Annotated in this window: 211 protein-coding genes, 2 tRNA genes and 15 pseudogenes (2 of these 228 running past the window's edge); 112 read left to right on the top strand and 116 right to left on the bottom strand. The window is 64.1% G+C overall.

The genetic code is table 11. The annotated features are described in order from the left end of the window. The 10 genes from FOM02_RS12650 to FOM02_RS12605 form a co-directional block, all read left to right on the top strand. Positions 1–271, top strand: the 3' portion of a protein-coding gene (locus FOM02_RS12650; protein ID WP_027558425.1) for a (2Fe-2S)-binding protein. The gene continues 179 nt to the left of window position 1, outside the view; only the last 271 of its 450 coding nucleotides appear in the window; the start codon falls outside the window, past its left edge; it ends in the stop codon at positions 269–271. A gap of 12 nt (positions 272–283) precedes the next feature. Further along, on the top strand, positions 284–2,470 hold the full coding sequence (locus FOM02_RS12645) for a xanthine dehydrogenase family protein molybdopterin-binding subunit (protein ID WP_027558424.1): 2,187 nt from the start codon (positions 284–286) through the stop codon (positions 2,468–2,470). Between the two features lie 48 nt (positions 2,471–2,518). Then, entirely contained in the window at positions 2,519–3,802 is a 1,284-nt protein-coding gene (locus FOM02_RS12640) for an NAD(P)/FAD-dependent oxidoreductase (protein WP_027558423.1), read from the top strand. A 204-nt stretch (positions 3,803–4,006) separates the two neighbouring features. Then, positions 4,007–4,432: a sulfur oxidation c-type cytochrome SoxX gene (gene soxX / locus FOM02_RS12635; protein ID WP_084334292.1), complete on the top strand. Its 426-nt coding sequence runs from the start codon at positions 4,007–4,009 to the stop codon at positions 4,430–4,432. Between the two features lie 4 nt (positions 4,433–4,436). Next, positions 4,437–4,904, top strand: coding sequence for a SoxY-related AACIE arm protein (locus FOM02_RS12630; protein ID WP_027558421.1), 468 nt, complete (start codon positions 4,437–4,439; stop codon positions 4,902–4,904). Then, the gene (gene soxZ / locus FOM02_RS12625; RefSeq protein ID WP_027558420.1) at positions 4,904–5,221 is read left to right on the top strand and encodes a thiosulfate oxidation carrier complex protein SoxZ; all 318 of its coding nucleotides are present in this window, start codon (positions 4,904–4,906) and stop codon (positions 5,219–5,221) included. Before FOM02_RS12630 ends, soxZ begins: the two co-directional genes overlap by 1 nt. Next, complete coding sequence (soxA, locus tag FOM02_RS12620; protein ID WP_027558419.1) at positions 5,218–5,997, top strand: sulfur oxidation c-type cytochrome SoxA; 780 nt, start codon at positions 5,218–5,220, stop codon at positions 5,995–5,997. The genes soxZ and soxA overlap by 4 nt, the downstream gene beginning before the upstream one ends. Before the next feature lie 81 nt (positions 5,998–6,078). After that, the gene (locus FOM02_RS12615; protein WP_027558418.1) at positions 6,079–7,404 is read left to right on the top strand and encodes an ABC transporter substrate-binding protein; all 1,326 of its coding nucleotides are present in this window, start codon (positions 6,079–6,081) and stop codon (positions 7,402–7,404) included. Next, on the top strand, positions 7,401–8,339 hold the full coding sequence (locus tag FOM02_RS12610) for a carbohydrate ABC transporter permease (protein WP_027558417.1): 939 nt from the start codon (positions 7,401–7,403) through the stop codon (positions 8,337–8,339). The genes FOM02_RS12615 and FOM02_RS12610 overlap by 4 nt, the downstream gene beginning before the upstream one ends. Further along, on the top strand, positions 8,336–9,160 hold the full coding sequence (locus FOM02_RS12605; RefSeq protein ID WP_027558416.1) for a carbohydrate ABC transporter permease: 825 nt from the start codon (positions 8,336–8,338) through the stop codon (positions 9,158–9,160). Before FOM02_RS12610 ends, FOM02_RS12605 begins: the two co-directional genes overlap by 4 nt. On the opposite strand, the gene FOM02_RS12600 is transcribed toward FOM02_RS12605, so the two are convergent. The 3 genes from FOM02_RS12600 to FOM02_RS12590 all read right to left on the bottom strand — a co-directional run bounded on the left by FOM02_RS12600 (position 9,161) and on the right by FOM02_RS12590 (position 12,809). Beyond that, positions 9,161–10,813 (bottom strand): hypothetical protein, encoded by a 1,653-nt coding sequence (locus FOM02_RS12600; protein ID WP_027558415.1) that lies wholly within the window; start codon positions 10,811–10,813, stop codon positions 9,161–9,163. A gap of 10 nt (positions 10,814–10,823) precedes the next feature. Next, the gene (locus FOM02_RS12595) at positions 10,824–11,522 is read right to left on the bottom strand and encodes a cysteine hydrolase family protein (protein ID WP_027558414.1); all 699 of its coding nucleotides are present in this window, start codon (positions 11,520–11,522) and stop codon (positions 10,824–10,826) included. A 330-nt stretch (positions 11,523–11,852) separates the two neighbouring features. Then, positions 11,853–12,809, bottom strand: a complete 957-nt coding sequence (locus tag FOM02_RS12590) for a hypothetical protein (RefSeq protein ID WP_231164304.1) — start codon at positions 12,807–12,809, stop codon at positions 11,853–11,855. A gap of 162 nt (positions 12,810–12,971) precedes the next feature. Here FOM02_RS12590 and FOM02_RS12585 point away from each other — a divergent pair, with 162 nt between their 5' ends. Beyond that, positions 12,972–16,448 (top strand): indolepyruvate ferredoxin oxidoreductase family protein, encoded by a 3,477-nt coding sequence (locus FOM02_RS12585; RefSeq protein WP_027558412.1) that lies wholly within the window; start codon positions 12,972–12,974, stop codon positions 16,446–16,448. A gap of 131 nt (positions 16,449–16,579) precedes the next feature. Here FOM02_RS12585 and FOM02_RS12580 read toward each other — a convergent pair whose 3' ends face one another. The 4 genes from FOM02_RS12580 to FOM02_RS12565 form a co-directional block, all read right to left on the bottom strand. Next, positions 16,580–18,307 carry an FAD-dependent oxidoreductase gene (locus tag FOM02_RS12580; protein WP_027558411.1) on the bottom strand — a complete coding sequence of 576 codons (1,728 nt, stop codon included), beginning with the start codon at positions 18,305–18,307 and terminating at the stop codon, positions 16,580–16,582. 58 nt (positions 18,308–18,365) lie between these two features. Beyond that, the gene (locus tag FOM02_RS12575) at positions 18,366–19,385 is read right to left on the bottom strand and encodes a S1C family serine protease (protein WP_027558410.1); all 1,020 of its coding nucleotides are present in this window, start codon (positions 19,383–19,385) and stop codon (positions 18,366–18,368) included. Positions 19,386–19,476: 91 nt separating this feature from the next. Then, positions 19,477–19,926, bottom strand: a complete 450-nt coding sequence (locus FOM02_RS12570) for a hypothetical protein (protein WP_027558409.1) — start codon at positions 19,924–19,926, stop codon at positions 19,477–19,479. Positions 19,927–19,935: 9 nt separating this feature from the next. Then, the gene (locus FOM02_RS12565) at positions 19,936–21,534 is read right to left on the bottom strand and encodes a GMC family oxidoreductase (RefSeq protein ID WP_027558408.1); all 1,599 of its coding nucleotides are present in this window, start codon (positions 21,532–21,534) and stop codon (positions 19,936–19,938) included. A 201-nt stretch (positions 21,535–21,735) separates the two neighbouring features. Here FOM02_RS12565 and FOM02_RS12560 point away from each other — a divergent pair, with 201 nt between their 5' ends. After that, entirely contained in the window at positions 21,736–22,524 is a 789-nt protein-coding gene (locus FOM02_RS12560) for a thermonuclease family protein (protein WP_027558407.1), read from the top strand. A 364-nt stretch (positions 22,525–22,888) separates the two neighbouring features. Here FOM02_RS12560 and cyoD read toward each other — a convergent pair whose 3' ends face one another. The 4 genes from cyoD to FOM02_RS12540 are packed head-to-tail and all read right to left on the bottom strand — an operon-like array spanning position 22,889 to position 26,685. Continuing rightward, positions 22,889–23,275, bottom strand: coding sequence for a cytochrome o ubiquinol oxidase subunit IV (gene cyoD, locus FOM02_RS12555; RefSeq protein WP_027558406.1), 387 nt, complete (start codon positions 23,273–23,275; stop codon positions 22,889–22,891). Then, complete coding sequence (locus FOM02_RS12550) at positions 23,272–23,913, bottom strand: cytochrome (ubi)quinol oxidase subunit III (RefSeq protein WP_027558405.1); 642 nt, start codon at positions 23,911–23,913, stop codon at positions 23,272–23,274. Before FOM02_RS12550 ends, cyoD begins: the two co-directional genes overlap by 4 nt. Continuing rightward, positions 23,913–25,913, bottom strand: coding sequence for a cytochrome o ubiquinol oxidase subunit I (gene cyoB / locus FOM02_RS12545; RefSeq protein WP_265441818.1), 2,001 nt, complete (start codon positions 25,911–25,913; stop codon positions 23,913–23,915). Before cyoB ends, FOM02_RS12550 begins: the two co-directional genes overlap by 1 nt. Next, a complete protein-coding gene (locus FOM02_RS12540; RefSeq protein ID WP_231164303.1) occupies positions 25,903–26,685 on the bottom strand; it encodes a cytochrome ubiquinol oxidase subunit II in 783 nt (260 codons plus the stop codon). Before FOM02_RS12540 ends, cyoB begins: the two co-directional genes overlap by 11 nt. Positions 26,686–27,139: 454 nt before the next feature. On the opposite strand from FOM02_RS12540, the gene FOM02_RS12535 reads away from it, so the two are divergent. Both FOM02_RS12535 and FOM02_RS12530 read left to right on the top strand, forming a co-directional pair. Then, positions 27,140–27,694 (top strand): carboxymuconolactone decarboxylase family protein, encoded by a 555-nt coding sequence (locus tag FOM02_RS12535; RefSeq protein ID WP_027558402.1) that lies wholly within the window; start codon positions 27,140–27,142, stop codon positions 27,692–27,694. A 1-nt stretch (position 27,695) separates the two neighbouring features. After that, entirely contained in the window at positions 27,696–28,496 is an 801-nt protein-coding gene (locus FOM02_RS12530) for an SDR family NAD(P)-dependent oxidoreductase (protein WP_027558401.1), read from the top strand. Between the two features lie 48 nt (positions 28,497–28,544). Here FOM02_RS12530 and FOM02_RS12525 read toward each other — a convergent pair whose 3' ends face one another. Beyond that, a complete protein-coding gene (locus FOM02_RS12525; RefSeq protein WP_027558400.1) occupies positions 28,545–29,870 on the bottom strand; it encodes a PQQ-dependent sugar dehydrogenase in 1,326 nt (441 codons plus the stop codon). Between the two features lie 236 nt (positions 29,871–30,106). Here FOM02_RS12525 and FOM02_RS12520 point away from each other — a divergent pair. From FOM02_RS12520 to FOM02_RS12500, 5 genes and pseudogenes are all read left to right on the top strand, one after another. Next, positions 30,107–31,296 (top strand): annotated as a pseudogene (locus FOM02_RS12520) (urate hydroxylase PuuD). 135 nt (positions 31,297–31,431) lie between these two features. Continuing rightward, on the top strand, positions 31,432–32,289 hold the full coding sequence (locus tag FOM02_RS12515; RefSeq protein WP_027558398.1) for a VOC family protein: 858 nt from the start codon (positions 31,432–31,434) through the stop codon (positions 32,287–32,289). 80 nt (positions 32,290–32,369) lie between these two features. Continuing rightward, on the top strand, positions 32,370–32,645 hold the full coding sequence (locus tag FOM02_RS12510; RefSeq protein ID WP_027558397.1) for a hypothetical protein: 276 nt from the start codon (positions 32,370–32,372) through the stop codon (positions 32,643–32,645). A gap of 179 nt (positions 32,646–32,824) precedes the next feature. After that, a complete protein-coding gene (locus tag FOM02_RS12505; protein WP_027558396.1) occupies positions 32,825–33,775 on the top strand; it encodes a lytic transglycosylase domain-containing protein in 951 nt (316 codons plus the stop codon). Positions 33,776–33,870: 95 nt separating this feature from the next. After that, a complete protein-coding gene (locus tag FOM02_RS12500; protein ID WP_265441817.1) occupies positions 33,871–34,335 on the top strand; it encodes an NUDIX domain-containing protein in 465 nt (154 codons plus the stop codon). A gap of 30 nt (positions 34,336–34,365) precedes the next feature. Here FOM02_RS12500 and FOM02_RS12495 read toward each other — a convergent pair whose 3' ends face one another. After that, positions 34,366–35,346 (bottom strand): Bug family tripartite tricarboxylate transporter substrate binding protein, encoded by a 981-nt coding sequence (locus tag FOM02_RS12495; RefSeq protein WP_027558394.1) that lies wholly within the window; start codon positions 35,344–35,346, stop codon positions 34,366–34,368. Between the two features lie 435 nt (positions 35,347–35,781). Between FOM02_RS12495 and FOM02_RS12490 the strand changes: the two genes are divergently transcribed. Both FOM02_RS12490 and FOM02_RS12485 read left to right on the top strand, forming a co-directional pair. Continuing rightward, the gene (locus FOM02_RS12490) at positions 35,782–36,384 is read left to right on the top strand and encodes a hypothetical protein (RefSeq protein ID WP_027558393.1); all 603 of its coding nucleotides are present in this window, start codon (positions 35,782–35,784) and stop codon (positions 36,382–36,384) included. Between the two features lie 327 nt (positions 36,385–36,711). Beyond that, positions 36,712–37,071, top strand: a complete 360-nt coding sequence (locus FOM02_RS12485; protein ID WP_027558392.1) for a response regulator — start codon at positions 36,712–36,714, stop codon at positions 37,069–37,071. Positions 37,072–37,252: 181 nt separating this feature from the next. Here the strand turns inward: FOM02_RS12485 and FOM02_RS12480 are convergent, their stop codons facing one another. Continuing rightward, the gene (locus tag FOM02_RS12480) at positions 37,253–37,390 is read right to left on the bottom strand and encodes a hypothetical protein (RefSeq protein WP_156950874.1); all 138 of its coding nucleotides are present in this window, start codon (positions 37,388–37,390) and stop codon (positions 37,253–37,255) included. Positions 37,391–37,585: 195 nt separating this feature from the next. Here FOM02_RS12480 and FOM02_RS12475 point away from each other — a divergent pair, with 195 nt between their 5' ends. Together FOM02_RS12475 and FOM02_RS12470 are read left to right on the top strand one after the other, a co-directional pair. Next, complete coding sequence (locus FOM02_RS12475) at positions 37,586–39,100, top strand: CYTH and CHAD domain-containing protein (protein WP_027558391.1); 1,515 nt, start codon at positions 37,586–37,588, stop codon at positions 39,098–39,100. A gap of 16 nt (positions 39,101–39,116) precedes the next feature. Beyond that, the gene (locus FOM02_RS12470; RefSeq protein WP_027558390.1) at positions 39,117–39,485 is read left to right on the top strand and encodes an avidin/streptavidin family protein; all 369 of its coding nucleotides are present in this window, start codon (positions 39,117–39,119) and stop codon (positions 39,483–39,485) included. A 43-nt stretch (positions 39,486–39,528) separates the two neighbouring features. Here FOM02_RS12470 and FOM02_RS12465 read toward each other — a convergent pair whose 3' ends face one another. Together FOM02_RS12465 and FOM02_RS12460 are read right to left on the bottom strand one after the other, a co-directional pair. Continuing rightward, on the bottom strand, positions 39,529–42,711 hold the full coding sequence (locus FOM02_RS12465) for an efflux RND transporter permease subunit (RefSeq protein ID WP_027558389.1): 3,183 nt from the start codon (positions 42,709–42,711) through the stop codon (positions 39,529–39,531). A gap of 1 nt (position 42,712) precedes the next feature. Further along, positions 42,713–43,930: an efflux RND transporter periplasmic adaptor subunit gene (locus FOM02_RS12460; protein WP_028146357.1), complete on the bottom strand. Its 1,218-nt coding sequence runs from the start codon at positions 43,928–43,930 to the stop codon at positions 42,713–42,715. A 129-nt stretch (positions 43,931–44,059) separates the two neighbouring features. Between FOM02_RS12460 and FOM02_RS12455 the strand changes: the two genes are divergently transcribed. The 11 genes and pseudogenes from FOM02_RS12455 (at position 44,060) to FOM02_RS12405 (ending at position 54,765) form a co-directional block, all read left to right on the top strand. Continuing rightward, on the top strand, positions 44,060–44,269 hold the full coding sequence (locus tag FOM02_RS12455; protein ID WP_141262963.1) for a hypothetical protein: 210 nt from the start codon (positions 44,060–44,062) through the stop codon (positions 44,267–44,269). A gap of 107 nt (positions 44,270–44,376) precedes the next feature. Beyond that, positions 44,377–44,553, top strand: coding sequence for a hypothetical protein (locus tag FOM02_RS12450; RefSeq protein WP_156950875.1), 177 nt, complete (start codon positions 44,377–44,379; stop codon positions 44,551–44,553). A 112-nt stretch (positions 44,554–44,665) separates the two neighbouring features. Further along, positions 44,666–45,913, top strand: coding sequence for an MFS transporter (locus tag FOM02_RS12445; protein WP_027558386.1), 1,248 nt, complete (start codon positions 44,666–44,668; stop codon positions 45,911–45,913). A 33-nt stretch (positions 45,914–45,946) separates the two neighbouring features. After that, positions 45,947–47,140, top strand: coding sequence for a M20/M25/M40 family metallo-hydrolase (locus FOM02_RS12440; protein ID WP_027558385.1), 1,194 nt, complete (start codon positions 45,947–45,949; stop codon positions 47,138–47,140). 5 nt (positions 47,141–47,145) lie between these two features. Continuing rightward, positions 47,146–47,682, top strand: a complete 537-nt coding sequence (locus FOM02_RS12435; protein ID WP_141262961.1) for a hypothetical protein — start codon at positions 47,146–47,148, stop codon at positions 47,680–47,682. 143 nt (positions 47,683–47,825) lie between these two features. Next, the gene (locus FOM02_RS12430; RefSeq protein WP_027558383.1) at positions 47,826–48,914 is read left to right on the top strand and encodes a mandelate racemase/muconate lactonizing enzyme family protein; all 1,089 of its coding nucleotides are present in this window, start codon (positions 47,826–47,828) and stop codon (positions 48,912–48,914) included. Between the two features lie 202 nt (positions 48,915–49,116). Then, on the top strand, positions 49,117–50,265 hold the full coding sequence (locus FOM02_RS12425; RefSeq protein ID WP_027558382.1) for an amidohydrolase: 1,149 nt from the start codon (positions 49,117–49,119) through the stop codon (positions 50,263–50,265). Between the two features lie 314 nt (positions 50,266–50,579). Next, positions 50,580–50,784, top strand: a pseudogene (locus FOM02_RS12420) (DUF72 domain-containing protein); the annotation flags it as partial. 126 nt (positions 50,785–50,910) lie between these two features. After that, positions 50,911–52,005 (top strand): caspase family protein, encoded by a 1,095-nt coding sequence (locus FOM02_RS12415; protein WP_159073920.1) that lies wholly within the window; start codon positions 50,911–50,913, stop codon positions 52,003–52,005. Between the two features lie 226 nt (positions 52,006–52,231). Next, the gene (locus FOM02_RS12410; RefSeq protein ID WP_027558379.1) at positions 52,232–53,668 is read left to right on the top strand and encodes a sodium:solute symporter family protein; all 1,437 of its coding nucleotides are present in this window, start codon (positions 52,232–52,234) and stop codon (positions 53,666–53,668) included. Beyond that, positions 53,665–54,765 (top strand): sialidase family protein, encoded by a 1,101-nt coding sequence (locus tag FOM02_RS12405; RefSeq protein WP_322596962.1) that lies wholly within the window; start codon positions 53,665–53,667, stop codon positions 54,763–54,765. The genes FOM02_RS12410 and FOM02_RS12405 overlap by 4 nt, the downstream gene beginning before the upstream one ends. A gap of 615 nt (positions 54,766–55,380) precedes the next feature. On the opposite strand, the gene FOM02_RS12395 is transcribed toward FOM02_RS12405, so the two are convergent. Beyond that, positions 55,381–55,878: a septal ring lytic transglycosylase RlpA family protein gene (locus tag FOM02_RS12395; RefSeq protein WP_265441816.1), complete on the bottom strand. Its 498-nt coding sequence runs from the start codon at positions 55,876–55,878 to the stop codon at positions 55,381–55,383. Between the two features lie 406 nt (positions 55,879–56,284). Here FOM02_RS12395 and FOM02_RS12390 point away from each other — a divergent pair, with 406 nt between their 5' ends. After that, positions 56,285–56,593, top strand: a complete 309-nt coding sequence (locus FOM02_RS12390) for a DUF1330 domain-containing protein (RefSeq protein ID WP_265441815.1) — start codon at positions 56,285–56,287, stop codon at positions 56,591–56,593. 207 nt (positions 56,594–56,800) lie between these two features. Here the strand turns inward: FOM02_RS12390 and FOM02_RS12385 are convergent, their stop codons facing one another. The 6 genes from FOM02_RS12385 to FOM02_RS12360 form a co-directional block, all read right to left on the bottom strand. Beyond that, entirely contained in the window at positions 56,801–58,114 is a 1,314-nt protein-coding gene (locus FOM02_RS12385; protein ID WP_265441814.1) for an adenylate/guanylate cyclase domain-containing protein, read from the bottom strand. 204 nt (positions 58,115–58,318) lie between these two features. Beyond that, on the bottom strand, positions 58,319–59,548 hold the full coding sequence (locus FOM02_RS12380) for a tyrosine-type recombinase/integrase (RefSeq protein WP_265441813.1): 1,230 nt from the start codon (positions 59,546–59,548) through the stop codon (positions 58,319–58,321). Positions 59,549–59,709: 161 nt separating this feature from the next. Further along, positions 59,710–59,799 (bottom strand) — tRNA-Ser (locus FOM02_RS12375). 317 nt (positions 59,800–60,116) lie between these two features. Beyond that, a complete protein-coding gene (locus FOM02_RS12370) occupies positions 60,117–60,440 on the bottom strand; it encodes a hypothetical protein (RefSeq protein WP_027559170.1) in 324 nt (107 codons plus the stop codon). Positions 60,441–60,662: 222 nt separating this feature from the next. Then, on the bottom strand, positions 60,663–62,513 hold the full coding sequence (gene ilvD, locus FOM02_RS12365; RefSeq protein ID WP_265441812.1) for a dihydroxy-acid dehydratase: 1,851 nt from the start codon (positions 62,511–62,513) through the stop codon (positions 60,663–60,665). A 199-nt stretch (positions 62,514–62,712) separates the two neighbouring features. Further along, positions 62,713–63,582, bottom strand: coding sequence for a VOC family protein (locus tag FOM02_RS12360; RefSeq protein ID WP_231164030.1), 870 nt, complete (start codon positions 63,580–63,582; stop codon positions 62,713–62,715). 239 nt (positions 63,583–63,821) lie between these two features. On the opposite strand from FOM02_RS12360, the gene FOM02_RS12355 reads away from it, so the two are divergent. From FOM02_RS12355 to FOM02_RS12345, 3 genes are all read left to right on the top strand, one after another. Next, positions 63,822–64,295: a hypothetical protein gene (locus FOM02_RS12355; RefSeq protein ID WP_265441811.1), complete on the top strand. Its 474-nt coding sequence runs from the start codon at positions 63,822–63,824 to the stop codon at positions 64,293–64,295. Positions 64,296–64,485: 190 nt separating this feature from the next. Further along, entirely contained in the window at positions 64,486–66,732 is a 2,247-nt protein-coding gene (locus tag FOM02_RS12350) for a TOMM precursor leader peptide-binding protein (RefSeq protein WP_027559173.1), read from the top strand. Between the two features lie 94 nt (positions 66,733–66,826). After that, positions 66,827–68,203 carry a SagB family peptide dehydrogenase gene (locus FOM02_RS12345; RefSeq protein ID WP_265442179.1) on the top strand — a complete coding sequence of 459 codons (1,377 nt, stop codon included), beginning with the start codon at positions 66,827–66,829 and terminating at the stop codon, positions 68,201–68,203. Positions 68,204–68,234: 31 nt separating this feature from the next. On the opposite strand, the pseudogene FOM02_RS12340 reads toward FOM02_RS12345, so the two are convergent. The 9 genes and pseudogenes from FOM02_RS12340 to pncA all read right to left on the bottom strand — a co-directional run bounded on the left by FOM02_RS12340 (position 68,235) and on the right by pncA (position 78,921). Further along, positions 68,235–69,094, bottom strand: a pseudogene (locus FOM02_RS12340) (ABC transporter permease). Continuing rightward, positions 69,091–70,020 (bottom strand): ABC transporter permease, encoded by a 930-nt coding sequence (locus FOM02_RS12335; RefSeq protein ID WP_167380714.1) that lies wholly within the window; start codon positions 70,018–70,020, stop codon positions 69,091–69,093. Before FOM02_RS12335 ends, FOM02_RS12340 begins: the two are co-directional and overlap by 4 nt. Next, positions 70,020–71,026: pseudogene (locus FOM02_RS46800) on the bottom strand (ABC transporter ATP-binding protein). Before FOM02_RS46800 ends, FOM02_RS12335 begins: the two are co-directional and overlap by 1 nt. Continuing rightward, the gene (locus FOM02_RS12315) at positions 71,023–72,006 is read right to left on the bottom strand and encodes an ABC transporter ATP-binding protein (RefSeq protein WP_027559178.1); all 984 of its coding nucleotides are present in this window, start codon (positions 72,004–72,006) and stop codon (positions 71,023–71,025) included. The pseudogene FOM02_RS46800 and the gene FOM02_RS12315 overlap by 4 nt, the downstream one beginning before the upstream one ends. A 3-nt stretch (positions 72,007–72,009) precedes the next feature. After that, positions 72,010–73,647, bottom strand: coding sequence for an ABC transporter substrate-binding protein (locus FOM02_RS12310; RefSeq protein WP_027559179.1), 1,638 nt, complete (start codon positions 73,645–73,647; stop codon positions 72,010–72,012). A gap of 30 nt (positions 73,648–73,677) precedes the next feature. Continuing rightward, a complete protein-coding gene (locus tag FOM02_RS12305; protein WP_027559180.1) occupies positions 73,678–74,493 on the bottom strand; it encodes a sugar phosphate isomerase/epimerase family protein in 816 nt (271 codons plus the stop codon). 478 nt (positions 74,494–74,971) lie between these two features. Continuing rightward, a complete protein-coding gene (locus tag FOM02_RS12300) occupies positions 74,972–77,005 on the bottom strand; it encodes an NAD(+) synthase (protein WP_027559181.1) in 2,034 nt (677 codons plus the stop codon). Positions 77,006–77,144: 139 nt separating this feature from the next. After that, on the bottom strand, positions 77,145–78,260 hold the full coding sequence (locus FOM02_RS12295) for an alpha/beta fold hydrolase (RefSeq protein WP_027559182.1): 1,116 nt from the start codon (positions 78,258–78,260) through the stop codon (positions 77,145–77,147). 16 nt (positions 78,261–78,276) lie between these two features. Further along, on the bottom strand, positions 78,277–78,921 hold the full coding sequence (pncA, locus tag FOM02_RS12290; RefSeq protein WP_027559183.1) for a bifunctional nicotinamidase/pyrazinamidase: 645 nt from the start codon (positions 78,919–78,921) through the stop codon (positions 78,277–78,279). 254 nt (positions 78,922–79,175) lie between these two features. On the opposite strand from pncA, the gene glk reads away from it, so the two are divergent. The 3 genes from glk to FOM02_RS12275 all read left to right on the top strand — a co-directional run bounded on the left by glk (position 79,176) and on the right by FOM02_RS12275 (position 80,795). Next, a complete protein-coding gene (gene glk, locus FOM02_RS12285; RefSeq protein WP_092214373.1) occupies positions 79,176–80,156 on the top strand; it encodes a glucokinase in 981 nt (326 codons plus the stop codon). A gap of 134 nt (positions 80,157–80,290) precedes the next feature. Further along, positions 80,291–80,494, top strand: a complete 204-nt coding sequence (locus FOM02_RS12280; RefSeq protein WP_027559185.1) for a hypothetical protein — start codon at positions 80,291–80,293, stop codon at positions 80,492–80,494. 145 nt (positions 80,495–80,639) lie between these two features. Continuing rightward, entirely contained in the window at positions 80,640–80,795 is a 156-nt protein-coding gene (locus tag FOM02_RS12275) for a hypothetical protein (protein WP_167336502.1), read from the top strand. Between the two features lie 120 nt (positions 80,796–80,915). On the opposite strand, the gene FOM02_RS12270 is transcribed toward FOM02_RS12275, so the two are convergent. Together FOM02_RS12270 and FOM02_RS12265 are read right to left on the bottom strand one after the other, a co-directional pair. Further along, entirely contained in the window at positions 80,916–81,293 is a 378-nt protein-coding gene (locus FOM02_RS12270; RefSeq protein WP_027559186.1) for a response regulator, read from the bottom strand. A 110-nt stretch (positions 81,294–81,403) separates the two neighbouring features. Continuing rightward, a complete protein-coding gene (locus FOM02_RS12265) occupies positions 81,404–82,189 on the bottom strand; it encodes a Spy/CpxP family protein refolding chaperone (RefSeq protein ID WP_027559187.1) in 786 nt (261 codons plus the stop codon). Between the two features lie 505 nt (positions 82,190–82,694). Here FOM02_RS12265 and FOM02_RS12260 point away from each other — a divergent pair. From FOM02_RS12260 to FOM02_RS12235, 6 genes are all read left to right on the top strand, one after another. Beyond that, positions 82,695–84,035, top strand: coding sequence for an ABC transporter substrate-binding protein (locus FOM02_RS12260; protein WP_027559188.1), 1,341 nt, complete (start codon positions 82,695–82,697; stop codon positions 84,033–84,035). A 137-nt stretch (positions 84,036–84,172) separates the two neighbouring features. Next, a complete protein-coding gene (locus tag FOM02_RS12255) occupies positions 84,173–85,111 on the top strand; it encodes a carbohydrate ABC transporter permease (RefSeq protein ID WP_027559189.1) in 939 nt (312 codons plus the stop codon). Beyond that, positions 85,111–86,022: a carbohydrate ABC transporter permease gene (locus FOM02_RS12250; RefSeq protein ID WP_027559190.1), complete on the top strand. Its 912-nt coding sequence runs from the start codon at positions 85,111–85,113 to the stop codon at positions 86,020–86,022. Before FOM02_RS12255 ends, FOM02_RS12250 begins: the two co-directional genes overlap by 1 nt. A 6-nt stretch (positions 86,023–86,028) precedes the next feature. Further along, on the top strand, positions 86,029–87,129 hold the full coding sequence (locus FOM02_RS12245; protein ID WP_027559191.1) for an ABC transporter ATP-binding protein: 1,101 nt from the start codon (positions 86,029–86,031) through the stop codon (positions 87,127–87,129). A gap of 34 nt (positions 87,130–87,163) precedes the next feature. Beyond that, a complete protein-coding gene (locus FOM02_RS12240; RefSeq protein ID WP_027559192.1) occupies positions 87,164–88,153 on the top strand; it encodes a hydroxyacid dehydrogenase in 990 nt (329 codons plus the stop codon). 258 nt (positions 88,154–88,411) lie between these two features. Then, positions 88,412–88,909 carry a hypothetical protein gene (locus tag FOM02_RS12235; RefSeq protein WP_027559193.1) on the top strand — a complete coding sequence of 166 codons (498 nt, stop codon included), beginning with the start codon at positions 88,412–88,414 and terminating at the stop codon, positions 88,907–88,909. Between the two features lie 69 nt (positions 88,910–88,978). Here FOM02_RS12235 and FOM02_RS12230 read toward each other — a convergent pair whose 3' ends face one another. Beyond that, on the bottom strand, positions 88,979–89,476 hold the full coding sequence (locus tag FOM02_RS12230) for a DUF1993 domain-containing protein (protein WP_027559194.1): 498 nt from the start codon (positions 89,474–89,476) through the stop codon (positions 88,979–88,981). Positions 89,477–89,590: 114 nt separating this feature from the next. Between FOM02_RS12230 and FOM02_RS12225 the strand changes: the two genes are divergently transcribed. The 3 genes and pseudogenes from FOM02_RS12225 to FOM02_RS12215 all read left to right on the top strand — a co-directional run bounded on the left by FOM02_RS12225 (position 89,591) and on the right by FOM02_RS12215 (position 91,708). Further along, positions 89,591–90,373: a transporter substrate-binding domain-containing protein gene (locus FOM02_RS12225; protein ID WP_027559195.1), complete on the top strand. Its 783-nt coding sequence runs from the start codon at positions 89,591–89,593 to the stop codon at positions 90,371–90,373. Between the two features lie 218 nt (positions 90,374–90,591). Next, positions 90,592–91,175: pseudogene (locus FOM02_RS12220) on the top strand (DUF2147 domain-containing protein). 176 nt (positions 91,176–91,351) lie between these two features. Beyond that, positions 91,352–91,708 (top strand): hypothetical protein, encoded by a 357-nt coding sequence (locus tag FOM02_RS12215; protein ID WP_027559197.1) that lies wholly within the window; start codon positions 91,352–91,354, stop codon positions 91,706–91,708. Between the two features lie 79 nt (positions 91,709–91,787). Here FOM02_RS12215 and FOM02_RS12210 read toward each other — a convergent pair whose 3' ends face one another. Further along, on the bottom strand, positions 91,788–92,192 hold the full coding sequence (locus FOM02_RS12210) for a cupin domain-containing protein (RefSeq protein ID WP_027559198.1): 405 nt from the start codon (positions 92,190–92,192) through the stop codon (positions 91,788–91,790). 25 nt (positions 92,193–92,217) lie between these two features. After that, positions 92,218–92,916: a ribonuclease activity regulator RraA gene (locus tag FOM02_RS12205; RefSeq protein WP_027536148.1), complete on the bottom strand. Its 699-nt coding sequence runs from the start codon at positions 92,914–92,916 to the stop codon at positions 92,218–92,220. A gap of 257 nt (positions 92,917–93,173) precedes the next feature. Between FOM02_RS12205 and pxpB the strand changes: the two genes are divergently transcribed. Genes pxpB through FOM02_RS12190 form a run of 3 tightly spaced genes read left to right on the top strand, consistent with a single transcriptional unit; the run spans position 93,174 to position 95,737 of the window. Next, complete coding sequence (gene pxpB / locus FOM02_RS12200) at positions 93,174–93,905, top strand: 5-oxoprolinase subunit PxpB (protein ID WP_027559199.1); 732 nt, start codon at positions 93,174–93,176, stop codon at positions 93,903–93,905. Next, positions 93,902–94,939: a biotin-dependent carboxyltransferase family protein gene (locus tag FOM02_RS12195; RefSeq protein WP_027559200.1), complete on the top strand. Its 1,038-nt coding sequence runs from the start codon at positions 93,902–93,904 to the stop codon at positions 94,937–94,939. Before pxpB ends, FOM02_RS12195 begins: the two co-directional genes overlap by 4 nt. 27 nt (positions 94,940–94,966) lie before the next feature. After that, positions 94,967–95,737, top strand: coding sequence for a LamB/YcsF family protein (locus FOM02_RS12190; RefSeq protein WP_027559201.1), 771 nt, complete (start codon positions 94,967–94,969; stop codon positions 95,735–95,737). Between the two features lie 108 nt (positions 95,738–95,845). Here the strand turns inward: FOM02_RS12190 and FOM02_RS12185 are convergent, their stop codons facing one another. The 7 genes from FOM02_RS12185 to FOM02_RS12155 form a co-directional block, all read right to left on the bottom strand. After that, positions 95,846–95,998 carry a hypothetical protein gene (locus FOM02_RS12185; protein ID WP_035729731.1) on the bottom strand — a complete coding sequence of 51 codons (153 nt, stop codon included), beginning with the start codon at positions 95,996–95,998 and terminating at the stop codon, positions 95,846–95,848. Positions 95,999–96,334: 336 nt separating this feature from the next. Continuing rightward, positions 96,335–97,942, bottom strand: coding sequence for a sulfite reductase subunit alpha (locus FOM02_RS12180; RefSeq protein ID WP_027559202.1), 1,608 nt, complete (start codon positions 97,940–97,942; stop codon positions 96,335–96,337). Next, positions 97,939–99,723, bottom strand: coding sequence for a NirA family protein (locus tag FOM02_RS12175; protein WP_027559203.1), 1,785 nt, complete (start codon positions 99,721–99,723; stop codon positions 97,939–97,941). The genes FOM02_RS12180 and FOM02_RS12175 overlap by 4 nt, the downstream gene beginning before the upstream one ends. A gap of 336 nt (positions 99,724–100,059) precedes the next feature. Further along, positions 100,060–101,223 carry a CmpA/NrtA family ABC transporter substrate-binding protein gene (locus FOM02_RS12170; RefSeq protein ID WP_027559204.1) on the bottom strand — a complete coding sequence of 388 codons (1,164 nt, stop codon included), beginning with the start codon at positions 101,221–101,223 and terminating at the stop codon, positions 100,060–100,062. Beyond that, entirely contained in the window at positions 101,220–101,810 is a 591-nt protein-coding gene (locus FOM02_RS12165; protein ID WP_027559205.1) for an ANTAR domain-containing response regulator, read from the bottom strand. The genes FOM02_RS12170 and FOM02_RS12165 overlap by 4 nt, the downstream gene beginning before the upstream one ends. A 378-nt stretch (positions 101,811–102,188) precedes the next feature. Continuing rightward, complete coding sequence (locus FOM02_RS12160) at positions 102,189–102,446, bottom strand: hypothetical protein (protein WP_028146280.1); 258 nt, start codon at positions 102,444–102,446, stop codon at positions 102,189–102,191. Positions 102,447–102,775: 329 nt separating this feature from the next. After that, entirely contained in the window at positions 102,776–103,339 is a 564-nt protein-coding gene (locus FOM02_RS12155) for a hypothetical protein (protein WP_027559206.1), read from the bottom strand. A 209-nt stretch (positions 103,340–103,548) separates the two neighbouring features. Here FOM02_RS12155 and rimO point away from each other — a divergent pair, with 209 nt between their 5' ends. Then, entirely contained in the window at positions 103,549–104,868 is a 1,320-nt protein-coding gene (gene rimO, locus FOM02_RS12150) for a 30S ribosomal protein S12 methylthiotransferase RimO (protein WP_027559207.1), read from the top strand. Between the two features lie 121 nt (positions 104,869–104,989). Here the strand turns inward: rimO and FOM02_RS12145 are convergent, their stop codons facing one another. The 3 genes from FOM02_RS12145 to FOM02_RS12135 form a co-directional block, all read right to left on the bottom strand. Beyond that, positions 104,990–105,409, bottom strand: a complete 420-nt coding sequence (locus FOM02_RS12145) for a carboxymuconolactone decarboxylase family protein (protein WP_027559208.1) — start codon at positions 105,407–105,409, stop codon at positions 104,990–104,992. Continuing rightward, positions 105,342–105,773: a MerR family transcriptional regulator gene (locus tag FOM02_RS12140; protein ID WP_027559209.1), complete on the bottom strand. Its 432-nt coding sequence runs from the start codon at positions 105,771–105,773 to the stop codon at positions 105,342–105,344. Before FOM02_RS12140 ends, FOM02_RS12145 begins: the two co-directional genes overlap by 68 nt. Before the next feature lie 157 nt (positions 105,774–105,930). Further along, positions 105,931–106,878: a hypothetical protein gene (locus FOM02_RS12135; protein WP_027559210.1), complete on the bottom strand. Its 948-nt coding sequence runs from the start codon at positions 106,876–106,878 to the stop codon at positions 105,931–105,933. Between the two features lie 125 nt (positions 106,879–107,003). Here FOM02_RS12135 and FOM02_RS12130 point away from each other — a divergent pair, with 125 nt between their 5' ends. From FOM02_RS12130 to FOM02_RS12120, 3 genes are all read left to right on the top strand, one after another. Continuing rightward, the gene (locus FOM02_RS12130) at positions 107,004–108,152 is read left to right on the top strand and encodes a tetratricopeptide repeat protein (RefSeq protein ID WP_035731220.1); all 1,149 of its coding nucleotides are present in this window, start codon (positions 107,004–107,006) and stop codon (positions 108,150–108,152) included. A gap of 110 nt (positions 108,153–108,262) precedes the next feature. Next, positions 108,263–108,904, top strand: a complete 642-nt coding sequence (locus tag FOM02_RS12125; RefSeq protein WP_027559212.1) for a hypothetical protein — start codon at positions 108,263–108,265, stop codon at positions 108,902–108,904. A gap of 268 nt (positions 108,905–109,172) precedes the next feature. Then, on the top strand, positions 109,173–110,363 hold the full coding sequence (locus FOM02_RS12120) for an acetylornithine transaminase (protein ID WP_027559213.1): 1,191 nt from the start codon (positions 109,173–109,175) through the stop codon (positions 110,361–110,363). A gap of 48 nt (positions 110,364–110,411) precedes the next feature. Here FOM02_RS12120 and metG read toward each other — a convergent pair whose 3' ends face one another. From metG to pcsA, 4 genes are all read right to left on the bottom strand, one after another. Next, the gene (metG, locus tag FOM02_RS12115) at positions 110,412–112,094 is read right to left on the bottom strand and encodes a methionine--tRNA ligase (RefSeq protein WP_027559214.1); all 1,683 of its coding nucleotides are present in this window, start codon (positions 112,092–112,094) and stop codon (positions 110,412–110,414) included. A 257-nt stretch (positions 112,095–112,351) separates the two neighbouring features. Continuing rightward, positions 112,352–113,326 (bottom strand): quinone oxidoreductase family protein, encoded by a 975-nt coding sequence (locus FOM02_RS12110; protein WP_027559215.1) that lies wholly within the window; start codon positions 113,324–113,326, stop codon positions 112,352–112,354. 75 nt (positions 113,327–113,401) lie between these two features. Further along, positions 113,402–114,136, bottom strand: a complete 735-nt coding sequence (locus tag FOM02_RS12105) for a TerC family protein (protein ID WP_027559216.1) — start codon at positions 114,134–114,136, stop codon at positions 113,402–113,404. Next, a complete protein-coding gene (pcsA, locus tag FOM02_RS12100) occupies positions 114,133–114,900 on the bottom strand; it encodes a phosphatidylcholine synthase (protein ID WP_027559217.1) in 768 nt (255 codons plus the stop codon). Before pcsA ends, FOM02_RS12105 begins: the two co-directional genes overlap by 4 nt. 87 nt (positions 114,901–114,987) lie before the next feature. Here pcsA and FOM02_RS12095 point away from each other — a divergent pair, with 87 nt between their 5' ends. Further along, complete coding sequence (locus tag FOM02_RS12095; RefSeq protein WP_027559218.1) at positions 114,988–116,172, top strand: UbiH/UbiF family hydroxylase; 1,185 nt, start codon at positions 114,988–114,990, stop codon at positions 116,170–116,172. Positions 116,173–116,193: 21 nt separating this feature from the next. Here the strand turns inward: FOM02_RS12095 and FOM02_RS12090 are convergent, their stop codons facing one another. Continuing rightward, positions 116,194–117,147: an AEC family transporter gene (locus FOM02_RS12090; RefSeq protein ID WP_027559219.1), complete on the bottom strand. Its 954-nt coding sequence runs from the start codon at positions 117,145–117,147 to the stop codon at positions 116,194–116,196. A 106-nt stretch (positions 117,148–117,253) separates the two neighbouring features. Here FOM02_RS12090 and hspQ point away from each other — a divergent pair, with 106 nt between their 5' ends. Beyond that, entirely contained in the window at positions 117,254–117,586 is a 333-nt protein-coding gene (gene hspQ, locus FOM02_RS12085; protein ID WP_027559220.1) for a heat shock protein HspQ, read from the top strand. 76 nt (positions 117,587–117,662) lie between these two features. Here the strand turns inward: hspQ and FOM02_RS12080 are convergent, their stop codons facing one another. Then, positions 117,663–118,367, bottom strand: a complete 705-nt coding sequence (locus FOM02_RS12080) for an invasion associated locus B family protein (protein ID WP_265441810.1) — start codon at positions 118,365–118,367, stop codon at positions 117,663–117,665. A gap of 295 nt (positions 118,368–118,662) precedes the next feature. On the opposite strand from FOM02_RS12080, the gene FOM02_RS12075 reads away from it, so the two are divergent. The 3 genes and pseudogenes from FOM02_RS12075 (at position 118,663) to FOM02_RS12065 (ending at position 123,208) form a co-directional block, all read left to right on the top strand. Further along, positions 118,663–120,489, top strand: coding sequence for an extracellular solute-binding protein (locus tag FOM02_RS12075; RefSeq protein WP_027559222.1), 1,827 nt, complete (start codon positions 118,663–118,665; stop codon positions 120,487–120,489). A 23-nt stretch (positions 120,490–120,512) separates the two neighbouring features. Beyond that, a pseudogene (locus FOM02_RS12070) lies at positions 120,513–121,899 on the top strand (AMP-binding protein). 85 nt (positions 121,900–121,984) lie between these two features. Further along, positions 121,985–123,208 (top strand): hypothetical protein, encoded by a 1,224-nt coding sequence (locus FOM02_RS12065; protein WP_027559224.1) that lies wholly within the window; start codon positions 121,985–121,987, stop codon positions 123,206–123,208. 116 nt (positions 123,209–123,324) lie between these two features. Here the strand turns inward: FOM02_RS12065 and FOM02_RS12060 are convergent, their stop codons facing one another. From FOM02_RS12060 to FOM02_RS12050, 3 genes are all read right to left on the bottom strand, one after another. Further along, positions 123,325–124,461, bottom strand: coding sequence for an acyl-CoA desaturase (locus FOM02_RS12060; protein WP_051377875.1), 1,137 nt, complete (start codon positions 124,459–124,461; stop codon positions 123,325–123,327). A 315-nt stretch (positions 124,462–124,776) separates the two neighbouring features. Next, positions 124,777–128,295, bottom strand: coding sequence for a transcription-repair coupling factor (gene mfd / locus FOM02_RS12055; protein ID WP_265441809.1), 3,519 nt, complete (start codon positions 128,293–128,295; stop codon positions 124,777–124,779). Continuing rightward, entirely contained in the window at positions 128,292–128,582 is a 291-nt protein-coding gene (locus FOM02_RS12050; protein WP_027559227.1) for a succinate dehydrogenase assembly factor 2, read from the bottom strand. Before FOM02_RS12050 ends, mfd begins: the two co-directional genes overlap by 4 nt. Positions 128,583–128,775: 193 nt before the next feature. On the opposite strand from FOM02_RS12050, the gene recG reads away from it, so the two are divergent. Then, positions 128,776–130,884, top strand: coding sequence for an ATP-dependent DNA helicase RecG (gene recG, locus FOM02_RS12045; RefSeq protein WP_027559228.1), 2,109 nt, complete (start codon positions 128,776–128,778; stop codon positions 130,882–130,884). A gap of 323 nt (positions 130,885–131,207) precedes the next feature. After that, positions 131,208–132,716 (top strand): sensor histidine kinase, encoded by a 1,509-nt coding sequence (locus FOM02_RS12040; protein WP_265441808.1) that lies wholly within the window; start codon positions 131,208–131,210, stop codon positions 132,714–132,716. A 45-nt stretch (positions 132,717–132,761) separates the two neighbouring features. Here the strand turns inward: FOM02_RS12040 and panE are convergent, their stop codons facing one another. The 3 genes from panE to FOM02_RS12025 all read right to left on the bottom strand — a co-directional run bounded on the left by panE (position 132,762) and on the right by FOM02_RS12025 (position 135,100). Then, positions 132,762–133,691 (bottom strand): 2-dehydropantoate 2-reductase, encoded by a 930-nt coding sequence (gene panE / locus FOM02_RS12035; RefSeq protein WP_027559229.1) that lies wholly within the window; start codon positions 133,689–133,691, stop codon positions 132,762–132,764. An 88-nt stretch (positions 133,692–133,779) separates the two neighbouring features. Further along, complete coding sequence (locus FOM02_RS12030) at positions 133,780–134,610, bottom strand: helix-turn-helix domain-containing protein (RefSeq protein ID WP_027559230.1); 831 nt, start codon at positions 134,608–134,610, stop codon at positions 133,780–133,782. 100 nt (positions 134,611–134,710) lie between these two features. Continuing rightward, the gene (locus tag FOM02_RS12025; protein ID WP_027559231.1) at positions 134,711–135,100 is read right to left on the bottom strand and encodes a hypothetical protein; all 390 of its coding nucleotides are present in this window, start codon (positions 135,098–135,100) and stop codon (positions 134,711–134,713) included. 220 nt (positions 135,101–135,320) lie between these two features. Between FOM02_RS12025 and FOM02_RS12020 the strand changes: the two genes are divergently transcribed. Next, a complete protein-coding gene (locus FOM02_RS12020) occupies positions 135,321–135,758 on the top strand; it encodes an AAA family ATPase (RefSeq protein WP_231164032.1) in 438 nt (145 codons plus the stop codon). 10 nt (positions 135,759–135,768) lie between these two features. Here FOM02_RS12020 and FOM02_RS12015 read toward each other — a convergent pair whose 3' ends face one another. The 3 genes from FOM02_RS12015 to FOM02_RS12000 all read right to left on the bottom strand — a co-directional run bounded on the left by FOM02_RS12015 (position 135,769) and on the right by FOM02_RS12000 (position 138,642). After that, positions 135,769–136,626, bottom strand: a complete 858-nt coding sequence (locus FOM02_RS12015; RefSeq protein ID WP_027559233.1) for an NAD(P)-dependent oxidoreductase — start codon at positions 136,624–136,626, stop codon at positions 135,769–135,771. 104 nt (positions 136,627–136,730) lie between these two features. Further along, a complete protein-coding gene (locus FOM02_RS12010; protein WP_027559234.1) occupies positions 136,731–137,498 on the bottom strand; it encodes a DUF502 domain-containing protein in 768 nt (255 codons plus the stop codon). A 460-nt stretch (positions 137,499–137,958) separates the two neighbouring features. Then, the gene (locus FOM02_RS12000) at positions 137,959–138,642 is read right to left on the bottom strand and encodes a hypothetical protein (RefSeq protein WP_265441807.1); all 684 of its coding nucleotides are present in this window, start codon (positions 138,640–138,642) and stop codon (positions 137,959–137,961) included. Positions 138,643–139,094: 452 nt separating this feature from the next. Here FOM02_RS12000 and ant(9) point away from each other — a divergent pair, with 452 nt between their 5' ends. Then, positions 139,095–139,847, top strand: a complete 753-nt coding sequence (ant(9), locus tag FOM02_RS11995) for an aminoglycoside nucleotidyltransferase ANT(9) (protein ID WP_063246869.1) — start codon at positions 139,095–139,097, stop codon at positions 139,845–139,847. Positions 139,848–140,554: 707 nt separating this feature from the next. Here ant(9) and glmS read toward each other — a convergent pair. Further along, positions 140,555–142,380 (bottom strand): annotated as a pseudogene (gene glmS, locus FOM02_RS11985) (glutamine--fructose-6-phosphate transaminase (isomerizing)). A gap of 221 nt (positions 142,381–142,601) precedes the next feature. Between glmS and FOM02_RS11980 the strand changes: the two are divergent. Beyond that, positions 142,602–142,820: a hypothetical protein gene (locus FOM02_RS11980; protein WP_027559236.1), complete on the top strand. Its 219-nt coding sequence runs from the start codon at positions 142,602–142,604 to the stop codon at positions 142,818–142,820. Positions 142,821–142,829: 9 nt separating this feature from the next. Here FOM02_RS11980 and FOM02_RS11975 read toward each other — a convergent pair whose 3' ends face one another. Further along, entirely contained in the window at positions 142,830–143,012 is a 183-nt protein-coding gene (locus tag FOM02_RS11975; RefSeq protein ID WP_027559237.1) for a hypothetical protein, read from the bottom strand. 47 nt (positions 143,013–143,059) lie between these two features. Beyond that, positions 143,060–144,415: a bifunctional UDP-N-acetylglucosamine diphosphorylase/glucosamine-1-phosphate N-acetyltransferase GlmU gene (gene glmU / locus FOM02_RS11970; protein WP_027559238.1), complete on the bottom strand. Its 1,356-nt coding sequence runs from the start codon at positions 144,413–144,415 to the stop codon at positions 143,060–143,062. A gap of 168 nt (positions 144,416–144,583) precedes the next feature. Here glmU and FOM02_RS47105 point away from each other — a divergent pair. After that, positions 144,584–145,923 (top strand): annotated as a pseudogene (locus tag FOM02_RS47105) (hypothetical protein). 102 nt (positions 145,924–146,025) lie between these two features. Beyond that, positions 146,026–146,406 carry a hypothetical protein gene (locus tag FOM02_RS11955; RefSeq protein WP_027559240.1) on the top strand — a complete coding sequence of 127 codons (381 nt, stop codon included), beginning with the start codon at positions 146,026–146,028 and terminating at the stop codon, positions 146,404–146,406. Here the strand turns inward: FOM02_RS11955 and FOM02_RS11950 are convergent. After that, positions 146,366–148,021, bottom strand: coding sequence for a beta-(1-6) glucans synthase (locus FOM02_RS11950; RefSeq protein ID WP_092214223.1), 1,656 nt, complete (start codon positions 148,019–148,021; stop codon positions 146,366–146,368). The genes FOM02_RS11955 and FOM02_RS11950 overlap by 41 nt on opposite strands. A 231-nt stretch (positions 148,022–148,252) precedes the next feature. Here FOM02_RS11950 and FOM02_RS11945 point away from each other — a divergent pair. The 4 genes and pseudogenes from FOM02_RS11945 to FOM02_RS11930 all read left to right on the top strand — a co-directional run bounded on the left by FOM02_RS11945 (position 148,253) and on the right by FOM02_RS11930 (position 152,736). Further along, positions 148,253–148,860 (top strand): annotated as a pseudogene (locus FOM02_RS11945) (beta-1-3, beta-1-6-glucan biosynthesis protein). A 217-nt stretch (positions 148,861–149,077) separates the two neighbouring features. Next, positions 149,078–151,741, top strand: a complete 2,664-nt coding sequence (locus FOM02_RS11940) for a glycosyltransferase (RefSeq protein WP_027559243.1) — start codon at positions 149,078–149,080, stop codon at positions 151,739–151,741. A gap of 325 nt (positions 151,742–152,066) precedes the next feature. Further along, a tRNA-Lys gene (locus tag FOM02_RS11935) sits at positions 152,067–152,142 on the top strand. 306 nt (positions 152,143–152,448) lie between these two features. Further along, positions 152,449–152,736 carry a hypothetical protein gene (locus FOM02_RS11930; protein ID WP_265441803.1) on the top strand — a complete coding sequence of 96 codons (288 nt, stop codon included), beginning with the start codon at positions 152,449–152,451 and terminating at the stop codon, positions 152,734–152,736. Between the two features lie 294 nt (positions 152,737–153,030). Here FOM02_RS11930 and FOM02_RS11925 read toward each other — a convergent pair whose 3' ends face one another. From FOM02_RS11925 to FOM02_RS11915, 3 genes are all read right to left on the bottom strand, one after another. Further along, positions 153,031–153,273: a DUF6894 family protein gene (locus FOM02_RS11925; RefSeq protein ID WP_265441802.1), complete on the bottom strand. Its 243-nt coding sequence runs from the start codon at positions 153,271–153,273 to the stop codon at positions 153,031–153,033. 71 nt (positions 153,274–153,344) lie between these two features. Beyond that, on the bottom strand, positions 153,345–153,527 hold the full coding sequence (locus tag FOM02_RS11920) for a hypothetical protein (protein WP_265441801.1): 183 nt from the start codon (positions 153,525–153,527) through the stop codon (positions 153,345–153,347). A gap of 269 nt (positions 153,528–153,796) precedes the next feature. After that, complete coding sequence (locus FOM02_RS11915; protein WP_265441800.1) at positions 153,797–154,138, bottom strand: hypothetical protein; 342 nt, start codon at positions 154,136–154,138, stop codon at positions 153,797–153,799. Positions 154,139–154,652: 514 nt separating this feature from the next. Here FOM02_RS11915 and FOM02_RS11910 point away from each other — a divergent pair. Together FOM02_RS11910 and FOM02_RS11905 are read left to right on the top strand one after the other, a co-directional pair. Then, complete coding sequence (locus FOM02_RS11910) at positions 154,653–155,147, top strand: hypothetical protein (protein WP_265441799.1); 495 nt, start codon at positions 154,653–154,655, stop codon at positions 155,145–155,147. Beyond that, positions 155,144–155,389 carry a winged helix-turn-helix domain-containing protein gene (locus FOM02_RS11905; RefSeq protein WP_265441798.1) on the top strand — a complete coding sequence of 82 codons (246 nt, stop codon included), beginning with the start codon at positions 155,144–155,146 and terminating at the stop codon, positions 155,387–155,389. The genes FOM02_RS11910 and FOM02_RS11905 overlap by 4 nt, the downstream gene beginning before the upstream one ends. A gap of 360 nt (positions 155,390–155,749) precedes the next feature. Here the strand turns inward: FOM02_RS11905 and FOM02_RS11900 are convergent, their stop codons facing one another. The 11 genes from FOM02_RS11900 to FOM02_RS11850 all read right to left on the bottom strand — a co-directional run bounded on the left by FOM02_RS11900 (position 155,750) and on the right by FOM02_RS11850 (position 163,081). Next, a complete protein-coding gene (locus tag FOM02_RS11900) occupies positions 155,750–156,637 on the bottom strand; it encodes a hypothetical protein (protein ID WP_265441797.1) in 888 nt (295 codons plus the stop codon). Positions 156,638–156,801: 164 nt separating this feature from the next. Continuing rightward, on the bottom strand, positions 156,802–158,370 hold the full coding sequence (locus FOM02_RS11895; protein WP_265441796.1) for a hypothetical protein: 1,569 nt from the start codon (positions 158,368–158,370) through the stop codon (positions 156,802–156,804). Beyond that, positions 158,370–158,546 carry a hypothetical protein gene (locus FOM02_RS11890; protein ID WP_265441795.1) on the bottom strand — a complete coding sequence of 59 codons (177 nt, stop codon included), beginning with the start codon at positions 158,544–158,546 and terminating at the stop codon, positions 158,370–158,372. Before FOM02_RS11890 ends, FOM02_RS11895 begins: the two co-directional genes overlap by 1 nt. Continuing rightward, complete coding sequence (locus FOM02_RS11885; RefSeq protein WP_265441794.1) at positions 158,539–158,754, bottom strand: hypothetical protein; 216 nt, start codon at positions 158,752–158,754, stop codon at positions 158,539–158,541. Before FOM02_RS11885 ends, FOM02_RS11890 begins: the two co-directional genes overlap by 8 nt. After that, positions 158,726–159,271, bottom strand: a complete 546-nt coding sequence (locus tag FOM02_RS11880) for a hypothetical protein (RefSeq protein WP_265441793.1) — start codon at positions 159,269–159,271, stop codon at positions 158,726–158,728. The genes FOM02_RS11885 and FOM02_RS11880 overlap by 29 nt, the downstream gene beginning before the upstream one ends. Continuing rightward, on the bottom strand, positions 159,268–159,531 hold the full coding sequence (locus FOM02_RS11875) for a hypothetical protein (RefSeq protein ID WP_265441792.1): 264 nt from the start codon (positions 159,529–159,531) through the stop codon (positions 159,268–159,270). Before FOM02_RS11875 ends, FOM02_RS11880 begins: the two co-directional genes overlap by 4 nt. Before the next feature lie 4 nt (positions 159,532–159,535). Next, a complete protein-coding gene (locus FOM02_RS11870; RefSeq protein WP_265441791.1) occupies positions 159,536–160,798 on the bottom strand; it encodes a hypothetical protein in 1,263 nt (420 codons plus the stop codon). Further along, entirely contained in the window at positions 160,798–161,823 is a 1,026-nt protein-coding gene (locus tag FOM02_RS11865) for a phage tail protein (protein ID WP_265441790.1), read from the bottom strand. Before FOM02_RS11865 ends, FOM02_RS11870 begins: the two co-directional genes overlap by 1 nt. Further along, positions 161,823–162,173, bottom strand: coding sequence for a hypothetical protein (locus FOM02_RS11860; RefSeq protein WP_265441789.1), 351 nt, complete (start codon positions 162,171–162,173; stop codon positions 161,823–161,825). Before FOM02_RS11860 ends, FOM02_RS11865 begins: the two co-directional genes overlap by 1 nt. Continuing rightward, the gene (locus FOM02_RS11855) at positions 162,173–162,454 is read right to left on the bottom strand and encodes a hypothetical protein (protein ID WP_265441788.1); all 282 of its coding nucleotides are present in this window, start codon (positions 162,452–162,454) and stop codon (positions 162,173–162,175) included. The genes FOM02_RS11860 and FOM02_RS11855 overlap by 1 nt, the downstream gene beginning before the upstream one ends. Positions 162,455–162,631: 177 nt before the next feature. Continuing rightward, positions 162,632–163,081, bottom strand: a complete 450-nt coding sequence (locus FOM02_RS11850; protein ID WP_265441787.1) for a hypothetical protein — start codon at positions 163,079–163,081, stop codon at positions 162,632–162,634. 304 nt (positions 163,082–163,385) lie between these two features. Between FOM02_RS11850 and FOM02_RS11845 the strand changes: the two genes are divergently transcribed. Further along, a complete protein-coding gene (locus tag FOM02_RS11845; RefSeq protein WP_265441786.1) occupies positions 163,386–163,571 on the top strand; it encodes a hypothetical protein in 186 nt (61 codons plus the stop codon). 58 nt (positions 163,572–163,629) lie between these two features. On the opposite strand, the gene FOM02_RS11840 is transcribed toward FOM02_RS11845, so the two are convergent. The 7 genes from FOM02_RS11840 to FOM02_RS11810 form a co-directional block, all read right to left on the bottom strand. After that, a complete protein-coding gene (locus FOM02_RS11840) occupies positions 163,630–164,853 on the bottom strand; it encodes an AAA family ATPase (RefSeq protein ID WP_265441785.1) in 1,224 nt (407 codons plus the stop codon). Continuing rightward, the gene (locus FOM02_RS11835; RefSeq protein WP_265441784.1) at positions 164,850–165,116 is read right to left on the bottom strand and encodes a hypothetical protein; all 267 of its coding nucleotides are present in this window, start codon (positions 165,114–165,116) and stop codon (positions 164,850–164,852) included. The genes FOM02_RS11840 and FOM02_RS11835 overlap by 4 nt, the downstream gene beginning before the upstream one ends. A gap of 232 nt (positions 165,117–165,348) precedes the next feature. Beyond that, the gene (locus FOM02_RS11830; protein ID WP_265441783.1) at positions 165,349–165,573 is read right to left on the bottom strand and encodes a helix-turn-helix transcriptional regulator; all 225 of its coding nucleotides are present in this window, start codon (positions 165,571–165,573) and stop codon (positions 165,349–165,351) included. Positions 165,574–165,702: 129 nt separating this feature from the next. Further along, complete coding sequence (locus FOM02_RS11825; protein ID WP_265441782.1) at positions 165,703–166,296, bottom strand: hypothetical protein; 594 nt, start codon at positions 166,294–166,296, stop codon at positions 165,703–165,705. Next, positions 166,296–167,567 (bottom strand): tyrosine-type recombinase/integrase, encoded by a 1,272-nt coding sequence (locus FOM02_RS11820; protein WP_265441781.1) that lies wholly within the window; start codon positions 167,565–167,567, stop codon positions 166,296–166,298. The genes FOM02_RS11825 and FOM02_RS11820 overlap by 1 nt, the downstream gene beginning before the upstream one ends. A gap of 533 nt (positions 167,568–168,100) precedes the next feature. Next, a complete protein-coding gene (locus tag FOM02_RS11815; protein WP_035729724.1) occupies positions 168,101–168,298 on the bottom strand; it encodes a hypothetical protein in 198 nt (65 codons plus the stop codon). A 344-nt stretch (positions 168,299–168,642) separates the two neighbouring features. Further along, the gene (locus FOM02_RS11810; protein WP_141263048.1) at positions 168,643–168,846 is read right to left on the bottom strand and encodes a hypothetical protein; all 204 of its coding nucleotides are present in this window, start codon (positions 168,844–168,846) and stop codon (positions 168,643–168,645) included. 60 nt (positions 168,847–168,906) lie between these two features. Here FOM02_RS11810 and FOM02_RS11805 point away from each other — a divergent pair, with 60 nt between their 5' ends. After that, positions 168,907–169,077 (top strand): hypothetical protein, encoded by a 171-nt coding sequence (locus tag FOM02_RS11805; protein ID WP_167336501.1) that lies wholly within the window; start codon positions 168,907–168,909, stop codon positions 169,075–169,077. A 187-nt stretch (positions 169,078–169,264) separates the two neighbouring features. Here the strand turns inward: FOM02_RS11805 and FOM02_RS11800 are convergent, their stop codons facing one another. Further along, entirely contained in the window at positions 169,265–169,498 is a 234-nt protein-coding gene (locus FOM02_RS11800) for a hypothetical protein (protein WP_027559245.1), read from the bottom strand. 235 nt (positions 169,499–169,733) lie between these two features. Here FOM02_RS11800 and FOM02_RS11795 point away from each other — a divergent pair, with 235 nt between their 5' ends. Both FOM02_RS11795 and FOM02_RS11790 read left to right on the top strand, forming a co-directional pair. Beyond that, complete coding sequence (locus FOM02_RS11795) at positions 169,734–169,892, top strand: hypothetical protein (protein ID WP_167336500.1); 159 nt, start codon at positions 169,734–169,736, stop codon at positions 169,890–169,892. A 98-nt stretch (positions 169,893–169,990) separates the two neighbouring features. Then, on the top strand, positions 169,991–170,149 hold the full coding sequence (locus FOM02_RS11790) for a hypothetical protein (RefSeq protein ID WP_156950857.1): 159 nt from the start codon (positions 169,991–169,993) through the stop codon (positions 170,147–170,149). Positions 170,150–170,211: 62 nt separating this feature from the next. Here the strand turns inward: FOM02_RS11790 and FOM02_RS11785 are convergent, their stop codons facing one another. From FOM02_RS11785 to FOM02_RS11775, 3 genes and pseudogenes are all read right to left on the bottom strand, one after another. Beyond that, the gene (locus FOM02_RS11785; protein WP_027559246.1) at positions 170,212–170,397 is read right to left on the bottom strand and encodes a hypothetical protein; all 186 of its coding nucleotides are present in this window, start codon (positions 170,395–170,397) and stop codon (positions 170,212–170,214) included. Between the two features lie 660 nt (positions 170,398–171,057). After that, on the bottom strand, positions 171,058–171,768 hold the full coding sequence (locus FOM02_RS11780) for a hypothetical protein (protein WP_027559247.1): 711 nt from the start codon (positions 171,766–171,768) through the stop codon (positions 171,058–171,060). Between the two features lie 366 nt (positions 171,769–172,134). After that, positions 172,135–175,243: pseudogene (locus tag FOM02_RS11775) on the bottom strand (DEAD/DEAH box helicase). 693 nt (positions 175,244–175,936) lie between these two features. On the opposite strand from FOM02_RS11775, the gene FOM02_RS11770 reads away from it, so the two are divergent. Further along, positions 175,937–176,176 (top strand): hypothetical protein, encoded by a 240-nt coding sequence (locus FOM02_RS11770; RefSeq protein WP_027559249.1) that lies wholly within the window; start codon positions 175,937–175,939, stop codon positions 176,174–176,176. Between the two features lie 166 nt (positions 176,177–176,342). Beyond that, positions 176,343–176,627 carry a hypothetical protein gene (locus tag FOM02_RS11765; RefSeq protein ID WP_027559250.1) on the top strand — a complete coding sequence of 95 codons (285 nt, stop codon included), beginning with the start codon at positions 176,343–176,345 and terminating at the stop codon, positions 176,625–176,627. A 52-nt stretch (positions 176,628–176,679) separates the two neighbouring features. Here FOM02_RS11765 and FOM02_RS11760 read toward each other — a convergent pair whose 3' ends face one another. Beyond that, positions 176,680–177,072 (bottom strand): NUDIX hydrolase, encoded by a 393-nt coding sequence (locus FOM02_RS11760; protein ID WP_027559251.1) that lies wholly within the window; start codon positions 177,070–177,072, stop codon positions 176,680–176,682. 109 nt (positions 177,073–177,181) lie between these two features. Beyond that, entirely contained in the window at positions 177,182–178,267 is a 1,086-nt protein-coding gene (locus tag FOM02_RS11755; protein ID WP_027559252.1) for an AI-2E family transporter, read from the bottom strand. Between the two features lie 145 nt (positions 178,268–178,412). On the opposite strand from FOM02_RS11755, the gene FOM02_RS11750 reads away from it, so the two are divergent. The 3 genes from FOM02_RS11750 to FOM02_RS11740 all read left to right on the top strand — a co-directional run bounded on the left by FOM02_RS11750 (position 178,413) and on the right by FOM02_RS11740 (position 181,176). Next, positions 178,413–178,634, top strand: coding sequence for a hypothetical protein (locus tag FOM02_RS11750; protein WP_027559253.1), 222 nt, complete (start codon positions 178,413–178,415; stop codon positions 178,632–178,634). A gap of 129 nt (positions 178,635–178,763) precedes the next feature. Then, a complete protein-coding gene (locus FOM02_RS11745) occupies positions 178,764–178,988 on the top strand; it encodes a hypothetical protein (RefSeq protein WP_027559254.1) in 225 nt (74 codons plus the stop codon). 142 nt (positions 178,989–179,130) lie between these two features. After that, entirely contained in the window at positions 179,131–181,176 is a 2,046-nt protein-coding gene (locus FOM02_RS11740) for an acetoacetate--CoA ligase (RefSeq protein ID WP_027559255.1), read from the top strand. 105 nt (positions 181,177–181,281) lie between these two features. On the opposite strand, the gene FOM02_RS11735 is transcribed toward FOM02_RS11740, so the two are convergent. Continuing rightward, positions 181,282–181,494, bottom strand: coding sequence for a hypothetical protein (locus tag FOM02_RS11735; protein ID WP_027559256.1), 213 nt, complete (start codon positions 181,492–181,494; stop codon positions 181,282–181,284). Positions 181,495–181,700: 206 nt separating this feature from the next. Here FOM02_RS11735 and FOM02_RS11730 point away from each other — a divergent pair, with 206 nt between their 5' ends. After that, positions 181,701–182,003 (top strand): hypothetical protein, encoded by a 303-nt coding sequence (locus tag FOM02_RS11730; protein ID WP_011087444.1) that lies wholly within the window; start codon positions 181,701–181,703, stop codon positions 182,001–182,003. A 4-nt stretch (positions 182,004–182,007) separates the two neighbouring features. Here the strand turns inward: FOM02_RS11730 and FOM02_RS11725 are convergent, their stop codons facing one another. Together FOM02_RS11725 and FOM02_RS11720 are read right to left on the bottom strand one after the other, a co-directional pair. Next, on the bottom strand, positions 182,008–182,244 hold the full coding sequence (locus FOM02_RS11725) for a hypothetical protein (RefSeq protein WP_027559257.1): 237 nt from the start codon (positions 182,242–182,244) through the stop codon (positions 182,008–182,010). Between the two features lie 337 nt (positions 182,245–182,581). Next, the gene (locus FOM02_RS11720) at positions 182,582–182,866 is read right to left on the bottom strand and encodes a hypothetical protein (protein WP_027559258.1); all 285 of its coding nucleotides are present in this window, start codon (positions 182,864–182,866) and stop codon (positions 182,582–182,584) included. Positions 182,867–183,070: 204 nt separating this feature from the next. On the opposite strand from FOM02_RS11720, the gene FOM02_RS11715 reads away from it, so the two are divergent. The 3 genes from FOM02_RS11715 to FOM02_RS11705 all read left to right on the top strand — a co-directional run bounded on the left by FOM02_RS11715 (position 183,071) and on the right by FOM02_RS11705 (position 184,698). Continuing rightward, positions 183,071–183,658 carry a formyltransferase family protein gene (locus FOM02_RS11715; protein ID WP_027559259.1) on the top strand — a complete coding sequence of 196 codons (588 nt, stop codon included), beginning with the start codon at positions 183,071–183,073 and terminating at the stop codon, positions 183,656–183,658. 199 nt (positions 183,659–183,857) lie between these two features. Then, positions 183,858–184,208 carry a hypothetical protein gene (locus tag FOM02_RS11710; protein WP_084334320.1) on the top strand — a complete coding sequence of 117 codons (351 nt, stop codon included), beginning with the start codon at positions 183,858–183,860 and terminating at the stop codon, positions 184,206–184,208. Further along, positions 184,153–184,698 (top strand): hypothetical protein, encoded by a 546-nt coding sequence (locus FOM02_RS11705; RefSeq protein ID WP_027559260.1) that lies wholly within the window; start codon positions 184,153–184,155, stop codon positions 184,696–184,698. Before FOM02_RS11710 ends, FOM02_RS11705 begins: the two co-directional genes overlap by 56 nt. Before the next feature lie 51 nt (positions 184,699–184,749). On the opposite strand, the gene FOM02_RS11700 is transcribed toward FOM02_RS11705, so the two are convergent. After that, on the bottom strand, positions 184,750–185,148 hold the full coding sequence (locus FOM02_RS11700; RefSeq protein ID WP_027559261.1) for a RidA family protein: 399 nt from the start codon (positions 185,146–185,148) through the stop codon (positions 184,750–184,752). Between the two features lie 147 nt (positions 185,149–185,295). Between FOM02_RS11700 and FOM02_RS11695 the strand changes: the two genes are divergently transcribed. Further along, positions 185,296–186,171, top strand: a complete 876-nt coding sequence (locus FOM02_RS11695) for a DMT family transporter (RefSeq protein ID WP_027559262.1) — start codon at positions 185,296–185,298, stop codon at positions 186,169–186,171. A 202-nt stretch (positions 186,172–186,373) separates the two neighbouring features. Then, complete coding sequence (locus FOM02_RS11690) at positions 186,374–187,735, top strand: caspase family protein (protein WP_265441779.1); 1,362 nt, start codon at positions 186,374–186,376, stop codon at positions 187,733–187,735. A gap of 255 nt (positions 187,736–187,990) precedes the next feature. Here the strand turns inward: FOM02_RS11690 and FOM02_RS11685 are convergent, their stop codons facing one another. Both FOM02_RS11685 and cysK read right to left on the bottom strand, forming a co-directional pair. Continuing rightward, positions 187,991–188,233: a BrnA antitoxin family protein gene (locus tag FOM02_RS11685; protein WP_027559264.1), complete on the bottom strand. Its 243-nt coding sequence runs from the start codon at positions 188,231–188,233 to the stop codon at positions 187,991–187,993. A gap of 3 nt (positions 188,234–188,236) precedes the next feature. After that, a complete protein-coding gene (cysK, locus tag FOM02_RS11680; protein WP_027559265.1) occupies positions 188,237–189,226 on the bottom strand; it encodes a cysteine synthase A in 990 nt (329 codons plus the stop codon). A gap of 229 nt (positions 189,227–189,455) precedes the next feature. Between cysK and FOM02_RS11675 the strand changes: the two genes are divergently transcribed. Beyond that, positions 189,456–189,674, top strand: a complete 219-nt coding sequence (locus FOM02_RS11675; protein WP_027559266.1) for a hypothetical protein — start codon at positions 189,456–189,458, stop codon at positions 189,672–189,674. A gap of 14 nt (positions 189,675–189,688) precedes the next feature. Here the strand turns inward: FOM02_RS11675 and tgt are convergent, their stop codons facing one another. Next, a complete protein-coding gene (gene tgt, locus FOM02_RS11670; protein WP_035729719.1) occupies positions 189,689–190,822 on the bottom strand; it encodes a tRNA guanosine(34) transglycosylase Tgt in 1,134 nt (377 codons plus the stop codon). Positions 190,823–191,053: 231 nt separating this feature from the next. On the opposite strand from tgt, the gene FOM02_RS11665 reads away from it, so the two are divergent. The 5 genes and pseudogenes from FOM02_RS11665 to FOM02_RS11645 all read left to right on the top strand — a co-directional run bounded on the left by FOM02_RS11665 (position 191,054) and on the right by FOM02_RS11645 (position 195,197). Next, positions 191,054–192,211: a patatin-like phospholipase family protein gene (locus tag FOM02_RS11665; protein WP_035729716.1), complete on the top strand. Its 1,158-nt coding sequence runs from the start codon at positions 191,054–191,056 to the stop codon at positions 192,209–192,211. A gap of 130 nt (positions 192,212–192,341) precedes the next feature. Beyond that, positions 192,342–193,087: pseudogene (locus FOM02_RS11660) on the top strand (TetR/AcrR family transcriptional regulator). Between the two features lie 251 nt (positions 193,088–193,338). Then, positions 193,339–193,638 (top strand): annotated as a pseudogene (locus FOM02_RS46795) (PepSY domain-containing protein); the annotation flags it as partial. Between the two features lie 79 nt (positions 193,639–193,717). After that, positions 193,718–193,942, top strand: a complete 225-nt coding sequence (locus tag FOM02_RS11650; protein ID WP_265442303.1) for a hypothetical protein — start codon at positions 193,718–193,720, stop codon at positions 193,940–193,942. Positions 193,943–194,159: 217 nt separating this feature from the next. Further along, entirely contained in the window at positions 194,160–195,197 is a 1,038-nt protein-coding gene (locus tag FOM02_RS11645) for an aspartate-semialdehyde dehydrogenase (protein ID WP_027559271.1), read from the top strand. Between the two features lie 128 nt (positions 195,198–195,325). Here FOM02_RS11645 and queA read toward each other — a convergent pair whose 3' ends face one another. From queA to coaD, 5 genes are all read right to left on the bottom strand, one after another. Then, on the bottom strand, positions 195,326–196,399 hold the full coding sequence (gene queA / locus FOM02_RS11640; RefSeq protein WP_027559272.1) for a tRNA preQ1(34) S-adenosylmethionine ribosyltransferase-isomerase QueA: 1,074 nt from the start codon (positions 196,397–196,399) through the stop codon (positions 195,326–195,328). A gap of 115 nt (positions 196,400–196,514) precedes the next feature. Next, positions 196,515–196,979 carry a peptidylprolyl isomerase gene (locus FOM02_RS11635; RefSeq protein ID WP_027559273.1) on the bottom strand — a complete coding sequence of 155 codons (465 nt, stop codon included), beginning with the start codon at positions 196,977–196,979 and terminating at the stop codon, positions 196,515–196,517. Further along, positions 196,976–197,386, bottom strand: coding sequence for a hypothetical protein (locus FOM02_RS11630; RefSeq protein WP_027559274.1), 411 nt, complete (start codon positions 197,384–197,386; stop codon positions 196,976–196,978). The genes FOM02_RS11635 and FOM02_RS11630 overlap by 4 nt, the downstream gene beginning before the upstream one ends. Positions 197,387–197,400: 14 nt before the next feature. Then, positions 197,401–197,988: a peptidylprolyl isomerase gene (locus FOM02_RS11625; RefSeq protein WP_027559275.1), complete on the bottom strand. Its 588-nt coding sequence runs from the start codon at positions 197,986–197,988 to the stop codon at positions 197,401–197,403. Positions 197,989–198,025: 37 nt separating this feature from the next. After that, the gene (gene coaD, locus FOM02_RS11620) at positions 198,026–198,523 is read right to left on the bottom strand and encodes a pantetheine-phosphate adenylyltransferase (protein WP_027559276.1); all 498 of its coding nucleotides are present in this window, start codon (positions 198,521–198,523) and stop codon (positions 198,026–198,028) included. Between the two features lie 258 nt (positions 198,524–198,781). Between coaD and FOM02_RS11615 the strand changes: the two genes are divergently transcribed. Both FOM02_RS11615 and FOM02_RS11610 read left to right on the top strand, forming a co-directional pair. After that, the gene (locus FOM02_RS11615) at positions 198,782–199,039 is read left to right on the top strand and encodes a hypothetical protein (RefSeq protein WP_027559277.1); all 258 of its coding nucleotides are present in this window, start codon (positions 198,782–198,784) and stop codon (positions 199,037–199,039) included. Positions 199,040–199,236: 197 nt separating this feature from the next. Beyond that, the gene (locus FOM02_RS11610) at positions 199,237–201,090 is read left to right on the top strand and encodes a potassium transporter Kup (protein WP_027559278.1); all 1,854 of its coding nucleotides are present in this window, start codon (positions 199,237–199,239) and stop codon (positions 201,088–201,090) included. 218 nt (positions 201,091–201,308) lie between these two features. Here the strand turns inward: FOM02_RS11610 and gyrA are convergent. The 3 genes and pseudogenes from gyrA to FOM02_RS11595 all read right to left on the bottom strand — a co-directional run bounded on the left by gyrA (position 201,309) and on the right by FOM02_RS11595 (position 205,309). After that, a pseudogene (gene gyrA, locus FOM02_RS11605) lies at positions 201,309–204,046 on the bottom strand (DNA gyrase subunit A). A gap of 168 nt (positions 204,047–204,214) precedes the next feature. Continuing rightward, a complete protein-coding gene (locus FOM02_RS11600) occupies positions 204,215–204,613 on the bottom strand; it encodes a DUF2306 domain-containing protein (RefSeq protein ID WP_027559280.1) in 399 nt (132 codons plus the stop codon). Positions 204,614–204,811: 198 nt separating this feature from the next. Then, complete coding sequence (locus FOM02_RS11595) at positions 204,812–205,309, bottom strand: single-stranded DNA-binding protein (protein ID WP_027559281.1); 498 nt, start codon at positions 205,307–205,309, stop codon at positions 204,812–204,814. 422 nt (positions 205,310–205,731) lie between these two features. On the opposite strand from FOM02_RS11595, the gene FOM02_RS11590 reads away from it, so the two are divergent. The 7 genes from FOM02_RS11590 (at position 205,732) to FOM02_RS11560 (ending at position 213,898) form a co-directional block, all read left to right on the top strand. Next, positions 205,732–206,493 carry an outer membrane protein gene (locus FOM02_RS11590; RefSeq protein ID WP_027559282.1) on the top strand — a complete coding sequence of 254 codons (762 nt, stop codon included), beginning with the start codon at positions 205,732–205,734 and terminating at the stop codon, positions 206,491–206,493. Positions 206,494–206,728: 235 nt separating this feature from the next. Then, complete coding sequence (locus FOM02_RS11585) at positions 206,729–207,418, top strand: outer membrane protein (protein WP_027559283.1); 690 nt, start codon at positions 206,729–206,731, stop codon at positions 207,416–207,418. Positions 207,419–207,586: 168 nt separating this feature from the next. Then, positions 207,587–208,339 (top strand): outer membrane protein, encoded by a 753-nt coding sequence (locus FOM02_RS11580; protein WP_027559284.1) that lies wholly within the window; start codon positions 207,587–207,589, stop codon positions 208,337–208,339. 311 nt (positions 208,340–208,650) lie between these two features. Next, entirely contained in the window at positions 208,651–211,626 is a 2,976-nt protein-coding gene (gene uvrA, locus FOM02_RS11575) for an excinuclease ABC subunit UvrA (RefSeq protein WP_027559285.1), read from the top strand. A 47-nt stretch (positions 211,627–211,673) separates the two neighbouring features. Next, on the top strand, positions 211,674–212,237 hold the full coding sequence (locus FOM02_RS11570) for a DinB family protein (protein ID WP_027559286.1): 564 nt from the start codon (positions 211,674–211,676) through the stop codon (positions 212,235–212,237). A 53-nt stretch (positions 212,238–212,290) separates the two neighbouring features. Further along, positions 212,291–212,935 carry an HAD-IA family hydrolase gene (locus FOM02_RS11565; protein WP_027559287.1) on the top strand — a complete coding sequence of 215 codons (645 nt, stop codon included), beginning with the start codon at positions 212,291–212,293 and terminating at the stop codon, positions 212,933–212,935. 36 nt (positions 212,936–212,971) lie between these two features. Then, positions 212,972–213,898, top strand: a complete 927-nt coding sequence (locus FOM02_RS11560) for a nucleoside hydrolase (protein WP_027559288.1) — start codon at positions 212,972–212,974, stop codon at positions 213,896–213,898. A gap of 67 nt (positions 213,899–213,965) precedes the next feature. Here the strand turns inward: FOM02_RS11560 and FOM02_RS11555 are convergent. Together FOM02_RS11555 and FOM02_RS11550 are read right to left on the bottom strand one after the other, a co-directional pair. Next, positions 213,966–214,874 (bottom strand): annotated as a pseudogene (locus tag FOM02_RS11555) (YncE family protein). A 2-nt stretch (positions 214,875–214,876) separates the two neighbouring features. Continuing rightward, positions 214,877–215,443, bottom strand: coding sequence for an SRPBCC family protein (locus tag FOM02_RS11550; RefSeq protein ID WP_027559290.1), 567 nt, complete (start codon positions 215,441–215,443; stop codon positions 214,877–214,879). 1,009 nt (positions 215,444–216,452) lie between these two features. Here FOM02_RS11550 and FOM02_RS11545 point away from each other — a divergent pair. Further along, the gene (locus FOM02_RS11545) at positions 216,453–218,516 is read left to right on the top strand and encodes a DUF1217 domain-containing protein (RefSeq protein ID WP_265441778.1); all 2,064 of its coding nucleotides are present in this window, start codon (positions 216,453–216,455) and stop codon (positions 218,514–218,516) included. A 117-nt stretch (positions 218,517–218,633) separates the two neighbouring features. Here FOM02_RS11545 and FOM02_RS11540 read toward each other — a convergent pair whose 3' ends face one another. From FOM02_RS11540 to FOM02_RS11530, 3 genes are all read right to left on the bottom strand, one after another. Beyond that, on the bottom strand, positions 218,634–219,494 hold the full coding sequence (locus FOM02_RS11540) for a PCC domain-containing protein (protein ID WP_027559292.1): 861 nt from the start codon (positions 219,492–219,494) through the stop codon (positions 218,634–218,636). 9 nt (positions 219,495–219,503) lie between these two features. Further along, complete coding sequence (locus FOM02_RS11535) at positions 219,504–221,111, bottom strand: acyl-CoA synthetase (protein ID WP_027559293.1); 1,608 nt, start codon at positions 221,109–221,111, stop codon at positions 219,504–219,506. Positions 221,112–221,216: 105 nt separating this feature from the next. Further along, positions 221,217–221,714, bottom strand: coding sequence for a hypothetical protein (locus tag FOM02_RS11530; RefSeq protein WP_027559294.1), 498 nt, complete (start codon positions 221,712–221,714; stop codon positions 221,217–221,219). Between the two features lie 95 nt (positions 221,715–221,809). Here FOM02_RS11530 and FOM02_RS11525 point away from each other — a divergent pair, with 95 nt between their 5' ends. The 3 genes from FOM02_RS11525 to FOM02_RS11515 all read left to right on the top strand — a co-directional run bounded on the left by FOM02_RS11525 (position 221,810) and on the right by FOM02_RS11515 (position 223,060). Then, positions 221,810–222,172 carry a hypothetical protein gene (locus FOM02_RS11525; RefSeq protein ID WP_027559295.1) on the top strand — a complete coding sequence of 121 codons (363 nt, stop codon included), beginning with the start codon at positions 221,810–221,812 and terminating at the stop codon, positions 222,170–222,172. 85 nt (positions 222,173–222,257) lie between these two features. After that, positions 222,258–222,773 carry a DUF3828 domain-containing protein gene (locus FOM02_RS11520; RefSeq protein WP_027559296.1) on the top strand — a complete coding sequence of 172 codons (516 nt, stop codon included), beginning with the start codon at positions 222,258–222,260 and terminating at the stop codon, positions 222,771–222,773. A gap of 11 nt (positions 222,774–222,784) precedes the next feature. Next, positions 222,785–223,060, top strand: coding sequence for a GNAT family N-acetyltransferase (locus FOM02_RS11515; RefSeq protein WP_027559297.1), 276 nt, complete (start codon positions 222,785–222,787; stop codon positions 223,058–223,060). A 47-nt stretch (positions 223,061–223,107) separates the two neighbouring features. On the opposite strand, the gene FOM02_RS11510 is transcribed toward FOM02_RS11515, so the two are convergent. Both FOM02_RS11510 and FOM02_RS11505 read right to left on the bottom strand, forming a co-directional pair. Next, positions 223,108–223,506, bottom strand: coding sequence for an SPW repeat protein (locus FOM02_RS11510; RefSeq protein ID WP_027559298.1), 399 nt, complete (start codon positions 223,504–223,506; stop codon positions 223,108–223,110). Positions 223,507–223,705: 199 nt separating this feature from the next. Then, positions 223,706–224,641, bottom strand: a complete 936-nt coding sequence (locus tag FOM02_RS11505; RefSeq protein WP_027559299.1) for a tetratricopeptide repeat protein — start codon at positions 224,639–224,641, stop codon at positions 223,706–223,708. A gap of 104 nt (positions 224,642–224,745) precedes the next feature. On the opposite strand from FOM02_RS11505, the gene FOM02_RS11500 reads away from it, so the two are divergent. Further along, positions 224,746–225,021, top strand: a complete 276-nt coding sequence (locus FOM02_RS11500) for a GNAT family N-acetyltransferase (protein ID WP_027559300.1) — start codon at positions 224,746–224,748, stop codon at positions 225,019–225,021. Positions 225,022–225,097: 76 nt separating this feature from the next. Here the strand turns inward: FOM02_RS11500 and FOM02_RS11495 are convergent. Next, positions 225,098–225,461, bottom strand: a pseudogene (locus tag FOM02_RS11495) (DUF3597 domain-containing protein). Positions 225,462–225,794: 333 nt separating this feature from the next. Here FOM02_RS11495 and FOM02_RS11490 point away from each other — a divergent pair. Both FOM02_RS11490 and FOM02_RS11485 read left to right on the top strand, forming a co-directional pair. Next, positions 225,795–226,703, top strand: coding sequence for a DUF2189 domain-containing protein (locus tag FOM02_RS11490; RefSeq protein WP_027559302.1), 909 nt, complete (start codon positions 225,795–225,797; stop codon positions 226,701–226,703). Positions 226,704–226,838: 135 nt separating this feature from the next. Continuing rightward, positions 226,839–226,983, top strand: partial view of a lytic murein transglycosylase gene (locus tag FOM02_RS11485; protein ID WP_027559303.1) — the 5' end (the start) only. 680 nt of this gene lie beyond the right edge of the window; the window shows 145 of its 825 coding nt (coding positions 1–145); the start codon lies at positions 226,839–226,841; its stop codon lies off the right edge, out of view.

Raw genomic sequence — 226,983 nt, 5'->3', positions numbered from 1 at the left:
TTCGGTCGCCGAGGCCGAGGGCAAGAAGATCACCACGATCGAGGGGCTCGCCTCCGGCGCCACGCTGCACAAGGTGCAGGAGGCCTGGATCGCCCAGGACGTGCCGCAGTGCGGCTATTGCCAGAGCGGCATGATCATGGCCGTGGCGGCGCTGCTGAACGAGAAGCCGAAGCCGACCGACGCAGACATCGACGAGGCCATCACCAATATCTGCCGCTGCGGCACCTTCCAGCAGGTGCGCGAGGCGATCCACACGATCGCAAGCGCGTAAGGGAGCCGCCCCATGAACAAGCACGTCTCTCCCAAGATGAACCGCCGTGCCTTCGTCATCGGCACCGCCGCTGTCGGCGCCGGCCTCGCAATCGGCCTCGATCTCCCGTTCGGCGGCCCCACTGTGGTCCGCGCGGCCGATGGCTCGCCGGAGGTCAACGCCTGGGTCGTGGTCCGGCCCGACGACACCGTCGTGATCCGCATCGCCCGCTCCGAGATGGGCCAGGGCTCGCTGACCGGCCTTGCCCAGCTCGTCGCCGAGGAGCTCGAATGCGACTGGACCAAGGTCACCACCGAATATCCGACGCCCGGCCAGAGCGTCGCCCGCAAGCGCGTCTGGGGCGATTTCTCGACCGGCGGCAGCCGGGGCATCCGCTCCTCGCAGGACTATGTCCGCAAGGGCGGCGCCACCGCGCGCGTAATGCTGATCGAGGCCGCCGCCAATGAGTGGAAAGTGCCGGCCTCCGAATGCACGGTCGCCAACGGCGTCATCACCCATACGCCATCAGGCAAAACCACGACCTACGGCAAGGTCGCCGAAGCCGCCGCGAAGCTGACGCCGCCCGCCGACGTCAAGCTGAAGGATCCGAAGGACTGGAGGCTGGTCGGCAAGGGCGTGAAGCGGCTCGACACCGCCGACAAGACCAATGGCACCATGATCTACGGCATCGACGTCAAGCTACCGGGCATGCTGAACGCCGCGATCAAGGACTGTCCGGTGTTCGGCGGCAAGCTGAAGAGCTACGACGAGGCCAAGGTCGCCGGCATGAAAGGCGTCAAGAAGGTCGTCAGGGTCGGCGATACCGCAGTGGCGATCGTGGCCGACACCTGGTGGCACGCCAAGACTGCGCTGGAAGCGCTGCCGATCGTCTGGGACGAAGGCGACAATGCAAAAGTCTCCAGCGAGTCCATCGCAAAGTGGCTGGCCGAAGGCCTGAACAACGATCAGCCAGCCTATGTCGGCAACAAGAACGGCGACGCGAAAGCCGCGATCGCCGGCGCGGCCAAGAAGGTCGAGGCCGTCTACTCCTATCCCTACCAGAACCACGCCACCATGGAGCCGATGAACGCCACCGCGCTCTACACGGCGGACAAGTGCGAGGTCTGGTGCGGCACCCAGAACGGCGAAGCCGCCTTTGCGGCCGTGCTGGAGGCCTCCGGCCTGCCGGCGGAGAAGTGCGACGTGCACAAGGTGATGCCGGGCGGCGGCTTCGGCCGGCGCGGCCAGACCGACTATGTCCGCCAGGCGGTCATGGTCGCCAAGCAGATGCCGGGCACGCCGATCAAGCTTTTGTGGTCGCGCGAAGAGGACATGGCGCACGGCCGGTATCACCCGATCACCCAGTGCAAGATGACCGGCGCGTTCGATGCCAACAACAATCTGGTCGCGCTGCACTACCGCCTGTCCGGCCAGTCGATCCTGTTCTCGCTGCGCCCTGAAGCGCTGCAGAACGGCATGGACCCGGCCGCATTCCAGGGCGTCGCCCAGTCCGGCGAGGCCGCGTTCGGCTATTCGGTGCCGAACCTCTTGATCGAGCATGCGATGCGCAACCCGCACGTTCCGCCCGGCTTCTGGCGCGGCGTCAACGTCAATCACAATGCGATCTACATGGAATGCTTCATGGACGAGCTGGCCCAGGCCGCAGGCCAGGACCCGCTCGAATTCCGCCGCAAGCTGATGGGCAATCATCCCAAGCATCTGGCGGTGCTCAATGCCGTCGCCGAGAAGATCGGCTGGACCACGCCGGCGCCGCAAGGCGTCTATCGCGGCATCGCGCAGGTGATGGGCTATGGCAGCTATGTCGCCGGCGCCGCCGAGATCTCGGTGACCGACGGCAGCAAGATCAAGGTGCATCGCATCGTCGCCTCCACCGATCCCGGCTACGTCGTCAATCCGGCGCAGGTGGAGCGGCAGATCGCGGGCTCCTTCGTCTATGGCCTCTCCGCGCTGTTCTACGGCGGCTGCACCGTCAAGGACGGCAAGATCGAGCAAACCAACTTCGACACCTACAATTCGATGCGCATCAACGAGATGCCGAAGGTGGAATCGGTGATGGTGCCGAGCGGCGGGTTCTGGGGTGGCGTCGGCGAGCCGACCATCGGCGTTGCGGCACCCGCAGTGCTCAACGCCTATTTCGCCGCGACGGGCAAGCGGGTCCGCTCGTTCCCGCTGCGCGACCAGAACATCACCTTCGCTTAAAGCAACATGCTGCGGCGGCAAGAGATGGCCGCCGCAGCCCTTTTTCAGATGCCCCTGATGACCACGCGCCCGGTGACACGGCGCAATGCCGTGTTCGGCATCACCATGGCGGCCGCGACGCTGGCGCGGCCATCGATCTTGCGCGCGCAATCCACGGCACGCGTCGTCGTGGTCGGCGGCGGCTTCGGCGGCGCCGCTTGCGCCCGCGCGCTGAAGCGTGCGCAGGACAATTTGCAGATCATCCTGATCGAGCCGAACGCGGTCTTCACCTCCTGTCCCTTCAGCAACGAAGTGATCGCCGGCCTGCGCGAGATCGAGGCGCAGCAGTTCGGCTACGACAAGCTGGCCGCCGAGGGCGTCACCGTGATCGGCCAGGCCGTGACCGCGATCGACCCGGCGCGGCGCAGCGTCATGACGAGCGATGGTGTGGCGCTGCCGTATGATCGTCTCGTGCTCTCACCTGGCATCGACTTCCATTTCGAAGCCCTGCCCGGCTACGACGACGCCGCATCGGAAAAGATGCCACACGCCTGGAAGGCCGGCGCACAGACGCTGCTGCTGCGCAGGCAATTGGAAGCGATGGAGGACGGCGGCACGGTTGCCATCGCGGTCCCCGCCAATCCCTCGCGCTGTCCGCCGGCGCCCTACGAGCGCGCCAGCCTGATCGCGCACTATTTGAAGACGAAGAAGCCACGCTCGAAAGTGCTGGTCCTCGACGCCAAGGACAGTTTCTCCCAGCAGCGGCTGTTCGAGAAGGCGTGGAAGGAGCTCTACGGCGACATGATCGAGCGCATCGCGCTGTCGCAAGGCGGCCGCGTCACCTCGGTCGATGCCGCGACCAAAACCATCGTCACCGAATTCGGCAATTACACGCCCGATGTCGCCAACGTCATCCCGCCGCAGCGCGCCAGCCGTATTGCCGAGATCGCGGGCGTTACAGATGCCACCGGCTGGTGCCCGATCGATCCTGTCACCTTCGAGTCAAAACTCGTCAAGAACATGCACGTCATCGGCGACGCCTGCCTTGGCGGCGGCATCCCCAAATCGGCATCGGCCGCGAGCGCGCAGGGCAAGGCCTGCGCCGCGGCGATTGTCGCTTTGCTTGCAGGTCGCGCACCGGAGGCGCCACGGCTGACTGGCGTCTGCTACAACACCGTCGCGCCCGGTTACGGTTTTTCGCTCGCGGGCAACTACCAGCCGAGAGGCGAGATCTTTGCCGAAGTCGAAGGCGGCGCGACGAGCCCGGTCGATGCACCGCGCGAGCTTCGCGCTCGCGAGGCCGCGGACGCGGAGCGCTGGTTTCAAACCATCACGGCGGACACCTTTGGCTAGGGCATGATGAGACCAAGCCGACGCCACGACCACAATGCGCCCCCTCCCCCGCCTGCAGGGGAGGGTTGGGGAGAGGGTGTCTCCACCCGCGAGGACCCCCAAGAGGAGAAAGCCCTCACCCGCGCCTTCGGCGCGACCTCTCCCGCAAGCGGGAGAGGTAAGAGGAGCGCGCGGCGATCTTGGCCGCACCATCGAGCACTTGCGATTGCAGCGTTGATCCTGGCGGGCTTCACCTCGCCCTGCCGAGCGGACGAGCTTGCGCCCTACAAAATCACCGGCGACGGCATCGCGGAATCCCTCACCGGCACTCCCGGCGATGCCGCACGCGGTCGCGCGCTGGTGCTGGCGCGCACGACGACCTGCATCCTCTGCCATTCCGGTCCCTTCCCCGAAACCCGCTTCCAAGGCGACCTCGCGCCTGATCTCTCCGGCGCCGGGAACCGCTGGACGGCGAGCCAGTTGCGGCTTCGTCTGGTCGATGCGGCGCGCTTCAACCCGGAGACCATCATGCCGTCCTATTACCGCAACGATGGCCTCATCCGCGTCGGGCGCAATTTCGCCGGCAAGCCGATCTTGTCGGCTGCGGAGTTCGAGGACATCGTGGCCTTTCTTGCAACGCTACGGGACTAGCTTCATGGCGACCACGCGACGACAATTTTTGAATCTTGCCGGAGGCCTGACAGTCGCCGGGACGATCCCGATCGTCACGCTGCGGCCGCTCGAGGCAACGCCAGCGATGCTCAGCGCCGCGATCCGCAACGTCGTCGGCGAGGCATCAATTCGCACTGGCAAGGTCAAGCTCGACATTCCCCCGCTGGTCGAGAACGGCAACACGGTGCCGATGACGGTGAGTGTCGCAAGCCCGATGACGGCGACCGACTACGTCAAGAGCATCCACGTCTTCAACGAGAAGAACCCGCAGCCGAACATCGGCAATTTCTATCTCAACCCCTCCTCCGGCCGCGCCCAGGTCTCGACCCGCATCCGCCTCGCCGACACCCAGAAGGTGGTCGCGATCGCGCGCCTGTCCGACGACACCTTCTGGCAGGTCGCGGCGGACGTCGTCGTGACGCTGGCCGCCTGCACCGAGGAGCTGAACTGATGGCCGCGCTCATCAACGTTCCCGCGAAGGCCAAACGCGGCGACATCATCGAGATCCGCACTCTGACCTCGCACATCATGGAAACCGGCTTCCGCCACACCGCCGACGGCGCGCTGGTACCGCGCGACATCATCACCAGCTTCACCTGCCGCTACAACGGCACCGAGGTCTTTCGCGCCGACCTGTTTCCGGCGATCGCCGCCAATCCGTATCTGTCCTTCTTCACCGTCGTGAAGGAGAGCGGCAAGTTCGAGTTCGAATGGATCGGCGACAACGGCTATTCGTCCACAGCATCGGCATCGATCACCGTCGAATGAGATTTTGGCGCGCGATAGCGGCGGCGATATTGCTCGCCGCGGCCCCTGCCCTGCTCGCCGGTGAAATCCCGCCCGATGCGCGCCGGTCCGGCTATGCGTTCATGGGGCCCGACACGCGCGCCATGCAGGATGACGACACGTCCAATCCCGGCATGCTGTTCGTGCTCGACGGTGAGGCGCTGTGGGGCAAGAAGACCGGCAGCGCCGACAAGTCCTGTGCCGATTGCCACGGCGATGCGCGAAACAGCATGAAAGGCGTCGCGGCGCGCTATCCCGCGCTCGATCAAACGCTCGGCCGTCCCGTTACGCTGGACCAGCGCATCAATCTCTGCCGCGCCAATCATCAGCAGGCGACGGCGCTCCCTTACGAGAGTCGCGACCTGCTGGCACTATCCGCCTTCGTCGCCCACCAGTCGCGCGGCGTCGCGATCACCGCCGGTGACGATCCGCAACTCAAGCCGTTCGTCGCACAGGGCCGCGATCTCTTCATGCAGCGCGAGGGCCAGCTCAACCTCGCCTGCACCAATTGCCACGATGACAATTTCGACAAGCGCCTCGCTGGATCACCGATCACGCAGGGACAGCCGACCGGCTATCCGCTCTACCGTCTGGAATGGCAGACGCTGGGATCTCTGGAGCGTCGCTTGCGCAGCTGCATGACCGGCGTCCGCGCCCAGGCCTATGATTACGGCGCACCGGAACTGGTCGCGCTCGAGCTTTACCTGATGTCGCGGGCGCGCGGCCTGCCGATGGAGACGCCCGCCGTGCGCCCCTGAGGCGCCAGATTAGGACTAGGCAGGCGTGGCACGGCCGCTAGTATCGCTCCCAAAGAAAATGACAGAGAGGGAGGGACTAAATTGGCCAACCACAATATCTCGCGCCGCACGCTGTTGAAGGGCACCGCCGCGGCCGGCGCGCTCAGCCTGACCGGGCTGCCCGCCCGCGCCGAGGTCAACTGGAAGAAATATGCCGGGACCAAGCTGGAGGTGATCCTCGCCAAGGGTCCGCGCGGCGACAACCTGCAAAAGAACATCAAGGAGTTCACCGAACTCACCGGCATCCAGGTGGAATCCGAGCAGATCCCCGAGCAGCAGCAGCGGCAGAAGGTCGTGATCGAGCTCACCTCGGGCCGGCCGAGCTTCGACGTGGTGCATCTTAGCTATCACGTCCAGAAGCGTCAGTTCGAGAAAGCCGGCTGGCTCGCCGACATGACGCCGTTCATGAAGGATCCGACGCTGACCGCGCCCGATCTTGTCGAGAGCGATTTCTCGGCCGCCGGCCTGCAATACGCCAAGAACGACAAGGGCCAGATGCTGTCGCTGCCCTGGTCGGTCGATTACTTCATCCTCTACTACAACAAGGAGCTGTTCCAGAAGAAGGGCGTCGCCGTCCCCAAAACCCTCGACGAGATGGTCGCGGCGGCCGAAAAACTGACCGATACCAAGGAAGGCACCTACGGCTTCGTCGGTCGCGGCCTGCGCAACGCCAACATGACGTTGTGGACCAATTTCTTCCTCAACTTTGGCGGCGAATTCCTCGATGCCAAGGGTAACATCCTGACCGACGGCCCCGAGGCGGTCGCCGCGACAAAGCTCTATCAGACGCTGCTGACCAAGGTCGCGCCGCCCGGCGTCGCCGGCTTCAACTGGATGGAGTCGATGGCCTCGTTCACGCAAGGACGATCTGCGATGTGGATAGACGGCGTCGGCTGGGCGCCGCCGCTGGAGGATCCCGCCGCCTCGCGCGTCGTCGGCAAGGTCGGCTACACCGTCGTGCCCGCCGGACCGAAGGGGCAGTATTCGGCCACTTACGGCGACGGCATCGGCATCGCCGCTGCGAGCAAGAACAAGGAAGCTGCCTATCTGCTCTGCCAGTGGGTGGTCTCGAAGCAGCAGGGCGCGCGGCTGCTGCAGGCCGGCGGCGGCGTGCCGTTCCGCAACTCGATCCTGAACGATCCCGAGATCCAGCAGGGCGTGAAGATGCCCAAGGAGTGGCTGCAATCGGTGATCGATTCCGCCAAGATCAGCAAACTCGGCCTGCCCGTCGTCATCCCCGTTGCGGAATTCCGCGACATCGTCGGCGCAGCGCTCACGGCGACGCTGTCCGGGGCCGATCCCGCGACTGAACTGAAGAAAGCCAACGATCAGTACCGGCCGATCCTGGAGCGCAGCGAAAAAGCGTGAGTGCGTTGACACAATCGACTCCGGCCGCGGCTTCGACCGAGGCCGCGCCGGAGAAGGGGTTGCGGCCGCCGTCCTACTGGCCGTTCGTGGTGCCGGCGCTTGTCGTCGTGCTGGCCATCATCATCTTCCCGTGGGTCTTCACCATCTGGATGAGCCTGAACGAATGGAAGGTCGGCTCGCCGACCACCTTCGTCGGGCTGTCGAACTATCTGCGGCTGACCAGCGATCCCCGCTTCATCGAGGCGATCGGACACACCATGGTCTACACCGCGCTGTCGGTCCTGCTACCGCTGGTGCTGGGGACGTTTGCAGCCGTGGTGTTTCACCAGAGGTTCGCCGGCCGCGGATTCCTGCGTGGCGTGTTCATCATGCCGATGATGGCGACACCCGTCGCGATCGCGCTGGTCTGGACCATGATGTTCCACCCGCAGCTCGGCGTGCTGAACTACCTGCTGTCGCTGGTTGGAATTCCGGCGCAACTCTGGGTCTTTCACCCCGCGACCGTCATTCCCTCGCTGGTGCTGGTCGAGACCTGGCAATGGACGCCGCTGGTGATGCTGATCGTGCTCGGCGGCCTGGCCGCAATCCCGACCGAGCCCTATGAGAGCGCGCAGATCGACGGCGCCAACTTCTGGCAGGTGTTCCGCTTCATCACGCTGCCGCTGATCATGCCGTTTCTGTTCATTGCTGGCATGATCCGCATGATCGACGCGGTCAAGAGCTTCGACATCATCTTCGCGATCACGCAAGGCGGACCCGGCTCGGCATCGGAGACGATCAACATCTATCTCTATAGCGTCGCCTTCACCTATTACGACCTCGGCTACGGATCTGCGATCGCGGTCGTGTTCTTCCTGCTGATCGTCCTGCTTGCGGCGGTGATGCTCTACGCCCGCCAGCGCATGCTGTGGACCGAAATCGCGAGCGGCGCATGAACTTTCGTCAGCTCATCGGCAGGATCGGCTTGTGGCTTTCGGTGTTCGTCATCGTATCGCCGGCTATCCTGTTCTTCCTCTGGATGCTCTCGTTGTCACTCAAATTCGAGGTCGATAACGCCGCCTATCCGCCGGTGTTCTTTCCTGATCGCATCGCCTGGAAGAACTACGCCGACGTGCTCGCCTCCAACCGCTTCCTGACCTATTTCATCAACAGCCTGATCGTGACGGGCAGCGCGACGTTGCTGGCGCTGATCGTCGGCGTGCCCGCCGGCTACGGCATCGCACGCATGGCCGCGCATAAATCCGCGATCGTGATCCTGATCGCCCGCATCACGCCGGGACTGTCCTACCTGATCCCGCTGTTCCTGCTGTTCCAGTGGCTCGGCCTGCTCGGCACGCTGGTGCCGCAAATCATCATCCATCTTGTCGTCACGGTGCCGATCGTGATCTGGATCATGATCGGCTATTTCGAGACCACACCGATGGAGCTGGAGGAAGCCGCCCTGATCGACGGTGCCGGCCGCTGGCAGGTGTTTCGGCACGTGGCGCTGCCGATTGCGAGGCCCGGCATCGCTGTGGCCTTCATCCTCGCAGTGATCTTCTCCTGGAACAATTTCGTGTTCGGCATCGTGCTGGCGGGGCGTGAGACGCGCACCCTGCCCGTCGCGGTCTACAACATGATCTCGTTCGATCAACTGAGCTGGGGCCCGCTGGCCGCGGCCGCCCTGATCGTGACGTTTCCAGTGCTGCTGCTGACGGTGATGGCCCAGCGACAGATCGTCGCCGGGCTCACCGCGGGTGCCGTCAAGGGCGGGTAGCTACTCCGCCGGCGCGGCGTGCATCTCCGGATGCGCGGCGTAGCGCTCGCTGGTGCCGAGCTTGCTGGCCGCGAACAGGCCGGCCGACATCACGGCATAGGCGAGTGCGACCGCCGGCGTCACGCCAAAGCCGCCACCGATGCCGACGGCTTCGCCATGCATGAAGCCGAAGTAGGTCAGGATCGCACCGACCAGCGCGAAGGCGGAGGCCCTCTCGAAATCGCGCTCGATGATGAAGACACCGATCGCACCCAGGATGAGACCGCCGAGGATGGAGCCGCCGCCCATCACCTCCAGGCCGTGATAGAATACGCCCTGCTGCGGCAGCGCGGCGATCGCGGCAGCCTTGACCGCGTCGGCCTTGTCGGCGGCCATTCCGCCGACCGTCGCCGCAGCCGTCATGGTCGAGCCAAGCATGGTGTCAATCTGGAGCTTGGCCCAGGCGGCGAGATGCGGGGTCAACGCCAGCACGATCGCGGGCGCGTGCTTGACCGGTGTGGTCTGGAACGCCTGCGCGCCGATGAGCATGCCGATATAGAGCAGGATCGGCGAGATCGCGACGACCGGCACCAGCGCCAGCAGCACCGAGATGATGCCGAACCAGGCCAGCACCACGACCATGATACCGGTCGCAGCGGAATAGCCGATGCGGCCACCCATCGCCTTCCAGCCGGGATGGCCGATATAGACCGCGTTGATGAAGGGATTGCCCATCAGGCAGCCGATCAGGCTGACGATGCCGTCGGCAGTCAGCACGCGCGTGGTCGGATATTCGTCGCCGGCCGCTTCCGCGCTTTCGACATTGTCCATGGCCTCGACGAGGTCGTAGATGCCAAACGGAATGGCGGTGACCAGGATGATGCCGAGGAATTCGAAGCCGGAGAAGACGTAGCCCACGGCCGGGATCGGCACCGAGAAGCCGAAGTTCGCGAAAGCGGCTCCAACACCCGCGATGCTCAATCCGCCGAGGCCGAGCCCGAACAGGTTGGAGCCCCAGGCGATGATCATGCCGGCCGCGATGGCGACGAGGCCCGCGGGAATGCCGCGCCAGTATTTCACGCCGCCGAACCAGCTCACCAGGATGATGGCGAAGCAGACCAGACCGATCTGCGGCGTCATGTACATCTCCAGCGCAGGCCGCATCGAGATGAAGGTGACGGAGACTCCGGCAAGCGTGCCGAGCAGCGCCGCACGCGGCGTGATTTTTCGAATGAATGGGGCAACGAAGCCACCGATCATAAGAATAAAACTCTGGAAGAACACCCAGACGAGGCCGGCCGACCAGCCCTTGAGCGGATCGCCCGTCTTCAGCGTGATCGGCAGCATGATCACGAAGGTGACGATGAACATGTGCGGCACGCTGACGCCCGAGGGCAGCGCGCAAACGTCGCTGCGGCCGGTCTTCTGTGCCAGGCGATAGGCGAGGAATGCGTAGTAGAAGGTGGAGAGGCACATCATCAGCCCGAGCGCAGGCAGGATGCGGCCGAACACGAGGCTGTCAGGCATCTTCAAGACGAAGCGCAGCAGGCCCGTGAGCACCAGCATGTTGACGAGGATGTTGGTGCCGAAGCCGAAAAATGCGTTCCAGTCGCCCGATGTCCATAGTGCCGGTTTGAAGCTGGACTTGCCGGCCGTCCCCGTCAATGTGCTCATGAAAATACCCCTATGTGCTCGAAGTCTTCATTGCCTCCAGAACTGCGGCCGAGTCCGTGACCCAGCCGAAGATGCCGCCCTGGGCCTTGATCATCTTCAGGCCCATCTCGTGAAACTCGGGGAAGTAGGACGCGCAGCCGTCGGCGATGACGACGCAGCGATAGCCGCGGTCATTGGCCTCGCGCACGGTGGTATTGACGCACACCTCAGTCGTGACACCGCACACGAGCAAATTCTCGATGCCGTATTTCTCCAGCACGTCGGTGAGCTCGGTGGCGTAGAACGCGCCCTTGCCGGGCTTGTCGATCACGACCTCGCTGTCGAGCGGATAGAGCTCGGGGATGATGTCGTGGCCGACCTCGCCGCGAATGAGAATGCGCCCCATCGGGCCGGGATCGCCGATGCGCAAGGACGGGGCGCCGCGCTCGACCTTCGCCGGCGGCGCATCGGAAAGGTCAGGCAGATGGCCCTCGCGGGTGTGGATCACCAGCATGCCGCTCTCGCGCGCAGCCTTCAGCACCGCGCCGATCGGCTTTACCGCGCGCGCAAGCTGGCTGACGTCATTGCCGAGCGTCTCACCGAAGCCGCCGGGCTCCATGAAGTCGCGCTGCATGTCGATGATAAGGAGCGCGGTGGCGGCCCAGTCGAGCTTGATCGGCTCGGGCTCGGCCCTGATGACGCCCAGTGTCGATTTGCTTGAGTTCAACATGACGCCCCCGCGAGAACTCTCTTTACGGAGAGTTCTGCAAGCGCCGTGCCATTGTGTACAATTGCGATGGGGCGTGGGACGTGAGGGAATTCGTTGTGCGGTCAGAAGGTTACGGCGGCGATCGACGGCTGCTTATTCCCTGTGCGACGGCTTTGCGACGTGCATTTGCTTAAAGGATGAGCGGCGCACGACGCACTCTCCGCCGTCATTCCGGGGCGACGCGCCAGCGTCGAGCCCGGAATCCATCGGGCCGCAGTACGCGAGGTGAAATGGATTCCGGGTTCGCGCTACGCGCGCCCCGGAATGACGGCGGAGAGTGTGTGACGACGCCTAGCGCCTACCGCCCACCCCATACAGCTGCCGATACTCATTCTCATACGGCGCATACGAATCCTTCAGCGTTGCCATGTTGAGCAACATCGTGGCGACCATCGTGCCCGCTCTGTCGAACACGCGCGTCTTCGCCCAGGCGCTCTCGGTGCGGCGGCTGCCGGAGAGCGCGACCACCTCGCGCTCGACCTCATACTCTTCGTCGACGAAGAGCGGGCCTTTCACCAGGCGGATCTCCTGATCGGCGAACAGGCCGACCGCCGGGCCCTTGGCCGGCAGCGGATCCTCTTTGGAGCGGTACTGGAACAGCACACTCAGCATCTCCATCGGAATGATGGGCCTCCGCCACGGATTATCGGCGGTCGCGTAGTAAGGCGAGTTCTCGGTGATGACGGCGAGCTTCTGCCGCAGCGAAAACGGATAGAGGTCGCCCATGTTCTGGTCGAACGCCATCCGCACAGTCTGCCGCTTGCTGGTCTGCGCCACCTTCACATCGCGCAGGATCACGGGATCGGTCAGCGGCTTGAGCTCGCCAAGGCGCGTCTCCAGCGCAGTCTGGGCGTGCGGCTCACCTAGCGAGGCCGTGCCGCGCAGCACCTCGGCGCCGTCGCGCTTCACCATCTGGATCTCGCATTGGCGCGTTCCCGGCAGCGGCTTCGACAGGATCGCCTGCACCTCCTCACCCTCGTAGCAGACGCTGCGGTAATGCGCTGAGATGCAGCCGGTCTCGAACCAGGCGCGTCCCCACAGCCGCGCACCGAGCGGAGCGAACTGGCTGAAATGGGTCGGGCCCTCGATGGTGCCGCCCTTGAAGCCGAGCTTCTGCGCGGTGGCGTCGTCGTGGATCGAGGCATGCGCGTCGTAGGTCTGCGCCTGCAGCATCTGGCGCGGCTGGCGCCACGGGCCGGTCAGGGCCTCGGCCGTCTCGGTGATCTCGGTGTCGAATGCGTCAGCCATAGTGCTCTCCATTGGCAGCCATGACTAGCAGGAGCGCCACGGATGCGGCCAGCGATATTGACTTCGCGGCCCCATGCTTTTGACTGTCACAATTCGCGTCGCGCAGCCGCAACTCTCCCGCAGCGCAAACCCCACGCCGAACGAGACACGAGGACTCCTGAAATGACGCTGATGCAGGTCGAGCTGGACGACAAATACCGGCTCGAATCGAAGCGGATATTCCTGTCCGGCACACAGGCCCTGGTCCGCCTGCCCATGTTGCAGCGCGAACGCGACCGGCTTCAGGGGCTCAACACCGGCGGCTTCATCTCCGGCTATCGCGGTTCCCCGCTCGGCATGTACGACCACGCGCTGTGGCGCGCGAAGTCATTTCTCCAGCAGCAGGACATCGCCTTCGTCCCCGGCCTGAACGAGGATCTGGCGGCGACCGCCGTCTGGGGCAGCCAGCAGGTCGGCCTGTTCCCCGGCGCCAAGGTCGATGGCGTGTTCGGCATCTGGTACGGCAAGGGGCCCGGCGTCGACCGTTCGGTCGACGCGCTCAAGCATGCGAACGCGGCCGGCACCGCGCTCAATGGAGGCGTGCTCGCACTTGCCGGCGACGACCATGGCTGCCAGTCCTCGACGCTCGCGCATCAGAGCGAGCAGGTGTTCGCGGCGGCGCTGATCCCCGTGATCAATCCGGCGACACTGCAGGACTATCTCGATCTCGGCCTCTACGGCTTTGCGCTGTCGCGCTTCTCGGGCTGCTGGGTCGGCTTCAAGGCAATCAGCGAGACGGTCGAGAGCTCGGCCTCGATCTATAGCGACCCCGAGCGCATCAAGATCGTGCTGCCCGACGATTTCGAGATGCCGCCGGGCGGCCTCAACATCCGCTGGCCCGATCCGCCGCTGGAGGCTGAGCGGCGCCTGTTCGGCCCGAAGATGGCCGCAGTGCAGGCCTTCGCCCGCGCCAACCAGCTCGACCGCATCGTGCTCGATTCCAAGCCCGCCCGGCTCGGCATCGTCGCGACCGGCAAGGCCTATCTCGATCTGCGCCAGGCGCTCGCCGATTTGGGCATCACCGACAAGGACGCGCAGGATCTCGGCCTTCGCATCTACAAGGTCGCGCTGACCTGGCCGCTGGAGGAAAGCGGCGCGAAGCGCTTTGCCGAAGGTCTGCAGGACGTGCTCGTGGTCGAAGAGAAGCGCGGCTTCATCGAAGACCAGCTCATGCGCATCCTCTACAACGTGGATGCGTCCCGGCGCCCGACAGTGACGGGCAAGCGCGACGAGAACGGCGCGCCGCTGCTGCCGAGCGAGGGCGAGCTGACGCCGACCATCGTTGCGGGCGCGCTGGTAAACCGCTTGCGCAAGCTCGGCCATCACAGCCCGGTGCTGGAGCAGCGCCTCGCCCGGCTCGAGGCGTTCGACAATCCCGTCACGACAAGCACGCAGATCAAGCTCGCGCGCACGCCGTTCTTCTGCTCGGGCTGCCCACACAATTCCTCGACGCGCGTGCCGGAAGGCAGCCGCGCCATGGCCGGCATCGGCTGCCACGGCATGGCCTTGAGCATGCCGACGCGCCGCACCGACCTGATCTCGCATATGGGCGCCGAGGGCGTGAACTGGATCGGCCAGTCGCCCTTCACCACCGAGAAGCATATTTTCCAGAATCTCGGCGACGGCACCTACACGCATTCCGGGCTCCTTGCCCTTCGCGCCGCGTCGGCGGCCGGCATCAACATCACCTACAAGATCCTCTACAACGACGCCGTCGCGATGACCGGCGGCCAGCCGGCCGAAGGCGCCTTCAACGTCGCGCAGATCGCGCACCAGGTCTGGGCCGAGGGCGTCAAGCGGCTTGCGATCGTCTCGGACGATCCCAGCAAATATCCGGAAGGAAACTACTTCCCGCAAGGCGCGACGATCCATCACCGCCGCGAGCTCGACGCCGTGCAGCGCGAGCTGCGCGACATCAAGGGTCTCACGGTCGTGATCTACGACCAGACCTGCGCCGCCGAAAAGCGCCGCCGCCGCAAGCGCGGGCTCTATCCCGATCCCGCCAAGCGCGCCTTCATCAACGAGCTCGTCTGCGAGGGCTGCGGCGATTGCTCGCAGGCCTCCAACTGCGTCTCGGTGCAGCCGCTGGAGACCGAGTTCGGGCGCAAGCGCCAGATCGACCAGTCGAACTGCAACAAGGATTTTTCCTGCGTCGAGGGCTTTTGCCCAAGCTTCGTCACCGTGCATGGCGGTTCGCTCAAGCGCATGAAGACTTCGGCGGTGGATTCAGGCCAGCTGTTCGCCGATTTGCCGCTGCCGCCGGCGCGTGAGCTTGACGGCCCCTACAACATCCTCGTCACCGGCATCGGCGGCACCGGCGTCATCACCATCGGCGCCCTGCTCGGCATGGCCGCCCATGTCGACGGCCGCGGCTGCTCGGCGCTCGATTTCACCGGCCTGTCGCAGAAGAACGGCGCGGTGATGAGCCATGTCCGCATCGCGCCGAAGCCTGAAGACATTTCCGCGGTCCGCATCACCAGCGGCGGCGCGGACGTCATCCTCGGCTGCGACATGATCGTGTCGGCCGGCCCGACCGCGCTGAGCCGCGCCGAGCGCGGCGTGACCAAGGCCTATGTCAACGCCGACCTGCAGCCGACCGCGAGCTTCGTGCAGAACCCCGATCTCGATTTCGAGATGGGCACGATGCAGACCGTGCTGCGCGACGCTGTCGGCGACAAGAACCTCGACATCGTCGACGCCACGGGCATTGCCGCGGCGCTGATGGGCGACAGCATCGCGACCAATCCCTTCATGCTCGGCTTCGCTTTCCAGAAGGGTGCGATCCCGCTGTCGCTGGAGGCCCTGCTCCGCGCCATCGAGATCAACGGCGCCGCAATCGAGATGAACAAGCTCGCCTTCACCTGGGGCCGTCTCGCCGCCCACGACATGTCGCGGGTGCGCAGCGTGCTGCAGTTCAAGGCCCGGGCGTCCGCGCCGACCAAATCGCTCGACGACATCATCGCGACCCGAGCGGAGTTTCTGACCAATTATCAGGACAAGGCCTACGCCGACCGCTATGTCGCGGCGGTTGCCAAGGTGCGCAAGGCGGAAGCCGCCGCCTCGCCCGCATCCACGGAGCTGACCGAGGCCGTCGCCAAGAACCTGTTCAAGCTGATGTCCTATAAGGACGAGTACGAGGTCGCCCGCCTCTATACCGACGGCAGCTTTGCGAAGAAGGTGTCGGAAAAATTCGACGGCCACTTCACGCTGAAGTACCATTTGGCACCGCCGATCTTCGCCAAGCGCGACAAGACGACGGGACGGCTTCAGAAGCAGGAGTTCGGCGGCTGGATGATCCACGCCTTCCGCATTCTTGCAAAACTGAAATTCCTGCGCGGCGGCGCCCTCGATCCGTTCGGCCGCACCGAGGAGCGCCGGACCGAGCGGAAGCTGGTCGAGGATTATTTTGCGATGATCGACCAGCGGATGGCCGGACTGACGGCGGAGCAGATCCCGCTGCTGGCGCGGCTCGCGAGGGTGCCGGAGACGATCCGCGGCTTCGGGCATGTCAAGGAAGCCAATATCAAACTGGCCGCCGCCGAAACGGCGCGGCTGGACGCGGAGCTGGAGAACAGCCGCTTTGCGGCGGCGGCGGAGTAGCGACTAGCCTACTCCCTCTCCACTCGTCATTGCGAGGAGCGAAGCGACGATGCAATCCAGACTGCCTCCGCGGAGAAATTTCTGGATTGCTTCGCTACGCTCGCGATGACGTGGAAATAGCGCGGGCACAATCAGACAGCCGCATTCGCAGCGTTCGTCGTGCTTGCCCCAGCCCCCTCCGCCAGATGCCTCCCCGCGATATACCCGAACGTCAGCGCCGGGCCGAGCGTGATCCCGGGCCCCGGGTAATTCCCATTCATGATCGAGCCCATGTCGTTGCCGCAAGCATAGAGCCCCGCAATCGGCGTGCCGTCCTCGCGCAGCACGCGCGCCTGCGCATCCACCCTCATCCCGATCGCCGTGCCGAGATCGGCCGGATGGATGCGCATCGCGAAGAACGGCGCGCGAACTATCGGCGCGACGCAGGGATTCGGCTTGTGAGCGGCATCACCAAGATGCCGCTGATAGATGGTGCTGCCGCGGCCGAATTCGGGATCGCGGCCTTCCCTGGCATCCGCGTTGTAATTCTCAATCGTCGCCGTGAGGGTGGTTGGCTTGATGCCGATCTTCGCTGCCAGTTGTGCGATATCGGGAGCCTCGACCAATTCGCCGCTGGCTACATAGCGCCGCACATTGCGCGTGAACGGCTTGATGCGGCCGAGACCGTAAGCCCGCAGGAAGTGGCGGTCGCAGATCAGATAGAACGGCCGGTCCGGCTCGCCATTGCCGTCGCGCAGCATCGCGAGCACGAACTCATGATACGACAGCGCCTCGTTGACGAAGCGGCGGCCGGCGGCATTGACAGCGATCACGCCGGGCTTGGCGCGGTCGGTCACCGTATGAGGGAAGACACCACGGCTGCCGTCGGCGCGACGGAACAGCGAGGCCGGCACCCAATAGGCCGGGCTGGTGGCATCCGTGTTGAGGGCAGCGCCCGTCGCGGTCGCGAGTCGGAGGCCGTCCCCGGTGCCTGATGTGTTCGTCGCTGAGACAAATCCGGCCGCCGCAGGGAAGAAGCGCTTGCGCAAAGCAGCATCATGCGAGAAGCCGCCGGTCGCCAGCACCACGCCGCAGCGCGCCGCGATCGGGCGATCACGGGCGCCATGGCGGATCACCACGCCCGCGACGCGATCGCCCTGCATCGATAGATCCTCGACATCGGCGCTGAAGAGGATCTCGACCTCCCGCGCCAGCAGCGAGGCGTAAAGCCGCGCGGCCAGAGCATTACCGAGATGCAGCGTCGTGCCGCGCGGGCTGCGCAACCGCTGCAATGCGTATGCGGACACCAGTTGCGCCGCACGCAATGTCGAGCGCAGCGATTTGCCGATCCGGCGCAGATGCGGGATGTCGAGCCGGTTGACCATCATCCCGCCGAACAGCGTGAACTCCGGCAGCGGCGGCCGCAGCCGCGCGAAAGCCCGGCCAAGCCGTGTGCCGTCGAACGCCACCGGCTCCAGCACGCGCCCGCCCGGCGTCGCGCCGAGCCGCTCCGGATAATAATCGGGATAGGCTTTCACCGGCTGAAGGCGGACCTCCGTGTTGGCTTCGAGATATGCGACCGCCTCCGGCCCACGCGCGAGGAACGCAGCACGCAAGCTGGCATTGGCAGGCTCGGGGACCATGCTCGACAGATACTGGACCGCATCCGTGATGCTGTCGGAGAGCCCCGCTTCCTTCATCTTGGCATTGGCGGGAATCCAAACCATGCCGCCGGACCAGGCCGTGGTGCCGCCGACAAAGGCGGTCTTCTCGATCACCAGCACGCGCAAGCCTTCAGCGGCGGCCACTGCCGCAGCCGTCATGCCGCCGGCACCGGCGCCGATGACAATGACGTCGTAGGTCTCATGCGCCGGCATCATGCGGCGGGGGTCCGGAGGCGAGGCATGCGATCGTCATACCCCGCCCGCGGGCTCGCAGCTAGCGCTGTGGCTTGCGCTCGATCGGGTCGATGTCGATCGCCCGCAGGCGGCCGAGCCGCAGCACGTCCATGGCGAGCCGCCGGCCGATCCGGTCGCGGTCGAGCACGCGGATCAGATCGTCGACGCCGTTGATGTCGACGCCGTCGAGCCTGATCACGACGTCGCCGGGCAGCAGGCCCGCCTTGGCCGCCGGCCCGTCCGGCTCGATCTGCATCAACAGCGCGCCCATCTTGTTCTCGACGCCGGCCAGCACCGCATGCCGTCGCGGGACCGGCGCGGTCTGTCCAGCCACGCCGATATAAGCGCGGCGGACATAGCCGTGGCGGATGATCTCCGAGAGCACGAATTGCGCGGTGTTGCTGGCGACCGCAAAGCAGATGCCTTGCGCGCCGTTGATGATGGCGGTGTTGATGCCGATCACCTCGGCATTCGACGACACCAGCGGGCCGCCGGAATTGCCGGGATTGAGCGCGGCATCGGTCTGGATCACGTCCTCGATGGTGCGCCCGCTCACCGAGCGGATCGAGCGGCCGAGCGCCGAGACCACGCCGGCGGTCACGGTCGATTCGAAGCCGAGCGGATTGCCGATCGCGATCACGAGCTGGCCGCGCTTGAGGCTCTTGGAATTGCCGAGCGCAGCATAGGGCAGATCGCGCACGCCGTTGGCGCGGAGCAGCGCAAGATCGGTGTCGGGATCGACGCCCAGCACCCGCGCATCGCCGACATGGCCCTCGACGTCGCGCAGGCGGATCTCCCTGGAGGAGCCGACCACGTGGCTATTGGTGAGCACGAGTCCGTCCGGCGAGATCACAATGCCCGAGCCAAGCCCGCCGCGCTCGCGGCCGTTCGGCACCTTTGGCCCGGTCTCGACCCGCACGACGGCGGGGCCGACGCGGTCGGTGACGTCGATCACGGCGTTGGAATAGGCGTCCAGCAGCGCCCGGTCATCGGCCGGCGCAGCCGCCGCCGTTCGCGATGACGGGGCGTCATCGGCGATATCTGAGGTAAAATCCAGCATGGTAGGCGTCCTTGAGGCTCACACAGATGGTGGCCTGTTCCCTCCGGCGCAAGTAGCCCACCGGGCGCGCAAGGCTGGACTGCCCAGGTGGCTAGGGCGCCCGCCGCAGCGTGCCCGCCCTCGCCTTGACCGGATCGAGCAGCGACCAGTCGCCGTCCGGGAGCACATGGCCCTTGGGGAACGGCGCACGCAGCTCCAGCCCGAGCGAGCGCAACACGCGGTCGTCGCGGTAGTAGCATTGCAGCACGACGCGAACGAGCGTTGCGGCAGGCGCGCCGCCGGAGTTGCGAAACTCCTGCGCCACCGCGTCGCGCGCGGCAGGTTCGAGATCAGCGAGCGGCATGCCCGCAAGCCGCGCCACATGATCCAGCGCTGCCGCGACAGGTCTGGTGTCGCGGCCGAGCGTTGCAAGGATGTCGGCCTGGATGATGTCGTCATCAGCGCCGGGCACACGGTATTCCTCGCTCGGTGGAATGATCATCGCGGCGATGGTGCGCAAGTCCTGGCGCTGCCGCGGCGAGAGGGTAATCTGCTCGGACATGTCGGTCCTCTAATCGAACAAATTTGCCAGCCGCTGCTTCATCTGGTCGGCGATGTAGAGCGCGAGGGCCTGGATGGTGGAGGTCGGGTTCACCCCGCCCGAGGTGACGAAGATGCTGCCGTCGACGATGAAGAGATTCTTCACGTCATGCGTGCGGCCCCATTCGTTGACGACGGAGCGTTCGGGCTCGGTGCCCATCCGCGCGGTGCCGAGCAAATGCCAGCCACCCCAGGGGATCGGCGAGTTGACGCAGATGTCGGTTGCCCCCGCCGTCTCGAGAAACTCCCGGCCGCGGGCGAGCGCATGCTCCATCATCTTCCGGCTGTTTTCGCTGATGGTGTAGTCGATCTTTGGGGCTGGAATGCCGTGACTGTCCTTCAGCACCGGATCGAGCGTGACCTGGTTGTGCTCCTCCGGCAGGTCCTCGCAGATCGCGGAGAAGCCCAGCCGATGACCGTTGAGCTTGCGGAAGACGCGGTGATGATCTTCGCCCCAGGGCAGAATTCCCTTCTGCTCGCTGACCACCGCCTCGAACACCGGCCCTGCGCCGCGCACGAACTGGACGCCATAGCCGCGCACGAAGCCGCGCGACAGGTCCGTGTCATACCACTCCTTGCTCCACAGGCAGGTCGGCGGCGCGCGGTTGCTGTCGGTCGGCTCCTTCACGTAGCCGTAGATCTGCGCATAGGGGTGGAACATCAAATTCTTGCCGACGAGGCCGGATGAATTGGCAAGACCGTTCGGGAAACGGTTCGATTTCGAATTGAGCAGCAGCCGCGGCGTACCGACGCCGTTGCAGGCGATAATGACGACATGCGCCGGCTGGAACTGCTCGACGCCGTCCTTGTCGTAATAGACCACGCCCGAGGCCATGCCGTTCTCGTCGGTGGTGATCTCGCGCACCCGGCAATGGGTGCGCAGCTCGACGCCGGCGCGGATGGCGTGCGGCCAATAGGTGATGTCGGTCGAGGACTTTGCGCCCTGCGCGCAAGCCGGCGTGCAATGGCCGAGATTGATGCAGCGCGCGCGGCCCTCATAATCCATGGTCGCGACCGTGGTGTCCGACGGCCACCAGTGCCAGTCGAGCTTGTTCATGGCCTTGCCGATGATCACGCCGGACAATCCCATCGGCTGTTGCGGCATCGGCGGATGCGTCAGCGGCGACAGCGGATCGCCCGATAGGCCCGACGTGCCCATCATGCGGTCGTTCTCTTCGAAGAACGAGGTCAGCGCGTCGTAATCGATCGGCCAGTCATCGGCGACGCCATCGAGCGTCTTCACCTTGAAGTCGGAAGGATGCAGCCGTGGCCAGTGCGCGGTGTACATCACGGTCGAGCCGCCGACCGCGTTGTAGTTGACGACCTTGATCGGCGAATTGTCGTCATTGATCGGGTAATCCTCGGGCCGGCCGCGCACGTTCGGGCTCGACGACCACTCGCCGTAGAACTTGGCCTCCCAGTCCCGGCCCGTGCTCGGATATTCCGCCGGGTTCATCCAGCCGCCTTGCTCCAGGCAGAGGATGTGCATCTTGGTCTCGGCCAGCGACCACGCCACCGCCGCGCCTGACGCGCCGGCACCGATGATCAGGACGTCCACGGGATCTTTCATTGCAACCTTGTCCTCCACCCTCGCCGCTTTCCGGGCGATTCGGCCTCCGCAGTCCGGAAGGCTGTGCAAACGATAGGGGCAGAGCGACGGCTGAGTAAAGCCGCGAGGCCGGAATGTCGCACTTCGCAGGGCGCAGACCATTGGTAACGCCTCGCCCGGATGCTAGGAACAAGGCGCCAGAGCAATCGATAGCGAGACCGTATGTCCTTCCGAAGTTTCTTTGCCGCCGCCCGCGCTTTTGCGCTCGTTTCGTTTTTCGCTCTGCCCGGATTACTGGTCCCGTCCGAACCGGCCGCCGCGCTGACCGCTGCCGCGACGGTCCGGGACGGCAACTCCATCCAGCTCGGCGATGTGACCTATCGGCTCGACGGCGTCGATGCGCCCGAGCTGGACCAGGTCTGCATCGACGACCACGCCGATCCCTGGACCTGCGGCATCGAGGCCCGCGAGCAGCTGAGCAAGCTGATCAACAAGCGCTCGGTGCGCTGCGACGACGTCGGGCCGGAAAAGAGCTTTGGCAAGCGGCACCGCGCGATCTGCACCGCCGAGGGCGACAAGGCGAGCTTGAACGAGCAGCTGGTCAAGCTCGGCTACGCCATCGCGCGCGAGCCGATCAAGGCCAACGTCAAGCCAGCGGCGGCCGACGCCAAAACTGCATCAACCGGGATCTGGAAGGGCTGCTTTGTTGCACCGCAAGATTTCCGCACCGGCAAGAAGGACGGCGCGCTGCTGGGCGCCGCCTGCCGCGCCGACCGCGACAAGGAAATCCGCGCCGTGCTCTTTCCGGAGGATCTGACCATGCCGCCGAGCTGCAGCATCAAGGGCAAGCTTGCGGTGCGCGCACGCGTCACCGGCAATATCGGCATCTACCATTTGCGGGGTTGCCCGAGCTACCCGGCGACCACCAAGCCGGACCGCTGGTTCTGCTCCGAGGACGACGCCCAGGCCGCGGGGTTCCGCAAGGCCTACAACTGCCGCCGGCCAAAGTGAACAAGGGGTTTCACGCAGCCGTGAGTGGTACTCCGAGACAGTATTGATCCGGAATTGAACTTCAGCGGGAGTTGCTGCACCTATATGTGTACGCAAGCGCTTTGCGCGAGCGTTTCCTTGGCAGCAATCCGGCTTCGGCCGATTGTCTTTGCTCGGGCGTTTCCTCCCTAGACTTGGGCCGCTTGTCACAAACAAGCGGCTCTTCTTTTTTGCGGAGCTGTGGGTGCCAACTCCGGCCGTCATGCCCGGGCATCCACGTTCTTCATGCCGAGAAGCAAGACGCCGATAGCCGGGTCAAGCCAGGCCATGACGACGCGGTGAGATCAACGCATCAAGCTCAAGACTTCCTCAGCTGCCATGCGAGCTACTGGCGCATCATGATCTGATCCATCGGCGGCATGTTCTGGTTGAGATGCGACATGATCCAGACGGTGCCGCCAACCACCAGGAAGACGACCAGCAGCCCGAACGCCAGCGCCAGCACGTTGTTGGTGTTGTCCGGGCCCGTGGTGATGTGCAGGAAGAACACGAGATGCACGCCCATCTGCGCGATCGCGAGCACGATCAGCGCGACGGGGATCGAAGGCTGCCAGACAAGGTCGGTCCCCGCGATGAAGAACGACGTCGCCGTGAGCAGCAGCGCCAGGACGAGGCCGACGACATAGCCGAGGATCCGTTCGCCGACACTGTGTTGCTCTTCCTCGCCTGGTGCGAGGTCATGTTCGGCATGCATGTGCGTCTGATCGCTCATACGGCACTCCCGAGCAGGTAGACGACGGAGAAGACCCCAACCCAGATGATGTCGAGCGCATGCCAGAACAGCGCAAAGCACATCATCCGCCGCAGGACGTCGGCGCGAAAGCCCTTGGCGAAGACCTGGGCCATCATGGTGAGCAGCCACAGGACACCGGCAGAGACATGCAGGCCGTGGCAACCGACCAGCGAGAAGAACGACGACAGGAAGGCGCTCCGTGACGGGCCGTAGCCGCGCGCAACGAGATCGGCGAATTCGCGGAATTCGATGACGAGGAAGATCAGGCCGAGCACACAGGTCACGGTCATGCCGAGGTAGAACCAGAACCGGTTGCGCACGTCGGCTGCAATGCTGGCCATGCCGCAGGTGAAGCTCGACAGCAGTAGGCAGACCGTCTCGATCGCGACATTCCGCTGTTCGAAGATCTCCGAGCCCTTCGGTCCGTCTGCGGTCTGATGGACAAGCACCGCATAGGCAGCGAAGAAGCAGGAGAACATCACGATATCGGAGAGCAGGAAGACCCAGAAGCCGTATGCGGTCACGATCCGCTTCGACGCGGGCCCGGGATGCTCGATGACAAGGCCGATGTGATGGGGATCGGCATGGGCGTGGCCGGCGGTCGCGGTCATCGACATCAGACTGCTCCCGCCATGCTGACGAGGCTGCGCCGCTCTTCGAGATTGACGCGGTCGATGCGGGCGACCTCGGCGGCCGGAATGACGTATTCATCATGGTCGCGCCAGGCGAACACGACGAAGGTCGCGAACGCACCGACGCCACCCACAATCACCATCCACCAGATGTGCCAGATCAGCGCAAAGCCCATGATGGTGGCGAAGAAGGCGCTGACGAAACCGGTCGGCGAGTTCCGGGGCATCTCGATGTCCTGATACTCGGGCTCGTCGTGCTCGAGCGATTGCTGCTGGGCTTTGGCCTTCATGTCCCAATAGGCGTCCTCGCCGCGCACGTCCGGATTGAAAGCGAAATTGAACACGGGCGGCGGCGACGAGGTCGCCCATTCCAGCGAGCGCCCGTCCCAGGGATCGCCGGTGCGGTCACGCAGCGCCTCGCGGTTGCGGATGCTGACGACGAGCTGCATGATCTGGCAGATCACTCCGACGCTCAGCACGGCCATGCCGAACGCTGCCACGAACATCCATGGCCGCCACGCAGCGACATCGTAGTGCTGCAGCCGCCGCGTCATGCCCAGCATACCGGCGATGTAGAGCGGCATGAAGGTGACGTAGAATCCGACGAAGGTGAACCAGAACGCGGCCTTGCCCCAGCGCTCGTCGAGGCGGAAGCCGAACGCCTTCGGAAACCAGTATTCGAAGCCGGCGAAGGCGCCGAACAGCACGCCGCCGATGATGACGTTGTGGAAATGCGCCACCAGAAACATGCTGTTGTGGAGCATGAAGTCGGCCGGCGGCACCGCGACCAGCACGCCCGTGAGGCCACCGATGATGAAGGTGACCATGAAGCCGACCGCCCACAGCATCGGCGTCGCAAAGCGGATGCGGCCGCCATACATCGTGAACAGCCAGTTGTAGATCTTCACCCCCGTCGGCACCGCGATGATCATGCTGGCGATGCCGAAGATGGCGTTGACGTCGGGGCCCGCGCCCATCGTGAAGAAATGGTGCAGCCAGACCATGAAGGAGATGACGCAGATCGCCATGGTCGCGAGCACCATGGAGCGGTAGCCGAACAATGCCTTGCCGGAGAAGGTTGACACCACCTCGGAGAAGATGCCGAAGGCGGGGAGCACCAGGATGTAGACCTCCGGATGTCCCCAGGCCCAGATCAAATTCATGAACATCATGACGTTGCCACCGGCTTCATTGGTGAAGAAATGGAAGCCGAGGTAACGGTCGAGCAGCAGCATCGCGAGCGTGGCGGTGAGGATCGGGAACGCGGCGACGATCAGGAGGTTGGAGGCGAGCGTGGTCCAGCAGAACATCGGCATGCGCAGATAGTTCATGCCCTTCGTGCGCAGCTTCAGAACCGTCGTGACCAGATTGATGCCGGCCACCAGCGTGCCGACGCCCGAGATCTGGAGCGACCAGGCGTAATAATCGACGCCGACGCCCGGCGAATAGGACAGTCCCGACAGCGGAGGAAAGGCGAGCCAGCCGGTGCGCGCGAACTCGCCGATCACCAGCGAGAGATTGACCAGCAGCGCGCCGGTCGCCGTCAGCCAGAAGCCGACCGAATTGAGCGTCGGGAAGGCAACGTCGCGTACGCCGAGCTGGAGCGGCACGACGAGGTTCATCAGCCCGATCACGAACGGCATCGCGACGAAGAAGATCATGATGGTGCCGTGAGCCGAAAAAATCTGGTTGTAGTGCTCGGGCGGCAGATAGCCCTGCGACTGGTAGGCGACTGCCTGCTGGATCCGCATCATGATGGCGTCGCTGCCGCCGCGTAGCAGCATCACGGACGCGAGCAGGATGTACATCACGCCGATGCGCTTGTGGTCGACGCTGGTGATCCATTCGTGCCAGAGATAGGGCAGATGTCCCCTCACCACGACCCAGGCCAGCACGCCCAGGATCGCCACCAGCACGACCCCGCCTGCGACGAGCGGAATGGGCTGATCGAACGGGATCGCCGACCAATCGAGCTTACCGAGCATCAAGGCCTCCACTGTGCGGCCGGCCGGCCCCGGACGCGAGCTCCGGTCCAGGCCCCGGCGGGATGTGCTGGGTCGAGATCAGGTCGAACAGGCGGGGATCATCGAGGCGATAAACCGGCCGACCCCGCTCGATGCCCTGCTGCATCAGCTTCTTGTAGCTGTCCTCGTTCAGCACGGCGTCGGTCTTCGCGGTGTTCGCCACCCAATCAGGGAAAGCGAGCGGCGAGACCACGTTGACGTCGAACAGCATGTCGGGAAAGCCGTCACCGGAGAAATGCGCCGACAGGCCCTGGAGCTTGCCCTCATTGTCGGCGCGCAGGTTCAGCCGCGTCACCATGCCGTTCATGGTGTAGATCATGCTGCCGAGCTGCGGGATGAAGAACACGTTCATCACGCTCGACGAGGTCAGCTGGAAATTCAGCTCCGCACCGGCCGGCACCGTCAGCGTGTTGACGGTGGCGATGCGCTGGTCGGGATAGATGAACAGCCATTTCCAGTCGAGCGAGACGGCCTGGATCCGCAGCGGGCTGCCGGTGCCCGGCACGGGGGCGGCAGGATCGAGCTGATGCGAGCCGATCCAGGCGACGCCGCCGAGCAGGATGACGGTGAGCGCGGGGATCGCCCACACCACCATTTCGACGCGGCCGGAATAGACGAAGCCCGGCTGGAAGCGCGCTTTGGTATTGGAGGCGCGAAACCAGAACGCGAACGCCAGGATCGCGAAAATGGTTGGCACCACGATCACGAGCATGATGAAGACAGAATCGACCAAAATGGTGCTGTTGGCCGCAGCTACGGGCCCTTGTGGATCAAGCAGATTCATCGGCAAGCCACTGGCGGTTGGGAAGCCCCGAAGGAGAGCGTAACGCGAAAAGCTCCGTTGCAGCAAACGAAGTTGCATCGGGACAGTTCCACGACACACCGGTCGGCCGTACCGTGCGGCGGCATGCAATTCCATGCGATGTCAATGACATCGGAGCAGGACAGTCGGTCTTCTCACCTCCGCGCCGCATTGCTAACTTGCACGAAAAATATCGGGATGGAACGACATGCAGAGCCCTGAGGACGAAGCCGGCGCCGCCGGCAGGACGGCATTGATCAGCGGCGGCGGCGGCCGCGTTGCAGCAATTTGCTGGCCCGCGCCGGCGCAAAGGCGTCGTTCGCGGGTCGCGAGGTGACACTGTCCCCCGAACGCTAGTCACAAGAACATCAGAGGAAACACCGCAATGGCCCGCCTGCCCTATCTCGAGGCCGACCAGGTCGCGCCCGAATATCGCGACATGCTCAAGCGCAACACCAATCTGCACAAGCTGCTGGTCAACTCGCCAGAGATGGCGCGCGCATTCAACGGCATCGGCGGCTATATCCGCTTCACGAGCAAGCTCGATCCGCGCCTGCGCGAGCTTGCGATCCTCCAGGTCGGCTGGATGGAGAAGTCGGAATATGAATTCACCCACCACGTGAAGATCGGCAAGGAATTCGGCGTCACCGACGAGGACATTGCCGGCCTGATGGCCGAGACCGAAGGCAAGCCGTCGAAGCTGGAGCCGCTGGCGAAGGCGATCCTGAAGGGCGCACGCGAGATGGTGCGCGAGCTCGCGATGTCGGATGCGACCTTCGCCGCGATCAAGCAGCACCTGTCCGACGAGCACATGGTCGACCTCGTGCTGACCATCGCCTTCTATTGCGGCGTGGTGCGCGTGCTCGCCACCATGAAGATCGACAACGAGCCCTATTACAAAGAGGTACTCCAGCAGTACCCGATTCCGGGAGTGAATTGAGATGCGCTTGAAGGACAAGGTTGCGATCGTCGTCGGCGCCGGCCAGAGCCCCGGCGAAGGCATGGGCAATGGCCGCGCCACCGCGCTGACCTTCGCGCGCGAAGGTGCGAAGGTCTTGTGCGTCGATCACCATCTGGACTCAGCGCAGGAAACCGTGGACCTGATCGCAGCGACTCACGGCACCGCCGCAGCCTGCAAGGCCGACGTGACCAAAGCTGCCGACATCAAGGCGATGGTGGCGGACGCGCAATCGCGCTGGGGCCGCATCGACGTGCTGCACAACAATGTCGGCGTCAGCCTCTCCGGCGGCGATGCCGAGCTGCTTCAAATCACCGAAGAGGCGTTCGACCGCGTCGTCGCCATCAATCTGAAGAGCTGCATTCTCGCCGCGAAGGAAGTGATCCCGATCATGCGCGCGCAGCAAAGCGGCGCCATCATCAACATCTCCTCCATGGCGGCGATCACGACCTATCCCTACGTCGCCTACAAGGCGACGAAGTCGGCGATGATCGCCTTCACCGAGCAGCTCGCCTACCAGAACGCCGAATACGGCATCCGCGCCAACGTCATCCTTCCCGGCCTGATGAACACGCCGATGGCGGTCGACACCCGCGCCCGCGAATGGCACAAGACCCGCGCCGAAGTCGAAGCCGAACGCGACAGCAAGGTGCCGCTGCGCAGGAAGATGGGCACGGGCTGGGACGTCGCGAACGCCGCGCTGTTCCTGGCGTCGGACGAAGCGAATTTCATCACGGGGGTGACGCTGCCGGTGGACGGCGGGGCGAGTGTGAGACGGGGGTAGGTCTCCTCCCCCTCTCCCCGCTTGCGGGGAGAGGCGAAGCGCGCGCGCTCAGCGCGAGTGCGTCACCCGCCAGATCGTGCCGTTGCCGTCCTCCGACACCAGCAGCGATCCATCCTTCGCGACCGCAACGCCGACCGGCCTGCCCCACACCTCCGTGTCGCTGACCACGAACCCCGTGACGAAATCCTCGTACTCGCCAGTCGGCTTGCCGTCCTTCATCCGGATGCGGATCACCTTGTAGCCGGTGCGCTTCGATCTGTTCCACGAGCCGTGCTCGGCGGCGAAGGCATCGCCCTGGTACTCGGACGGAAACTGCGTGCCCTGATAGAAGGTCATGCCGAGCGAGGCCGAGTGCGGCTGGATCAGCACATCAGGCACCGTCACCTTGTCCTTGAGGTCCGGCCGCGCGCCGACGTGGCGCGGGTCTTCGTTGCCGCCGATATAGAACCACGGCCAGCCGTAGAACGCGCCCTCCTTCACGCTGGTCACGTAATCAGGCACGAGATCGTCGCCGAGACCGTCGCGCTCGTTGGTCGAGCACCAGGGCAAGCTGGTCTCCGGTTGGACCGCAAGGCCGACGCAATTGCGGATGCCGGTGGCATAGATCTTCCGATCCTTGCCATCAGGCGTGAAGGCCAGCACCGCGGCGCGCTCGAGCTCGCTCGCCCAGGCTGCGCCAAGCGGCCGCGCTTTCGCCCACGCCTGCATCCCGCCCGGCGGCGTGCCCATGCCCTCGGCGACGTTGCTGAGCGAGCCGACCGACACGAGCATGCGCTTGTTGTCGGGCGTGAAGACGACATCACGCGTGGAATGGCCGCCGTCATGCGGCAGGCTCGCCACGATCGTCTCCGCCTTGCCGCGCGCCTTGAGATCGCCGGCCTGATAGGGGAAGCGGATGACACTATCGGTGTTGGCGACGTAGACCCATTGCGGATTGTCGCCGTTCGGAAAGAAGGCGATGCCGAACGGCTGCCTCAGGCCGCTGACGAACACCTCGTTGGTCGCGAGCTTGCCGCCGTCGCCGCTACGCAGCACGCGAACGGCGCCGGCCCGCGTCTCCGCGACGAAGACGTCGCCATTCGGTGCGACCCTGATGATGCGTGGCGCACGCAAACCGTCCGCGAGTAACTCGATCTTGAAACCGGCCGGCACCTGGGGCGCGGCTTCCGACGGGCGCGACGCCACACGAGCCGAACTCGCAAACGAGCGCGTGGCACCGGGCCGCACCAGATCCTCCGGCCGGACCAACCGGACTGTACCGGGCTTGTCGGCCCGCCAATCGCCGTAGGCATCCTTGCCTTGCAGCACCGGCTCGGCCTGCGCAGCGGTCGCAACCACGACCGCAGCCATCGCGATGGAAATCCTGTTTCTCACCTCGGTCTTCCTCCCGGCCTGCACGTCTCGGCATCAACGCCGTTCAACTCGCAAACGTTCTGCGGCAGATCCAACGCCTGCCGAATCCCACGTCACGTCCTGCCCGCACGATGTGCATCAGCTATGACCTAGCATACTGGAAAATAGCACGGATCGGTGCGACACATTGTAGGGGTTGAGCCGCCGGTTGCGGTCATCAAAGCTGCGGCATCGGCGCCGCAATTGACGGGACGATCATGTGGGGATCCATCATATCGGAATGGGCGAGCCTGCTGCTTCGCTGGCTGCACGTGGTCGCCGCGATCGCCTGGATCGGCAGCTCATTCTATTTCATCGCGCTCGATCTCAGCCTCAGGCCGAAGGGCGATCTGCCCGGCGGCGTGCAGGGCGAGGCCTGGCAGGTCCATGGCGGCGGCTTCTACCGGATCATGAAATATCTGGTGGCGCCGAGCCAGATGCCGGACGAGCTGACCTGGTTCAAATGGGAGGCCTACACCACCTGGCTGTCCGGCTTCGCGCTGATGGTGGTGGTGTATTATCTCGATGCCGATCTGTTCCTGGTCGACAAGTCGATCCTCGATCTCTCGCCATTCCAGGCCGGCCTGTTCAGCCTCGGCAGTCTTACTCTCGCATGGCTGCTTTACGAGACCGCGTGTCGCACCGGGCTGGCACAGCGCGAGCTGCCCTTCGCCATCGGCGGCTATCTGTTCCTGGTCGCGCTGACCTACGCTTTCACCCATGTCTTGAGCGGCCGTGGCGCCTTCAACCAGATCGGCGCGATCATCGGCACCATCATGGTTGCCAACGTCTTCGCCCTGATCATCCCGAACCAGAAGAAGATCGTAGCGGCGCTCATCGCCGGACAGGCGCCCGACCCGAAGCTCGGCAAGGCCAGCAAGGAGCGCTCGGTCCACAATAACTATCTGACGCTCCCCGTGGTCGTGCTGATGATCAGCAACCACTATCCCCTGCTCTACGCCACGCGCTTCAACTGGATCATCGTCGCGATCGTGCTGGCGCTCGGCCCCGTGATCCGCCACTTCTTCAACGAGCGCCATGCCGGGCGAAAATCGCCGTGGTGGGTGTGGGGCGTTGCGGCAGCCGGCGCGATCGCGATTTGCCTCCTTTCTGCGGCCGGCCGCGCGAGGTGAAGACGAGCGCGCTACAGGCGCAGCCCACGTTCGCCAATGTCGAGGAGATCGTGATGTCCCGTTGCAGCATGTGCCATGCGGCCGAACCGGTCTGGGCCGGCATCGTGACCGCGCCGAAGGGCATTCTGCTCGATGCGCCCGAGCACATCCATCGCAACATCCGCCTGATCGGTCGTGTCGCGGCCTGGTCCAACGCGATGCCGCCGGGCAACATCACCGAGATGACCGGCGAGGAGCGCGCCATCCTCGCCGCCTATCTCGAGCAGGCGCGCTGACGTCGGGCCCGCCTTTGGCGGAATGAAATTCCGCATCTGCCGCCGATTTGAAAATGACTTGACCGCCCATCCGGCGTAGACATGACTCGTGGCCGCTGCAGCGGCCGAAATCAGCTTGCATGCGGGGAAAGAACAGTGGCCCTCAAGAACGTCACCGGTATCGACCACGCCGTGGTCATGGTGAAAGACCTCGACAAGGCCGCCGAGAACTACCGGCAGCTCGGCTTCACCGTATCGCCGCGCGGCACCCACAGCGCGCATATGGGCACCGGCAACTACACCATCATGTTCGACCCCGATTACATGGAGCTGCTCGGCGTCCTCGTGGCAACCGAGCACAATGCGCCGGCGCGCGCCTTTGTCGACAAGCACGGCGAAGGCATCGAGCGCATCGCCTTCACCGCGGTCGATTCCGCCGCCGGCGCCGAGGAGATCCGCGCGCGCGGCTTAGAGCCGATCGGCCCGACCGATTTCGAACGGCCGGTGACGCTACCCGATGGCACGGTCTCGGCGGCGAAATTCCGGACCTTCATGTGGCCGACCGCGGAGGCGCCGGGCGGCGTGCGCATCTTCGCCTGCCAGCACAAGACCCGCGAGACGGTGTGGATCCCTGAATTGATGAAGCACGCCAATGCGGCCAGGCGGATCAAGCAGACATTGATCGCAACGGCGGAGCCGGCAAAGGAGGCCGCGCATCTCGCGCGTCTGATCGACCGCGAGCCGAAGGCGGAAGCCGATGGTGCTGTGAAGGTGCCCTCCGGCGGCGATCGTGCCGACTTCGTCTATCTGACCTTGGAGCAGCTCGGCCAACGCTATCCGGGCGTGCCGCTCGCGGGCCTCTCCGAGCGCGGCGGTGCGGCGCTCGTTCTCGTCAGCGGCGATCTCGCGGCGACGGAAAAGGCGCTGGGCTCGGCGTCAGTGCGCAGCGGGGCCGCGATCTGCGTGCCCCCGGCCAAGGCCAACGGCACCCTGCTCGCCTTCGTTGCCGGCTGATTTGAACTAATTCTTTAACAAGCGTTTACCGGGCAGGCCTTAGGATTTCCGGGCCTTTCACGCCGCCCCGGGTCAAGCGCATGTTCAAAGAGGAATCGCCGATCGCCTATGACGCGCCGGCCGAACTGAAGAAGTGGCCGTCGCTGAAGGGCGAGCGGCAGAAGGACAGAGGGCCGCCCTATCTCGTCTACAACGGCACGCTCGCCGAATGCGTCCGCGAGCTGATGGGCAAACCCATCAAGGGCATCTCGCTCTACGACATCATGACGAGACCGCAAGCGGCGTTCGACCAGACCGTGCTGTCGCCCGGCGATGCCGCCGAGATCGCGATGCGCAAGGACTTTCCCAAGACGTAGCCGCGAGCTACCGCTTGCACATCGCATTTGCTCTTGGTTCCCGGTTCTGCGGCGGGAACACCCGTACTAACACCGAGCCTCCAGCGGAATCGCAGCTTCGCCGCAATTGCGGTTAATGAAGTCCTCGTTGCCGGCGCACATGCCGGTCGTTCCCCCACAGTTCGAGGACTCTTACCGAGATGCGATTTCTCGTCGCGGCTTGCGCTGCGTTCCTGATCGTGATGTGCGACGTCGGCTCGACGACGTCCCGGCAAGCGGACAACACCGACAACGCCCTTCTCAAATCCGATCGCGGGCCCTCTCTGGCTCCCCTCGTCGAGCTCTTCCTTTCCAGCGTGCAGGCCATTGAGCTCGCGAATGCGCGCGCCGCCTATGAGGAGACGATCGAGCCGGCGCGCACGGTCGAAACCGTCGCTCCCGCCCCGCTTTCGCCGACTGAAAAATTCTGCCACGCGCTGCGCGAGGCCGCGGAGGCCAGCGGAATTCCGGTGCCCTTCTTCGCGCGCCTGATCTGGCAGGAGAGCCGCTTCAAATCCAACGAGGTCAGCCAGGCCGGCGCGCAAGGCGTTGCGCAATTCATGCCGGACACGGCCGCCGAGGTCGGGCTCGACGATCCCTTCGATCCGATGAAGGCGCTGCCCGCATCGGCGAAATTCCTGGGCAAGCTGCGCGACGATTTCGGCAATCTCGGTCTTGCCGCAGCCGCCTATAACGCCGGACCCGGCCGCATCCAGAAATGGCTCGCGAAGGAAAGCGAGTTGCCGCGCGAGACGCGCGACTACGTTCGCATCATCACCGGCACCAGGGCCGAAGACTGGACCGCGCGCGCCGAAGCGCTTGCGATCCGGATCGACCTGCCGCGTGAAGCACCTTGCGAAGGCATCGGCAGTCTCTCCAAGACCAGGGATGTCGCCTGGGTTCCCGTGAACCTCACGCCCTCCGTCGCCACCATCATGCGCAAGGCCGAGCAACTGGCAGCGCGTTTGACCGCCAACCGCGCGCGCAAGCGGCTCGCCTTGGTGATCCGGAAGACCACCAAGGCGCGCAGCATGATCGCGGCGCGCGCCGCCGGCAGGAGCGCCAAGGCCCGCGCCATCCGCCTTGCCGCACGCGAAAGGTCTTCAGGCTGATGCGCGGACTGGAAACCGTTCGCCGGAGCGGCGTTGAACGACGTTGAGAGGCCTGTTCAGATTTCTCCGGGCCGTGACGCGATGAGGAACCAGCGATGCCAACGAGAAGCGCCGGGATCGTCGCCTATCGCATGCGATCGGAGCTCGAGGTTCTGCTGGTCCATCCCGGCGGCCCGTTCTGGCGCAACAAGGACCTCGGCGCCTGGTCGATCCCGAAGGGTGAATATGAAGACGGGCAAGATGCCGAGGAAGCTGCCCGGCGCGAATTCGCCGAGGAGCTTGGCGTGGAGGTGGCCGAGCCCCTCACTGCGCTGGGCGAGGTGAAGCAGCGCGGCGGCAAGATCGTCACCGCCTTCGCCATCGAGCTCGATCTCGATACGCACAATGTCCGCAGCAACACGTTCGAGATCGAATGGCCGCCGCGCAGCGGCAAGCGGCAGACGTTTCCCGAGGTCGATCGCGCCGCGTTCTTCACGCTCGACGAAGCGGCCAAGAAGATCAACGATGGCCAGCGTCCGCCGCTCGAGCGGCTGGCGCGATTGGTCGGCGGCGCGAGCTAGCTCGCCGCGGTGCGCTCCTCGCCCTGTGCCCTACTCCGCCTTGATGTTCGCGGCCGCGACGACCTCGGCGAGCTCCTTGGTCTCCTTCGCGATCTTGGCGGCATAGTCGGCCGGGCTCAGCACGCTGACGACGCCCTGCGTCTCCAGCCGCTCCTGCAACACCGGATCCTTGGCGGCGGCGACGATCTCACGGTGCAGCGTCTCGAGGATCGGCGCGGGCGTCGCCTTCGGCATGAAGAAGCCGACCCAGAACGAGATGTCGAAGCCGGGATAGCCGGCTTCCGCGACGGTCGGCACGTCAGGCAGCGACGGCAGCCGCTCGGCGGAGGACACCGCAAGCGCGCGCAGCTTGCCGGCCTTCACCAGCGGCACCGCGGAGAGCGGATCGAACACGGCGAGCACCTCCTGCGCGAGGATGCCGACCTCGGACGCCGCCCCACCGCGATAGGGCACGTGGATCAGCTTGATGCCGGCTTTCTGACTCAGCAGCTCCATGGCGAGATGGGCGAGATTGCCGTTGCCGCCCGAGCCGTAAGCGAGGGCGCCGGGCGCAGCCTTCGCGGCCGCGACGAGATCGGCGACGGTGTTGATGTTCGCCGTCTTGGGATTCTCCGGATTGACCACCAGCACCAGCGGCGCCGAGACGACGGTGGTGAGCGGCGCGAAATCGCCTATCGGATCGTAGCGGGCCTCCTTGAACAGCGTCTTGTTGAGGGTGATGGTGGACGAGTTGCAGGCAAGGATCGTGTAGCCGTCCGCATCCGCGCGCGCCACGCCCTCGGCTGCGATCATGCCGTTGGCGCCGGCGCGGTTCTCGACCACGAAGGGCTGTCCGAGCTTGTTGCCGAGGCGGTCGGCGACGATGCGCGCGACGACATCGACCGGGCCGCCGGCGCTGAAGCCGACCATGATCTTGGCCGGATGCGTCGGATATTTTTGCGCGAACGCCTGTGAAGACAGCGAGGCGCAGAGCGCGGCGATGAGCGCCAGCAGGCGAAGCGTTCGTTGCATTGGTTCTCTCCCCGACCTCGGCGCCTCTGATTGTTGTTGATGCGGCGCGTTGCCAACCATGAATAGCGGTCGCGCCGATTTCCGCAATCGCGTTTCCACGCCGGCATTCCGCCGCGCGGCAGGCGAGAGCCTGCAATCCAGACAAAACCGCGAAAACAACCCCATGCACAGTAGGCGGCGCCCGTCAGAACCGGGACCCGCGCAAGACGATTTCGCGTATCCCGAAAATGCGTTTGACACGTCGGGCAAAACAGGTGCAGAATGGCATCATCGCGACAATCGCCGGAGCCGGCACCACGCCCGATCATGGGCGGCTCGACCTGGCGCGCGTAAACCCCTGAGCGACATCTCAAATCTCAACCGCCGCGCAACAGGCGCGCGATCGGCCTCGCGCTCCGCGAGCTCTCGCGCCTGTGCGGGCAAAGGACACCTTGCATGACGACATCCCCGACGAGCACCCAGACGATGCCCATCGCCGCGGACGACCGCGCCGCGACCATCGCAAGCCCGAAAGTCAAACTCCGCCGCAGGCGCATCGTGATCGACCATCCCGATCCGAGCGCCGGCGAAAAGCTGCTGGCGGATGCGCTCGGCGCCGTCGACCGCGACGCGCTGCATGGTCTCTTGAGCCAGTTGGCGAAAGCCAGCGTGGTTGCACGCAAACCGGACCAGGGCAATCTTGCCTTCATGGTCTCGATGCTGAAGAGCATCGCGGCAAAGGACTCGTTCGAAGCCATGCTGGCGGCGCAGATGGTGAGCGTCCACGTCGCGTCGATGCGCAGCGCCTGCCGTCTCGCCTGCACCGACGACGTGTCGCAGCAGGAGAGCCTCACGCGCGCACTGACCCGGCTGGCGCGCACCTTCGCAGCCCAGGTGGAGGCCTTGAACCGTCACCGCAGCAGCGGCGCGTGTGCGATCACGGTGCAGAATTTGTCGGTGCAGGATGGCGGCAGGGCCGTCGTCGGCAATCTCACACAACATGCGAACTTGATCGCTGCGCAGCCGGGCCTGGTGGACGCGGCGGCCGTCGGCGCATGAGTCATGCGCGCAACACAGCCCCGATGCGAACGAGCCCGCGTTGCGGGGCGCAAACGCGCGACGGCGGCCGCATGCACGGCGGCGCGGCGGGATCCGGAGCGCCCTTTGGAAACAGCAATGCCGTCAAGCACGGCTTTTTCACCAGCGAAGCCATTGAGGAGCGAGAGCTTGTTCGCACCGTGCTGAGGGAAGCAGAGAGACTGCTCCGCCAACTGCCCTCGGGATTCAAAGCCATCCGCAATTTTGGCGACACGGAACCCGAACACCTAATCGGGAACGGATCCGCCGCTGCGCACTTAACATATGATAAGTCAGTGAGGTGCAACCATGGGCCAATCAAAGCCGATCCGCCCGACCGCGATCGTCGTCGAGGACGATGACATTCAGCGCGAAATGCTCGCGCTGCTGCTCGAGGAAAGCAATTTCGACGTCTTGCAATGCGAGGACGCCGAAACCGCTGCGCTGGCACTGAAAGCGAAGCACCCTGCCCTGATCGTCACCGACATCAACCTGGTCGGAAAGATGGATGGCGTCGATCTTGCGCACTACGCACAGCAGCAACACGCCAATGTGCGGATCATCGTGATCTCGGGCCGTCCGCTACCGCGGCCCCTGCCCGACGGCGCGAAATTCTTCACCAAGCCCATCTACCCGACGGCGCTGCTCGCGGAGGCGGCACGCCGATAGCTGCGCTTTGTTGCAGTCAGAGGAAGGCGCTATCTCCGGCCCCCGCCGGCCGCAAGCAATCGCATGTGAAGACGAACGTGGCGAGAAGCTTACCCGCGGCGCATCCTTCGAGACGCCCGCCTTCGGCGGGCCCTCAGGATGAGGCCGGAGTGCGTAGCAGCGTTTCGACGGGCAAAGCTCGTCAGTCCGACGCCGTCTTGGCCGAGACATCGTGGCTGGTGCGGTGGCCCTCGCCATTGTCCAAATGATAGAGCGCGGTCGCACCGCCCGCCAGGACAAGCACGATGACAAGGATGGCAATGACGTTCTTTATGCTCACGGACGCCTCCTCCAGGTGACGAGATCAAGTGACGCGATGATGCCAGTCAATCGAGCGTTCTCAGGCGGAGTTCCGTGAATTTTCGATGACGCCGGCGGCGCGATCAGTCGCGAGATCATCGCGATTCGAAATGTCCGTTGCAGGCCGGAACTTCTCGCGGTGGCGCCACTTTGAATGGGCAACGGACACACGCCGATGAACGCCGAAACGGAACTCAAATTCCGCCTTGCGCCGCGAAAGCTGTCATCCGTCTTGCGCGCCGCTAATTCGAACGGACGGCGTGGCGACCGGTCGGAGCAGGCGCTGTTGTCGACCTATTACGACACGGGCAAGCAGAAGCTCAGGCGACATGGTCTCACGCTCCGCGTCCGCAAGGTTGGCGATCGCTACGTGCAGACCGTGAAGGCGGGCGGCTCCGGAACCGTGACCCGCGGCGAATGGGAACATGAGGTCGCAGGCGCAAAGCCCGACTTCAAGAAGATCAAGAACACGCCTCTCGACGACCTCGCGTCCAAGAAGCTTCCGCGCAAGCTGCGGCCGGTGTTTCAGACCGAGGTTCATCGTACGACCGAGGCAAGGCGGGTGCGAAAGAGCCAGATCGAGCTCGCCGTCGACCGCGGCCACGTCGCTGCCGGGCGGCACTCGCGGCCGGTTGCCGAGCTCGAGCTGGAATTGAAGTCCGGACAGGTCGCCGATCTGTTCCGACTGGCGCGCAATCTCGAACGCAAGACGGGCGCCGAGCTCGATCTGCGATCGAAAGCCGAGCGAGGCTTTCAACTCGTCACGGGACACCGCGCAGGCGCACGGCGTGCCGAGCCGATCGCGCTGAAAGGCGAGCTCTCGCCGCGCAATGCCTTCGGCGTGATCGCGCATTCGACGCTGCGCCAGATCACGGCGAATGCCGATCCGGTGCGGGACATGGATTCGGAAGGCGTCCACCAGATGCGCGTCGGCCTGCGGCGCTTGCGGGCCGCGATCTCGCTGTTCTCCGACATCCTGCCGCGCGCCGGCACTGAGCGGATCAAGGCCGAGCTCAAATGGCTCACGGGCGAGCTGGCGCCGGCGCGCGAGATCGACGTATTCCTCAAGGAAAGCATTCAGCCGATCGCCGATCAGGGTGTGCCGAAGCGCGGCGCTCGCGCGATCGCCAAGAAGTTTTCCGCGGAACGAAGCGAAGCCTTCGCACGCGCCCGCGAGGCGGTCGGGTCGGCCCGCTACCGCCGCCTGCTGATCGACGTGATCGAGTGGATCGAGACCGGGCAGTCCCGCGCCGGCGACGACCGGTCGATTGCCACCTATGCGGCGGCATTGCTCGACCGGCGGATCAAGAAGGTACGCAAGCAAGGCAAGCATCTGGACGATCTCGACCCGACGCAGCGCCACAAGCTGCGGATCAAGGTCAAGAAGATCCGCTACGCCGTCGACTTCCTTGGGAGTCTCTACAGCGATCGCGACCGCAAGCAGCTCACCAGCCTCTCCGGCAGTCTGAAGCAGATTCAATCCGCGCTGGGATCGCTCAACGACTTCATGGCGCATCGCGAGCTGGCGACGGAGGCCGCTCTCGCGGCGCCGCCGGCGAACCGGCGCGCCCAGGCGTTCGCATCGGGATTCATCGTCGGCCGCGAGCGCGAGGCGGCGAACGGCCTGATGAAGGACGCCGCAAAAGAACTGCATCGACTGCACCGGCTGCGCGTCGCGCCGGGCAAGTGAACGGGGGAGAACCGGCATGTCATGGGTCGGCAGTTGGCGAAACCAGTTCGGCTCCATCCTGCGCATCATCAGTGATGCGGAGGGACGCATCGAGGGCACGTTCGAGACCGCGCTCGAAGACAGCGGGTTCTATGGGCAGACGGTGCAGGTCACCGGATTTCATCGCGGCAATTGCATCGGCTTTGCCGCCGTCGGCTCGTCGGCGGCAGGCGACCGCGTCGTGACCTACGCGGGCTTGTTGCGTCGCGGGAAGATGGAGACCGCCTGGTTCGTGGTCGCCGACCAGGCGCTGGGCGCCGCCAGCGAAGGCGAGCCCGCAAAACTCAAGCCGCTGAACTGGTGGCGCGCCGTGACAACCAATGTCGACACGTTCGAGCGGACCTAGCGTAAGGCGTGCGCCCGTCAACGCCGCCGTAGCTACCGAACCATCACTGCGCCGCCAAGACCCTGGATTTCTTCCGGTCGATCGTCTCGACGACGTCGAGATCGTCGTCGTCCGCAATGCCGTCGTCCTGGCGATCGCCGTCTGCGTGACGCGTCGGGCTCAGCCACTGCGAGACACGGTCGAGATAGAGATAAACGACCGGAGTGGTGAACAGCGTCAGGACCTGGCTGACCAGGAGGCCGCCGACCATGGCGTAGCCGAGCGGCTGACGGAGCTCCGAGCCGGTGCCGTGGCCCAGCATCAGCGGCACGCCGCCGAGCACGGCCGCCATCGTGGTCATCAGGATGGGTCGGAAGCGCAAGAGGCAGGCCCGGCGAATGGCTTCGACCGGCGACAGGCCCTGATCCCGCTCCGCCACGATCGCAAAGTCGACCAGCATGATGCCGTTCTTCTTGACGATGCCGATCAGCAGGACGAGGCCGATGAGACCGATCAGGCTGAAGTCGAAGTGGAAGATGAGGAGCGTCGCCAGCGCGCCGACGCCGGCGGACGGCAGGGTCGACAGGATCGTCAGCGGGTGGATGTAGCTTTCGTAGAGCACGCCGAGGATGAGGTAGACCACGATCAGCGCCGCCACGATCAGCAGCGGCACCGAGGACAGCGACTGCTGGAACGCCTGCGCCGTTCCGGCAAATGTGGAGGTGATGGCGGCGGGCAGGTTCATCTGCCGCTCGATCGCGTCGATCGCCTGCGTCGCCTGGCCGAGCGCGACGTTGGGCGCGAGGTTGAAGGAGATCGTCACCGCCGGGAATTGGCCCTGGTGGTTGATGGCGAGCGGGCGCACCGGCGCCGTGGTCCATTTGGTGAAGGCCGACAGCGGCACCTCGCCGCCCGTCGTCGGGGAATGCAGATAGATTTGCTCCAGCGTGGACGGGTTCTTCTGCAGCGAGGGCAGCACTTCGAGGACGACGTAATAGGTGGACAATTGGGTGAAATAGGTCGCGATCTCCCGCTGACCGAAGGCATCATACAGGGTCGCGTCGATCACGTCGGGCGTGACTCCGAAACGCGCGGCCTGATTGCGGTCGATCGACAGTGTCAGCGTCGTGCCGGACGTCTGCTGGTCGGACGCGACGTCGCGCAGCTCGGGCATCTCCTTCATCTTCGCGAGCAGCTTCGGGGCCCATGCGTTGAGCTGGTCGATGTCGGTCGACTGAAGTGTGAACTGGAACTGCGTTCGCGACGCGCGGCCCCCGACTCGCACGTCCTGCGCCGATTGAAGATAGAGCCGCGCGCCCTGAACCTTCGCGGTCTTGCCCTGCAGGCGCCGGATGACCTGGTCGGCCGAGGCGGTGCGTTCATCGCGCGGCTTCAACGTGATGTACATGGTGCCGTCATTGAGCGTATTGCCGCTGCCGCCCATCCGCATCGCCATGTGGTCGATCGCGGGGTCCTTCAGCACGATCGCGCCGATCTCCTGCATGTGCCTCGACATGTCGGCGATCGACACGTCCTGCGACGTCTCGACGATGCCGGTGATCAGCCCGGTATCCTGCTGCGGGAAGAACCCCTTGGGAATGATAACGAACAGATAGACCGTCAGCGCGATGGTCGCGAAGAACACCATCAGGGTGGCGAAGCGGAAGCGCAGCACGAGGTCGAGGCCGCGCTCGTAGCCGTCCACGAGGCCCTGGAACATGCGCTCACTGAGCATGTAGAGCCTGCCGTGATGCTCCTCGTCGTGCGATTTCAGGAAGCGCGAGGCCATCATCGGCGTCAAGGTCAGCGACACCAGGGCCGAAACGGCGATCGTCATCGCCAGCGTCACCGAGAACTCGCGGAACAGGCGGCCGATGATGCCGCTCATCAGCAACAGCGGAATCAGGACCGCGATCAGCGAAACCGAGATCGAGATGATCGTGAAGCCGATCTCGCCGGCGCCCTTGAACGCGGCGGCCATCGGACTCTCGCCCTCCTCGATGTAGCGGGTGATGTTCTCCAGCATCACGATGGCGTCGTCGACCACGAAGCCGACCGCGATGGTGAGCGCCATCAGGGAGAGATTGTCCAGGCTATAGCCGGCCATCCACATCAGCGCGCAGGCGCCGAGCAGCGCGAGCGGCACCGTGATCGATGGAATGATGGTGGCCCAGACGCTGCGCAGGAAGACGAAGATCACCATCACGACGAGGCCGATCGTCAGCGCCAACGTGAACTGCACGTCCTTCACCGCGGCGCGGATCGTCTGGGTGCGGTCCGACAGCACCGAGACCTTGATCGCCGGCGAGATGCCCGCCTGCAGATGCGGCAGCTGCTTCATGACGCTGTCGACGGTGTCGATGACGTTGGCGCCGGGCTGCTTGAAGATCACCAGGAAGACGCCGGGCTTGCCGTCAACCCAGCCGTACTGGGTGTTGTCCAGCGGCGCGCTGACGGCATGGCCGATATCGCCGACACGGACGGGACTGCCGTTGCGGTAGGCGATGACGATGTCGTTCCAGGCGTCGGCCTTGGTGAACTGGTCGTTGGCATAGACGGTGTAGGTGCGGGTGTCGCCGTTGAGGGTGCCCTTGGGATTGTTGACCGTGATCACCGACAGCGGGGCGCGCACGTCCTCCAGCGACAGGCCCTTGGCGACCAGCTTGGCGGGATCGATCTGGACGCGGATCGACGGGGCCTGCTGTCCACCGACACTGACCTGGCCGACGCCGCTTATGTGGCTGATGGCCTGCGCGAGCTTGGTGTAGGTCTCGTCGGACACCTGCGTCATCGGCAGCGTCGACGACGTGGCGCCGAGCGTGAGAATGGGCGAGTCGGCCGGGTTGACCTTCCGGTAGGTCGGCGGAGTCGGCATGTTCTTGGGCAATTGCCCGCTCGCCGCATTGATGGCGGCGAGCACGTCGGAGCCGGCACCGTCAATATTGCGAGAGAGGTCGAACTGCAGAACGATCTGGGTCGAGCTGGTCTGGCTCTGCGACGTCATCTCCGAGACGCCGGGAATGAGGGCGAATTGCGATTCGAGCGGCTGCGCCACCGAGGATGCCATCGTCTCGGGGTCGGCGCCGGGAAGATTGGCGGAGACCTGGATGGTGGGAAAGTCCACCTCCGGCAGCGGCGCCACCGGCAATCGCGGATAGGCGATGATGCCGACGAAGACGATGCCGACCATCAGCAGCGACGTCGCGATGGGGAGGCGAATGAAGGGAGCCGAGATGCCGCCAGCCATGTCAGTCAGCCGATCCGGTCTTGGTTCCACTGTTGGCCTGCGCGGCGGCGGCGCTGGCGACCTGCGGCTTCTCGTCAACCAGCGCGCCGTCGAACAGGCGCGACTGCCCGGCGACCACGATCCTGTCTCCGACCTTCAGGCCCTCGGAGACCACCGCGTTTGCATCGCCGCTCTGGCTGACCTTGATCGGCCGCGCGCTGACCTTGCCATTGTCGCCGATGACGTAGGCGAACAGGCCTGACGGCCCGTGCTGCACGCCGTCCTGCGGCACGACGATGACGTCTTTGCGCGTGTCGATCAGCATCCGCGTGGTGACTGACAGACCCGGCCACAGCGCATTGTCCTTGTTGTCGAAGCGCGCCTTCAGGCTGATGGTCCCGGTGGCCTGGTTCACGGAATTGTCCATGATCACCAGCTTGCCTTGCGACAGCGTCCTGGTTCCGTCCGAGCTCCGCGCTTCCACCGGCACCTCGCCGGAATCATAGGCCTTGTCGATCGCCTGCAATTGCTCCTCGGGCTCGGTGAACTGCACCGCAATCGGCTGCAGCTGGGCGATGGTGACGATCCCCGTGGTATCGGCGGCATGCACGATGTTGCCGGGATCGACCAGACGGAAGCCGGTTCGTCCGCTGATCGGCGCCTTGATCGAGGTGTAGCCGAGATTGGTCTGCGCGTTGTCGATGGCGGCCTGGTCGCCCTTGATCTGCGCGACCATCTGATCGACCAGCGCCTGCTGGGCATCGAGATTCTGCTGGGTCTCGAACTGCTGCTTCGCGAGCTTCTGGAAGCGCTCCAGGTTCAACTGGTCGTTCTTCAGATTGGCCTCGTCCTGGGCCTTCTTCGCGACCGCCTGCTCGAGCGCCGCGATGAAGGGGCGCTGGTCGATCTCCAGCAGCGGGTCGCCCTCCTTCACCATCTGGCCCTGCCTGAAGAACACCTTGGTGATCTGACCGTCGACGCGGCTCTTCACCGTCACCGTCTTGAACGGCGAGACGACTCCGAGACCATAGGTGTACACGGGAAAGTCGGCCGTCTTCACTGCGAATGAGGTGACGGGGACCTTCGCCGCTGCTTGACTGGAAGCGCTCTGCGCGGCCGCCTCGACGGGCTTGACGCTGCCGATGAGTTCATACCAGGCACCACAGGCAATCGCGCCTGCCGCGGCGACTCCAAATATCGTGAGGCCGAGTTTCGGTCGCCTGATCATGTCAATGGCCATCCAGTTGCCTGCGGCTGCCTTCCGGTGAATTTGCCGCGTGGACGTGAACACACTGTTGGAAGCGAAGTATCGCGGACAGGTTCGCGGCGTCAAAATAACGATCGCGTGCGGCAATCTGTACAATTCGTCATGTTCACGCGTCTGCAAACGCAATTGCTCGAAGCGGCGGATCGATCGGCAGAGAAGCAACAAACAGAAACGAGATGGACGAATGTTAAGGATCGCCGCGACATCACGCTGAATTGCAACGGCGCACAGGAATTTAACGAACGCTCGCTGCAAGCGGGCCTTATCGTCGGCGTGTTGATGGCAACACCAACTGTCAGTCGAGGCGCATGATGAGGGCCAATCAGCACAACCTCGGGGGAAAGATCATACCGTTTCGAAAGCCATCGTCAGACCGGAGAGCTCTGCCTGACGATGGACGGTCCGAGACGATCCTGCGCATGCTCGACCTCTCGAAGTTCGAGCAGGACCGTCACGCTGCCGGACGCGGCCCAGGGATGCGCTCGAACATCGCGGCCATGATTCTGCTCGGGCTCCTCGTCCTCGTTGCGACAGAAGACTTCTCCAGGCTCGAGCAATCGAACCTGTGCCTGCAGAGCTCAGAGTGCAGGAATTGAACAGGGAAGCTCCGGAAGGCACTAACATCGCGTGCCGGACCTGCTTTCCCACCATTGGCATCCTCTCCGCGATCGTGTAACCCGGCCAAAACCCTTGCCGGGACGGGACGCTATGAGTGCGGTTACGACGGATGAAGCGGGACATGGCACCCGCGCGCTGATCTTTGCGCTGCTTGCGCTCGCCTGCGGGCACATGCTCTCGACCTTGCTGCGCACCATCCCGGCGGTCAGCCTCGATCTGATGGCGGCCGATTTTCATATCGAGCCGCAGGCGCTGGCGAGCCTCACCTCGGTCTATCCCTTCGCCTTCGCTGCCGCGCAGATTCCGGTCGGCGCGGCGATGGACCGGTTCGGCGTGCGGCCGGTGTCGCTGAGCCTGCTCGCGGGAACCGTGGTCGGCGCCATCGCGTCGGGCTTTGCGACGGGACCTGCGAGCTTTGCCTTCGGGCAGGTGCTGCTCGGCGTCGCGACCTCGGGCATGCTGATGTGCCCGATGACGCTCGCCGCGAAGCAATTGTCGGCGGCGCGGTTCGGGCTGTGGTCGGGCGCGATCCTCTCGATCGGCAATATCGGCATGCTGCTGTCGTCGAGCCCGCTCGCCTTCGTGGTCGACAATTACGGCTGGCGCGCCGGGTTCTGGATCTCCGCGCTCGATGGTATCGCGGTCGCGCTCGCGGTGTTCCTGCTGGTGCCGAGCCAGCCGGCCGAGCACAAGGACGATTCCTCGCCGCTGTCGCAGATGATCGAGGTGCTCAGGCTCGGCTTCTCGCGGCCCCTCCGCGGCCTGATCGCGCTGGCGCTGGTGTCGCTGGCGACCTCGCTGGTGCTGCGCGGGCTGTGGGGCGGGCCGTGGCTGATGGACGTCAAGGGGCTGACGCGGGTCGAGGCGGGCAACCAGCTCGGCGCGTTCACGCTGGCGATGATCGCGGGGCCGCTGTGCATCGGCATGATCGACCGCAGGCTCGGCCGCCGCCGCGCGCTGGTGGCCGGCTCGCATATGGCCGGGGCGGTGCTGCTGACGCTGTTGGCGCTCGGGGCACCGCATTATCCGGTCTCCGCGCTGCTGGGCCTGCCGGTGATGCCGCCGCAATACGATCTCGTGCTGTTCGTGCTCATCGGGCTTGCGACCTCGGCGCAGCCGCTGCTGTTCGGCATGTCCAGGCAGCTGGTCGATGCGCAAACCGCAGGCAAGGCGCTCGCGGCCGTGAACCTCGCCTTCTTCCTCGGCGCGGCGCTGATGCAGTCGGTCACCGGCGCGGTCGCGGCGCTGGCCGGGCTGCCGGCGGTGCTGCTGTTCATGGCTGCAATGCTGGCATTCGGCGTGCTGATCTTCTTGGCTTACACCTCGCCCAGCCCATAGGATGGCCGGCACCGTTCGCCAAAGGAATCAAACATGCCCGTCGACCACCAAGCCGCCACCGATCGCCTCATGCGCTTCCTCGCCGTCGAGGGCGTCACCGGACAGGAGGCGGCGATCGGGCGTGAGCTCACCGCCGCGCTGAAGGAGGCCGGCGTGCCCGCGAAGGCGATCCGGCTCGACGATGCCAACACCCGCATTCCCGTGCCGACCGAGACCGGCAACCTCATCGTCGACCTGCCCGGCCGTGGCACGCTGCACAACCAGCCGCGCATCATGTTCATGACCCATATGGACACCGTGCCGCTCTGCGCCGGCGCCAAGCCCAAGAAATCCGGCCGCAAGATCGTCAACGAGGCCAAGACCGCGCTCGGCGGCGACAACCGCTGCGGCTGCGGCGTGCTGGTGACGCTGGCGGCCGAGCTTGCCAAGCAGAAGCTCGACCATCCGCCGATCACGCTGCTGTTCTGTGTGCGCGAGGAGAGCGGGCTCTATGGCGCGCGCCACGTCAAGCTGGAGGAGCTCGGCAAGCCCACGATGGCGTTCAACTATGACGGCGGCGCCGCCTCCAATGTCGTGATCGGCGCGGTCGGCGCCGATCGCTGGACCGTCGAGATCATGGGCCGCGCCTCGCATGCCGGCGTTGCGCCCGAGCGCGGCATCTCCTCGACCATGATCATGGCGCTGGCGCTTGCCGAGGTGAAGGCCGGCGGCTGGTTCGGCAAGGTGGTGAAGGGCAAGCGTCAAGGCACCAGCAATGTCGGCCCCGTCACCGGCGGCGAGGGCCGCCCCGCGGGCGATGCCACCAACGTCGTCACCGACTACGTCCATGTGCGCGGCGAAAGCCGCAGCCATGACGGAAAGTTCTTCAAGGAGATCACGAAAGCCTACAAGGCCGCGTTCGAGAAGGCGGCCAAGAAGGTGACGAATGCACAAGGCAAGTCCGGCAAGGTCAAGTTCAAGGCCGAGACCGATTATTATCCGTTCCGCATGAAGGAGAACCTCCCCGTGGTGAAACGCGCGATCGAGGCGGTGTCCGCGGTCGGCGGCACGCCGAACGTCCGCGCCGCCAATGGCGGCCTGGACGCCAACTGGATGGTCCGCCACGGCGTTCCGACCGTGACGTTTGGCGCAGGCCAGAACGAGGCGCACACCATCGACGAGTGGATCAATCTCGACGAATACGACCGCGCATGTGCGCTTGCCGTGCAGCTCGCGACGATGCGGTGATTGGCGTGGTTCGGGTCGCGCTCGCGGGATTTGCGCTGCTGGCGCTCGTGGGCGCGGCTCGCGCGGAAGAGGACAACAGCGCCTTGCTGGTCGATCTCTTCGCAAAGATCTGCGCGCCCAAGCCATCTCGGCCAAGCCAGGTCGAGCGCATCGCAACGGGTCTGGGCTTTGCCAGTGACGGCGGCCCGATCACGGCCGAGATGGAGCGTGGGGCAAAAATCGACCTTCTCTACTCGGCGAAGCTGCTCAGGCGGGACGAGAGGCTCGGCAGCATGACGGCCTATTTCGCAGGACCTGACGATGGTCCGAGCGTGACCTGCACGGTGTCGGCCGTCGGCGTCTCGGCCGATGCGCTGCCCGGGCTGATCGAGACATCATTGAAGGCCCGTGAGCGGACCGACAAGCCGTCCAACGACGACAATCATCGTCTGGCGAGCTGGCGTGTCGGCGCCGGCAGCGGCGACGCGCTCGATATGTCGGTGTGGCGAACCTCGCCGCACCGCGCCTCGATCAGCATCAATTATTACGCCACCAAGCGGTAAGCGGGATCGCCTGCGCCTTTTACGCGTTGCAGTGCGTAGGATGGGTAGAGCGTAGCGAAACCCATCGCTACTTGCGAAGATGAGGTTGATGGGTTTCGCTTCGCTCTACCCATCCTACGAAGAAGAAAAAACAGGGAGGCTACATGCCACGTATCGCAAATCTCGAATCCGCCCTCTACCGGATCCCCCTGCCCGTCACGCTGTCCGACTCCACGCATGGCGAGATCGCGGCGTTCGAGCTGATCACCTGCCGAGTGCGCGATGCCGATGGCGCCGAGGGCGTCGGCTACACCTACACCGTGGGCCGCAATGGCGGGGCTGTCGCCGACATCCTCAAGCGGGAGATTCCGCCGCTGGTCGAGGGGCATGAGGCCGACGACACCGAGGCGATCTGGCACCACGTCTGGTGGGGCCTGCATTATGGCGGCCGCGGCGGACCGGCGGTGCTGGCGCTGTCCGCGCTCGACATCGCGCTGTGGGACCTGAAGGCGCGGCGCGCGAAGCTGCCGCTGTACCAGTTGCTCGGCGGCTTCGATGCGCACGTGCCCTGCTATGCCGGCGGCATCGATCTCGATCTCTCCGTCGAGGCGCTGCTCAAGCAGACCGACGGCAATCTCGCAAAAGGTTTTCGCGCCATCAAGATGAAGGTCGGCCGGCCCGATCTCAAATCCGACGTCGCGCGCGTCTCCGCGATGCGCAAGCATCTCGGCGACGGCTTTCCGCTGATGGCGGACGCCAACATGAAGTGGACGGTCGAGGAAGCCATCCGCGCCGCCTGCGCTTTCGTTCCCTATGATCTTACCTGGCTCGAGGAGCCGATCATTCCCGACGACGTCGCGGGCCATGCCCGCATCCTGCAGGCCGGCGGCGTGCCGATCGCGGCGGGCGAAAATCTGCGCTCGCTGTGGGAGTTCAAGAACTACATCGTCGCGGGCGCGGTGTCCTATCCCGAGCCCGACGTCACCAATTGCGGCGGCGTCAGCGCGTTCATGAAGATCGCGCGGCTGGCGGAAGCCTTCAACCTGCCCGTGACCAGCCACGGTGCGCATGACATCACCGTGCATTTGCTCGCGGCCTGCCCGAACCGGTCGTATCTGGAGGCGCATGGCTTCGGGCTGGACAAGTATATCGAGCACCCGCTGGTGCTTCAGGACGGCAAGGCGCTGGCGCCGGACCGTCCGGGCCACGGCATCCGTTTTGACTGGACAGGGCTGGCGAAGCTGGCGGCGTAGGGCGTGAGGTCGTCATGGCCGGGCTTGTCCCGGGCATCCACGTTCTTTGGCTCTGCAAAGCAAGACGTGGATGGCCGGGTCAAGCCCGGCCATGACGATAGAGCGAGCTGCTTTGCACGCGAGGCATTCCAAGGGGCTTGATGCGGGACGCAGATAATCGGCTATGGTGGCAACAGCCGACACCATCCGAAAGTCCCCCGCCTTGACCCCCGACCTGCACAAGAAACTGACCGAATGGCGCCGGCATCTGCATGCGCATCCCGAGCTGTCGCTCCAGGAGAAGGCAACTGCCGCCTTCGTGCAGGAGAAGCTGACCGAGCTCGGCATTCCCTTCAAGGCCGGCATCGGCGGCCACGGCGTGGTCGCGACCTTGAGGCGCGGGTCTGCGGAGGGCCGCGTCGGCCTGCGCGCCGACATGGATGCGCTGCCGATCACCGAGGATACCGGCCTTGCCTACGCCTCGACGACGCCGGGCGTGATGCATGCCTGCGGCCATGACGGGCACACCGCCTCGCTGCTCGGCGCTGCCGCGCTGCTCGCGGCCGACACCAATTGGAGCGGCACGGTCGACTTCATCTTCCAGCCGGCGGAAGAGGGCTTTGGCGGCTCGCGTGCGATGGTCGCGGCCGGGCTGTTCGAGCGCTTTCCGATGGACCGCGTGTTCGGCTTCCACAACTGGCCGGGTCTGGAGGCCGGCACCGTCGCGGTGCATGACGGCGTCGTCATGGCCTCCGGCGGGCGCATCACCATCACCATCGAGGGCCATGCTGGCCACGCCGGCATGCCGCATCTGACCCGCGATCCGGTGATGGCGGCGGGGCATCTCATCGTAGCGCTGCAGACAATCGTGTCGCGCAGCGTCGATCCGCTCGACACCGCCGTGCTCTCGCTCTGCACCATCGACGGCGGCACCGCGCCGAACCAGATCGCAGGCCGCGTCACCATCCGCGGCACGCTGCGCTACCACCGCGACGGCGTGAAGGACACCATCCTCGACGGCATCGAGCGCACCTGCGCCGGGATTGCGACGAGCTTCGGCGTCAAGGTGACGCCCGAGATCGTCATGGGCGTCGGCGTCGTGATCAACACGCCGGCGGAAGCGGACCTCGCCCGCATCGCCGCCGACAAGGCGCAGGCGCCCGTGCGCCGCGATCTTGCGCCCAGCATGGCCGGCGAGGATTTCGCCTTCTATCTGCAGAAGCGGCCGGGCGCGTTCGTCTGGATCGGCAACGGGCCGTTGCGCGACGGCGCCGAGCTGCACGGCCCGCGCTACGATTTCAACGACGCGATCCTCCCCGTCGCATCGACCTGGATGGCCGAGGTCGCCAAGACCGCGCTGGCGTCGAACTAGCTGATCTCGCGCGGCAGCTTCCACTCCGGCCGTGGCTCGCAGACCTCGCTCTCCTCCACCCGCGCGACGTGATATCCCTCGGGCAGAAGCCGGCCGCCTTCCTCGTCCGCGACCGGCACGTCGGTCACCAATCCCTCGATCAGGGCGGCTTCCCACACTTCCTTCTCGGAAGGAAAGGGATCGCCGATCTGCTTGTTGCCTTCGAACAGCGCGTACATCGGTTCCGGCCTCCCGTTGACCAAGCTCACGAGAAACGTATCGACAGCACGGACGTTCCTTTCGGCAGGCGAGGCTTCCGCCATCGCGCGAGCCGCCGCATCTCGCAGCTCGGCGGCAAGGTCGGACCGATCCTGTTCCAGCTGCCGCCGCAAATTCAAGGCGAACGCCGACAGGCTGGCGTCCTTCTTCAAGCTGCTGTCATGGAAGCGGCAGGGCTGCGACGTCTACGTCTATTTCGACAACGACCAGAAGAGCACGGCGCCCGCCGATGCCAAGGCGTTGAAACAATTGCTAGGGTAAGCCCGTGGCTCCCCCGGCTCCGTTGCGCTAGGATCAAAGCTGGTTCGAGCCAGCGAGATCCGGATGAACCGGCGCGAATTCGTCTCAAGGTTGACAGCCGCAACCGCATTAGCGGGAATGGCGCCTTTGGCTGAAGCCGCGGACGGCCGCCGGGTCGCGCTCGTCATCGGCAACGGTGCCTACAGGAACGTGCCCGCGCTGCTCAATCCGCCGAACGATGCGAGCGACGTCGCCGCGGCGCTGAAGCGACTTGGCTTCGCTGTCTCCCTCGCCACCAACGCCAGTTTCGATGCCATGCGCCGCGGCCTGATCGCGTTGGGGCGCGAGGCCGTCGGCGCCGAGATGGCGGCGGTTTATTTCGCCGGCCATGGCATGGAGATCAATGGCGAGAACTGGCTGATCCCTGTTGACGCAGAGCTGAAGCGGGATACGGACGCGGCGAATGAAGCCATCAACCTGCAAAGCGTGATGTTGCAGGTGTCGAGCACCACGAGCCTTGGTCTCGTCATCCTCGACGCCTGTCGCAACAATCCGTTTGCCGCCAAGATGAGTAGGTCGATCGCCACGCGTGCGGCCTCCACGAGCGGGCTCGGCCGCATCGAGCCGGTCGGCAACGTTCTCGTCGCCTATGCCGCGCGCGACGGCACCACAGCGCTCGACGGCGACGCGCGCAACAGCCCGTTTGCCGCGGCACTCCTGCGCAACATCGAGGTGCCCGGCGTCGAGGTGACGTTCATGTTCCGCAACGTCCGCGACGACGTGATGGAGGCGACGCGCAACGAGCAGCAGCCGTTCGTCTATGGCTCGCTGTCGCGCAAGGCGATCTACCTCGCCGGCCCGCCACCCGCCGGCGCCGAAGGCGCAGCGTCGCCGAGCCCACTTCCGGCCGCCGTCTCCCCTGCTCCACCGCCCACGCCGGCGGCGCCAGGGATCGACCCCGCGCTGGTCGGCACCTGGGAGATCATGGTGCCGAGCGGCCGCGGGCAATCGCGCTGGATCTGGCAGATCATGGGCGACGGCACCTACCGATTCCACGCCGAGCCGCAGCGCTCGGCGCGTCCGCACGAAGGCACGATCACGGCCGCGAACGGCCGCTGGACCCTGCACGCAATCAGGGGCCTGTCGGGCTACAGCGACGGCGGCGCCTACGAGATCCGCGATGCGCTGGCTGTCATCACGGGCAAGCTGGGCACCGGCGCCTGGAAGCGTAGCGCCGACTAGCACGCCCGCGCGCGACGACGCCGCCGCGCTGAGGCCCGCGATCGCGGCCGCGCCATAGCGCCCATCCTGCTCTCTGGAACACGGGTTTCGCCGAGGCGTGCGCTTGACGCACGGCGCCCGGACAGGTTTAATGATCTTTAACAACAATTGTTCGCATTCCGAACACCGCAATCGGACAGAGCGGGCTGACAACACCGCGTCCGCGTCACCAGAGGAAACGTCACCGATGCAAGCCATCCTCAATGGCGAGAGCACGCTCATCGTCACGATGATCGTCGCCTACATCGCCTTCACCTCCTGGCTCACGCTCAAGCTGCGCAGCCGGACCAGCGACCAGTTCATGACCGCCGCGCGCGCCATGCCGGCCGTCGTCGTCGGCGTGCTGATGATGTCCGAGTTCGTCGGCGCCAAGTCGACCGTCGGCACTGCGCAGGAGGCGTTCCAATCAGGCATGGCCGCGGGATGGGCCGTACTCGGCGCCTCGATCGGCTTTCTGCTGTTCGGGCTGTTGATGGTGAAGAAGCTCTACAATTCCGGCGAATACACCATCTCGGCCGCGATCGCGCAGAAATACGGCAAGTCGACCATGCTCACGGTGTCCGTGATCATGATCTACGCGCTGCTGCTGGTGAATGTCGGAAATTACGTCAGCGGCGCCGCTGCGATCGCGACCGCACTGCATGTCAGCCTGCCGGTCGCGATGTGCATCATCGCGGTGGTCTCGACCTTCTACTACGTGTTCGGAGGGTTGAAGGGCGTCGCCTGGGTGACGATCCTGCACAGCGCCTTCAAGGTCGTCGGCATCGTCATCATCTTCGCGGTCGCGATGTCGCTGACCGGCGGCATCGCGCCGATCCAGGCCAAGCTGCCGGCCTATTACTTCACCTGGGACGGCAAGATCGGCTTTGCGACCATCTTCGCCTGGACCTTCGGCACGGTCGGCGCGATCTTCTCGACCCAGTTCATCGTGCAGGCGATCTCGTCGACGCCGAGCGCCGACGACGCCCGCAAGGCCACCTTCTATGCCGCCGCGTTCTGCCTGCCGCTCGGCTTCCTGCTCGCGCTGATCGGCGTTGCCGCGAAATACCTCTACCCCGACATGAACAGCCTCTACGCGCTGCCGGTGTTCCTGGAGAAGATGCCGCCGCTGGCCGCCGCCTTCGTCACGACGTCGCTGGTCGCCTCGATCTTCGTCAGCGTCTGCACCGTCGCGCTCGCCATCGCTTCGCTCGTGGTGCGCGACTTCTACGTGCCGTACTGGAAGCCGACGCCGGAACGGGAATTGAAGATGACGCGGGTGTTCTCGGTGGTGATCGGCATCGTGCCGCTGGTGTTCGTCTTCTTCATTCCGGAGATCCTCAAGTTGTCGTTCTTCACCCGCGCGCTGCGGCTGTCGATCACGATCGTCGCGATGATGGGCTTCTATCTGCCGCTGTTCGCGAGCAACCGCGGCGCCACCGCCGGCCTGATCGGCGCCGCGCTCTCGACCACGGTCTGGTACATGCTCGGCAACCCCTTCGGCATCGACAACATGTATGTCGCGGCCGCAACCCCGCTGGTCGTGATGGCGATCGAGCGCCTCGTGCTCGGCCGCGCTCCGACCGCGGCGGCGGCGCCGCAGGCAGCACAGTCCAATGCATTCGTGGAAAGGACCTCGACATGATCATCGATACCGAGATCGTGACCACCGACATCGAGATCGCCGCCGACGGCGTCGTTCGCCCGGCCGCCGGCGATCCCGACCGGTTCGATGCCTTCATCCCCTCGCCTTGTGTGCAGAACCACGCCGCCAATCTGATGCCGCTCGCGGGGGGCGATCTCGCCTGCGTCTGGTTCGGCGGCACGCAGGAGGGTATGTCGGACATCTCGGTCTATTTCTCGCGCCTCGCCCGCGGCGCGACGCAATGGTCGCCGGCTGAAAAGCTATCCGACGATGCGGGGCGCTCCGAGCAGAACCCGGTGCTGTTCCCCGTCCCCGACGGCACGCTGTGGCTGATGTGGACGGCGCAGCTGGCGGGCAACCAGGACACCGCCCTGATCCGCCGCCGCATATCCCGTGACAATGGCAAGAGCTGGGGTCCGATCGAGACGATGTTTGCCGAAGAGCGCGGCCGCGGCACCTTCATCCGGCAGCCGATCGTCGTGCTCGACAACGGCGACTGGCTGCTGCCGGTGTTCTATTGTCACAGCACGCCGGGCCGGAAATGGAACGGCGACGAGGACACCAGCGCGGTGAAGATCTCGTCCGATGCCGGCAAGACCTGGCGCGACGTCGACGTTCCCGGCAGCCGCGGCTGCGTGCATATGAGCATCGCGCGGCTCGACGACGGCTCGCTGCTGGCGCTGTTCCGCAGCCGCTGGGCCGACAACATCTACCAGAGCCGGTCCAGCGATCACGGCCGCACCTGGCCGGCGCCATCGCCGACCGTGCTTCCCAACAACAATTCGTCGATCCAGCTCGCGCGGCTCGGCAACGGTCATCTCGCGCTGGTCTTCAATGACAGCAGCGCCAGCGACGCGACCGGGCGCCGCCTCTCGCTTTATGACGAGATCGAGGACGACCTGCCGCCGGTGCTCGCCGGCGACGGCAGCAAGGCCTGTACGATACCGACGCCAAACAGTCGGCGAAGAGCCGGGTGCGTGTGCTCAACATGCTGGCGGAGGGCAGGACGCGCCTGCTCGCCTATCATTTTGCTTGGCCGGGGATCGGCCACGTGGCGAAGCAGGGCGATGGCTTCCGCTATTATCCGGAGGAAATGACGCTGATCCCCTTGAGCCCAACCTGATCTGTCGGGATTTTGCCAGCCAGCGAGGGGTCCCGCGCAGCCGGGGCCCTGGCGTTGCAGGCAAAATGGCCGCGGTTTATCGATTGCGCTCCGTGGCTCTCCCGCAAGCCATCTACCCGCGTCTTGCTTCCTCTGAATACGTTATCCGGAACGCCACCCGGCGGCATATTTTTGGGGACCTTGTCCGTGGGCGCATCGACGTCTGTTGTTTGCTGCGCTGCATGAGTCCGGTCTTGGCCAGTTGCAGACCAAGCTGCCGGGCTCTCCGATGGTCAGCTTTTGACCCGAGCGGACCTGCACCTACAGGATTTCTATGAGAACGTGCTGCAGGGATGTTCAAGCAGCAGTTTGCGCTGCCAATAAGCAGTCAAAACGATATCGAAAACCGCTTTGCAGGTAACCCAAGATTGGCTCGCACTTGAGCTCGTGTCGGTGCAGATGTCGAAAAACAGGGTGCCGCAGAACGAAGGTACCCGCGGCAGGGCGATGGTCTAGGGCCTAGATCGCGCTGGAGGGGTTTACAGCGGCTTCGGTGCTTGGCCGGTTTAAGCTGGCGCGGCAAGGGCACGCCTTCTATCAGCATCGTTCTCTACAACACCTCAGCACGAATATGGGCGACGCCAAGCTCCGTAATTCCTAAGCTTTGCGCCGCGGCGCGCGATAGGTCTAGGACGCGGCCACGAACGAACGGGCCTCGGTCATTGATGGTGACGATGACGCTGCTTCCGCCATGGGTTACGCGGACCTTGGTGCCGAACGGTAGGTTGCGATGGGCGGCCGTCAGTAGATTCCGATTGAATAACGAGCCGCTCGCTGTCTTGCTCTTGGAATACGCATAGAAGGAAGCCTTTCCGGAAAAAACTCGATTGGAAGTTCGAGCGTCCTTCAATGTATCTTGTCCAGTCGGAGGTTGCGCTTGCGGCTCGTCCTTCTTCACCTGTTCGAGTCCCTCAGGGGCCGGGTCTGCGTGGGCCTTTGGAATGATGGACCATCGATCATTGAAATCCTGTGCTGCGGCGGACTCCGGGGTCACTCCGATCCAAACAGGGACTGTCGCAATCGCGACCATTCTGACGACAGGATGCATTGTCGGCCTCATCTAAAATTGAAGATCACACCGACAATGCAAGCTCGTGAGGCCGCGTTCCTCAACACGCGTTCGCTTCAGGCAAAATGGTGATAGCATACCGATCTTGCGGAGCGGAAGCGTAGAGGCACCGCAGCAAGACACCATTTCACTGCGACGCATCAAACTAGGGCGTTTACCCATAAAGGCGAGGTCAGCTGTTGACGTAGAAGCGGAAAGCATCTGCTCGAGTTGAACTTTACTGCTTTTGACCTGAACGGACCTCGACGCTCGATTAGCCTGGCTCCGTGGCGCCACTAACCTCGAGGCCAACGGTGTCGTCAACCCGACGGAACCATGCTCCGCAGAGCAATTTAACCCCCAGCGGCCCCTCTTGATTTGAGAATGCAAAGATGAGGAGGACAGCATGCCGAACGGTTATTGGATCGGGCGCATTGATGTGATCAAACCCGAATACACCAAAGCCTACGGCCCCGCCTTCGCGGCGGTGCTCCGCAAATACGACGCGAAATTCCTGGTGCGCGGCGGCACCTTCGAGGCGGTGGAGGGCAAGGCGCGCGACCGCAACATCGTGATCGAGTTCAAGGACTACGAAACCGCGCTCGCCTGCTACCGCTCACCTGAATACACTAAGGCGAGGGCACTGCGCGCGGACGCCGTGGACATCGATATCATCGTGATCGAAGGCTACGACGGCCCGCAGCCCACGGATTGAGCCCCGCTTTGGCGGCGCGCACCACGCGCCTGAGTTTTGCCTCGTAGGTCGTTCGCACCGCCGAATGTCTCCTTCTGGCCCGATGCAGACCTTCTTCCCCTTGAGGCAACCAGGACCTACCTGCAGGCCCCATTCACAGTGTGACTTGCGGGCATCCTCGAAGACCATGCATCCCGTTTGCGAATGCATTGCGGAATTGTTGGACAGTTATCGCCCGACTGCAAATATGCGCCATTCGCCAGGAATGCCCTTAAGCGACTGGATACCACGATCGTCAAAGCGTAACGCCGAACCTGCCACTAGTTCTTTTACCGTGCTGGATACTAGAACCTCGCTCGCACCTGCGAGCGCTGCCACGCGCGCGCCGATGTGCACGGCGATTCCGCCAACGTCGGCGTCACTCATTTCGCACTCGCCGGTGTGCAGCCCCGCACGAATCTCGATGCCGAGGGACCGAACTTCATCGGCAATTGCACACGCGCAGCGTACCCCGCGTGCCGGTCCATCGAAGGCGGCCAAGATACCATCGCCCGTTGTCTTGACTTCACGTCCGCGAAAGTGATCAAGGTTGCGTCGGATCATGGCGTGATGAGCATCAAGCAGGTCGCGCCAACGGCGGTCGCCAAGTGTAGCCGCTTTCTCGGTTGATCCAACAATGTCAGTAAAGAGAACGGTGGCGAGCACCCGGTCAACCATGATCGGTGCCCGCGTGCCGGTCAAAAATTCCTCTATCGCATCCGCGATCAGGTCGGCATTGTCGCCGAAAAAGGGAGGGTGATCGATTCCAGGAAGCTCGATATAACGAGCGCCGGGGATGTGCTCCGCGAGATAACGTCCCCCCTCCACATTGATTGCTTTGTCCCCGGTCCGGTGCATGACGAGCGTGGGCACCCGGATCGTTGGCAGGATGTTGCTAATATCGATTTGACTATTCATGTGCATGAGCGCGGTCGCCGCGGCCGGGCTCGCCCCGAGGCGCTCGAACCTGCCCATCCATTGTTGGCCAGCTGGATCATTGGCAAGTGATGGAAAAAAGACAGCGCTGCTGGCACCAGACCCCCAGAATTGATCAATATAGGCAAGGAAGTCTGCAAACGCCTGCTCTGTCGGTAGCCAGGACGAAAATTGCGCAAAGCCGCCGTAGAGTATCAGCCCACGGGACCTTGCCGGGTATGTCGCAGCAAACAGCGCGGCCAAGGATGCGCCTTCCGATGCTCCAAGAAGTGCCGCCTCTTGCATCTTTGCGGCGTCCATAACTGCCCGCAAATCGTCCATACGTTGGTCGAGCCCCGGAAGCTCGGAGGCACGGTCGGACATGCCGGTACCGCGCTTGTCAAACACTGCAACCCGGGCAAAGGATGCCAACCGCAACAGCCATCGCGCGACTGCGGGGTGCTCCCAGTACACCTCAATGTTCGATACAAAATATGGGGCAAGAATCAAATTGATCGGCCCATCGCCGAATACCTGGTAGGCGATGTGAACGTCGCCGCTTTTCGCGTAGCGAGTGACCGGCTGCATGGAAGCCTCCCCGGTTTCGTTCGTCGCAATTCAGAGCGTAGCAGCAAGACGGTTAGAGGCAAAGATCGAATGTCCGCCTCTGGCCCTTAGCGGCCCTTATCTAATGTCCCACTATTCCGTCGCTGTATGAAGACTAGCGGACATTGGATCGTTTCATCGAATCATCTTGTAATACCTTCGCCTATGGTTGGCTCAGCTCGAAGGCTATCCTACCCTCCGATCGTCCAACGAGACCACCTTGGCATCAGTCAAGAATGCGGCCCAATCTTTCATCAGCGCTCGTCGCTTTTCCAGCTTCTGGCCACGTTGATAGGCCGCAGTGGTCTCGCTCTTGTATTTATGGGCAAGCGCAGCCTCGCGGACTCCATCAGGATAGTCGGTGCATTCCTCGGCCCAGGTGGCAAAGGTAGACCGGAAGCCATGCACCGTGACGTGTCCGTAGCCGAGACGATCAAGTACCGCGAGCATCGCATTTTCGGAGAATGCTCCGCCATCGGGATTATTAAAGATCAGTTCACCTTGACTGCCATCGCGCATCTCGTCGAGCACCGCCAGCGCGGGATCTGTCAAGGGAACGTGGTGGTCTTGGTCCATCTTCATCCGCTCGCCGGGGATTTTCCAGGTGGCGGCCGGACGATCGATTTCACACCACTGCCCGTCGACGGCCTCGTTCGTGCGGCAAGCTGTGAAGATCAGAAAACGCAGCATGGCGGCAGCCGTCCCGGGCGCACCGGCAAGGAGCTTCATGAAGGCCGGCGCCTCGCTGTAAGGCAAGGCAGGATGATGGCGGACCACCCGTTTGGGACGCTTTGGCAACTTTTCACGCAGCTGCCTCGTCAATTCAGCCGGATTGCGGAAGTCCGGATCGTCGATATCGACGTTCTTCGCGATGATCGTTTCGATCCGGCCGCGGACACGGTTCGCGGTCTCCCGCTTTTCCACCCAGATTGGCTTCAGCAGATCGTGGATGTGGCTTGGCTTGATCTCCGGAATCGTCAGCTTGCCGATGGTGGAATAGGCGTAGCGCTTGAGGGAGGATGGCCACTGATCGCGATGCTTCTCGCTCCAGGTCGACCAGTTCGCCCGGATGTAAGCTTCCGCGCACTCCTCGAACGTTGGCATGACGACCTTGGCTTGGACGGCTTTCGCCTCTTCGCGCGCCTTTCGCCGCTCCTGCACGATGTCCACGCCGGCGGTGCTGCGATCGCCCTTCACGCGCAGCCGCGCAGCATCGCGTGCCAGTCGCGCGTCCTTTAGCGACACATCCTTCAAGGAGCCGAGGCCGTGCCAACGCTCCTTGCCGTCCTTCCAGAATCGGTAGGACCAGCTTTTCGAAGTTGGTCCTGTGACGATCAAATAAAGCCCACCGCCGTCGGCGTATTTGCCGGGCTTGGTTTGGCGATCGACGTCGAGTGGTTTGAGCCTTCCAGCCATTGTTCCTCCAGGAAAACCGTCCTCCGAACCCACGGTCTAAAGCTACGGCCAGCGTCCCGATTAGGGAGAACACCGGAGAACTGCGAAGTACAGTTTTTCGGCGCAAGCCACTGATTTTGCTGTGGAGTTCGAACGACTGCGAACAGTGGAGAACAATGTATTGGCGGAAGGGGTGGGATTCGAACCCACGGTACCCTTGCGGGCACGCCGGTTTTCAAGACCGGTGCCTTAAACCACTCGGCCACCCTTCCAAGCCCGGAATGGCTGTCGCTTAACGCAGTCGGTGCCGCAAGGCAACGCGAAGTTCGCGCCCTGCCTCCTGCCTTTCCACGGCGCCCGGTCTGTCAGGCGAGCGTCAGGCTGTTCCTCTAGCTTCACGCAACGCGTCGGCCACCGACACAGGTCGGCCGCTCAGCAATCCCGGACACTGGCGACATCTCCCAGGGCGTCGCTGGTTGCGAGGCCCGGTTTGGATTCGCCTCCGTTTCCGGGCCTCGTTTGCTGCCCCCAAAAGCAATGCGGCGCCCCCGAGGGAGCGCCGCTTGGAATTCCTCGTTGCTGCCTCGGCTCAGTAGCCGCAGGACGCGCAGCCCATCTGCACCGGGGCGTAATAGGAATAGCCGGGCGAGACCATCTCGACGCGCTGGCGCGTCGCATATTGCGGCGGGATGCGCTCGTACTGCACGCCAGGCGGCGCGACCATCACGGTCTGCGGCACCATCACGGTGCGGTACTGCGCCGGCGTGCGGTGCGCGACCACGGAGCCCGGCGACACCATCACGGTCTCGTCGACGGTGCGGTATTGCGGGGCGACGTATTGCTGCTGGTAGCAGGTCTGGCACGGCGGCGGCGTGTAGCAATTGTAGCAGCCGGCGGAGGCTGCGCCCGTCATCGAAATCGCGGCGACGGCCGTAGAGAAAACAACAGCGAGAGTACGAGACATTGCGGTGGTGCCCCAGTTGCCCGAATTGGATTTGCGAAGGTCGCGCGCAATATACGCCGCAAACTCCTGGGCTGCCGAAGTTCGTTGGAGCATCCTTAACGCGAACGGCCGGCTCTCGCCGGCCGTTCAGGACTTGTTGACTATGCGCACGCCGTGCGAACGGCGCGATGCTCACTTCGAGCGACGCTTCACCTCGCGCACCGCGCCGCGCGCGGCGCTGGTGGTGAGCGCAGCGTAAGCCTGGAGCGCGGTGGAGACGTTGCGCTTGCGGCCCGTCGCCTGCCAGGCGGCATCGCCCTTCGCCTCTTCCGCTGCGCGGCGGCTGGCGAGCTCCTCGTCGGAGACCTCAAGCGTGATGCTGCGGTTCGGAATGTCGATGGCGATGACGTCACCGGTGCGCACCAGACCGATGTTGCCGCCTTCCGCCGCCTCCGGCGACAGATGGCCGATCGACAGGCCGGACGAGCCGCCGGAGAAGCGGCCGTCGGTGACGAGCGCACAAGCCTTTCCGAGGCCCATCGATTTCAAATAGCTGGTCGGATACAGCATCTCCTGCATGCCGGGGCCGCCGCGCGGGCCTTCGTAGATGATGACCACGACCTCGCCGGCGACGACCTTGCCGCCAAGGATGCCTTCGACGGCCGCGTCCTGGCTTTCGAACACGCGCGCGGGGCCAGAGAACTTCAGGATCGAGGCATCGACGCCGGCGGTCTTCACGATGCAGCCGTCCTGCGCGAGATTGCCGTAGAGCACGGCGAGACCACCGTCCTTGCTGAAGGCATGCTCGAGATCGCGCACCACGCCCTTCTCGCGGTCGGCATCGAGCTCGTCGTAGCGGCGCTCCTGGCTGAAGGCGACTTGGGTCGGGATGCCGCCGGGCGAGGCACGATAGAAAGTGCGCACCGCCTCGCTCTTGGAGCGCTTGATGTCCCAGCGCTCCAGCGCATCGTTCATGGTCGGCGCGTGCACGGTCGAGACCGAGGTGTCGATCAGGCCGGCACGGTCGAGTTCGCCGAGAATGCCCATGATGCCGCCGGCGCGATGCACGTCCTCGACATGCACGTCGGCGACCGACGGCGCGACCTTGCACAGCACGGGCACGCGGCGCGACAGCCGGTCGATGTCCTGCATCGTGAAGGCCACCTGCCCTTCATGAGCGGCGGCGAGCAGATGCAGCACGGTGTTGGTCGAGCCGCCCATCGCGATGTCGAGCGTCATCGCGTTCTCGAACGCCTTGAAGTTCGCGATGTTGCGGGGCAGCACGGAGGCGTCGTCCTGCTCGTAATAGCGGCGGACGAGGTCGACGATGGTGTGGCCGGCCTCGACGAACAGGCGCTTGCGGTCGGCGTGGGTTGCGACCATCGAGCCGTTGCCGGGGAGCGCCAGGCCCAACGCCTCGGTCAGGCAGTTCATGGAGTTGGCGGTGAACATGCCCGAGCAGGAGCCGCAGGTCGGGCACGCCGAGCGCTCGATCACCTTGACGTCCTCGTCGCTGACCTTGGAGTCGGCCGCGGCGACCATGGCGTCGATGAGGTCGACCGCCTTGGTCTTGCCCTGCAGCTTGACCTTGCCGGCCTCCATCGGGCCGCCCGAGACGAACACGGCGGGGATGTTGAGCCGCAGCGCGGCCATCAGCATGCCGGGCGTGATCTTGTCGCAGTTGGAGATGCAGACGAGGCCGTCGGCGCAGTGCGCGTTGGCCATGTACTCGACGCTGTCGGCGATCAGCTCGCGCGACGGCAGGCTGTAGAGCATGCCGTCATGGCCCATGGCGATGCCGTCGTCGACGGCGATGGTGTTGAACTCCTTGGCGACGCCGCCGGCCTGCTCGATCTCGCGGGCGACCAGCTGGCCGAGGTCCTTGAGGTGGACATGGCCGGGCACGAACTGGGTGAAAGAGTTGACGACCGCGATGATCGGCTTGCCGAAATCTGCGTCCTTCATGCCCGTCGCGCGCCAGAGGCCGCGGGCGCCCGCCATGTTGCGGCCGTGGGTGGTGGTGCGGGAGCGATAGGCTGGCATGGCGGTTTCCGTCCTCGGGTTTGGGTGCCTGAGCGGAAAATATGGAGCCGCCTCAGGCCTTTCCGGCCGGATAGCGCACGGGGTGATCAGGTGCAACGGGAACTTGGGCCGGACAGGGCCGGATCGGCCTTTCGCAGGCCTCCCCTGCTCCCGGCGCGGGCTATTGCAAGCTCGGGTCAGCGCCGGAGAGACGCTGTGGCTAGCGCTCCGGCTTGGGCAGCACAATTCTCCCCTGGGAGGCAATGCCACCCCACTTGGCGGACCAGCCGATTTCCGAAGCCGAGGATGGCTCAATGCTTGTCTGACCTCGGGCGCCCTGCAATGCAAACAGGGCACCCTGGGGATCGACACATCGTGCGATCCAGCAGCCATCGGGCAACTCGATCGGACCCTGGAGGATCCGGCCTCCGCCAGCATTCACATGTTTCGTGGCAGCACCGATGTCGTCGACGTTGAAGTAATGCAACCAGCTCGGCTGCGTCACGCTCGGAAGTTTCGTGAGCATGCCGCCGACCGTCTGCCCACCCGCCGAAAACAATTGATACCAGGCCGCTGGTTCGCCTTGAGCGTCCGCTTTCTGCCAACCGAATAGTTCTCTGTAGAAATCGAAGATCACGGTCCGGTCGGCGGCCAGCAACTCATGCCAGCCTACGCGCCCCTGCTCGTCCAGCCGGCCCGGTTTCCGTCGGCCATAGGTTGGTTCTTTGATCAGCCCGAACGTCGCCTCCTGCGGATCGGCAACGACTGCTATGCGGCCAATATTGGTGTCGGTCGGCGGCACAAGGATCCTGCCTCCGAGGCGCCTGATCTGCACGGCGGTTGCGTCCAGGTCGTCGACGGCGACGTATCCCATCCATCTCGGCGTCGCCCCCAATCTCCGCCCCTCTTCCGGGATATCCATAAGTCCGCCCAGCGGAGCGCCGCCGCTACGAAACACCATGTAGGGCAGTTCGGGGGTCGATTCATCCCTCACGCCCCAGCCGACGGCCTTGCGATAAAATGCGCCGGCCGCCGCGACATCCGTGGTCAGGAGTTCATACCAAGCGAAACGCCCTGATTGATCTGCCACGCGGACCTCTCCGTTCAAGATTCGATGCGCTTGCGGCACTGCACCAAGCTGCACGCGCACCAACAGCGCCGATCGTTGATGCCCTGCGTCAACTGCCCGTGCCGATGCCGTTCATGAAGATGAATACATTCTGAACGCGCAGCGCCGCGCTTTTGTGCGCGTAATTCTTGCTCGTGTTATTTCCTGAGCGTAGACTTACCGCGGCTCGGATGCTTCTAGCAATGCTCGGAGGTTGGACCATGCGGCAGGCGAAGCAGACTTCTAAACGGAAGAAGCGGGTAACCAAAGTCGCCGTGCCGGCGTTCGGAGCCGCAGGGTTGACGTTCTCGCTGGCGGGAGGCGCATCGGCGTCCGCCGTGCCGACACCCGACGTGCAGCAATTGCCGCACCTTGGAACGGGTCAGGCAATCACGCTCGATGACGAGGAAATGGCTGACGTCAGCCTCGCCACCTTCCATCTCTTCGACAAGGAAAACGCCGGCAGCCGCGTGCAGCTGGCGTGGCGTGGATGCGGCGGTTGCGCGGCTGCGGAGGCTGTCGGGGTTGCCGTGGTTGCCGATGTGGCGTCGGTTGCCGATGTGCAGGTTGCGCAGTTGGCTGTGCTGTCGGTGTGGTGGGATGCGCCGTATCATGCGCGGGTTGCTGCGCATCGTGGGGCCGCTGCCGCTGGTGCTAGGCCTCGGCGCGCTCCGAATGTCAAATTCACGGGTTGATAGGTCATTGGCCGGCCTCAAGAAAGGGGCCGGCCAATTGCTTGATTTCGCTCCGATGCTTGCATCGGCAGCTTGCGGGTGGCAGCTGAATTCGTTTCAATTCTCCGGGAAAATGCCGGCGCGCGGTCGCGACGATCCGTCTTGCGCCGGGGATCCAGCGTGACGGCAACAGGATCAGCGTGCTGACTCAATGACTGCAACTCGCAAGACCCGCGTTGCGCGGCAGACCCGCAAAGACGTTCTCCGATTTGCACCGAACTTCACCGCTTACGTACTGCCTCCCGATGCGGTTTGCCTCTATTCCGAGGATCGCAAGTTCTTCCTGCATGGCGAGCTCTACTGTGCCTTGGCCACCGCGATCGGAAAACATGGCAAGGCTTGGTCGGAGATCATTCGCCAGCTTTCGAAGCACTTTCCGGCCGACAAGATCGAGGAAGCGATCAAGCGGCTCCTCGATCGCCGATATGTCGTTGCAGCGACCTCGAAAGCGTTTGACGGTGCCGTCGCTGGTTTCCTGGCAAGCCTAGGCATGCCCCTGGAGATCGCGGAGCAGAATCTTCGCAATTGCCCGGTACAGGTCGAGTCGATTGACGTCAAAGGCGCCAAGGAGCTGACCGCGGCGTTGAGCAAGCTCGGGGTTCAAATCGCCAAGCGAGCGCCGAAGTTCACGATCACGCTGGCGAACGACTATCTCGACCGGCGACTTGCTGAACTGAACCAAGAACGAGTGGCCGCCAAGACGCCCTGGTTGCTGGTCCAGCCATCCGGTCCGTTTCCGCTGGTCGGGCCCGTGTTCAAACCGGGCGAGAGCGCCTGCTGGACCTGCCTGTTCGATCGCATGATCCGCAATCGGGAGATCAAGGGATTTCTCGACCGGGGACCGGCGCATGCGGTTGCCACATCGCCGCTCGTCAGGGAAAGCGTCGGCCAAGCGGGAATCCATTTTGCGGCCGTCGAGATCGCCAAGGCGATTGCCTCGGGCTTTCGCACCGATTTGCGCGATCACATCGCAAGCTTCGACCTGACCGGCGCCGCCATCGCCAAGCACTACGTGACGCGACGCCCGCAATGTCCGACCTGCGGCAGCAGGAAGCTGAACAACCCGCGCCGATCTCCGGCCCTGGTCGAGATTGCCGAGGGCAAGAGGCTCGTCATGACCAGCGGTGGATACCGCACCGTGACATCGCGCTCGACGGTGTCGCGCTTCCGCAAGCATGTGAGCCCACTGACAGGCGTGGTGTCCAGGCTCGAGCGGATCGACGTCGATCTGCCGATGAACACCAACTATTTCGCCCAGCATAATTTCTCCGCGCCGGCCCACAGCATCGACCAGCTCAGGTCCGGATTGAGCGGCGGCAGCTTTGGCAAGGGCTCGACCGCCGAGCAGGGCGAAGCCAGCGCGCTGATGGAATCGATCGAACGCTATTCGGGCATTTTCCAGGGCGATGAGATCAGGACGACGCGTCGATTTGACGATTTCGCTCCTGGCGACGCGCTTCTTCCCAACGATGTCCAGCTCTTCAGCGAAACGCAGTTCAAGAACAGGTTTCTCCAGCGACCGGACGATCCCCATCCGGTGCCCGAGCCGTTCGATCCCGCGACGAGGACCGAGTGGTCGCCGGTCTCATCGCTGCGCGACAAACGCTTCAGATATCTGCCGACGGGTCTCCTGTATTTCTTTTATGGCGGCTTTCACACGGATTCCAACGGCTGCGCGGCCGGCAACACCCGCGACGAAGCGATTGTCCAGGGCTTCCTCGAGCTGATAGAGCGCGATGCCTACGCGATCTGGTGGTACAACCGGGTGCAGCGCGCCGAAGTCGACCTCGAGCAGTTCGACGACTTCTACGTCCGGGATCTCCAAACTCAATTTGCGGAAGCCGGGCGCAAGCTGTGGGTGCTCGACATCACCACCGATCTCGGCATTCCGACTTACGTGGCGATCATGCACTGGATGCAGAATGGACACGAGAATATCGAGTTCGGCTCCGGCGCGCATTTCGACCGCCGCATAGCCCTGCTGCGCTCCCTCACCGAGCTGACCCAATTCATGTCGGTCGGCATGATGGGCGGCGCGAGCGGCGAGAAGCCGACCCTCGACGGTGTCACACCGCTGCGTCTGGAAGACTACCCGTTCCTGACACCGAGAGATCGCCCTATCATCCCCCCGGCGCCGAGCCTCAAGCTTCACGACAATACGCGAGACCAGGTCATTGCCTGCGTCGAGATCGCCGCCCGTGCAGGCTACGATTTCCTCGTCCTCGACCAGACACGTCCCGACGTCGAGGTTCCCGTCGTCAGAGTGCTCGTTCCCGGCCTGCGTCATTTCTATCGCCGCTTCGCACCGGGCCGCCTTTACGATGTGCCGGTGAAGCTCGGATTGTTGGACCGGCCGCGACCGGAAAGCGATCTGACTTCATTCCTGCCACATACCTGAAGGCTGCTCTTTCGTGCGCGCTCCCGGGAAAAAGCCGACCAGGAAGATCGCGCCAGACATTGCTGCCCGATTGAGCCATCGCTTCTCCCTCCAGATGCAGCCGGACGGAAACATCGCCGCCTTTCTGGGCGACTATTCCGTCAACCTCGGACAATTCAGCGCGGCCGCGATGGACCGCGCCCGACATCTAAGTACCGGTCTTCCGCTCGCTTCGTTTGCAGGCAAGAGTGTCGTCGCCAGGGAAATCGACGCCCTGGTGCATCGCCTGGCGCGGCAGGGGCTTCTGGAATACCGCCTCTCCTCTTCGCATAACACGCAGGACTTCGTGGTCATCGAGCCTCAAGTCCCCGACTACTGGCCGCGGCGCGCGAAGCTGGGCAGCCGTGATACCGTTGTGTTGTCGCGCTTTGCCTATCTGCGCCGGCGCGGCAATGAGATGGTGCTGGAATCGCCACGCGCCGGCGCGCTGTTCCGGATTGGCGATCCCGCCATCGCCGCGACCCTCGCTGCGCTGTCGCAGCCTCGGAAGATCGGCGAGCTCAACCAGAAGATTGCCTCCTCCACCGTCCCCCTGCTCGAACTGTTGCTCGACAGCGAGATCCTGCTCAAGCTCGGTGCGAAAGACGGAGAAGGCCTGCGCGTGAACGAAGGCGACGGCAACCTCGTACTCTGGGATTTCCACGATCTGGTGTTTCACACGCGGAGCACGGAGGGTCGGCAAGCCAATCCGGTCGGCGCCGCCTTCACCTATGCGAACGTCGTTCCGCCGTCGCCGGCGGTGCGGCCACCCTGGGCCGGCAGCAAGATTGACCTGCGCAAATTCTCCTGGCCGGAGCCGAACTCCCGCTTCCCGAAGCTGTTGCGCGAACGCCATTCAACGCGGGATTTCGACGACAAGAATCCGGTCACGCTCGGCGAACTCGCGCAGTTTCTCGACACCACCGCGCGCGTCGTGTCCGAATGGAAGAGCGGGCCGTATTTCGAGGGCGGTCCCGAGGTCCCTTACAGCACGAGGCCTTATCCGTCGGCGGGGAGCGCGTACGAGCTGGAATTGTACCTTACCGTCGCGAACTGCGACGGGCTTGCGCCCGGACTCTACCACTACGATGCAGGGAGCCACGCGCTGGTCGCGATCAGCGCTTCCCCCCAACAACTCCAGGCGCAACTGGCGGCTGCCCAGTTCGCCATGGACGCGCCCGCTCAGCCGCAAATCCTCATCACGATCGCGGCGCGTTTTGGGCGGGTCTCCTGGAAATACAGCTCAATCGCATATTCGTTGATCCTGAAGGATGTCGGCAGCCTGATTCAGACGCTTTACCTGGCGGCGACCGATATGGGCCTCGGCGGTTGCGCCATCGGCAGCACCAACATCGATCTGTTCGCGAAAATGACGGAGTTGGAATTGCATATCGAGGGCCCGGTCGGTCAATTCGCGCTCGGCCGCGGCAGGACGCCGGAAGTCCAAGGCTAGGCAAATCGGCACACGCCGCAGGCCGGTCGCCCTATTGCAGGGTCGGATCGAGCCGGTCGCGCAGCCAGTCGCCGATCACGGAGACGGCCAGCGTCGTGACCACGATGGTGGTCGCCGGCGCCAGCATGATCCAGGGCGCCCGGGTGAGGTACTCGCGGCCATAGCCGACCATGTTGCCGAGGCTGGTCATCGGCGGCTGCACGCCGAGGCCGAGGAAGGACAGGCCCGACTCCATCAGGATCACCTCGGGGAAGACCAGCGTGGTCGAGACGATCAGGGTGGAGGCGATGTTCGGCAGGATGTGCCGGAGGTAAATCCGCGACGGCGTGGCCCCGAGCTGGCGGATCGCGGCCGCGTAGCCCTGCGCATTGGCCGAGATGGCAAGGCGCGGGCGATGCGGGCGTAGCGCTCCCAGCCGAACAGGCCCATCAGGCCGATCAGCAGCGGCAGCGAATTGCCGAAGAAGGCGAGTACGGCGAGCGCCATGATCAGGAACGGCATGCTGGCCTGGAAGTCTGTCAGCATCAGCACGAGCTGCTCGACGGCCCCCCGGAAATGCGCGGCGAGGAAACCGAGCGTGGTCCCGACGATCGCCGAGATCGCGGTCGCGCCGAACGCGATCAGCAGCGAGATGCGGATCGAGACCAGAAGACGCGACAGCACGTCGCGGCCGAGCTCGTCGGTGCCGAGCCAATGCGCGATATTGCCGGGGGCCGAGAGCCGGTTGCGGAGGTCGAGCTGGGTGTAGCCATAGGGCGCGATCTTCTCGGCGAAGGCCGCGATCACCAGCATGGCGACGATCCAGGTGATCGCGAGCGCGACCGAGACCGGGATCGCCGGCAGGCTGATGCGGCGGCGGACGGCCGTGTCCTTCAGCGTGGCGTCGGTCATGCGTGCGCCCCTTTGGCGCGCAGCCGCGGATCGAGGAAACCGTAGAGGAAGTCGACGATCAGGTTGGACGTCACCATGGTCATCGCGACCAGCAGCAGGATGCATTGCACGACGGCGAGGTCGCGGTTGGCGACGGCAACCACGAGCAGGCGCCCTACTCCCGGCCAGGCAAACACGCTCTCGACCACGACCGCGCCCGCGATCAGCGTGCCCACCATGAAGCCCAGAATGGTCACGGTCGGGATCGCTGCGTTCGGCAGCGCGTGCGAGGTCACCACCTTGCGCCACGGCACGCCCTTGGCCGAGGCGGTGCGGATATAGGGCTGGCCAAGCACCTCCAGCATGGCGCTGCGGGTGAAGCGCGCCAGCACCGCGGCGCCGCCGAGGCTGAGTGTCGTGATCGGCAAGATGGCGTGCCGCCAGCTGTCCTGTCCGCCCGAGGGTAGCCAGCCGAGCTGCACGGCGAAGACGAGAACGAGCAGCAGCGCCAGCACGAAGCTCGGCACGGTGAAACCCGCCACCGCCGTGATCATCACGGTGCGATCGATCGCCGAGCCGCGATGCAAAGCGGCGTAGATGCCGGCGGGAATGCCGAGCGCGACCTTGAACACGAAGGCTGGCAACGTCAGCGCCAGCGTGGCCGGGATGCGCTCCAGCACGAGCTCGATTGCGGGCCGTCCGTCGCGCATGGAGCGGCCGAGTTCGCCCTTGGCGATGGCGCCGAAGTAATCGAGATACTGGAACCAGATGGGATCATCGAGGCCCCAGGCCTTGCGGAAGGCGGCAAGGACTTCCGGCGGCGCCTCCGGTCCCAAGATCATCAGCGCGGGATCGCCTGACAGCCGCAGCACGACGAAGGCGAAGGTGACGACGAGCACGATCGTGAGCGCGGCGCGTCCAATGCGAATGGCGAAATAGCGTCCCATCACGCTGCGTCCCGGGTTTCGGCCTGCGGCCCTGTGACGAGATGGCAGGCGACCTGCCGGTCACCGCCAACAGCCGACAGCGCCGGCACCTCGCCCGCGCAGCGCGCAATGGCGCGCGGGCAGCGCGGATGAAAGGCGCAGCCTTGAGGCCGCGCAGCGGGGTTCGGTGGGTCGCCCGACAGCACGATCCGGCCGGCGCTGCGGCGGCCCGGTGCGGGCGACGCCGAAACCAGTGCCTGTGTGTAGGGGTGTGCGGGGCGCGCAAAGAGATCGTCGGCGCTGCCGATCTCGACAATGCGGCCGAGATACATCACGGCCACGACATTGCTGATCTGCCTGACGACGCGCAGATCGTGGCTGATGAACAGCAGCGTGAGCCCAAGCTGCGCCTGGAGATCGCACAGCAGATTGACCACCTGCGCCTGGATCGAGACGTCGAGCGCGCTGACGGGCTCATCGCAGACAAGGAAATCCGGCTTCGTCGCCAGCGCCCGCGCCAGCACGATGCGCTGGCGCTGCCCGCCGGAGAGCGCGCCCGGATAGCGCGCGCCGGATAGCGCGCGCCGTGCGCGGGTGTCAGCTCGACGGCGCGCAGCAATTCGCGCACGCGCTCCTCGCGCTCGGCCGGCGTGCCGAGGCTGTGGATGTCCAGGGGTTCGCGGATTTGCGTGGCGACGGCCAGGCGCCGGTCCAGCGCGCCCAGCGGATCCTGGAAGATCATCTGCATACGCGCCCGCTGCGCGCGCCACGCAGTCGTACCGGGCGCTGCCATCGGCTTGCCGCCGAACCGCACCTCGCCGCGATCAGGCGGCTCGAGGCCGAGCACGATGCGGCCGGTGGTCGATTTGCCCGAGCCGGACTCGCCGACGAGGCCGAGCGTCTCGCCCTTGGGGATCGTCAGCGACACGCCGTCGACGGCATGCACGGCGGTCGCTCGGCCGAACATGCCGGAGCGCATCGAATAGCTGCGCGAGATCGAGGATACCTCGACGAGCGGCGCGCTCATTCGGCGGCGATCCCGAGCAGCGCGCGGCGAGAGGCTTCGGCGCGGATGCAGGCAACCGCGCGATCCTCTGCGATTGGCGCGAGGGTCGGCGCCGCAAGACCACACGCCTCGGCTGCCAGCGCACAGCGCGGCGCGAAGGCACAGCCGTCAGGCATATGCGCGGGATCGGGCACGGTGCCGGGAATGGCGGTGAGACGGCGGCGCGGCCCGTCGAGCGGCGGCAGCGCGCCGATCAAGCCCTGCGCATAGGGGTGCACGGGATCGGCAAAGAGCTGGTTGCTCGGTGCGTGCTCGACGATACGGCCGGCATACATCACCGCGACGCGGTCGCAGTTTTCCGCGACGACGCCGAGGTCGTGGCTGATCAGCACCATCGCCATGCCCATCTCGCGACGGATGGTGGAGAGCAGTTCCAGAATCTGCGCCTGGATGGTGGCATCCAGCGCCGTGGTCGGTTCGTCCGCAATCAAGAGGTCGGGATTTCCGGCGAGCGCCATCGCGATCATGATACGCTGGACCTGGCCGCCGGAGAATTCGTGCGGATAGGCGGACAGACGCCGCGCCGCATCGGGGATGCCGACCAGATTAAGCAGCCGCAGCGCTTCCGCTCTTACGGCATCACCCGAGAGATCGCGATGCAGCGCCAGCGCCTCGCAGAGCTGCTTGCGGATGGTCAGCACCGGATTGAGCGCGCTTGCCGGATCCTGGAAGATCATGGCAACCCGCCCGCCCCTGACCTGATCGAGCTCGGAGGCCGGCGCGCCGAGGATCTCGCGCCCGTCGAGCCGCACCGAGCCCGAGACCTTCGCGTGCCGCGGCAACAGGCCGAGCGCGGCAAGCCATGTCACCGACTTGCCCGAACCGGACTCGCCGACGAGACCGAGGGCCTCGCCCTTCTGCAGGGTGAGATCGACGCCGCGCAACACCGCGACACCGTTGAAGGCGACGCCGAGGTCGCGGATGCTGACCAGCGGCGACACCGCTTACGCCTCGAAATTGCCGGCGCGGAAATCCATCGCGAATGCCGGCGCCGCCTTCCACTTGATCGACTTCGGCTTGGCCGTGAAGGTCGCGTTCTGGTGCAGCACCGTGTAGGCGGGATCCTCGCGCTCGGCCATCTCCAGCATGCGGCGGAACGCCTTCTTGCGCGCCTCACGATCGGTCGAGGTCTCCAGGAACTCCGAGAGCTTGTTCAGCTCGACATTGGTCCATTCGCCGATCTGCTGCTGCTGGCCGTTCGGTCCGTGCTGGGCGACCAGCGAGGAGACCGGATCGTTGAAGGCGGCCGAGTTCGACCAGTCGCGCACGGCGCGGGTCGGCGCGCGCTCCATGATCTGCGACCAGTTCTCCTTGGTCTCGATCTGGACGTTGAGGCCGACCGACTTCCACATCTCGACCAGGATCTGCGCGGTCGCGACCTGGTTGGTGTAGTAATTGTTGAGCAGGCGATACGGGATTGGGTCGCCCTTGTAATTGGCCTGCTTGAGCAGATCCTGCGCGAGCTTGGGATCGTAGGCTGGCACGCTCCAGTCGGCGTTGAACATGTCGCCGTAGAATTCCCACTGCAAACCTTTCGGCACGCGCGTGCGGCCGGCCCACAGGCTGTCGACGATCGCCTGGCGGTCGATCGCGTGGGTGAAGGCGCGGCGCACGAGCGGGTTGGCGAGCACGGCGTGGTTCTTGTCGAACACAGTCAGGCGGTGATTGAGAATGGTGCCGCCCTGCACTTCGAACGCAGCATTCTTCTCGATGCCGGCGATCTGGTCCGGCGGGATGTCGCAGGCGAACTGGTATTCGCCCGAGAGCAGGCCGTTGATGCGGCTCGCGACCTCAGGCACTTCGAGGAAGCGAATGCGCTTGAGCGGCGGCCGGCCGCCCCAATATTCGTCGTGGGCTTCCAGCGTCAGCGAGACGTCGGGCCTGAGCTCGACCACCTTGTACGGACCAGTCGTGATCGGCTTGCGCGCCCAGTCGAGATAGCTTGCGGATTCCTCCCAGGCGCGGCGGTTCATGATGTCTGAGCCGTAGCGCTGCAGCCGGCCCTCGATCGTGACGTCGGGCGTCGCGTTGTAGAAGCGCACGGTGTACTTATCGACGGCATCGACGCGCACGAGGTCCGGCCAGATGCGGCGGGCGACGGCTGGCACGTCCGGCGGCAATTCCTTGCCCGGGCGCGGCGTCGGGATCTTCTCGAAGGCCTGGATGGTGGTGCGGCTCTTGGCCTCGGTCTCGCCGAACATGCGTTCGCGGCTGAAGGTGAAGACGACGTCTTCGGCGGTCAGCTCGTCGCCGTTATGGAACTTGACGCCCTGGCGCAGCTTCAGCTCGACGGTCTGATCGTCGATGCGGCGCCATTCGGTGGCGAGGCCCGGCACGGCCTCGAGGTTGCCGCGCCAGTTCTTCGAGATCAGGCCTTCCCAGATCGAGGAGAAGAACACGCGCTCGCCGACATTGGACTGCTCGCGCAGCACGTCGAGCACGTTGGCGTTCGTCACCTTCTGCACGGCGATCGTGACCGAGGGACGGTTGTCGCCCTGCGCGATCGCAAAGCGCGGCAGCAGCAGCGTGCCGGCGGCCGCGCCGCCGGATTTCAGGATGGTGCGACGGGAAAACTTTGTCATGACGATAACCCCTGCCCTTCGTTGGATCGGCTATTCCGCGAGACCGAGCGCGGCGAGATGCGCGGCGCCGGCGCGAACGTGGTCGTGGTTGCGCAGCTCGAGGATCAGCCGCGGATTGGACGTCAGCCGGCCAAGCGCGCGGAACACGGCGACCCAGGGGATGTTGCCCTCGCCCGGCGCCCAGTGCCGGTCGGCAAAGCCGTCGGTGTCCTGGAGATGGACGTGCGTCAACATGTCACCGGCGGTCTCGACGTAATAGTCGACCGGCGGCGCGCCGGTGGAGATGTGGGCATAATTGGCGTGGCCGGTGTCGAGCGAGACGCGGATCTTGCTGCTTTCGAGCGCCTTGGCGAGGCGCACGCGGTCGCGCGGATCCTTGTCCTCGATGTTCTCGATCACGATCTCGCAGCCGGTCGTCTCGGCGCGCGCGATCACCTCGGCGAGCGTCGCCTTGACGCGTTCGACGAGGTTGCTGCGGCTGTCGGGATAGAGATCGAGATTGTTGTGATCCCAGGTCGTGAACGGCGAATGGATCACCATCTGCGTCGCGCCGAGGAACTCGGCGGCGTCGAGGCCCTGAAGCAGGCGCTTGGTGACGGCCTGGCGGATCATCGGATCGTGGCTGTCGATCTTGAAACCCCAGAACGGCCCATGAATGCCGAGCCGGCCGGTATGGCCCGACAGCATCTGCTTGATCTCGGCCGCGGTGCTGCGCCAATCGCTGTCGAGCAGGTCGGCGCGGAAGAAATCCTGGATTTCGAGATCGCGCTGACGTTCCAGGAGCCAGTCGCGATGGGCGGGGATCGATTTGATGGACAGCGCGGCGCCCAGCACTGGCTTCGACATGGGTTGCTCCCTTGACCGTCAGCGACGACGGGAGCAGCGCTAGACCAGTTCAATGACAGCCCCGTGAAACCGAGATTCCGCAGCGTCGAGCAGATGTGGACATCCCGCGCATCGCCAGCCTCGATGTTGTGCAGCGGCGCTGGCGTCGATGCAGGCCCGTGCAACTTGCCGCAGAAGCAAGTTGAATCGTGTCCGTAGTGATCCGGAATGGAATCCTATTTCGATGTCGCGTACATCGCGGGACATCGATCGGCGGCCAGTTCCAAGGGCATCACCCTCTGATCGCGCTACATGGGGTTGGGGGACCACATGGGGCGGGGGATTGAAGGCTGGGGCAAGGTGAACGAGGTCCGGACTCCTAGGCACTCCGGACCTCGGCACTTTCAGCATCGAATGCAATTTCGCGCCGCCGGCTTGATCAGCCGCACGGCGCGAAATCGTTTTGGGCATCCTTCCCGATCAGTTTTGCCCGATCAGATCATTTCGGCACGTTCCGCTCGAGATCCTCGAGCCATGCCGTCGCACTCGAATCCGACGGCGCGCGCCAGTCGCCGCGCGGCGACAGTGAGCCGCCGGCCGAGACCTTCGGTCCATTCGGCATCGCCGAGCGCTTGAACTGGCTGAAGGCGAAGAAGCGGCGCAGAAACACCTCCAGCCAGCGCCGGATCTCGGCAAGATCGTAGGCCCTGCGCTTGTCGGTCGGGAAAGCTGGCGGCCATTCGCCCTTGGCGACATCCTTCCAGGCGTGCTGCGCCATGAAGGCGATCTTGGACGGCCGCATGCCGAACCGCAGCGTGTAGAACAGGTTGAAGTCCTGCAGCTCGTAGGGGCCGACGGACGCTTCCGTGCTCTGCGGCGTCTCGCCCGGCTTGACCGGAACCAGCTCCGGCGAGATCTCCGCCGACAGGATCGAGGCCAGCGTCTTGTTGACGTCGCCGGAGAACTGCTTGGAGGCGATCACCCAGCGGATCAGATGCTGGATCAGCGTCTTCGGCACCCCGGCGTTGACATTATAATGCGCCATCTGGTCGCCGACGCCATAGGTGCACCAGCCGAGCGCGAGCTCGGAGAGATCGCCGGTTCCGATGACGATGCCGCCGTGATGATTGGCAAGCCGGAACAGATAGTCGGTGCGCAGGCCCGCCTGCACGTTCTCGAAGGTGATGTCGTAGACCTTCTCGCCCTTGCCGAAGGGATGGCCGATGTCCTTCAGCATCTGCGTCGCCGTGGTGCGGATGTCGAGCTCCTGCCAGCTCGTCTGCAACGCCTTCATCAGCGCCAGCGCATTGGTCTTGCTCTCGCTGCCGGTGGCAAAGCCCGGCATGGTGTAGGCGAGGATGTTCTCACGCGGCAGGCCGAGCAGATCGACGGCCTTGGCGGCGACGATCAGGGCATGGGTGGAATCGAGGCCGCCAGACACGCCGATCACGACGCGCTTGGTGCCGGTCGCGCGCATGCGCTGCACGAGGCCGGCGACCTGGATGTTGTAGGCCTCGTAGCAATCCTGCTCGAGCAGGCTCTCATCGCTCGGCACGAACGGAAAGCGCTCGATGCTGCGCCGGAAGCCGATGTCGGCCGCCGGCGGCTTCAGGGCGAAGGTGATCCTGCGATAAAAACCTTCGCGCTGGCGGCGGTTGTCGTCGAACGTGCCCATCAGCGCGCGTTCCTGCCTGAGCAGGTCGAGATCGACGTCCGCCGTGGTGATCTGCCCGCCCTGGCGGAACCGCTCCCCCTCGGCCAGCAGCACGCCGTTCTCGTAGATCGAGGTCTGGCCGTCCCAGGCCAGATCCGTGGTGGATTCCCCTGCTCCGGCCGCCGCATAGACGTAGGCCGCGAGGCAGCGCGCCGAGGTCGACTGGCACAGCAGCGCGCGCGAGCGCGCCCGGCCGATCGTGATCGGGCTGCCCGACAGATTGATCAGCACGCTTGCGCCGGCGAGCGCGAGCTCCGAGGCCGGCGTCACCGGGATCCACATATCCTCGCAGATCTCGACGCCAATGGTCAGGCCCGGCACGTCCTCGGCCGCAAACAACAGGTCGGTACCGAACGGGGCATGCAGCCCGCCGAAGGCGATCGTCTCGCCGGCGATGCCGGTACCGGAGGCGAAATGCCGTCCCTCGTAGAATTCGCGATAGGTCGGCAAATAGCTCTTCGGCACGACGCCAAGGACGTTGCCGCGGTGAATGACCACGGCGCAATTGTAGATGCGATTGCCGAACCGCAGCGGTGCGCCGACGATCAGGACAGTCATCAGCGCCGAGGAGGCCTCGACGATCGCGGCGAGCCCGTGCTCGACCGCATCGAGCAGCGGATCCTGCTTGACCAAATCCTCGATCGCGTAGCCGGACAGGCACAGCTCGGGAAACACGGCGACGGCCACCGACTGCTCGTGGCAGGCATTTGCCGCCTCCAGCACGGCCTTCGCGTTGGCCGAGGGATCGGCGACATGGGACGTGGTGACGCAGGCCGCCACGCGCGCAAATCCGTGGGCGTAGATCGAATGGAAAGTCATCGCGTACCCTTAAATCTCATCGCGGCCGGTGCCGACGGCTCCTTAATCTCTATGTAACCCATCGACCCCGCCCCGTGCAGGCCATCCGCCATCATGCATAACGGATTTGCGAGGGCGGCCTGCCCGGCACCTGCCGCGGTCAGGCGCTGCGGGCCAGCACGCCCGAGAGGTCGTCAAGCAGCCACTCGGCGATCCGCGGCCAGGCATGGGCGTGGGTCCGCTCACCCATGAACAGGCCCAGATGAGTGCTGGGCTCGGAGGCCGCCGCGATGAAGGCTGGCGGCGTGCCGACGAGGTTGGCGGTGGCGAGCGCCTGTGATGCCGGCACCACATCGTCGTCGAGCCCGGCCAGCAGGAAGAGCGGCGCCCTGACATTTTTCAGATCGACCGCACGGCCGAGAGCGGTGAAACTGCCTGCGGCAATCCGGTTTTCGCGGAATATCCAGTTGACGACCTCGAGATAATACCCGCCGGGCAGGTTGAGCGTCTCGCTATTCCAGTGGTCGAAGCGCGCGAGCAGCGCGGCGCCCTCCTCGTCGGTGAGGTCCCTCTGCAACGCGGCCGCGATATCCTCGCGGGTCGGCGCCTTGGACCAGAAACGCAGCATCTCTTCACCGCTGACATTGCCGCCGCCGCGCGCGACGAGTTGATCGTAGACCGCCACAGGCGTGCTGCGAACGAGCTGGGAGAGCTCGGACTCGATCGCAAGATCGACCGGCGCGCCTGCCAGCACCAGCCGCCGCACCTTGGCCGGAAAGCGCGCCGCATACAGCAGCGACAGCCAGCCGCCCTGGCACAGGCCGATCAGATCGACCGGCACGCCGATCTCGTCGATGGCGACGTTGAGATCGGACAGATAGCTGTCGATCGAGAGATAGCGCATCTCGGGCGAGGCCGAGCGCCAGTCGGTGAGATAGACGCGGTCGATGCCGCCGCTTTGCAGGGACTGCGCCACGCTATGGCCGGCCGCGAAGTCGGCGATCAGGGCGCGATGCAGCGCGTATGGCGCGCAGACCAGAGCCGGCTGGCCGGAGCGCGTTCGCGAGCAATCGCGCAGGCGCATGGTCGTAAGCTCCAGCGCGACGGAGTTGGGTGTCGTCCACGGCAGGCTGCTGTCGTTCTGCTCCGGCGAAGGCCGCTCCACCCACCAGAAGCAGGCGTCCATCGCGAGCCGTGCCGCCGCGAGCGGCCACAGCAGCGCCTCGTCCGGGACCGGTCGCGGCCCGCCCTTCTGTTTGCCTGTCGTCTCCACCATGGCTATCTCACGATCCTCACAGGAACGCCTCGAGGTTGACGACCGAAATGCCGAGGTCGCGAAAACTCTGATGCGTTGCGGCCACCGAGCCGCCGAGATCGATGCCGCGGCAGGCGTCCTCGACCACGGCGACCTCGAAGCCGGCCTTGCGGGCGTCCTCCGCTGAGAAGCGTACACAGAAGTCGAGCGCGAGACCTGCGACGAACACGGTCTTCAGTTCGCGTTCGCGCAAATAGCCGAGCAGGCCGGTCGGCGTGCGATGGTCGTTCTCGAACAGTGCCGAATAGGAATCGATGCCGCGGCGAAAGCCCTTGCGCACGACGAGGCTCGCGCAGGTGACCTCGAGGTCGCGATGAAATGCGGCGCCGGCCGTGCCCTGCACGCAATGCGTCGGCCAGAGCACCTGCGTCCCGTAGTCGAGCTCGACGGTCTGGAACGGCTGCTTGCCCGCATGGTTCGGCGCGAAGGAGACATGGTCGGCCGGATGCCAGTCCTGGGTCAGCACCACATTGGCGAACTTTTGGGCAATCCGGTTGACGGCCGGGACAACCTTCTCGCCGCCGGGAACGGCGAGCGCCCCGCCGGTGCAGAAATCGTTCTGCACGTCGATCACCAGCAGCACGTCGCGGTCTGAAATCTTCATCGCAGGGTCCCGTTCCATCCGCCCGGCGCGACGGGCGCCGAACGCTCTTTGCCAATGTCGATCTTCCCGCACGGCTTCGCAACCAACGAAGCGTTGCGCGATCTGTTCAAATTGGTCGCGGATCGTGCCCGAAATGAAACGGTTTGCCCGCGTCCGTGTTGACTAGCCGCACCCAAGGGCGGATTCTCTGATATCCGCAGCAGGCGGATTTGCGTCGATAGAGCGGAGGAAAAGGTTTCCCGCAGCCACCAAGCTGCGGAAGCCATATGGTCATGACGATCGGCAGGACAGGACAGATTCTTCTCGCCGATATCGGCGGTACCAATGCGCGCTTCGCGCTGAGCCAGGATGGCGGAAGCCAGGAGGCCGGACCGATCGACTATGTGAAGGTCGCCGATTTCCCGACCGTCCGGGAAGCCATTGTCGATGTTCTCGCGCGCAGGACCGGCGGCGCACCGCCCCAGCGCGCCGTGCTGGCCGTGGCGGGTCCCGTCACCAACAATCGCTGCGTCATGACCAACAGCCCCTGGGTCATCGACGGCAACGAGCTCCAGCCCGCCCTCGGCTTTGACACTGTGCACGTGCTCAATGATTTCGAGGTGGTGGCCTGGTCCCTGCCCGCCCTGGAGCCGGCCGACCTGATCCCGCTCGGCGGACAGGACGGCCTGCCCGGAGAGCCGTTGCTGGTGGTCGGGCCTGGAACCGGCTTCGGCGTATCCTGCCTGGTCGAGCGCCATGGCGCACGGCTGGCCGTCGTGACCGAGGCCGGACACGCCACCCTGCCGGCTGAGAACGAGCGCGAGGAGCGCGTGATCGCGTGCCTGCGCCGACGCCTCGGCCACGTCTCCATCGAGCGCGGCGCGCTGTCCGGCTCCGGCCTGCAAAGCCTCTACCAGGCGCTGGCCGAGGTCGACGGCGCCCAGGTGCCGCATCGCGATGCCGCAGCCATCACCAAGGCGGCGCTCGAGGGCAGCTGTCCCGTCAGCCGCGCGACCTTGGAAATGTTCTGCGCCATTCTCGGCTCGGTCGCGGGCAATCTCGCGGTGACCTTCGGCGCCCGCGGCGGCGTCTATATCGCCGGCGGAATCGCACCGCGCTTTCCGGAGTTCCTCGCAGCCTCCGCCTTCCGGGCGCGCTTCGAGGCCAAGGGCCGCTTCCAGGATTACTTGCGCAACATCCCGACGCGGCTGGTCACCAAGCCCGATGCAAGCTTCCTGGGCCTCAAGATGTTCGCCGATCACAATCCGGATTGAGATACGCGCGTTCGGCTCCGGTAATTCACAGCTGATTGCAGTCCACACACGGTTCCACGCAGGATCGTGCTTGCCCCTTCGTTTCCGATGAGAAACAATTCGCGCAGTGTGTAGCGTAGTTGCGGGGGCGTGACATGCGCAAGCAGGACCTAGGCTTCGACTATCACCGCTATCACCGCCTGCTGACCGAGGCGGACGACGAGGACAAGCGGCTCGCCCTGATCGAGCTCCTGATCGAGGAAAAGGCCCGCGACCGGCTGGCGGCGCAGCGTGCCTCGGACCGGGCCGCCATGACGGCTCACACCATTGCCACCGTGCTGAAGAACGGCCGCGGCTGAGAATCGGCGGTCCCGTGGCGGCGCGCGAATCCGCGATCAGATTGCGATTCCGTTAACGATCCCTCGAAAGCTCGCGTCAAACTTTTTGCTCTAAGAGTTCCCTCACCTGATGCAATTCAGGGTCAACACAAAGGGGGGAATGAACATGAGCATGATTTCGCTCGCCGCGATGCCGGCTGCTGTCGAAACGCGTATTGCCGATTCTGCCTTCAAGACCGTCGTGCTGTTCTGCTGCATGGGCCTCGTGGCCTCGTTCGGCCTGATGGCGCGCGGCATCGACCTCAGCGCCGGCCTGATGTGACATTGAATTAGACTGTTGGAATTAGATTATTGCGCCGGGAATGGCCGCCCCTAACGGGCGGCCATTTTCGTTGACACTCTCGGCGCGGCGTCTTCGCCGTCGCCAACGCGGCGTCTTCGCTCAGTGCGGCGCCTTCGCCGTTGCTTCCGGAAACATCGAATCGATCATCGCCTTGAGCTGATCGATCGAAATCGGCTTGCGCAGGATCGGCCTGCGCCGGAGCAAGGACGGCAGCAACTCCGGCCCGTAACCGGTGGCGAACAGGAACGGCTTTCCGCGGCGCTCGATCAGATCGGCGACGGGATCGACGTAGACGCCCATGAGGTTGATGTCGAGGATGGCCAGATCGTACTGCGCGGTCATGGCAAAGGCGCTGGCGTCGCGGACATTGTCCGCTTCCGCGACGACGTGGTGGCCGAGCTCCTCCACCATGTCGGCGATCATCATCCGGATCAACGCCTCGTCTTCGACCAGGAAAACGGAGAGTCCGTCCGCCATATCAACCCCGCAGTCAGCTTGCGAAGCTAATCATAACCGAATTGCGGAGAGGATTCACGAATTCGTGGCGGTGCCGTTAATTCAGGCGCGCCCGATCCGATTCAACTTGATCAATCCAGTCCGCGCTCGTGGCTGAGGCGCACCATCTCCTGGATGAAGACCTGCTTCTGCTTGTCGTCGAGGCTCGAATAGAGCGGCTCGGCGGCGTCGGCGACATTGCGCTGGTCGGCGGCGCGGTCGATCAGGAATTGGGCCTCGTTGCGCATCTGCTCGATGATGTCGTCAGGCGGATCCCGCTTGGCCCGCGCAACCCGCAGGTTGAGCCGCTCCGCACCATTATGCCCGAGGTAGTGCATGGCGCTGGAGAAGCCGTACCAGTGCTTCTCCTGGTCGGGCGTGAGGTTCAGCTCGGTCTTGATCCGCTCGATATAGGAATCGCTGTTGGCGACGATCTGATCGGCGGTCAGCTGCGGCGCCCCGGTCTGCGTGAGAACCGTGACATCCTTGTTGTCCTTGCCGTCCTGCGGCGCATTCCTGGCTTCCTTGGTCGCCTTGGCGCCCTTGCCCGCCTTGGCGTTCTTGGCATCCTTGTCCTTGCCCGCGCCCTGCTGCTTGGCGTCCTTGCTGGCATCCTTATTGGCGGCCGGCGCCTGATTGCCGTTGTTGCCGACGCCGAGCACGCCGGTGAAGACGCCGACCACGCCGCCGATCGCGCCGCCGAGCACGCCACCGACGGGACCCGCTGCCTTGTTCCCGGCCGCCGCGCCGTCCTGAACACCCTTGACCAAGCCTTGAGCATTCGCCACCGCGGCGGCGCCGAGCAGCAGCGCGAGCACGGACCCCAGCGCGAACCATCGCCGCAAGTGAAGCCGCGCGGGCGGCGCCGGGTTGATCATTCTCGTCTCCATCGTCGATCTGATTGGCCTGTCGGGGTGGGAGCCACCCGCCGGTTGCAACTCTATCGTTTTCACCGCTTCGAGGTCCAGACGCAGCCGATCGCTGTCCACGCCCGAAAAGTCTTTCGCGCGAAGCGGTTATGCAGGCTTATTCGAAACTGCGGCGTAATTGCGCACGGCGTGTTCCGGGCGGGCTTGTGCGAAGTGTGCGTCGCAAAAGGAGCGCGCACGGTTGACGTTGGCCGCGCGATACCGTCGCGGCTTCAGGCACAACGTTAGTTCTAGACGGTCGCCATTCGGTTTTCTCGACAGACGCGATCAATCATGATCTGATCGCGCTACCAATTTGCCGCCTCCCGCCTGATTTGCCATCGACGCTGGCGGCAGCAACAAGAAACGGTCAACGAGAATTCCAAGAAGAAACGCCAAGAAGAAAATCAAAAACAAAACTCGGGAATGCCAGAGGAAACACCAGAACAATAAAACACCCAAGCGAGGAAACGAGATGTCACGCAAGAAACTGACGCGACGTCAATTTGTGGCTGCCACTGCAATGTCCTCCGCGGCGCTGATCACCGCGCCCTATGTCCGGGGCGCCTACGCCGCCGGCAAACTCTCGATCGGCTTCTGGGACCATTGGGTGCCGGGCGCCAACAAGGCCTCGACCGATCTCGTCAATGAATGGGCCGCGAAGGAGAAGGTCGAAGTCTCCATCGACTACATCACCAGCAACAACAAGAAGATCGAGCTGACCGCCGCCGCCGAGGCACAAGCCAAGTCCGGCCACGACATCCTTCAGATGCCGAGCTGGTGGCCGCAGGCCTATGCCGAGAATCTCGAGCCGCTCAACGACATCATGGAGCCGCTCATCAAGCAGAACGGCGAGGTGAACGGCACCGTCAAATATCTCGGACAGTCGGGCGGCAAGTGGCTCGCGACACCCGCGACACCCGGCAGCCAGATCAAGGGCCCCTGCTCCCGTATCGATCTGATGAAAAAGCATGCCGGCATCGACGTGCAGGAGATGTATCCGGCCGGCGGCCCGCCCAAGGTCGAGAACTGGACTATGGAGACCTTCCTGAAGGCGGCCGAGGCTTGCCACAAGGCAGGCTTTGCATTCGGCATCGGTCTTGGCGAGACCACCGACAGCGTGGACACCGCCGGCGCGATCTTCCAGTCCTTCGGTGCCGAGCTCGTCAATGCCAAGGGCGACATCACGGTGAAGACCGATCAGGTTCGCCAGGCGATGGAGTTCTACAAGAAGCTCATCGCGTTCCTGCCGCCCGACGCGCCGTCCTGGGACGACGCCTCGAACAACAAATGGCTGATTTCCGGCCGCGGCGCGATGATCCTCAATCCGCCGAGCGCCTGGGCCGTCGCCAAGCGCGACGCGCCGCAGGTCGCCGAACAGTGCTGGACGCACGGCTTCCCGTCCGGTCCGAAGGGACGGTTTGCGCCGTACCTGCCCTATTTCTGGGGCGTCTGGAGCTTCGGCAAAAACAAGGAGGCGGCCAAGAGCCTGCTCGTTCACCTGTCCTCACCGACGTCGATCGAGAAGTTCGTCGCGGTGAGCGGCGGCTATGACCTGCCGGCCTACGCCAACATGACCAAGTTCAAGACGTGGGAGGAGGAAGGGCCGCCGAAGGGAACGCTCTTCCACTATCCGGACCCCTACAAGCATCAGACGCTGTCGATCGCAGCGTCGCCCGCGCCGCCCAAGATCGCGCAGCAGATCTACTTCCAGGCGACGCTGACCAAGATGGCGCTGCGATATGCGCGGGGCGAAACGCTGGATCAGGCGCTCGCCTGGGCCGAAGGCGAGTGCGAAGGCTTCATGCGGAGCTAGGCCGGGACTCCGCCGAGGCGATTGACGCCGCGCGCGTGTATCGCCTCGGCATCCTCATCCGCATGACCGTGGAGCCGACCGGTATGGCCGGCCTCGTGGCTCGACAGTTTACGAAAAGCTGACCCAAGGACTCTGCCATGGCCGATGTCGTCGTTGAGCAAGGTCGCCTCGCCCGTGCGGCGGGCGCGCGCAAGGGATCGGGCCTGCGCAACGCGCTGGGCCGAAAATCCACGGTCGCGTTCTTCCTGACGCTGCCGCTGATCCTCCTGATCGCGCTGCTCGTGCTCTATCCCGCCTTCTATTCGCTCTATCTGGCGACGCTGAACAAGGCGATGACGAAATTCGTCGGCCTTAGCAACTTCACCTTCCTGTTCAAGCGCGAGACGTTCTGGATGGTGGTGAAGCAGTCCTGCATCTTTGCGATCACCGCCGTGATCTTCAAGGCGCTGATCGGCTTCATCGTCGCGCATTTCGTCCATAACATTCCCGGCAAGAAGCAGCGCAAATGGCGCGGCATGTTGCTGGTGCCCTGGGTGATCCCGCCGGCGATGAGCACGCTCGCCTGGCTGTGGCTGTTCGACCCCTCCTACAGCGCCTTCAACTACACGCTCTCATTCTTCGGTGTCGGGCCGATTCCATGGCTCGGCGACACTTTCTGGGCGCGCTTCTCGGTCATCCTTGTCAACGTCTGGTACGGCGCGCCGTTCTTCCTGATCATGTATCTGGCGGCGCTGAAATCCGTGCCCGACCAGCTCTACGAAGCGGCGGCGATCGACGGCGCCAATTGGTGGCAGCGGATCTGGTACGTCACGCTGCCGATGATGCGCAACATCATCGCCATCACCACCCTGTTCTCGCTGATCGTCACCTTCGCCAATTTCGACATCGTGCGCATCCTGACCTCCGGCGGCCCGCTCGATACGACGCATCTGTTCGCCACCTGGGCGTTCCAGGTCGGCATCCAGAGCAGCGACATTCCGCTCGGCGCCTGCGTGTCGTTGTTCATGGTGCCGATCCTCGCCGTCGCAGCGGTCTTCATCCTGCGTGATGTCACCAAGCGGGGGAACGAAGCCTGATGAGCACGCTCACAATCGACAAGGCCGGGCCTTCCCGAAAGGTCAAGTATGGCAGCATGAGCCGCGACCGCGCCTGGGCGCTGCGCTGGTCCTATTTCTTCCTGGTGCTGTTCGCGATCTTCTTCCTGACGCCGCCGATCTACATGCTGATCACTTCGCTCAAGAGCAGCGCGGAAATATCGGCGGCAACCAACCCGTGGTGGGTGTTCCACCCGACGCTGTCGAACTATGTCGAGCTCCTGACCTCGAACCAGTTTTTGCGGTTCTTCTGGAACTCGTCGATCATCTCGATCACGGTCGTGATCATCACGATGCTGATCAGCATCCCCGCGGCCTTCGCGTTGGCGCGGATGAAGTTCTGGGGCTCGGCGACTCTGGCCACCGGCGTCTTCCTCACCTACCTGATCCCGGACAGCCTTCTGTTCATTCCGCTGTTCAAGATGCTCGGGGTGATCCAGGACCTGACCGGCATCACGCTGCTCAACCGATGGTACGTGCTGCTGTTCATCTATCCGACCCTGACGGTGCCGTTCTGCACCTGGATCATGATCGGCTATTTCGCCTCGATCCCGAAGGAGCTCGATGAGGCCGCCCTCATCGACGGCGCCTCCTGGCTTCAGACCCTGACGCGGATCTTCATCCCGGTCGCGCTGCCCGGGCTGATCGCGGCGACCATCTTCGCCTTCACGGTGTCCTGGGCGCAGTTCCTCTATCCGCTGGTGTTCACGACCTCAGTGGATCAGCTCGTGCTGCCGGTCGGCATCACCACGACGCTGATCAAGGGCGACGTGTTCAACTGGGGACAGATCATGACCGGTGCGCTGCTGGGCGCCGCGCCGCCGCTGATCATCTACGCCTTCCTGATGGACTACTACATTGCCGGCCTGACCGCCGGTGCGACAAAGGGTTGATGACTCATGGCTGACGTTGCTCTGCGGAAAGTAGTTAAGCGTTACGACGACGTCGAAGCCGTGCGCGGCATCGACCTTGATATCGCCGACCACGAGTTCATCGTGCTGGTCGGCCCCTCCGGCTGCGGCAAGTCGACCACGCTGCGCATGATCGCAGGGCTCGAGGACATCAGCGACGGCGACATCATGATCGGCGGCGACGTCGTCAACGACGTGCCGCCCAAGGACCGCGACATCGCGATGGTGTTCCAGAACTACGCGCTCTACCCGCACATGACGGTCGCGGAAAACATGTCGTTCGGACTGCGCCTGAAGCACTATCCCAAGGCCGAAATCAAGGCTCGGGTGACGGAGGCCGCCCGCCTGCTCGACATCACCGATCTGATCGACCGCAAGCCGAAGCAGCTCTCCGGCGGCCAGCGCCAGCGCGTCGCAATGGGCCGCGCCATCGTGCGCAATCCGAAGGTGTTCCTGTTCGACGAGCCGCTGTCCAATCTCGATGCGAAGCTGCGCGTGCAGATGCGGATCGAGATCAAGAAGGTGCACCAGAAGGTGCGCACGACGACGGTCTACGTCACCCACGACCAGGTCGAGGCGATGACCTTGGCCGACCGCGTCGTGGTCATGAACAAGGGCCGCATCGAGCAGATCGGAACGCCGAACGAGCTCTACCACAAGCCGGCAACGCGCTTCGTCGCCGGCTTCATCGGCTCGCCCGCGATGAACTTCATCCCGTGCCGGCTCGAGGATTCCGGCGGCACGCTCCAGCTCCGCCTCACAGACCGCATTGCCTTCGCGCTGCCGCCGGCCCGAGCCGCGCGCTACAACGCGCTGCCGCGCACCGACAAGCTGCTGCTCGGCATTCGGCCCGAGCATCTCACCGAGTCGCATGCGCATCTCGGGCCGGGCGTCGAGACCTTCGACACCGTGCTCGACGTCACCGAGCCGATGGGCATGGAGACCCTGGTCTATTTCGGGCTCGACGGCACGCCCGTGTGCGGCCGCGTCGATCCCAATGCCGGCGCTACGGACGGGGCTCCCATGCGTTTGGCGATGGACCTCAACAATATGCACCTGCTAAACGAGGAGACCGGCGTCGTGTTGTGAGGCCGGCTCAAGAAACGCGAGCAGGCGGGGAGCAATGGCGACCAACAAGAAGAAGATTTTCGTTACACAAACTTTGTCGCAAGGGGCACGTGCCCTTCTCACCCAGCGGGACGATATCGAGCTCGTCGAGTTTTCGAACCTGATCTCGGCCAAGGATTTCGAGGCCCTGCTGAAGAGCCATGCGCCGGTCCATGGCGTGGCGCTCGGCGCCACCGCCTTCGGCCAGACCGAGCTCGAGGCGTCCAGGGACATGAAGGTGGTGACCCGCATCGGCGTCGGCTACGACGCCGTCGACGTGCCCGCCCTCTCCCGCCGCAAGGTGCCGTTGATGGTCGCGGGCAGCGCGAACTCGCCCTCGGTCGCCGAACAGGCGCTGTTCATGATGCTGACGCTGGCCAAGCGCGCCAATGAGATGCACGCCTGCGTCAAGGACGGCAAATGGGCCGACCGGCTCGGCATGCTGCCGTTCGACCTCTACGGCAAGACCGTGCTGATCATCGGCTTCGGCCGCATCGGCAGCCGCACCGCCAAGCGCTGCCTGGCGATGGAAATGAAGGTTCAGGTCTACGATCCCTACAAGCCTGCAGCCGACATCAAGGCCGCCGGCTGCGAGCCGGTCACCGACCTCGACGCCGCGCTGCCGAGCGCCGATTTCGTCAGCATCCATTGCCCGAAGACGCCCGAGACCGTCGGCCTGTTCGATGCGGCGCGGATCGGCCGGATGAAGCCGAAATCCTACCTCATCAACACCGCGCGCGGCGGCATCGTGAAGGAGGCGGCGCTGTATGATGCGCTCGTCTCGGGCAAGATCGCCGGTGCCGGCATCGACGTGTTCGAGGTGGAGCCGCCGCCGGTCAGCAATGCGCTGTTCGCGCTGCCCAACGTCATCATGGCCCCGCATGTCGCCGGCGTCACGGTCGAGGCGGTCCAGCGCATGAGCGAGCAGACCGCGCGCAACATCCTGAGCGTACTGGACGGCGACCCCATCAGGCAGAACGTCATCAATCAGGACGTGCTGAGCTGAGCCAAATCCGAAGGCGGGCAGCTAAAGCGTAATAAATCATCATCGCGCTTCAGCTCATTGTTTGAGCATGATCTTTTCGGAAACCGCTGCACACTTTTCCGGATCATGCATGGTCCGCCCGCCTTCGGAAGGCCAGAATGCGTCCCATTTTGGTGCAGATCGGGCCCCAACTCAGCCTTAATCGAACCCGCGTAATATATCCGGCCGCGGCGGCAGTGGGACAGACTTGCCAGCCGCGTCGAGCTGGAGGATGGACCCTTGTCAGAGATCGACCCGACCGACCACGCGCTGGCGACCATCGCGAGCATCTTGGAGGACCCCGAACCGGGCGTCATCGTCCGCGAAATCGAGATCATCCGCGAGACCGAGGTCGTCGTCGGTGAGCAGCCGGCCGCCGAAGAACATGAAGAACATGCTGACGAACATCATGCGGTCGACGAGCATCCGGTGGTCGACGAGCAGCCCTTGGTGCCTGATCACACCGATGCCGACGGCTACAGCAAGGTCGGTCCCGGACCGATGGTGGCGATCCGCCTGAAATGGACGGTCCATCGCGGCGACGACGGCCAGTACTATGTCCACGAGACCATCGGCGAACAGTCCGCGCCCGTGGTCAGCGGCCCGATGACCAGCGAGGCCGCCGTGCGCTTCGTCGACGAGCACGAGGACGAGGCGCACCGTCGCTTCGAGCTGCTGCGCAGCGAGATCGCCGGCCGCAGCTCGCTCGCCGAGCTCGAGCGCAAGGGCGACGCCTAAGGCCCATCTCTGGCCGCACGCCTCCGCACACCTCTCCCGACCGGGGAGAGGTGTACATCGAGCCTGGCGCTACTTCCTTCCCAAAAAATCCTTCTTCACGAGTTCGACGCCGGCGTGCCGCAGCAGGTCGTAGGCCGTCGTGACGTGAAAGAAGAATTGCGGGACGCTGTTGGTGAGCAGCAGCGTCCGCCCCGTGAAGGGCAGCTCGGTCCCGTTCTTCAGCCGGAAGAAGACCTTCAGCTCCGCCGCCGCGTCGATCTCGGCGCGCGACAGGCTTTCAATGAATTCGATTGAGGTGGCGATGCGGGCCTGAAGGCCGGCCATGTCGTGCTCGAGCGGCGGCAGCGCCACCGGCTCGCACTGTGCCAGCAGCGCTGGCGCAACCACCGCGTGGCGGCAGGCCTCGCCGACCTGCTGGGCCAGGTCGTACATGTTCGGCGCCATGCGCATGCCGAGCAGCACCGCCGGATTGAACTTGCGCGCCTCGGCATAGGCAACGCCCTTGTCGAGCAGGACCGACAGGTTGCGCAAATACGGCACGAAGAGGCCGACCGAGGCCTCGTACATCGAGATCGTCACGACAAGATTCCCTTCAATTCCGTCTCGCCAGCAACTGGCATCTGGTCTAAATCCACACGTCGAGGGCTGCACAATGACAGCTCGGGCATGGGTGGAAAAGAGATGATCGTTCGTATAGTGACGGCTCTGGCCGTGGTCCTGCTGGCAAGTCTTTCGGCGCACGCACAGCAGGCGGCCCCCTCGCGCCTCGACGAGATCGTCAAGCGCGGCACGTTGCGCGTCGGCATGACCGGCGACTACAAGCCGTTCACCTACCTCGACAAGGCTACGCAGCAGTTCTCCGGCTTCGACGTCGACATGGCGGAGGCGCTCGGCAAGGCGCTCGGCGTCAAGGTCGAGTTCGTGCCGACCGCCTGGCCGAAGCTGATGAAGGATTTCGAGGCCGACCAGTTCGACATCGCCATGGGCGGCGTGTCGGTGACGCTCGACCGGCAGAGGAAGGGCTTCTTCTCGACGCCGATCATGCGCGAGGGCAAGACGCCGATCACCCGCTGCGCCGACGTCGGCAAGTACCAGACGCTTGCCGACATCGACAAGAAGGGCACCCGCGTCATCGTCAATCCCGGCGGCACCAATGAGCGTTTCGCGCGTGCCAACGTTCGGGATGCCGAGATCACGGTCTTCCCCGACAACACCGTGATCTTCGACGAGATCGCCAAGGGCAATGCCGACCTGATGATGACGGACGCATCCGAGACGCGCTACCAGCAGAAGCAGCATTCGGGCGTGCTTTGCGCGGTGCATCCGGACAAGCCGTTCGACTTCTCCGAGAAGGCCTACTGGCTCCAGCGCGACATGGCGCTGAAGGCGTTCGTCGACCAGTGGCTGCACATTTCCATGGAAGACGGCAGCTACAAGAAGATCTACGCCGCCTGGTTCGACTAGAGCGTTTCGATCTCGAGTCCCGTTCCGATTCCAGCGGGACGGCGCTCCAGGCCGCGTCCTCCTGTCGCCTGCCTCTGCCAAACTTTGGACCGGCCCCAGGCCTATTGAACCCGGAACAGCGGGACGACGACTCATACCGAGACAGTGATCTAGATCACGTTTTGGAATGAAGCCGGCGCGTAAGCGTTGGTGCGGGACCACCTGTTCGGGAGATGGAAATGAGGAAGCTGTTGGCCACGGCCGCATTCCTTTTGGCGAGCACCACTGCGCAAGCGCAGTACACCTTCGAATATGGCGGGCGCACCATCCGCATCGATCCGGACCGCGGCACGGTGCAGATCCCCGGCGTGTACGACAATACCGGCCAGGGCAAGGCCAAGAAGGCCAAGAAGAACGAGACGCCCGCAGACAAGCAGCCGCCGCAGCAGGCCAAGGTCGATCCGCAACCGCCAGCCGCGCCGTCGCCCCGCCGGCTCCCGCAGCAGCGCCCGCGCGCGATCTCAATTCGCCGCTCGGCGTCTGGCTCACCGAGGAGAAGGAAGGTAAGGTCCGCATCGAGCAATGCGGCAACAATCTCTGCGGCTACTCGGTCGATTCAAAATCGAACCAGAACGGCGAGCAGGTCCTGATCAACATGAAGCCCGGCAAGGACCAGAAATGGTCCGGGCGAATCCTCGATCCCAACTCCGGCTCGACCTACGATTCAACGATCGCAATGAAGGGCACCGACCGCCTGCGCGTGCAGGGCTGCGCCTTCGGCGGCATGTTCTGCGGCGGCCAGACCTGGACGCGGGTGAACTGAATTCGAGCCAGACGTTCTGACGGAGACAAAGGGCCCGCAAGGGCCCTTTGCTTTTTCCGCCGCATCACCGCGAAGTGCGGCAGCTCACACAGCATCTCGCACACGTGACAGCCCTCACATCGCCGGTTCCGCCGCCATGCGACGGTCGGCGCATGGTCAACCCCAAAGGGCGTGTCATGAACGGATTTCGCAGAGGTCTCTTCGTCAGCATTGTCGCCATCGCGTTCCCGCTCGCGCAGGCCAATGCGGCCGGCTCCACCTTCGACGGCACGTGGAATGTCCGTATCTCGTCCTCGAGCGAGACCTGCGGGAACGGCGCGACGGTCGCGATCGGCATCAGCAACGGCCAGATCGCCTCGAGCAGCGCGGCGGTGACGGCCTCGGGCCGCGTGGCGGAAGCCGGCAGCATCAATGTCACCTTGAGCACCGGCATCAAGCGCGCGGTCGGCTTCGGCCGCCTCAACGGCACGTCCGGCTCCGGCACCTGGCGCGGCGCCATGTGCACCGGAACGTGGACTGCCGAGCGGATGTAGGTCGTGTGTCCCGGACGCGATGCGGCATGGAACGCTGCACCGCTGATCCGGGACACAGAATTTTGCAGAAAGCGGAGAGCTAGCCGAGCGGCGCGCCGTATTCCTCGTCCGTCACCGGATGAAGCCAGGTCGAGAACTTGCCGTCGAGCGCTTCCTGCATGGCGATGTGGCACATCCCGTTGGTCGGCGATGCGCCGTGCCAGTGCAGCTCACCGGGCGGGATCCAGATGGTGTCACCAGGGCGAATCTCGCGGATCGGGCCGCCCTTGGCCTGGATGCGGCCAACGCCGGAGATCACGTAGAGCGTCTGCCCGAGCGGATGGTGATGCCAGTTGGTGCGCGCGCCGGGCTCGAACGAGACGCGCGAGCAGTTCAGGTGCGCCGGCTCCGGCGTCATGATCACAGGATCCTGCCACACGGTGCCGGTGAAGTTTTCCTTGGGCGCGCGGCGGGTTGGCCGCGTGCCTGCGACGTGAATCTCCATGGGGTACCTCGCTTCTAAAGTGTTGTTACTTCTTGCTGGCGGCGTAACGCGCCTTGGTCTCGGCGTTCATGGGGTAGAGGCCTGGCAGCACGGCGCCGTTGTTCACCTCGTTGACGATCCAGGCTTCCATCCGTTCCTGCTCGACGCCCTCGTTGAGCACATGCTCGAGCATCGCCTGCGGGATCAGCACGCAGCCGTCCTGGTCGGCGACCACGATGTCGTTCGGGAACACGGCGACGCCGCCGCAGCCGATCGGCTCGCCCCAGCCGACGAAGGTCAGGCCCGCAACCGACGGCGGCGCGGCATAGCCGTCGCACCACACCGGCAAATTGGTGCCGAGCACGCCCTCGACGTCACGTACGACGCCGTCGGTGACCAGCGCGGTGACGCCGCGCTTCATCATGCGGGCGCAGAGGATGTCGCCGAAGATGCCGGCATCGGTGATGCCCATGGCGTCGACCACGGCGATGCAGCCCTCGGGCATCGCCTCGATCGCGGTGCGGGTCGAGATCGGCGAGGACCAGGATTCCGGCGTCGCCAGATCCTCGCGCGCCGGCACGAAGCGCAGCGTGAAGGCCGGTCCGACCAGGCGCGGCAGGCCCGGACGCAGCGGACGCGCGCCGCGCATCCACACATTGCGCAGGCCCTTCTTCAGCAGGACCGTGGTGATGGTGGCAGTGGTGATGCCGGCGAGGGTCTTGCGGGCTTCGGGGGACAGCGACATGGACGAGAACGAGCTCCGAGGTGCGGGAAAGAACGCGCGCATCTTGCGAGGTGCGCGGTTTCCGTCAAGGGCCAAAAGACCCACAAGAATGCAGGGCGGCAGGGCCGTTATGCGATGCGATAACAAGGCTTTATCGCCTCCCCTTGCATTAATTTATTGGACTTGCGGGCGCATTTACGCGAAGCAGGGAGACGCGGAACTCAAGGGCGAGCCCGCGTTCTCTCAGAAGCCCGATTTCGACAGCTCTTCGACAGCTCATGGCCGCGACGCTTCCCCCGCCCCGCCTTCTGCCCAGTGGCGACAGCGCCGTCACGGTCGAGTTCAGCCGCACCATCGACGACGACGCCAACCAGCGCGTGCTGGCGCTCGACAAGGCGCTCGCAGCAAGCCCCATCGACGGCATCACCGAGACCGTGCCGACCTATCGCTCGCTGCTGGTGCATTACGATCCCGGCAAGATCGGCTTCGACGCACTCGGCGAAAAGATCCTGCCGATCGCCACCCAGCCGCTGCCGCCCGCCACCAAGGCGCGGCGCTGGCGCATTCCGGTCGCCTATGGCGGCGAGCATGGCATCGACCTCGAGGATGTCGCGAAAGCGCTGAACACCACGCCCGACGACATCGTCGCCCGGCACGCCGGCGGCGACTACAAGGTTGCGATGATCGGCTTCACGCCAGGCTGGTCCTATCTCAGCGGCCTCGACAAATCCCTGCACATGTCGCGACGGCAGTCGCCGCGGGTGCTGACGCCGGCCGGCACGATCTCGATCGGCGGCATCCAGGCCGGCATCCAGTGCCTAGCCGCGCCCAGCGGCTGGCACCTGCTCGGCCGCACGCCTGTGCGAACCTATCAGCTCCACCGGAATCCGACCTTCCTGACCGAACCCGGTGATCGCGTGACGTTTTTCGCCATCGACCACAAGACGTTCGAGGAGCTGGACCGCGCCGCCGAGGCCGGCGAGATCATCGCCGAGCGGGTGGACGCATGAGCCGGCTCGTCGTCGCCAGTATCGGTCCCGCAAGCTCCGTCCAGGACGGCGGCCGCCACGGCGCGCAGCGCTATGGCCTGACGGTCAGCGGCGCCATGGACCGTCTGTCGCTGGCAGCGGCGAACACCCTGGTCGGCAATGATCCGTTTGCAGCCGCCGTCGAGATCGGCCCGTTCGGCGCCACGTTCACCGCCAAGGACGGCGCCGTGCGCGTCGCCATATCAGGCGCGCCGCGCAATGCCGACATCGGCGGGAAGCCGGTCGCGATGGATACGTCGGTGACGCTGAAGGACGGCGAGACGCTGACGCTCGGCTTTGCCCGCGGCGGCGCGTTCACCTACCTCGCGATCGAAGGCGCGATCAAAGGCGAGCAGGTGTTCGGCAGCCTTGCGGTGAATGCCCGCGCCGGGCTCGGCAGCCCCTACCCGCGCCCGCTCCAGGCCGGCGACGAGTTCACGGTCGATGCCGCGAGTGGCGCGCCCGAATTGCGCATCGAGTTGCCGAAGCCTGCGAGAGGTCCGATCCGCGTCCTGCTGGGCCCGCAGGACGACGAGTTCGACGACGTCAACAAGGCGTTGTTTCTGGATAGCGAGTGGAAGATCTCGGCGACCTCGGACCGCATGGGCTACCGGCTCGAAGGTCCCGCCATCAAACATCTGCACGGTCACAACATCGTCTCCGACGGCACCGTCAACGGCAGCATCCAGGTGCCCGGCAACGGCGCGCCGATCGCGCTGATGATGGATCGGGGCACGTCGGGCGGCTATCCGAAGATCGCAACCGTGATCACGGCCGATGTCGGCCGCCTCGCGCAGACCTCGGCTGGAACCGCGTTCCGCTTCCTTGAGGTTACCATGGCCGAGGCGCAGGACGAGGCCCGCAAGTTTGCGCAGCTGATCAAGAATCTTCCGGATCGGCTGCGCTCCTCCGACACCATCGCGCTCAACATCGAGGCGCTCAGCGATGCTAATGTCGCGGGCTACGCGGTAAGCGCCGTGGATGCCGGGACTTGGCAGGTCACGGCCGAGCCGTAAACGACAAGAAGACCAGAGGAGCACCCCATGAAGACGATCGATCTCAATTGCGACCTCGGCGAAGGTTTTGGCGCGTGGGAGATGGGCAACGACGCCGCCATGATCGACCTCGCGAGCTCGGTCAACGTCGCCTGCGGTTTCCATGCCGGCGACCCCGACATCATGCGGCGAACGGTTGAGCTGGCGAAGGCGCGCGGTGTTTCGGTCGGTGCCCATCCCGGCTACCGCGATCTTCACGGCTTCGGCCGCCATCCGATCGCGGGCCTGAAGGCCTCCGAGATCGAGAACCTCGTCGCCTATCAGATCGGTGCGCTGCAGGCGATCGCGACCGCGGCCGGCCACAAGGTCACGCATGTGAAGGCGCACGGCGCGCTCTCCAACGTCGCCTGCGAGGACGACATGACAGCCAAGGCGATTGCCGCCGGCATCAGGGCGGTCGACCCCAGTCTGATCTTCGTCGTGCTCGCCAATTCGAAACTGGTGAAGGCCGGCGAGGACGCCAATTTGCCGCTGGTGCACGAGGTGTTCGCCGACCGCGCCTATGAGGACGACGGCAACCTCGTCTCGCGCAAGAAGCCCGGCGCCGTGCTGCACGATGCGAAACTGATCGCCGACCGCGTGGTGCGCATGGTGCAGGACGGCGCGGTGGTGTCGGTGACGGGCAAGGTCATCAAGATGCGGACGGACACGGTCTGCATCCACGGCGATACGCATGGCGCCGTCGACATCGCGCGCGGGCTTCGTCAGGCGTTGAAGGAAGCGGGGATCGAGGTCGCGCCGTTCAAACGCGGGGCGTGAGGGTCGTCGTCATTCCGGGATGATGCGAAGCATCAGACGACGGTGCGCAATTGCGCACCCGAGAATCTCGAGATTCCGGGTTCGGCTTCGCCGCCCCGGAATGACAATCTAGAACGGATGCACCGACAGCGTGCCGAACACGATCGCGGCGATGACGGCAAACGCGCTGTAGAGCGCAACATGATGCATGCTCGCACCGCTCCGACGCGAGAGCGAGCGCGCGTAGAAGTGCAGCCTGGCTTCCGCCGATAGTTCGCGCATGGTCGATCTCCAACGCCCCATTTGTGAGAGTATGAAGGATCAACCCTGGCGGGAGGCAAGACGGCGGCGGAAATAGCGATGCGCCTTCTCTGAAAGCGCCCTATCGCAGGCGCAAATTCTTTTGAGCTGCGGGTTCCGAGAATCTTATTCGTTAAGATCCAAGCCAGTTGGAACCCGCTGGATGACGCTGGGATGACAGCTCTCGTAGGGTGGGCAAAGCGAAGCGTGCCCACCACTTAGGGATGGTGGGCACGACGCGCGAAGGGCGCGCCTTTGCCCACCCCTACAGCACCGAGCAAAATCGAAACGAGTTTCCTCGTCTTGACCGAGCTGTATCTAGTACACGTCAGCCTGGAAGCGGCCGGTCTTCTTGAGCTCGGCGACGAAACTGACGGCCTCATCGGTCGAACGTGCGCCGAACTGGGCGACGATATCGACCAGCGCGCGCTCGACGTCCTTGGCCATGCGCTTGGCATCGCCGCAGATGTAGAGGTGCGCGCCTTCGGCAAGCCAGGTCCACAGCTCGCGGCCGACCTCGCGCATGCGATCCTGCACGTAGAACTTCTTCTCGCCGTCGCGCGACCAGGCCAGCGACATGCGCGTCAGCAGCCCCGAGGTCTTCATCGCGTTGAGCTCTTCCTGGTAGAAGAAATCGCAATCGCTGCGCTGATGGCCGAAGAACAACCAGTTCTTGCCGGGAGCGCCGGTCGCCTTGCGATCGAGCAGGAAGGCGCGGAACGGCGCGATGCCGGTACCCGGGCCGATCATGATCACGGGTGTCTTCGGATCCTGCGGCAGGCCGAAGGCATGCGCCTTCTGCACATAGACCTTGAGCTTCTCGCCGTCGGTGATGCGCTCGCCGAGGAAGGTCGAGGCCACGCCGACGCGCTTGCGCTTGCCGATGACGTAGCGCACGGAATCGACCGTTAGCGACAGTTTTCCCGGCGTCGCATTGTGCGAGGACGAGATCGAATAGAGCCGCGGCTGGAGCGGCTCCAGCGCCTCGATGAAGGCCTCCGGATGCGGCCTCGTGCCGGAGAATTTTTGCAGCGCCGCCATCACGTCGAGCGTCGCGGCATCGCCATCGGGATCCTCGCCCTGCGCCAGCGCCCGCGCCTTCTCGCGCTGCGCGCCGCCGGTGATGAAGGAGATCAGCTCGAACAGCGAGTCCGGCGCCGGCGACAGCGAGACGTCATCGATCAAGACCTCGCGCAGCGTCTTGCCGTTGACCTTGGTGGTGTGGGAGGCGCCGAGCAGCGCGATGATCTGGTCGACGAGGCCGACGTCGTTGCGCGCGAACACGCCAAAACTGTCACCGACCACGTAGTCGAGCTTGCTCGCGGAGAGATCGAACTCGACGTGATAGGTCTCCTTCTCCGACTTGCCCTTGTTGAGGAGGCGGCGCGACAGGAAGGTCGCTTCCGTCGGATTGTCGCGCGAGCGGCCCGGCTCGGCGATGGTCACTGTGACGGCGGGCGCCGCCACCGTGTCCGCCTTCTCGGGCGCTTTCGCCGCGGGGGCCTTGTCCAGCTCCTCGTACAGCGACTTCAGCATCCGTGCGGTTTCCTTGCCGCCGGGGACGCAGAGATTGAGCCGCGCTTCGCTGCGGCTCGCGATCGCTTCCGAATAGTCGTGGCAATTGTAGCCGCACTGGCCGCAATCCTGCTGCGCCATCGCCGCCATCATCTTGCGACGCACGGGACGGCCCTCGGCGAGCTTCATGCGATCGCCGATCGGCATGGTCTGGTCATGCCATGGCGCTTCGCCGTCGTCGCCGTCACCGCTTTGCATGACGGCTGCGCCCTGCTCCGCCGACAGCGGGGTTGCGACGTCAGGCGACAGCAGCCCGGCAAAGAAGCCGTTCAGCCAGGAGCGCTGCGCGTCGGAGAACGGCGCGCTGGCCGGGATGATGTCGAGTTTCGGCGGAGGCGTGATCTGGTTCATGCGGACACCTGTGCATCGGCAAGCTTGCGCAGCGTCTCGCCGTCATGGCGGCGCGCGAAGGAGAGGAAGGTTTCATCAGGGGAAGAGCGATGGGCGAGATAGGCCTTGAGTAGCCCCTCGACCGTCTTCGGCGCGTCCTCGGCCTTGAGGTCGTGGTAGACCTCCTGCCCGACATCAGCGTCGGGACCGAACCCGCCGCCGGTGAAGAGGTGATACCCCTCAACCGTGTCCTCCTCGTTCACAGGCACGCGCGCCCCGATCAGGCCGATGTCGCTGATATAATGCTGCGCGCAGGAATGGTGGCAGCCGGTGACATGGATGTTGACCGGCTTGTCCATGGCAACGCGCGGCTCGCACCAGTCGCCGATCTCGGCGGCATTGCGCTTGGTGTTGGACGCCGCGAAGCGGCAGCCGGCATTGCCGGTGCAGGCAATCAGGCCGGCCTTGATGTGCGAGGCCTCGACCGCGAGCCCGATCTGCTTGATCGCGGCGATGGCGAGATCGACATTCTCGTCGCGCACGCCCGAGATCAAGAGGTTCTGCCAGACGGTCAGGCGGATCTCGCCGTCGCCGAGATCCCGCGAAACTTTTGCGAGACCCCGCATCTGGTCGCAGCTGAGCTTGCCCAGCGTCAACGACACGCCGATCCAGTTGAGGCCGTCCTGCTTCTGCTTGTGCGCGCCGATATGGGCCATGCGGTCCGCGGCAGGTCGCGGCGCGAATGCCTCCTCCGGCACCCGCGCGAAAGGCGTCTTCAGCCGCTCCTCGACCAGCTTGAGAAAGCCGTCATGGCCCATGGTGTCGAGCACGTATTTCAGCCGCGCCTTGTTGCGGTTGGTGCGGTCGCCGTGGTCGATGAAGACGCGCACGATGGCATCCGCGACCGCGGTCGCCTGCTCCGGCTTGACGATGATGCCTGAGTACTTCGCGAAATCCTTGTGGCCGGTGATGCCGCCGAGGCCCAGACGAAACCAGACGCCGGGCTCGACGCCAAAACCGTCCTTCACCTCATAGGCGGTGAAGGCGATGTCGTTGGTCTCTTCCAGCACCGCGATCCTGCCGGCGCCGTCGAAGGCGACGTTGAACTTGCGCGGCAGGCCATAGAGCGAGCGATCGTTCAGGATGTGATAGTGCCACTCGCGCGCATAGGGCCGCGTGTCGATGATTTCATGCGGATCGATGCCGGCGGTCGGCGTTCCCGTCACGTTGCGGATGTTGTCGGCGCCGGAGCCGCGCGAGCACAGGCCGAGGTCCTGGACGCCCTCGATCAGCTTGATCGCGTGCTTCGGCGGAATCTCGCGAAGCTGGAGATTGGCGCGCGTCGTGACGTGGCTGTAGGGCCCGCAGAGCTCATCGGCGAGATCGGCAAGGCCTGACAGCTGCCAATGCTTCATGATGCCGTTCGGGATGCGCAGGCGGCTCATGTAGGAGTCCTGCGTCGGCGCGACATAGAAGATGCCGTAATAGCGCCAGCGGAAATTATCCGCCGGGCTCGGCGGGGTATTGTCGAGCGCCTGTTGGCGCAGCCGCGGATAGGCATCGAAGGGATGCTCGTCGCGCTTGAACTTCTCCTGATCGGCGAGCTTCTTGCCCGACGCGATCACCTTGTCCTGCGCCTTGATGTGCACGGCATCGGGGCCGACAGGCTCGGCGTTCGCCTTGCCGGCGCCGCCACCACCTAGACCGCGACCGACGCGGCTGATCTGGAGGCCGGTCGTAAAACCTTCGAGATAGCGCTTCTGCTCGTCGGTGAAGTCGACTGAGACGGTATCGAGTTTCATGATCGGGTACGAAGCTCCTGCGGCCACCTCGGTGGCATCGACGGACATTGGCGCGACCCGCGAGGCACGCGGCGGGCCCTGGAGCCGGCTTTGCTGCCCAACGGTCCGATCAGCTTCGTTGCTGCGGGACTCGGCTCAGCAGGCACCTGTGACAAGCTGGCCGCACTGCAACATACAAGTTGCGTGCCAGCTTCAATGAATTGGAAACTCGCGCGATTTCAAAGAATTGCGGAAGCGTCCGCAAAGGTACCGGCCTCGAACCTCTCACGAAATTCGAGCAGTCGGCCTAAAATTTGGTCGATGAGAACAATTGCCCAAAAGATAGGCAGCGTCGAATCAGGCCTTCCAACGACCCACGTCGAAGGCCTTCAGGTGCCCCAGAATGTTGCCGGGATCGAACACCGGGCCGGCGAAGGCACCGAGCCCTGCGGGGGCTTCATCGGGCGGCCGGCGCCCGACGGCGGCATCGTACAGGTCGGGCCTGAACACCGCCATCGCCGTCTTGACGCCATCCGGCGTCAGCGCCGTCTGCCCCCAGCGCACCATCTGCGCATAGAGCCAGGCGGCCTGGACCGGATCCGGGCGCCCTGCCCCTTCACGTCCGACCAGCAGGTAGCGGCCGCTCTCGCGGAAGGTGCCGTCGGGTGAAATCTTCAGGCGTCCCACCAGGGTTCGCCGGATCACCTCGACATCGACGCCGATCCGTTCGGGCTGTGCCAGGATCTGCGCCGCCTCAGTCAGGTTCGCCGGCTCCTCGATGAACGCGGCCGCCTTCACCGCCGCGCGGACAAGTGCTGCCACCACGTCCGGATGCTTGTCGGCCCAGACCTGCCGAAGCGCCAGCACCTTCTCCGCAGCGCGCGCGAGGATGTCGGAGGAGAAATGCAGGATGTGGCCGATGCCGAGATCGACCGCGATCGAATTCCAGGGCGCGCCGACGCAGAACGCATCGACATGGCCATTCCTGAGGCTGTCGACCATGAAGGGCGGCGGCAGCACGACGAGGCGCACGTCCTCATCGGGATCGATGCCGGCCGCGGCCATCCAGAACCGCAGCTGGTAATTGTGGGTCGAGAACGGGAAGGTCATGCCGAAGGTCAGCGGATCGGCGCCGTTCTTGCGCCTGATGGCGACGACCTTCGCCAGCGCCTTGGCGGTTGCGAGCGGATCGAAGCGGTCGCCGTCGATCTCCGCCATCAGCGCGGCGTGGAGCGTCGGCGAGACCGTGATCGCATTGCCGTTGACGCCGAGATTGAAGGGCGCGGCGATCGGCACCTTGACGTGGCCGAGCCCGAGCGAGGATGCGATCGCCACCGGTGCGAGCAGATGCGCGGCATCGAACAGGCCGATATTGAGCTTGTCGCGGACGTTGGACCAGGACACCTCGCGCACCAGCTCGACCTCGAGACCCTCGGCGGCAGCAAAGCCCTTGTCGACGGCGACGATCAGGGCTGCGGCATCGACGAGCGGGATGAACCCGATGCGGAGGGGAGCGGTCATTTCAGCATCTCCGACGCGGTGATGATCGACTGGGCGATCTCGCCGATTTTCTTCTTCTCGCGCATCGCGGTGGAGCGCAGCAGCACATAGGCCTCGTCCTCGGTGAGGCCCTTCACCTTCATCAGGATGCCCTTGGCCTTCTCGATGATCTTGCGGTCCTCGAGCTGCGACTTGGTGCGCTCCAGCTCCTCCTGGAGTTTTGCGAAGGCGTTGAAGCGGGACACGCAGAGGTCGAGGATCGGCTTGATGCGCTCCTTCTTGAGCCCGTCGACGATGTAGGCGGAAACCCCCGCCTCGACCGAGGCCTGGATCGAGGCTGAATCGCTCTGGTCCACGAACATCGCGATCGGCCGCTTCACGGCGCGGCTGACCTGGAACATCGCCTCCAGCACGTCGCGGCTGGGGTTTTCCAGATCGATCAGGATGATGTCGGGGTCCACCGCATAAATACGGGCCAGCAGGCTCTGCATCTCGCGGATATGGACCACTTGCGTGAATCCGGCCTCCCGCAACCCTTCCTCGAGGATCGCAGCCCGGATCGGGCTTTCGTCGACAATCACGATTTTAGGCGACTGTTCGGCGCTCATGGCTCACTCACGGCAGGCGATTCATCCATAGCATGCCGGACGCCCATGCAAAGGGTTGTAATTATGGGCAATTGGGACTAGCCGAGACCTGTCAATCAGGCAGATCAGATATGGATTAGACGGCTGCGCCCAAGGCCAGCTTCGTGTCGCTCTGGTGCCCCTGAGACAACAAATGTAAGCTTTTCGACCGGCTCGCCACGAAAAGAAAAATGCCGCGCGAAGACGGCTGTCGACGTCTCTCGGTCCTGGCGATCAATCCCAGTCAAAGTCTCTACGCAGTCGATCGCTCGTATTCGTCGGAGATCACGACGAGGCATCGGCCGATGCACGTCGTGCCTTGGCCCTCAACCAGGAAGGCTGGCGATTCGACGTCGGTGTTCAGTAGCGCCTGACGCGGGCCGTGTGATTTCGGGGATGCGGCCGTACCAACCTATGCAGTCCCGTCGCATCGCCGAGCGGCGCCGGCGAGACCATCCCGTACGCAGAATATCCGCGGTTATCGTTCGAATAGATGGAGAAGGTCGGGTCCGCGGCTGCGGCCGCGGCGGGCTCCGAGGCCGACTGCCATGCCGAGGCGGGCGTCGCAAGGAGCGCGGAAAGAACGAGCGTCGCGCCTAAAACTTTGAAGCTGGTCATGCTTTCCTCTTGTTGTTGGTGGTGCGCAACCCATGCGCGCGCTGTCCATTGACATGACCGACAGCTAAGCGTTGGCATTCCCCTCGCGCAGGGGTGGCGCAATCACGCTTCGGCGATTGGGCGCGCCAACGAAGTGATCGAAGCTTCTCCCAATCGGGAACCTTCAGTCCATCCACTGATTGCCGCATTTCTCTATGCGCGAGCATGACTTGAGTATCGCAATGCGCGCGTTAGTCATTGAATTTCGGCATCGGAGCAATTAGTTAGTTCGCATATCCGAACAATTCAGATGCAGGCTCCGGGCGACCACATGGACGGAGCGCCGCGTATCACGGAATCTTGGCGCCAACGATCATCTTGTCGAGAAGTGGCACGGCGGCCATCACCGCCGTCTCGTTGAGGCCGGAGACCGCTAGCCGCACGATGTAGGAATTGCCGTCCTTGTCGAGATCTGCGTAATGCGCGATCACTTCGATCGGCTGGTCCTTCAGGGACGGATTGTCATAGCGGTTGATAACGATCTTGGGGCTCACCGAGGGAAGCGTGGTGATCTTGGCATTCTCGCCGGATGTCGTCGCCCAATCCCTGTCGCTTGTTGCGACCCATTGAACCAATTCGGTCCGATCCTTGTTGTAGCGGCCTTCGGCATAGATGATCACTTCGGCTTTGCCGAACGTCTTCCCGTTGGGCACGAACATCGAGGCGCCGTACTTGAGACTCGCGGCCTCGTCCCTCGTCCACCCATCGGGTGCCTTCACGCGTGGCCTGAATTCCGGACACACTCGTTCTTGCCGATCGCAGACATGGATGATCTTGTCGACTTCAGCCCGTACCGGAAACATCGCGCCGCAGGCAGCGGTAACGAAAGCCATGCCGAAGATGAAACGGCGCATCGCAGTTTAGCTCCGTGGAATCAAGCAAGAAAGAAAATAACAACTAAAACGTGCACGTTGGAGCAATTCATCTCGGCTCCTCCACTCACGCGATCGGAACCGGCTGCTTTAGCATCGCGCCGCATAGGTTAGTTATTGAATTTCGCCATCGGTTCAATTAGTTGGATCGCTAAATCCGGACAATTCAGATCTAGGCTCCAGGCGATACCATGGACAGAGCGCCCCGCATTTCATTCACGTCACTCGGGTGTCCCAAGGCACTGGTGGATTCCGAGCGCATCATCACGCGTCTGCGCGCGGAGGGATACGAGCTCGCCCGCAAGCATGACGGGGCCGACATCGTCATCGTCAACACTTGTGGCTTCCTCGATAGCGCCAAGCAGGAATCGCTCTCGGCGATCGGCGAGGCCATGGCCGAGAACGGCAAAGTGATCGTAACAGGTTGCATGGGCGCCGAGCCGGAAGCGATCGAGCAGGCCTATCCCGGCGTGCTCTCCATCACCGGCCCGCAGCAATATGAGAGCGTGCTCGATGCCGTGCACCGCGCGCTGCCGCCCGCCCATAATCCGCATCTCGACCTGGTGCCGCCGCAGGGCATCAAGCTGACACCGCGGCACTACGCGTACCTGAAGATCTCCGAGGGCTGCAACAACCGCTGCACCTTCTGCATCATCCCGAAGCTGCGCGGCGACCTCGTCTCGCGCCCGGCCAATGACGTGCTGCGCGAGGCCGAGCGCCTGGTCGGCGCCGGCGTCAAGGAGCTCCTGGTGATCTCGCAGGACACCTCGGCCTATGGTGTCGATCTCAAATATGCCGAGAGCCCGTGGAAGGATCGCCAGGTCCGCGCCAAATTCCTCGACCTCGCGCGCGAGCTCGGCGAGCTCGGCGCCTGGGTCCGGCTGCAATATGTCTACCCCTACCCGCATGTCGACGAGGTCATCGCGCTGATGAACGAGGGCAAGGTGCTGCCCTATCTCGACATCCCGTTCCAGCATGCGAGCCCCGAGGTGCTGAAGGCGATGAAGCGCCCGGCGGCGCAGGACAAGACGCTGGCGCGCATCAAGCGCTGGCGCGAGGAATGCCCCGATCTCGCGTTGCGTTCGACCTTCATCGTCGGCTTCCCCGGCGAGACCGATGCCGACTTCGCCTACCTGCTCGACTGGCTCGATGAAGCCGAGATCGACCGCGTCGGCTGCTTCAAATACGAGCCGGTCGCGGGCGCGACGTCGAACGCGATCGAAAACCCGGTGCCGGAAGAGGTCAAGCAGGAGCGCTACAACGCGCTGATGGCCCGCCAGCAGAAGATCTCGGCGCGCAGGCTCAAGCGCAAGGTCGGCACGCGCCAGCAGATCATCATCGACGAGGTCGGCCCGACGGTTGCGAAGGGCCGCTCGAAAGCCGATGCGCCGGAGATCGACGGCGCGGTGTACCTGTCGAGCCGCCGCCCGTTGCGCGTCGGCGAGATCGTCACGGCGAAGATCGAGCGCGCCGACCAATACGATCTGCACGGCAGCGTCGCGGGGTTCTGACGGCGCACTGACGCTCCCACAGCGTCATGGCCGGGCTTGTCCCGGCCATCCACGCCTTGACGCACGGTAAGGAGAACGTGGATGCCCGGGACAAGCCCGGGCATGACGACCTGGAATCGGGTCATGTCGCTTCTCCCGACACCTGCCGTCCGTCGTGAGCCGAAAACGCCTCCTTCGCTGCGAACAGCCCGTTCACCGCCGCCGGGAAGCCCGCATAGACGGCCATCTGCATGATGATCTCCACGATCTCGTCGCGAGAGAGCCCGACGTTCAGACCCGCCTCGATATGCACTTTGAGCTGAGGCGCGGCATTTCCGAGCGTCGTCAGCGCGGCGATCGTCGCGATCTCCCGATCGCGCAGGCCGAGGTCCGGGCGGCTGTAAATGTCGCCGAAGGGAAACTCGATCACGTATCGTGCAAAATCCGGAGCGATGTCGGCGAGTGAGGCGACGACTTTTTCGCCGGCTCTGCCGTCAATGCGTGACAGGGCCCGCTGGCCGCGATCGAAGCGGCTTTCGGCTGGTGATTGGGCGTGCGTCATTTTCCTTCGTCCTCTGTTCGTCGCCGGCATAGCCGGCGATCTTGGTATCAAGGACGAGCAGGCATTCCTGGAGTTCGGCAATCTGCGTGCGAACCTGTTCCCGGTGGATTTCCAGCATCTGCCGCCGGGCTTGCCCGGTAGCTTCGCCTTCATCACGAAGCGCCGCATAACGCAACATGTCCCGGATCGGCATTCCCGTGGTCTTGAGCCGACCGATGAATGTGATCCATGTCAGGATCGATGCGTCAAAGTCACGCTGGCCGGAACGATCTCGGTCTGCGTATGGCAGCAGCCCGATGCGCTCATAATAACGCAGCGTGTGGGTCGACAAGCCGGTTCGTTTTGCGAGGTCGCCGATCTTCATGTGTGCCCGTTCTCGTACTGACGCACGTACAGATACCCCTTCGAGCGCGCTCTAAGTCAAGGGGGATCGAAGGTGCCGTTCCCGCGAGGTCAAGATGGCACGACAGCAGAAGATTTCGGCGGGCTGGCCGAGCGGCAGCATCGCGGGATTCCGAGCTTCAGGATGCCGCCAGCCATTTCGGCACCCAGCGCTCCGGGCGCGGTGCGCGGACGAGATCGGCCTGGGCTTCGGACAGCTTCGCGGGCTCGCCGTCTATTGTCGGCCGCACGTCGTATTCGAAATTCGGCATGACACGGCCGTCGGCATAGAGGCCGAATTTCATCGCGTACCACAGCCCGAGCTCGGGCTGGGCGCGACGCATCTCTTCGCGCAGATCCCGCAGCAGGGATTCGATCGAGGCGGCCTCCTCGAACGGCTGCGGCCCGCGCGACAAGACGCGCGCCTCGTATTGCTTGCCGACGATCGCGACCTCGAAATGGGTCTTGTCCCAGGGGTTCTTGCCCTTGGGCAGATGCGCGGCGAGCCGCCAGCCGAGCTCGGCCATCAGGCGGTGATTGGCCCAATAGTCCTCGCGGTCGCGGCTCCATTTTTCGACAAAGCCGCGGAAATCAGGCAATTCGGAAGGCCCATCATCAGCCGCTACTGGCTCGCCAGCCGGCCGCTCGGCGAGCCAGCGCGCAAGCTCGACCGTCTGGGGCTCGACCTCGTTGCGCGGCAACAGGTCGCTCCAGGCCTTGTCGAACTGCTGCGACGTCAGCTTTGCCAGCAGCGCGTCGAGGCTCGGCGCCAGCAGCTCGTAATCGCCCTCCGATCCCAGCCCCACGATCGGCGGGTTGTCGCGGTCGAGGCCCGCGCCATACCAGCCGCCGACGGCCGAGCCGTCCGGCAGCCGCATGAACAGCGAGAACCTGTCGCGCAAGGGACTGCCGTCGATGATCGGCGCATGATCGGAGAACTGGCCTTGCAGGGAGAAGCAGCCGACGCTGCCCCAGGGACGCCCCTGCAGCCAGCCGGCGAATTCGACCAGCAGCGGCAACGCGTCGATGCCCGGCGGGAACGCGCCGCGAATGCTGTCGAGGTCGATCGGGTAAGGCGTGTCGGACAAGGCTGAAAACTGTCTGGTTGGTCCCGCCCCTCTTGGTCGGTTCCGTCGCACGTCCGGTTCGAACCAATTCGCGTCCCTCGATCACAAACGCGCTAGAGGCCCGTTTGTTTCTGCTCGGCAATCAAATGACATGCAATCGCAAGACCGCTACCCTGACCGCGCTGTGGACGATCGGCACCGCATTGATCCTGCTTGCGCTTCCGGCCGCCGCACAATCCCCATCGCCGGCGCAGGCCCGGCAATGGTGCTTCGGCACCGACGAGGTCAGCGACGACCAGCGCCTCGCCGGCTGCTCGGCCGTGCTCAAGACCAACCCTTCCCATGCACGGGCGCTGGCCAACCGCGGCGAGACGTTCCGCCGCAAGGGCGAGGCCGAGCGGGCATTGGCCGACCTCAATCGCGCCATCGATCTCGATCCGAAGGACGCCATCGCCTGGTACAATCGCGGCATCGCCTATGACGATCTCGGCGATCGCGACCATGCCATCGCCGACTATACCAGCGCGATCCGGCTCGATCCCAGTGACGCCCTCTATTACAACAACCGCGGCAATTCCTACAGCGGCAAGGACGACTACGAGCATGCACTCGCCGACTACAATCAGGCGATCAAGCTCGATCCGAAATTCGCCCTCGCCTATTTCAACCGCGGTACCGCTCTGCGTGACCACGGCGAGGCCGATCGTGCCCTCGCCGATTTCGACAGGTCGATCAAGCTCGATCCGACTTATGGCCCGGCCTATGGCAACCGTGCGCGCGTCTTCCGCGACAAGGGCGACCGCGCCCGCGCGCTGGCCGATTTCGACAGGTCGCTGCGGCTCTCTCCGAACAACGACCTCGACTACTATGCGCGCGCGAGCATGTATTTCGATACGCATGATTACGCGCTGGCGCTGGAGGACTACGACCGCGCGATCAAGGCCAATCCGAGCTATTCCGGCGTGTTCAATTCGCGCTGCATGACGCGCGCGATCGTCGGACGTTTGCAGGAGGCGCTTGCCGATTGCGAGCAGTCGCTGCGGATGGAGCCCAACGACCCTGACACGCTCGACAGCCGCGCCCTCACCCATCTCAAGCTCGGCAATCTCGACGCGGCGATTGCCGACTATGACGCAGCGCTGAACGCAAAGCCGCAGTTCGACAGTTCACTCTATGGCCGCGGGCTTGCGAAGCGTAAGAAGGGCGACAACGAAGGCGGCGAGCGCGACATCGCGGCAGCGAAAGCGATCAATGCCGGCATCGCCGATGCGTTCGCGCATTACGGTGTCGAGTAATTCTCTCGTGTCGTACGCGCGGGAGCAATGTGATACTATAATGCATTCACGCAGGGGTCACGGACTCGTCCTAACTCTGCCCGCGCCTTCAACGCGAGCGAGGATCTTTGATGAGCCGTCTCTCACACATGCTGCGCACGCAGCGCTTCGACGATTATCGCTTCTACCACCAGAGCACCGTCAACCAGACGCTGCATCTCGTCAGTGCAATCATCTTTCTCGGCTGCTATGCGCTGCTGTTCAGGGATCCCGCGCTCGCAGGACTGGTCGGCTGGCTCGCGATGCTGACGCGGCAGACCGGGCATTTCTTCTTCGAGCCGAACGGCTATGACGCCGTCAACGACGTCAGCAACGAATACAAGGAAGCGGTCAAGGTCGGCTACAACCAGACCCGCAAGATCATCTTGCTCCTCGTCTGGGGCAGCGCGCCGGTTGTGCTGCATTTCTATCCGACGCTGTTCGGGCTGTTCGATCTTCCCGCCGGCCGGCTCGACTTCATCCGCCATGTCGGCGCGCTCTGGCTTGCGATCGGCATCAGTGGCGGACTTGCCCGCATGCTCCAGCTGTTCGCGACGCGCAACGTCGCGACCGGGCTGGTCTGGGTGTTCAAGGTGCTGACCGATCCCTTCCACAACATCGCGCTGTACTGGTCATCGCCGCTCAAGCTGATGCGCGGCGAGCTGATCGACACCTCGATTGCGGATGCGGACTGGGACGACGAGGACACCGAGGAAGCTGCGCATTCGGCCTGATCGATGCACGCTCGGTGAGCATCGCGCAAACGAGCCGCTTGACAAGCCCTGCCATTCGGCTGTACGGACGCGCCCCATGATCAACGCTCGGACCCATCAGCGCACCGAAATGCTCCGTCGTCGCTTCCGCGACGATGAGAGGGTGCGCCTTGTCCGACGACGCCGCTGAACCACTAAAATTCAGCCGAGTTTTCGAAGGCCGCACCCGCAAGGTGCGGCCTTTCTGCTTTTTGCGCCCTTTTTTCACCCGCCTCCAGAGGAGTTCGACATGACGACGCATCCCTACGACGCGCTGATGGACATCACCGCACGGCCGAAGGCCGTGTTCGTCCGGGGCGCGGGCTCCTACCTCTGGGACGACAGCCGCAAGCGCTATCTCGATTTCGTGCAGGGCTGGGCCGTGAACTGCCTCGGCCACTCCCCGCCTGGGATCGCCGACGCGCTCGCGTCGCAGGCGAAACGGCTGCTCACGCCGAGCCCGGCTTTCTACAACGAGCCGAGCCTGAAGCTCGCCGCCGCGCTGGTCGAAAACAGCGCGTTCGACCAGGTGTTCTTTGCCAATTCGGGGGCGGAGGCCAATGAGGGCGCGATCAAGCTCGCGCGCAAATATGGCAGCCTGCACAGAGGCGGCGCGTTCGAGATCATCAGCTTCGAGGGCGGCTTCCACGGCCGCACGCTGGCGACGATGTCGGCCTCGGGCAAAAAGGCGTTCGAGCCGCTGTTCGAGCCGAAAGTTGCCGGCTTCAAGAAGGCGAAGCCGAACGACATCGCCTCGGTCGAGAAGCTGATCTGCGCCAACACTGTCGCGGTCATGCTCGAGCCGATCCAGGGTGAATCCGGTGTGTGGCCGGCGAGCGATCAGTTCCTGCAGGAGCTGCGCGCGCTGACCGAGGCGCATGGGCTGCTGCTCATTTTCGACGAGATCCAGACCGGCATGGGCCGGACCGGAAAGCTCTTCCACTATGAGCACACCGGCATTGCGCCCGACATCATGACGCTCGGCAAGGGCATCGGCGGCGGCGTGCCGCTCGCAGCGCTGCTGGCGACCGAACGCGCCTCCTGCTTCGAGCACGGCGATCAGGGCGGCACGTTCAACGGCAACCCGATCATGTGCGCGGCCGGGCTCGCCGTGCTCGAGGAGGTCTCCAAGCCGGACTTCCTCAAGACGGTCACCGAGACCGGCCTGCTGCTCGAAAGCGAGTTGCAAAAGATCTCCGCCCGGCATGGCCTCGGCGGCGTGCGGGGACGCGGGCTGCTGCTCGCGCTCGACCTCAAGCTACCGATCGCGCCCGGGATCGTCGCGCAGGCGTTCGAACAAGGCGTGCTCCTGAACGCGCCGCAGGTCGACAGCTTGCGCTTCATGCCGGCGCTGAACGTCACGCGAGGTGAGATCGCCGAGATGATCGATTGTCTCGACGGGATTTTGACCAAGGCCGGCGCGGCACGGCGCGTGGCGTAGGCTTCGCGATCGGCATGGCGGAACTTCCCTCCGCCATGCCGCCACGGTTCACGCGGTGCCAAAACGCTTCACGAGATGCGCGGCCTTGTCGGGGTCAATCTTTGCGACGATCGGGGCAAGCTTCTTGACCGGACTGCCGGCATCACGATCGAACAACTCACGGCACGGCTGTAGCGGCCAATCCGGGACGACGTCATCGCCGCCGAAGGCGCTCAGGACCCGCTCCGACAGCTCTGGAATAATGCTCCATGCAAGCACCGCCGACAGACGCACGAGGTTCAGGCCGGTGCGTGTTGCAACCGCGGCCCTGACACGGTCGGACTTGATTGCAGTCCACGGCGCTGCCTGCTGGAGATAGGCATTTGCCGCGCTCCATATTGCGCGCGTTTCTGCAGCGGCAGCACGAAATTCCAGGTCTTCGTGATGGCGACGCAGCGAGACGATGCGCTTGTCGAGCTCGGCCGCCAGCTCAAGCTCCACATCCGAGGGCTCGCCGCCCTCGGGAATACGGCCCTCGAAGGCCGCATGCGCAAAGCTGATGATCCGGTTGGCGAGATTGCCGAAGACGTCGGCGAGGTCCTTATTGACGTCGGCAACGAAGCGCCGCACGGAAAAATCGGTGTCTGCGCTCTCCGGCGCGTTGGCGATCAGCCACCATCTCCAGAGGTCGGCCGGCAGCTCCTCCAAGGCTGCGTCGGTGAAAACGCCACGCTGTGCGCTGGTCGAGAATTTCCCGCCTTCGTAGGTGAGCCAGTGAAAGCCCTTGATGACATCGACGGTCTTCCAGGGCTCGCCTGAACCGAGCAGCGTCGCGGGAAAGCTGACGGCATGGAATGGCACGTTGTCCTTGCCGAGAAACTGGATGTATCGGACATCATCGGCCTGCCACCACCAACGCTGCCAATCGCGGCCGGGCGCGGCCGCCGCCCATTCCTGCGCGGCGGCGATGTAGCCGATCGGCGCATCGAACCAGACGTAAAACACTTTGGTCTCGAAGCCCGCGCGCGGAACCGGAATGCCCCAGGTCAGATCGCGGGTGATGCAGCGGTCCCTGAGCTCCGCCGTCAGCCAGCTCCTCGCCGTCGATACCACGAAGGGCGGCCAGCCGGAGCGTTGGTCGATCCAGGTCCGCAGCGTTTCGACCAGACGAGACTGACGCAGGAACAGATGTCGCGTCGGACGGATCTCGAGCGCCGTATCGCCAGACAGCGCCGAGCGCGGCGCGACCAATTCGTCGGGATCGAGCAGCGCGCCGCAGCCGTCGCACTGGTCGCCCCTCGCCTCGCGGTACGCGCAATGCGGACAGGTCCCCACCACATAGCGGTCGGCAAGAAATCGCTGATCGACCGGCGACCAGACCTGGCGCAATTCGCGTTCGTCGATCAGCCCGGCCGCGTCGAGCCGGCGATAGAAGTGCTGGGTCAGCGCCGCATTTTCTGGCGATGAGGTCCGACCGAAATGATCGAACGACAGGCCGAAGCGGCGATAGATATCGGCCTGAATGGCGTGATGCCGGGCGCAGAATTCGCCGACCTCCTCACCTGCTTTGAGCGCGGCCAGCTCGGCCGGCGTCCCGTGCTCGTCGGTCGCACAGATGAAGAGAACCTCGTCGCCGATTTGCCGTCTGAACCGCGCATGCACGTCGGCAGGAAGCAGTGAGCCGATGAGATTACCGAGATGTTTGACGCCGTTAACGTAAGGCAACGCACTGGTGATGAGAATCTTCGTCATGGGAAGCGCTCTTTCGCGTTGAGGTGGCGCTGAATCCGATGAAACGAAAAAGCCCTCCCGCATGGACCGGAAGGGCTGGATTCAGCTCACATTCGACGCGCCAAGCGCGCGCTATCCCCTCCGGCAAACCTCCTTGCGGTCGGGCCGGGGCATTCGATTCAAAACCTGTGCGTTGGCAGACTTCACTGCGGATACCTCTGCCGCTGAAAGTAGCATCGTTTCAGCGCGACAATCAAGCGGCGCCCGGAGGTAGCTTGCTACGGCTTCAAGATCGACGCGCCGGTGGTCTTGCGGCTTTCGAGATCGATATGCGCCTTCGCGGCGTCCTTGAGTGCGTAGGCGTGGTTGATCGGCACGTGCAGCTTGCCGTTGATAACGGCAGCAAACAGCGTGTCGGCGCCCTCCAGCAACTCCTTGCGCGTGCCGATGTAGTCGTTGAGCTTCGGCCGGGTCGCAAACAGCGAGCCGTGATTGTTGAGCTCGGCGATCGAGAACGGCGGCACCGGACCCGAGGCATTGCCGAACGAAACAAACATGCCGCGCGGTTTCAGGCAGGACAGCGAGCCGGGGAAGGTCGCCTTGCCGACGCCGTCATAGACGACGTCGCAGCCCTCGTTGCGGCTGATCTGCTTCACGCGCGCGACGAAATCTTCCTCGTTGTAGAGGATGACGTGATCGCAGCCATTGGCCTCCGCAAGCTCAGCCTTCTCGCGCGAGCCGACGGTGCCGATGACATGGGCGCCGAGCGCCCTCGCCCATTGGCACGCGAGCAGGCCGATGCCGCCTGCGGCGGCGTGGATCAGCACGCGATGATGCGGCTCGACCCGAAAAGTCTTGTGCAGCAGGTACCAGACCGTCAGCCCCTTCAGCATCAGCACGGCGCCCTGCTCGTGGGTGATGTGATCGGGCAGCTTGACCAGCTTCTCCCAGGGGATGTTGCGCTCGCCGGTATAGGCACCGAGATTGTGGTAATAGGCGACGCGGTCGCCGGGATGGAAATGCGTCACGCCTGGCCCGACCGCGACGACCTCGCCCGAGGCCTCGTTGCCGGCGATGAAGGGCAGTCCCGGCGCCTTGTAGAGGCCGGTGCGGTAATAGACGTCGATGAAGTTGAGGCCGACCGCGTGCTGGCGGATGCGCACCTCGCCGGGTCCGGGCGCCGGCACGTCGATGCTCTCATAGACCAGGGCTTCGGGGCCTCCGACCTTGTGCACACGGACGGCTTTGGTCATCACCTGACCTCCTCTACTTTCGGCTCAGCGAAAGACATCGCGCCCGCGTTGTCAACTCGACGCTCGCCCAGCCGGCTAGGCGGATGGCTTGCCGAATTTCCTGCGATTGCGCTTCGCCAGCACGTTGAAGAATTCCACCGCCGCCGAGAACGCAATTGCGAAATAGATGTAGCCGCGCGGAATGTGGAAATGGAATCCATCCGCGACCAGCGCGACGCCGATCAGCACCAGGAACGCCAGCGCCAGCATCTTGGTGGTCGGATGCTCCGCGACGAATCGCGACACCGGCCCCGACGAAATGTACATGATCAGGCAGGCGATCACGACGGCCGCGATCATGATCTCGATGTCCTGCGCCATGCCGATCGCGGTGATGATCGAGTCCAGCGAGAACACGATGTCGATGACGATGATCTGGACGATCACCCAGAAGAAAGCGCTGCGAGCGGACTTCTGATCGCCCTCGCCGTCATCGACTTCGACCTCGGCGTGGATCTCGTGCGTCGCCTTGGCGATCAGGAACAGGCCACCGCCGATCAGGATGAGGTCGCGCCAGGAGAAGTCGTAACCTGCAGCCGAGAACACTGGTGCAGTCAGGCCGATCAGCCAGACCAGCACGCTGAGCAGGATGATGCGGAAGATCAGCGCCAGCGCGAGGCCGATCTGGCGGGCGCGGAGCGCCTGCGGCTCGGGAATGCGCGAGACGATCACCGACAGGAAGATGACGTTGTCGATGCCGAGCACGATCTCGAGCGCGGTCAGGGTCAGCAGCGCGGCCCAGGCTTCGGGGCTGGTGATGAGGTGCATCATGCGAAGGATCTGACCAGGCGGATCATGGCGTCGCTGAAGCTGATCCAGAGCGCGATCGCGCACATCGCGACCGTCACGCCGGTGCCGACGCGAAAGTCCATCTCCAGCACGTAGAGGCCGAGCACGGCCCAGATCGCGATCAGCGACATCGTCAGCCAGCGCAGCCGCACGACGCGGACCGGATGCAGCACGTGGAACGGCACGAAGGTCAGTACCACCAGGGCCGCGACCAGCAGCGTCGACCACAGCGGCGACCAGTGCAGCAGGAACAGGTAGAACGCCGCGGCATTCCACAGCGCCGGAAAGCCGCGGAAATGATTGTCATCGGCCTTCATGCGCAGATCGGCGAAATATAAGGCGCTGGTGACGATGATGGCGACGCCGAGCAAGGGCGCCGCGACCGGCAGCAGCAGCCCGCTGGCGACGATCGCATAGGCCGGCACGAAGACATAGGTGACGAAGTCGACCACGAGATCGAGCACGTCGCCCGACCAGTTCGGCTGCACGTTCTTGACGTCGAGCCGGCGCGCGATCGGACCGTCGATCGCGTCGATGACGAGGGCGACGCCCAGCCATTGAAACATCGCCGCCCAGTGCTCGCGCACGGCCTCGAGCATCGCCAGCAGCGCGATCGCCGCGCCGAAGGCGGTGAAGATGTGCACCGAGAAGGCCGCGGCGCGCATCGCCGGTCTCGGCTTCAGGGAATCCTGCTGGGTATCCATGGCTTCTGCTATCAGAATGGGACCGATTTGCACATAAGCCATTGCGGCGTTCGGCCGCGCAATTCGCCATAAAATGAGGGAAAAATAGGTGGGCTTGAATTTGCCGCCGGGCGTGTCAATTGTCAGTCCATGACAGACGCATCGACACTGTTTGACGCAGCCGTGATCGGCGGCGGACCGGCCGGGCTCGCGGCGGCAATTGCGTTGGCGCAGGCGGGCGCGCGGACCGCGCTGGTGGCGCGGCGCGTGCCCTATGCCGACAACCGCACCACGGCGCTGCTGGGCGCCTCCATCGAGCTTCTGGAGACGCTCGAGGTCTGGCCGCGCTGCAAGGACAAGGCGGCTGGCCTCGAAGTGATGCGTCTCGTCGACGACACCGGCCGGCTGTTCCGCGCGCCGGAGGTGCGTTTCTCCTGTCATGAGATCGGACTGGATGCCTTCGGCTACAACATCGACAACCGCTCGCTGATGCTGGCGCTGGAAGCGCGTGCGGCCGAATTGCCCAATCTCGTCCGGTTCGACGACGAGGCCGAGAGCGTCGTCATCGAAGCCGATGACGTCGCAATCCGCACCGCCTCGGCACAATTCCTCTCCACCCGGCTCGTGGTCGGCGCGGATGGCCGGCATTCGCTGTGCCGCGAAGCCGCCGGCATCGAGGTGACAAGGCGCGAGCTGAACCAGACCGCGCTGACCTTCAACGTCGGCCATGCCCGCCCTCACCACAACGTCTCGACCGAGTTCCACACGCCGCACGGGCCCTGCGTGTTCGTGCCCCTGCCCGGCAACCGCTCCAGCATCGTCTGGGTCTCGGCACCTGCGGACGCCGAGCGGCTGCGCGGCCTCAGCGATGACGAGCTGTCCGCCGCGATCGAGAAGCAGTCGCATTCCATTCTGGGGCGCATGACGGTGGAGCCCGGCCGCAACGTATTCCCGCTGGCGATCGAGCGTCCTAAATCGTTCGGGCGCGACCGCATCGCGCTGGTCGGCGAAGCCGCCCATGTGGTTCCACCGATCGGCGCCCAGGGTCTCAACCTTGGCCTGCGCGATGCCGCCGACATTGCGCGGCTCGCGGGTGAAGCCATCGCGTCGGGCGAGGATCCCGGCGCGGACGAGGTGCTCAAGCGCTACGACCGGGCCCGGCGCCCGGACATTTTGAGCCGGACGTTCGCGATCGACATCGCCAACCGGTCTTTGCTCAACGACTTCCTGCCGCTCCAGCCGGTCCGCGCCGTCGGCATGCACCTGTTAGGTGCCATCGGCCCGCTCCGGCGCTTTGCGATGCGCGAGGGGCTGACGCCGACGTGGCGCAGGTAGATTGGCGGCGGTAGCTGCGGCTTAAGGAAACGCCAGCCGTCCCGTCTGGAGCAACCACATCACGCTGGTCAGCGTGACCACCGACGCAAACGTCCCGAGCAGCACCGCGACGGATGCGGATTCGATCCAGGCATCGTTCTGGCGGGCGATCACGAACACGTTCAGCGCCGGCGGGAGCGAGGCCATCAGCACGGCGGTCGCGGCCCAGGGCTGCGCGAACGGGCCGAACGCGAGCATCAGCCCGAACGCTGCGAGCGGATGGATCAGGAGTTTGACCGCGATCACGCCGGGCACCTCCCACGGGACCCGGTCGAACGGGCGCAGCGCCACCGTCACGCCGAGCACGAACAGCGCGGTCGGCGCGGCTGCGTTCTGGAGGAAGGTGATGGTGCGGTCGAGCGCGACCGGCAGCTCGATATGCAGCGCCGCCACCGCCGCGCCGAAGCAGGCCGACATGATCAGCGGGTTGAGCACGATCTGCTTCAGCACGACGCCGAAGGCATGCACGATCGAGGGATGGTCACGATCGGAGAGCTCGATCAACAGCGGCACGATCGTGAACAGGAAGATGCTGTCGCAGCAGAAGATCAGCGCAGTCGGCGCCGCCGCCTTGGTCCCGAGCACCGCGAGCGCGAGTCCCGGTCCCATGTAACCGATATTGCCGTAGCCGCCCGAGAGCCCTGCGAGCGTCGCCTCGCGCAGCGTCAGGCGACCCAAGACCTTGCCGACGATGAGCGCCAGCGTGAAGGCCACCACTGTCGACAGCGTCGTCGCCACCAGGAACGGCGGGTTGTTCAGCTCCGCGAATGGCGTCTTCGACATGATCGCGAACAGCAGCGCCGGCAGCGACACGTAGAGCAGGAAGAAGTTCATCCAGGCGAGGCCTGATTCCGGCAGGGATTTGACCTTGCCGCAGGCAAATCCAACGAAGATCAAGCCGAAATAAGGAAGTGCCAGATTGAGGATATCGACCATTGATGAAGTGTTTTCTGAAGACCTGGGGGCTATCCGCCCAGCAAGCGGAGGTTAATTCCGGATCAGGGCACTAGCATCGGCCACAATCCTGGTCTATCGACGGGGGATGATTAAAGCGAGGACCGCCAAATTCCAGATCGGACAGGTCGTGCGCCACCGGATCTTCTCGTTCCGGGGCGTGATCTTCGACATCGATCCGGAATTCAACAACACCGAGGAATGGTGGCTGTCGATCCCCGAGGAGGTGCGGCCCCACAAGGACCAGCCGTTCTATCACCTGCTCGCGGAGAACGCGGAGTCCGAGTACGTCGCCTATGTCTCCGAGCAGAACCTGTTGCCGGACGATTCCGGCGAGCCGATCCGGCATTCCCAGGTCGCCGAGATCTTCATCAAGAGCAAGGACGGCGGCTATCGCCCGCGCAACCCGTCCCTGAACTGAGTTTCGCCGCCCGCAACCGGCCAACAAAAAAGGCGCTCGATTGAGCGCCTTTTTCGTATCCGGGATTTGCTCCCGATTACTTCTGAGCGTTCGGCGCGGCGCCGGGGACACCACCGTTCTGCTCGAGCTTCTTGCGCTGCTCGTCAGCCTTCTTCTGAAGCTCTTCCTGGAGCTTCTTCTGGTTTTCCTCGAACACCTTCGGATCGGTCGGCGGACCGTCATAGGCCTTCTGGAATTCGCCGGCGAGCGGCAGCGGCAGGGTCAGCGGCGCGCCGTTGGCATTGATCGCCTGGACAACGAGATTCTGGCCCTTCTTCATGCTGTTGATGAGCTCGGGCGTGGCCTCGTAGTTCGGACATGCAGCCGTTCTGGAAGCAGATTCACATACGGCTGGCTGCAACGGCGCGTTGCTGTCGACGATGATGCGGGTGCCGTGGACGAGCTGCATGCCGAGCGGCAGCGTCACGCGCAGGATCTTCTTGGGCTCGCCTTCCGGCTCGATGATCACGGCCGCGATCACCGGCTGGCCCGATTCGATGCGGCCGTCCTTGCCGGTGAAGCAGACCTGCTTGGCGTTGGCGTCCTGGCCCTTGAGGCAGAACTTGGTCCAGGGGGCGTAGATCAGCTGGATCTGCTGGTCCGCTTGGGGGCAGCTTTCGGAGCGGCTTTCGGCGCCGCCTTGGGCGCAGGCGCGCCCGGGGCCTGGGCCTCGGCGGCAAACGGAACGACCAATGCCGTCGCCGTCAACAGGGCGAGGAGCCGCCCGCGCGGCCGGATGCACGCGGCCAAGTAACGGAAATTCATTGCGGAAAACCCTTTCTGAACGGGAAGTGCCCGAACCGCTCCGAAGCGCCGAACCTAGCCGCCTTGGGCGCGGCTCTCTCCCCGTCAATTGAGGCGGATAAGTGACGGGCTCGACGCTCTTGCGCGATTGCGTGCCTTCTTAACGTGGCCGACGAAAAGATCAATGCCGACAAGCGTCTTTGACCGCATTGAGAACCCCGCCTTGGCCTGCGCCGGGGGAAAATCCCTGTGATAGGATTCGAGGCTACCGGTCCTCGAATCAACGTGTCCGAATGTTCATGTTCCAGCGCCTGCTCGAGGGCCCCGGTGTCCGCCTTTGCAGCCTCGCCTTCGCGCTCATCGTCAGCCTGTCGGCAAGCGGCGGGCGCGCCGAGGAAGCCCATGCCATCGCCATGCACGGCAAGCCGGCGATGGCGGCTGATTTCACCCACATGCCCTACGTCAACCCGGATGCCCCCAAAGGCGGCCGTCTGACCTGGGGCATTCTCGGCACCTTCGACAGCCTCAATCCGTTCATCGTGAAGGGATTGGCCGTGCAGCCGATCCGCGCCTACGTGGTCGAGAGCCTGCTGGCGCGCGGCCAAAACGAGCCGTTCACGCTGTACGGCCTGCTCGCCAAAACGGTCGAGACCGACGACGAGCGCAGCTACGTCACGTTCCGTCTCGATCCCCGCGCCCGCTTCTCCGACGGCAAGCCGGTGCAGGCCGAGGACGTGCTGTTCTCCTGGCAGCTGCTGCGCGACCATGGCCGTCCGAACCTCCGGCAGTATTACGCCAAGGTCGCCAGGGCCGAGGCATCCGATCCCCTCACCGTCCGCTTCGACCTCACAGGGGCCAATGACCGCGAGCTGCCGCTGATCCTCGGCCTGATGCCGATCCTGCCGAAGCATGCAGTGGACGTCGCGACCTTCGAGGAGACGACACTATCGGGGCCGATCGCCTCGGGCCCATACCGCGTCACGGCGGTGAAGCCCGGCGCCAGCGTCACGCTGACGCGCAATCCCGACTATTGGGGCCGCGATCTCCCCATCAATCGCGGGCTCTACAATTTCGACGAGATCAGGCTCGACTATTTTCGCGAGGCCAACGGCCAGTTCGAAGCCTTCAAGCGCGGCCTCTACGATTTCCGCATCGAGCACGAGCCTCTGCGCTGGCATGACGGCTACGACTTTCCGGCCGCCAGAAGCGGCGAGGTGATCCGCGACACCATCAAGCCGGGCGTGCCGCAGCCGTCCGAGTTCCTGGTGTTCAACACCAGGCGGCCGATCTTCGCTGACATCCGCGTGCGTCAGGCGCTGACGCTTTTGTTCGATTTCGAGCTGGTCAACCGCAACTATTTCTTCAACCTCTATTCGCGCGTCGCCGGCTATTTCGCCGGCTCGGACCTGTCGGCCTATGGCCGGCCTGCGGATGCGCGCGAGCGCGAGCTGCTCAAACCGTTTATCGCGCAGATCCCGCCCGACATCATGGACGGCAGCTACCGCCTGCCTGTCACCGACGGTTCGGGCCGCGACCGGAACACGCTGCGCGCCGCGCTAAAGCTGTTGTCCGAGGCCGGCTGGGATCTCGACGGCACCATGCTGCGCAACCGCGCGACAAAGGCGCCCTTCACCTTCGAGATGCTGGTGACGACCCGCGACCAGGAGCGCATTGCGCTCGCGTTCCAGCGCGACCTCAAGCGCGCCGGCATCGCGGCAAGCGTGCGCACGGTCGATCCGGTGCAGTTCGACCAGCGCCGGCTCGCTTTCGAGTTCGACATGATCCAGAACCGCTGGGACCAGTCGCTCTCGCCCGGCAACGAGCAGTATTTCTATTGGGGCAGCACTGCAGCCGACAATCCGGGGACCCGCAACTACATGGGCGCCAGGGATCCCGCCATCGACGCCATGATCGCCGCGCTGCTGGAGGCCCGCGATCATACGGAATTCGTCGCGGCGGTGCGGGCACTCGACCGCGCCCTGATCGCGGGCTTCTACACAATCCCCCTGTTTAACGTATCCGAGCAATGGATCGCGCGTTGGAATCGGATAGAACGGCCTAAGGCCACCGCGCTGTCCGGCTATCTGCCGGAGACCTGGTGGTCGAAGGGGCCGCCTTAGAGCCAGTCAAGCAAAGTGACGCCGTGAACCAGCCAGCCGTATCGCCGACGCTCGACACGCTGTTTCAGCGCACGCTGATGCGGCAGCCGCACACGCTCGCTCTGCTCGACCCCCTCAACAAGGCCCGCGTCACCGGCCACCAGCCGCGGCGGATGACCTATGCCGAGGCCGATACCGCGATCGAGGCGCTGTCGGCGCATTTCGTCGAATCGGGCCTGCCCGCCAATTCCGTGATCGCGATACAGCTGCCCAACACGGTCGAGTTCGTGCTCACCGTGCTCGCGGCCCATCGCGCGGGGCTGGTCGTCGCCGTGCTGCCGCTGCTGTGGCGCCATGCGGAACTGACCGCCGCGCTGAACCGCACCGCGGCGCGCGCCATCGTCACCATGAGCAAGGTCGACGGCGTCAGCTACGCCGACTTCGCGATGCATGCCGCGGCTGAGGCGTTCTCGATCCGTCACGTCTGCGGCTTCGGTACCGACCTGCCCGAAGGCATGGCCTCGCTCGACGATGTGCTGGCCCGCCCGCCCGGCATGACGCGCGCCGTGATCCAGGACGGCCGCAAGGCGGCGATGATCTCCTTCGATGTCACCGCGGAAGGTTTCCGCCCGGTGCCGCGGCCGCATTTCAGCCTGATCGCCGGCGGCCTTGCGATGTCGCTGGAGGCGGACGTCAAGCAGGGCGCGACCGTGATGGCGGCGTTTGCGCCGATGTCGTTCGCGGGCCTCGCCTCCTCGCTCGCGATGTGGCTGCTCTCGGGCGGCACGCTGGCGCTGCATCATCCGTTCGAGAACGACGTGCTGGAGCAGCAGATCAACGAGCATAAATGCGAGGTGCTGATCGCGCCGGCGCAGCTCGCGCTGCGGTTAGGGGATTCCGACCTCGCAGCGCGGATGCCCACTTTACGCAACGTGATCGGCCTCTGGCGCGCGCCCGAGCAGGTGGCGGCGAGCGACGCCTGGATCGCGCCGCATGCGCCGCTGACGGACGTGTATCTCTTCGGCGAGGCCGGGCTTGTTCGGCGCCGCCGCGGCGAGGACGGCATGCCGGTGTCTGTGATGCCGGGGCCGCACGGCGCCCCGCGCGAGCAGTCCGGCTCCTCCATCGCCGGCGAGATCCTGCTGACGCCGAAAGGCACGCTCGGCCTGCGCGGGCCGATGGTGCCGATCGCGGCCTATGCCCCGCCGCAGCCGGTCGGCGAGACGCTGACGGCGCAGCCGCCGCGCGACTATGTCGATACCGGCTATCGGCGGCGCGGGCTCGACCCTCACCGCGCTGCCCGACCGGCTCTCCGGCCACCGACTGGCGGGACGGGCCCAGGACAATGCGCGGGCCCGCGAGGCGCTCAGCCAGCTCGGGCTTAACCCACTGATGGTCGAGGCTTTTCGCGACCGCTCCGGGCCGGCCTAGGCACAGTTTCGACTGAACCATTGACGCTGCATTAAGGCGCTCGGACTAGATTGCGCAGCATCTGTTGCGTGATCAGAGTTTCCGAATGTCCCAGGCGGGCCCGATCCTGTTTGTGTCCAATGCCGAGCGGCCGCCCTTCATTGCGGCCCTGGACGAAGCCCGGCTGTTTCCCGTGGTCGATACCGACTGGGCCGGCGCGGCCCGCGCGGTCGAGCAGGTGCAGCCGGCCGCGGTCCTCGCGACAATGCATGCCGGACACGAGCCGCATCTGGCGCCGCTCGCCAGGAAGATCGCGGACCAATTGCCTTACCTGCCCTTCGTGGCGCTCGATGCGGCGGGCACATTGCCGCACAATGCGCTGCCCTTCTCCTCGCGCGGCGGAAATTCCGATCGCCTGATCGCGCGGCTGCGCGCTGCGCTGCGCGTACGCACCCTTCATGCCACCGTGCTGCGCCGGCTGCCGGAAGCCAAGGTGGCGCTGCCGGAGGGCGATCCCGCACGCGATGCCACGGTGCTGCTGATCGGCCGCGGCGCGGCTTACCCGGCGCTCTCCGTCGCGCTCGGCGAACGCGTCGGCGTCGTCGGCGCGCTCTCGATCGAGGCGGCGGCGAAGCATCTCAACACCCGCGACCTCGACGGCGTCGTGCTGGCGGAAGGCTTTACGGCGCGCGTGACCGATGCCTTCCTCACGGTGCTCGCCGAGGACACCCGCTTCCGCAGCCTGCCCGTCGTCGTCACCGCGCACCAGCTGATGCAGAGCTACGACCTGCCCAATCTCGAATTGATCCCGGGCGAGCCGGCCAGGATCGCCGCCAACGCGTTGCCGCTGATCCGCCAGCACGCGATGGAAGCGCAGCTGAGCCGCACGCTGCGCTCGATCGATGCCGGCGGCTGGCTCGATCCGCGCAGCGGCCTGCTCACGGTGGAAGCCTTTGCCCGCGATTTTGCCAAGGCGGTCGAGCAGACGCTCGCCCGCGGCGGCGGCCTGTCGGTGGCACGCTTCGCCTTCGACCCCGGCAATTCCCGCGCGCAGCTCGACGCCGCGCGCATCCTCAGCCGTCTGATGCGGCAGATGGATTTTGGCACGGCACAGAAGGATGGCTCGGTGATCGTGGTGTTTGCGGAGACCGACTTCCGCACCGCGCACATGATCGCCCGCCGGCTGTCCGCGGTGATGCGGCATACGTCGAACGGCAAGCACGAGATGCGCAGCGATCCCGTGGTGAGCGTGGACTCGCTGTCGCCGTCGGATACGGCAAGGTCGCTGCTGGCCCGGCTGTCGGCCGACGCGTCAAGGGCGGCGTCGTAACCACGATCTCACTGCCGTCGGGTGGGCAAAGGCGCTCTTGCGCCGTGCCCACCATTTTTCAACAACGACGAAACGCGTGGGCACGCTTCGCTTTGCCCACCCTACGGCAGCGCGTGCTAGCCGCTGCCATTCGCTCCCGATTTCGGGTTAGTCGCGAGAGCGGGAGCAGGCGCGGCCAGGAGAAAGCCAACGGCCTCATTCAGGAGTTCGTGGGCACGGTCGACGATGTCGTCGAGGGATATCGTCTTCGCGAACATCCGCTGCGCTTCAGCGAGCAACTGCTCTCGCGTCGGCATGCTGGACAGGCGTAAATCGGCGCGGTGCTGCAAGTGACTGATCGTGTCTCGCATCGTCAATTCGGTTTCATGGATCGACGCCCTGATCGCAAGCGCGATGTGCTCGGGATTAAAGCGGGCGGCCAGCTGCTCAGCCGCTTGCTTGACCACGCGCGATCCCAGCCGATGCTCATTGCGTAGAACCTGCTTGGGCGGCATCTTCAGATCCCGGACAATGCCGAACCATGACAAGGCCACCAGGGCATAGTAGCTCAAATCGATCTCGTACCAGCGGAAGCCCTGCCGCGCGCTGGCCTGGTAGGCATGATGGTTGTTGTGCCACCCCTCGCCCATAGTCAGCAAAGCAAGCAGCCAGTTGTTGCGGGAGTCATCACCGGTCACGTACCGCTTGCGTCCGTGAACATGTGCGAGAGAGTTGATGCAGAACGTCGCGTGATAGAGGAGCACGGTGCTCCAGAGGAATCCGACCACGAGGCCTGACCACCCGGCAAGAACGAAGCACAGGCCCGCGAGCACGACCGCCGGCAAAAGCTCCAGCCTGTGGAGCCACATCAGCTCGGGATACGCGGCCAGATCTGATACTTTCACCAGGTCAGTCGCATCATGCTGGCGATAGAATATCCAGCCGACATGGCTGTAGACGAACCCCTTGTGCCGCGGTGAGTGCACGTCGTGCACGGTATCCGAGTGAAGGTGATGATGGCGGTGTTTGGCCGCCCACCAAAGCACGCTTTTCTGCGCACTGCTCTGGGCAAGGAAAGCCAGGACGAATTGAAACACCCGGCTTGTCGCGTAAGACCGATGCGAGAAGTAGCGATGATATCCGGCAGTGATCCCGAACATGCGCAGCCAATAGAGAGCGACGCAAATTGTAACGGCCTGCCACGAGACGCCGGACCAGATCGCCGCGAAGCATCCGGCGTGGATCAATACGAACGGCAGGACCTGCGGATACATGACATCGTCGTGATCCGGCTCGGAGTCCGGGCCTGAATCGGTATTGAAAGACACGCGTGCGACCTCAGCTGTTCGATATAAAAAACCGCGGCCGGCAAACCGGTCGCGGGGCGTGGATACTGCACTCAGGGGATCAATCAGCGCCTTCGGTATGTGGAACGAGGGTCCGTCAGGCGCCACTTTAGCGGCGAGGCCGTTCAGCCGAAACTCGACGCATCGTACATGGCCGTTGTTCCGTCGTTCCGCAAGTGTCCAGATGTCGCTGTTTTCGGACCAGGCGCGCCGCACTGTGTCACCCCCGGAATACTACGGCCCTTACGCCGCCTTCTTAGCCTCCGCGAGCTGCGCCAGCTGCCGCATGATCTCCGTCGTGCCGGCGAGGCGCTCTTCCGGCGTCTCCCAGTCCTGCAGGAACACCACCTTCATGTCGGGCCGCACCTTGGCGGCCTGGCCGTAGCTGCGGATGAAGGTCACGAGGCGATCGGGATGGGCGAAGGAATTGTCGCGGAAGACGATGACGGCGCCCTTGGGACCTGCGTCGATCTTCTCGACATTGGCCCTGCGGCAGAACGCCTTGATCGCGGCGACCTTGAACAGGTAGCGCACCTCGTCCGGCAGCACGCCGAAGCGGTCGCGCATCTCGGCGCCAAAATTCTCGATCTCCTCCTCGGTGTCGAGATCGGCAAGCCGACGATACAGTGACAGCCGCACCGAGAGATCGCCGACGTAATCCTCCGGGATGAGCACGGGCATGCCGATCGTGATCTGCGGCGACCAGCGGTCGGCCGCGGGCTCGGCAACGCCGGCCTTGAGGTTGACGATCGCCTCCTCCAGCATCGACTGATAGAGCTCGAAGCCGACTTCCTTGATGTGGCCGGACTGCTCCTCGCCGAGCAGATTGCCGGCGCCGCGGATGTCGAGGTCGTGCGAGGCGAGCTGGAAGCCTGCGCCCAGCGTCTCCAGCGATTGCAGCACGGTGAGCCGGCGCTCGGCCTGCGCGGTGATCTTCTGCTGCGCCGGCAGCGTGAACAGCGCATAGGCCCGCAGCTTGGAGCGGCCGACGCGGCCGCGGAGCTGGTAGAGCTGGGCGAGGCCGAACATGTCGGCGCGGTGCACGATCAGCGTATTGGCGTTGGGGATGTCGAGGCCGGACTCCACGATCGTGGTCGACAGCAGGATATCGAACTTGCCGTCGTAGAACGCGGTCATGATGTCCTCGATCACGGCGGGCGGCATCTGGCCGTGCGCGACCGCGACCTTCATCTCAGGCACGTTCTTGTCGAGGAAGTCCTTGACCTCGGCGAGATCGTCGATGCGCGGCACGACGTAGAACGCCTGGCCGCCGCGATAGCGCTCGCGCAGCAGCGCCTCGCGGATCATCAGCGGATCGTGCGGGGCCACGAAGGTGCGGACCGCGAGGCGGTCGACCGGGGGCGAGGCAATGATCGAGAGCTCGCGGACGCCGGTCAGCGCCAATTGCAGCGTGCGCGGGATCGGCGTTGCCGACAGCGTCAGCACGTGCACCTCGGCGCGCAGCGCCTTCAGCCGCTCCTTGTGGCTGACGCCAAAATGCTGCTCCTCGTCGACGATGAGCAGGCCGAGATCGCGGAACTTGATGGCCTTGCCGAGCAGCGCGTGGGTGCCGACCACGATGTCGACCGAGCCGTCGGTCAGCCCCTTCTTGACCTCGTTGAGCTGCTTGGTCGGGATCAGGCGCGAGGCCTGCGCAACATTGACCGGGAAGCCCTTGAAGCGCTCGGCGAACGTCCGGTAGTGCTGGCGCGCCAGCAGCGTGGTCGGCACCACGACCGCGACCTGCTTGCCGTCGAGCGCGACCGCAAAGGCGGCGCGCAGCGCCACCTCGGTCTTGCCGAAGCCGACGTCGCCGCAGATCAGCCGGTCCATTGGCCGGCCCTTTTCGAGGTCCTTCAGCGTGGACTCGATCGCCCCTAACTGGTCCTCGGTCTCGTCATAGGGGAAGCGCGCGCAGAACTCGTCATAGACGCCTTGCTGCACCGGCAGTTTCGGCGCCTCGTGCAGCATGCGCTCGGCCGCGATCTTGATCAGCTCGCCCGCGATCTCGCGGATGCGGTTCTTCAGCTTCGCCTTGCGGGTTTGCCAGCCGGAGCCGCCGAGACGGTCGAGCTCGACCGTGGTCTGGTCGGAGCCGTAGCGCGACAGCAGCTCGATGTTCTCGACCGGCAGGAATAGCTTGGTCTCGGCGGCATAATGCAGCTCGAGGCAGTCATGCGGCGCGCCGGCGACGTCGAGGGTCTGCAGGCCGATGAAGCGGCCGATGCCGTGATCGACATGGACGACGATGTCGCCCGCGGTGAGGCTCGTCACCTCCGAGATGAAATTGTCGAGCTTGCGGCTCGCCTTGCGCGGCCGGACGAGACGGTCACCAAGGATGTCCTGCTCGCTGATGACAGCGATCTCGTCGGTCTCGAAACCGCTCTCCAGGCCAAGCACGGCCAGCATGGTCTCGTTGCGCGGGGTCGCCTGTACCGTGCGCCAGGAATTGACGCTGGTGGTGTGGGCGAGCTTGTGGTCGCGCAGCATCGACGTCATGCGGTCGCGCGAGCCTTCGGTCCACAGCGCGATCACGACCTTCTTGCGTTGCGCCTGCAGCGCCATGACGTGACTGACGACGGACTCGAACACGTTGACCGTGGTGTCGTTGCGCTCCGGCGCAAAGTCGCGGCCCTTGCGCGCGCCGGCGTCGACGACCGAAGTACCGTCGGTCGGCACGGAAAACGGCGTCAGCCGCGCCAGCGGGATGTCGCCGAGGCGTTTGCCCCACTCCTCCTCGGTCAGATAGAGCCGGTCGGGCGGCAGCGGCTTGTAGATGGCGCCGCCGCCGGGATGCTCCATCGCCTCGCGGCGGGCCTCGTAATAGTCGAGGATCTGCTTGAAGCGCTCGCGCACCGCGTCCTCGGCCTGCGGCTCGATCGCAACGGCTGCCCCTTGCAGATAGTCGAACAGCGTGTCCATCCGGTCCTGGAACAGCGGCAGCCAGTGCTCCATGCCGGGATGACGGCGGCCTTCGCTGACCGCCTCGTAGAGCGCATCGTCGCGCTCGGGCGCGCCGAATTCGGCGACATAGCCCATCCGGAAACGCCGGATGGTGTCGGTGACGAGCTGGAATTCCGAGACCGGCACGAGGTCGAGCGAACGCATGTCGAGCAGCGTGCGCTGGGTCTCGGCATCGAAGCTGCGGATCGATTCCAGGCTGTCGCCGAAGAAGTCGAACCGCACCGGCTGTTCGAGGCCGGCCGGAAACAGATCGAGGATGCCGCCGCGCACGGCATATTCGCCGGGCTCGCGCACGGTCGAGGAGCGGTTGTAGCCATTGTGCTCGAGCCAGGCGACGATGGTGTCCATCGGCACGACATTGCCGGGCGCAACCGACAGCGCCTGCGCCGCGACCAGCTCGCGCGCGGGCACGCGCTGCACCACGGCGTTCACGGTGGTCAGCACGATCAGCGGCTTGTCGCTGCCGGTGAGCGAGGCGAGCCGCGCCAGTGTGGTCAGGCGTTGCGCCAGGATGCCGCCATGCGGCGAGACGCGGTCATAGGGCTGGCAGTCCCACGCCGGGAAGGTCAACACCGGCAGATCCGGCGCGAAGAATCTCAGCGCGCGCTCGAGCTGCTGCATGCGTCCGCCATCGCGGCAGACCACGGCAAGGCTGACGGCCGGCTTCTTCGGCCGCGCAGCGATGGCCCGCGCCAGATCGGAGACGATCAGGCCTTCGGCGCCCTCGGCGACATTGGCAAGCGTCACCGCGCGGCCGGGCGTGAGCAGCTCGGCCGGAGATTTCATGCCCGTTTTCATAGATCGCCGTCCGTAATCGGAAATGCCTTGATGCGGGCAAACAGCGTGCCGGTGACATCAGGTGGCAGCACCTTGTCACCGGTGATGGCGGCATAGAGATCGGGATCGTTGACCTCGAGCAGGGTCTCGAGCTCGGTCAGCTCGGCGTCGGACAGGTTGCCGATCTCGGCGTCCGCGAAGCGGCCGAGGATCAGGTCCATCTCGCGCGTGCCGCGGTGCCAGCAGCGGAACAGAAGCCGCTTGCGGCGGTCATCCAGCCCGTTGCTCGATCGTGTCGTTCCCGTCATGTCTCAAATCCAGTCAAACGCAGAAAGCCCGGACGTGCCGGGCGGGGGTGATATAGCCACTCGGGGTGCCCATGTCAGCCCTTTGTTATTGCAATTGTTTGGGGACCGTCATTGCCGGGCTTGACCCGGCAATCCATCGTCCTTGAAAAGATGGATGCGCGGGTCAGGCCCGCGCATGACGAATGTTGCGAGAATGCGCCCCAGCCTGCTCAATCCGCTGTTTGCTCCCGTGACCAGCCTGCCCGGCGTCGGTCCGAAGCAGGACAAGCTGCTGCAATATCTGCTCAGCCGGAGCGAGACGCCGCGGCTGGTCGATCTGCTGCTGCATCTGCCGAGCCAGGTGATCGACCGCCGGGCCCGGCCGAAGATCCGCGACGCTGTCCAGGGAACCATGGTGACGCTGGAGGTCACCGTCGAGCGCCACCGCCCGCCCCCGCCGCGCAATTCGCGCGCGCCTTACCTCGTTTATGCCAGCGACGACACCGGCGACGTCGTGCTGACCTTCTTCCGTGCCAAGCCCGGCTATGTCGAGAAGCTGCTGCCGGTCGGCGAGAAGCGTTACGTCTCCGGCACGCTGCAGATGTATGACGGCATCCCGCAGATCGTGCATCCCGACCGCGTGCTCGACGAGGAGGCGATCTCGAAGCTCTCAGGGATCGATCCGGTCTATCCGCTGACGGAGGGTCTAGCGCTCGGCTCGCTGCGCCGGGCGATCGCACAGGCCCTGCAGAAGCTGCCGGCGCTGCCGGAATGGATCAGCCCGGAGGTGATGCGCCGCTGCAATTTTCCGCCTGTGACGGAGGCGCTCAATCGCGTGCACCAGCCGGTCGAGCTGACGGACATCTTGCCGGATCAGCGCTTCTGGTCCCGCCTCGCCTTCGACGAGCTGCTCGCCGGCCAGCTCGCGCTTGCGCTGATCCGCGCGCAACTGCGACGGCCCGCCGGCGTGCGCAACGCCGGCGACGGCCATCTGCGCAACAAGATCATCGACGCCCTGCCCTATGCCCTCACGCCGTCCCAGCGCAGCGCCGCGGCGGCGATTGCCGAGGACTTGAAGCAGCCGGTGCGCATGCTGCGCCTACTCCAGGGCGATGTCGGCTCCGGCAAGACCGTGGTGGCGCTGCTGGCGGCCGCGGCCGTCGCCGAGGTCGGCAAGCAAGCCGCCTTGATGGCCCCGACCGAAATCCTGGCGCGCCAGCACATCAAGACCATCGCGCCGCTCGCCGAGCGCGCCGGCATGCGGGTCGCGATCCTCACCGGCCGGGAAAAGGGCAAGGAGCGGCGTGAGATCATCGCCCAGCTTGCCGCAGGCGAGATCGACCTGCTCGTCGGTACCCATGCTTTGATCCAGGACGACGTGATCTTCCGCGATCTCGCCCTCGCCATCGTCGACGAGCAGCACCGCTTCGGCGTGCGCGAGCGGCTTGCGCTGACATCCAAGGGCGAAGCCGTCGACGTTCTGGTGCTGAGCGCCACGCCTATCCCGCGCACGCTGGTGCTCACCTATTTCGGCGACATGGACATTTCCGAGCTGCGCGAGAAGCCCGCCGGCCGCCAGCCGATCGACACCCGCGCGGTGCCGATGAGCCGGATCAGCGAGGTCATGGAGGGTGTCGGCCGCGCGCTCGAATCCGGCAAGCTGGTCTACTGGATCTGCCCCCTGGTCGAGGAATCCGAGGCCGAAGGCACCGAGCACCTGACGAATGCGACCAAACGTTTCGAGAGTTTACAAAAGCGCTTCGGCGACCGTGTCGGTCTCGTCCACGGCCAAATGAAAGGCACCGAGAAGGACCGCGTCATGGGCCAGTTCGCCGCCCACGAGATCGGCCTTCTGGTCGCGACCACCGTCGTCGAGGTCGGCGTCGACGTCCCCGCCGCAACCATCATGGTGATCGAGAATGCTGAGCGCTTTGGTCTTGCCCAGCTGCACCAGCTGCGCGGCCGCATCGGCCGCGGCTCGGAGGCCTCGACCTGCATCCTGCTCTATGGCGAGCCGCTCGGCGAGATGTCGAAGGCACGGCTCAAGGTGATCCGCGAGACCACGGACGGCTTTCGGATCGCCGAGGAGGATCTGAAGCTGCGCGGCGAAGGCGACGTGCTGGGCGTGCGCCAGAGCGGCCTGCCCGGCTATCGCATTGCGCGCTCGGAGGTGCACGGCCAGCTCATCACTCAGGCGAGAGACGAGGCGCTGCGCATCCTCAAGGACGATCCCAAGCTGAAGGGCGAGCGCGGCGAAGCGCTACGCTGCCTGCTGTATCTCTACGAGCGCGACGAGGCGATCCCGCTCATTGGAGCTGGTTGAGAGGGCGCGGCCGGAACAAAAGTTCCGCCGGTTGGTTCCAACACATCGCATGTTGCTCACCGGAGCCAAGCCGGTACCTTGAGAGGAATCAGCTTGCGAGAATAAGCCTCGCCGAGGGGTGGGTGACAGGTGCGTGCTTTGGGGCGTCGATGGGGAGTCTGGTTCAGGCGGTCGCTTCAGACCTGGCCTGTTTCCGCGTATCTGCTGCTGCTGGCCCTCACCACCGCCGTTCCGGTCACGGCGTGTGCGGCCTTCATCGCCTACCATTCGTCGCCGAATCCTCCCAGCTCACCCGGGCGGAGTACGAGGACAGGCTGCGCCTCATGCGCAACGCGGCCGATCTGCGGATCGCCAACATCATCGACGATCTGCAAGTCCTCGCGCTCTCGCCCTCGCTGTCGCAGGAGCGGTTTGCGGAGTTCAGGGAGCATGCCGTCCAGGCGGTCAAGCTGATCGGCGGCGTGGCGATCGTGCTTTATGCTCCCGACGGCCAGCAGATCGCGAATACGCGCCTCCCGCTCGACGCCCCCTTGCCCAAGCGCACCGAATTCGACGTCGAGCGCCGGGCGATTGAGACCGGCCGGCCTCAGGTCTCCGGGCTGCAGCGCGCCGTGGTCGACGGGCAGACGATCGTCACGATCGCCGTGCCGGTCCGCATCCGCGGCGAGATCCGCTACGCGCTCAATATCGGACTGTCGACAAAGTATCTTGCATCGATGATGGACGAATACGTCTCCGCCGGAATGGTCGGCAGCATCGTCGATGCGAAGGGACTGCTGCTGGCAAGGCGGCCATTGCTCGATGGCGACGATCTGGTGGGACAGACGACCATCCCCGCGGTCATGGCCCATCTCGGTCAGCCATCGGCCTGGTGGATCGAGGCCGTCTCGCGGACAGGCGTTCCCACCTACACGTCGCTGCTGCGATCCAATCAGAGCAGCTGGTCGATCAACCTTGCCGTTTCGCGCGACGTCATCGACGGTCCGCTGCACCGGACGGCTGAATCGATCGCCGCGCTGACGGTTTTCACGCTCCTGCTGGGATTGGGCCTCGCGCGAATGCTGTCCCGCCGCTTCCTGGCGGAATTCGCCGACCTCGAGCGATACGTCGCGGGTTTGCGGTCGGGCGCAACGGCGCCAAAGCTCGGCACGATCAGCGAAGTCAACCGGATGAAGAAGGTGCTGCATCAGGTCGGAAGCGAGCTCGCCGGCGCACTGAAGCAGCAGAAAGCGCTTCTGGACGAGATCAATCACCGGGTGAAGAACACGCTCGGCACGGTCCAGTCGATCGCGCGCCTGTCGCGCGCGAGTTCAAGGGACCTCAACGAATACGCCGCCGCCTTCGAAGGCCGGCTGCTGGCGCTGTCGCAGGCCTACAATCTCCTCACCGAGAACAACTGGGTCGGCGTCAGCCTGGTATCCATCGTCAAGCAGACGCTGGCCCCCTACGCGGGGGCTGCACGTCTCGAAATTGACGGCCCCGATATCCTGCTGCCGCCCAAGCTCACCCTGGCGATTTCGGCCGCACTCCAGGAACTCAGCACGAACGCGGCCAAATATGGCGCGTTCTCGGTCGCATCGGGCAAGCTGCAGATATCCTGGACGGTGGACGAGACCGGCCTCGTTCGCTTGTCCTGGACCGAACGAGAAGGCCCGCTGGTTCACAAGCCCACGCGCCGCGGTTTCGGGACAAAGATGATCACCGGCATGTTCACGGGCGAGGCGGGCTGGTCCGTGAACCTGGACTTCAATCCAGCAGGGCTTCGCTGCGTGATGCAGTTCGCGTCCCGCGACAGGACTGAGGACGATGTCACGCTGATGGAAGCGAGCTAGGCCTCGCTTTGCCAGGCATCGGCTTGTCCCGCTGATCGGGCGCGCTCAACCCCCTGCCCGCCGTCGACCGACCTCGTAGGCCGCCACATGCGCTCTCGCCAGATCGAGCAGCGGGGTGTCGATGCCGAGCGCACCGGCGCGATTGGCCATATCGCCGAGGATGTGCTCCGCCTCGGTGATCGAGCCGCGCTCGATGTCGCGCAGCATCGAGGCCTTCAGCGGCGAATCCAGCGTCGTGAACAGCTTTCGGTCAAACTCGATGAACGGCGCGCGCGGCTCGAAACCCGAAGCCGTCGCAACAGCGCAGCATTCCGCGAACAGGCGGAAGATCGATTGCTCACCGTTCGGCACGGCCAGGATGTCTCCGATGCTCGCGCGCATCAGGCAGGTGATGCCGGCGAGCGTGCTCAGCTGGACGAATTTCTCCCACATGTCCTGCATGATCGCTTCGCTGGCGCGCACGTCGATACCGGGGACCTGAAGCAGTGTCTCCAGCGCGGACACACGCTCACTGAGCGCGCCCTCGATCTCACCGAAAACAATCGTCTGATTGGCCATGAACTGGACGACGCGACCATCCGCATCGAGTCCGGCACTGACGTTCGCGAGCCCGCCGAGAATGCGCGCGGCGCCGAACCTGGCGCTGAGGGCATCGATATGTTTCAACCCGTTGAGGATCGGCAAGATCATCGTGTTGGGGCCGACGGCGGGCGCAAACTGGCTCATCGCATCATCGAGCGAGTAGGCTTTCACGCCGACGAGCACGACGTCGAACGGGTGCTTGAGATCGCTGGCCGCAAGAAGCTTCGGCTGCACGGCGAAGTCGCCGTGTGGGCTCACGACCTGCAATCCATTCCGTCGTAATTGCTCGGCCCGCTTCTCGCGCACCAGAAAGGTCACGTCGCCGCCCGCTCGGACCAGGCAAGCTCCGTAATAGCCGCCAAGCGCGCCCGCGCCGATCACCAGCACTCTCATTCGAACTCCCGCATGCATCTGCTTCAGCAAGAGAGTAGCAGATGGAGCTTGCGACGTCTCCTCATCGTCATTGCGAGGGCAGTGCCCCTCACCCGGCATATGCGCGCAAGAACCTGCCGTGCTCGGCTTCGGTCGCATCATTGGCGGGGAACATGCATTCGAGCCGCAGCTCTTCGGCCGTCACGGTCTGCGGCGTTCCGACGGTCGTGATCAGGGAGAAATAGTCGAGCCTCACGCCGTCCTTGACGAAGCTGAGCGGTATCATCGGCATCGCATCGGAGGCCGAGGGCGCGCGCCATTCCGGCTTCACGCCCGGATAGCGCGACAGCTCCTCCAGCAGCGCCCTGGTCCTGACGTCGACGACATGCCCGACCGCCTCGCGATGGACGCGGGCCAGCAGGCCGCTGGCGGTCTGCGGCCAGTTCGCGATGAAGGGGCGCATGCCGTCGGGATCGAACATCAGATGCAGCAGGTTCCTTGGGACGGGGCGTGCCGACAGGTCAATGAAGCAGTTGAACAGACGCGGCGCAGCCTCGTTGGTCATCAGCACGTTCCAATACCGGTCCATGACCATGGCCGGAAACGGCTCGTGCTGACGCAGCATGCGGCCAAGCGCGCGGTTGATGCTGGTCATGGCGGGCGCCTCGAGCGCGGGATCGGAATAGGACGGCGCGTAGCCTGCGGCCAGCAGCAGCTCGTTTCTCTCGCGCAAGGGCACGTCGAGGGCCTGGGCGAGATCGAGCAGCATCTGCCGGCTCGGGACGCTGCGACCGCTCTCGACGAAGCTGATATGCTTCTGCGAGACACCGGCATCGAAGGACAGGTCGAGCTGCGTCTTGCCGCGAATGTCCCGCCATTGGCGCAGCAGCGCGCCTGCGGATGTCGCGCGGGCCCTGAGGGCGGCGGCAGTCGCTTTCATTGTCGAACGATCCTCCTGTCGATGATGCCGAGCCGCCAACGCGCGAACCATGGCGCCCCGGATCACCCGAGGCACCATGTGGGTCGCCGATGGCGGACAATCAACCGAACGCGACGGGCCCCACGGCACCCACCCAGTGCCGAACCTTGGTATCGTCCCGCTCGTCCATGTAGAAGAAGTGCGTCATCGTCGGATGCACCGACTTCATCGAGCGGTCGTCAGGGGTCATGTCCACGACACCGCGAAACACCTTCAACGAGCCGGCGTCCCAATATTCGGTGACGTGATGCAGCGCCGTGAAGCCGGTGTCGATGAAGGCCTTCAAATTGGCGCGGATCGCTTCCCGACCCTTCCAGTCGGCGACGCCGAGATTGCAGACGGCATCCTCGGCGAAGCAGTCGAAACCTCGTCCAAACGTCTTGTCATCGATCTCCTTCCACATGTCGAGCAGCCATTGCGGCGGCTCCTTCTTCGTGAACACGACTTGCATGTCTCTCTCCTCTCGCGGTGACGATGGCCGAAAGACTAGTCGGGGCACGAATTGGCTCAATTACATCCGAGGTAATAAAGCGGTCCTTGGACCGCGTGGTCTTTCCCCGAAGCCGATTTCGTGAAACCTTCGCTTCATGCGCCGGATCATCGTGGTTGGCTCCCAGGGAAGTGGAAAGACGCGCCTCGCCGTGAAGCTCGGGCGAAAGCTTGAGCTGCCGGTGGTGCATCTCGACGTGCTCTACTGGCGGCCGGGCTGGAAGCCATCAGACAAAACCAGCTTTCGCACGCGCGTCGCGGATGCGATCGCGGGCGAGGCATGGGTGATTGACGGAAGCTTCTCGGGGCTGGCGTTCGATCTCACGATCGCTCGCGCGGACGTTCTCGTCGTCATCGACCGCCCGCGCTTGGTCTGCCAGTGGCGCATTCTCTGGCGCTCCGCTTTCCATCGCGACACGACGCGCCCCGACTTGCCGGAAGGGTGCCCGGAGCAGTTCGACTGGAAGCTGATGAAGGAAGCGTGGCGGTACGACGTCGAGCGCGTGCCGGTCATCGAGGCCGAGCGCATGCAATATGGCCCTGATGTCCCGGTCGTGCGCCTGAGGCGCGACCGGGACATCCAGGGCTTTCTGGAGTCCGTCTCAGTGCACGGCGAGTGAAGCCGGCCGATCAGGGTTTCTTCTGCGTGACCCGCGCGGCAAACGCCTTCAGCAGCTCCGCATCCACCGCCTCGCCATTCGCGTCTGCGGCAAGATGCTCGAACCAGCGCGCAAAGCCCTCGTAGATCTGGCTCGCCGGATGATCGGCTCCGAGGAAGCCGGAAATTTCCCGCATCTCCGCGACCCAGCGATAGGCCTTCGGGATCATGTCCGGCAATGCGACTTCGAGCCGGGCCAGGACCGCGGGCTGGCTCAGCGCAAGCTCGTCGCGCAGCGCATCCGCCGCGCCCGCTTTCGTCGCCGCAACCACCATGGCCGAGCCGATGCCGGCAAGGCCCTTGACGATGCCGGCATAGGACATCTTCAGCGCCGAGGCCGCGCCGACCGGGCCTTCGACGATCCGCACATCGAGACCGAGATCCTTCAGCACAGCCAATTCGCCGGCGTACTCGCCGGACATGTAGAAGGCCGGGCTCTTGCCGCCGGGCTGCGGCGGGAAGCCGATGATGCCGCCGTCCACGAACGGCGCCTGCGCCGAGCCGATGATCTCCTCGATCCGTTGCACGGTATCGACGTTGACCGCGTTGCAGTCGACCACAACCGGCTTCTTCTCACGCCGCACGATCAGCGCGGCCAGTCGTTCTGCCAGCGCCACCGCTTCGCCCGGCGGCACGATCGAGAGGATGATGTCGGCGTCCGCGATCGCATCGTCCTCCGCGCCGATCATGCCGGCGTCCGCCGCGCGCTTCAGCGTCGCATCGCTGCGCCCCTTCAGCGACGTCAGCACACGCGCGCCGTTCTCGCTGAGGCGGCGGGCCACGGCGCTGCCCATGGCACCGGGCGCGAGGATCGCAATGGTTTTGGACATCGTGCACTCCAAATCGAATCCCGAGCGAGGCGCTCAGTTCGATTGAAGCATAACAGAGGATGCGAATGCCTGCGTGAAGGCGGCCATCCCGCGCGGGAATGGCCCTACTCCGCCTTCGCAGGCTCCGGCTGGAGCGAGGCGTTGGCAATGCGCGCCGCATTCGCCATGCCCGCGAGCGCGGCGGCCTTCTTCGGGTCGGGCGCCGAGCCCGGCTGCACCACGCCGGCCGACATGATCAGCGTCGCGGCGTCTTCGGCGGTGAGATCGACCTCGATGATCTTGCTCTTGGGCACATAGAAGAAGAACCCGGTGGTCGGGTTCGGCGAGCACGGCAGAAACACCGAGACATGCTCCTCCTGTCCCGGCAGGCTGCGCGAAATGTCCTCGTTCGGCGATTGCGAGATCAGCACGATCGACCACATGCCCGGCGAGGGAAACTCGACCAGGCCCACTTTCCGGAAGCTCGACCCCTTGCCCGAGAACAGCGTCTCGAACACCTGCTTCAGGCCACGATAGATGGCGCGCACCGCCGGGATCCGGCCGAGGAAGGTCTCGCCGACATCGACCAGCGTCCGGCCGATCAGGTTGGCCGCGAGGAAGCCGACCAGCGTCAGCGTGAAGAATGCGACAATCAGTCCCCAGCCGGGCACACCGTAGGGCAGATAGGTTTCAGGGCGATAGGCCAGCGGGACGAACGGCCGCACCACGCCGTCAACCCAGGTGACGAACCACCAGACCAGGTAGAGCGTGATCGCGATCGGCCCCGTCACCACGAGGCCGGTCAGGAAATAGTTGCGGAAGCGGCCCATCAGGCCGGTATGCGGTTCCGGCAGGGGATCAAGTGGCGCAGGCGCGTCGTCGCGGGTGGTCATTCGGGTTCCAGGTCGGTCGCAGCACACAAGCTAGGGGCTTCTAGCAGGTTTTGGAAGAGTGTGGGCGGACAAAATAGTTGGGAACTGGGAGGGGTGGAAATGGAGTTTTTAAGGATTATTTAGGGAAGAGTGACAAAATAGATGGGAACTGGGTGTAGCGTCGTAAGCTAATACGAAAATTAAAAATGACAAAATAGTTTGGAACTAGATTTCACTTATCTGGTTGGCCTGCAAGGCCTTCGCGAGGTACCGGGCCCAAGCTTCTCGAGGAATTCCTGCAGCTGGATTCTCACCAATAAAAAACGCCCGGCGGCAACCGAGCGTTCTGAACAAATCCAGATGGAGTTCTGAGGTCATTACTGGATCTATCAACAGGAGTCCAAGAGCGCCAAGGAGGACCAAAACGAAAAAAGGCCCCCCTTTCGGGAGGCCTCTTTTCTGGAATTTGGTACCGAGAAGCTTACTTGTACAGCTCGTCCATGCCGCCGTTGGAGTGGCGGCCCTCGGCGCGTTCGTACTGTTCCACGATGGTGTAGTCCTCGTTGTGGGAGGTGATGTCCAACTTGATGTTGACGTTGTAGGCGCCGGGCAGCTGCACGGGCTTCTTGGCCTTGTAGGTGGTCTTGACCTCAGCGTCGTAGTGGCCGCCGTCCTTCAGCTTCAGCCTCTGCTTGATCTCGCCCTTCAGGGCGCCGTCCTCGGGGTACATCCGCTCGGAGGAGGCCTCCCAGCCCATGGTTTTCTTCTGCATTACGGGGCCGTCGGAGGGGAAGTTGGTGCCGCGCAGCTTCACCTTGTAGATGAACTCGCCGTCCTGCAGGGAGGAGTCCTGGGTCACGGTCACCACGCCGCCGTCCTCGAAGTTCATCACGCGCTCCCACTTGAAGCCCTCGGGGAAGGACAGCTTCAAGTAGTCGGGGATGTCGGCGGGGTGCTTCACGTAGGCCTTGGAGCCGTACATGAACTGAGGGGACAGGATGTCCCAGGCGAAGGGCAGGGGGCCACCCTTGGTCACCTTCAGCTTGGCGGTCTGGGTGCCCTCGTAGGGGCGGCCCTCGCCCTCGCCCTCGATCTCGAACTCGTGGCCGTTCACGGAGCCCTCCATGTGCACCTTGAAGCGCATGAACTCCTTGATGATGGCCATGTTATCCTCCTCGCCCTTGCTCACCATTGGTTAATTTCTCCTCTTTAATTCTAGAGTAGCTAGCACAATACCTAGGACTGAGCTAGCTGTCAACTCCGGATCCGAATTCGGCAGGCATCAAATAAAACGAAAGGCTCAGTCGAAAGACTGGGCCTTTCGTTTTATCTGTTGTTTGTCGGTGAACGCTCTCCTGAGTAGGACAAATCCGCCGCCCTAGAGCACTAGTGAGCTCATGCATGATGGGTACCCGCGTCTACTTCGTATAGCATACATTATACGAAGTTATACTAAAACAATTCATCCAGTAAAATATAATATTTTATTTTCTCCCAATCAGGCTTGATCCCGAATTCATGAGACGTTGATCGGCACGTAAGAGGTTCCAACTTTCACCATAATGAAATAAGATCACTACCGGGCGTATTTTTTGAGTTATCCTGAGGAGGATTTATATGAATACCTATGAACAGATTAATAAAGTGAAAAAAATTCTGCGCAAACATCTGAAAAATAATCTGATTGGCACCTATATGTTTGGCAGCGGCGTGGAAAGCGGCCTGAAACCGAATAGCGATCTGGATTTTCTGGTGGTGGTGAGCGAACCGCTGACCGATCAGAGCAAAGAAATTCTGATTCAGAAAATTCGCCCGATTAGCAAAAAAATTGGCGATAAAAGCAATCTGCGCTATATTGAACTGACCATTATTATTCAGCAGGAAATGGTGCCGTGGAATCATCCGCCGAAACAGGAATTTATTTATGGCGAATGGCTGCAAGAACTGTATGAACAGGGCTATATTCCGCAGAAAGAACTGAATAGCGATCTGACCATTATGCTGTATCAGGCCAAACGCAAAAATAAACGCATTTATGGCAATTATGATCTGGAAGAACTGCTGCCGGATATTCCGTTTAGCGATGTGCGCCGCGCCATTATGGATAGCAGCGAAGAACTGATTGATAATTATCAGGATGATGAAACCAATAGCATTCTGACCCTGTGCCGCATGATTCTGACCATGGATACCGGCAAAATTATTCCGAAAGATATTGCCGGCAATGCCGTGGCCGAAAGCAGCCCGCTGGAACACCGCGAACGCATTCTGCTGGCCGTGCGCAGCTATCTGGGCGAAAATATTGAATGGACCAATGAAAATGTGAATCTGACCATTAATTATCTGAATAATCGCCTGAAAAAACTGTAAAAAAATTGAAAAATGGTGGAAACACTTTTTTCAATTTTTTTGTTTTATTATGAATTCCGACGGAGCCGATTTTGAAATAACTTCGTATAGCATACATTATACGAAGTTATACGCGGTACCCATCGTCCGGGCCGCAAGCTCCTAGCGGCGGATTTGTCCTACTCAGGAGAGCGTTCACCGACAAACAACAGATAAAACGAAAGGCCCAGTCTTTCGACTGAGCCTTTCGTTTTATTTGATGCCTCAAGCTAGAGAGTCATTACCCCAGGCGTTTAAGGGCACCAATAACTGCCTTAAAAAAATTACGCCCCGCCCTGCCACTCATCGCAGTCTAGCTTGGATTCTCACCAATAAAAAACGCCCGGCGGCAACCGAGCGTTCTGAACAAATCCAGATGGAGTTCTGAGGTCATTACTGGATCTATCAACAGGAGTCCAAGCTCAGCTAATTAAGCTAGCTTATCGATACCGTCGACCTCGAACCCCACGCCCCTCTTTAATACGACGGGCAATTTGCACTTCAGAAAATGAAGAGTTTGCTTTAGCCATAACAAAAGTCCAGTATGCTTTTTCACAGCATAACTGGACTGATTTCAGTTTACAACTATTCTGTCTAGTTTAAGACTTTATTGTCATAGTTTAGATCTATTTTGTTCAGTTTAAGACTTTATTGTCCGCCCACAAAGAGTGCGGCCTGATCCCTTCTGCCTATTCCACCGTCACCGATTTCGCGAGGTTGCGCGGCTGGTCGACATCGGTCCCCATCACCACCGCCGTATGGTAGGCGAGCAGCTGTACGGGAACGGAATAGACCATCGGCGTGAACGCCGCGGCCATATCCGGCATGACGATGGTGACGAGCGAATCCACCGTCGCCTCCTCCGCGCCCTTGGCGTCCGTCATCAGGATGATGTTGCCGCCGCGGGCGGCGACCTCCTGCATGTTGGAGACGGTCTTCTCGAACACGCGGTCATAGGGTGCGATGACGACAACGGGCATGGTCTCGTCGATCAGCGCGATCGGCCCGTGCTTGAGCTCGCCGGCAGCGTAGCCCTCGGCGTGGATGTAGGAGATCTCCTTCAGCTTCAGCGCGCCTTCCAGCGCGAGCGGGAAGCTGGTGCCGCGGCCGAGATAGAGCACGTCGCGGGATTTTGCGATCCTGTGCGCCAGCTTCTCGATCTGAAGCTCGGTGGTGAGCGCGTCCGCCATCAGGCGCGGGATCTCGACGAGGCCATGGACGAGCTTGACCTCATCCTCCTCGGACAGCTCGCCTCTAGCCTTGCCGGCGGCAATCGCAAGGTTTGCCAGCACCATGAGCTGGCAGGTGAATGCTTTGGTCGAGGCGACGCCGATCTCAGGTCCCGCGAGCGTTTGCAGCACGGTTTCGCTCTCGCGCGCGATGGTCGAGGTCGGCACGTTGACGACAGCCACCGTGTGCACGCCCGCGCCTTGGCGTAGCGCAGCGCCGCCAGCGTGTCGGCGGTCTCGCCCGATTGCGAGATGAAGATGGCGAGATCGCCCTTGCGCAGCGGCGCCTCGCGGTAGCGGAATTCGGAGGCGACATCGACCTCGACCGGCACGCGCGCAAACCGCTCGAACCAGTATTTTGCGACGAAGCCGGCATAGCTCGCCGTGCCGCACGCCGTGATATTGATGCGCTGGATGGTCTTGAAATCGAACGGCAGCTTGACCGGCAGCGAGACGCGCTCGGTCGCCATGTCGACATAGCGCGCGAGCGTATGGCCGACCACTTCCGGCTGCTCGTGGATCTCCTTCGCCATGAAGTGGCGGTAATTGGCCTTGTCGACCAGCGAGGTCGAGGCGGCGTGCTTGATCTTCTCGCGCTGGACGGCGTTTCCGTCCTTGTCGAAGATGGTGGCGCTCTTGCGGGTCAGCACGACCCAGTCGCCGTCCTCGAGATAGCTGATGGTGTCGGTGAACGGGCCGAGCGCGATGGCGTCGGAGCCGAGATACATCTCGCCGTCGCCATAGCCGATCGCGAGCGGCGGGCCGTTGCGGGCGCCGATCATGAGATCGTCGTCGCCGGCGAAGATGAAGCCGAGCGCGAAGGCGCCGCGCAGGCGCGCCAGCGTCAGCTTCACCGCCTCGACCGGCTTGTTGCCGCGGGTCAGCAAATCGTCGACGAGATGCAGCACGATCTCGGTGTCGGTTTCGGTGTGGAACACCGTGCCCTTGGCCTCGAGCTCCTCGCGCAGCTCGCGGAAATTCTCGATGATGCCGTTGTGGACCACGGCGACGCGCTCGGTCGCATGCGGGTGGGCGTTGTTGACGGTCGGCTTGCCGTGGGTGGCCCAGCGGGTGTGGCCGATGCCGGTCGTGCCCTTCAGCGGCTCGGCTTCCAGCCGCTTCTCCAGATTTTTCAGCTTGCCCTCGGCGCGGCGACGCTCGAGATGCTTGCCTTCGAGCGTGGCGACCCCCGCGGAGTCATAACCGCGATATTCGAGACGTTTGAGCGAATCCACCAATTGCTCTGCAACCGGCTCGCGCCCGAGAATGCCGACAATCCCGCACATGCGGATCACTATCCCCCAAATCGTCGAAAAATCGCCTAAACGACGCGCTCGGTTTTTAGCGAAGTTCCTAAGGAACCAGATACTCAATAATTATGACGGATTACGACAGCAGCCGATGACGGCGCGTCGTCCGTCTGCGTCGATGTGGCCGGCCTTTAACCGCGCGCGTTAACGCCTTGTCAACAAGTTTGGCCAACGATTCCGGTCAGGAGAACAAGGCCATGAAAGGCTCATCCGACCGCAAGGGTCTGTCGTCGATGTATCTGCGTGCCAGCGAGACCTCGGGCACGCACCTTGCGCATTGGCCGCCCCCGATGCGCGGTAAGGAAAGCAAGCCGGTCTTCGTCAAGCATGTGCAAGGCGAGCCGGCCAAGCGCGCCAAGCCGCGTGGCTGGCGCCTGACCCGCGCGATCTTCTCCGAATTCGCGGACGACGAATAGCGGCGCGCCTCACCACCTCAGGACCGCGGCAAACACGAGGATGGCGAGGAGCCCCCAGAACACCATTCCTGCGAACAGCGAGGCGATCTCCTGCGGGCGCCGCACGCCGAACAGCTTCAGCACACCTCGTCCCGTCGCCGTAATGAATATCTCCACGAGAAAAGCGATCAGGCTGCCGATGAACTCGACCATAAGCGTGCAGTCCTAGCGACGCTCAGAAGAGCCTAGCACTCCGCCAGTCACTTCTCCGGCTTCTTGCCGCCCGTCTTCATCTCGCGATAGCGCGTCGCGCCGCCTTCCCGGACGGTCTGCTGGTTGCGCTCCAGCGCCATGGCGTCATCAGGCACATCGCGCGTGATCACCGAGCCCGAGCCGATATAGGCGCCATTTCCGATCTTGACGGGGGCGACCAGCGAGGAATTGGTGCCGACGAAGGCGCCCTGCCCGATGACCGTCTTGTGCTTCTTGAAGCCGTCATAGTTGCAGGTGATGGTGCCGGCCCCGATGTTGGAGTTGGCACCGACGGTGGCATCGCCAATGTAGGAGAGGTGATTGACCTTGACGCCGGCCTCCAGCGTTGCCGCCTTGGTCTCCACGAAATTGCCGATCCGCGCGCCGTCGCCGAGCGAGGTGCCGGGACGAAGCCGCGCATAGGGGCCGATCGAGACCTTCTTGCCGAGCGTGGTCTCGACGATGTGCGAGAACGAGTGGATCACCGTGCCGTCGGCGATCGACACGCCCGGCCCGATCACCACGAACGGCTCGATGGTCACGTCCTTGCCGAACACCGTGTCGGCCGAGAGATAAACGGTCTCGGGCGCGATCAGTGTCACGCCGGCCTCCATCGCGGCCTTGCGCAGGCGTGTCTGCATGACGGCTTCGGCCTCGGCGAGCTGCGCCTTGGTGTTGATGCCGCGCACTTCGTCTTCGCTGGTCTCGATCACCACGGACTCCCATCCCTGCTTGCGGACGATGCCGACCGCGTCGGTGAGATAATATTCGCCCTTCGAATTGGCATTGCCGATCTGCCCGAGGATGTCGAGCGCGCGGCGTCCGTCGATCGCCATCACGCCGGCATTGCACAGGTCGATCTTGCGCTCTTCCTCGCTGGCATCGGCCTGCTCGCGGATCGCGACCAGGCGGTCGCCCTCGACGATGAAGCGGCCATAGCCAGTGGGATCGGCGGCGCGGAAACCGAGGGCGGCGATTGCAGCGCCCTTGGCCAGCGGCGCGCGCAGCCGCGCAAAGGTCTCGGCCGAGATCAGCGGCGTGTCGCCGAACGCGATCAGGAGATCGTCGACGCCCGGCGCGATCGCCTCGCGCGCCGCCAGCACCGCATGCGCGGTGCCGAGCCGCTCGGCCTGCACGAAGGTGAGCGCGTCGGGCCTGATGCGCCTCGCCTCGTCCGCGACCGCCTGATGGTCGGGGCCGATCACCACGGCGAGCGAGGTGCCGGTTCCCTTGGGCGCGGCGGCGAGCACATGGGCGAGCAGCGTCTGATGCGCGACCGGATGCAGCACCTTCGGCAGGCTTGATCGCATGCGCGTGCCCTCGCCGGCGGCGAGCACGATCGTGAGGCTTAAGCGGGCGGTCATCGGAATCCTGTCAGATATGGCCGAATCAATTGCGTGACGGGTGGCGAGCCGCCCTCATGGACGCCTTGCTACCTCCGCAAACGCCCGGAATTCAAGTGCGAGTGGGTTTTCCTGTTAATGTTCCCTATTGATTCGGGGACGCCCGATGGGGCTGGGCACTTAACGTTCATGGCAAAGGATTCCGACCCACTGGCGGACGCCTTCGGCACCAAGGAGACCGGCGGGCTGTTCTCCGGACTTTTGGCCGAGGAAAGTGCGTTCGACCGCCGCATGATGTGGCGGCTGGGCACGTGGGGCGTGGCGGCCGTCGGCGCCGTCGTGGTGGCGGTGATGGCCAATCAGGCCCAACTCGGCTGGCGGCGCGACCAGGTCGCCTCTGCCGATCTCGTGCGCCAGGCCGACCGGCTCCAGCTGCTGACCAAGGAGAGCCAGAACGAGGCGCGCCGGCTCGCTGCCGCCATCGAGACCCTGAACACCGATCGCGATCGGCTCTATTCGCGCGTCACCGTGCTGGAGCAAGGGCTCGATTCCGTCACCGGCGCCATCGCAAACCAGACCGCTGCGACGCCGCAGGCGGCAAGGCCCCAGGACGCCGCGCCTGTGCCCCCCAGCGTCCGCGCAGCGAGGCGTCCAGAGACACCGCGAAGGACGCGCAGAAGGACACTGCAAAGGAGCCGGCAAGCCCGCCGCCGCAGACCGCGGCCGCCGCCTCGCTGGTGCAGCAGGCGCCGGCAACGACCTCGGCGCTGCCCGTCATTGCGCTGGTGCCGTCCAAGTCGATCATGGCCCCGCCCGATCCGGCCGCATCGAAATTGATGCAGGCTGAGGCGACCGAGAAGGCCGCCGAGAAGAAGACGGAGCCGGCGCCTGCCCCGACCGAGATCGCGGCCGCGTCAGCCAAGCCGCCGGAAGCTACCGAGAGCGAGGCGCCGGCGATCGCGGTCCAGCAGACGCGCTTTGCGATCGACCTCGGCGGCGCCAATTCGATCGACGGCCTGCGTGCGCTCTGGCGCGGCGTGACCAAGACCAACCCGGAGGTTGCGGGCCTGCGGCCAATCATCATGATCAAGGAAGGCGGCAGCGGCCTCGGCATGCAGCTTCGCCTCGGAGCCGGCCCGCTGATCAACGCCGCCGCCGCCGCAAAGCTCTGCGCGGGCCTCACCGAAAACGACCGCCATTGCGAGACCACCGTGTTCGACGGCCAGCGGCTGTCGATGCGCGGCGGCTCGGACAAGGGCCAGGAAAAGGGACAGGAGAAATCTCAGGACCGGGTCCAGGAGAAAAACTCCGAGAAGAACCAGGACGGCGTTCCGCAAGCCGAGACCGCCCCTGCTCCCGCACCGGCCGCCAAGCCGGAGAAGCACCGCCGCAGCTACTCCTCAAAGCGTTCATCAAAGCGCGAGGAACCCGCGCCTGCCCCCGCGGCGCCCCAGCAGCCGGCCGCACAGGCGCCGAAGCCGGAAACGGCATCGGCTGGATCGACGCTGTCGTCGTTCTTCAGGCGGTAGTCATCCCGATCACTTGATTTGGCCGGACATCCCTTGCGTCAATTCGCAGGAAACCTGGCCCTCCCTGTTGCCCCCTCCCTTCATCCCGACCATATTGGCCCCATGACAAAAAAGCCCTTCCGCCTCACGCCCTACCAGGTCCAGTTCCTGATCGTCGTCGGCTTCGCATCGGTCGGCTATGCGCTTTACTTGCGCTATCTCGGGATCGAACTCTCGACGGTCGGGCTTGCCTGCGACGCCGGCCTGCAGACGCTGATCTGCAAGGCGCGCTCGGTTTCGACCGTGCTGTTCAAGAATTCGGTGTTCGGGATCGTCGCGCTGGTGGCGGCGACGCTGAACCTGATGCGGCCCTCGATCGTGCTGCTCACCGTCGGCATCATCGCCGCCGGGCTCGGCATCGTGCTCTACAATGTCGTGCTGTCGGGCCTTGCGATCGGCCTGCTCATTCTTGGATTTGCTCGGCCCGCGCCCGCCACAGCGTGAGCGCGAACAAGAAATAGATCGCGCAGGTCCACAGCGACTGCCAGTTCTCGCGGCCCTCGTTGAACAGCACATAGACCGCCGACAGCGCGAGCACGCCTGCGAACACCGCTTCCGCGATCGGGCGCTGGCCGATCTGCGGCCGGTTCAGCATCAACAGCGCGAACGGCACCACCGCCATCGTCAGCGAAGCGTAGGGGAAGTCGTGGTAGCGGGGGTCGAACACGAAGGCGAGCGCGGTCTGCGCCGCGATCACGGCAGTCAGCGCCAGCGTGAGACCCAGCACCGCCGTCAGCTTCGACCATTTGCGTCCCTCGCGCGGGCCGAGCAGATCGAGGAAGGTCGGCAGGCTCCGGCCGATCACCATCGCCTGCGCGCAGAAGATCGGCGACAGGATGCCGGCGAGCAGCAGTGCGCCCCAATGCACCCAGCCGCCGATGCCGTAGCTCTCATAGTACATCTTGTCGGCGCCGATCCCGAGCAGGATGCCCGCTGAGGTCGCCGAGATGGCGACGCCGAGCCAGGCCGGGAAGCGCGGCGTCCAGGGCCGCCGCCGCAGCGTGAGGCCCGCGACCGCGAACACCAGCACGCAAAGGCCCATGCCGGCGCCCATGTACCATTTCCAGTACGGGAAATTGCTGATCGGCTGGCCCGGCGGATATTTCAAGTTCCTGCGCACCGAGTCATAGAGACCCCAATAGCCGCCGACGGTGCCTTCTAGCTTGCGCTTCCAGGGCTGGTCGTAGGACTCGATCAGATTGACGCGGAATTTCTGCGCTTTTGCGAGGCTGAGGATTTCCGAGACGACGCGCGCCTGGTTGGTGCGCGAGGGCAGCGCGCCGTCGCGCATGCGGCCTGCGCTCGGCCAGCCGGTCTCGCCGATCAGGATTTCCTTGCCCGGAAACGCCACCGCCATGCGCTCGCGGATCGTCTCGACGTGGGCGGCTGCGAACTTCGCCTTCACCGGGAAATCCTCCCAATAGGGCAGGATGTGGATCGTGACGAAATCGACCGCGTCATAGATCTCGCGGTTCTTCAGCCAGAACTCCCAGACGTCGGCATAGGTCACGGGCACGCTGACCTGCGACTTCACCGAGCGGATGATCGAGACGAGGTCCGCCGTCGTCATCTCGCCGCGCAGCAGCACCTCGTTGCCGACGATGACCGCGGTGATGACCTCAGGGAATTGCTTGGTGAGGCGGACGGCGAGCGATGCCTGCTCGAAATTCTTGGTGCGGTTGCTGGACAGCCAGATGCCCTGGAGCACCTTGATGCCGCCGACCTTGGCGGCGATCGCCGGCACCTGGTCGAGCCCGTTCTCCATCGAATAGGTGCGGACGCAGTCGGTGATTTCCTTGAGCTGGCGCAGGTCCTGCTCGATCTGATCGGCCTCAATGTGAGTCCAGGCGTTCAGCGGCGACTGCTCGCCGCGGAACGGCGCGTAGGAGACGCATTGAACCTTCTCGGTGGGATCGATCGGGGCGCGCGCGAGCGTGATCGGCGTGGCAAGCCACCACCACACGGCAGCGATCACCCCAAGTGAGACGAGCAGAAGCGCCAGTGGCGTACGAAGAGAAATCGGTTCCGTCCTCCGCGAAGGGCCGTCGATTACCCGCATCCACGCCGTCTGCCAAGGGGGCACCCGGCGTGGATCCATCCCTCCCCCGAGGAATTTACCTGCGGCCGTTCGACAGGGGCCTAGCATCGTGACTTTGCTGGACAAAATTCCAAATACAGGTCATGGGACTCGGCGGGAATTTTCCGCCGCATTGGAGACCCATTTGGACGCCATCACCGTCGCGTCCGCGGGATCCTGACGCGGGCGGTCAGTGGAGAAGTTGGGGAATTCATGCGGCAACGGGTGCGTCAGTTACGAAATGCGGTCCTGCGGCAGTTCGCCGCCACCTTGGCCGTTTCCTCCCTGGTGGTCATGGTCGGTTTCGGTGGCGCGTTCGCCCAGAGCGGCACGCCGGCCCCGGACCAGGGCAAGGCCGCCGCCCAGCCCGCCGATGCCGCCGCCAAGGACGCCGCCCAGAACCAGCGCCGCACCGACGAGTTCGCCGAAGCCGCCCAGGTCATCAACGGTCCGGCCGGTAACCCCGAATGCGTCTGGCTCGGCCGGCGCGTTGTCCGATTGATGTGGCGGGATGACCTCGATACCGCGTTCCGTCATCTCGACCTCTACGACCGCTTCGGCTGCCCCGGCGGCCACATCCAGGCCGCCTTCCGCTGCCTGACCCGGTTCGGCGGCCAGATCGATCCCAAGGTCGCCGAGACCCTGGACAGCCGCGTGCACGCCTGCTGGATCAATCCGGCGTCCCAGCCGCAGCAGGCGGCGGCCGCGGCCTCCCAGCCCGCGGCGGCGGCGCCAGGCAATTCGCCGGCTCCGCAGGGCTCCGCAGCCGGGCCGCGAGCCCCTCGCCTGCGGCAAGCCCGACGCCGGCGCCGTCGAAATAGTCGCAGGCACTTTCACCCGCCGTTCAGGAACGATCCTCCAAAGAGACGGTTGGCACTGCCGCGCATTTCCTGAAAAGGCCATGCCCTCATAAGGACATGAGGCCATGACAGTTGTGAAACCGCGCGGCGGAGGTATGCTCCATTTGCCGCGGACTCGGTCGGATCTCGGGGTCGGATCCGCTTCCCTGCCACCTCAGCCCCTTTTGGTTTAGCCGCGATGCGCGTTGTCGCCGCCGTTCTGTTGCTTGTGTCCGTGCTTCATGCGGGGCTGTGGGGAGTCTTGCGCGACAGGGAGCCCGCGCCGGACTTTAAGGGCCTGTTGCCGAGCCTCTCCTACACGCCGTTTGAGCCGGGACATGTCGTCGACAACAACGTCGACCCCGAAAAGATTCGCGCGGACATGAAGAAGCTCTCGACCCTCACGCGGGCCATCCGGTCCTACTCCGCGACGGAGGGCAACGAGCTGGTGCCGCCGATTGCCGCCGAGTTCGGTCTCAAGGTCACGGTCGGCGCGTGGATCGACAAGGACGAGGATCGCAACGAGCGGGAGATCAAGGCCGCCATCGAGCTTGCCCGCAAGAACAGCAACGTGATCGGCATCGTAGTCGGCAACGAAGTGATCTTCCGCGGCGAGCAGAAGGTCGAAGACCTCATCAACAAGATCAAGAAGGTCAAGAGCGCGGTTCGTGTCCCCGTCACGACGGGCGAGATCTGGAACATCTGGCGCGACAATCCCGACCTCGCCTCCAGCGCCGATTTCATCGCCGCTCACGTGCTGCCTTACTGGGAAAATTTCCGCTCGGACCAGGCGGTCGACCAGGCCGTCGACCGTTACAACCTCCTGCGCGATCTGTTCCCTGGCAAGCGCATCGTGATCGCCGAGTTCGGCTGGCCGAGTGCCGGCTACAATCTGCGCAATGCCGATCCCGGCCAGTTCCAGCAGGCGCTGACCCTGCGCAACTTCGTCGGCCGTGCCGAAGCCCTTGGCATGGAATACAACATCGTCGAAGCGATCGATCAGCCCTGGAAATTCTTCGAAGGCGGCGTCGGTCCTTACTGGGGCATCCTCAACGCCAGCCGCGAGCCGAAATTCGCCTGGACCGGCCCAGTGGAGAACCCTGATTACTGGAAGCTGATGGGAATCGCGCTGCTGGTCGGCATCCTGCTGTCGCTGCCGATCGTGCGACTGTCGCAGCCGACCGCGCCGCAGGTGTTCCTGCTCTCGGCGACCGCCAATGGCGTCGGCGCGTGGGCCGCGACGGTGTTCGCTTATTGGAACGGGCACTACTTCCTGTTCGGCTCGGCCTTCGCGCTGACGCTCGGCATGATCCTCCTTGTTCCGCTCGTCCTCATTGCGATGGCGCGCATCGACGAGATCGCGGCCGTCGCCTTCGGCCGGCCGCTGCAGCGGTTGCTCACCAAGGGCAAGCCGGTCGAGAACGTGCCTGACAATTACTATCCGAAGGTCTCGATCCACATCCCAGCCTATTTCGAGCCGGTCGAGATGATGAAGCAGACGCTCGATGCGCTCTCGCGGCTGAACTATCCGAACTACGAATGCGTGGTCATCATCAACAACACGCCGGATCCAGCCTTCTGGCAGCCGATCCAGGACCATTGCCGCGCGCTCGGTGAACGCTTCAAGTTCATCAACGCCGAGAAGGTGCAGGGCTTCAAGGCCGGCGCGCTGCGCATCGCGATGGACCGCACTGCCGTCGATGCCGAGATCATTGGCATCATCGATGCCGACTATGTCGTCGATCCCGACTGGCTGAAGGACCTCGTGCCGGCTTTCGCCGACCCGCGCGTCGGCCTCGTGCAGGCGCCGCAGGAGCATCGCGACGGCGACCTATCGATCATGCACTACATCATGAACGGCGAGTATGCCGGCTTCTTCGACATCGGCATGGTCCAGCGCAACGAGGTCAACGCCGTCATCGTGCACGGCACGATGTGCCTGATCCGCCGTGCCGCGATGGACATGGCCGGCGGCTGGTCGTCCGACACGATCTGCGAGGACTCTGATCTCGGCCTTGCGATCCAGGAGCTCGGCTGGGTCTCGCATTACACCAATCACCGCTATGGCCGCGGCCTCCTTCCCGACACCTACGAGGCCTTCAAGAAGCAGCGTCACCGCTGGGCCTATGGCGGCCTCCAGATCGTCAAGAAGCACTGGCGCCACTTCCTGCCCGGCAAGAGCCGGCTGACGCCGGACCAGAAGCGCGAATACGGCCTCGGCTGGCTGAACTGGCTCGGTGCCGAAAGCCTCGGCGTGGTCGTGGCGCTGCTCAACCTCGTCTGGGTGCCGATCGTCGCCTTTGCCGACATCGCAATCCCCGACAAGATCCTGACGCTGCCGATCATCGGCGCCTTCATCGTCTCGCTGGTGCACTTCCTGTCGATGTACCGCGCCCGCGTCGCGATCAAACCCGGCCAGATGCTGGGCGCCATGATCGCGGCGATGAGCGTGCAATGGACGGTGTCGCGCGCGGTCGCGCAGGGCCTGATCACCGAGCACATTGCCTTCGCGCGCACCTCCAAGGGCGGCCTGTCGCGGATGTCGATCGAGTTCCAGGCGTTCTGGGAGGCCGTGATCGGCATCCTTCTGCTGGTCGGCGCCGGCGTGCTGGTCGCCTCCAACAGCTTCCGCCAGATCACCGAGATCTACATCTTCGCCGGCGTGCTGGTGCTGCAGAGCCTGCCGTTCCTGGCGGCAGTCGCGATCGCCATCCTCGAGCTCAGCCGCATCAACTCGTTCCAGTTCTGGCGCGACAGCGCGATCCGCACCGCCGAGCTGATTGGCCTCCGCCCCGTCGCCCTGCCGACCCCCGCCGGCACGCCGCAGCCGGTGCCGAGCGAGGTCCGGCGGGAGGCGAACTGAGGGGCGCGTGCCTTGCGGCGCGAACAAAAGCTCCGCGCCGAAGCCGCAAGTGGCAGTTCGGCGTGGATGACGGGCCGCCAATCGGGTTGAAAAATCCGCCTTAAGCCACGGACGCCGCGAGCAAATCCCCGCCCCTGGCGCTAGTTTCGGCAACCACCCGCACTATTGACCTCCGCAGCCACTGCCCCTACACAGCGCGGGCCGAAAGCATGATCCGGAAACAGCCGGTTTTCCCCGCAACGCCAAAGTCAGACGTCGCGGCAAGACATGCTTCTCAAATGTCCGAAGGCGATGGCGATTTCTTGCAAGCCATCCGCGGCCATGGGAGCGCGTAGCTCAGCCGGTAGAGCACGTGACTTTTAATCACGGGGTCCTGGGTTCGAGCCCCAGCGCGCTCACCAAGCGAAATCAAAGACTTAGTGGAGATTTTTACGGCGCCTTTTTGGGCGCCGTTTTGCTTCATGCACACAGCATGCACACTGTGCGGAGCTAATCATGGTCTGTTTTTGGATCGTGGCCGCAGTCATGCTGCCGATCGCAGTCGCTGTGCTCGGCCTGGTGGCAATCATCATGAAAGCTCAGCAACACGATCCGGGGATCGAATAGCCGCGTTCTCCACACCCACGACAGGCAGTAGCTTCCGCGCGTTCTAGGCCGCTAGGAATCGATAATTTGCAGGGCGCCAGCAATGCCGCTTTGATGGCGGCATGCCTCGCCCTGTACGACGACATACGCCCGCGCATGCTGACGGCCGGCCGCTCAAGATCACGTTCGGCGAGATGCGCGAGATGGGCCTGCGCGGTGTCCTGGTCTACTGCCACTGCGGGCACCACGTCGAACTGGATGCGGGCCGCTGGCCGGATGAAATGCGGCTGTCCGACCTCGAGCCTCGCTTCGTCTGCCAGGGTTGCGGCAGCCGCGGCGCCGACGTTCGGCCTGACTTCGATCGGGGTGACGGGCGGCGCGCTATTATGGGGTATCGTTCGGCGGAGTGAGGAACGAAAGGTGCGACATGAGCTTGAGTCTCGCCAGCTCGCCACGGGCTGGTGAAGCGGCCCCGGCCTTACCGCCCCAAGCCCCCAGAAGCCGGGGCCGCGTTTCTTTACTCCGACCCGATGACCTTCCTGGATCGCCGTAGCGCCGCCTCGCTCTCGCCCAGCGTTCGAAAGCTACGTTCCATGATTTCAAGTTGGTGCCGGGAGAATGAGTCCGTGGCCTGCTCTTTGAGTTTTCGATACCGTTCGGCCTCAGCCAGGTACTCTTCAGGCGTCATGGACATTGAGAGGACTCTATTGCCTCCTCAGGCGCTCTATCTCAACTGTGAACCGCACCCGCATGACGGGCCCGGCATCGTCGCGCACCTCGATTGAAGCCTCGGAAGACTTGACTGGCAATTGGAAGTTCTCCGCTGCTGCGTCGGCCATGGCCCGCGCCGCCGCTCGCTCCACAGCTTCCATGTTGGAGAACTCTAGACCTTCCTCGTCAACCACAAGGCCCTCTTGGTCTAGGATATCGAAATAGTATCGCGTCATTGGCCGGCCCAATCCTTGAGCGGTCAATTAACCCGTGTTACTTTCGTTCCTCACATATCGACGAACTAGCCTTACTCTGCTGCCTCTCGGGCGGTGCGGACTTGCTCGGATCGACGGGCCAATTCGTCGTAGCTCTTAGCGACATTGCGAAGTGTTTCCTTCGTCTTTGCGTGCTCCGCACTGTCTGCTTTTGCCCGGAACTCTTCCGCGCGGTCCCGAAAATACTTCGGAGTGTAGTTGCGCTCGATGCCCATGACGCCAATCCCCGATTGGTACGTTCATGCTCATTAATGGACGATCAGTCCAACTGTTCCCTTCGTCTTTAGTCGTCCAAAATCAGCTCTCTACACTAGCATTTCTGAAGACGCGGATAAAGCTACGGGCCCGCCAGCGTGAACCGGCGGGCCTTCTGTTCATCGATACTCTTCCGGCATCAGGACGCCGTAGAGTTTGGCGAGCAGCAGGCTGCCTTTGATCGACCAGCAAGCAAGCATGACCCGCACTCTCAGGACTAGGAGCCGGGTCAGGCGCACAGATCAGGCTCCCGGCCGTCGTGCTCCTCTTCGAGGTCGTCAGTCCCTGACCGCGCCCACAGCTGCTGTCCGCCGCTGTTGTCGTAGCGGAGCGGCAAGTTCGGCTGGCCGTGCCAGGGGCTTGTTGGATGGTTTTCGCAGGCGCCTAATGATGGCTCGTGCTCGTCGCCGCTGTACTCGGCATCCTCGGCCGGCTCGCATTCGTCACTGGCAGAGTCCCCGGCGGTGGGCTCGAGGTCCGGATCGGCTTCGAGCTGATCCAGCAAGTCGATCATGTCCTTGATGAACTCTCGAGCGTGGTGGGCCATACCCCGGTCAAGCGGCGTACCCATGAGGACCTCAAGGCGAGAGGCAACCCGCTCAGAGGCATTAGCGAGTCGTATGATGGCCTGATGCCAGGCCGGGTGTACTGCAGCGGCGAGGGCTGCAAACTCACCAGCGGACTCGGCTGGCCCGGCTAGGACCATTTCCCTGACGTTCTGTTCTGCTTTCATTGGTGGTTCTCTGGATTTACCGGCTTCTCACGGCCGGGGTGCCAGTGGTCAGCACTGGCGCCGGGAGGGTGAGAACATCGCCAGAGACGATGCGCGACGGCTTTCCCCTTTCGGGTCTTGTATAGCCGCCGCTCTCCCGGCATAGTGGTGCCGTTCACGCTGGCGGCTAACCAGCGCGTCCTAATCGACGGCGACGGATGATCCCGGCAAGGATCGCCCTGCCATCGCCCTGGTGCTGAACGCAGCCCGGCAAGGCTGTTCAGCGGGAGTTCTCACGCTCCGCTCACCAGTCCACCACTGATTTGGTAAAAAATCCACTCCCCACCGGGGACAAAACGTGTTGCCATGCGGCATGGCCCGCACTCGCGACGAGAGAGTCCACCATGTTCTCAAGATTGAGAAATGGCGGTTCGATTATTCCTTCGGCGTCGGAGATCCGAAATTTACGACACGCGCCTACTCCGATCTGAGGCATGTGGAGCTCAGTGTAACAATTCAACAGCCGGTCATCCGGGCGAAGTCTGGTCTGGTTCGGCTCTTTGCTTCGGCGGCTCTTGTTGGCGCAGAGAACGAGCCGCGCCAAAAATTCGGGGACAGGCTCGCTGGCAAACCAGACGCGGTAAAACCGGTCGGAAGAGTTTGGTACCGCGGAGATGGCTATCAAGCTGTTCTGAACTTCCCCGGTGACATGCTGGCCCCCATGCTGACGATGCTCGCAGCGAACAAGTACCGCTACGTCACCTTGATCGCCGACAAAGGTGGACGAGAAACGCCGGTTTACGATTTCACCTTGGCCGAGTTTCATGGCGATGAGCCAGATCTGGCCGCAAGCTGGGACGACGCATGACCGCTCCATCGCCAGAAACAATCGAACGCGAGAAGGACAAGCTTTTCCTCACGGATGCCGAGATGATCCGGCGCCTCGGAGTGCCGGAGAAGCTGCTACGTCCTCTGTTGCCGGCACTTGAGAGCAAATATGGCTTCCCCCGCAAGTCCCCATTCTTCGGAGACAGGCGATACTGGCCAGCGGTGAAGGCGTGGCTGGACAAGCATCACGGGCTGCCCGATCCCTCGAAGCTGACGCGGTGAATTGCGCTTTGGGCGGCCGAGTCGGGCGCCTAAAGATGGGATTGGCGTTCCCTTTGAGGCACAACTAAGGATGAAGGTGTTCCGTTTTTTGATACACCTTCGTTCGCGTTGAGACACAAAAAAGCCGCCGGGTTGCGGCGGCTTTGAATGCAGATGTCTGAGTTTATTAGTCGTTCGGCGGCGCGTAAGCCGCAGCTAACGAGTACTCGTTTTCAACGCGCACTTCGACATGGGCGTGTTGATCGCCCAGCACGTGGTAAATATCGCTACGGTCGCTGGGGGAAGATGCGACCGCCTCGGATCGGATATCGCTTGAATAGTGCGGGTCCACCTGATGTACCTTCCTCGATAGGTCCGGCATTATGGTTCTCCCTCAGTGATAGCTGCATCCCACGCCTTGTGACGCACCCACCTGAACGGCCGGTCCGCGGTGATTACCGCAATCTCGATCGGTCCGCCACAGGTTTGTGCGAAACTCGAGAATTTAAGCGCCTTGATGGTGCTCAAAACACACGCATAGGTAAAGTCAATTGCGTCCCGCATGGGGGCTGGAAGATGGGTTAGCGCTTGGCTCCGAAGCAAACCATCCAGTTCGGCCTCGGTTCCGTTCCATTTTCCCGAAGACAGTAGAGCGTGGCGCAGCCCAGGGTCGTACCCATGAAGCAGTCGGGCGATCATGTTAGGAGCCCCCCAAAACCGCTGTCCTCCAGCAGGAATTTCCTTCGGCTGCGGCATGCCGTTGGCAAGGTCAAAAAGGGTCTCAAAAGCTTCCGGCTTGCGACCCGGAATGACATAGCCTGCGATGCAGAAGCCGACCGTGTAGGAGTTCCTCAGTGTCTTTAATTGCGCTTCCTGATCTTTGGTTCGGGAGTTTGGCAGTGGTGGTAACGCGAACGGATCAAACGGAAGCATCTTGGAAAGCTGGTCATACAGCTTGAGTTCGACGTCAAGTGAGGTGCTGTACGCCTTCCAAAAATGAGCGCACCATCGATCGGCTACCTCGCGCACGCTTTTAGGTTTAGTCTTTTTGAGGTCGTCGGCGAGCAGTGCGACCAACGTCCGGTGACTTCCCACCGAGAGACCGCCCAACCCCCATGTTACGATTCCGAGGGTCGAATTATCGCCGATCTCAAAAATCTTTTGACCGTGATTGAAGTAATGATTTCCCGAAGGCAGCGTGTAAGTGGAGGTGCTGTCCGCACCAAGCACAATCCCTTCACTCGACAGATAGCAGGCGGCAATAGTCAATGCAGGATCTCCAATACAACCAGGACTAGCAGATTCGGCGAATGTGTTGGTTAATAGAAATTAACCGCCATTCAAAGTGTCCAGTGGACAGCGTGGCTCGTACTTTCGCCTAAGCGGCCGGGCGACGAGACTGGTCCAGAGATTGAGGGCAGTTGTCGTCGCCCTCACGCGTACCCCACGTCCGGGTACACGATCGGTCGATTGAAGTTGCTGTTAGCGACCACAGGCGACCCGCCCGGCTCGCTGAAGCACAGGGCCACCGCGTCTCCCTCGTCGGGGCTCGGCATGCCCCGCTTCTTCATAGCGTCCTTGCTTTCAAGCCGGAGGCGACCGTCGCTGGTGTAACTGTAGCCGGGGCCGCAAAGGTCGGTTTGCAGGCTATCGCTATCCGGTAGCGCGAAATAAGCTCCCTCCAGCGCCTTCTTGACGTTCAGCCACATCTCGGCGCGGCGGTTCTCGGGACCGCCGGACGGCCTTCCGTTCTCGTCCAAGGTGGGCGGCTCGACGGGCTTGGAGCCGAAGTTAACCGCGTTGACGACGCCCGAACCGAAGTTGCCATAACCCTGCTCCACGAGCCGGTCATAGATCCCTGCCCCGAGCCCGCCCACGTCAATGTTCACCTTGGCTGGCTTGTCGTCGCGGATAATCTGCGCAATCCAGCCCGCAACCTGCATGGTGTCGAGGTGCTTCCGCTTCTCGATCTTCTCAATGCCACTGCCGCGGCGCCAAGCGATGGCGGTGCTGTCCGCGCCGAACCGGGCCGGATCTACGCCCACGATGAGAGGACCTATTGAGGAGCCCTTCCGCTTGCGGGCAGCCAGAACGAGCTCGTGCGGAATGAAGCTGTCGAAGTCGGAGGCAAGGAACGCCTCATCAGGCGTCAAGGGGTATTCGCGTTTGAAGTAGTTGATGTCGCCCTTGTCTGCGATCTTGCAGCGCCGCCAGTAGATCTGCTCAGCGTCGAGGCTGTGAAGCTCCGCAAGCTGCCTCTCCTCCGCGGTCATTTCGAAATCGTCGGGGAGCGCCTTGCGATAGGTCGGATCATCTGACCACGGAAGGAAGACCGCCTTGAAGCTGTTCTCACCAGCGAGGGCCTTGCACCAGAACTGGTGAAACTCATCACCGAACTGGTTGCCCGTAGTCTCCACGATGATCTCTGTATCGGGGAGATCCGGGACGGTTTCCATCAGCGCCGCAAGCTGTTCCTTTAGGTTCACCCAAAAGGCAGCCTCTGAGGCGTGCAGCGCCTGCGCAGTTGACGAGCGCCCTGCTCCGTCCTCTGTCGCGACCGAAACTAGATACCCGGAGTCTATGCTAGCAAACTTGAGCTCCTCCGCGTTGCTCGCGCCCGTCACGGGTCGCACATCGTCGGGCATGCAATCGTGCATCCGCTTGACGAGGCCGAAGAGATTGCGAACGGCGGGTTTTTCGTGCGCCACGATCGCAGTCAGGAAACCCGGCTTCCGAATGGTCTTGTGATAGTAGCGGCCAGCAACATAAGTGCTAACGCCCTCTTGTCGCGCCTTAAGCACGACAACGCGCACCATCCCGGTCTTGGCCCGCTGCTCCTCAATGATCTGATGGAGCTTGCGCTGGACCGGATTGAACTTGAACGGCACGAGACCACCAGCCTTAGGCCGGATTTTCAGATGGTGCTCAGCAAAATACTCGAGATCAGCGTCAAGCCTCTCGGCATGGTTCAGGGCGCCAACGATGCCGTCAGTCCAATGCATCAATGAAGCTCTTGCCCTTCGGAGGTCATATCGGACTCGAAGTGGCGCAGCGCGGCGCTGGCCTCTTCTCTGGAGACGCCCATCTGCTCGGCGATTTTGATGACGGTCTGAGCCCGCCGTTCGGCCCTCGCCATGAGCTCAGGGTCAAACAAGGCATCAAGAATTCCATTAGACATTGGCTGCCTCCGCTTCTTTCCGTTTGATCGAAAGCACCGCCCGGCATTCACAGTCGAAATTGCCCGTCAGCTCCGCCCGAAGCACAGCCTCCGGGACACCGGGGCACTGCTTCTTCAACTCGGCCACACGCTCGTCAAGGAAGCGCTCCAGATCAGACCAGATCGCCCTGATGCGATCCTCAAGCTGCGGCATCAGATGTTTTGCCAATTTCCAGTTCCTCATATTGCCTAGCGGCCAAGCGAGCCTTGGCGGCTTCGTTGAACGCGTTACGAATTTCCTTGTCCCGGCGGTCCTCGTGCTTCGCCCAATAAACCTGGAGTTCATAGGGAAGCTCGAGAAAGCGCCGTTTCTCCTCCTTGGGCCACGATCGCGGCGGCTGGATCTCAGCAATCTTGGACATTGCGAGCGGCACCGGCCAGGTCGTCGTCGGATCTGCGAGACCTCGACAAACATGAGCGTCCGAAATCGCCTTCCCCAACTTGCGCACCAGGTCGAGCCCGTCGTCGGCGTTCTCCAGCAGATACAGCGCAACCGAGCCCGGACGTGCCGGCAGAAACTTCACACCACGCTGAAGACACCACTCGATAAATACCTGGGGCACATTAGCCTTGACCGGAGGCGGTTCCCCTAACCTGTCGTAAACCTCTTGATAGATCGCCGCGTCGCGCTGCCCGGCCTCACTAACTCGGGCGTCCACCAGCGCTTGAATAACCGGACTGTTCAACGGCGGGCCTTTCGCAAGTCGCCATGCAGCTTGTGCAGATCGCGGCGAAACGTCGAGAACTCCGCGAAACGCTCAAGGTTGGTACGGTCCACGCTCATTTTATTGAACTCGGCGTCGAGCTCGTCCAGCATGCCGGCGCGCCTGTCATGACCGAACAACTTGAACTCATCTCGCATGCCGTCCAGCGAGCGTTCCTCCCCGATCCAGTTGCGCGACATCCTGCGCGCGATATCGATGCTGTTCTCTTCGTCGTCTGACATCGGTCTATCCTTTCGAGCGGGTTCTTGCCTTATAGAGCGCGTACGCGTCTTCCACTGAGCCCGAGTTGGAGAGCTTCGCGCGGAGCGCAGACATATTCTCGGCCGCAGCCTGCCCCTTCGGAGGAGCTATGCCGGGTTTCTGAACCTTCGGGACGGGTTTCGGGATCGCCTTTGCGGGCGCGGTCTTTTGCATGCGATACCGCGCTGCATCCACCATCATCTTCTGAAACGCAGCGTTGCGCATGATGGGGTTCGTTTCCATCAAATGAACGAAGGTTTTCTGATCGACCCCAAGCTCGCCGGCATACTCAAGGACAGCTCCGCTGATCTTGTTCTTCTCGTCCCTGCCGAGCGCTGCCCACTCCGGCATCTGCTCAAACCGCTGGTCTTCCGCGGTCGCGTAGCTCTCGAACTTCTGATGCTGCTCGTGAGCCTGGTACCGCTGCCAATCAGTCTGCGCTGCCTCGATCTGAACGCCCCGCTCCAGAACACGCATCGCGCGTGATACTCGCGCGGGGTCGGCCTGATTCAATGCTATGATCGCGTCGGCCCAATGCTCCTGCGAGAAGCTATGAAGCTCCGGAAGCAGCTCGACGAGCATTTCCTGCGACACGGAGTGCGCCGTGTTCAAGGCCTTCGAATAAGTCTGCTTGGCTTCATCGACCTGTGCCAGCTCCTGCTCGATCGCTTGGCGCACCTGGGGCAGCTTGAGCGCCTTGGCTACCTCCGGGTCCAGACCATCGACCGTCGTTTCAACTGAGGGGCTAGGCTCTTCGGAGATCGTCGCTACGTCTTTCGCAGCCTTCGCGTTTGCCTCGACTTCGTTGGCATCGAGGCCATAATGCTCGGCGGTTTTCGGATCGCCCTTGATCCGCTCGGCACGGGCCTTGTCGACCTCCTTGGCGAGTCGGTCCAAATGGGCCTGCTCGATTTCCTCGGCACCCGTGCGATGCACATGGGCAAGGTCATCCGCAGCCTGCTCGACAGTCTGAGAGAGGTTGTCCGGCGCTTCCGATCCATCCGCCGCAACGAGCTCAATCCGGGTGAGTTCAGCCTCACTGCCAAACTTCTTGGAAGCGAGCTTTCGGATCTGCTCGTCGTCGTTGATGTCATACTCTTCGGGCCCATCCGAAGGCGCTGGGTCGGCTTTCGCCACGCTCGGACGCGGGATATAGCCTTGAGCGATTTCCACACTCTCGATGCCAAATGCCTCGTGCGGGACAAACTGACCAGTTGCATTGTCGCGCGGCTGTTCGACCTCCGACATCAGATGATCCTCAAGAGCTTGTTCAGAATGATGGTCGGTTGCGCAAGAGCAAACGGGGTACTGACACCGCCCTGAGCGGTACCGGTAAAGCTTGCACTCATTGATGATGCCATATTGGCAATGGTGCCTCCGGTATTCCATCCGATACCCAACACGGAGCCTCCTCCAGTGCCTTGAATGGAGATAATTGTATTGGGATTGATGATGGTTGTATTGCCACTGCTCAGGCTCACTGAGCCGGACGGGGTATATGCAGGAAGGTTTGCAGTGACGATGGTCTTCGTCTCGGCGCCGCCAACCGCGCCGATAGCCGCCGGGTTTTGCCCGAAATATGTCGAGGTCAATCGGGACGCCGCGCTGCCGCCCATATCGTCTTTGCCCGCGACGATACGACCGCGGACATCTGGCAGATTGAATGTCGTCGAGCCGTCGCCGGTACCATAAGTCGTGCCCACCATCCCGAAATAGGTGCTGTACACGGAGCGGGAGACCGCCTGACCATAAGGAAAGACAAAGTTGCTGCTCGGCGAGGTCGTGCCAGTGAAATCAATCATGCCGCCAATCGGCACAGTGAACGGAAGCTGATAGAAGTCCTTCAGCCGCCAGGTGTTGCCGGAAGAATAGTACACCAAGCTATAAACGCCGCCCGTCAACAGCGTGGCGCTCGGGACCGGCGTGGTGCCTCCATTCGTGTCGATGATGATGGGGTCTGCTCCCAATCCATCCACGTTCAGCGTTGCGGCTGCACCGTTGGTCGCATGGATCGTGATTGCGATCTCGGCACCGTTCATTGCCGACTTCGAAGCAAATCCCTGGTTCGACGCGACCGTGTATGAAGTGCTGGTGCCGCCAGTGATCAGTGATCCGGCGGTATCGTCGCGATATTTGGCAACGCTCGCCATCATGGCGCGTGCACTATCATTGATGCTCGACGGCGGCTGGCCTTCGGCCCACCCGACCGTGCTATCGGAGTTGGCGTTAACCGCCGCGGTCTGAGACCAGCTCACAACACCAGTCGGTGCCATCAGGCATGCTCCTTCAGAACCACCGGATAGACGCGCACCACCCGATCACCATCGAGGCGAAGGGGCAGTGGCTTCAGCCGGTAGTGCAGCGCCGGATCAAAGGGCTGGTTGTCCTCGTTCTCAACCGGCAGCCATTCGCCGCCGCGCTCGTCCTTGGTGGGCTTGAAGCTGGTCGAGATCAGCTCGCCATCGATGACCAGGCAATACTGCTGCTCGGCCACGGGAAAGCCCTCAGAAGCCAATGCAGCGTCTGCAATCGATCGGAGGTAAGCCGAGACGGTCAGCCCCTTGCGCTCGGCAGCAGCCCTTAGAAGGTCCGTCCGAAGGTATCGGAAAGCCACGTCGGCCATTACAGCACCGGACCGAGATAGTTCGCCACGGTGCCAGCACCGCCGCCCGTCACGACGTACTGCGGAACGCCGGTCACCTGCGCCGCGTTCGCAAGTTGAGGCCGGAAAGCTGTCAGCGACCAATCGTAACCAGGCGGCACGATGATATCACCCGCGACACTGGGTGCCGACATTGCGAGGGCCTGGCTGGAGTAGCTGCCAACCAGTGTCGCCACCCCGAAGCCGCTGGCGGCGTTGCTCGCGACGGACGCCGGTCGATAAAGCTGGTAGTTCGTGGCCATTCATTGCCTCCAAATCAGATGCTGACAAACGTACCACGTTCGGAGTGACCCCGTAATCTTTAGTCACGCGCAAATTGCGTTATTCTCTTGTAATAACAATGGCAAAGGTAATGGATTGGAATTTGTGCGCACGCTATGCACACAAACGGCAAAAGTCTGCGTCAAAATGACTCAGCATCACTCGCCGATCCGCTTCGCAACGCGCGCCCTCAGATCTTCCTCGAGCCACGCGAAGACCGTCTCAGGATCGATCGCGCTTGCTGTCGCCTGGATGAGCGCCACAAGGCGGCGCATGGCCTGCATCTCGGGCGCATCCATCGGACCAGTGCGGTGCTCGATCGAGACCGCGATGTCTTTCGGAATGATGCTGAAGAGCACGCGCAGGTAAGTGCTCGGATCGGTCGCCCTCACCTTCTCCAAGACGGACGCGCCATTAGCCGTCCAGTCCGCCAATGCATCGGCGCACGCCTGCTCGGAAAACTTTGCTCTCGCGCCAAGAGGTCTGCCGAGGGGATTGCCGCTCTGTCCGGGCTTCCACGGCTTCAGGTTGGCTGTGTTGGTTCGCTGTTTCATCAATGATTGTCCTTTGGTAACGAACGGTAACGTCACGGTCACGAAGCTGGTCACTCGTTACTCTGGTAACGAAGTAACGTCACGGTTCTCCACCCTATAGGTGGAGACCGGACCGTTACCGTGACCCGTTACTGAGCGGCGTCGAAATGCCCATTGGCGGCAAGCACCGGAGCAATACTCCGCATCTGATCGAGCTGGCTTGAACATCAGCTTGCAGACCGAGCATTGCTTCTCTGGTCGGCAGTCCTGCTTGCGGCGTCGTCTGTGGCGCTTAGCGCATCTCTCCGAGCAGCAGCGCCGACCCCAGAGCCCATTATGCTTGATGGTAAGGCCGCAGCCCCGGCATGGCCGGGTGTGGATGCTGGCTGCCGCTTCCTTCGGCGTGGGGCATGCTTCGCAGATCGGCGCGAATTGCTTCTGCGTCAGCGCGAGGCTATCTGCGCCAGAGCCGATCACGCTCCAGGCGATCTTCTCCACCACCATGAAGGTGGAGCTGGCCAACGGCTGGTGGCATCTGGTGCAGTGCCCGGCCCTGAGGAAATAGAAATCGGTCATGCGTTACGGATATCCGTCCCCCTCAACTTGTAACACCCGCATATCCGTCACGGCCGAACCTCTACACTGCTTTCACAGGACCGGTGCGCCTTCCACGCGCCAGCGTATTCCCGAACCAGCCCCTTATCCTTTAAGGCCATCCGGAGTTCATACAGGCGCTGTTTGCTGGAGATGCCCAGTTCTCGAGCGAGGTCATTCCAGGCCTCCACGCTGAGGCCCGCAGGCCCGGCGTCGGCGAGCAGGCGGAACATGACGCGCTGATTGGTGGACAGCCTTGGCTCGGCAGATCTCGGTGCTGATGGAGCGGAGACCTCCTCGCTCACGATGTTGACAGTGATCGGGTCGCCGTCCTCGTCCTCGCCGAAGTTGAAGATTTCGGACGTAAACGAAAACAGCGGTCCTTCCGGCGCATCGTTGGCTTTGGTTACGGTGGCGGTCTTGATCGTGTCGCCTCCGATCTCCACCATCATGTCAACGTCGCCGTAGATGGCGTTAGATCCTCTGGCGCCGCGGCTCTCGTCCTTGCCGGTGTGGCCGATGAGGGCAACATGCGGGCCTTCCAGCTGATCCTTGATGCGCTGGATGTTAGCGAACACGCGCCCTTGGTCCTTTGCGCTGTTCTCGTCTCCGCCGCCGGCAGCAACCAGCTTGGCGAAGGTGTCGAACACCAGGAGGCCGGCCATGTGAACGCCGCTTTCGAAGCTGTCGAAATACTTCTCAATGCGGCGCACGACCCCGACGATCAAAGGAACCGTTTCCGGGTTCATGCCGTCGATCATGCCGCTCACGACGACAACCGGAACAGGCTGGCTGCGCGGGACGCCTAGTAACTTCAAATGAGCCGACAGCCGCCGCTTAACCAGGTCGGCCCGCTCCAGGGCGAAATACACCACCCCTACGGCACATTTGTTTTTCTTCCCAAACCAATCCCGACCGAGCGCGAGATTGATCGAGGCCGATGCTAGCAGCGCAGACTTCATCCCTCCCGGAGGCGCAATCCAGGCGGACGTTTCATTCCAGGCGATGATGCCCTTGATGAAATGCGCCTTCTCAACCTCCTCGCTGATGACGTCCTCGAGCGGCGTGATGCTGAGCGGCCCTTTGCTGCCGCGGAGCAGATTGAGCCGATCGTTCCGACCGAGCTGCTTGGGTTTCTGCTCTGCCAGCAACGCCTCATATCTGGCCTCAAGGGCCGGCTTCGAGGGAGGCAACTGAATCTCGCCGAGGTCGTTTCCATGGCTGTCAAAGGCGCGCAAATCGTCCGGATTCATGCGCACCTCATCAATTCGGGATACACCAGATCAAGTGCCCCCATTTCCTCCAGCGCAGCATCGACTTCCGCCTGGCTCATCGTACCGTTCTTGAGGGCAAGACCGAGGACGGTACATTCGCTGGCGAGCCACTTCGCACGACCGATGAGGAATCGTAGACCGGCAAGCTGTAGCTGCTTGCGGATATCCGGATCGCTGACCATAAGGTGGTCGCGGGAGATCAAGCTCTCAGATTGAGACGTTGAAAATCGCTCGTGCCTCATCGTGCAGGTCTCCAGGCGACACGGCGCCGCTTGCGATCGACCACGAATGGCCGAAGCGGCTTACCGAACACGACAGCGGCGAGCTGATACGCAAACGCGCGCTCTGCCGCAGGATCTGCTTGAATTGGGGGGAGAGAGGCGATAAATTCCGAATAGATCGAAGCGCCAGCCAGATCAGATTTCGGAGCCCCGCACGCCGCCAGCGTTGCGGGGTTTCCTTTGAGCTGCTGCATCAGGCCGCGACCTCGCGGCTATCGGAGGTCGACTTGCGCTTGCCGGCCGCGAGCCAGGCATCGAGATCATCGAGGTCGTACCTCACAGCGCCATTGCGCTTGATGAAGATCGGGCCGCCACCAGTGCAGCGGAGCTTGTTGAGATAGCCTTCGCCGAATCCCGTATAGTTGGCGGCGCCTTTCACATCGACGGGAGGCCGATGCTCTTTCTTCGTGATGTCCATTTTGACCCTCGGTGATGCGACCGAAGGGAATCTAGACGCGGCACTAGATTAGATTGCCCCGGTAGCTGATTGTTACCGAGGCTCAACTTGCTCCAGGTGGTTGGCAACAAAAACGGACGAAATGCGAACCTATTTCGTGCCAACCGGCGCGCCGAATTTCTTCTTCACCTTGCCTATGCGACGGCGCAACCCACTCACACCATCGGAAGCTGACTGCCCCCGTGCGTAGAACTTGGATTTCTTGTCGTTCGCGAGCTTCATCGCGGCATGGGAATCTGAAAGGCCGGGCAGAGTTGACACCGCCGCAAATAGCTCCCTCTCGCGCTCTTCGGTCCATTCTGTGGGCTTCCCGCTGCGACGGCGCGGCGGCTCCCAAAAGAAGATATAGGCGAAATACTCGACCAGTGTCCGCCACGAGGCAGGGTCTTCAGGATCGAGGCTGAAATGCTCGAAGGCCTTCACCATTGCGTCATGCAAAGGCCCTTTGAAGTTTAGGACTTCTTCGCGGAGCCCACCGACCCCGTCAGGGAAATAGGCTTTCTCCAGAGGTTTTAAGGTGAGGACGGCAGCGGCCATTCGGCCTCGGAGATACTCTCCAGCCTGCTCACTCATGCCAATTTCGCGCGCCAGGGCGATCCCCGATTTTCGGGGGGCTGCCCTCTTCCCATTCCGCAGCACGATATGTGCCTTGACCTTCGGGTTTGTTGGACGACGGCGCGGCATCAGGCGGTCCTCTCGGATATTTGCACCACGTTATTCGCCGGCGGATTGAGGATCATATCCAGCATCGAAGCCAGCGCATCGAACGCCTTCCGCTTCTCGTCCAGGTATTCGTAGCGGTCGTAGGTCTCGCGCACGCCGCCAATGACGTGCCCCATGCAGCGCTCGGCGTGATCGGCATCGACCTTGGCGCGGCTCATGAGGCTGCGGCCGGTGCGGCGTAGGTCGTGAAGCTGCCACTGCTTCATTGGTGCCCTACCCTCCGCCTTCCGGATCTTGGCAATGATCCGGTCCAGATCCCTCTTGGCCTTGCTGAAGCCGCTGAAGGACTTCGCGCCGTCGAGCTCGCCGCCGCTGGTCGTCGTGGAGAACACGTACCAGGAGTTCTTTTTGCAGCCCGCCGGCTTCTCGCCGATCAGCTCTCGCAACGCGGGCGTGATTGGGATCACATGGTCGAGCTTGTTTTTGTACCGCGACCCGGGGATGGTCCACAGATCCCCCTCCAGCTCGTCAGTGTGCATCCGGGCTGATTCGTTGCGGCGGGTCATCGCGAGCAGCAGGGATTTCACATACCGCGGATAGCAGGCCGGCTGCTCGATCTGCTCCAGGGCCTTCCAAACGTCCCTGATCTCATCGTCCGCCAGGATGCGCTTGCGGGCTCGCTCCTTGGGCTTGGTCTTTGCCATGCCGCGGACGATCGGCGACTTGAATTCGTCGTCCTGGACCATCTGCCAGTTGAAAGCCTTCCGGACGTGCGCCAGGACGCGATCAGCCATGACCGGGCCGCTCTCGGCCTTGATCTCATTGAGCATGGTAGTGATGTCGCTGCGTTTCAGGTCGTATATCGACTTTTCCCCAATCCGCGGCCGGACATGGTTGGTGAAGGCTGCCTTGACCTGATCGCCGCTGCGAAGCCCTTCCACATGGTCCTTCTCGAAGGCGTCGAGCACAGCATTGACGGTATTTGCTGCCGCAAGCTTCTCCCGCTTGGCCTCGGCTCGGGCCTCCTCGAGGTCGCCCTGGGGGTCTTTCTTGTCGGCTACCTCGCCGGCTGCCTTCTTGGCGAGATCGCGGGCCTGATCAGCCGTGATGCTCCCATGCAACCCCAGACCAAGCCAGCGCTGCTTGCCGGTAGCCTTGTCCCGGTAGCGGTAGCCATAGGTCACAGCGCCGCTGTTGAGGCGTCGAGCCACGAAGCCCTTAACCTCCTTGTCCGCGAGCATTTGGCCCGCGGCCATCCGATCCACCTGGGTTTTGCTGATCTTGACCTGCATCGCCTCGCCCCTGTGCACACCAAATCATTACGTGGTCTATGTGCACACTCTATGCACACAGGCGCAGGTCAACGCAAGTCATTTCTCGGCATTAATTGACAAGAGTGGAAAAGCCTGAATCTATAGGGTCATCCGGGGATTTAGGGGGAAATGCAATGATAGCAGCAAGTTGGGTTGTGTGCACGAACGTGACTTTTAATCACGGGGTCCTGGGTTCGAGCCCCAGCGCGCTCACCAATTGAATCAAGCCGCCAGCATGTGTGCCTCGGGTCCATATCAGCTCGCCGTGCTCTCAGCCTCTTCTGAAGAGCCCGAGAGGGTGCGGTATGCCTGGTCCGCCTGCTCTTTCGTCAAGTTGGCTGCCCAATCGGTCTCAATTAACGCTGGACCCCGGCGCACTCGATCATAAACCATCCAACCAACACCTCCCATCCGAATGAGGAACCTGCTCGCTGGCGGTGCCCTTTCGCTCACTGTGGCCTCCTCTCGCTCGGCGATATGGGGGGCAGCAGCGTGAACCTGCAGCCCCTAGATCAACGCCATATCGTAGGTGGATTCAGGGCCTTGCGGCCCACCGTTCTCAATGCGTCGGTCGAAAGATGTCCCTGTGCCGCGGCCTCAAGGATCTTCGACGCAACATGCGTTCGGGCGCCGACTTCGCTGACGGGGATGTTTTCGCAGACTTCTTCAAGGACGGCTCTAAGGAGCGCAGTCGTTTCCGCACTGAACATGCACCAACCTCAAAATAAGAGACCGAGTTGCACACTGCTCGCGCGGAGTATGTTCGCTTGGCAGCGTTGGCAAAATGCATTCCAGTCTGGGCTCTGAAATCCCAGCCGGCAGACGCTGGCACACGTCCGTCAAGGTTTTGTGACAGAGCCCCCCAAGAGCGAGAACGGCAGATTCACAATTGTTGTGGCGGGAACCGAATGCGCCGGGAAGATTCGGCAAACCGGGGCTGGCGAATAGTTCACCTAAATCGTTTCACCCGGTTCATTTGACCGTGTCGCGGGCCGCAGCGATCAGTTCGCTGCGGCCTTCGTCATCGTGGCCCCGACGCATTGGCGGTGGCGCTTTACTTACCCTCGCCGTAGCTCGCGATCTCGCGGAGCGATAGCCGCACGGTGTGTATCGGCTCGAGCGCGAGCCCGACCACCTCCTGAGGCAGCGTAAGGGAGTTCTTCTCGATGTAGAGCCGCAGGTCGACCAACGCCTTTGGGTCGGTCGGGAGTAAGTTGACCGCGCCCTCAACCTCGTCCGTTCCAACAGCCTGATCCAAAAAGCCGCGAGACACCGCGCCGGAAAGGTGTAGGATTCAAGAAAATCAGGAGGGAGCGGCATGTTTGAAATCAAGGGCTTCGACACGGCAGGCGTCGTTAGCCTCAAGCGGCTGTCACTCGCGGCGGCCCTCAAGAAGGCCAGAGAGCTCGTCCAGGACGGGTGCTGGGACGTTCAGATCGTTGATCCAACCGGCCGCATCTACACCTCGTTTGAAGAGCAAGCCGCCTAAAGCGCGATGAGATTGGGATGAATCGTCATCGCGCTTTAGGTTGTTGTTTTAGGTTGTTGTTTGAGCATGATCTTTTCGGAAAACCGCTTCGCACTTTTCCGGGTCATGCTTTAGCCGCTCCGCCTTCGCCATCCAGAGATTAGTCCCCCATCGGATCGCCGGCGCGGGCTGGCGATGCAATCGATCGTTATCCCCCTCGGCCGACATTGGACGAGGCATTGTTCAGCCAGCGCTGCGTTGCTTCGTCGCTCCAGCCGGGAACTGCGAAGCGCGCCCGAGGATTCACGTCCGGACCAAAACGATCGACCGCGGGATCGCGCGGGTGATGTGCGCGGGAGCGATGCGCGGGCGCAGCGTTCGCAGCGGTGCACAGGACAATCAACAGGCCCATCAACAGCCCGTTGGCGAGGACAGAGCGCATCGTATCAGCTCCTATCGGGCTACCGCCGGGGCTGATGTGATGTGCCGCCGATCCCACCGCAACATGAGGCGGCATCACGGCTTGGCGATGGACATTGCACTTGATGCGGAGCGGTCTAGCGTTCGCCTTGATACGCCTTCAGCTCTCTGGAGCCGACGTTCGCAGATAGGAACGTTTCTACGCGTGGGGAATCTTACAGGCGCAAATCGATCCTGTGTTGCGCGTAGATCGAACGATGGAAAAAGCCCTGGCCTATGCCATCTCAGCGCTCCTCGTGGGCTTCGGTGCCTGGATACTGGTTGTTGGCCTTTCCTCCAGCTCGCCCGCCCTGTGGACCGTCGTGGCGCTGGTCCCAATCACGATCGGACTCGTGAGCGCTTTTGGCCCGACGTGACTTGATGGGGACAATCGGGGATGGGTCAGCGCGTCTGCATTTTCCGAATCGACGTTCTGTGGTCGCTCCACTGATGGGTCGCGTTCAGGGATGTAAGCGTGAGCCAGTTTCTATCGATGCTGCTGCTAGTTGCCGCCGTGGTTCTGACCGTCTGCTTCGGAGTGGCGGCCTGGCGCCTCTCTGACGAGAAGGAGCTCGAGGTCACCGGCCAAATCGCGCGTCAGACCTATGGATGGAAGGCGCCTCCGACCCGGTAACCCCTCGCGCTCGAGCTCCGCCGCCACCGGGCATCGTAGAGCCGTCAGCAGCTGAGGCGGCCTTACGGTCCAGCGTCTTTGCGCCGCTCCAGCATCGCCATCTCGACCTGTTGCGCGAGCACGGTCAGATGATTGGCCAGCCGATCGAATAGCTCGCGCTTGGCCTTGTCGGTCGCAAGATCACGGATCAGTGCGCACTCGGCCGCGTCCGTGCGCAATTTCTCCAGCTGAGCCTGATAGTCCTTCATGGCGCGCGCCCATCTGCCATCTTTTCCCGAATATTTCGACAGGGAGACAGCAGAGTCAATCCGACTCACGGAGGAAGACTTGGGAAGCCCTGACGCATCTCGACAGAGCCGCAAGACGCCCCGGCCGTGGGGCTTTTGGGGGGGTAAGGCCGGGGCCGCTGGAGGTGCTCGGCCTTAGGGGAAGGCCCAAGCAGCTGCGAGCTTACCCTGAGATCGAAGCGGCGCTCTGTTCGTTTCAGCACATTCGAGACGTGTTCCGGGCAGGAACACAGCACGACAGCAAATTGCCAGTTTTTCCCGAATCGATTCACATGCACGAATGCATTCGAGAAAATGGTGCGGCCTACTTGGCCCGTCGCGGCAAGTAAGTGGGAGGCTATCCGTGAGTGACAGAGCGCTGGCGCAGGGCAGATTTTTGGTTCGGACGGGAGGCATCGGCTGGATGGTCTACGATCGAGAGCGCAAGGGGCCGGCACTGATCGGAACGGACTGGGCAGCCAACTTGACCAGGGAACAAGCAGACGAAGCCTACCGGATACTCTCTGAAGCGGAGGAGAGCTGAAAGGTTGATCTCAGAAGCAACGCGCCAGCACGAACCGGCCGCCCCTGGTCAGGGGCGATGGCCAGCTTGATCGGGACATCGCGCCAAACGATCTGCCTTCAGCTCTCCGGAGCCGACGCCGCAGCCGGCACGCTCAGCGGAGCCCCGCCGACCGAAACAGGCCCAACAGGCCCGACTGGTCCGGAAGGTCCGGAAGGTCCGGAAGGTCCGACTGGCTTCGACTGCCGCACCAGCCGCTTGCGCATCGCCGCGGACATTCCATAGCGGGCATTCGCGCGTCGAATGGACGACGTGACGTCCGACATCATCGTGTTTTGCAGCGAGTCGACTTTCGCGATCAGCGTGGACAGCTGCGAAGATATCTTCCTCACATCGACCCGCTCGTCCGTGATGCTCTGGCGCAGGGACAGCAGCACCATCGAGTCCTGCTGGAGCAGAGCCGCATTCTGCTGCACAAGATCGTTGTTCGCCTGCAACGAAGCCGTGTGTTGCTGCTGGGCCGACTGAATGTCCTTCAACGCAGCGACGACCGGATCCGGTTTCGGTGCGGGAGCCTTCGGGCGCGGCAGCAGTTCGGCCAGACGACCGACATCCAGCGACGGCAGATCAGACGGCAGCGTGTAGATCGCCGCTGCGCCATTGATGGCCAGGGCACACACGGCCAGGACCAGCACCGATTTCCGGCTGGAAGGCCTGATCGGCAGTTCGGCTTCCGGGGCTAGGGGTTCAGGCGCTGCGGCGAGCGCGAGCGCTACGGGATCGAGTTGTTCGACAAGGCCTTGCGCTTCAGATGTCGTGGTCACGGGCATTGACCTCAAATGAGCGAGCAAAAGGAAGCCGACGCTGGAACGTCCTCGCGACGAGTCCTTTACGCAGCACCCACTTACACAACTGCCTAAAATTGTGGACTTTTTTGATTAATTCCACGTTAGCGGCGTAGCCGTCTGACGGGCCTCGCCACCCCGGCCGATTACGGGGTCCATGCGATGGAATGAAGCTGCGCCGACGATGCGCTGCCTGCGGCCCGGCGGCAGCTATAACGGATTTTCCGAATTTTGCCAGAATGCCACTGTTTTGCCCGACGTGTCAAACCGATCTTTCCGCCGGATTGCACAAGTCATTGTGCCGGCAGCACTTGCTACTGTGCATGGGGTTGTTTTCGCGTTTTGAGACGCCTACCCCTCGTCCAGCACCTCGAACAACTCCTCGACCCGCTCGAACGGCGCGTCCTGCATCTTGGCGTGATACACGACGCGATCGCCGTCGCGTTGCAGTGACTTCCCGCGCGACTTGCGCAGCCGCCCCGGCAGGAACGTTGCGGCGACCGCTCCAGGGCCGACGTCGAGGCGAACGATGCCCCTGCGCTTGCACTCGATCCTGAGCTTGGCCGCGGCGAAGAAATCGCGCGCGGCCTTCGGCAGCGAACCGAAGCGGCGGGAGGTTTCCTCCTCGAGGTCGTCGAGCTCGTCCTCGTTGCCGCATCGTGCGGCGCGCGCATAGAGCTCCAGCCGCACCGGCTCGGACTGCACATAGGTCTCGGGGCAGCATGTCTCCGACCGGAAGGTTCAGGTCGGGCACCCAGACCGCGGCGCGCTCCTCGTCGACCTTCTCCGAGGCCATTTTCAGGAGGTGGCTGTAGAGCACAGGCCCGAACACCTGGACATGGCCGGACTGCTGCTCGGAGAACAGGTCGCCGGCGCCGCGCAGGTCGAGATCCCGCTCGCTGATGGCAAAGCCCGCGCCGGGCCGGCTGAACTCCTCGAGCACGGCGAGCCGCTTCTCGGACTGCCCGGACGCCGTCTCGGTCAGGAGATGGGCGAAGGCGCGGATGCCGCTGCGGCCGACACGCCCGCGGAGTTGGTGCAGCTGGGCCAGACCGAATTTTTCGGGCCAGCACACCACGATGGTATTGGCGCGGGGAATGTCGAGGCCGCTCTCGACGATGTTGGTGGCGAGCAGGACGTCGGCTTCGCCCTCGACGAAGCTCATCATGCGGTCGTCGATCTCCTCGGCCGGCAATCTGCCGTGCAGACAGACGATGCGCAGGTCCGGCGCCACCGCCTGCACCCGCGCCAGCATGGGCTCGAGATCCTGGATGCGCGGGCAGATCAGGAAGCTCTGTCCATGGCGCCGCTGCTCGCGCAGCAGCGCGGAGGCAATGGCCGCATCCGACAGCGGCGCGATCCGTGTTGCGACCGGAAGCCGGTGCACCGGGGGCGAGGCGATCACGCTGAGGTCGCGGAAGCCGGCAAGGCCCGCGGCGAGCGTGCGCGGGATCGGCGTCGCACTCATCATCAGCACATGGACGTTCTTGGCGAGCGCGGCGAGCTTCGCCTTCTCGGCCGCGCCGAAATGCTGCTCCTCGTCGATGATGACGAGGCCGAGATCGTCGAACCTCACGTCCTTGCCGGTCAGCGCCTGCGTGCCGATCACGACCTTGATGCGGCCGCTGCGCAGGCCCTCCCGGGTCTCGCGCAGCTCCGCGCCCGAGGTTGCGCGCGACAGGTTGCCGACCTCGATGTCGAACGGAGCAAAGCGCTTCTGGAACGTTGCGGTGTGCTGCCGTGCCAGCACCGTCGTCGGCACCGCGATCGCCACCTGCTTGCCCGAGAGCACCACAGCGGCGGCCGCGCGCAGCGCCACCTCGGTCTTGCCGAACCCGACGTCGCCGCAGACCACGCGGTCCATCGGGTGACCTGAGGCGAGATCGTCCAGCACGTCGCGGATCGCGTTGGCCTGATCGACGGTCGTGAAGTAAGGGAAGCGCGCGACGAACTTCTCGTAAGCCGATCCCGGCGGAACCAGCTTCTCGCCGCGCCGCCGGCGGCGCTGGCTGATGTGCTTGGCAAGGGCCTTGCCGGCGATCTGGATTTCGCGCTCGGCTTCGGTGCGGCGGGCCCACCAGGTGCTGCCGTCCGCCTTGTCGAGCGCCAGCTTGCCGAGTTCGGTGGAATAAGGCCACATCAATGCCAGATCCGGCGGCGGCACCAGCACCGCATTGTCGCCGGCAAAGGACAGCCTGACCATCTCCCGCAGCGCGCCGCCGCCGGTGTTCACGGTCTGCAGGCCGTCGAGCACGGCAAGACCGCGCTGGAGATGCACGACCACGGTGCCCTGCTCCGGAGCGTCGGCATGATCGAACGCCGTGCTCCAGGCGCGCGCCATCGGCTGGGCATGATGCGCCCGGCTGCCGAGCACGTCGGAAGCGGTCACGACCACGAGCGGCTTTTTCCCGGGCACGATGAAGCCCGCATCGAGATCGGCCAGAAGCGAGGCCTCGCCGCCCCGCCCGCTTGCGGCCTCGTCCCAGTCGTCGCAGCGCTCCGTCTTGACGCCGCTCATCCGCTCCATCACGCGCAGATCGTCCTCCTGCGCCGCGACGAAGATCAGCCGCGAGCCAGCCCGCTGCACGTCCTCGACGAAGGCGCGCAGCACCTTCCGCGCGGACGTGACTTTGGAGAAGTCCGGCACGGTCTGAAGGGCGGCCGTCCGCGGCAGCACCTTCATGCCCTTCGAAAGCTGCTTCCAGTCGCGCTGTCCGAGATATTCGCGCTCCCGCTCCGCGCGCGGCGCGGCCTCCTCGATCGTGCTCAGCCAGCCGTCGGCATGCGTGGGCACGCCTGCATCGGCGATCCATTTGGCCCGTCCGCAATAGTCGAACAGGCTCGCGCGCTTGCCGCGTTTGCCGGCAAAGGCGAGCCGCTCCGACATGGGATCGACGAGCAGCTCTTTGGTCTCGAAGATGATCTCGTGCTCCTTCGGGTCGAACGCCACGATGCGGTCGATGGTGCGATCCGAATGCTCGATCCGGAACGGGCCGAGCGCGCCCGCAGGGAATATCTCGAACGTCTGGCCGTGAAACAGCGCCCCGCCCGGATAGTCCGGTTCGTCGTCGAGATCATATCCGAGCGACTGAAGGCGCGCCTCGAGCTCGGGCTCGGAAAACGCGCCGCCCACCTTCAGGCTCACGCTGAGGCGCGACAGGCTCGCAGGCGGCGGCAGGCGCTCCATCACGGCTTCCGCCGTCGCAATGAGAAATACCGGATTCCTGGATTTGGTGAGGCGCCTCAGCACGGAGGCTCTGCGCCCTGCGAGCTCGTGGGACGGCTCCAGCTGATCGAACGGCAAGGTGTTCAGACGCGGAAACACCAGGACCTCGCAGGCCGGGTCGAGCGCGTGAATGATGCTGCCGAGCCGCTCCGCCCTGGTCTCGCTCTCGGCGAGAAAGACGATGCCGCTCTGCCCGGACTGCTTCCATTGTGCAAGCAGATGCAGCGCCAGCAAACCGAGAGGCGACGAGGACGAGATCGTGGCGCGCTTCGATCCTTTGCTCTTCTTGGGCGATGTCTTGGTCACCCGCGCTTTTTTGGCAAGCCTCACTTGAACCCGTCTCTGGTCGTCAACTGAACGCGCGCGGTCCGCATGTCGATTCGGCGGCGCGCCGCCCTGCATATGGGATTTGTCCTGCGAACGCACGCCTCCTGGCAACGTTCGGGCCGCCGTCGCGCTGCTAAATATTTAGCTGTTGACCAAGCCCAGCCGGGAACTTGCCTCTTGCTCAGAGTGCGATCGAAGGCGCGCATGGCAAGCACGAAAAACCCCAGCGCTTGGAGCCACGCTGGGGCGTTTCGTTCAAAATGAATTGGTCAAGTAATGAAGCACTCATAGTAGCGATTTCGCCCCGCGCTTGTGAACTGGTTCACATTTGGCGCGGCAAAGCAAACGACCCCAGTGCAGGGGGCTACTGAGGTCGCCAACCTTGTGGGAAGGTTTTCTCACGGCCCGGGGGCTTGGGGGGCTTGGGGATGGGCCGGGAGCCCGGAGTCTACGTTTTGCGCGCACAGTCGTTCCAATGCCGGTGTGCGGGAAGTTCGCCGGGCTTGGGCCAGCCCATGTTGGCGGAACGGGGTACCGCACCGTGCCGGTTTGAGCGTTCGCGCGCCGCGCGCTAGGATCGCGCTTTTCAAGGAGGCTCATTTGAAACAGCTCATTGTCGTTGCGGCCATTGCACTGTCTTTTGCGGCGCCTGCGCGGACGCAGCCGCTGGTCGATCCCAACAAGGTTGCTCCCGAATACCGCGAAGCCGCCGAGAAGCGCCGCGCCGAACAGTTGCGACAGCGCGAATGCGCCATCAAGGCGGATCTCGAGAAGGTGCTGCCGAGGGATCGCACCGCCTATCTCAATCATTGCCTGGACATGATGGCGGCCAAGCAATAGCGGCCGATGATGTCGTGCGCGCCCGCAGGTGGCGGGCTTTCGCGGCGCAAGCACATGCCGCGCCGCGAGGGCGACGCGCGCGATGAGTCCTGGAGCGCGTTCAAACTTTCTTCAGACATTTGGGATGAGCTGATGATCCATTTCCATCAGTCATTGTTGTCCGCGCATGAGTTCGGTCCAGATTCAGTGCACGCGGTGCAAGAGCGTGTTCCGCGATCGCGCCGGGCGGTTGCAGGACGGCTATTCCAGGCAATGTCCGAGCTGCGAGGTGGTGCTGTTCTTTGCCGAGGATTCCCAGCACCCGTTCATCAAGCGTGCGATGCGGAGCGCGCGCCAGGTCCGCAAGGAGCTGCGCGAGGCCGAAGCGGCGAGGCTCCTCGCGCCAGAGACGCAAGCGGCGCCGCCACGCTCGTTCGAAGGCCGCAAACGGTCGGCCGGCAGATCGGATTAGAAGCCGCCTTGGCGCAGGCGATTTGTCGCAGCCGCACAGCGCAGCAACGACGCTACTGGCGTGACCGCTTCCTCGGAAACAGGCGATCGCGGATGTAGCGGGAGGTCGCGGTCAGGCGGATGCCGCGCGGCTTCTGCCAGGCGGCGCGATCGATCTCGTTCTTGTCGCCGATCGCAAGCCGGCCCTTGGCGTTCTTGGCGATGAAGATCGCGTCGCTCATCTTGCGGCCGGACCGCTTGTTCCTGGCCGTCACTTCCTTCCAGAGGCTGATCCTGCCGAGCTTGAGCTTGGGCAGCTCCTCCTTGATCTCCCGCCGGAGGCAGTCCTTGTCGGACTCGCGCGCACGCTTGCGGCCGCCCGGGAACATCCACAGGCCGTCCGATCGCCGCCTGACCAACAAAACCTTGCCGCGCTTGGCGGCGACCAGCTTGGAAGACTTCGCCATTACTTTCGTAGACTATTGCAGGCTCACAACCAGAATCTCGCCTATCGTAACTTGTCTAGCTCGATAGACAAGTTCGGCGGGGACATTGATCACAGCCTTGGCGGGACGCTCAGCCCTCGCCCGCCTCCGCCCGGTCCTCGGTCCTGATCCAGGCCATCATCATCTCCCAGGCGACCGACAGGATGATCGGACCGATGAACAGGCCGACGATGCCGTGGGCAAGCGTGCCGCCGATCACGCCGACGAAGATCACGATGGTCGGCGTGGTCAGCCCGCGCCCCATGACGAGCGGCTTCAGCATGGTGTCGATGAAGCCGACCAGGACGAGAAACACGGTGAGCAGCAGCGCCGTGGTGACGTCCTTGGCGGTCCAGATCCAGATGATGACCGGCAGCAGCACGAGGAAGGCGCCGATCTGCACGATCGAGAGCAGCAGCACGATGAAGGCGAGCAGGCCAGCGCTCGGCACCGCTGCGAGCTTGAAGCCGATGCCGGCGAGCAGCGCCTGCACGATCGCGACGCCGATCACACCCTGTGCCACGGCGCGGATGGTCGCGCCCGCGAGCTCGAGGAAATGCTCGCTCTGCTCGGGCACGATGCGAAACAGGAAGCCGCGGCCTGCCGCGACCAGCCGCGGCCCATGCGGAAACAGGAAGCCCGCCACGAACACCGAGACCAGAAACTGCAGCGTGCCGACGCCGGCATCGCCGGCGAGCGACAACAGCGGTCCCGCCAGCGGCTGGAGATACGGCGCCACCTCGCGCAGCACTGCGCGGATGTTGTTATAGGCCTGCTCCCAGAGGTCATAGAGCCACGGGCCAACCAGCGGCCAGGATTTGAGCTGCTCCGGCGCCGACTGGAGCGCGAGATCGCCGGTGCCGAGCTGGCGCGCCAGCTCGCGCACGCCATCCACCGCGCTGATGCCGAGCCAGGTCGCCGGTCCAATGACGATGCCGAGCGTGATCAAGGTGAGGATCGCAGCCGCGGTCTTGGGCCGGCCGCCCAGGACTTTGGCGACCCAGCTGAACGCCGGATAGAACGCGACCGCGAGCACGCCGCTCCAGGCCAGGATCGGCACGAACGGGCGAATGATCAGGAAGGTCCAGATGATCAGCAGGCCGAGCAGGACGACCCTGATCAGGAGCTGGATGATGTCCTCTCCCGTCAGGAGCTGACGGAGACTTTTCACGGGCACGACCTTCCTTGCTGCATGAACGCGGGGTTCCGAGATTTGCGCAACCTTGGCGTTATTGCGAGCCGCGCCACCGGCGTCAAGACAACCGGCCTGTCCCGCGCCCCGGCGATTAGGAACGCATCGGGCCCATCCGCATTCCGGATTGATGGCGCCCCCTCCCAGACAGCCCGATGCACACGCGGGAATCCACCGCGGCGTCCACTATTCGCTGAGACGGAACGGCGCGCCCGGCTATTGGCGCTACGCTTACGCCATTGGCGAGAAGGTCCATTCCGGCCGGGTGCAAGGCAGGCTGGCGCTGCTCGCCATCAGGCGCGTGCAGATGCGCATCGATCGGGAGATGCGGAATGGTCAGACCAACGACTGAGCTTGCGGCGGCATCGGCGCAGCGCGGCTTGGCTAACGCTCGTTAACCGGATTTCCCCGGCCCGGTTTACGCCGCTGCAAATGCCCGTGGCTACCGTGGGATCGAGGTCCCAAGAAACATTCCGTGCAAATGGCCAACAGCATCTGGACGATCGAAGAATTCACCTGTGCGGGTTGCAGCATGAACTACACTGCGACACGCGAGGAGCACGCCGAAGCGCACTCCGGCAGCTTCAAATGCAGCATCTGCAGCGGCGTTGTGCACAGCTGGTCCGGCAAGCATCACTTCTTCGGCTGGCAAGCCGTGAAGACCAAGCCCCCCGTGTTCGGACGGCGCTGGGCCGGCGTTGCGTGATAGCTGCCGGCGATGGTCTCGTAGCCCGCTCCTCCTGCCGCGAAAGCTCCACACTCCCTCATAACGGCCTGCGCGAACTGCGGCTTCTGCTACTCTGCGGCACGGGTTAGATTCCCCTTCCCGCAACTGAAGCCGATCCGCAATGACCGCTCCCTTCGTTCCCCAGATCGCCCTCTACCGCAACTGGCTCGCCACGCAGCGCGGCCTCACCTTCGCGAGCTATGAGGAGATGCGGCAGTGGTCGGTGCGCGATCTCGATGCGTTCTGGCGCAGCATCTGGGACTATTACGACCTGCAATCGCCGAGCCCGTTCCAGGCCGTGATCGCCGAACGCAAGATGCCAGGCGCGGTCTGGTTTCCCGGCGCGCAGGTCAACTACGCGCGGCAGGTGTTCCGGCATGTCGAGGCGGCCAACGCCGCCGGCCTGCCCGCGATCGTCAGCAGTGGCGAGGACGGCAACCTCACAGAAACGAGCTGGCTAGAGCTGCGGCGCAAGGCGGCTGCGCTCGCGCTGCATCTGAAGGAAAAAGGCATCAAGCCGGGTGATCGCGTCGCGGCCTACCTTCCCAACATCCCCGAGACCATCATCGCGTTTCTCGCCAGCGCGAGCATCGGCGCGGTCTGGAGTGTCTGCGCGCCCGACATGGCCGCGCCCGCCGTCATCGACCGATTCAAGCAGATCGAGCCGAAGGTGCTGATCGCCTGCGATGCCGTCACCTATGCCGGGCGGCGGCACGACCGACGCGATGTGGTGGCCGAGCTGCGGCGATCGCTGCCGACCGTCGAGCACGTGATCCTGCACAGCGAGGCCGCTGCTGGTGCCGCTGACGCCCTGCTGTCCGATATTCTCGCAAGGACGGGCGCGGCGGTCGAAGCGTTCGAGCCGATGTGGCTGCCGTTCGATCATCCGCTCTGGATCGTCTACTCCAGCGGCACCACCGGCCTGCCGAAACCGATCGTGCACGGTCATGGCGGCATCGTCATCGTGGTGCTGGCGCTGCTCGGCCTGCACAACGACGTCGGCTGCTCCTACCACGAGAATTCTTTCGGCGAGCGCTATCACTGGTACTCTTCGACCGGCTGGATCATGTGGAACAGTCAGGTTGGCGGCCTGCTCAGCGGCACCACCTGCTGCATTTTCGACGGCAGCCCTGGCGGGACCAAGGACAAGCCGGACTGGGCCACGCTGTGGCGCTTCGTGGCGCAGTCGAAAGCGACCTTCTTCGGCGCTGGCGCTGCGTTCTTCGCCAATTGCGCCAAGGCCGAGATCGATCTTGCCGCCGCCGGCGATCTGTTGCGGCTGCGCTGCCTCGGCTCGACCGGCTCGCCGCTGAGCGCCGATACGCAGGCCTGGTTCAACGACCGCTTCGCGGCGCTGGCGAAGATCAACGGCAGCAAGGCACAGGCCGACATCTGGTGGGCCAACATCTCCGGCGGCACCGATTTCGCCGGCGCCTTCATCGGCGGCAACCGCGAATTGCCGCAGACGCCGGGCGCGATGCAGTGCCGCCTGCTGGGCGCTGCGGTCGAAGCCTTCAGCGAACAGGGCCACGCCGTCACGGATGAGGTCGGCGAGCTCGTCTGCACCGAGCCGATGCCGTCGATGCCGCTCTATTTCTGGAACGACAAGGACGGTGCGCGCTATCGCTCCAGCTATTTCGAGACCTATCCGGACAATTTCGACGACAGTGGCCGCGGGCCGGTGTGGCGGCACGGCGACTGGCTCAAGGTCAATCCGGACGGCTCCTGCATCATCTACGGCCGCAGCGATGCGACGATCAACCGACACGGCTTGCGCATGGGCACCAGCGAGCTCTACTCCGCGATCGAGGCGCTGCCCGAAGTGCTCGATAGCCTCGTCGTCGACCTCGAATATCTCGGCCGCGACAGCTACATGCCGCTGTTCGTCGTGCTGCGCGAAGGAACAGCGTTCGACAGCGCGATGCAGGCCAAGATCAACAAGGCAATCGAAGCCAGTCTTTCCCGGCGCTTCCTTCCGAACGAGATCTTTGCCGTCGCCGAGATCCCGCGCACGCTCTCCGGCAAGAAGCAGGAGCTGCCGATCAAGAAGCTGCTGCTCGGCCAGCCCGTCGAGAAAGTCATCAACAAGGAGGCGATGGCCAATCCCGCCTGCCTCGACTGGTATCTGGAACTCGCGCGCAAATATCTCGCGCGGACCATGGCATAAGCCGCCTGAAGCGCGATGAGATCAGGATAAATCGTCATCGCGCTTGAGCTTGTAGTCGACGCATGATCGTTTCGGAAACCGCTGCGCAATTTTCCGGATCATGCTTTAACCGCCGCCGAAGTTGGACGGATCCAAATTCCTGTTCTCCGATGGCGGGATCGGCGGATAGCCGGGAAACTTGTACCAGCCTGGCGGCACGGGCGCGTCCTCGGCCGGACGAACCACGACATGATGGCGCGGGTAGGCGTGACGGACCGGCGCGGCAACAGCCGGCGCGCCGGTTGCGATCACGAGAATCAGGACCAGGACAGAGCGCATTGAACCGTGCTCCAGACGTCCACCCGCAATGTCATGTAGTGCGGACCACGCTGCACCCCACGCCTCCGTGGCTCACGATCGGTCACATCGACGGCATCGACCGTGCCGCCGGTCCGAAAGATCCGCCCAATTGCGCCGACTGCATTTGGAGTCCGTTCACCGATCGCCGCTAGATCAGGATGAACTCTCCGCAACCAGTGTTTGCCATGGCCGACCTCAACGCCGTCCTCACCAGGCTCAACGACCGCCTGCTCCGCCTCGAGGGCGAGCTGTTCGTGCTGCGCTCGCTGGCGCGCGCGACGCTGACGGCGGGCGACGACCACGCCGCGCGCATGCGCAAGCTGGTCGAGGCCGCCAAGGTCGCGCTCGACGACGAGGCGAAACGCGAGCTCGACAAGCCGACGCGCAAATATGTCGATGCAGCCACCGCATTGGTGGAGGAATTGCTGGTCGAGCCGACCCCGGCACGGCCGCTGTTCACCGTCATCGACGGCGGCCGGCGCGACTAATTCGTCAGAATGGCTGGCGGCCGCCCGATGTGGCGGAATCCCCGGCCTTCAGCCGGCTGAGACCCGCCTCGATGACGGCGATCTCCTCGTCGATCTTTTCGATCGGCCGGCTGAAATCGTAGCCCGACCTACTCTTCAGATCGACCGCAAGCCGCTGCCTGTGCATCATGAGTTCGTCGAGCCCACGGCGGTTCTTCAGCCGCACATAGGCGTCCACGATCTGCTCAATTGCGCTCGGCATGAAATCGGTCCCGGCAAAAATGCCCGCGCGGCGCACCCACGCCGGCGGGACATTCTTGGTGTCGCGGTACGCAATACAAATCCGCGACGGATTCGTCGATACGACAGCCAGGTTGAAAACGTGTTACCGTCGTGTGATTTCGTGATGCACGGCATGAAAAAGCCGCTGGCGATAACGCCAGCGGCTTAAGCCGGGTTCGAAAAGGGCTTCGGATTGAAATGCAGCCAGCCCCGGTGGACGCTAGTCTAGCGGCACACTGGATGGCCTTCTGTCTGAAAAGAAACACAGGAACCGGCGCATCCGCATTTGCCGTCCGATCGTGGCCGCGCGGCAACGCTTAATCGACCACGCAAAAATACTTGCGCGGCCATTTGCGATAGGCGCTGTAGCGGTAATACGGCCGGTAGGCGTAGCCGCGATAGATCGCCGGCGGCTCCTCGCCGTAATAGGCGCCGTGGTAGAAATTATAGGGCACCCCTTCGGCGCAACGATAGACGTCCCAAGTCGGACCGATGAACGGCGCGACCCCGATTTCGGGCGGTATCGCCGGGTATGGCCCACCGGCCTGCACCGGAGCCGCCACGATCAGTGCGGCGAGAACAACAAACCACGCGCTTCGCATTCGCTCGCTCCTGGCCCTCGAAAGTGCGCCCATCGAAACGCGCCAATGGAAACACCGGCGCGGACGGCCGCGCAATCGCCGAGTTCGGCGCAGCCCCCGGCCGACGCATTGTTGATAACCGGCCGTAACGCCTCGTGGGTGGTGACAGGATGCTCCAGCGTGTTATCGGGAGTGTGACGCAGTTGCGAGAGAGATCGGACACCCATGCGCATTACCCTTGTCGGCTCCCGCCATTTCGGCGTGACCACCCTGAACATGCTCCGGGAGCACGGCGTTGGGGTCGTCCGGGTCGTGGTAGCCGACGCCGAGGACCGCCTCGCCGCAGCCGCCAAGGCGGCCGGGATCGAGGTGGCGGTGCAGGCCAATCCGAAGCTGGTGGTCGCCTCCGAGATCGCCCCCGACACCGACCTGATCATCACCGCGCACAGCCATGCCCGGATCGGCAAGGACGCCCTCGCTGCGTCGAAGCTGGGCGGAATCGGCTATCACCCCTCGCTGCTGCCGCGACATCGCGGCAAGGCCGCGGTGGAATGGACCATCAAGGAGGGCGATCCGGTCGCCGGCGGCACGATCTATCATCTCGCCGACCGCATGGACGCCGGCGCCATCGCCGCCCAGGACTGGTGCTTCGTGAAAAAGGGCGAGACCGCCCGCGAGCTCTGGGAGCGCGCCCTCGCCCCCCTGGGCCTCAAGCTGCTGGCCGACGTGATCGACTATGCCAAGGTCCACAAGGCGCTGCCGGCGAAAGTCCAGGACGAGCAGTTCGCGACCTCGGCACCAAGCCTTTCCTAAATCCCCGCCCCTGAGTCTCTCGCCTCACGTTTACAATTAACGTGAGGTCGCATTGATTTTGCTTCGAAAATTGGAGCCGGAAACGCAAATAAACTATTGTTTCCACAGGAACAATTTTCGCTTTGGCATTGCAACAAATTTCCGTCACATTTCGTCCGAATAAGCGTCAGCATCTCAGACATGTTCAAGGACGGAATTCATGCGTTTTGGTCGCATCGCGGCGTTCTGTGCCGCTTCAGTTGTCGCCGGCACCCTCGCCGCTCCCGCTTTCGCCCAGAGCCCCTATGACGGCAACTGGCATGTCACCATCGTGACCAAGACCGGCTCCTGCGAGCCCACCGCAAGCTCCATGCTCACCGTTGCCGACGGCAAGATCACTGCGCCCGGCGCTAACGTTTCCGGCACCATCGGCAGTGGGGGACTTGTGAAAGTTTCGATCAATGGTGCATATGCCAACGGTCAACTCAACGGCAACGCCGGATCGGGGAAGTGGAATGGAGCATCTGCAGGCATACCGTGCAGCGGGCGGTGGGAAGCATCGCGCCAATAAACCTATCGAGGCTCGCGCCCGAAACCGGCGGCTGCTGATCGCGGCCGCCGTTTTGTTTGCGGCAGGGCTGGCCAATTCTGAAGGCAAGGCCCAGTCCAGCCCGTTTGCTTCGCTGGCGGGGACGTGGAGCGGTGGTGGCACCGTCACGCTGGACGACGGCTCGACCGAGCGGATCCGCTGCCGGGCCAAATACGCCCCGATCGGCCCCACCATGGAGATGTCGCTGACCTGCGCCAGCGACGCCTACAAGTTCAACCTCGGCGCCAACGTGAGGGCTGAAGGCGGCGCCATCGCCGGCAGCTGGTCCGAGGCCAGCCGCAACATCTCGGGATCGCTGCAGGGCCGTGGCGCCGGCGGCAATTACGAGCTGGTCGCCTCCACCGCCGGCTTCAACGCCAACATCTCGCTCAAGACGAGTGGCAACAAGCAGAACGTCGCGATGCGCGCCGACAGCCAGTTCCGCGGCGCCAACATCTCGCTGTCGAAGTAAGACAATCAGTGACACGACAATCGACCCGGCGTCGGCGCCGGGTCGATTTTTTTATGCGACAGGCACGAACGCGGTGACCTCGATCTCGACCTTGGCGCGCTCGTCGACGAGACCTCCGATATAGAGCAGCGTCGAGGGCGGGAAATTGCGCCCGAGCGTTTCCTTCCAGGCCGCGCCGATGCCGGCGCCAGCAGCCTCATATTCGCTGCGGCTGGTCAGGTACCAGGTCAAGCGGACGATGTGCTCAGGACCGGCGCCGGCCTCACCCAAAAGCTTGATGATCCGCTTCAGCGCGGTCGCAACCTGCGCCGCCATGTCAGACGCGTAGTTGCCGGCCTCGTCGCCGCCGGTTTGCCCGGCAAGCACTACCCAGCGGCCCGGCCCCTCCACCTCAACGCCATGAGAAAAGCCGCGCGGTTTTTTCCATTCGGCCGGCTGCAAGATACGCATGAGCGATATTCTCCCGGTTTTTGTCGTTGTTCACCCAAGCCTTAGCACGCCATCCTGCATCGCTGCATCCGCAGATTTGGGCGTTGCAAACGGTGCCGATGTCGCCGATACCGGCCGTCCCCTCACGTTCGATCTCCCACGCCGCCGATGACCCCGACACCGTCCAAAACGATGGCTGCACTCTGGATGGCCGGCTGGCTGGCACTGATGCTGGTCATGGCGGTGGCCGGGCGCGAGACCACGCGCGAGCTCAACGTCTTCCAGATCATGGAAGTGCGCTCGGTGATCGGGTTCACGCTGCTGCTGCCGATCATCTACCGCAGCGGTGGCTTCAAGGCGGTCGCGACCAAACGCCTGCCTCAGCACCTCGCCCGCAACGGGGTTCATTATTTCGCACAGCTCGGCTGGTTCTATGCCCTGACGCTGATCGGAATCGGCCAGGTGGTGGCGATCGAATTCACCATGCCGATCTGGACCGCGCTGTTGGCTGCAACCTTCCTGTCCGAGCGCATGACCGTCTGGAAGATCGCCGCGGTCGTGCTCGGTGTCGTCGGCGTCGTCATGATCGTGCGTCCCGCCACCGGCGAGATCAATCCGGGTCAGCTGATCGCACTCGGCGCCGCCATCGGCTTCAGCATCTCCATGATCCTGGCGAAATCGCTGACCCGGACCGAGAGCGCATTGTCGATCCTGTTCTGGATGATCATGGTGCAGATGGTCGTGGGCCTGCTGCCGACGCTCTATGTCTGGACCTGGCCGTCGACTTATCTCTGGGGCTGGCTCTTCATCATCGGAGTCTGCGGCACATTCTCGCACTACTGCCTCGCCAGCGCGCTCCGCTACGCTGACGCCACGATCGTGGTTCCCATGGACTTCCTGCGGGTTCCGCTGACCGCGACCGCCGGCTGGCTACTGTATTCCGAACGGCTCGATAGCTGGACCGTGCTCGGCGCTGCACTGATCCTCTCCGGCAATCTGTTGAATTTGAAGCCGGCTTCGCCGGTTCCCGCCCGCGCGCAGTGAACCCTGCGCCGCCTCGCGCGACAAAACAGAGTGGTCGAGCGTGATTTGGATCACGTTGGAGAGCCCCTCCAACGTGCACATTCGGCCACACAGCAGCGGGTTCAACGAGACGTCCTGCCGTTTTGGTGGCGCGGAGTCGGGCACTTCGTGTAGCTTCGTTGTCAATTTGTTGCTGCCTGCAATTCGATTCTGGGGATTTCAGATGCGCTTTCTCACCCTCCTCGCCTCGTTGATGTGCGTGGCGTTGTCGGTCAGTGCCGCGAAAGCCGACCGCCGCGTCGCCTTCGTCGTCGGCAACGGCTCCTACAAGAACGTCGCGCAATTGCCGAACCCGCCGATCGACGCCAAGGCGATGGCATCGACGCTGCGCAACGTCGGCTTCGAGGTGATCGAAGGATCGAACCTCAGCCGCGACCAGATGACCGAGAAGCTGCTCGATTTCGGCCGCAAGGCGCAGGGCTCCGACATCGCGCTGTTCTATTATGCCGGCCACGGCATCGCCGTCGGCGGCACCAACTATCTCTTGCCCGTCGACGCCGACATCAAGTCGGAGATGGACGTCAAGCTTGGCGCCGCCATCAACATCGACCTGACGCTCGAGCAGACCATGGGCGATGCCAAGGTCAAGCTCGTGTTCCTCGATGCCTGCCGCGACAATCCGTTCGCCGCCAAGATCAAGTCGAACTCGGCGACCCGCAGCGTCAACGTGCAGAGCGGCCTTGCCGAGATGAAGTCCGGTGAAGGCACGCTGATCGCGTTCGCCACCGGCCCCGGCCAGACCGCGCTCGACGGCCAGGAAGGCAACAACAGCCCGTTCACCCGCGCGCTGATCGACAACATCACCAAGCCCGGCGTCGAGATCCAGCAGGCGATGACGTCGGTGCGCGCCCAGGTCAACGAAGAGACCCACAAGGGCCAGCTGCCCTGGGGCCACACCAATCTGATCGGCGCGGTCTATCTCAACCAGGCTCCGACCACCCAGGTTGCCAACGCGGCCCCCACCGCTGCCGGCGTCGTACCGGCGGCGAGCGGCAGCAATGACGGCGTCGAGCTCGAATACTGGCGCTCGGTCAAGGAGAGCAACAAGCCGGAAGAGCTCAACGCCTATCTCGCGGCCTATCCGAACGGCCAGTTCAAGGCGCTCGCGCTGGCGCGGATCGCCGCGATCAAGAGCGGCCCGTCGACCACGACCCGCACCCTCAATGCTGGCGTCGATCCCGCTGCCTTTACCGATGAGGCCTCTCAGCTCACCGAGGACCAGATCGGCCTCGACAAGAACCAGCGCCGCGACGTGCAGCGCCGCCTCACCGGGCTCGGCTTCGACACCAAGCAGACCGGCGTGTTCAGTGAGGAGACCCGGTCCGTCATCAAGCGCTGGCAGGCCGCGCGCGGCTATCCTTCGTCGGGCTATCTCAACAAGCCCCAGCATAAGGCCCTGCTCGCCGAGGTCGTGGCCGCGCCGCCGACCGCGAGCGATAACAGCCAGAAAGCGGCCCGCCGTGCTAGCGCCCCCGCAGGCAGCAGCGCCGCCGGCTCCGGCTCCCCAGCGCAGCAGCCCCGGTGATGCGGCCGGCGCAGCCTTCGTCGGCGGGGTCGTCGGCGGCATGATGGGCGGCATGTTCCGCCGCTGAGGCAGGCCAGTTCGCGAAACACAAAAGCCCGGCTCGCGCCGGGCTTTTTTCTTTTGGTCGCTCCTCATCCTGAGGAGCGCTCCGCAGGAGCGCGCGTCTCGAAGGATGAAAGGCCCGGCCGGCAGCAGCGGGGCCTTTCATGGTTCGAGACGGCGCTGACGCGCCTCCTCACCATGAGGAGTTGAGACTTACTTCCCCGCCGCCTTGCGCAGCGCCTCGTTGATGCGATCCTGCCAGCCGGGGCCGCCTTCCTGGAAGAACTCCAGCACGTCCTGGTCGATGCGCAGCGTCACCTGCTCCTTGATGCCGGGGACGGCGGTCTGCTTCGGCGGCGCCGCGGCGACCTTGGCCGTCACCTTCTTGAACGCCGCCTCGGCCTCGGTCCTGGCATCGCCGAGCGTGCGTGGCCGCCTCGGTGGTTGATCCGCCATGTTCTAGATTCCCTCAAACAGAGCCGTCGAAAGATAACGTTCGGAGAAGGACGGCACCACCGCCAGGATGGTTTTTCCCGCAGCTTCCGGCCGCTTGCCGATCTCGAACGCTGCCGCGATCGCCGCGCCCGAGGAGATGCCGCCGGGAATGCCCTCATGCCGCGCCAGCGCGCGCGAGGTCTCGATCGCGGTGGTCGAGTTGATCTTCACGATCTCGTCGATCACCGAGCGGTCGAGAATGTCAGGCACGAAACCCGCGCCGATGCCCTGAATCTTGTGCGGCGTGTGCTGGCCGCCCGACAGCACCGGGCTCTCCTCCGGCTCGACGGCAACGACGCGCAACGACGGCTTGCGGGGCTTGAGCACCTGGCCGACGCCAGTGATGGTGCCGCCGGTGCCGACGCCGGCAACGAAGAAATCGATATTGCCTGCGGTGTCGTTCCAGATCTCCTCCGCCGTGGTGCGGCGATGCACCTCGGGATTGGCGAGGTTCTTGAATTGCTGCGGCATCACCGAGTTCGGCGTTGTCTTCAAGAGCTCCTCGGCGGTCGCAATCGCGCCCTTCATGCCTTGCGCGGCCGGCGTCAGCACCAGCTCAGCACCGAGGAACGCCAGCATCTTGCGCCGCTCGATCGACATCGATTCCGGCATCACCAGCTTCAGCCGATAGCCGCGCGAAGCGGCGACGAAAGCGAGCGCGATGCCGGTGTTGCCGGAGGTCGGCTCGATCAGCACGGTATCGGGCTTGACGATCCCCGCCTTCTCCATCGCGATGATCATGGCCGCACCGATGCGATCCTTCACGCTCGCGGCAGGGTTGAAATATTCAAGTTTTGCCAAAATGGTCGCGTTCACGCCGTGCATGCCCGGCAGCCGGCGCAAGCGCACGATCGGCGTGTCGCCAAAGGCCTCGACGATCGAAGAATAGATCCGGCCGCGGCCGGGTTGGTGCGCTGCACCCGTGTTTGCGGCCTTTTCGGACGATGCGTCCATGATGAACTCCCTGTGGCGATATTCGCGCTTCTTTCACAGCTCTTGCGCAGTTACGGACAGCTTGCGACGGCACGCAAGCGACAATGCGGCACATGTTAAATACGCTGCATCGCAAAATTGCGTGAGCAGTAATTATCAGAAAACCAACGCATTTGTGTTGCGACCTCGTCAACTGATTCTGCTTATGTTAGACTTAGGTCTCAAGCAGGGAAGCAGGGAGGTCACCACGATGTCAGCAGTTGCTGAAGTGTTGTCGGCCGTCGCGTATCATCGCGATCCGCGTTGTAGCGAGTTGCCCACCTGTCCAGTCTGCGCTGACTCCATGGTCGCCGCCGAAGCATCTGCCTACGTCTCGGACCAGATGATCTCGTATCTCTGGACCTGCGACAATTGCGGCTACGGCTTCGTGACCAAGCACGCCGTCAAGCAACGGATCGTCTGCAATTGACGTTGCGCCGTTGATCAGCGCGGGGCGATGTCGCCCCTCGACCAGTCTGCGCGCGTACGCTGATAGAACTCCTCGAACGTTCCGTGTGCGATCGCGTCCCTGATGCCCTGCATCAGGAACTGGTAGTAGGCGATATTGATCTCGGACAGCAGCATCGCCCCCAACGTCTCGCCGGCCTTGACGAGATGGTGCAGATAGGCGCGCGCGTAGTTGCGCGCCGACGGCCACGTGCTCGCCTCATCGAGCGGACGCGGATCGTCGGCGTGGCGCGCGTTGCGCAAATTGACCTGGCCGAAGCGCGTGAAGGCGACGCCATGGCGGCCATTCCGCGTCGGCATCACGCAATCGAACATGTCGACGCCGCGCTTCACTGCTTCGAGGATGTCGTCAGGCGTGCCGACGCCCATCAGATAGCGCGGCCGGTCGGTCGGCAGCGCCGGCGCGGTCTCGTCGATCATCGCCAGCATCACCGCCTGAGGCTCGCCGACGGCAAGGCCGCCGATCGCATAGCCATGGAAACCCATCTCGACCAGGCCCTGCGCGCTCGCGTGACGAAGCTGCGGGATGTCGCCGCCCTGCACGATGCCGAACAGCATGTAACCGTCAGGCGCGCTTTCGAAGGCGCGCTTTGAGCGCTCGGCCCAGCGCAGCGACAGCCGCATCGCGCGCTCGATATCGTCACGCTCGGCCGGCAGCCGCACGCATTCGTCCATCTGCATGGCGATGTCGGAACCGAGGAAGCGCTGCACCTCGATCGAGCGCTCCGGCGACAGCTCGACCTTGGCGCCGTCGATATGCGAGCGGAAAGTCACGGCGTGCTCGCTGACCTTGCGTAAGTCGGCGAGCGACATCACCTGGAAGCCGCCGGAATCGGTCAGCATTGGCCCGTTCCAGCCGGTGAACCGCTGCAATCCGCCGAGCGCCGCAATCCGCTCCGCGCCGGGACGCAGCATCAGGTGATAGGTGTTGCCGAGCACGATGTCGGCGCCGGCCTCGCGCACCTCGCGCCAGTGCATGCCTTTCATGGCGCCGGCGGTTCCGACCGGCATGAAGGCGGGCGTGCGGACCATGCCATGCGGCGTGGTCAGGCGCCCGGTGCGCGCGGCGCCATCGGTGGCGAGCAGTTCGAAATGATTGGGTAGAGTCATGGCCGTGCTTATTGCGTGTCGGGGGATGCCGATCAACCCGCCCGGACCGCGCCATGCTCCAGACTGGGACACAACGGGCGCGGATATTTCCACGCGCCGCGCTTGTTAAATAAAACGATACAGTGTAGTTTTACCGTGGGGCTGGACGAGATGCCGCGGCAAAGTTGCCGGCGGCCTTAGATGCGTGATCGCCAGCCACCGACGATGCCCCCCGCTTCATGTTCGACCGAGATGTCCGGCCCCACGCGCGGCTGGATCACGCAGGCAGGTGCCCGCCTGACCGGCGCCCTGGCCCTGACGTGCAGTCTGGCGCTCGCGGCCTGCACGTCCCTGCCCCGCACGCCCTATACGGCAGCTGAGGCCAGCGCATCGCGTGTGCTCGATATCGACGGCCTCAGGCGCTATGCCGACGAGCCGGTCACGAAATTCAGCTTCGAGAAGGACACCAGCACCGCGACGAAAACCTATCTGGCGCTCTCGGGCGGCGGCGCCGACGGTGCCTATGGCGTCGGCGTGCTCAACGGCTGGACCGCGGCCAAAACCCGTCCGACCTTCTCGGTCGTCTCGGGCGTGAGCACCGGCGGCCTGATCGCGCCATTTGCGTTTCTGGGGCCGCAATACGACGACACGCTGAGAGAGGTCTACACCAGCGGCATCGCGGAGAGCCTCCTGAACGACCCCAGCATCGTGCGCGTGCTGTTCGGATCCGGCCTGTTCGGCAACACGCGGCTGCGCGAGCTGGTCGCCCGCTATGTCGGGCCGGAGATCCTGGCGCAGGTCGCGCGCGAGAATGCCAAGGGCCGAAGGCTGCTGGTGGTCACGACCGATCTCGACACCCAGCGGACCGCGATCTGGGACATGGGCAAGATCGCAGCCGTCGGCACGCCCGAGGCGCTCAAGCTGTTTCGCGACGTCATGGCCGCCTCCGCCAGCATTCCGCTGGTGTTTCCACCGATCATGATCGACGCCGAAGGCCAGGGCCGCAAATTTCAGGAGATGCACGTCGACGGCGGCGTGACGGCGCCGGTGCTGACGCTGCCGGAGGCCCTGCTATTCCAGGGCAGCCGCCTGCCGGGCACCGCGAAGATGGACATCTACATCCTCGTCAACAAGAAGATCGAACGCAATTTCGAGCTGGTTTCCAACAGCACCATCGACGTCGCCTCGCGCAGCCTGTCGGCGATCACGCAGTCGCAGACGCGCTCGATCATCTTCTCCACCTACGATTTCGCCAAGCGCAACCGCCTTGGCTTCCATCTGTCCTACATCGCGCGCGATTATCCCGCTCCGCCGTCGGAAGGGTTCGACACCGCTTATATGCGGGCGCTGTACCAGTACGGATATGAGAAGGCGGCGGCGGGCGAGGCCTGGACCTCGACGCTCCCATGAGCACGTCGTGACGGAACGAGGTCGTATCGAGACCGTTGACGATACGGCCAATTCGGCCAGATTCGCGATGACGCCCTCGCTCCCGCGCGATATAGAGCGAATGACAGGCAACGCGCAGGAATCATTGGGCATGGGATTGACTGCGACCAGGACAAGATCGGCAGCGCAACGGCGCGAGGTGCCGAAATCGCGTGGCGGCCGGCGACCAAAACCGCCGCGATCGAGCGCGACCAGCGGCTGATCGAGGTCGCCACCCGCCTGTTCCTGGACCGCGGTTTTGATGCGACCTCGCTCGACGCGGTCGCCGAAGCTGCACGGGTCAGCAAGCCGACCGTCTATTCCCGTTACGGCGACAAGCGCGGCCTGTTTGCCGCCGTGCTGAGGCGCGAGATCGAGCGCTGGCTTGCGCCGCTGTCGGCGGCGGCGGAGACGCAGCTCTCCAGCGCCTCGGATATCCCTGTCGAGCAGCGCCTGGTCGAGATCGGGCGCGAAATGCTGACCTTCACCTGCGGACCCGATGCCGTCGCCTTCAGCCGCATGATGACGTCACAGGCCATCAACTTCCCCGACGTCGCCAAGCTCGGCAAGGAGGAAGGCTGGCTCAAGGCCGTCTCCACCACGGCGCGCTTCTTCGACCATCTGGTGGCGCAAGGCGCGCTCGACCTCGAGGACACGACGATCGCAGCGGAAGTGTTCCTCGACGTCGTCGTCGGCCACACCCACCGCATGGCGACGTTCGGAATGGCGCTCGAGATGAAGCCGGCGGAAAAGCGCATGCGCGCCGCCATCAAGCTGTTCCTGGCCGGTGCGCTCGGCCCTGCGGCCCGCGTCCAAGACGCGGCTAAAGGCCCGCAACGGCGGCGTCCCTCCCGCTGACAATTCCGTGAGCTTGCGATCTATCCCCTGGGCGAGCGCGCCCTCGCCATTGACCAAAATAAAACGATACGGTATGGTTTAGTTATAGGTGAGGCGGACCGCTTTTTTCACCAGCCCCAAAAGAGGTCCGTATCGCCAAGATCGCCGCGACGGGTACAGCCCGCCACGACGCTCCGCGGCCGACCGATGCCCAAGGTCGGCCGCGTCTACTCTGGGTGACCAAGCCCGCTCGCCGACCAAAGGTTTCGAGCATGACGACAGCCACACGATGGACCTTGCCGTTGCTGGCGATCAGCCTGTCCGCGCTTCTCTTGGCCGCGCCCGCGCGAGCGATCGTGACCGCGGGGACGCCGACCTCCCTGCACAGCGACACAGATGGGGATGCCGAGGCCGACCGCCAAGCGGTCAGCCGCGAGATCGAACGCTTCCGCAGCTCGTCGATCTCGATCAGCCAGGCCATGGCGATCGCCGAGGCCCGTCACGCCGGCGCCACCACCGCGGATGTGAGTTTTGACGGCGGCTCCGGCGTGCCGGTCTACCGCGTGAAGACCCTGCACAACGACCGGATCTGGCGCCATACCATCAACGCCAGGACCGGCGAGCTCGTCGGCGGCGAGGCCGCCCTTCCCCTTGCCCGAGCTCGACCTCGAGGACCGCGACAACCTCGCAGCGCTCGGCGCGATCAGGCACCGCCTCGTGGACGCCGTACGCGTCGCCGAGCGCGCCGCCTCGGGCAAGGCGATCAGCGGGGGCCTCGTGCGCGAACGCGGTCGGCTGAATTTCTCGATCGTCGTCGTCAGCGGCGACGATCTCAAGGAGGTCACCCTCGAGCCGCCGGGTGCCCGGGCCAAGTAGCGGCGGCCACATTCCCGCCGAAAAGCCATTGACGGGCGCCAGACTCTCCCGCATAAGTCGCCGCCATGTTCACGACCACCAAACGCACGACCAAAACCACCACGGCCTTCGGGGCCCGGGGAGGCGTGCGCGTGTAGTCGTCGACTAAAACGCATCAGGTCTACCGAAGCCCCGCCCTCGATGGTCCGGGGCTTTTTTGTTGTCTCAATCGATCTCAATGGAGGACAAAGTGAGTAACGATCCCGTCGTCGCGATTGTCGGCGTCACCGGTGCGGTGGGCGCCGAATTCATCGCCACCATGGACAAGCGCGGCTTCCGCGTCGGCAAGCTCAAGGCGCTGGCGAGCGCCCGCTCGGCCGGCAAGACGGTGTCGTTCCGCGGCCAGACCGTCGTCATCGAGGAGCTGACCGAGCGCGCCTTCGAGGGCGTCGACATCGCGCTGTTTTCGGCCGGCAGCGGCATCTCCAAGAAGTTCGCGCCGATTGCGGTCAAGTCGGGCGCCGTCGTCGTCGACAACTCCTCCGCCTTCCGCATGGATCCGAACGTGCCGCTGGTGATCCCCGAGGTGAACGGCAACCGCATCCGCGACCACAAGGGCATCATCGCCAACCCGAACTGCGCCGCCATCACCGCACTGGTGCCGCTCTGGCCGATCCACCAGAAGAACCGCATCAAGCGCGTCATCATCTCGACGTATCAGGCCGCCTCCGGCGCCGGCGCCGCGGCGATGGAGGAGCTCGTCGAGTCCACCCGCGCCAATCTCAACGGGCAGGTCTATACGCCCAAGGTGATGCCGCACCCCTACGCCTTCAATCTCTTCAACCACAATACGGCCGTCGACCCTGACACCGGCTACAACGACGAAGAGACCAAGGTCATCAAGGAGACCCGCAAGATCTTCGAGGACGAGAAGATCGCAATCGGTGTGACCTGCGTCCGCGTGCCGGTGCTGCGCGCCCATTGCGAGGCCATCACCTTCGAATGCGAGAAGGAGATCACCGAGGACCAGGTTCGCGCGATCATGGCGCAGGCGCCAGGCGTGAAGGTGGTCGACGACCGCGCCAGGAACTATTTCCCAATGCCGATCGACGCCTCAGGGCAAGACGACGTCCTCGTCGGCCGCATCCGCAAGGATCTCAGCGATCCCTCCGGGCATTCGATCTCGATGTTCGTGGCGGCCGATCAGCTGCTCAAGGGCGCCGCGCTGAATGCCGTGCAGATCGCAGAGCTGCTGCCGCAGCGGGTGATGGCGTAACCGGTGCTGTAGGAACAGGTATCGTAGGGTGGGCAAAGGCGCGCAAGCGCCGTGCCCACCACTTCTCTCGTGCATTCAAGAAAGAAGACGTGGGCACGCTTCGCTTTGCCCACCATACGGCGCCGGCGCTAGCCGTCTGCCCGGAACAGCAGACACGCATCCCCATACGAGTAGAACCGGTACTCATTCGCAACGGCGTGCGCATAGGCCTGCTTCATCGTCTCCAACCCCGCGAATGCCGACACCAGCATGAACAGCGTCGACTTCGGCAGGTGGAAATTCGTCATCAGGACATCGACGGCCCGGAAGCGGTAGCCGGGCGTGATGAAGATCGAGGTCTCCGCCGTAAACGGCTGGATGGTGCCGTCTTCGCTCGCCGCGCTTTCGAGCAGCCTTAGCGACGTTGTGCCGACGGCGACGATGCGGCCGCCGTTCTTCCGCGCAGTGTTGAGCCGCTCCGCCGTCTCGGCCGAGATGGTGCCCCACTCCGCATGCATCTTGTGGCCGTCGGTGTCGTCCACCTTCACGGGGAGGAACGTCCCTGCCCCGACATGCAGCGTGACGCGGTTGATGCCGACGCCGCGCGCGTGCAATGCCTGCTCAAGCGCCGCCGTGAAATGCAGGCCCGCGGTCGGCGCTGCGACCGCGCCTTCATTGGCTGCGAACATGGTCTGGTAGTCCGCAAGATCCTGATCGTCGGGCGTGCGCTTGGAGGCGATGTAGGGCGGCAGCGGCGGGCTGCCGAGATCGGCGATGGCCTGGTCGAGTGCGGGCCCATGGAACGAGAACGACAGCGTCACCTCGCCCTCGCTGCCCTTGGCCTCGACCTCGGCGTCGAGATGGCCGAGCAGGCAGATCTTGCCCTCATTGCCGAAGCGGATGCGGTCGCCGGCAACAAGCTTCTTCGCCGGCTTCACCAGCGCCTGCCAGCGCGAGCCGTCGAGACGCTTGATCAACGTCGCCTCGATCTTCGGCTCGGTCTCGCGGCCGATGCGGCGACCCTTCAATTGTGCCGCGATCACCTTGGTGTCGTTGACGACGAGCTGGTCACCCGCCTTCAGCCATTGCGGCAGATCAGCGATGGACTGGTCGCGCAGCGCGCCGCCCTCCACGACCAGCATCTTCGCGGAGTCGCGCGGGCTCGCCGGGCGCAACGCGATGCGCTCGGCGGGCAGATCGAAGTCGAAGAGATCGGTGCGCATGTCTCACTAGCGCCGTCATTCCGGACGCCGCGCCTCGAGCGCGGCGATCCGGAATCCCGAGATTGTGGTGCGAGATTCCGGGTTCGCGCTTCGCGCGCCCCGGAATGACGGGCAACTATTCCTTATCCGCCGCCATCCGCGCCTTGACGATCTTGTCGGGGTTCTGCACCGGCTCGCCGCGCTTGATCTTGTCGACGTTCTCCATGCCCTCGGTGACCTTGCCCCACACCGTGTACTGGTTGTCGAGGAAGCGGGCGTCGTCGAAGCAGATGAAGAACTGGCTGTCGCCGGAATCGGGATTGGCGGCGCGGGCCATCGAGGCGGTGCCGCGCACATGCGGCTCCTTGTTGAACTCGGCCTTCAGCTTCTTGCCGGAGCCGCCGGTGCCGGTGCCGTGCGGGCAGCCGGTCTGCGCCATGAAACCCTCGATGACGCGGTGGAATACGATGCCGTCGTAGAAGCCTTCGCGGACCAGCTCCTTGATGCGCGCGACATGACCGGGCGCGAGGTCAGGCCGCATCTCGATGGTAACGGGGCCCTGCGTGGTCTCGAGGATCAGGGTGTTTTCGGTGGCGCTCATGCTCGTCTCTCTTGCGTTGGAGGTGAAGTCTTACGATTACGGAACTGGATCACGAATGGACGCCCCGCGGCCGCGCCGGCCATTGCATCGGTAAATGGCACTGGCGTGCAGCGTTGCAACGCCTCCATCACAGCGATCCGGTATTGCAGCCGGTCATTGTCGGAGGCCTCCGCGGATTCATAGGTAATCCTCGGATGGCCCAGAATGTTTCCGGACCGGTTAAAGCTCACGACGACGGTGATGTCGATAGGGCGGGCCTTGGCGGGCGGCGGCGGCTTCCAGCAGGTCCGCAGGTGCCGGAAGATGTCCTGGATGGTGTTGACCGGCGCGTCCTCGGCGGCCGCACTGGAGACGCCGGAGAGCAGCACCGCGGCAGTCAGCAGAAGCCTTTTGCCGCAGCGCGCCATGGCTCCATCCTTGCCTACTTGATGTCGGAGGCGACCTGCACCTTCACCATCTTGTCGGGATCGGTGACGGTGCCGCCGGGGGAGCCGGGCGGAGCCTTCTTCAGCTTGTCGACGACGTCCATGCCCTGCACGACCTCGCCGATCACGGTGTACTGGTTATCGAGGCTGCCGCCGTCGGCGAACATGATGAAGAACTGCGAGTTGGCGCTGTCGACGCTGTCGCCGCGCCGGGCCATGCCGACGATGCCGCGCGCGAAATGCACCTTGGAGAATTCCTGCTTCAAGTTCGGATATTTCGAGCCGCCGGTGCCGTTGCCGTTCTGGCCGTCGCCGGTCTGGGCCATGAAGCCGTCCATGACGCGGTGGAACGGCACGTTGTTGTAGAAGCCCTCACGCGCGAGCTGCTTGAGGCGCTCGGCATGCTGGGGCGCGATGTCGGTCCGCAGCTTGATGACGATGCGGCCCTTGGTGGTGTCGATCACGAGCGCATTGGCCTTGTCGAGATTGGCCGGCAGCTGCTGCGCCACCGCCGGGACCGCGCTCAAGGGAACGGCCACGAGCGCGACGAACATCGTGGCAAGAATTGCGAGACGACGGATCATGGAAACTCCGGATCAGGTGAGATGAAAAAGCGCGCCGTTATCCGGCGAATTTTGCCTTGAGCAGGTTTGCGACGAGCGGCGGGACGAAGGCCGAGACATCTCCGCCCATGCCGGCGATCTGACGCACCAATGTGCCGGTAATCGGGCGCACCAGCGGAGAGGCCGGCAGGAAGACGGTTTGCACCTCGGGCGCCATCGTGCCGTTCATGCCGGCGAGCTGCATCTCGTAGTCGAGGTCGGTGCCGTCGCGCAGGCCCCGGATCATGATGGTCGCACCGTATTTGCGCGCCGCGGTGACGGCGAGATCGTCGTAGGTCACGGCCTCGAGCGTGCAGCCGCCCTGGGCTGCCACCGGCCCACAGACGTCATGGAGCATCTTGAGCCGCTCCTCGGTCGAAAACAGAGGCTTCTTGCCGGGATGGATTCCGACAGCGACCACCAGCCGGTCGCACAGCGGGACACTGCTCCGGACCACGTCCAGATGGCCGTTGGTGATGGGGTCGAAGGAACCTGGGTAGAAGGCAATGCGCGGCATGGCCACGTCCTACCGCGCCCGGCCCGGCGCGGCAAGCCAGACAGGTTCCCTGCCCGTTTCCCGCAGATTCTACCGCCCATCCTGTCGGCGGCGGCCCATTTGTTTCGTCCTCGGGGCGGCCACGAAACAAAACGGAGCGCGAACGAAACCATTTCCGACATCCGCGAAGACGTCCGGAAACTGGCCATGGTTACTAATCCGCCCAACAAACGACGGGCCGCACACTGGGCGTCGCGGCCGCATCACAGGGGACTGTCAATGATCAAGGCTCTCTCGGCGATCGCCATCTCTGCGTGTGTTGCTGCCGCCCTCACCCTCCTGCCCGGCTTTGCCCCGAAGGTCGAGGCCAGCGTTCCGCAGCCGCTCGCCAAGAGCGACCGTCTCGATATCCGCACCATCGGCAAGGATTGCTCCCAGCAGGCCTGGCCGAATTTCGAAGCCTCGTGCCTGCGCCGCGCCGGCACCAAGGCTGATGTCCGCGAGGCGCGCCTCGTGACCGCGGATCGCACGCCGTAGTTGCGGTTGTCAGCTTCGCGTCAGAAAAGCTTCCTGATATAAATTTCATGGATATTTGCGACGTCTCGTCGCAGACTGTCTGATGTTCGCGCCCGTCGGAATGGCCCGCCGGGCGCGATCCCATCGGGGGGTCGCCATTGTCCAGTACACCCGCAATCGCCTCCGGCCATCATCATCCTGATCCGCTGCCGCTTGCCATGACCATGGGCGCCCTCGGGGTGGTCTATGGTGATATCGGCACCAGCCCCCTTTACGCCCTGAAGGAAGCCGCCAAGGCTGCAGCCCATGGCGGCACGCTAAGTCACGACGCTGTCCTGGGGGTTGCTTCGCTGATCCTCTGGGCGCTGCTGCTGATCATCTCGCTGAAATACGCGCTGCTGATCCTGCGCGCGGACAATCGCGGCGAAGGCGGCATCGTCGCTCTCCTGGCCCTGCTCCACGCCCGCAACGCCCAGTCCGGCACCTGGCGCGCGCATCTGCTCGTGGTCGGCCTCGTCGGCGCCGCCTTGCTCTATGGCGACGGCGCGATCACGCCGGCGATCTCGGTGCTGTCAGCCATCGAGGGCCTCAAGGTCGACGCGCCCTCGCTCGCGCCTGTGGTGGTGCCCGTCACCGTCGCCATCCTGATCGGGCTGTTCATGATGCAGAAGCAGGGCACCGGCTTCATCGGCCGCATCTTCGGGCCGGTGATGCTGGCCTGGTTCGGCGTACTCGCCGCCCTCGGCGTCCACGGCATTGTCAAGGCGCCGGCGGTGCTGGCCGCGCTCAGCCCGTTCTATGCCTTCAACTTCCTGATCCACCAGGACTTCCACATCTCGTTCGGAATCCTCGGCGCGGCCTTCCTCGCGGTGACCGGCGGCGAGGCCATGTATGCCGACATGGGGCATTTCGGCCGCCTGCCGATCCGGCTCGCCTGGTTCGCGATCTGCCTGCCCGCGCTGGTGCTGAACTATTTCGGCCAGGCCGCGCTGCTGATCACCGATCCCAGCATGATCGAGAATCCGTTCTTCCAGCTCTGCCCCGATGCCCTGCATTATCCGCTGGTCGCGTTCTCCGCGGTCGCCACCGTGATCGCGTCGCAGGCGATCATCTCCGGCGTGTTCTCGCTGACCCAGCAGTCGATCCAGCTCGGCTTTTTGCCGCGCATGCAGATCCGCCACACCACGAGCCATGCGATCGGCCAGATCTACGTGCCGCTGGTGAACTGGCTGCTGGCGGCGGCAACGCTCGGCGCGGTCTTGAGCTTCGGCACCTCGGACGCGCTCGCCGGCGCCTACGGCATCGCGGTGTCGCTGCTGATGGCGATCACGACGCTGCTCGCCGCCCTGGTTGCGATCCAGTGGGGCTATTCGCCCTGGCTGGTCGTGGTCGTGAACGGCTTCTTCTTCGTGATCGACGTGATCTTCTTCTCCGCCAATTCGATCAAGCTGTTCGAGGGCGGCTGGTTTCCGCTGCTGCTCGCAGCCCTCGTCGCCTTCCTGATGCTGACCTGGCGCAGCGGCGTGAAGCTGGTCGAGGCCGCGCGCGGCCGCCTGCGCCAGCCCGAGGAGGATTTGATCGAGACGGCGGTGAACAAGTGCAGCGCGCGGCTGCCGGGCACGGCCGTGTTCCTGGCCTCGGCAGCGAAAGGCGTGCCGCTGGCGCTGACGCAGTTCGTCAAGCACAACCACGTCCTGCACGAGCGCATCGTGCTCGTCACCGTCCTGATCGAGGAATCCCCGCACATCGCCGAAGCGGACCGCGCCGAGGTGAGCGAGATCATCTCCGGCATCACCCGCGTGATCCTGCATTACGGCTTCATGCAGAACCCGACGATCTACGAGGGACTGACGCTCGCCTGCCGCCAGGGCAAGCTGCCCGGTATCGACCTCTCCGACATCACCTATTATGTCGGCCGCGAGACCATCATCCCGCGCGAGGACGTTCCCGGCATGTGGGTCTGGCGCGAAGGCCTGTTCGCCTTCCTTCAGCGCAACGCCGAACGCTCAGCCGCGTTCTTCGGCGTGCCGACCAAACAGGTCGTGGAGTTCGGAACGGAGCTGGAGATTTAGCGCAGCCCGGATGAGCGAAGCGTAATCCGGGATACGGGCGCGACACTGTCGGTGTCGTCCCCGCGAACGCGAGGACCCATAACCACAGGAAGTGTTTGGCGAAGACTCGCGGTCGCAAATCTCGCGCGACAACTTTTCCCTGTGGCTATGGGTCCCGGATCTGCGCGCGCCTAAGGGCGCGCTTGTCCGGGACGACAGTGGAGTGTGGGGGGCGCGCGCTACGCCCCGTTGCCGTTCTCGCCGTTGCCGCTCTCGGCCTCTTCCGTGATGTGCTCGACCGAGACCACGTGCTCGTCCTCGGCGGTATCGAACACGATGACGCCCTGGGTCGAGCGGCCGGCGATGCGGATGCCTTCGACCGGGCAGCGGATCAGCTGGCCCTTGTCGGTGACCAGCATGATCTGGTCCGCATCCTCCACGGGGAAGGACGCAACCAGGTTGCCGTTGCGGTTGTTGACGCTCATGGCGACGATGCCTTTGCCGCCGCGCCCCGTCGTGCGGTACTCGTAGGACGAGGTCCGCTTGCCATAGCCGTTGACGGAGACGGTCAGCACGACCTGCTCCTGCGCCGACATCTCGACATAACGCTCCTGGGCGAGCTGGAAGCTGCCGGAGGTCTCCTCGGCCTCCGTATCCGCGGCCCCCTCTTCGGCCGCGGTTTCACCGGCGACCGCGCGGCGCATCTTCAGGTAAGCCGAACGCTCGTCGGATGTGGTCTCGACATGGCGCAGGATCGCCAGCGAGATCACCTTGTCGCCCTCGCCGAGCGCAATGCCGCGCACGCCCATCGAGGTGCGGCCGGTGAACACGCGCACGTCGGGGACCGGGAAGCGGATGCACTGCCCGCCCGCAGCGGTCAGCAGCACGTCGTCGCGCTCAGTGCAGATCTGGACGTCGACGATCGCCTCGCCGTCGTCGAGCTTCATGGCGATGATGCCGGAGCGGCGGACGTCGACGAAGTCGGACAGCTTGTTGCGCCGGACATTGCCGCCGGTCGTCGCGAACATCACATCCAACTGGGCCCAGGTGGACTCATCCTCGGGCAGCGGCATGATGGTGGTGATGCGCTCGCCCTGCTCCAGCGGCAGGATGTTGATCAGCGCCTTGCCGCGCGCGTTCGGCGCAGCCATCGGCAGGCGCCAGACCTTCTCCTTGTAGACCTGGCCGCGCGACGAGAAGAACAGCACCGGAGTATGAGTCGATGCGACAAAGAGCCGGCTGACGAAGTCCTCGTCGCGGGTCTGCATGCCGGCGCGGCCCTTGCCGCCGCGGCGCTGCGCCCGGTAGGCCGACAGCGGCACGCGCTTGACGTAGCCGGCGTGCGAGACGGTGACGACCATGTCCTCGCGCTGGATCAGGTCCTCGTCCTCGACCTCGCCTTCCTGCTCCATGATCACGGTGCGGCGCGGGGTGGCGAACTCGGCCTTCACCTCGGCAAGCTCGGTCTTGATGATGTCGAGGATGCGCGCTCGGGAGCGCAGGATATCGAGATAGTCGCCGATCTCGCCGGCGAGCTTTGCCAGCTCTTCGCCGATCTCGTCGCGGCCGAGTGCGGTGAGGCGCGCCAGCCGCAGCTCGAGGATCGCCCTCGCCTGCTCCAGCGACAGACGGATGGTGCCGTCCTCGTTGATGCGATGGCGGGGATCGTCGATCAGCGTGATGATGTCCTCGACGTCGCGCGCAGGCCAGTCGCGCGTCATCAGGGTCTCGCGTGCGGCAGCCGGCGTCGGCGAATGCCGGATCACGCGGATGATCTCGTCGATATTGGCGACCGCGATCGCAAGGCCGACCTGCTCATGCGCGCGCTCGCGCGCCTTGCGCAGCTTGTACTTGGTGCGGCGGGTGACGACCTGCTCGCGGAAGCCGACGAAGATCGTCAGCATGTCCTTCAGGTTCATCGTCTGCGGACGGCCAGAGTCGAGCGCGACGGCATTGACGCCGAAAGAGGTCTGCAGCGGCGTGAACTTGTAGAGCTGGTTCAGCACCACGTCGGGCACGGCGTCGCGCTTGAGCTCGACGACGACGCGGTAGCCGTCGCGATCGGACTCGTCGCGCAGATCGGAGATACCCTCGATCTTCTTTTCCTTGTAGAGCTCGGCGATGCGCTCGACCATCGTCGCCTTGTTCACCTGATACGGAATCTCGGTGATGACGATCGCCTCGCGCTCTTTCCGGACCGTCTCGAACGTGACCTTGCCGCGCATCACGATCGAGCCGCGGCCGAGATGATAGGCGCTGCGGATGCCCTGGCGGCCCAGGATGATGCCGCCGGTCGGGAAATCCGGGCCCGGAATGATGTTGTTGAGCTCGTCGATGGTCAGCGAGGGGTTTTCGATCAGCGCGACACAGGCGTCGATGACCTCGCCGAGATTGTGCGGCGGGATGTTGGTGGCCATGCCGACCGCGATGCCGCCGGCGCCGTTGACCAGCAGGTTCGGGAACCGCGCCGGCAGGACCACCGGCTCCCGCTCGGAGCCGTCATAGTTGTCCTGGAAATCGACCGTGTCGTCGTCGATGTCCTCAAGCAGCTTCAGCGCGATCTTGGTCAGGCGGGATTCGGTGTAGCGCATCGCCGCCGGCGGATCGCCGTCGACCGAGCCGAAATTGCCCTGTCCGTCGATCAGGGCGCGCGCATCGAGAAGTCCTGCGCCATGCGCACCAACGCGTCGTAGATCGCCTGGTCGCCATGGGGGTGGTACTTACCCATGACCTCACCGACGGCACCGGCGGACTTCTTGTGTTTCTTGTCCGGGGTGTCGCCGCGATTGTTCATCGCGTAGAGGATGCGGCGATGCACCGGCTTCAACCCGTCGCGCGCATCGGGCAGCGCACGCGACACGATCACGCTCATGGCGTAATCGAGGTAGGACTTCTTCATCTCCTCGTAGATCGAGACGGGGCGAATGTCCGAGGGTTGCGCCGGCTGGTCGCCGGGCTTGTTGTCGTCGTCAGCCAAGGGGAAATCCGGTGAGGTTTTATCTGGGAATCATATAGCGCATCGCCCCCCCGATAACCACCCTTGCAGGGCCAAGGGAAGCGCTTTTTCCGACTGTTTTTCCAGAGACTTACGCACTCCGCGCCGGTGCTGGAACAAGGCTCGAAATCGGCCGGCGCAAACCGCGCCTTAAGCCCCGAAAATCACCCGGTGCATGATCCGCCCGGGCACCAGCGTGAACAGCCCCGCCACCACCAGCGCACCGGCGAAAATGAAGATCATCATCCGCCGGTGATCGGCGACGCGATGGGTGTGCGCCCGCCACACCGCGAGCGGCAGCACGACGAGCGTGAAGATCGACAACAGATGGATCGGGCTGAACGGCCCGACCAGACGGATCTGGTGGATCCAGAACGACGAGGCGGCCACCGCGACCATCAGGAGGACCCAGATCCAGCCGATGGTCCGGTGCGGCAGCGTGCCCTTGGGCGCGGCGAACTGGACGAGGCCGAGCACGAAGGCGGCCATTGCGGCAAAGGCATGCAGCGGGATCGCTGGGGCGGCCTCAAGCAGCGGCGCGAGGTTCATGCGACGCGTCCTCCGATCGGCGGGAGAGCCATGTAAACAGGATTAACATTAAGTTAATACCATTCACATCATCGCCGGTCAAAGGCTTGAAGTAGCACTTGAGGCAGGCCCGGAAAACCGAGCCTTGCCCGCCAATTGGTAAGGGATCCTGTCGCTTTACGCGAGCGGGCGCCGCTCGTGGAGAGACGCTCGCGAGCCTCAGAACGGGATGTCGTCGTCCATGTCGCTGTTGCGGCCACCGCCGCCAGCGGCCACGGGACGGCGCGGCGCGCTGCTGACGGGGCCCGAGGAGCCGAAATCGCCGCCCGGCTCGTCGCCGAAGCTGCCGCCTCCTCCGCCGCCGCCGCGGCCGTCGAGCATCGTCAGGGTCGAGTTGAAGCCCTGCAGCACGACCTCGGTGGAGTACTTCTCAGCGCCGCTCTGGTCGGTCCATTTGCGGGTCTGGAGCGCGCCCTCGATGTAAACCTTGGCGCCCTTCTTCAGGTACTGCTCGGCGACCTTGCAAAGACCTTCGTTGAAAATCACGACGCGGTGCCACTCGGTCTTTTCCTTGCGCTCGCCGCTGTTCTTGTCGCGCCAGGTCTCCGAGGTGGCGATGCTCAAATTCGCGATCGGCCGCCCGTCCTGGGTGCGGCGGATTTCAGGATCCTTGCCGAGATTTCCAACCAGAATGACCTTGTTGACGCTTCCCGCCATCGCCGCTCTCCACTCCAAATGCCACTGAATTCCGGAACGGCGCGCCCGCGCTGCCGCCTTGTTGAGCCGACCTATACGCTTACGAGCGCCGATCGGCCCGCCACACCCTCGGTTATCCCCACATATAGCATGGGCCCGAAATTTGTTCCAGATTTGTTCCTGTGAAAGAGAATGCAACCCAAGCGTGCATACCGGAACCCAGCGCCACTGTGCACGCCACAATGAATTGGAACCCGACCGCACGGAAAAACGCTTAACATTCATTAGGTTACTCGCAGACAATTGCCCAGCGACTGTTGCATTCCAGCGACGGATTCTGCCTGCCGGTTGAGCTAAAGTTACGTTGGAATTGTTCATATGGGCGTCGCGCCTGATTGACCGCTTTGGGGACCTCTGGAGCGGACGACACTGGGGAGACTGCAATGAAGAAAATTCTGTTTGGCACAATCGGTATCGTTGCGTTGGGTCTGTCTGCACCTGCGAGTGCAGCGGATCTTGCGGCGCGTCCCTACACCAAGGCGCCGCCGCCGATGGTTGCCACTATCTATGACTGGAGTGGCTTTTACATCGGCATCAACGGTGGCTGGGGTACGAGCCGCAATTGCTGGGACTTCGTGACGCCTGTCGTCGGCACGCTGATCACAGACGGTTGCCATGACGCATCGGGCGGCACGGTCGGTGGTCAGATCGGCTATCGTTGGCAGTCCGCCAACTGGGTGTTTGGCGTGGAAGGCCAAGGCAACTGGGCTGACTTCAGCGGAAACAACGTCAGCCCGACCGCCCCGGCTCAGCAGGACCGTACGCGGATCGATGCCTTCGGCCTGATTACTGGCCAGGTCGGCTATGCCTGGAATAATGTTTTGTTCTACGTAAAGGGCGGTGGCGCGGTCGTGGGCGACAAATACGACCTCATCGTCGGGCCAGGTTTCGTGGGTGCGGGCACTACCTTCGGTTCGGCCCGGGAAACCCGCTGGGGCGGAACGGTCGGCGCGGGTCTCGAATTTGGCTTCGCCCCAAACTGGTCGGTTGGCGTCGAGTATGATCACATCTTCCTCGGCCATCGTAACGTCGATTTCACCTTCGGCGGCGCGTTCGTTCAGACCGAACGCATCGGCCAGGACGTCGATATGGGCCTCGTTCGCGTGAACTATCGCTGGGGCGGCCCGGCCATCGCGAGATACTGATATCCATCTGATATCATTTGGAGATCAAAGGCCGGCCTCGCGCCGGCCTTTTTGCTGGATGCGAGCGGCGCGACAATGTGTCAGCAATTGTGACGTTTTGCGGCTGTCGTGGCTTTTGAGAGACACAACTTGCGGCTTTGGTGGTGTAAGCACGCCGTCAGTTGGACCACAGCGTCCGATGCCCTTCTGCGCGCGGAAGGCAACAACAGAAACTGGGACTGGGATTTTGATTGAGATGAAGAAGGTTTTGTTGGCTTCGGCCTGTTTGTTCGCTCTGGCTGCCCCCGCGTCGGCGGCTGATCTCGCGGCTCGCCCGTACACGAAGGCTCCGGTGGCTGTGGCCTCGGTCTACAACTGGAGCGGCTTCTACCTCGGTATCGTCGGCGGCGGCGCCTGGGAAAACGCTTCGGGTGACCCGAAGATGAAGGGTGGCTTCGTCGGCGGCACCGCCGGCTACAACTGGCAGACCGGCAATGTCGTGTTCGGCATCGAGGCCGACGGCGCTTGGGCTGACGTCAGCGCGACGGCGACCGGCGCGACCGTCGTCCCGGGCTTCGGCGTCGTGACCGCGACCGCCACCTCGAAGACCGACGCCATGGGCACGGTGCGTGGCCGCATCGGCTGGGCCGTCAACAACGTCCTGTTCTACGGTACGGGCGGCTACGCCTGGATCGACAACAAGATCACCCTCTCCGCGCTCGGCGTGAGCGCGTCGGACAGCAAGTGGCACTCCGGCTGGACCGTCGGTGCGGGCGTCGAAGCGTTCATCGCGCCGCAGTGGTCGATCAAGGGCGAGTACCTGTATCGCAGCCTCGCTGGCGAGACCTACTTCGCCGGCGCCCTGCCCACCGGCACGCTCAACTTCCACACCGTGCAGGTCGGCGTGAACTATCACTTCGGCGGCCCGATCGTCGCCAAGTACTGATCTCAAGAAGTACTGAGCTTCGTCTCACGACCGACGTCACATCGTCACGAAAGGCCGGCCTCGCGCCGGCCTTTTTGTTTTCGCGCGACCTCGCGCCCAACCGTCATGGAATCGAGAGTGCGGTGTGCATTGCGCCGCTGATTGGCTCCGATGCGTTGGGGAATTGACATGAAGACGTTGGTGCTGGCCTCGGTCAGCTTGCTCGCGCTCGGCGCGCTCGCACCGGCCGGTGCTGCCGATCTGCCGCTGTACAAGGCGCCGGTGGCGCCCGTGCTCGCCTATGACTGGATCGGCGCCTATGTCGGCATCAATGGCGGCGGCGGCCTTGCGCACGCCTGCTGGAGCGTCGTCGCTGTCGCCGGCGTTCCCATCGACCCGGCCGTCGGCGAGGGCTGTCACAATGCGAGTGGCGGCACAGTGGGTGCTCAACTCGGATATCGCTGGCAGAAGGCGCGCTGGGTGCTCGGCGTGGAAGCCCAGGGCAACTGGGCCGACTTCAAGGGCAGCAATGTCAGCTTCGTGCTGGCGCCGCTCAACAACCGGACCACGATCAACAGCTTTGGCCTGTTCACCGGCCAGCTCGGCTACACCGTGAACAGCCTGCTGTTCTACGGCAAGGCGGGCGCAGCCGTCGCGCACGACAGATACGACGAATTCATTCCGGGCGTTGGCGTCGTGTCCAATACCCTGAGCCAGACCCGCTGGGGCTATAGCGCCGGCTTTGGCGTGGAATACGCCTTCGCGGAGAATTGGTCCGTCGGCGGCGAGTACGACCATCTGTTCCTCGGGCATCACGGCGGCGACCTCGCCAGCGCGATCCTCGTCCCACCCGTGCGTACCGAACGGATCGGCCAGGACATCGATATCGGACTGATCCGCGTCAACTATCGCTGGGGCGGCCCCGTCGTCGCCAAATACTGATCCGCCAAAGACCAATCCCCAAGGGACTCCTCCAGGTCCTGCTTGAATGCGGATTGCCCCCAAGATCCGCATCTAAACGCGAACAAAGGGCCGGCCACGTGCCGGCCCTTTGCCTGTTCCGCGCCCTGCTCCTGCCAGATGCCGCCAGTGCGCCAACAATCCGTTGACGATTCGCAACTGCCTCTGGAAATCCGTCGCCGTTCTTCCTACGTTCGCTGCCATACCCATCGGCGCCGATCCCGGTTCCGGGCGAAGCGTGCCTTTTCGTTGGCGCGATCGCGCGCTTTTGGGATTCCTTGAGGGCAACTCGGATGGATGAAGTGATCAAGGCGAAGCGCCAACAGCAGAACGCGGGCTCGAGCCTGCGCGCAATTACGATCCGTGGTGCGCGCGAGCACAACCTCAAGAACATCGACGTCGAGATTCCCCGCGACAAGCTCGTGGTCTTCACCGGGCTCTCCGGCTCCGGCAAATCCTCGCTCGCCTTCGACACCATCTATGCCGAGGGCCAGCGCCGCTACGTCGAGTCGCTCTCGGCCTATGCCCGCCAGTTCCTTGAGATGATGCAGAAGCCTGACGTCGACCAGATCGACGGCCTGTCGCCGGCGATCTCGATCGAGCAGAAGACGACCTCGAAGAATCCGCGCTCGACCGTCGGTACCGTGACCGAGATCTACGACTACATGCGCCTGCTCTGGGCCCGCGTCGGCGTGCCCTATTCGCCGGCCACGGGCCTGCCGATCGAAAGCCAGACCGTCTCGCAGATGGTCGACCGCGTGCTGGCCCTGCCGGAAGGCACCCGCCTCTATCTGCTCGCCCCGGTCGTGCGCGGCCGCAAGGGCGAGTATCGGAAAGAGCTCGCCGAATGGCTCAAGAAGGGCTTTCAGCGCGTCAAGATCGACGGCACCTTTTACGAGCTGGCCGAAGCGCCCAGCCTCGACAAGAAATTCCCGCACGACATCGACGTCGTGGTCGACCGCATCGTGGTCCGTGCCGACATCGGCCAGCGCCTCGCTGAGAGCTTTGAGACCGCGCTGAAGCTGGCCGAAGGCCTTGCCGTCGTCGAGTTCGCCGATGCGCCCGCGGCCGCGCCTGCCGAGGAAAAGAAGAAGACCGCAAAGATCCACGACAAGAGCGGCCCCGAGCGCATCCTGTTCTCGGAAAAGTTCGCCTGCCCTGTCTCCGGCTTCACCATCCCCGAGATCGAGCCGCGCCTGTTCTCGTTCAACAACCCCTATGGCGCGTGTCCTGCCTGCGGCGGCCTCGGTGTCGAGCAACATGTCGACGAGGACCTCGTCATCCCCGACAGGGAGCTCGCCATCGGCAAGGGCGCGATCGCGCCCTGGGCCAAATCGTCGTCGCCCTATTACACGCAGACGCTGACGGCGCTCGGCAAGCACTACAAGTTCACGCTGACCACCAAATGGAAGGATCTGCCCAAGAAGACGCAGACCGCGATCCTCCATGGGTCGGGCGAGGACGAGATCAAGTTCTCCTACGAGGACGGCGTCCGATCCTACGACACCAAGAAGCCGTTCGAGGGCGTCATCACCAACATCAACCGCCGCTACCGGGAAACCGAGAGCGAATGGGCGCGCGAGGAGCTCGCGAAATACTTCCACGACGTGCCCTGCGGCGCCTGCAACGGTTTCCGGCTCAAGCCCGAGGCGCTCTGCGTCAAGGTCGGGGCTAAGCATATCGGCGAGATCTCGGAGCTGTCGGTCAGGAAGGCCGGCGAATGGTTCGAGACCGTGCCGGCGGCGCTGAACGCGCAGCAGAACGAGATCGCCGGCCGCATCCTGAAGGAGATCCGCGAGCGCCTGACCTTCCTGCTCGACGTCGGCCTCAACTATCTTACCCTGTCCCGCTCCTCCGGCACGCTGTCCGGCGGCGAGAGCCAGCGCATTCGCCTGGCCTCACAGATCGGCTCGGGCCTGACGGGCGTGCTCTACGTGCTCGACGAGCCCTCGATCGGCCTGCACCAGCGCGACAATGCGCGCCTGCTCGACACGCTGAAGAGGCTTCGCGACCTCGGCAACACCGTGGTCGTAGTCGAGCATGACGAGGACGCCATCCGCCTCGCCGACTACGTCCTCGACATCGGCCCCGGCGCCGGCATGCATGGCGGCAACATCGTCGCCGAAGGCACGCCCGCCGAGATCATGCGCAACCCGAAATCGCTGACCGGCAAGTACCTGACCGGCGAACTCGAGGTCGAGGTGCCGGAGCGGCGCCCGCCGAACCATCGCCGCACCATCAAGGTGGTGAACGCGCGCGGCAATAACCTCAAGAACGTCACCGCCGAGATTCCGCTCGGCCTGTTCACCTGCGTCACCGGCGTCTCCGGCGGCGGCAAGTCGACGCTGCTGATCGACACGGTCTATCGCGCCATCGCCCGCAAGCTGAACGGCGCCAGCGAAGGCGCCGCTCCCCACGACCGCATCGAGGGTCTCGAGCACATCGACAAGATCATCGACATCGACCAGTCGCCGATCGGCCGCACCCCGCGCTCGAACCCTGCGACCTATACCGGCGCCTTCACGCCGATCCGCGAATGGTTCGCGGGCCTCCCCGAAGCCAAGGCGCGCGGCTACGAGCCCGGCCGCTTCTCCTTCAACGTCAAGGGCGGCCGCTGCGAGGCCTGCCAGGGCGACGGCGTCATCAAGATCGAGATGCACTTTCTGCCCGACGTCTACGTCACCTGCGACGTCTGCAAGGGCAAGCGCTACAATCGCGAGACGCTGGAGGTCCTGTTCAAGGGCAAGTCCATCGCCGACGTGCTCGACATGACCGTCGAGGAAGCCGCCGAGTTCTTCAAGGCAGTGCCGCGCGTGCGCGAGACTTTTCAGACATTGCACCGCGTCGGGCTGGATTACATTCACGTCGGCCAGCAAGCGACGACGCTGTCAGGCGGTGAAGCCCAACGCGTCAAACTGGCAAAAGAGCTGTCCAAGCGCGCCACCGGCCGCACGCTCTACATCCTGGACGAGCCGACCACCGGCCTGCACTTCCACGACGTCAAGAAGCTCCTGGAGGTGCTGCACGAGCTGGTGGCACAGGGCAACACGGTCGTGGTGATCGAGCACAATCTCGAGGTCATCAAGACCGCAGACTGGGTCATCGACCTCGGCCCCGAAGGCGGCGACGGCGGCGGCGAGATCGTCGCCTGGGGCCCGCCGGAGGATATCGCGAAGGCGCCACGGAGCTATACCGGCAAGTTTTTGGAGCCGGTGCTGAAGAAGGCGCGGAAGCCGAAGCGAAGGAGCACGAGCGAGGCGGCGGAGTAAGCGAACCGAGCGAAATCCGCCGACGATTGGTCCAAGGGAGATCAAGCTTGTCCGCTGGCTTTGTGCAAACCTACCGCGCCTTCGCCCACAACAATGGCTGGGCGAACCACCGGCTGCTGACTGCCTGCACCGCTTTGAGCCAAGGCGATTTTGAAGCCGAGCGAACCGGCTTTTTCCCGAGCCTGCAGCGTACGCTGAACCACATCTATGTCATCGACCTCTTCTATGTCGATGCGCTGGAGGGTGGATGGCTTGGACCTGCGGCCTGGGAGAACGAAGTCCCGTACCCATCGCTGGCCGCGTTGAAACCCGCTCAAGCCGCGATCGACCGGCGGTTGATCGCAGTCTGCGATGCGCTGACGCCGAACCTTCTCGACGGGGTCGTCAGGATCAACCGAGATTCGCGGATTCAGACCGAGCGCCGCGACCGGCTGCTCATGCATCTCTTTCAGCATCAGATTCATCATCGCGGGCAGGCGCACGCCATGCTGTCCGCAACGGCCGTCGCGCCGCCTCAACTCGACGAATTCTTCGCGGAGGGAGAAGCACCGCTCCGGGCCGCCGAGTTCGCCGAACTCGGCTGGACCGAGAGCACCGTTTGGATATCATAGCGGACGAACCTGGCAGGTTCGCCTGCCCTTGTTACCCGTCGTCAGCTCCCCGGATGCCTCCCAACACCCTCGCCATCTTCGACCTCGACGGCACGCTCGTCGACAGCTTTCCCTGGTTCCTGCGCACCATCAACGACGTCGCCGATCGCTTCGGCTTTCGCCGCGTCGCCGATGAGGACGTCGAGGGGCTGCGGCATGCCTCGACGCGGGAGATCCTTTCCCGGCTCGAGGTGCCCTTGTGGAAGCTGCCGGCGATCGCGCGGCATGCGCGGCGGCTGAAGGCGGAGGCAGCTAGCGAGATTCCGCTGTTCGCGGGCGTCGAGGCGATGCTGCGGACCCTGATCGAGAGCGGCGTGCAGCTCGCGCTGGTGACATCCGACAGCGAGGCCAATGCGCGTGAGAAGCTCGGCGATGCCGCGGCGCTGTTCGCGCATTTCGACTGCGCGGCATCGCTGTTCGGCAAGCCCGCGAAATTCCGACGTGTCATCCGGCGCGCGGGCGTAGAGCCGGGCAAGGCCATCGCGATCGGCGACGAGGTCCGCGACATCGAGGCGGCGCGTGCCGTCGGCATCGCCTGTGGCGCCGTGTGCTGGGGCTACGCGGCCCCGGCGGCGTTGCGGGCGCTTGCGCCGGATCACATGTTCGCGCAGATGGAGGAGATTGCCGAAGTGGTCTGCCGGATTTCGCAGAGCGCCTGATCCGCAATCGCCGCGCACGGCGAAGGGAGACGCCCGATGACACTCACGGACGCAAGCCGCCTCAAGCTCCTGGAGCCGCCGGTCGGCCGGTTGCGGGTCGTGCTCGACACCGACACCTATAACGAAATCGACGATCAGTTCGCGCTCGTGCAGATGCTGCTGTCGAAGGACCGCTTTGATGTCGAGGCGATCTACGCCGCGCCGTTCTTCAATGCGCGCGCGGACAGTCCCGGCCACGGCATGGAGCTGAGCTATCAGGAAATCCTGCGCCTGCTGGAGCGCCTGAACGTCGCGCCGGAAGGCCTGGTTCACCGCGGCGTCACCGATTATCTCGGCCCCGGCAAGACGGCGCGGACGGCCCCCGCCGTGGACGACCTCATCGCCCGGGCGCGCGCGGGCACGCCGGACAATCCGCTCTACGTCGTCGCCATCGGCGCCATCAGCAACGTCGCCTCGGCGCTGCTAAGAGCGCCCGAGATCATCGACCGTATCGTTGTGGTCTGGCTCGGCGGCCATGCGCTGGAATGGCCCCACACGGTCGAGTTCAATCTGAAGCAGGACGTCGGCGGCGCGCAGGTGCTGCTCGACAGTGGCGTGCCGCTCGTCCTCGTCCCGTGCATGGGCGTCACCTCGCGCCTGCACTCGACGGTGCCTGAGATCGAACGCTACGTCGAACCCCACGGCAACATCGGCGCGTTTCTCGCCATGCGCTTCAAGGAATATTCGTCCGACCACATGGGCTGGGCCAAGGAGATCTGGGACATGGCGGCGGTCGGCTGGCTGCTCAACCCCGCTTGGGCGCCGAGCGTGATCATCCCCGCTCCGGTCATCACGGATCAGATGACGTGGAGCGTCGACCGCAGGCGGCATCCGATCCGCTACGTGACCTATGTGGACCGCAACCCGATCCTGAAGGATTTTTTCGTGAAGCTGCGAGACTTCGCTGCGTCAAAGGTGCCGTAGCCCGGATGAGCGAAGCGTTATCCGGGAGCGTCCCGCATGTCGCTCCGCTCATGCGGGCTACAGCCCCCTACTCCGTCTTCCGCAAAAACGCCCCGAACGCCCGCGGGCCGTCGCCGGTCTTGATCTCGCCGATCACCTTCAGCTCGGCGGCGTCGATGACATCGAGCGTGTTGCTCTCCCAGCAGGCGACGATGATGCGCTTGGCGTCGGCGGTCGCGTTGATGCCTTCAGGATAGTCGCCGACATTGATGCGCTTGACCGGCTTCAGGCTCGCAAGATCGAATACGCTGACGGTGCCGCCATACTGGTCGGTGACGAAGCCGCGGCCCTGCGCCAGCGCCACCGCATAGGGGCGCATCCCGACCGGCACGCGGCCGATCTCGGCACCCGCGGCGATATCGATCACCGAGACGTCGTCGGAGCCGACATTGGCGGTGTAGGCGCGCTTACCCTCGGCATCGATGGTCACGCCGAACGGGCGGGTGCCGACCTTGATGGTCGCCTTGCGCTGGCCCGTCGCGGTGTCCACGACCGAGACGCTGTCGTCGTCGCGGTCCGCCGAGAGCAGCAGCTTGCCGTCGGGCGTCACCGCGAGCCCCGAGGGCGAAGCGCCGACCGCGATGCTGGCGGTGAGGCGCCGCGAGGCCGCATCGATCACCCGCACCGCCGCCGCATACCAGTCGGCGACATAGACGGACATCAAGCCGGACCCCGATAGGCTCTGGCAGGGCACGGTCTATGGCACGATCTGGGCGTCGGGGCTCGTCACATAGGCAAAGCGCCCGTCCGGGCTGACGGCAACGCCCGCCGGCTTGCCGCCGATCGGGATGGTCGCGACCGCGCGTGATGTCGCGAGGTCCACGACCATCAGATCGTCGCTGAGCTGGTTGGTGACGAACGCCTCTTCGGCGGATGCGCCGCCGGGAACTGCAATGCAGAGGCTGGCGGTGAGCGCCGCCAGAGCCAGCGCGCGCACGGTCAGCTTCCGCTCTCGATCTTCTTCTTCAGCGCCTCGAGGCCGGTCTTGTAGAGCCCGCTCACCGCGGTCTTGGCGGCTTCGTCGCTCAGCTCCGGCGGCGGATCGTTGTTGGGATAGCCGCGGTAGAACGCACCGGCCCATTCCAGCGTCGCACCCTTGCCGTCGGCGCTCGGCGTCACCGTCAGCGTCGAGGAATAGTTGGTGACCGGCAGCACCTTCACGTCGACGGTGGTGATCCGGTAGGAATAGGTCATCGCGGCCGCGTCGAACTTGTAGAGCTCCTCATCGACCGTGGCGCCGCCGGTCAGCGTCAGCTTCCGCGTCGCGCCGATCTCGTTACCCTTCTCGCCCTCGGTCTTGGTGACGGGCGGAAGCCAGCCCATGTCCTGGAAATTGCCGATCGCCGCCCACACCTTGGCCGGGGCCGCGTTGATCTCGATGGATTCCCGCACCTTCTGCCGGGTCGGCCCGTGGGCCCAGACCGGCTCAAACACAGCCGTCAGAGCCATCCCCGCCACCGCCAGCGCCGCCACCCCGGCGATCGCCGTTCCGCTTCTCGTCCTCATACCGTTTCCTCACTCCTCAATCCGCGCGACTTGGGGCGCGCTGAGGTCATGGTAGCGCATTTTTGGACCATGGCGAGACCGGTTCGCGGCGCGGCTGTGGCGGAGGCGCTCGCCCATCCACACCATCCGTTGCGTTGCCCGACAGGCAACACACGCAAGAGCAACGTCAATGCACCCAGGCGAAAACAATTCGCTTTACGCGAATTCGGAAATATCGCATGATTTGGACATCCCAGCCCGGGCCGAGGGGCGTATCGCGATCGTCACGACACGCGGGATGGGACGTGGTGGACGCAGGCGGCGTCGGCGCGAAGGCGGTTTGCAGGGCGGTTCACACCGTGAGCGACGGCTAGCGCGCGCACGACCGGTGCAGCCTGCGTACGGCAAAATCGTGTGGTCCTGGCGCCCGGGGTCTGTGCGCCAAGTCCTGCTGTGATGCTGCGGCCCAACCGGGCACGCGCGTCAGCGAGCGGCAAGGCGACGGGGGCAATAGTGCATCGCTCCCCGGGGAGAGCGCGACATAAGCCGTCAAACCACTGCGCAAGGAAGGCCGGATGTTTGGCTTCACCTGTATGCCGCTGTGCAATTTTTTGTTGCCACCTTTCGCACAGTGGACCGTGGGTGCCCGGCCGGCACCCGGCCTTCCCTGCGCCCTCGGCATTTTCGGGGGCAATCGCAAAGCTCGGGCACGACGTGCCGCGAGAACGGGAAAGTGCGTCCGCGCGCTAAAACACCAAATGAAGGCGAAGCATGTCACCGCAACCTGGGCAGCGCCCGCTAGAACATATCGGGAACACAATCCTCGCGAAAGCTGCATCTGAGAAACATTTAGAAATAAACAGAAATAGACCCGGCAAGCGTTACTGGGCGCGAACTAACACTTGAGATTGCAGGCCAGAAACGCCCCGAGACGACGTAAGACAGCTTGCTGGCATGAGGCCAGCTCCCACCTCGCGACCCCGGCAATGATTGACGACGTCCGGGACACTAAAGCCGCGAGGAATGCGCGATGGTCACAACCTATTTCAGCTACAGCTACATCACGCGCAACCTCAAGCAGTCTCTGACGCGCGTCGAACAGCAGACGGACGTCGCGCGAGAGGCCGCCTATTACAAGGCCAACATCGGCAAGGTGAAGACCGTCGACGATTTCATGAAGGACTATCGCCTCTATCATTATGCGATGAAGGCATATGGCCTGGAGGACATGGCCTACGCCAAGGCTTTCATGAAAAAGGTGCTGGAGAGCGACCTCAACGACTCCAAGAGCTTCGTCAACAAGCTGGTCGACAAGCGCTACCAGGAGTTTGCCGCGGCATTTTCCTTCAACGGCACTGCAACGCCGGTCGCGCAATCGGACGACCAGACCGATGAGATGATCGGCCTGTACACCGCGACCAAGAAGAGCCAAGTCGACGCGCTTGCCGACGACACCAACTACTACAACGCCAAGATCGGCACCATCACCAGTGCCGACCAGCTCCTGAACGACGATCGTCTTCGCAACTACGTCTATTCAGCGTTCGGGATCGATGAAAGCAAGTGGCCGCGCGACACGATCAGCCAGGTCCTGCGCAGCGATCCATCCGATCCAAACAGCTACGTCAACACCACATTCGCATCTCAATTGACTGGCCTCAACGCCCAGCTCGCTCAAGCCAAATCGGACGTGAGCGCCACCAATACGAAGATCGCCGACTACACGGCCCAACTCTCGCAGCCGGGCGCTGACGTGTCCCAGTTGAAGGTCCAGATCCTGGTCGAAAAATATCACCTGGAATCATACACGAAGAGCGTATCCGACCTCGGCGACCAGATCGCGACGATTGGCAACTTTGTAGACTTGGCCGGCGCGTTCGAATTTTCGCCTGACGGGTCGCTTCCGTCAGGCGTGTCCGCCCAGACTGCTGCAAACGTCACGCTCACGACAAAGGCGTACGACGACAGCAAGTCCGCGGTCTATGCGGCTGCAAGCCCGCTGAACGAAGCTTTCGCCATCAGGCAGTTCAGAACGGCCATCCTCACCATCAATTCGCTCCAGACGTTCGTATCGACTCCAGCCGTGTACGACTTCGCGCTGGGCGCCGTCGGCCTCGATCCCGCAAAGGTCTCGCAGGAAACCGTCGAGAAGGTGCTCGAAAGCGACCTCAGCGATCCCAAGAGCTACGTCTATACGCTCAAGGACAATCGCTACGTCGAGCTTGCGCGCGCCTTCAACTTCGACGCAAAGGGCAACCTGACGACGCCCCTGGTGGCTCAGGACCCGGCTGAAGTCCTCGATATTGCGAAGGACTACGTCATTCAAGCAGTGAAGCAGGCAAGCCCCGATCAGCAGAAGGCAGTTCGGGCACAAGCCCAGAAGGACGCGACGTCCTATCAGGAAGCCATCGCTGGCATCGACAGCGTTTCCGAGCTGCTTGATAACCGGAAGATGGTCGATTTCATTCTCGTCGCCAAAGGCTTGGACCCCAAGAAGGTCAGCTCCGAATTTCTCGAGAAGATCTTCGCCTCCGATCTGAGCAATCCCAAGAGCTTCGCGAACACGCAGAGCGATCCTCGCTTTGCTGAAATCGTGGCATCGTTCAACTTCGATAGCAAAGGCAACGTCGCACGCCTGCCGATGATGGGTCCCCAGAAGCGGGATCAATTCCGGGAAACACAGGCGAACTATCTCCAGCAAAGCCTGGAGCAGCAGCAGGGTGAGACGAATCCCGGCGTGCGCCTCGCGCTCTATTTCCAGCGCAAGGCGGGTGAAATCACCTCCGCCTACGACATCCTCGCCGACAAGGCCCTCTCGGAGGTGTTCAGGACCACGTTCGATTTACCTGACTCGATGGCGGCGATGCCGATCGATCAGCAGGCCAAGTTCGTGGACAGATTCATGAAGATCACGGATCTGTCCGACCCCACCAAGGTTGCAAAGCTGTTGAACCGTTTCTCCGCGATGTACGACATCAGAAACAGCCAGAGCACAGGTCAAGGTCAATCCCCCCTGCTCAACCTCTTTCAGGGATCGAACTCGGGGTTAAGTGACTCGACGTACCTGGCCATTGCCAAGCTACGTTCGCACTGATGATCGCTCGGCGATCCCAAAGCGGGATGAGATCAGGATGAATCGTCATCGCGCTTTAGGTTATTAGTTGAGCATGATTTTTTCGGAGAATCGCTGCGCACTTTTCCGGATCATGCTCTAGCCCATGACCTCGAGCACCAGCTCCATGGTCATCAGCACGGGATTGTCGCCACGGATCAAGCGGCCATCCGCGACGCCGCCGGTATAATCGATCAAGGCAATGTCGAGCGCCGCCTCGAGTGCGCCCGAAGCGCCCGGCGCAATCGTCCCCGCCGTCACCGCCAGCTCCGTCGCGAACGGCTCGGTCACGCCGCCATGGGTGAAGCGCGCGCCGATGGTGGAGCCGACGCCGCCGTGAATCTTCGCGCGGGCGATGCCATGCGCGCGGCAGAAGTCTTCGAGGCAGCCGGCAAAATCCTGGTTGGGCCGCAGCCGCAAGGCAAAGGCGCGGCTCGTCGTGCGCGCACCGGTGCTCGCGGAAGCCAAAGGTCCGAACAGCCTAAAGTTGGTCTCCGGATCGACCTCGGCAGTGAACGCTGCGCCATCGAGGCCGAACGCCTCGACCTCGAACGGCTCGGCGACAATGGTCTCGTCCGGCATCATGTGGCCGCCGCTCGCCTTGCCGTCCGCCTCGGTCCAGAGCCCGTGGCAATGAAAGAACGGCGCACCGTCGCGCGAGCCGAGCGTCATGCTGCCGAGCTTGGTGCGCGTCAGGCCGCCCGGCCGAAATGTATCGCTGTAGAACGCCGCGTTCTCGCCGGTCTTCGACAGCGCCGGCATCACATAGGCGAACGGCCCGAGCGTGCCGCGGCCGAAGTTCAGCACGCCACCGGCAAATCCCTCCGCCGCAAAGCCGCGGCGCGCGGCTTCCAGCAACGGCAGGCCGGCTTGAAGCGTGAACGCGAAGGCGCGCCCCCTCGCCTCCACCCACTGGATGCGTTCGGGAAGCGGCGCGCCCGGCTGCTTGATATTCCGCATCGCGTACGCTCAGCTCGCCTTCGTCTTGTCGAGATCGAGCAGGCCGCGCGCCTCGAGCTCGTCGCGCACCATCCGCTTCGGCACCTTGCCATAGCCCGACTTCGGCAACGCCTCCCAGAAGAAGAAGCGCTTTGGCATCTTGTAGCGCGGCACCTTCGCACCGAGGAACGCCGCCATCTCGGCTTCGGTCACGGCCTTCGCGCCTTCCCGCGCAACGCAGACGGCGACGCCGACCTCGCCCCAGGTCGCATCGGGCACGCCGAGCACGGCGACCTCGCCGACCGCGGGATGGGTCAATATCTTCTCCTCGATCTCGCGCGGATAGATGTTGGAGCCGCCGGAGATGTACATGTCGGAGGCGCGGCCGGTGATGTAGACAAAGCCTTCCTCGTCCATATGGCCGAGGTCGCCGGTGCGGAACCAGCCGTTGCGAAACGCTTTCGCATTGGCCTCGGGATTGTCGTAGTAGCCCGCAAGCACCGCAGGTCCGATCACGCAGATCTCGCCGCTCTGGTTGGCTGCGAGCTCGCGGCCCTCGTCGTCCTGGATCGAGACCTGCATGGCGGTGCGTTCGAAGCCGCAGGTGCCGATCTTCGCATATGGGCCGTCCTCTGGATCGTGCAGTGCCGCCGGCAGAACCGTGATGTTGCCGGTGACCTCGCCCAATCCAAAATACTGCACGATGACCTTGCCGAGCTTCCTCAGCGCAGTCTTCTGATCCTCGCGATACATCGGCGCGCCGGCGTAGATCACGTGGCGCAGCGAGGAATGATCGTACTTGTCGATCGCGGGGTGCTCGACCATCATCTTCAGGATCGTCGGCACCGTGAAGAGATTGGCGACGCGATGCTTCTCGATCAGGCGGAACGCCTCGTCGATGTCGAACTTCTCGGTCGGCAGCAGCACGGTGCAGACGCCGCGCGCGGTCTGCACCAGCTGGTGCACGCCGGCACCATGCGACAGCGGCGCCACCACCAGCGAGGCATCCGCCTCCGTCACACCTGGGGTGAGATCGGCAAGATGGTTGGTGACCACAAAACCCATCTGGCCGTGGGTCAGTACCGCAGCCTTGGAACGGCCGGTGGTGCCGGAGGTGAAGAAGAACCAGCAGGGATCGTCGTGCTCGACTGCGACGTTCTCGACCGCGCTACCCGCCTTCGACGCGATGGCCTCCGCGACCGACGTCTCGCCGAACGACGCCTTGCCGTCGACGCTCCAAATGAATTCCAGCGCGCCACCCTTCACCGCCGCGGCATGCTCGGGAAAATCGGCATGGCACAAAAATGCCTTCGCGCCCGAGGCCTCGGCGAGATAGCTGACCTCGTCGGGCATCAGGCGGAAATTGGTGGGAACCCAGACCGCGCCGAGCCGGAACGCGGCGAACATCGAGAAGAACATCTCGTCGCCATTCTTGGAATGGACGAGGATGCGATCGCCCTTGGCGATGCCGCGCGCGGCGAGCGCCGCGGCCAGCGCGGAGACCTGCGCATCGATCTCGCGCCAGGTCCAGGATCGGTCACCCCAGACGAAACCGGGGCGCGATCCATGCCGCCGCGCATTCTGGGTCAGCATGTAAGCGAGATTCATGACGCGGCGGGACATGCGCAGGGGCTGCATCGGGCTTCCTCTTCGAGTGCGGTCGGCGCGCAAGCCGCCCGCTCATTGAAGCCCATTTATCGCCATCGCCAGCGACGTAGCAAGACCATCGGCCCCGCGCCCGCCCTACGGCTGCTTGAATGCGAACGGCGTTGCCGTGATCGCCCTCTCCTTGACGCAGGCCTGCGTGCCAAAACCGCCGCAATAGCTACCGTGCAGATCGAAGCGGACGGTGCGCGCGGCGCCACGCTTGATCGGCGGCGCCAGGATCTTGTAGCTGCGGATATAGCCGTCGAACACCGGGCGCACGCTGCCGTCAGGCAGCGTCACCAGGATGGTCATGACGCAGCCGCCGGTTCCACAATAGGTGGTCTCGCGGTCGCCGCATTTGGCGTCGCGGAAATCGACGATGTAGTCCTCGCGGCCATCACCGGTCAGATCGACCTTGCGCACGGTATCCGAGGCGAAGGTCACGACGCCCCCATCCTGGCTCTCGCATTCCTCGTTGGCATAATGCAGCGCCTTCTGCACGGCGGGAGGATAGTCGGCCGGGTTGAACGGCTTCGCATCGTCGGCGCGCGCAGTGGAAGCGAACAGAGCGAGCAGGAGGATGAGATAGCGCATGCGCGTTTGTCGGCGGTGCGGGCACGATCGTTCAGGGAATTTTAAACATGATCAGCGCAACCTTCGCTCAGTTCTCGCGTACAGAGTGCCGCATCATGGTCAAAGCGTCCGCCCTCCTCCTGTTGTCGCTGGCGCTCGCCGGATGTGCCGTCGCCCCGCAAGCCCATCTCGCACCCAATCCCGCCTTCAAGCCTGCACGCTACGCCTGGGACGGCGCCGGCGAGAATCCCAACCAGCCGCGCTCTGCCTCATCGCGTGCAATGCGCGCCGCAGCGGCGGCCGATCGCACCCGATCGCAGGCCGGACTTCAGCCCTATTCTAGGGAATGGTGGCAGGTGCAGGACGGCATCGAGGCCGAGCAGGACGCCAGGGTCAACCGCTCCCTCGTCATCTGCCAGGGTTGCCTCCGCCAACAGCCCCAGCCGGAAGACTCCAGGCTCGCCAAGGCGAGTGATTGAACCGAACAGCCGCTCCATCGGTCTACAGAGATACGCGCCGGCCACTCCGGCCTGTTGTCGCGCGCCGTCATCTCAGGGACAGTTCATGCTCACCCGTCGGACTTTCGTCGCCGCCTCTCTGCTTGCCGGAATCGCCCCGGCTTTCGCCGAGACTCCCGCTCCCACCGATCCCGTCGCCATCCTGACCGCGATCTATACCCGCGCCGCCAAGGGCAAGGGCGACGGTGGCGCCGCCTTCGTCATCGAGAACAAGGCAGCGAAGTCAAACTACCTCTCCAAATCGCTGGTCGCGCTATGGGCCAAGGCGGATGCGCACACGCCGAAAGGCGACGTCGGGCCGGTCGATTTCGATCCGGTCACCAATTCGCAGGAACCGGACGTGAAGTCGTTCAAGGTTGACGCTGAGAAGATGGAAGCGGACAAGGCGACGGTCGCGGTGACCATCACCGGCCACCGCAACGACCGGAAACCCGCCGACCAGATCGTGCGTTACGACTTCGTGCGCGAGGCCAATAGCTGGAAGATCGACGACATCAAGGGCTCCTCCGACGGCGAAGCCTGGTCGATCCGCAAGATGCTGACGGACTCGCTGAAGAGCTGACCGGAGACGACATGAGCGACGTCATCAACAACAAGGCCCATCACCGCTATGAGCTCGAGGTGGAGGGCCATCTCGCGACCGAGCATTACAAGCTCGACGGCGAAGTCATCACCTTCGAGCATACGGACGTGCCGAAGGAGCTCGGCGGCAAGGGCGTCGGCTCAAAGCTGGTGCAAGGCGCGCTCGACCAGGTCCGCGCGGCCGGATTGAAGCTGATCCCCCAATGCCCGTTCGTGAAGGCGTGGATCGAGAAGCATCCGGAGTACCAGGACCTGGCGAAGCGATGAGGGCGCAGGCCCGCCTGTAGCCGGGCGGGCCTGCCGACGTCCACGGCCTATCGCCCGTGCTTGAGCATGTCCTGGTCAGTCAGATCCCAGTCCTGCCACAGCAGCAGCATGCCAAGGAGGACCGTCACCGCGCCGAGGCTGGTGTGGTAGATGCGCAGGAACCCTTCACCGGAATAGCCGAGGAAATAGGGCGAGGCGATGAGCCACAATCCGACCAGGATCGTCGCCACCTCCTGCCAGCGTTGCAGCGCGACATATTCGAGCTGACTGATGCCAAACACGACCAGGCCGACTGCAACCGCGTTCAGGATGACCATTGAGTCTGCGGCGATCGCGGGTTGTTCCTGGATGGGAAACCACGGCGAGACGACGATCAGTGCGCCCAGCACCATCCCGCACCAGTCTTCCCATGTTCGATGAGTATTCAAGAAACCAAAGTCCGACATCGTACCCTCCTACGACAGAGGCATACGTCTGCGGCTGGCGATCATGACACACCGAATATCTAGCGACCCTGCCTGCCGCATTCGGCGTATGTCCTGCAAAAGACGTGGGAGCCGCCGGCGACCGCGCAAGAGCGAATGCGAGGATTATTTCGATGGCCGCCGCGATGTTCGCCGGTCACCAACTCATATCGCACTGCGGCTACAGGGCCCCGAGCCTCTGAAGCGCCTCGCGCGCGACCGGCAGGCCGGGCTTCGATTCCAGCGCCTTCCTGAAGTCGGCGATCGCGCCCTGCTTGTCGCCGAGCCGAAGCTTGGCCTGGCCGCGATTGTTCCAGGAGAACACGTCGGAGGGATCGTATTGCAGCGCCTTGTCGTAGTCGGCAAGACCGCCCTTGTCGTCGCCCTGGTAGAGCCGGATCATGCCGCGGTTGCGCCAGCCGCGCGCATCGGTCGGCGCAATGCGGATCGCCTCGCCATAGTCGGCGGCGGCGCGGTCGAGCTGCTCGCTGTCGCGATAGACGTTGCCGCGATCGATATAGGCGAGCAGGCTGGGCGCAAGCCTGATCCGCATGGTGTAGTCGGCAAGCGCATGCGCCACGTCGTGCCTGCGGTAGTAGACCAAGGCGCGATTGGTGTAGGCCGTGGCATAGTTCGGATCGCGCTTGATCGCGGCATCGAAGTCGGCGAAGGCGCCGTCGAGATCGCCCTTGTTGTAGCGGGATTCGCCGCGATTGCTGTAGGCCAGCGCCAGCGAGGGATCGAGCTTGATGGCCTGATCGTAGTCGGCGATGGCGTGATCGAAGTCGCGCTTGAAGCTGTAGACGCGGCCGCGATTGTTGAAGGGGCAGGCATAGTCGGGAGCGAGCCTGACCGCCTCGTCGAGATCCGACAGCGCCGCGTCGAGCTCTCGCTTCTCGGTGAGACCATGGCCGCGATTGCAATAGGCGCCGGCGAGCCGGTGGCCGCTCTCGCTCCTGGTCTCGATCACGGTCGAGCACGCCTTGACCCGCTCCTCCGGCGTGCTGGTCAGCCCGACGCATGCGTCCCAGACCGGACCGCCTTCGGCCGCAGCCGGCAGCGGCGCCGTCGAAGCAAGCGCGGCGAGCAACGCCATGAGGCTGAGCGGGACACGCATTTTCGAGATATCTCCCCTGCGGCAACCTCCCTTGGTCGCACCTTGGCAAGGGCCGGTTCAGGCGCCTAGATCAGGAAAGAGGCAGCGCTTCGGAAGGATATTGCATGGCGGCATCGGTACGCGACAACAAGGAGAAGGGCCGCTTCGAGCTCGACGTTGGCAGCGAGGTCGCCTTCGCCAATTACCGGCTGACGCCGTCGGCGGTGATCATCACCCACACCGAGACGCCGCGTGCGCTGCGCGGCCGCGGCATCGCGTCCGAACTGGTGAAGGGCGCGCTGGAGCTGATCCGCCGCGACGGCAAGAAGGTGATCGCCGGCTGCGGCTTCGTCGTCGATTATCTCGAGCGGCATCCGGAAGATGCCGACCTCGTCGCCTGAAAGAAAAAGGGCCCGCGAAATCGCGGGCCCTTCTCATCCCTAGACTCAATCCCCTTGGCAATGACCGATCAAGCGGTCAGTGCTTGATTTCCGGCGGCAGCTTGCCGCCATTGGCGGCGAGCTTGGACATCACCTGCTTGTGCAGCCAGACGTTCATGCTGGCGGAGTCGTTCATGTCGCCGCTGTAGCCGAGCTCCTTGGCGAGGTCCTTGCGCGCCGCAAGGCTGGAATCGATGTCGAGCGCCTTCATGAGGTCGACGATCGAGGTGCGCCACTCCAGCTTCTCGCCCTTGTGAGCGGCCGCGGCCTTGTCGACGATCGCAGCGACGTCGACCGTTGCCGCCGGCGCGGCAGCAGGCGCCGATTGCGCTGCCTGCGGGTGCGGCGGCAGCCGGATGGCTGCCGAAGATCGCGCCCATGATTTTCCCGAAAATGCTCATGTCTGCTCCCCGAAAAAGGATCCGTTGGAAGGGCCTTGAGCGGCACTTATAGACGAAGTTACCGCGTTGCGCCCGCGTTCCTGCGAACGAACAAGCAGCATCAGCTTATCTGCGGCGAAATGACGACCGAATGACACATTCGAGGTTGCACTGCGACATCGAATTTCACCCAAGCGTGAGGGACAGGACTCGGAAATGGGCGTACGCTTCTCGCTCAGCTCGCGATGTCTTCCGGAATTCGCGTCTGGTCGGGATCGCGCAACTCAGAGAATGGCGGCCGCTTGCGCCGTTGCCGGCGCCGAATGCGGCCGCCCGGCAAGGGAGCTAGCGACCATGGCCACATTCTACCGGGGCAATGTCCCAACGATGGTCCAGCCGACTGACGCGGCTGGACCGGTGATCCGAACCATCCAACTCTCCGACCTCCACGATGCGCTCAAGCGCGGCTGGGAAGATTTCAAGGCGGTTCCGAGCCACGCCATCATCCTCTGTGTGATCTATCCGGTGCTGGGCCTCGTGCTCGCCCGCGTGGTGATGGGCCATTCGGTGCTGCCGCTGCTGTTTCCTCTGGCCGCCGGCTTCGCGCTGATCGGGCCGTTCGCGGCGCTCGGTCTCTACGAGCTCTCCAGCCGGCGCGAACGCGGCGAAGAGGCAAGTGCCTGGGATGCCATGGAGGTGCTGCGCTCGCCCTCGTTCGGCGCCATGCTCGGCCTCGGCACGTTGCTGCTCGCCCTGTTCGTGACCTGGGTCGCGACCGCGCAGGCCATTTATGTGTCGGCGTTCGGCTATGAGGGCGTGACCGGAATCTCCGATTTCATGACGCGCGTGCTGACGACCCGGCAAGGCTGGTGGCTGATCGTGGTCGGCTGCGGCGCCGGCTTCCTGTTCGCCCTCGCCGCGCTCTGCATCAGCGCCGTGTCATTCCCGCTCATGCTCGACCGCCATGCGGGCGCGTTCGAGGCGATGGTCACCTCGCTGCGCGTCGTCGCCAAGAACCCGGTGCCGATGGCGGCTTGGGGTCTGATCGTGGCGGTGTTGCTGGCGTTTGGTACGATCCCGGCCTTCCTCGGCCTTGCCGTGGTGATCCCCCTGCTCGGCCACGCCACCTGGCACCTCTACCGCAAGGTGATCGCCTCGGAGCCCGGGTCGCGCCCGGTGCCGCCCCCGCCGCATCGCCCGCGCAAGCCGGCCGCCGACTTCCCCGCCAACCTCTTCCCCTGGCGTAACAGGTCAGACGCCTGACGCCATCGTGACATGCGATCCTGCCCGAGCCCGGCTCGGGCGGGATCGCGAACTGTCATACGCCTTGCTTTGGCCGCGGTTACAATCGAGATTGCGCCTGCCGGTCAGATCACTTCACGGAATCTATTTCATCTGATGACCCCGACGATTTCTCGTCTCGCTCTCGCAGCCCTCGCCCTCTCCGCGTCCATCCTGTCCGCCCAGCCAGCGCTTGCCGCGGTCGCCTGCGGCTCCGGCAATTTCGACGCCTGGCTTGCCGACTTCAAAGCCGACGCTGCGG

This window comes from Bradyrhizobium sp. SEMIA, assembly GCF_014844175.1.
GTDB classification, from domain to species: Bacteria; Pseudomonadota; Alphaproteobacteria; order Rhizobiales; family Xanthobacteraceae; genus Bradyrhizobium; species Bradyrhizobium arachidis.
The sequence above is the reverse complement of the archived record's forward strand: the minus strand, read 5'-3'. Positions and strand labels throughout refer to the sequence as shown.

Bases quoted from the DNA above. Each gene is read 5' to 3' on its own strand.
- FOM02_RS12645 (WP_027558424.1), top strand. From the start codon at position 284: ATGAACAAGCACGTCTCTCCCAAGATGAACCGCCGTGCCTTCGTCATC.
- FOM02_RS12640 (WP_027558423.1), top strand. From the start codon at position 2,519: ATGCCCCTGATGACCACGCGCCCGGTGACACGGCGCAATGCCGTGTTC.
- FOM02_RS12630 (WP_027558421.1), top strand. From the start codon at position 4,437: ATGGCGACCACGCGACGACAATTTTTGAATCTTGCCGGAGGCCTGACA.
- soxZ (WP_027558420.1), top strand. From the start codon at position 4,904: ATGGCCGCGCTCATCAACGTTCCCGCGAAGGCCAAACGCGGCGACATC.
- soxA (WP_027558419.1), top strand. From the start codon at position 5,218: ATGAGATTTTGGCGCGCGATAGCGGCGGCGATATTGCTCGCCGCGGCC.
- FOM02_RS12605 (WP_027558416.1), top strand. From the start codon at position 8,336: ATGAACTTTCGTCAGCTCATCGGCAGGATCGGCTTGTGGCTTTCGGTG.
- FOM02_RS12600 (WP_027558415.1), bottom strand. From the start codon at position 10,813: ATGAGCACATTGACGGGGACGGCCGGCAAGTCCAGCTTCAAACCGGCA.
- FOM02_RS12595 (WP_027558414.1), bottom strand. From the start codon at position 11,522: ATGTTGAACTCAAGCAAATCGACACTGGGCGTCATCAGGGCCGAGCCC.
- FOM02_RS12590 (WP_231164304.1), bottom strand. From the start codon at position 12,809: ATGGCTGACGCATTCGACACCGAGATCACCGAGACGGCCGAGGCCCTG.
- FOM02_RS12585 (WP_027558412.1), top strand. From the start codon at position 12,972: ATGACGCTGATGCAGGTCGAGCTGGACGACAAATACCGGCTCGAATCG.
- FOM02_RS12580 (WP_027558411.1), bottom strand. From the start codon at position 18,307: ATGATGCCGGCGCATGAGACCTACGACGTCATTGTCATCGGCGCCGGT.
- FOM02_RS12575 (WP_027558410.1), bottom strand. From the start codon at position 19,385: ATGCTGGATTTTACCTCAGATATCGCCGATGACGCCCCGTCATCGCGA.
- FOM02_RS12570 (WP_027558409.1), bottom strand. From the start codon at position 19,926: ATGTCCGAGCAGATTACCCTCTCGCCGCGGCAGCGCCAGGACTTGCGC.
- FOM02_RS12565 (WP_027558408.1), bottom strand. From the start codon at position 21,534: ATGAAAGATCCCGTGGACGTCCTGATCATCGGTGCCGGCGCGTCAGGC.
- FOM02_RS12560 (WP_027558407.1), top strand. From the start codon at position 21,736: ATGTCCTTCCGAAGTTTCTTTGCCGCCGCCCGCGCTTTTGCGCTCGTT.
- cyoD (WP_027558406.1), bottom strand. From the start codon at position 23,275: ATGAGCGATCAGACGCACATGCATGCCGAACATGACCTCGCACCAGGC.
- FOM02_RS12550 (WP_027558405.1), bottom strand. From the start codon at position 23,913: ATGTCGATGACCGCGACCGCCGGCCACGCCCATGCCGATCCCCATCAC.
- cyoB (WP_265441818.1), bottom strand. From the start codon at position 25,913: ATGCTCGGTAAGCTCGATTGGTCGGCGATCCCGTTCGATCAGCCCATT.
- FOM02_RS12535 (WP_027558402.1), top strand. From the start codon at position 27,140: ATGGCCCGCCTGCCCTATCTCGAGGCCGACCAGGTCGCGCCCGAATAT.
- FOM02_RS12530 (WP_027558401.1), top strand. From the start codon at position 27,696: ATGCGCTTGAAGGACAAGGTTGCGATCGTCGTCGGCGCCGGCCAGAGC.
- FOM02_RS12510 (WP_027558397.1), top strand. From the start codon at position 32,370: ATGTTCAAAGAGGAATCGCCGATCGCCTATGACGCGCCGGCCGAACTG.
- FOM02_RS12505 (WP_027558396.1), top strand. From the start codon at position 32,825: ATGCGATTTCTCGTCGCGGCTTGCGCTGCGTTCCTGATCGTGATGTGC.
- FOM02_RS12500 (WP_265441817.1), top strand. From the start codon at position 33,871: ATGCCAACGAGAAGCGCCGGGATCGTCGCCTATCGCATGCGATCGGAG.
- FOM02_RS12495 (WP_027558394.1), bottom strand. From the start codon at position 35,346: ATGCAACGAACGCTTCGCCTGCTGGCGCTCATCGCCGCGCTCTGCGCC.
- FOM02_RS12490 (WP_027558393.1), top strand. From the start codon at position 35,782: ATGACGACATCCCCGACGAGCACCCAGACGATGCCCATCGCCGCGGAC.
- FOM02_RS12485 (WP_027558392.1), top strand. From the start codon at position 36,712: ATGGGCCAATCAAAGCCGATCCGCCCGACCGCGATCGTCGTCGAGGAC.
- FOM02_RS12475 (WP_027558391.1), top strand. From the start codon at position 37,586: ATGAACGCCGAAACGGAACTCAAATTCCGCCTTGCGCCGCGAAAGCTG.
- FOM02_RS12470 (WP_027558390.1), top strand. From the start codon at position 39,117: ATGTCATGGGTCGGCAGTTGGCGAAACCAGTTCGGCTCCATCCTGCGC.
- FOM02_RS12465 (WP_027558389.1), bottom strand. From the start codon at position 42,711: ATGGCTGGCGGCATCTCGGCTCCCTTCATTCGCCTCCCCATCGCGACG.
- FOM02_RS12460 (WP_028146357.1), bottom strand. From the start codon at position 43,930: ATGGCCATTGACATGATCAGGCGACCGAAACTCGGCCTCACGATATTT.
- FOM02_RS12455 (WP_141262963.1), top strand. From the start codon at position 44,060: ATGTTCACGCGTCTGCAAACGCAATTGCTCGAAGCGGCGGATCGATCG.
- FOM02_RS12450 (WP_156950875.1), top strand. From the start codon at position 44,377: ATGCTCGACCTCTCGAAGTTCGAGCAGGACCGTCACGCTGCCGGACGC.
- FOM02_RS12445 (WP_027558386.1), top strand. From the start codon at position 44,666: ATGAGTGCGGTTACGACGGATGAAGCGGGACATGGCACCCGCGCGCTG.
- FOM02_RS12440 (WP_027558385.1), top strand. From the start codon at position 45,947: ATGCCCGTCGACCACCAAGCCGCCACCGATCGCCTCATGCGCTTCCTC.
- FOM02_RS12430 (WP_027558383.1), top strand. From the start codon at position 47,826: ATGCCACGTATCGCAAATCTCGAATCCGCCCTCTACCGGATCCCCCTG.
- FOM02_RS12410 (WP_027558379.1), top strand. From the start codon at position 52,232: ATGCAAGCCATCCTCAATGGCGAGAGCACGCTCATCGTCACGATGATC.
- FOM02_RS12405 (WP_322596962.1), top strand. From the start codon at position 53,665: ATGATCATCGATACCGAGATCGTGACCACCGACATCGAGATCGCCGCC.
- FOM02_RS12395 (WP_265441816.1), bottom strand. From the start codon at position 55,878: ATGCATCCTGTCGTCAGAATGGTCGCGATTGCGACAGTCCCTGTTTGG.
- FOM02_RS12390 (WP_265441815.1), top strand. From the start codon at position 56,285: ATGCCGAACGGTTATTGGATCGGGCGCATTGATGTGATCAAACCCGAA.
- FOM02_RS12385 (WP_265441814.1), bottom strand. From the start codon at position 58,114: ATGCAGCCGGTCACTCGCTACGCGAAAAGCGGCGACGTTCACATCGCC.
- FOM02_RS12380 (WP_265441813.1), bottom strand. From the start codon at position 59,548: ATGGCTGGAAGGCTCAAACCACTCGACGTCGATCGCCAAACCAAGCCC.
- FOM02_RS12370 (WP_027559170.1), bottom strand. From the start codon at position 60,440: ATGACGGGCGCAGCCTCCGCCGGCTGCTACAATTGCTACACGCCGCCG.
- ilvD (WP_265441812.1), bottom strand. From the start codon at position 62,513: ATGCCAGCCTATCGCTCCCGCACCACCACCCACGGCCGCAACATGGCG.
- FOM02_RS12355 (WP_265441811.1), top strand. From the start codon at position 63,822: ATGCGGCAGGCGAAGCAGACTTCTAAACGGAAGAAGCGGGTAACCAAA.
- FOM02_RS12350 (WP_027559173.1), top strand. From the start codon at position 64,486: ATGACTGCAACTCGCAAGACCCGCGTTGCGCGGCAGACCCGCAAAGAC.
- FOM02_RS12345 (WP_265442179.1), top strand. From the start codon at position 66,827: ATGCAGCCGGACGGAAACATCGCCGCCTTTCTGGGCGACTATTCCGTC.
- FOM02_RS12335 (WP_167380714.1), bottom strand. From the start codon at position 70,020: ATGGGACGCTATTTCGCCATTCGCATTGGACGCGCCGCGCTCACGATC.
- FOM02_RS12310 (WP_027559179.1), bottom strand. From the start codon at position 73,647: ATGACAAAGTTTTCCCGTCGCACCATCCTGAAATCCGGCGGCGCGGCC.
- FOM02_RS12305 (WP_027559180.1), bottom strand. From the start codon at position 74,493: ATGTCGAAGCCAGTGCTGGGCGCCGCGCTGTCCATCAAATCGATCCCC.
- FOM02_RS12300 (WP_027559181.1), bottom strand. From the start codon at position 77,005: ATGACTTTCCATTCGATCTACGCCCACGGATTTGCGCGCGTGGCGGCC.
- FOM02_RS12295 (WP_027559182.1), bottom strand. From the start codon at position 78,260: ATGGTGGAGACGACAGGCAAACAGAAGGGCGGGCCGCGACCGGTCCCG.
- pncA (WP_027559183.1), bottom strand. From the start codon at position 78,921: ATGGAACGGGACCCTGCGATGAAGATTTCAGACCGCGACGTGCTGCTG.
- glk (WP_092214373.1), top strand. From the start codon at position 79,176: ATGACGATCGGCAGGACAGGACAGATTCTTCTCGCCGATATCGGCGGT.
- FOM02_RS12280 (WP_027559185.1), top strand. From the start codon at position 80,291: ATGCGCAAGCAGGACCTAGGCTTCGACTATCACCGCTATCACCGCCTG.
- FOM02_RS12275 (WP_167336502.1), top strand. From the start codon at position 80,640: ATGAGCATGATTTCGCTCGCCGCGATGCCGGCTGCTGTCGAAACGCGT.
- FOM02_RS12270 (WP_027559186.1), bottom strand. From the start codon at position 81,293: ATGGCGGACGGACTCTCCGTTTTCCTGGTCGAAGACGAGGCGTTGATC.
- FOM02_RS12265 (WP_027559187.1), bottom strand. From the start codon at position 82,189: ATGATCAACCCGGCGCCGCCCGCGCGGCTTCACTTGCGGCGATGGTTC.
- FOM02_RS12260 (WP_027559188.1), top strand. From the start codon at position 82,695: ATGTCACGCAAGAAACTGACGCGACGTCAATTTGTGGCTGCCACTGCA.
- FOM02_RS12255 (WP_027559189.1), top strand. From the start codon at position 84,173: ATGGCCGATGTCGTCGTTGAGCAAGGTCGCCTCGCCCGTGCGGCGGGC.
- FOM02_RS12250 (WP_027559190.1), top strand. From the start codon at position 85,111: ATGAGCACGCTCACAATCGACAAGGCCGGGCCTTCCCGAAAGGTCAAG.
- FOM02_RS12245 (WP_027559191.1), top strand. From the start codon at position 86,029: ATGGCTGACGTTGCTCTGCGGAAAGTAGTTAAGCGTTACGACGACGTC.
- FOM02_RS12240 (WP_027559192.1), top strand. From the start codon at position 87,164: ATGGCGACCAACAAGAAGAAGATTTTCGTTACACAAACTTTGTCGCAA.
- FOM02_RS12230 (WP_027559194.1), bottom strand. From the start codon at position 89,476: ATGTACGAGGCCTCGGTCGGCCTCTTCGTGCCGTATTTGCGCAACCTG.
- FOM02_RS12225 (WP_027559195.1), top strand. From the start codon at position 89,591: ATGATCGTTCGTATAGTGACGGCTCTGGCCGTGGTCCTGCTGGCAAGT.
- FOM02_RS12215 (WP_027559197.1), top strand. From the start codon at position 91,352: ATGAACGGATTTCGCAGAGGTCTCTTCGTCAGCATTGTCGCCATCGCG.
- FOM02_RS12210 (WP_027559198.1), bottom strand. From the start codon at position 92,192: ATGGAGATTCACGTCGCAGGCACGCGGCCAACCCGCCGCGCGCCCAAG.
- FOM02_RS12205 (WP_027536148.1), bottom strand. From the start codon at position 92,916: ATGTCGCTGTCCCCCGAAGCCCGCAAGACCCTCGCCGGCATCACCACT.
- pxpB (WP_027559199.1), top strand. From the start codon at position 93,174: ATGGCCGCGACGCTTCCCCCGCCCCGCCTTCTGCCCAGTGGCGACAGC.
- FOM02_RS12195 (WP_027559200.1), top strand. From the start codon at position 93,902: ATGAGCCGGCTCGTCGTCGCCAGTATCGGTCCCGCAAGCTCCGTCCAG.
- FOM02_RS12190 (WP_027559201.1), top strand. From the start codon at position 94,967: ATGAAGACGATCGATCTCAATTGCGACCTCGGCGAAGGTTTTGGCGCG.
- FOM02_RS12185 (WP_035729731.1), bottom strand. From the start codon at position 95,998: ATGCGCGAACTATCGGCGGAAGCCAGGCTGCACTTCTACGCGCGCTCG.
- FOM02_RS12180 (WP_027559202.1), bottom strand. From the start codon at position 97,942: ATGAACCAGATCACGCCTCCGCCGAAACTCGACATCATCCCGGCCAGC.
- FOM02_RS12175 (WP_027559203.1), bottom strand. From the start codon at position 99,723: ATGAAACTCGATACCGTCTCAGTCGACTTCACCGACGAGCAGAAGCGC.
- FOM02_RS12170 (WP_027559204.1), bottom strand. From the start codon at position 101,223: ATGACCGCTCCCCTCCGCATCGGGTTCATCCCGCTCGTCGATGCCGCA.
- FOM02_RS12165 (WP_027559205.1), bottom strand. From the start codon at position 101,810: ATGAGCGCCGAACAGTCGCCTAAAATCGTGATTGTCGACGAAAGCCCG.
- FOM02_RS12160 (WP_028146280.1), bottom strand. From the start codon at position 102,446: ATGACCAGCTTCAAAGTTTTAGGCGCGACGCTCGTTCTTTCCGCGCTC.
- FOM02_RS12155 (WP_027559206.1), bottom strand. From the start codon at position 103,339: ATGCGCCGTTTCATCTTCGGCATGGCTTTCGTTACCGCTGCCTGCGGC.
- rimO (WP_027559207.1), top strand. From the start codon at position 103,549: ATGGACAGAGCGCCCCGCATTTCATTCACGTCACTCGGGTGTCCCAAG.
- FOM02_RS12145 (WP_027559208.1), bottom strand. From the start codon at position 105,409: ATGACGCACGCCCAATCACCAGCCGAAAGCCGCTTCGATCGCGGCCAG.
- FOM02_RS12140 (WP_027559209.1), bottom strand. From the start codon at position 105,773: ATGAAGATCGGCGACCTCGCAAAACGAACCGGCTTGTCGACCCACACG.
- FOM02_RS12130 (WP_035731220.1), top strand. From the start codon at position 107,004: ATGACATGCAATCGCAAGACCGCTACCCTGACCGCGCTGTGGACGATC.
- FOM02_RS12125 (WP_027559212.1), top strand. From the start codon at position 108,263: ATGAGCCGTCTCTCACACATGCTGCGCACGCAGCGCTTCGACGATTAT.
- FOM02_RS12120 (WP_027559213.1), top strand. From the start codon at position 109,173: ATGACGACGCATCCCTACGACGCGCTGATGGACATCACCGCACGGCCG.
- metG (WP_027559214.1), bottom strand. From the start codon at position 112,094: ATGACGAAGATTCTCATCACCAGTGCGTTGCCTTACGTTAACGGCGTC.
- FOM02_RS12110 (WP_027559215.1), bottom strand. From the start codon at position 113,326: ATGACCAAAGCCGTCCGTGTGCACAAGGTCGGAGGCCCCGAAGCCCTG.
- FOM02_RS12105 (WP_027559216.1), bottom strand. From the start codon at position 114,136: ATGATGCACCTCATCACCAGCCCCGAAGCCTGGGCCGCGCTGCTGACC.
- pcsA (WP_027559217.1), bottom strand. From the start codon at position 114,900: ATGGCTTATGTGCAAATCGGTCCCATTCTGATAGCAGAAGCCATGGAT.
- FOM02_RS12095 (WP_027559218.1), top strand. From the start codon at position 114,988: ATGACAGACGCATCGACACTGTTTGACGCAGCCGTGATCGGCGGCGGA.
- FOM02_RS12090 (WP_027559219.1), bottom strand. From the start codon at position 117,147: ATGGTCGATATCCTCAATCTGGCACTTCCTTATTTCGGCTTGATCTTC.
- hspQ (WP_027559220.1), top strand. From the start codon at position 117,254: ATGATTAAAGCGAGGACCGCCAAATTCCAGATCGGACAGGTCGTGCGC.
- FOM02_RS12075 (WP_027559222.1), top strand. From the start codon at position 118,663: ATGTTCATGTTCCAGCGCCTGCTCGAGGGCCCCGGTGTCCGCCTTTGC.
- FOM02_RS12065 (WP_027559224.1), top strand. From the start codon at position 121,985: ATGTCCCAGGCGGGCCCGATCCTGTTTGTGTCCAATGCCGAGCGGCCG.
- FOM02_RS12060 (WP_051377875.1), bottom strand. From the start codon at position 124,461: ATGTATCCGCAGGTCCTGCCGTTCGTATTGATCCACGCCGGATGCTTC.
- mfd (WP_265441809.1), bottom strand. From the start codon at position 128,295: ATGAAAACGGGCATGAAATCTCCGGCCGAGCTGCTCACGCCCGGCCGC.
- FOM02_RS12050 (WP_027559227.1), bottom strand. From the start codon at position 128,582: ATGACGGGAACGACACGATCGAGCAACGGGCTGGATGACCGCCGCAAG.
- recG (WP_027559228.1), top strand. From the start codon at position 128,776: ATGCGCCCCAGCCTGCTCAATCCGCTGTTTGCTCCCGTGACCAGCCTG.
- FOM02_RS12040 (WP_265441808.1), top strand. From the start codon at position 131,208: ATGCGCAACGCGGCCGATCTGCGGATCGCCAACATCATCGACGATCTG.
- panE (WP_027559229.1), bottom strand. From the start codon at position 133,691: ATGAGAGTGCTGGTGATCGGCGCGGGCGCGCTTGGCGGCTATTACGGA.
- FOM02_RS12030 (WP_027559230.1), bottom strand. From the start codon at position 134,610: ATGAAAGCGACTGCCGCCGCCCTCAGGGCCCGCGCGACATCCGCAGGC.
- FOM02_RS12025 (WP_027559231.1), bottom strand. From the start codon at position 135,100: ATGCAAGTCGTGTTCACGAAGAAGGAGCCGCCGCAATGGCTGCTCGAC.
- FOM02_RS12015 (WP_027559233.1), bottom strand. From the start codon at position 136,626: ATGTCCAAAACCATTGCGATCCTCGCGCCCGGTGCCATGGGCAGCGCC.
- FOM02_RS12010 (WP_027559234.1), bottom strand. From the start codon at position 137,498: ATGACCACCCGCGACGACGCGCCTGCGCCACTTGATCCCCTGCCGGAA.
- FOM02_RS12000 (WP_265441807.1), bottom strand. From the start codon at position 138,642: ATGGCCATCATCAAGGAGTTCATGCGCTTCAAGGTGCACATGGAGGGC.
- FOM02_RS11980 (WP_027559236.1), top strand. From the start codon at position 142,602: ATGAAAGGCTCATCCGACCGCAAGGGTCTGTCGTCGATGTATCTGCGT.
- FOM02_RS11975 (WP_027559237.1), bottom strand. From the start codon at position 143,012: ATGGTCGAGTTCATCGGCAGCCTGATCGCTTTTCTCGTGGAGATATTC.
- glmU (WP_027559238.1), bottom strand. From the start codon at position 144,415: ATGACCGCCCGCTTAAGCCTCACGATCGTGCTCGCCGCCGGCGAGGGC.
- FOM02_RS11955 (WP_027559240.1), top strand. From the start codon at position 146,026: ATGACAAAAAAGCCCTTCCGCCTCACGCCCTACCAGGTCCAGTTCCTG.
- FOM02_RS11950 (WP_092214223.1), bottom strand. From the start codon at position 148,021: ATGCGGGTAATCGACGGCCCTTCGCGGAGGACGGAACCGATTTCTCTT.
- FOM02_RS11940 (WP_027559243.1), top strand. From the start codon at position 149,078: ATGCGCGTTGTCGCCGCCGTTCTGTTGCTTGTGTCCGTGCTTCATGCG.
- FOM02_RS11930 (WP_265441803.1), top strand. From the start codon at position 152,449: ATGCCTCGCCCTGTACGACGACATACGCCCGCGCATGCTGACGGCCGG.
- FOM02_RS11925 (WP_265441802.1), bottom strand. From the start codon at position 153,273: ATGACGCGATACTATTTCGATATCCTAGACCAAGAGGGCCTTGTGGTT.
- FOM02_RS11920 (WP_265441801.1), bottom strand. From the start codon at position 153,527: ATGGGCATCGAGCGCAACTACACTCCGAAGTATTTTCGGGACCGCGCG.
- FOM02_RS11915 (WP_265441800.1), bottom strand. From the start codon at position 154,138: ATGGGTACGCCGCTTGACCGGGGTATGGCCCACCACGCTCGAGAGTTC.
- FOM02_RS11910 (WP_265441799.1), top strand. From the start codon at position 154,653: ATGGCCCGCACTCGCGACGAGAGAGTCCACCATGTTCTCAAGATTGAG.
- FOM02_RS11905 (WP_265441798.1), top strand. From the start codon at position 155,144: ATGACCGCTCCATCGCCAGAAACAATCGAACGCGAGAAGGACAAGCTT.
- FOM02_RS11895 (WP_265441796.1), bottom strand. From the start codon at position 158,370: ATGCATTGGACTGACGGCATCGTTGGCGCCCTGAACCATGCCGAGAGG.
- FOM02_RS11890 (WP_265441795.1), bottom strand. From the start codon at position 158,546: ATGTCTAATGGAATTCTTGATGCCTTGTTTGACCCTGAGCTCATGGCG.
- FOM02_RS11875 (WP_265441792.1), bottom strand. From the start codon at position 159,531: ATGTCAGACGACGAAGAGAACAGCATCGATATCGCGCGCAGGATGTCG.
- FOM02_RS11870 (WP_265441791.1), bottom strand. From the start codon at position 160,798: ATGTCGGAGGTCGAACAGCCGCGCGACAATGCAACTGGTCAGTTTGTC.
- FOM02_RS11865 (WP_265441790.1), bottom strand. From the start codon at position 161,823: ATGGCACCGACTGGTGTTGTGAGCTGGTCTCAGACCGCGGCGGTTAAC.
- FOM02_RS11860 (WP_265441789.1), bottom strand. From the start codon at position 162,173: ATGGCCGACGTGGCTTTCCGATACCTTCGGACGGACCTTCTAAGGGCT.
- FOM02_RS11855 (WP_265441788.1), bottom strand. From the start codon at position 162,454: ATGGCCACGAACTACCAGCTTTATCGACCGGCGTCCGTCGCGAGCAAC.
- FOM02_RS11845 (WP_265441786.1), top strand. From the start codon at position 163,386: ATGCTGGCTGCCGCTTCCTTCGGCGTGGGGCATGCTTCGCAGATCGGC.
- FOM02_RS11840 (WP_265441785.1), bottom strand. From the start codon at position 164,853: ATGAATCCGGACGATTTGCGCGCCTTTGACAGCCATGGAAACGACCTC.
- FOM02_RS11835 (WP_265441784.1), bottom strand. From the start codon at position 165,116: ATGAGGCACGAGCGATTTTCAACGTCTCAATCTGAGAGCTTGATCTCC.
- FOM02_RS11830 (WP_265441783.1), bottom strand. From the start codon at position 165,573: ATGGACATCACGAAGAAAGAGCATCGGCCTCCCGTCGATGTGAAAGGC.
- FOM02_RS11825 (WP_265441782.1), bottom strand. From the start codon at position 166,296: ATGCCGCGCCGTCGTCCAACAAACCCGAAGGTCAAGGCACATATCGTG.
- FOM02_RS11820 (WP_265441781.1), bottom strand. From the start codon at position 167,567: ATGCAGGTCAAGATCAGCAAAACCCAGGTGGATCGGATGGCCGCGGGC.
- FOM02_RS11815 (WP_035729724.1), bottom strand. From the start codon at position 168,298: ATGTTCAGTGCGGAAACGACTGCGCTCCTTAGAGCCGTCCTTGAAGAA.
- FOM02_RS11805 (WP_167336501.1), top strand. From the start codon at position 168,907: ATGTTTGAAATCAAGGGCTTCGACACGGCAGGCGTCGTTAGCCTCAAG.
- FOM02_RS11800 (WP_027559245.1), bottom strand. From the start codon at position 169,498: ATGCGCTCTGTCCTCGCCAACGGGCTGTTGATGGGCCTGTTGATTGTC.
- FOM02_RS11795 (WP_167336500.1), top strand. From the start codon at position 169,734: ATGGAAAAAGCCCTGGCCTATGCCATCTCAGCGCTCCTCGTGGGCTTC.
- FOM02_RS11785 (WP_027559246.1), bottom strand. From the start codon at position 170,397: ATGAAGGACTATCAGGCTCAGCTGGAGAAATTGCGCACGGACGCGGCC.
- FOM02_RS11780 (WP_027559247.1), bottom strand. From the start codon at position 171,768: ATGCCCGTGACCACGACATCTGAAGCGCAAGGCCTTGTCGAACAACTC.
- FOM02_RS11765 (WP_027559250.1), top strand. From the start codon at position 176,343: ATGAGTTCGGTCCAGATTCAGTGCACGCGGTGCAAGAGCGTGTTCCGC.
- FOM02_RS11760 (WP_027559251.1), bottom strand. From the start codon at position 177,072: ATGGCGAAGTCTTCCAAGCTGGTCGCCGCCAAGCGCGGCAAGGTTTTG.
- FOM02_RS11750 (WP_027559253.1), top strand. From the start codon at position 178,413: ATGGCGCCCCCTCCCAGACAGCCCGATGCACACGCGGGAATCCACCGC.
- FOM02_RS11745 (WP_027559254.1), top strand. From the start codon at position 178,764: ATGGCCAACAGCATCTGGACGATCGAAGAATTCACCTGTGCGGGTTGC.
- FOM02_RS11740 (WP_027559255.1), top strand. From the start codon at position 179,131: ATGACCGCTCCCTTCGTTCCCCAGATCGCCCTCTACCGCAACTGGCTC.
- FOM02_RS11735 (WP_027559256.1), bottom strand. From the start codon at position 181,494: ATGCGCTCTGTCCTGGTCCTGATTCTCGTGATCGCAACCGGCGCGCCG.
- FOM02_RS11730 (WP_011087444.1), top strand. From the start codon at position 181,701: ATGGCCGACCTCAACGCCGTCCTCACCAGGCTCAACGACCGCCTGCTC.
- FOM02_RS11725 (WP_027559257.1), bottom strand. From the start codon at position 182,244: ATGCCGAGCGCAATTGAGCAGATCGTGGACGCCTATGTGCGGCTGAAG.
- FOM02_RS11720 (WP_027559258.1), bottom strand. From the start codon at position 182,866: ATGCGAAGCGCGTGGTTTGTTGTTCTCGCCGCACTGATCGTGGCGGCT.
- FOM02_RS11715 (WP_027559259.1), top strand. From the start codon at position 183,071: ATGCGCATTACCCTTGTCGGCTCCCGCCATTTCGGCGTGACCACCCTG.
- FOM02_RS11710 (WP_084334320.1), top strand. From the start codon at position 183,858: ATGCGTTTTGGTCGCATCGCGGCGTTCTGTGCCGCTTCAGTTGTCGCC.
- FOM02_RS11705 (WP_027559260.1), top strand. From the start codon at position 184,153: ATGGAGCATCTGCAGGCATACCGTGCAGCGGGCGGTGGGAAGCATCGC.
- FOM02_RS11700 (WP_027559261.1), bottom strand. From the start codon at position 185,148: ATGCGTATCTTGCAGCCGGCCGAATGGAAAAAACCGCGCGGCTTTTCT.
- FOM02_RS11695 (WP_027559262.1), top strand. From the start codon at position 185,296: ATGACCCCGACACCGTCCAAAACGATGGCTGCACTCTGGATGGCCGGC.
- FOM02_RS11690 (WP_265441779.1), top strand. From the start codon at position 186,374: ATGCGCTTTCTCACCCTCCTCGCCTCGTTGATGTGCGTGGCGTTGTCG.
- FOM02_RS11685 (WP_027559264.1), bottom strand. From the start codon at position 188,233: ATGGCGGATCAACCACCGAGGCGGCCACGCACGCTCGGCGATGCCAGG.
- cysK (WP_027559265.1), bottom strand. From the start codon at position 189,226: ATGGACGCATCGTCCGAAAAGGCCGCAAACACGGGTGCAGCGCACCAA.
- FOM02_RS11675 (WP_027559266.1), top strand. From the start codon at position 189,456: ATGTCAGCAGTTGCTGAAGTGTTGTCGGCCGTCGCGTATCATCGCGAT.
- tgt (WP_035729719.1), bottom strand. From the start codon at position 190,822: ATGACTCTACCCAATCATTTCGAACTGCTCGCCACCGATGGCGCCGCG.
- FOM02_RS11665 (WP_035729716.1), top strand. From the start codon at position 191,054: ATGTCCGGCCCCACGCGCGGCTGGATCACGCAGGCAGGTGCCCGCCTG.
- FOM02_RS11645 (WP_027559271.1), top strand. From the start codon at position 194,160: ATGGAGGACAAAGTGAGTAACGATCCCGTCGTCGCGATTGTCGGCGTC.
- queA (WP_027559272.1), bottom strand. From the start codon at position 196,399: ATGCGCACCGATCTCTTCGACTTCGATCTGCCCGCCGAGCGCATCGCG.
- FOM02_RS11635 (WP_027559273.1), bottom strand. From the start codon at position 196,979: ATGAGCGCCACCGAAAACACCCTGATCCTCGAGACCACGCAGGGCCCC.
- FOM02_RS11630 (WP_027559274.1), bottom strand. From the start codon at position 197,386: ATGGCGCGCTGCGGCAAAAGGCTTCTGCTGACTGCCGCGGTGCTGCTC.
- FOM02_RS11625 (WP_027559275.1), bottom strand. From the start codon at position 197,988: ATGATCCGTCGTCTCGCAATTCTTGCCACGATGTTCGTCGCGCTCGTG.
- coaD (WP_027559276.1), bottom strand. From the start codon at position 198,523: ATGCCGCGCATTGCCTTCTACCCAGGTTCCTTCGACCCCATCACCAAC.
- FOM02_RS11615 (WP_027559277.1), top strand. From the start codon at position 198,782: ATGATCAAGGCTCTCTCGGCGATCGCCATCTCTGCGTGTGTTGCTGCC.
- FOM02_RS11610 (WP_027559278.1), top strand. From the start codon at position 199,237: ATGACCATGGGCGCCCTCGGGGTGGTCTATGGTGATATCGGCACCAGC.
- FOM02_RS11600 (WP_027559280.1), bottom strand. From the start codon at position 204,613: ATGAACCTCGCGCCGCTGCTTGAGGCCGCCCCAGCGATCCCGCTGCAT.
- FOM02_RS11595 (WP_027559281.1), bottom strand. From the start codon at position 205,309: ATGGCGGGAAGCGTCAACAAGGTCATTCTGGTTGGAAATCTCGGCAAG.
- FOM02_RS11590 (WP_027559282.1), top strand. From the start codon at position 205,732: ATGAAGAAAATTCTGTTTGGCACAATCGGTATCGTTGCGTTGGGTCTG.
- FOM02_RS11585 (WP_027559283.1), top strand. From the start codon at position 206,729: ATGAAGAAGGTTTTGTTGGCTTCGGCCTGTTTGTTCGCTCTGGCTGCC.
- FOM02_RS11580 (WP_027559284.1), top strand. From the start codon at position 207,587: ATGAAGACGTTGGTGCTGGCCTCGGTCAGCTTGCTCGCGCTCGGCGCG.
- uvrA (WP_027559285.1), top strand. From the start codon at position 208,651: ATGGATGAAGTGATCAAGGCGAAGCGCCAACAGCAGAACGCGGGCTCG.
- FOM02_RS11565 (WP_027559287.1), top strand. From the start codon at position 212,291: ATGCCTCCCAACACCCTCGCCATCTTCGACCTCGACGGCACGCTCGTC.
- FOM02_RS11560 (WP_027559288.1), top strand. From the start codon at position 212,972: ATGACACTCACGGACGCAAGCCGCCTCAAGCTCCTGGAGCCGCCGGTC.
- FOM02_RS11550 (WP_027559290.1), bottom strand. From the start codon at position 215,443: ATGAGGACGAGAAGCGGAACGGCGATCGCCGGGGTGGCGGCGCTGGCG.
- FOM02_RS11545 (WP_265441778.1), top strand. From the start codon at position 216,453: ATGGTCACAACCTATTTCAGCTACAGCTACATCACGCGCAACCTCAAG.
- FOM02_RS11540 (WP_027559292.1), bottom strand. From the start codon at position 219,494: ATGCGGAATATCAAGCAGCCGGGCGCGCCGCTTCCCGAACGCATCCAG.
- FOM02_RS11535 (WP_027559293.1), bottom strand. From the start codon at position 221,111: ATGCAGCCCCTGCGCATGTCCCGCCGCGTCATGAATCTCGCTTACATG.
- FOM02_RS11530 (WP_027559294.1), bottom strand. From the start codon at position 221,714: ATGCGCTATCTCATCCTCCTGCTCGCTCTGTTCGCTTCCACTGCGCGC.
- FOM02_RS11525 (WP_027559295.1), top strand. From the start codon at position 221,810: ATGGTCAAAGCGTCCGCCCTCCTCCTGTTGTCGCTGGCGCTCGCCGGA.
- FOM02_RS11520 (WP_027559296.1), top strand. From the start codon at position 222,258: ATGCTCACCCGTCGGACTTTCGTCGCCGCCTCTCTGCTTGCCGGAATC.
- FOM02_RS11515 (WP_027559297.1), top strand. From the start codon at position 222,785: ATGAGCGACGTCATCAACAACAAGGCCCATCACCGCTATGAGCTCGAG.
- FOM02_RS11510 (WP_027559298.1), bottom strand. From the start codon at position 223,506: ATGTCGGACTTTGGTTTCTTGAATACTCATCGAACATGGGAAGACTGG.
- FOM02_RS11505 (WP_027559299.1), bottom strand. From the start codon at position 224,641: ATGCGTGTCCCGCTCAGCCTCATGGCGTTGCTCGCCGCGCTTGCTTCG.
- FOM02_RS11500 (WP_027559300.1), top strand. From the start codon at position 224,746: ATGGCGGCATCGGTACGCGACAACAAGGAGAAGGGCCGCTTCGAGCTC.
- FOM02_RS11490 (WP_027559302.1), top strand. From the start codon at position 225,795: ATGGCCACATTCTACCGGGGCAATGTCCCAACGATGGTCCAGCCGACT.